The following is a 230686-nucleotide window of genomic DNA, read 5'->3' on the forward strand; positions in this document are numbered from 1 at the left end:
CGGGTGGCGGTCTCGATGACGCGGGCTGCGATCTTGAGAAGCCTGAGCCTGATCGTGTTGAACTCGGCCGTTGCCAGATCACGCGGCTTCGGGATCGCGCAGTGCGTCGAGAAAGGGAACGTGGTCCTGGCAACCGGCGGCGGGCGTTCGAGCGCGAGGAAACGCGGCGCCTCATTCAGGACAAGGCGGTGTCGATCTGGCTCGACACCAACCGAGACGAGATATGGAAGCGCCTTGCAGAGGACACCAGCCGTCCGTTGCCGCGGATCGACAAGGCGGAGGGTAGCGACCTCGCCGAGAGCTCCAACACGTCGGCCATCAAGAAGCTGCGCTTCGAGGAACTCGTCGCGCAGCGCACGCCCCACTATCGCCAAGCCGATCTCACCGTCGGTCCGTGCGAAAAGCGGGACAACAAGAACGCAGATGCATGCGTGCAGGCGCTGCACACCTACCTTTGCGAGCAGGGCGCTCCGGACCAGAAACGCCCTGAAGATCAACGAGAGGCAATCCGCAGGGGATAGCGGCCCGCCGGCTACTAATCACAACGCATTAGCATTCTCCCTCTCTCACACGTATCGGTATCCAGATTCAAGCCCGACTGCATGACGCGGCTCGTTTGCCGAACTGATCAACCTCACATTCGGTCGCCACCTATCGCGGCTGCACCAATATCCCGCTTGCGGCGGGCGGGGCTCAAGACGACGAGACCATTCTCTCTGAAACGGCATTTAGTTAGGGCCCGTTGATCATTTACCGAATCGGATTTTTCCGTTCGGGGGATTCCCAAGGTGACTCGCAGCTCATATAGAATTGCAGGGTGATTGACGATGCGGCGATCAGATTGCGCTATGCAGCGACGCGCGGCGATCCGACGGAGCCACCTCAGTGATCGCATCTACGGTGCGGTCGTCACACGCCGACTGCGTGCCATGGGCATCCGGGATAAACCTACCGCGCCAGCTTCACCCTGGCAGAACGGCTTTGCCGAACGACTGATCGGATCGATCCGGCGTGAGTGTTTGGACCACATCATTGTCTTGGGCGAGGCACATCTACGCCGGATTCTGAAATCTTACGCTCGCTACTATAATGAGACGCGCACGCACTTGGTCTTGGACAAGGATGCGCCTGTCTCTCGCCCAGCTCAGCGAACCGGTATGGTCAGGTCACTTGCCGTCCTGGGCGGGCTTCATCACCACTACCTCAAGGCGTAGGTTTTCGGTACACGCACCCGTCCGGTTCTTTCCTGATCGACTCGAATCGGTTCTCAAGCCGTGCAACCCTTTCACTTCAGCAGCCGCACCATTGTCTGTGGGCGATCAATCTCTGACAGATCATTAGCCGGCCAAACGATCTGCACGCGTCGCCGATTTCTCTCAAATTGCTTACTCGCCTCGAACGAGACAATATTCAAACATTGATACGTGGGACGGATATCGCGCTGTAAAACAAGGGGAAAGTTGGCGCGCCATTTAGAACAAAGATACGAACTCGTATGCTATTGAAATATATATGTAATTTCATTGGCGTTCGCCCGACGAACCCTCACACGGCCAAAGCGCCGATCACCACGCCGCTTTCTCGGTCGGATCGGGATCATTTCGTCTGCCGTCGGGCGCCTCACTGTCAGCGAGCGCTGACAGGATCCAGGTGAGATCGGGTGTTGTCCGCAATGTGCTGGCGCGGCGGAGCAGGCGGACGGCGGCGGCACGGTCGCCGGTGGCGAGGCTTTGAAGGCCGGCCCCCACCAGCGTCGCACTCTGCTGCGCGATGCGGTGGACGGTTTCAAGCTCCGCCCGGCAGCGCCGACAGGTGTCGCCGCCGCCGAGCCGCGCGCCGCAGACCGGGCACTGGTCGAAAACCCCGGAGGTCATGACGCTCTGCCCCGGATCAGGTCTCGAGATAGAACAGAAGATCATCGAGCCGCAGCACCGTGTCGGCGAGCCTTGCGTCGTCGCCGCTCACTCGGCTGTCCTCGATGGTCTCAATCAGATCGACGATCTCCGTGCGGTCCTCCGCGACCGCGCCGTCGAGCCTGGCGCGCGCCTTGGCGAGCAGGGCCTCGAGTTTCGGGTCGACCGGGGCGGTCCCCTCGACGTCGGCGGCCGTCGCTGTCTCGTCAGTGGACCCGCCGAACAGGCGGTCGATGTGCTGACGGGCCTCCTTGATCTCCGCCTTGTCATAACGCGACATCGCGTTGTCGATGGTGATCCGTCGTTCGAGCCCGGTCGCCTTCTCCTTGGCGGATATGTGCAGGATGCCGTCGCGGTCCAGCGCGAGATCCAGGATGATGGTGTTGCCGGCCGGCACGTCGGCGAGGTCCTCGACGCGGAACTCGCCGATCTGGATGTTTTCCAAGGCGTCCTCGTTCTCGCCCTGATAGATGCGGACCTCGACGACCTTCTGATCGTCGATGATGGTCGCAAACGCCTCGCTCTTGCGCACCGGGATCGGCGTGTTCTTGGGAATGATCGGGATGAAGCAGTAGGGATAGAGGGTGCCGCCCAGCTCACCGAGTGCGCCGGTGCCGAACGTATAAGGGGTTACGTCCACCAGCACGGCCGGCACCTTCTCGCCCGCCATGGATGCGCCCTGGATGGCAGCCCCCATCGCGACGCACAGGTCGGGATCGACCTCGCCGCGAGCCTGCCGCCCGAACACTTCGAACAGCCGGTCGCGGATCAGCGGGGTGCGGGTTGCGCCGCCGACCAGGAGGACTTCCTCGATCTGCGACGCGGTCAGGGCGGCCGATTCAAGCGCGATGTGGATCGCGCTCAGCGTCTCCTCGATGAACGGCGCGATCATCTCCTCGTAGTCGGCGCGGGCGAGTTCCAAAGCCAGATGGACCGGCTTGCCACTGACCTCGGCGAGGTATTCCTCCTCGATCCGCGCGAACGGATGGTCGGAGAGATGCTTCTTGGCGTTCTCGGAGGCGCGATGGATGCGCGCCATCGCCTGCGGATCGTCGCTGACGTCCGCTTTGTGCTCGATCCTGAGATGGTCAAGCACGTGTTCGACGATCTTATGGTCGAAGTCGTCGCCGCCGAGATGGTTGTTGCCGTGGCTGGCGATTACCTCGACCACACCCTCTTCGATGCGCACCACCGAGACGTCGAAGGTGCCGCCACCGAGATCGTAAACCAGCACCCGCTTGCCCTGCTGCTGCGCGGCCTCGTAGACCAGCGCCGCAGCGGTCGGCTCGTTGACGATGCGCGCCACCTCGAACCCGGCGATCTCGCCGGCTTCACGGGTGGCCTGCCGTTGCGCGTCGGAGAAGAAAGCCGGCACCGTGATCACCGCCTTGCGCACCGGCGCGCCCAGCCGCTCCTCGGCGATCTCCTTGAGACGACGCAGGATCATCGCCGAGACGTCTTGCGGCGCATAATTTCGGTCGCCGAGCGAGACCTTGCGGTCGCTACCCATCAGCCGCTTGATCGAGCGTACCGTGCGTTCGGGATAGAGGATGTACTGGTTGCGCGCGGCCTCGCCGACCAGGAGGCTGCCGTCCTGATCTAGGCCGACGACCGACGGCAGAATCAGGCGCCCGCTGCCATCTGCCTGCACCTCAGGCCGGCCGTCGCGATATACGGCGATCTCCGAATTGGTGGTCCCGAGATCGATTCCGACAATTGTCTCGCTCATTCGTCATCTCTCCGATCGGAACGATCCTTAATGCCCGGATCTTTGGCGCTCGTACGTTTCGCCACGATCACCTCTGCGACGCGCAGCACTTCGCCCTCCCACTTGAAACCAGTGCGGGATTCGGCAATCACCAGTCCCTCGGCGACGAATGGGTCGTCCCGCGTCCCCACCACCCGGGCAACATCGGGCATGAAAGGGCGGCCGATAGTGGCGATCGGGGTGACGCGGCGATCCGCCAGAACCCGATCGAATCGCCGCAACGTCATCTCCAGACCCTCCCGCCAAGGGTCGCGCAAGGGGTCGGCGGCGGTTGCAGTTCGGCGCCACCACGATCGCAACGGCGGCGCGCGCTGCGGCGGAGCGGCCGCGAGCCCGGCGGCTAGGCGATCCCGCACGTCAAGGAGGTCGAGCAGCAGCGGCCGCAGAACAGCGCGGGTCTGCTCGCGGGCGCGCACATGCGCTTCCTTCAGCTCACGGTCCAGCGCCGCGTTGCCGGATTGCAGCGTCGCGAACACGGCGCGGAACTGGTCGAGCGCGTCCTTGACGATGCGCGACTGGGTGCGTACCTCGTTGCGGGTGGCAGCGATCTCCACGAATACCGAGAACAAGTCCCGCGCCTCGTCGGTCACGGTATCGCTCTCGAGGACGGCCAACATTTCGGTGGCGTCCGCGGCCGGCGAGACGTCGGCTTCCGGCGCGTCCGCCGCATCGAACTGTTCCAGATAGGCGCGCAGCCGCTCGAGCAACGTCTCCTTGATGGCCTGGTCCATGTCGTCGTTCCCGTCCCTCACGCACCGTTGGTCCGCGAGGCGCCGGTTCGTGCGGTCTCGGTTCGTGAAGTCTCTTGCCATCGCGCGATCGCCTGCTCGATACCCTCGACCAGCAGCGCCGTCACCTGCGCCTGAGAAACCCGCCCTTGCTGCCGTGCCTCCGGCGACGGCAGGCTGGCCGTCTTGAGCCGCGTCAGTGCGGTGCCGTGCGTGGCGAGCAGCTTCGCTGCGAGCCGTTGGCGCTCGGTGTGCAGAGCTTCAAAAGCCGCTCGGTAGCTCTGGAACCGCTCCGGTTCACGGTCGGGCGGGAAGTCCCGCACCAGCGCCAAGTAGCGCAGTTTGATCTCCTCGTCACTGGCGTTCTCGTCGACGCCGAGAATGGAAAACGGGTCCGTCATCATTTGTCGTCCTCAGGGCACTCAGAACGGCGGCGGCGCCTCGTCGAGGGCCGCGGCGACCATCGTCGTCGCGACCATTTGCAGGAGCGGGCGCGGCAACGCGGCGCCGAACGGCAGCTTGCCGAGCCGGTCGGCGAGGGCCGCGACGCCGCCGTCCCGTCCATGCGACCTGACGAGCTTCTGAACGTCGCGCTCCGAAATTGCCTCCATGAAACTCGTCACGATGTCTTCGAGCAAATCGAAGCCGCTGGTGGCGTCCGCCTCGCGTCGCCGCGCCCGTCGCCGAGACTCGCGATCGTCACCCGCGTTGTTCAGGTAGCGGTCGATGCGGCTGTAGCCGTGGCGGTTCTGCGCGATCGCGGGCGAACGGCACATCTCGTCGATATCGTTCTCCTCGCCGACGGACATCCAGTCCGGGTTGTTCTTGGTCCGGGCGACGATCTCGTAGAAGCGCCACAGCCACTCGTTCGGCTCGCGCCGCCTGCCGGCGGCAGCGAACGCGTGGAGTATTCCGAAGTCGTTCCCGCGCACGATCGCGTCCGCCACCGAATGGAATTCCGCGATCGACAGCACGATGTGTGTGGCGTTTCGCAGCCACGTGCAGAACTTCCAGGCCAGCTCGGATGTGGCCTTCTGATCGGCCCGGACGTCTTCCGCCGAGAACAGGGCGGCGATCGCGATGATGTCCGCCTTGGTGGGAATTCCGCGCAGGATGCGCGCGAGCTCGTCACTGATCAGCGACAGCGGACGTGACCGCGGCGGTGTCAGCAGCGCATCCTGCAGGGCGGCGCTGAACCAGCCGATCGCGCCGCCACCGGCCAGATCGACTCCCTCGCGAAATCCCGCTTCCGCCTCCAAGTCAAGCCCGCCGCGCAAGCCGACGAGTCCCCGGTTGGTTCGCAGGTCGGCATTCGGCGCATCGGCGCAGTCCCACGCGCCGGCTGCGGTCAGCTCCTTCCAGGCGAGGTCGGGACGCTTCGCCCGCATCTGTTTGCGGGCATACGAAATCTGTAGCTCGATCATGCGCTGGCGCGCCAGCCGGTTGATCGGATCGACCGCCAGAAGCTTCTTCGCGAACCTGGCCGCCTTCTTGTACGACTTGCGGGCGGCCGCCGACTCGATCGCCTGCATCAGTACGACGCTCTCGGTCGGGAACCGTCGCACGGCATCCTCGGCGAGGGCATGCCAGTCCTTCTCGTTGCCATCGTCGCGATGGAGCTTGATGAGCTGCAGCACCGTCGGCAGATGGTCCGGATCGTAGTCGAGGCTCTTCTTCAGGTAGGAGACGACAGGATCGGTGAAGGGATCTTCGCCTTCGATCATCGGCTCCTTGAGCGCCAAGGTCGCCAGATGACGATAGATAATGCCTGCCGACAGCTTGCCGTCGCGCGAGCCGTCACGCACGAAATGCTGTGCTGCGACGCGCCAGCTGGACTCGGCGCGAGTCCAATCCTGCTTCGTCTCGGCCGCGAGCGCGAAGATGCGCGCCTTCTCGGCCTCCAGCAGTTTCCCGAAGGTTTTCTCGAAGGGAATGATGCGGTCGGGGAGCTGCGGCAGCAGATTGAAGCAGGCGCTCCGGATGTCGGCGGCCGGCAGGGTCGCCTGCTTCGACAGGAAGTTGAACAGCGTACCTGGTCCGCCGCGTTCGGCGTCCAGCAGCCGCGCCAGCAGCGATGGGCCGGATGTGGACCCGCCGCCGAGCCTGTCGAGCGCAAAGGCCCGCTGCGCCGCGCTCGCCTTGCCCAGCTGACCGATGACGTCGGCCGGCTCTCCAGGCAGCGCCGCCTCGACCGCAAGGCGCAGCGGCGCGAATGGCGAGGCAGCCGGCACGCCGTCGAGTAGCCGGCGGGCCTTCGCCGGATCGTCGGTGAGCAGGGCCTTGCCGATCAGCCTCACCGGCCCGAACGGCGAGCGCGCCGGGATGTGGGCGAGCAGCGGTTCGATCTCATCAGCGGCCTTCTCCTCAGTCAACGCGGCCAGCACCGCGCGCGCCGCGTTGGCGGCCGCGATCCAATCGGCGCGAGCCGGCGGGTCGCCGTCGCCCGACTTAAGCGGAACCGGCTGAGCCAAAAACAGCGCTGCGGTCAGCTCGGACAACAGGCGTCCCTGGTCCGGCTCCGGGACGTCGGTGCCGATGTATTTGAGGGCGTGGGCGAGCGCCTTCTCGATCTGGCCCTGGCGGACCAGGCAGCTGAGCAGGAGCAGCGGCTCCTTGACGGCGCCGTCGAGCGCCACCGCGTTGCCGAGCACGACCTCGGCCTCCTTGAACAGCCCCTTGGCGGACAACATTTTTGCGCGCCCCACATAGGCGGCAGCGAGGGCATCCCGCCAGTCGGCCCTCGCCTCATGCTTAAAGAGCTGCTTATAGAGCTCGATGGCCTCCTTGAATCTGCCAAGACGAAGCGCCTCCGCGGCCTGGGTGGCGAGCACATCGGCCGGTGCAGCAGACTTCATCTTGCGCGGGTTCTGATTGGCCATGCCGACGACTCTTGGCAATATTCAGTGGCGATGTCGACTACACGGAGCGCCCCGATCCATCGTATCCCCAACCTGTGAACAGGAGGACTTCAAATGGCTCCAGGTCTAACGATCCTGGCCCTGAGTTCGTTGTTTTGTCCTGAATGGTGGCAATATGGCGCGCCCGACACGATTCGAACGTGTGACCTTTGCCTTCGGAGGGCGACGCCCGATCTACGCTGCAGGGCGGAATGGTTCCCTCGACCAATCGCGAGAATCGGGCTTTGCGTGCCCCCGCAACCAGCGAATTCTTGCGAATTCGGCGCAGGCGACCTAGCAGAGTTTCCTTTCGCGTTTTGGGAACCATTCCGCAAGGATCGGGTCTTGCGGCTCCCCGCAACCACCGACGCTTGCGATAGCAAGCCGTTCAGAGCCCCGGCTTCCGAAAGGACGTCGGGGTTCTTTTTGCCTGCCGCAAACCGGAGGATCGCGGCTAGGTCGCCGCGCAGCACGATCGCGAGTTCCTCCGCCTCGGGCATCAGCGTCACCTGATCGACGAGGGTACGGAAAACCTCCGCTGCCTCCCCTTTGTCGTCGTCGCTTTGCAGGCTTTCGTACAGCGCGGCCACGCGCTGCCGATATATCTCCGCCATGTTGGGATGTAGGAGAGGCGGCGGCTCTTCTGCGTTCGCGAGCTTCTCTCGTACCTCCACCTTTCTGGCCTCGAGCCGCTTCATGTCCTCGACAATGGCCTCGATCGGACCTCCAGCCTTGATGGCGGCCACCAGCTTTCCAAGCTCACGTTCAATGCGCGGAAGCTCGTTCCTCATCGCCGCAAGGTCCGCTCCTCGGTCAATCCGCAGCCGGTTCACCTCGCGGGTAAACTCATCGCAGAACTCTTTGAACAGCTCTGGTTCCATCAGGTGCGTGCGAAGGCCGCTCAACACAGAGGTCTCCAGCGCATCGCGCCGGATGTTCAAACGATTATTGCACGTTCCCTTATTGCGAGCCGTTGCGCAGCCGAGCAGGTCCTTCGAAATCATCGTGTACCCGCCGCCGCAGCATCCGCACTTCACGAGGCCGGCGAGGAGGTATTTGGGCCGATGGCGCTCATTAAGCCTGTTCTCGCCAGGCGCTGAAGGCTCGTAGGCTAGCGTCTGCTGACGCGCCTTGACCGCATCCCACATTTCCTGATCGACAATGCGCAGCTCGGGGACTTCTTGGATCACCCATTCGGATTCAGGATTCAGCCGAGAAACGCGCTTTCCGGTATCAGGGTCTTTGAGATAGCGGAGCCGATTCCACACGAGGCGACCCACATAGAGCTCGTTGTTGAGGATGCCAACGCCGCGCTTTGGGTTGCCGTGAATGGTCGATGGTCCCCATTCAGCGCCTTGCGGTCCAGGCACACCTTCGCGGTTCAGCTCGAATGCGATTGTGCGCGAGGACTTGCTGGCAAGGTAGTCAGCAAAGATACGGCGAACGACAGCCGCCTCGGCCCCGTTGACGGTGCGGTCACCTCGGATCGGCTCGCCATTAGTGGCGAATTGCTTGACGACGTCATAACCGAAGCACAGCCCGCCGCCCGACTTACCGTCCGCGACGCGGCCGCGCAGACCTCGTCGCGTCTTGTCAGCGAGGTCCTTCAGGAACAAGGCGTTCATCGTGCCCTTCAGCCCGACGTGCAGATGCGTGACGTCTCCCTCCGAGAGTGTGACGATCCGCACGCCGGCGAAGGCCATGCGCTTAAAGAGCCCGGCAATGTCCTCCTGATCGCGGCTGAGTCGGTCCATTGCCTCGGCAAGCACCACCGCAAACTTCCCGCGCATGGCGTCGCTGATCAGTTCCTGGATGCCGGGGCGAAGTAGCGATGCACCGGAGATCGCCCGGTCCGTGTAGCTGTCGACCACCGTCCAACCTTGCTTCTCGGCGTGGAGGCGGCAGAGCCGCAACTGATCTTCGATCGATGCGTCGCGCTGATTGTCGGACGAGTAGCGGGCGTAAAGTGCGATCTTCATGACGCCTCCTTAGTCCGGGAGGCGGTCACGCTTCCGGCTGTCTGTTTCGGCTTGGACGAAGTCCCGCGCGGCCTGCCGAGCCAGCAGGCGCACCAAATTGACCAGGCGCGGATCGGATTTCGATGCGGTGACGGTCGCAGCCACGGCTCCGGGCGCCGTATCGGCGACCACGCGAAGCTTTTCAGCTGTTGTTCCTCTCGGTCGCGCCCCCGCGGCGTCCTTGTCGTTGCGCGGATCGCTCCGCATCGTGACAAAGATGGCGAGTTGCGGCCGCAACTCAAGAGAAAATATCTAGCGATATCAGCGCTTTGTGGCGTAGTCGCGCGCTGATCCGAGATAGGAAGCGTAGCGGATCGGGAAATCGCAAAGTGGAGCGCACGAAAAACATTCGCGTGATCACCTCTGCTAGAGGGCAATCTGTTTGAGCGCGACGTCGGACAACACTACCGACCTCTATTACTGCTGCCGAGGTCAAATGAGACCCTCGCGGTCTTGCGGCAAGCGGAAGATTCGGCTATATATCCAGATATACCATGGAGGCGATCCGTGAGCAATAGTGCGCAGAAAAGGGCGATCGAAAATTACCGATCCAGGCTGACCAAGCGCGGCATCGTGCGGTTCGAGCTCCAAGCCCTCGAGACCGATCGCGATCTCATCAGAACGCTCGCCCGGAAGTTGACCGAGGAAGGGCCGGACGCCGGGCATCTCCGACGCGCGGTGCAACAGGCCGTTTCTGGCGAGCCGCCGAAGCCCGGTGGTATCCTGAGTGCGTTGCGTCGCTCGCCGCTCGTTGGTGCCGATCTCGACCTGACGCGCCCCCATGAAGAAGGGCGTAAGGCCGATCTGTGACGCGCTATCTTCTCGACACCAACATCATCAGCAACATCGTCAAGCCGAAACCGTCAGAGTCACTGTTGGCCTGGATAGGCCAGCAGCGCGATGAGGATTTGTTCATTGCCTCGCTAACAGTCGCCGAAATCCGGCGCGGTATTCTGGAAAAGCCGCGCGGCAAGAAGCGTGATGCGCTCGACGCCTGGTTCGTTGGTCAAGAGGGACCGCAAGCGCTGTTTGCGGGGCGTATTTTGTCGTTCGACGACAAAGCAGGCCTGGTCTGGGCGCGGCTGATGGCGGAAGGGAAGGCCGTCGGACGGCCTCGCAGCGGACTCGATATGATCGTCGCCGCCGTCGCGGGTGCTAATGACTGCGTGGTGGTGACGGACAACGAAAAAGACTTTGCAGGGCTTCAGATCATCAATCCATTGCGCGGCGACTTGTAGAGGGAAATGCATGACAGGAGGGACGCCTGAACCCATCGAGTATCAGCTCATCGGTCTGACTGAGGACGGCAATGCAGGCGACCTGCTACTTGGGCTTGATCAGAAGCAAGGCGCATTCGCCTCCAGGCGCTGATCTCCGAATGGCTGCGTACGGAGAACCTCGTCGTTCTGACGGGATCTGGTACGTCGGTTTCGGCTGGCGGGAAGACCATGGTGAATCTTGAAACCGCCGTCTTCGAGACGATCGAGGCTCTCCCCGACGTGCCCGCCTCAGTCGGCCCTATCATCAAGGCGCGTCGGGATGCTGTCTCATTGGCCGACTTACTCGATGAGCCCACCATGGGGTTCGAGCAGTGGCTATCATTCGTTGCCAATTCCCTCGTTGTTGGTAACTCAAAGGACGCACCATTTTCTGGCGTCACCTGGCCGGGCACGCCAGCTCCAAGCCTTGATGACCTCCAATGGTTTGTTGATCGGCTGCGCATGTCGATCTTCTCGGAATGCGCCCTGTCTTTGCCTGACACCGCCAAAGCGAAGTCGGCAAGCGAGATCGCGCCGCAGCTTGCATTTTTATCCAAGCTCGTCGCGCGTGACAGCAATCTTGGCCGAACTCATCTCTTCACGCTGAATTACGACACGCTGTTCGAGCAGGCGTTGGAGTTGCTAGGCATCCAATATTTCGACGGCTTCACCGGCCGAGCAGCCGCTCGCTTCGATCCATCGGTTTATGGGCTCGATGTCTATTATCCGGGTGAGGTTGCCGAAGGCCGGGTGCGGCGCTTCGACAAGTTCCTGCACTTCTACAAACTGCACGGATCCATTCATTGGTTTGAACAGGACGGTGAGATGCGCGCGCGGCACCCCGACCTCGTCCCGTTCCGAACCTATGCAGGTTTGAACCGGGATGAGAAGGCAGCAGTGCTCGTCAAATTGACCGGCGGAACGCCATAGGTTGGAATCCTGCCGACTGCCAACAAGTTCGCGCAGACTCTGACGATGCCCTATGCGCATCTCTTCCGGTCCTTTCAGGTGCGCCTCGGTGTCCCCCAGACCTTCCTGCTCGTTCTCGGTTACGGCTTTGGCGATGATCACGTTAGTCGCATCATTGAGAATGCGCTCATGAATCCGTCGTTGGTGATGCTCGTGGTCGAACCTAATCCAGCCAGCCCGGTCATAGAGCGGGTACGCCGCTATAAGGACCTCGGTAAGCGCGCCTTCGTCTTGTGCCCGACGGATGCCGCCTTTGCTGCTAGCAAGTTCAAACACGCGACGTTTGATGATTTCGCCCGCTCGGTAATGCCCGACGTGCAATGGCTGGACGACTTCCTGCGCCTGCGGCGATTCGAAAAGCAAATAGCTTCGTCCGCGACGCCCGCCGAACCCGCTCCGGAGGCGTGAGATGGATAATCCACGTCTCGTCGGCCATATTGTCTCGGTTCAAGGCTTCCGGGTGAAGGTGGAATTGCTGCCCGAAACCAGATCGGCCCTGCGCGCGACCCTTGACGGGGTTCAGGCTGCGATCGCGATCAACGCGTATCTGACCTTTTCGTTGGGGGCGGGCGAAACCGTCATTGGTATCATTACCGATCTTGAGGCACGTGAGAGCTTCGATCCCACCAGCGGCGATGAACTCAACCTGGAACTCATGAAGCCGCGCCGGACCGCCAGCGTGCAGTTGCTGGGTACCATCGAGCATGCCGACGGTGACCCGTCTTTCAGTCCGGGTATATCCATCCTGCCAACACTCGATACACCGGCAGAAATCGGATCACCTGACATCTTGCGCGCCGTGTTCGAAATCCCGCCCCGTCGCAACAGGCCGGAGGGTTATGATGCGAGGGACTTTGACTGCGACTTGAAGATCGGATTTCCGACGGGCCAGGCGCGTAACGTCGTCCGGGCGTCCTACAATGACCTGTTCTCGAGGCCCTTGGCCATCGTCGGCAACACCGGGTCAGGCAAGTCATTCTCGGTGTCGAGCCTCATTCAGAAGGCCATGAAGGCGCTCGACGGCGCAGCAGAGGAGCCGCATGTCTTCATTCTCGACATTAATGGCGAATACGCCAAAGCCTTTCCTGCCGCAAAAGCAGCGGTTCGCATGCCGGATCGCATCTATCTCAATGGCAAAGAGTTCGGCCTCCCGCTCTGGTTCCTGAACGCGGAGGAGATTTGTGCATGGCTGAGCGCGGCGGAACAGACACAGGAACCCGTGTTGAAAGACTGGTGGGCGATTGCGAAGGGCGGCAATGCCACAGCTGCGGCCAGTCTCGGTTCATTGCAGAATGCAATGAGCGCGCTCGATCAACTTCTCAGCGAACTTACAAAGATCAAGAAGAAGGCGGCGGGTTCCTATTGTGACGCCGTTACCGGCCATCTCGCGAACACCGATATCGACACCACGGCGTTCGACAGACTGTTCACCTCACATCGCTCCGCCAACGACTACAACACCGAGGTCATGAACAATCAGGCTGTGATCGCGGCCGAAGCAGAGAAGCTCAAGGACGCCATCCGATCCAAGATTGTCGGCGGGCGTGATACAGCGGAGGCTGGCGCGCGCACTGCGGACTCTCCACTTCCGATCGCGCGCTCGACATTAACCGATCCATCACTGATCAACCGCGCCGTATCGAAGGAGGACACCTTTCGGGTGGACGCCCATCTCACCACGCTGAAGCTGCGTTTGAAAACCCGCCTTGATGACCAAAGGTGGCGTGCGTTCCTCAACTATGAAGACGCTGTCACTGCCATCGCTAGTTTGTCCGCCTGGTTCGCTCGTTTTGGATTGGGGGCTAAGACAGGTCCAAAGGTGTCGGTGCTCGATCTTTCGATGCTGAGCAACGAAGTGCTGCCCTATGCATGTGCCGTCATCGGGCGCGTGTTGCTGGAGGCGCGGGAACGCTTGCCCGCTGCGTCACGCTACAAACATCCGTGGGTTCTCGTCCTCGAAGAAGCGCATAACTATGCCCGACCGGCTCGCGCGGACGAGGATCGAGGTCATCGACTGGCGCGATTGACCTTTGAGCGTATCGCAAAGGAAGGGCGCAAGTTCGGCCTGTCGCTCATCATCGCCAGCCAACGTCCGAGCGAGATTAGCCAGACTATCATCAGTCAGTGCGCTAACTTCATCAGCCATCGTCTCCAGAATCCGGACGACATCGACCATTTCCGTCGCATCATCCCGATGCAAGCCCGGCGCTTGCTCGATCAGGTAACGATATTGTCGTCAGGCGAAGCGATTGTCTTCGGCAGCGCGTTCCACATCCCGACGCGAGTGCAATTCGATAGGCCCGATCCCAGCCCCTATAGCCAGACGGCGGCGCCTTTCCATGAGTGGTCGAAAGAAAAAGCCCCGTTTCCGCTCGCACAAATTATCGATGCTTGGGGGGCCTAGCTCAAAGTTTCTCGATGCCTTTGCCGGAACTTGTCACGGATCGATTATGCAGAACCGGTCTCCTCGGTGAAAGTAGTCGAAGTAGCGTGCTCGAGGACTTTCCACTTGCGTCGAGAAGGGGGCGACACGGATTGGGATGCGTCGGTCAAGTAGGTCGTCGTGATCCCACTTGCCGTCCAAGTCCCGCGTCGTTGAGCCGCATATCTAGCCGGGCCGCTTCGACCTCCTTTTGACTCGCTACACGAGCCTCGACGAGATCCTCGGTGGCGTGAGCGTCGCCAAGGTCGGTCCGGATGTCATAACGCAGTTCTAAGAATTCGCTGCGAAAATGGTCCGCACGGAGTCGGTCCAGCGCCTTGCTGATCCAGACCAATGCTTCGGCTGCGTCTCCTTGCCCGCGCCGCGCGCGCGCCATGAGCCTTTGGAGCCACTCGCTGGTCTCAAGCTCCTTCCGCTCTCGCAGGAGGGCCTCGCCTTCGGCCGGCCGACCCATTTCGATCAGGAGTTCGGCGCGCCGCTGGAGGTGGAAAAGCTGTGGTCGGACCAGCGACTCATGGAGGGCGAGGGCCTTGGCATGGAAGCCGGAAGCGTCGGCACCCGGCAGGCGGGCTGCCTCGAAATAGACCTCAGCCCACGCAAAACGATCGCTGTCGGTCTGCAAGCCTTCTAATGCGGGCTCGGAGAGCTGCTTGAAGATGCGTCCAAACATGACCGGCTCTTCGGTCGAGAGGTAGCGCCCGAGCGCAGCGAACGCACGAATCGCTTGCAGCACGCCGACATTCGCTGCCTCGACGATCGTTCGCTCGATTGCGTCTGCATGGCGTCGGATAAGCCCTGCTCGCCAGTTGCCTGAGCCCCATGGCAAGCGCTCGATCACACCCAGGAGAACCGAGTAAGTCACGTTATCTTCGCCGGGGGCGCGAGCGAGGATTTCATCCACCAGCTCAATCGCCCGAGCCACTGTGGCGGAATTGCCCCGGTAGATATCGATCAACTGCAGGCGGGTTTCGTGCATGGGCGAGGGCCCGCTCAGCACCTGCTCAAAGAGTTCGGCCGCGGCGGCCGAGTCACCAAGTCTCTTGAGCGCCTTACCCTTATGATGCTGCACTTCGGCAGCCTGTCTGTCGGTGAGCCCGGGAAGCCCGGTAAGTGTGTCGAAGGCTGACAGGCGTTCCCGCAGCCGGGCCTTGGCGATCTCATCGCCTTCCAGCTTGTCGTAGAGGAACAGCTGCTCGATCGCTTCGATAATTGCCATCAACTCCAAAGGCGCCGGCGTGCGTCCTGCCAGCGCATTGGCGTCGGCCAATGGGTCGCCCACGAGTTCGGACCGCAGTTCGGTATGATCCGATACCGTGAGCAGCGCGTAACGGAACGCGGCAGAGCGAGCTCCTGCAGCAATCAGCTTCTTGAGCTTAGGGAGGAGGATACGCCCGATCGTCCAAAGACGCAGACCAGACTCACTCGCCGCGACTTGCAGATAGGCCTCCAGCGCGGCATCAAGCTCGACGCGCCGCTCCGGGGGGCACCAGCCGCCGCCGCTCAGCGCCGCGTACACGACATCGTGGAGCCGAATAATCCCGCTTCGGTCAGCAGCCGTAAGCCCGTGGCTGCGGAGCTTGCGAATGCCGAGCGGCTGGACGACATACTCGAGAAAGTCCTGCCCGCAGGTTGTTTGCTCGGCCCAGGCGAAGACAGACAGCTCGCGCTCGAGGGCAGGACGCAGGCGCCCCAGGAGCCGGTCGGCGAGGCGCTGGCCATGATGTTCCAGTTCGCCGACAGCCCGACAGTCAAGAACGATCTCGTCCCATGTGGCGCCCTGCCGCACTGCAGCGCTGATCAGACCCAGGGTCAGCGGATGGCCGCCCACCGTGGACCAGATGATGTCAAACACATCAGCTGGGCACATCGCGCCATCCTGGTCGAGCAGGCTCTGTGCCTCCCCACGAACGAACATTGGCAGTTCGTATGAGCCTGGTTGTGCCGACCGCTGCGTGAGGATGATCCGTGAGCGGGGCCCGCAAAGGTCGCCAAGGCGCGCCGTCGAAAGATCGGGTTCGGCGTCATCGATTACTAACAGACAGGCTCCGGCGCGCAGCAGCGCCGTGACGTTCCGGGTTTCGCCGCCTCGCACCAAAGGGAGCGCCTGGAGATCTTCAGGCCGACGGACTTCCCCCGCATCTAGCCAGATCACGAGGTCGTACTGATCTTCGTGGTCTGTGGCGTAAGCGGCAGCTGCCGCTGACTTGCCGAGCCCGGCGATACCGCTGATGGTCACCACTGGACTTTTCGAGAGGCGCCGCGAGACGTCGGCGTCGACATCGGGGCGAGCAATGCGGCTTCGATCCGGGGCGGGAACCAGGCGGCTCACCGCCTCTTCATCCCGGATCCTCTGTAGCTCAGGCAGGTATGGAGCGAGCCTTCGAACAACGGTGTCGCTGAAGATCAGCTTTTCGATCAGCTGGGTCGCGATCTCCTCCGCGCCCCACAGGTGCAGAGTCTTGCCCTCCATTTCCGGCCACGTTCTGACGGCGCTTTCGAACTCCTGGGCGACTTGGGGCCGCTTTCGCTGGCCCGACAGCAGGAAGATGTCCCGTGCGGACGGTTTGCGATTGAGCGCCTTTCTCAGATCGCCATCTGCCTTGGCCATCGGGCGCTCAAAATAACCACGAGCATCAGAGTACTCGGCGACTATCCGGCCGTCGTCGCTGACTGTGTCGACCACGCCGCCAACGGCATAGCCGACCAGATTGGTCCCTTGATGGTTCAGAGGCACCTCGAGCAGGGCATCCAGAAATAGTCCGGCAAACCTCTCGAAATCGGTGGCGATGTAGCCAACTGCACCAGCCAGACGGTCAATTTGCGCGACCTTGCGCTTTGGGTTCATCTTGAATTCTCGACTGGTGACACAGCTTCCATTCCCGCCGCATATTGTAGCACATCGTCCAACATTTCGATTGCTCCCGAGCGAAAGCAAATCGGTGCATAGAGCCAGCTACAGGTCTCCCAAACGAGCTGAACGCCCTCGGCCGACTGGGGCGCTAAGGCGGGCCGACAACCACTTCTTGTGATTGGACCCGAATGACCGAATCGAGGTTATTGAAACCTTCAAAGCGGTGGCCTCGACGCGAGAAGGAGTGGTGCAATGCAACGGCTCTTTGCGGTTTTGTCGCTTCTGGGTGCTTTGCTGTTTGCGCAGATTCCTGAGCTCCTGCAACAGTATAGGCAGCGGCTCGGTGGCGCAGCCGACGAGCTGACAGTCATTGTGCGCAACTTCGACGAGGACTCCCGCCGCTCGGGTTATGACCGATCGGGCGCACTCGGTGTCATGGCGAAAAACGCAGAACAACTGGTGCGCGACCAGGCGCAGCGAATGACGGAATATATTCGAAGGCTGGAGCGGCTGAACGAGCAGCAATCGGCTTTGGCGAATGGCGTCACGCCTGCGGCCATCCTGGCGGTAGCGGTCGACTATGACAAGCCGATCATGGCGCAAGCCTGGAGCGCCTATGCGCCCGCGCTTCCGACGACCCTCACGGGCATTGTATTTGCGATCATTGGCTGGTGCTTGTCTTATGCTGCACTCTTGGTTCTCGGCGCTGTTGCCGGCTCACGAGGCAGAGTCGCTGCGTGATCCGACGAAACCGAGATTCATCGGCAGGAGGACAGCAAACCGAGCCGTCAAACTCCGCGCGGCGCTTCTATGCCTCAACTCTTATTTGCCGTCTTCACCGCGAGCGGCTGCTGGACGAAGCGCCATAGCGGCAACGCATCACTTTTGTAGTCGGACGATATCAGTGGCGCGAACCAGTTGGGCCGATGTTCAAGTTCAATTTGCACTGAATCCGGTTCTCCGTTGGCCTGTTGCGAATAGTGGCGGGAAAACATCCGGCTCAGCGTGCCGATTATTTCAAATCTCTCGGTGTCCTCGTTGAGCCGTTCCTCGGGCAGCCAAGAAAACTCGATCGCCGACAATCTTCCGTCAGTCACAATGGCCTTGGTCTCCTGCTCGGACCATTCCCCGAGATTCATGAATATCCACGCGATCTCCTGCTCGTCCGTACGCGTGAGGACACGATCCTCACTGAGCATCGTGACCTCTCCAACCGTGAAAGGCGCCATTCCGTCGGGGCCGATGGCGTTGGGCTTGTCGGCGGTTAGCCGAAGTGTGAGCGGCGGCGTTGTGCCGACTGTCATATCGCCGAGCCTGCCCAGCTCATTGAAGCGGACGGCATGTTTCATGTCGAGCTTGAGGTAGCCATTTTCGTTCAGCAGATCGTGCGGGGACACCAGCGTCCAGATGCCCCATCTGGCCCAATAGACGGCCACCTTGAGCGTGGCTCGTGTTGCCCGCGCGTAGCTGTCGAGCGAGGACAAATAAGACGGTGTCATGATCTGACGTTCTTGCCGGACCGGATCCGCCTCGTAGACGTTCTTGACTTCGACCAGCCATTGCTCGTCGTCTTCCAGTACGATCCGGAAATCGGGCGCCCGATATCTGCCGACAGGATAGACGCGCCCGGTATCTTCGACCTTCATCAGCTTGTAATGACCAAGCGCCACCACCATGGCTTCGAACATTGCCGCTGTTCGTTGGCCATGTATTAGGGTGTCATCGGTCAATGCCTTGTCGAGCTGCGCGCCGATCGCCGCGAGGAATTCCTGGGCTGTCTGGGCCGCCGTTACGGAAATCTTTCGCTCACGGCTGAAGCGGGCATAGAGATTGAGAAGATCAAATGGTTTGCTCATGTCGGCATCGTTGACTTGAATGCGCGCGTGGGAAAGGTCGAGCCCACGACTTGGTGAAATCGGCATACTTGGTCGGCTTCCAATCTAGCTGACCCGCCTAGCACTACTCTGGCAGTTTAGTTTTGCTTGGATCGACGAGGAGTTTCTCACAGTGCGGGCATCGCCGGGGTGGAGGCTGCGCGAAGAGGTCGAGGATGGCTTGCCTGACGGCCGGCATGCTCGGCTGTGGCGGCGGTCCGGCGATTCTTTTTTTTTCGTCCCGCTGCTTTGAGGCGGCGGGATTGGAGGAAGGCGTAGGCGATCATGGTCATCAAGGCGTGTCGGTGTAACCCCGTCCAGGATCTCCCTTCGAAGTGGTCGAGGCCAAGCTCCTCCTTGAGCTGCTGATGGGCCTGCTCACAGACCCATCTGGCTTTGATCGTGGCGACGAGCATCTTGAGGCTCGCATCGGCCGGTAGGTTCGACACATAGTATTTTTGCTCGCCAGTCGACCGGCGTTCGCCGACGCGGCGCTTTCCGGCCTTCGCGACAGGGAAGATCAAGGCAACGTCGGTGGGATAAACGTTCTGGCGTCGCGACAGACCCACCGCCCACAACAGACCGCGCTCGCTCAAAGCCTGACGGAAAGTCCCGCTGGAGCCGTACCCTGAATCGGCAAGCACACAGCCAAAACGTGCACCGGAGGCGATGACGCGGTCGATCTCCGCGATCGCGATTTCCGGCTTTGTCAGTGCAGTCTGTCTATCCTTCGGCACACCGGCCCGCGCCATGCGCTCACGATCATCTGTCCAACTCTCGGGTAGGAATAGCCGCAGGCCCACCATCACGGGTACCTCGCGCGACGCCAACGTTACCGAGACCAGCGACTGGCAGACCGTATGTTCGTTGTCCGAGAGGTGGCTCGTCCGCAATATGCGATGAGCGAGGGTTGCGCCGGGTGGGCCGACGCCGAGCCTCTCGCATAGGAGGACGAGCCGTGCGGCAGGATAGCAAAATCTACGTGGGACTGGATACGTCGAAGCTGAAGATCTCGGTAGCCGTAGCCGAGGCGGGGCGCGATGGCGACGTGCGCTTCATCGGCGAGATCGACAGCACGCCTGATGCGGTGGAGCGATTGATAACGAAGCTCGCCAAAAGGCACCGGGGCCTCGCCTTTTGCTACGAAGCCGGCCCGACCGGCTACGGTCTCCATCGTCAGATCACACGGCTTGGCCACGACTGCATCGTGGTTGCACCATCACTGATCCCGAAGCGGCCTGGAGAACGGGTCAAGACCAACCGCCGTGATGCGCTGACCCTGGCCAAGCTGCATCGTGCAGGAGAGCTGACCGCGGTCTGGGTACCGGATCCGGAGCACGAGGCGGTGCGAGAACTGGTACGTGCCCGGGAAGCCGCGATGGAAGATCTGCGGCGGGCCCGTCAACGCTTGCAGTCCTTCCTGCTCCGTCACGGCCGGGTCTTCACCGGCCGTCAAGCGTGGACCAAGGCGCATACACGATGGCTGTGCGAGCAACGCTTCGAGCATCCGGCGCAGTATCTCGTGCTGGCCGAGTATCGCCAAGCGATCGAGGCCGCCGAGATCCGTCTGAAGCGTCTGGACGACCAGGTTGCCGAGGCGGTGAGTTCATGGTCCATGGCTCCAGTGATCGCCGCCTACCAAGCGCTACGCGGCGTCGCCTTCCTGACCGCGGTCACCTTCGTCACCGAAATCGGCGACGTGCGCCGCTTCGACAGCCCGCGCCAACTGATGGCGTATCTTGGCCTGGTGCCCTGCGAAAACTCTACGGGAGAACGCATCCGGCGGGGCAGCATCACCAAAGCTGGTAATGGCCGGGCGCGCCGCGTGCTCATTGAGGGCGCCTGGACCTACCGCTTCCCCGCCCGGATGAGCCGCCTACTGCAGGAGCGGCAGGCCGGCCTGACGAAAGCGGTGTGCGACATCGCCTGGAAAGCCCAAGTCAGACTCTGCGCTCGCTATCGCAAGCTGATGGCACGCGGCAAACGCCAGGCAGTCGTCACCGTGGCCATCGCCCGGGAAATGGCCGCCTTCCTTTGGGCAATCGGCCAAGAGGTGGAGCCGCACAGCGCAACCTGATCGCTTGCTGAATTAGCTACGCTTCCTTCCACCTCAACACAGGAGAACTCTCAGGAGCGACATCATTGTTGCGCATCGCTGGAGGCAGGGCCCCGGTTGGGGAACTCTCGCACCAATTGTGTGGCCGACATTGTCGATGCCCGCTGGCAGATCGAGACAGCCCCGGACGAACAAACGGAAATGCGGTATCCAACCCGCGTATCAGAGTCTACAAACCGTCGTCTCAGCGGCTCTGCCTCCTGCGCTGCGTAACAATCATCCAATTGACAACTCCGGCACAAACGGAGGTCGCACCCTCATGCCGATAACCCTGGACATTCCGAGCGACGAGGCATATTGGGGTGCCACGCCAACCGAGTGAGATCCCTTCTTGGGCAACGCCGTGTCATCGATGACAAGAAACCCCGCCTCATCACCAACCAGGCCATCTGCCTTCTTCAGCAAAACGGCTTCAAGCGAGGCACTGTCCCAAACTCCGGCGGTGACGAAATGATGCAGCTGATCGTAGCCGACTTCGCGAGCGCGCGTCGCCATCGGCTGAATGCTCTTGCGGTCTCCTGGACCAATCAGCCCGGCGATATAGGCTGGACACATCCGCGCTCTAGTCTTGTGCCGTAGCGCCGCGACAAACGGCGCAAGCCAGCGATCGAGATCAGCCTGCCAGTTTACGTCCATTGATCGGCCCTCCATGAGCCGACCTCCCATGAGTCACAGAAAAACTGATTTGGGAATCCCGCGCCGCTAAAAATCTGCCAAGGTAGTGCTAGTCGGCCGAACCAATAAAGTCATCTGAGCCAGCCCTCAGGGAGCCAAAGCGAACCGAATAGTCCGACGCCAGCGTCGCGCAGATTTCCTCTGCCCTTGCGCGGTCGTTGGTCATTGCCGCAACATGCCAGGGAGCGTTGCGCACCACCGCCCAACCGCGCACCCATCCTGGGTTCGATGGGTCGACGTGAGGGAGGTTGCGTTGAAGACCCGGGATCGGCGCAAACCAAAAGGCGTAGGATTGCGCACCGTCGCTTCCCGGCTCGTCGCTTGAGCTGACGAGGCCGATCACCTCTCCGTCCTGGTTGAACACGGGTCCGCCGCTCATGCCGCCGGGCCAATGGCTGTCGACCGCAAATGTCGGCCAAGGCCGATGTTCGCGGCCACTCGGCAGCACTGCGGTTACGCGGCCAATAGACCCATACATGCGCTCGGTCAGAACATCCGCGTCGATCTCGCGGTCCCGTATCGAACGCAGTTCGGGAAACCCAATGGCCATGACCTCACCGCCGACCTCGGGCCATTTCCCGGTCAGCCGCAGGGGAAGAAAATCGCGTACTTCGTTCAGGCGCGTGTTGTCTGCTTTGAACGACAGCATCATGCAGTCGAGTGACATGCGGCTCGAGTCACGGTTGAGCAGCCGATCAAGGGCGATATCTTCTGGCGGGGTGCGAAAGGCGGTCGCTGACGCAATCATCACCATCCCGTCGACCCCGATCGGGGCACGCCCATAGACAAGCCCCGGGTTGAGAAGACCGACAACCGTCGACCGCGGGCGCGAAGGCCCGAGCCATGTTTCAAGCACGTGCTGCGCGGTCAGATATCCTCCGAAGGGGTCGATACGGAACGCCGTGCCGAGACCAGAGACGCGGTGTGTGTGGTTGTCGATTGCCAGCAAGGAGATAATCGGATGGCGAACCCCCGTCGGGTCTTGGATCAGAAACTGGCGGGGATCGTCTCCGGCTGTGGGGGTGACTGGAAAGGGCATCGCCCAGTCTAGCATGGCAAGGCGAGTCGCCCTAAGGCGCATTCAATGTGAAGGCTCATCCGAGTCACAAGGAAACCGGCGCCGCTTTTTTGAGACGGCGCCGGTTTCCTTGTCAAAGATCTAGTGAGCGGCGGCACCTTGCTTGATCGCAGAGGCGAAGCCTTCGACGACCCGAACAAATAGATCGGGATCACGCAGTGCGTTCTTGAGCTCCTCAGCCCAATCCGGATTGGACTCGGTCCACTTGATCAGCGCGGTCGCCTTGACGCCGCGGTGCTTGATCAGGAAGTTGGAGATCTTTGCCGGCACGGCGCCCGCGACAAAAGCAGCGTTAGCCGGTTCGGCGCGCGCCAGAAGAATGAAGGCCCGTGAGAAGCTCGCGAGATCGTCCTCTTCCGCGAGTTTGGTGAGGAGGTCCAGTACGGGCCCGGAGGGGGTTGTGTAGGCTGCCGAGCCCTGGGATGCGATCGCCTCGGCAATACGGTGCAGTGTTTCTGGGGGCATGCTCTTAATTCCTTCGTCAAGGCCGGCGAGCGCTTTGGCTTTTGCCCTGCGATCGGCGGCGAGGTTTCTGATGTCGTTTGCGTCTTGTTCGGTGGGCACCCACACACGGACTTCCTGCCAGCCTTCAGCCAGGCGAACGTCGCGCTGGCGTTTTACTCGCCTGACTACCGTAGGGTCGGCCACGAAATGTCTCCGTACTGTCGTTACGAAACATAAGTCGTAACGACAGTACGTGCAAGCGGTTCCTTGAAGATGGAACTCAAAAAGCTTACGTAGGATCCCGCGTCAGCCCCTTTATTGAAGTATATATAAATAACCTTTATTATGATGCCGAGATTAGCTCCTCTGCGAAAGGTTTCCATTGAACCGCGATAATCTCACTCACGCCGTGCGGGAACAATTGAAGCGGCTACCGGCCCCCCATGCCGCGCATTACGGCGTGGTTCCGCTGCCCCCGCCTGAGGATGGCGTTGCCGTGGGGGCGGTCCTTGCCCGGCTCAGGGCGGCGGATGCAGCCTTGGTGCGCATCGAGACGCTCGCGGCCGAACTAAAGGACCCGTATCTCATAAGCCGCATCTTGCCGCGGCGGGAAGCTGTCAGCAGTTCGGCGATTGAAGGCACCAACAGCACGCTTGACGAATTGCTGTCTGGTGAAGAAAGCGAAGATTCCCAGCAGGGCGAGGCGGTAGTTCAGGTGCGTGATTACGCGCTCGCGCTCGACGACTTCCTGCCTCGGGCCAGACAAGAGAAACTGGAAATCTTCACAAGCGGTTTGGTGCAGGATCTGCATCGCGCCGTCATGCGCGGCGACGCCGAATACAAAGACAAGCCCGGCGATCTTCGCCAGGTTGTCGTCTGGATCGGCGGCAGGGGCGATATCGCTTACTCAACCTACAATCCGACGCCGCCGTCGGACATTGCCGCGTGTCTTGAGGGTACGATGAAGTACATGCGCTGCGAGGGCATGCAGGCGATGCACCAGAGCTTCATCGTCCGAATGGCGGTTGCGCACGCACATTTCGAGGCGGTCCACCCGTTTCGTGACGGCAATGGCCGCGTTGGCCGTCTGCTTTTGCCATTGATGATGGCCGCTGAAGGCATGATGCCGATTTACCTGTCACCGTACATTGAAGCCCACAAGACAGCTTATTATGAATCGCTCAAGGGGGCTCAGCAGCGCCTCGAATGGCATGAAGCGGTCGGCTTCATGGCGGACGCGATTGTCGGCACCACAGATGAGCTCCTGAAGACCCGCGATGCCTTGTCTGCACTTGGCCATCTATGGCGGAAGCGGCGGAGGTTTCGCCAGGGCTCAGCCAGCCTGCGCGCACTCGATGTTCTGCCGCACTATCCCGTGCTGACCGTCAAGCGTCTGGCCTCGCTTCTCAGCATTACGGTGCCTGCAGCCTCGCAAGCGGTAGAGCAACTGGTCGAGAATAAAATCTTGAACGAGCGTACCGGCTACGCGCGCAACCGCGTCTTCGCCGCGCCCGACGCGCTATCGATCATTAACCGCCCCTTCGGCGAAGAACCCATTCTTCCCGGTGCAGACACCTGACGGCCGCCATGCCGGGTTGACAATTGGTGACGCCGCGAGTTGCGGCTTCGCCACGCCGTCGGTCATGCAGTCGGCTCGGACCTCCGTGAGACGCCAAGCGATTTTCCATAGCAAGCGATCCCGCAAATGCTCCATGATCACGCCGGAGGAAGGGCGATTCGGTAGATGGTCGAGGCGATTCTCCGAAGGACACTCAAGAGAGTGGTTGACCTTGCATCGATGCACAGCATCACGAGTGATGCGCTCATAGCGATGAGCAAGGACGATTATCAGGTTCTCCGTCGCGCGGCGACGCGCGCGCGGCTCGACAGGAAAGCGCGTTTCGTCTGCGCGAAATGCGGACATGCCGTCTATGCTCCGCGCGAAGGCCGGAGCGGCCAGCCCTACTGGAAACACCACCCGGGTGCCCCGCAACTTTGTCCCTGGTGGACGGGGACGCCGGCCAGAGAGCTGGCTCGGCAAATTCGGACAGTAGCTTAAGTGGATTTTCTGCCTGACAGCGGCGAGGATTCTTGCCGCGAATCAGGAGCGAAGATGACGAAGAGGAGCCGCCGGACGCATTCTCCGGCCTTCAAGGCTAAGGTGGCTTTGGCCGCCGTGAAGGGGGAGAAGACACTGGCCGAACTTGCGCAAGCGTTCGATGTTCACCCTAACCAGATCACGACCTGGAAGAACCAGCTCCTGGAGGGCGCCGCCGGCGTGTTTGGGCAGGACAAGGGATCGGCCGAGGCACCGGTCGATTTGAAGGCGTTAGATGCCAAGCGACAAACTTCGTTTGCGCAGAGATCGGCGAGCTTGCGTTGGAGAACGATTTTTTGTCCGGCGCGCTCACCAAGGCGGGCCTGCTGAGCGCAAGCGATGATCGACCGCGATCATGATCTGTCTGCTGTTCGCCAGGCAAAGGTCCTGAACCTCGCCCGCAGCACGATCTACTATGAGCCTCGGCCGGTTTCGGCCGAGGACCTTGCCTTGATGCGTCGGCTCGATGAGCTGCACCTCGATTACCCCTTCGCGGGAGCCCGGATGCTGCGATCGCTGTTGCGGCGTGAGGGTGTGCGGGTTGGCCGCCGCCACGTCGCGACGCTGATGAAGCGGATGGGGATCGAGGCGATCTATCGCCGTCCGAACACCAGCAAGCCGGCACCGGGCCACAAGATCTACCCGTACCTGTTGCGCGGATTGAAGATCGAGCGGCCCGACCAGGCGTGGTCGATGGACATCACCTACATTCCAATGCGGCGTGGCTTCGTCTACCTCGCGGCGGTCGTTGATGTGTTCAGCCGACGGGTCCTGGCCCATCGCGTATCGATCACGATGGAGGCGGCCTTCTGCGTCGAAGCGCTCCAGGAGGCATTGGTGAAGCACGGCAGGCCCGAAATTTTCAACACGGATCAGGGCAGCCAGTTCACCAGCCTCGACTTCACCAGCATGCTGCTGGACGCTAAGATCGCCATCAGCATGGACGGCAAGGGCGCCTGGCGCGACAACGTGTTTGTCGAACGGCTCTGGCGGACGGTCAAATACGAGGATGTGGTGTGCTGTGAACGTCACTGTTCGAAATATGAACGGTGGCGATGCTTTATCGGAGATGAGGGTAGGCCCCTCGAAGTCGGCTTGCAGGAGCAGGCTTCAAACCGCCACGAGCTGCATTGGTCAAGAGCCATTGTGGTGAACGTCGATGGAAAAGGCGGAGCAAGACTCCGTCAGGTGAGGTTCAAGGAGACGAACGGAAGTAAACCGCTGATGACGTGTCGAAACGTATCAAACGACGTCGAAACCGGGACCCAGACTTCTGTCCCGCGAATAAAGATTGAGGGGAGCCTGTCTACTGCTCAATCGGCGTCCGGCATGGAGGCGGCGTGACCTTGATCCAGGCTTTGGTAAGGAACTCAGGAACCTGTCGTCCCGATGCCAAGGGAGAAGCTCAAGCGGATGGACTCCGCGAGGGCGAGAGTACCGATGCGGGACACAGGGGCGGAGTCGCTCGTAGTAGGGATGAAGGCTCTGTAACGGAGCTGGACCGAAGGGGTGACGTCGCCCGGCTTTATTATGTTGGCAACCCGCAAGGGGAGGACCAGCGTGGATAAAGCAAGACCGTTTAATATTTCCAAGCGCGAAGTATGGTTGGCTTATAAGCGAGTGAGGGAAAACCGCGGGGCGGTTGGCGTCGACGATCAAACGATCGCGGAGTTCGAGAAGGATTTGAGTAACAACCTTTATCGGCTCTGGAATCGAATGTCGTCGGGCAGCTACATGCCGCCACCGGTTCGTCGAGTTGACATACCGAAAGGGGACGGACGGGGAACGAGATCGTTAGGTATCCCGACCGTTTCTGACAGAATCGCCCAAATGGTAGTCAAGCGATATCTTGAGCCCGTCCTGGAACCAGTGTTCCACGATGACTCCTTTGGATATCGTCCCGGTCGGTCGGCGCATGATGCGTTGGCTGCGGCACGGCAGAGATGCTGGCGCTTTGACTGGGTGCTCGATCTCGACATCAAAGGCTTCTTCGACAACATCGATTGGGAGTTATTGATGCGAGCGGTGCGTCGTCATACCGACTGCGCATGGGTGCTGCTCTACATCGAAAGATGGCTGAAGGCACCCGTGAGCATGCCGGATGGCGCGCTGGTCAGCCGAGAGAAAGGGACCCCGCAAGGGGCAGTCGTCAGCCCAATCTTGGCAAACCTTTTCCTGCACTATGCGTTCGATCGTTGGATGAAGGAAAATAATCCAGACATTCCGTTCGAGCGCTACGCGGATGATGCCATCTGTCACTGTCGCAGTGAGGCGCAAGCGCTTTCATTGCGGCAAGCGCTGGAAGCGCGGCTTGCGGCGTGTAAGTTGGAATTGCATCCGCAAAAGACGAAGATTGTGTACTGCAAAGACTCGAACCGACCGAACGGTTATCCGGAGCAACGCTTCGATTTTCTGGGCTTTACGTTTCGACCCCGACAATCGATGAATCGCGCTGGAAAGCTGTTCGTCAGTTTCTCTCCTGCGGTCAGCGACAAAGCGGCCAAGGCGATGCGCGAAGACGTGCGTCGCTGGAAGCTGCATCATCGCAACGATCTCGACTTGGAGAAAATCGCCCAATGGGCACGGCCAATTCTTGTTGGCTGGGTCAACTATTACGGGCGTTTTCATCGTTCGGCGCTTCGCAGGGCACTGCGCACGGTAGATCCATTTATCGTGCGGTGGGCACAGCGGAAATACAAAAGACTTCGAGGACACGCAAAGCGAGCGTGGGGCTGGTTGCGCGGGGTTAAATCCCGCCAGCCAAACCTGTTCGCCCATTGGTTCAACGGGTCTCCGGTTGGGGCGATAGGAGCCGGATGAGTCGAGAGGCTCACGTCCGGTTCTCGGAGGGCGTGGGGGTGGGATTCCCCCGCGCTACTCAACTATCTTCGTGCCTACGACAGCGTGTCTGAGGCGCGAGGGTCGATTACCAAGTATTTGACGTTCTACAATCAGGGACGCCCTCACTCGAGCCTTGACGGACGCACGCCTGACGAGGCTTGCTTCGGCGCGCAAGCAATGGTGATGGCCGCATGACCGTCGTTTACGATTTTGTCGTCGCTCTGGTCGGGCAACGCCCTCCCGACGCAACGACAAAATCGTAGAGCCCCGCGTTCAGCGTAACCCGGCAGGAATCCACTTAATTTCCGCGGGGCGCTGTCCAAACAACCGGAGCCACCTCACACGGAGTCGCGCTGATCAACCGATTGATAGAATGATCGCGGGATTATCTAGCGAATGTAGCGTCGCCTCCGATGCGGATCAATATCGGAATGGGCGGCATTCCCTACGAGAATCGAGAGTTGTGAATCTCAAATCTGGGGATTGACGCTGTCACTTTTGTACGAAATGCACCGATCTCTCGCCGAGAAGAGTCGCTAGAGTGAGGAACGACGCCGAGGAGTCCCTCGATTCACAAAACGGGCGCTTGGCCCCGATTCGCGCCCGTCGAGAATCCCAGGGCCTGACGATGCGGATAAAGTCTGGCTTGAGGCGCCGGGAATCTTGGCTCGATGGTGATCCTGTTGGTGGAGATGCTGCCACTCAGAAGTGATTGAATGAAAGGGCCTCGATCATACAAGACTGTCTCACGTCGAGCGTGGTCTAAAGCCCGAGACGGCGCAGTCGATAGTCCAGCTTTGGTCTGCTGATCTTCAACAGGCGCGCGGCGGCTGACACGTTGCCGTCCGTTTGGGTCAGCGCGGAGCGATAGGCGGCGGCCTCCATCTCTGCAAACGACCCCTTCGCGAACGACGCGCCGCTGTTGAGCGCGGCGGTGTCTCTTTCGTCCGCCGACGATGGATCGAGACCGAGCAGCGGCGTGCGGCCCAACCGTCCGTCGCTGGTGAGCTGTATCGAGAAGGGCGGCAGCAGCTCCGAGCCGCTGAAGAGATGGCTGATGTCGATGATGCCGCCGTCGTCGGCATAGACGACGCCGCGCTCGATCAGGTTTTGCAGTTCACGGATGTTGCCGGGATAATCGTACTTCAGCAGCGCGTCGGTGGCGCGGCGGCTGAAGCCCGTGAGGTGCCGATCGTGCCGCGCGCAATAGATCCCGAGGAAATGTGCCATCAAGAGCGGGATATCGTCGCGGCGTTCGCGCAGCGGCGGGATGAGAATCGGAAACACGCAGAGCCGGAAATACAGATCCTGCCGGAACCGGCCGGCCGCGACCTCGGCGGTCAGGTCGACATTGGACGCGGCCACCACGCGGACGTTGAGCGAGATGGTCTTGCTGCCGCCGACGCGTTCGATCTTGCGCTCCTGCAGTGCACGCAGCACCTTGCCCTGCGCCGAATAGGTCAGTGACGCGATCTCGTCGAGAAACAACGTGCCGCCGGAGGCGCGTTCGAAATAGCCGGCGCGCGAGGCGATGGCGCCGGTATAGGCGCCTTTCTCCACGCCGAACAATTCGGATTCGACGAGCTGCTCCGGGATAGCCGCGCAGTTGATCGCCACGAACGGACCGCCGTTGCGCCGACTCATGGCGTGAAGCTGGCTGGAGAACAGCTCCTTGCCGACCCCGGATTCGCCGACGAACAGCACGGTGGCATCCGTCGCGGCAACGCGTTCGAGCTGGCGGCGGGTGCGGACGAACGCGGCAGAGACGCCGACCGCGACGGTGCTGTCGTCGCCTGAGGGAGGTGGGCTTTGGTCCGCCGCGGCCGCGGTCTTGCCCACGGCATGCGCCGGGCGGCTCTTCCATTCCAGCCCAAAATAGCTGCGCTCGGGCGCGTCCTCGCCCCATGCATCGGCGTGCTGGCCGACCACCACGCAGCGTGGCGCGCCCATGCCGGCGCATTCGACCTCGCGGAAGATCACCGGCCAGCCGCACAGTTTGCTGGTGTAGCCGGAGGGATAGCCGACCTGTAGCCAGCAGACCGGTTCGCTGGCGAGGCCGTAGCTTGCAAGGTGCTCGGCGGCTTCCGAGGAATCCTCCCACAGGAACTCGCCAAAATACGTGCACTTGTCGCGATCGAATTCGAAATGCCGCGTCGTCACCTTGACGAAGCCCTCCAGCGTATGGACGCGCGGCCCGGCCGCGAGCGCGTGGGTGAGGTCCTCGTTCGGGAAGCGCTTCTGGATCAACTCCGCATCACGCATGCCCTGCATGTAGCCGACACGGGTGAACAGCGCGCGGGCGGTCTCGACCCCGAAGGCGTCGATGATCTCGCAACGGAGGCGCCCGAGCACCTGCGACTGCATCAGCACCATGCGCTGGTCGTTAAGCCAGATGCGGCCGTCGCCGAGCGCGAAGTGCAGCGACTCGGCGAGATCGTTGAAGGTCGGCGCGGCGCCGGTCTCGAGCTCGCTGCTCGCGCCGCGGGTGAGAATCCGGGCGGCCCGGCGGGAGGCCTCCGCCAGCGAAATCCGGGTTTCACGCTCCGCCATGTGGCGCCTCATATTCATGAAATGATGAAATAGTGCCCGATCTAATCTTCACTATTTCACAAATAATCGCGAATGGAAGTCCCCGCCGACGAACGGCTGCCGCATCGTGACTCGCGTTTCTAAGTATCTGTCTAAATTATATAATTTTTCGATTTTGCGATCTGGCCGGATCCCGCCGGATTCACTGGCACCGGCCTTGCTATTCGCTCTCCCATTCGCGGGAGGAAGCGAGGCAAGAGGACCGGGTCACGGTCCCGAAAAAGGAGTGGGGCGCCATCAGGCCGCCGCGCGCAAGGCAGTCGTCTTGCCTCTCTTTCTCCCCGGCAGGCAGGCCGCGGTCGCAACGACCGTGCAGTCAAACAATCCGCATCGGGCGGAACGGGAGGAAATTTCGATGAACATGCAGGCGCGCGATTTCATTGCCGTCGACCGGTGGCGCGGCAAGGCATTTTTGGGCGAATGGAGCGCCACCGATGGCGGCGCGATGGAGATCAGCGATCCGGCGACGCGTGCGGTGCTCGGTTCAGTCGGCATCGCCGATCCGAAGGACATCGCCAGGGCCGCCCGCGAAGCGCGCCAGGCTCAGGCGGCATGGGCGTTGAGGCTGCCGCAGGAGCGCGCGGCGATTCTCAACAAGGCGGCGGATCTGCTCGAGCAGAACGGCGAGGAACTGATCGGCTGGATCATGCGCGAGAGCGGCTCGATCCAGCCCAAGGCGGCGATCGAGATCGAGCATGGCGCTGGTTTCGTGCGCCATGCGGCTGCCGTTGTGACCGAGCCGAACGGCATCATGCTGCCATCGATGGAGGCGGGGAGGTCGAACACCGCCAAGCGCGTGCCCCATGGCGTTGTCGGCGTGATCTCGCCGTTCAACTTCCCGCTTGTGCTCTCCATTCGCGCCATCGCCGCGGCGCTCGCGGTGGGCAACGCCGTGGTCCACAAGCCCGATCCGCGCACCGCGGTATCAGGCGGAATCATCATCGCCCGCATCTTCGAGGAAGCGGGCCTGCCCAGGGGCGTCCTTCAGGTCGTGCCGGGTGGCGCGGCCGCGGGCGAAGCGATGTGCTCCGATCCCAACATCGCGATGATCTCCTTCACCGGCTCGGCGGAAGGCGGCAGCAAGGTCGGCGAGGTCGCTGGCCGCCATCTCAAGAAGGTGCAGCTCGAGCTCGGCGGCAAGAACTCGCTGATCGTGCTCGACGATGCCGATGTTGATGTGGCGGCGTCCAATGCCGCCTGGGGCGCCTTCCTGCATCAGGGGCAGATCTGCATGTCGACCGGTCTCGTGCTCGCGCATGCGAATATTGCGGAAGCGCTGGCGACGAAGGTCGCCGACAAGGCGCGGCATCTGCCCGCGGGCGATCCGTCGTCCGGGCAGGTTGCGCTCGGTCCCATCATCAGCGATGCGCAGGTCGCGAAGATCCAGGCGATCGTCGACGATGCGGTAGCGAAGGGTGCGCGGCTGCTGGCCGGCGGCAACCATGACGGACGCTATTACCAGGCGACCGTGCTCGCCGGCGTGAAGCCCGGCATGCGCGCGTTCGAGGAGGAAATTTTTGGACCCGTTGCCTGCCTCGTCAGCTTCGCCAGCGACGATGAAGCGGTCGAGCTTGCCAATCGCTCCGACTATGGCCTCGCCGCCGGCGTGATTTCCGGCTCGATCGCGCGGGCGCGCGCGGTCGGCGATCGCCTTGCGGTCGGCCAGCTCCACATCAACGACCAGACCGTCAATGGCGGGCCGTTCGCGCCGTTCGGTGGGCGCGGCCGTTCCGGCAACGGCAGCCGCATCGGCGGGCCCGCGATCTGGGAGGAGTTCACGCAATGGGTGTGGACCTCGGAGAAGCCGCAAGCGACGCCGTATCCGTTCTGAACCGTTCCGCAATCCCGCACGGCTTCCGGCGCCTCGCGTGCCGGGAGCCTTCCATTTCAAAACGTTTGACCTCTGGAGACCAGGATGAAGATCCGTGCCGCCGTCGCCCGCGAAAAGGGCGCGCAGCTGAAGCTTGAGACCATCGACCTCGAAGCCCCGCGTCCCGACGAGATCCTCGTCAAGGTGAAGGCCACGGGCGTCTGTCATACCGATCTCGTCGTCCGCGACGGCATGCTGCCGACGCCGCTGCCGGTCGTGCTCGGGCACGAAGGCGCCGGCGTCGTCGAAGCGGTCGGCACGGGGATTACCAAGGTGAAGCCCGGCGATCACGTGGTGATGACGTTCAATTCGTGCGGCGGCTGCCCGAGCTGTCAGGACCAAGCCGCCAGCTACTGCCATGAATTCTTCCCGCGCAATTTCTTCGCCGCACGCGCCGATGGATCGAGCGCGCTATCGGCGGATGGCGCGCGGATCAACGGCAATTTCTTCGGCCAGTCGTCGTTTGCGACCCACGCGATTTGCCACGAGGTCAATGTGGTGAAGGTCGCGACCGACGTTCCGCTCGAGCTACTCGGTCCGCTCGCCTGCGGCGTGCAGACCGGCGCCGGCGCGGTGATGAACGCGCTGAAGGTCTCGGCCGGAAAATCCTTCGCCGTGTTCGGATCCGGATCGGTCGGGCTCTCTGCACTGATGGCGGCGCATGTGGTCGGCGCCACCACCATCATCGCGGTCGACACCAATCCGGCAAGGCTCGAGATCGCGAAATCGCTCGGTGCGACCCATGTGGTCGATCCGCGCCAGGCCAATGCGGTCGAAGAGATCATGCGGATCACCGGCACTGGCCTGAATTTCGCGCTCGACACCACCGGCCTGCCCGCGGTGATCCGCAACGCCGTGGAGAGCCTCGGTCCGCGCGGCGCCTGCGGCATTCTCGGCGCGTCCGGACCGGATGCGGAGATCGTGCTCAACGAGACGCATTTCATGAGCGCCGGCCGTCGCCTGATCGGCATCGTCGAGGGCGACGCCAACCCCGATGTCTTCATTCCGACGCTGATCGATCTCTACCGGCGGGGCCGCTTCCCGTTCGACAAGCTCGTCAGGTTCTACAATTTCGATGAGATCAACGCGGCGATCCACGATTCCGAGACCGGCGCTGCGATCAAGCCGATCGTGCGGATGCACTGAACGCAAACGGAGGAAACATGTCCAGGAAGCAACTCGACGCGATCTTGCAGATGAGCGCGCAATTCCCGCCGCCGGCCAACGGCAGTCCGGCGGACATGCGCGCCTGGTTCGAGGCGATCAACGCGCAGACGCCGATCCCGGACGGCGCCATGATCGAGCGGGTATCGTCGGGCCCCGTCGGCGGCGATCTGATCCGCTACCCCAATTCGGACGGCAAGCGCCTGATCGTCTATTTCCACGGCGGCGGCTTCTTCTTCGGCTCGTCGCGCTCGCATCGTGTCGTCGCCGCCAATCTGGCGCGCGCGTCCGGCTTCAGCGTTCTCGCGGCCGACTACCGGCTTGCGCCGGAACATCCGGCACCCACCGCGCATGACGATGCCCTTGTCGTCTATCAATGGGCGCTGGCGCATGGATTTGCGCCATCCGCGGTCTGCCTGTCGGGCGATTCGGCGGGCGGCAACCTCACGATCGCGACGGCGATGCGGGCCCGCGACGAGGGCTTGCCCATGCCGGGCGCGCTGGTCGTGATGTCGCCGGCGCTCGACTTTACGGGCCAGAGCGAGTCGTTCCGCACCGTTGCCGATGCCCCGCTGCTCACCCCGCAACTGACGGAGCTGTTCAAGCAGGTCTATTTCGGCGCCAGCCTGCCGACGTCGCCCTATCTCGCGCCGCTGAATGGCGACCTGTCGCAACTGCCCGCGACCTTGATCCATGTCGGCTCGTGGGAACTGTTGCGCGACGACAGCGTGCAACTCGCTGGGCGGCTGCGACAGGCAGGCGGTTCCGCCGAGCTGAAGATCTGGGACGTCATGTGCCATTCCTGGCAGCTGTTCGCGCCGATGCTCGACGAAGGCATGGCCTCGATCGAAGAGGCTGCGGTCTTCGCGCGCGGGCGCCTGGCACCTTGATCCGTCAGGGCGCTCACCGCGCCGGGCGTGCGAAGACAATCCTCCTCAAATCGCAACCAGCACCGAAAGTCGGTATCGGCGGTTGCGCCTCCCCGATTTGAACCTGCTCGCTCTTGCTTACGGGAGACGGTGTCGTGTGCGAGCCATATCAACTGCTTCCAGGATCTGCTCGCGCACGCTAGGACTGCTCGGCGTTCCTCTCAGGACCTGAACATTGGCCAGAAACCAGCGCGCTATTTCGATGCCTTCCGCAGCGATGCGTGGATCGTCACTTGCCAGCGGATCGAGTATCCGACGGATGATGACCGGATTGCTGGATGCGGCTCCCTCTGGCATGGGCAGATGTGCGAAATCCGCAGGCGCAAAGGGTAGGTTGAGGTTCAGTGCCGCCCGACGCAACCGCGTATCTTCGCGTGTGCCGATCAGCTCATCGAGTGGCATGCCCATTCGACCGTAGTAGTCGGGCTGGCGAGTGAGAATGTCGCGATGTGTGAAGATAGGCAGATCAGGTTCGTCACCCGCAAACACCCTGCCGTCGAGTTCGCAAACAACCCGACGGATCGCGAACACCATGGCATCGAGCATGTGGAGGTCCTGTGTGCTCGTAACGTATCCATAGATGGCGTAACGATTGTCGGCGTTCCCGTTGTCCAGAAGATGCGCCATGAATTCTTCGGCGGACCTTTCCCGCCAAAGGAAGATGTCGAGTCCGGCTGGTTTAGTAAGTCGATCGGGCAAGAGCGTGCCGGCGAGTGCCTTTACGTCCCGGTAGAGTCGAACGACATCGTGGCCATAGCCCCTCGTGTCTTGCCCGTTCACGAGCAGCGCCGCCTTCAGATACTTCTCGAGTGCATGCACCGCTAGCCAAAGGAAGTCGATGTTCAGTCGGTTCGCGGCGCACCAGCGGGCGGTGACATAGTTCTCGTCCGCGGTCCGCACAAACAGCTCGCGGGCGAGGTTGTTCTTCGAGGCCTCGACGCTCACGGACGCGCCTCGTTCAGAAGCGTGCGCAAGTTGTTGAGAATGCCGCCTTCCATCGCCTCGATGGTCTCGCCTCGCAGTGCGGCAAGTTCAGCTACGGTTTGGGCGACATCGCGGGGGCGCACAGGGCGTCCCCCTATCTCCACAAACGGACCGTCCGTTTCGGTCAGCAGACGGTCTGCAGGTAGGCCGGCGACCAGCTGACGATGTTTCGGTGACCGCAGCATTTCGCCATTTACCGAGAAATAACAGCCCAACGCGACGGCCCTGCGCGCTTCTGCGACCGTTCCGGTGAACCAGTGCAGCACAACACGACTCCGTTCCGGCGGCAACTCGCGCTCGACATGGCCAAGTACCTTTCCGACCGCACGCACGCTATGCACCGTGAGCACCTTGCCTCTCTGGTCGGCGCAAGCTTGCAGGATCCTTACGAAAACTCGTTCCTGGGCAGGAAAGCTCCGGTAAAAGCGGGGTCCCGCATCGAGGCCAATCTCGCCGACGTAACGGGCGTCTCGCAGATAGTGCTCGAGGAGCGGCAGCTCGCTTTCGCGGTCGCCGACGAGCTGAGGATGTAGGCCGAGAGCCACGCGCACGTGGTCGGATCGCGCTGCCAATTCCCGGTTGCGGAGCCATGCCTTGGGCGTGGTGGTAACCGCAAGCGTTGCCACGCGCTCACGGTCGCATTCGGCGATCAGCGCCGCGTGATCTTTGTAGAGGTCAAGATGGCAGTGGAAGTCGACCAAGCGTGCAGGTCGGTTCGGTGAAACTGTCATTGTGGTCGCGCTCGTACGCCCTGCAGCAATCGGCCGACCTCTTGCAGTCCGGCGACATAGACGGCCTCGTAGTTCTTCAGCCGATCCGGATGATCAACCAGGGGGCCGGGGCGATGGATGTCGAACCGAGCCCGATCCGGCTTTTGCGCGAGACGTGATAGCATGAGCTGGAAGGAGCGCACATGCTGTCCCTCCACCTTTTTTGTGTCGAGGACTCGCGCGCGCGGGTCCGCGATGCGATAGGGCGTGTCGTCGGCGCCCCAGGCTTCCAGGATTGCCGCGCGCCTGATCAGGCATGGAACGCAACGGCCACAATGCTTGGGATCGCGCTGGCTCGGGTCCGGATCGTAGCGACGGCTGGCGGGCGAGGAACAGGACATCGTGTTCCGAGCCTCCTTGCGAAGGAACGCAAGATCCGCGCAGGCTTTCGCCATCTCGCCCTTGGTCTGGAAGGCGTAGGGGTTCTCGAGACGCGTCCAGAGGCCGAGACCGCGCAGCAGCTCGTCAAAGCGCGCCATATACTAGTCCTACTGCGTCACAAACGGTGGTCGGTGGAGTGGGCGAACTTGATCGCACAGCAAGGACATCTCAACAACGTTCGGACCAGCCCTTGTTCGAGCCGCCGTCGCATCGTCGTGATCGAATTTGGAATGTGACGTTGGGTCCGCAGTGGCAGATCCGCGGGGTCTGTAATCTGCGGGAACGCGAGCGAGCGGGATCGGCCGGGCGCACCGAGCGCCTGAGGGGGGAATCGTCTCCCGCTCGGAGATCAGGAATCCGAAGGCTGCAATGCACATCGTTGCGTGATGATGAAAGCCGCGCCAGCCGCGTCCCTCGAAGTGGCCAAGCCCGACTTCCTGCTTGAGATCCTGATAGTCGCGTTCGATGCGCCAGCGCAATTTAGCCGTCTCTACGAGAGTCCGGAATGCCACATCCTCCGGCAATGTCGAGAGCCAGTATTTGGTAGGCTGGTCCTCGCCTTTCGGCCATTCAATCAGCAACCATTCCTCCAACCGCTGGGTGGTTTGCCAATAATCACGGTGCGCGGCCCGGACCCGCACGCGGGCAAAGCGCGAGCTCAGCTTTTCGTTCGTTCCTTGCCGCCACGTGATGGTGCGCCAAGCTTTGGCCGGCAGGCCGATCGCGAGCGCTTTAACGGCGGCCGGTTGATGCTGACGGTTGCGGCGCATCAGTTTCGGGGGACGACCGCGGCCCGACCATGGCTTCGGCGGCAAGGGACCGGTGCCGGGCGCCCATACCGTTGTGCTCGACAGAAGACCCGCCACATAGGTCAATCCCAGCGCCGTGATCTCCGTGCGCAGATCGCTGTTGTTGCCATAGCCCGCGTCCATCAGCACGACACCGCGCGGAAGGTCGCTCGCACAGGCCCACCGCAACTGCTCCAGCGTGATCTCAGGCTTGGTCCGGAAGCCGACTTCGGCAGGAATGCCCACCTTGCGCCGCCGATCGCAATCCTCAGTCCATTCCTTCGGAAGATAAAGGCGATAGGCGACAGGCAGGCTGGCGTGGTGGTTGGCAATCGACAGTGACACCGCCACCTGGCAATTATCCTGCTTGCCGAGCTGCCCGCAATATTGCCGTGCAACTCCAACCGAGTGTCGCCCCTGCTTGGGAAATCCGGTGTCATCGATGATCCAAGCTTCGATCGGGCCCTGGCGTTCAATCGCCGGCAGGACCATCTCGCGTACCTTGCCCAGCACCTTCTCATCCGACCAGGCGCCGCTGCCGACGAAATGCAGCAGCGATTGATGCTGGGCGGCCGTCCGTTCCGGAGCCGTCACCGCCGCCATCGGCTCCACGCTCTTGCGACCGCCACAGGCCATCAGGCCGACGCAATAGTCGCGCAGTGGCGCCTTCCGATCCGCATGACCGATGACGCTGGCAAGCCCTTCCAAATACGCCGCAAATCGCATTTCGCTGGTCTTGGTGCCACGCCCGTTCATGTCGGCCTCGTCGGTTGATGGTCGATGCCTCAACCATCGCTGATTCTGGCCGGCCAAAGCCTGCGGTTTTGTGACTCAGTCCGACTAGGGCGGCCGGATATAAAGACAGAGGCCGCCAACCGAGGTGACCTACTGCTCGCGGAGCACCTTAATCGATGGCTCTATCGTCAACCGGTAAGCAACGAAATGAGCCGCTCCGAAAGCCTCGATCAAATTGCCACAAGCAGGGCAGTGGTACTTGCCCTCGGTGCCACGCTCAGAGCTGAGCTCAAGACGGTGGAAACCAGCGCCGCAGTCGGAACATGTTACATCACTCTTTCTCACGCTCCGCCTCCTCACGCTGCACGCCGTCACAATTCTTTAACATGTGTTTAGTTGCGGCACATCTCCTTTGTCCAGATCCTCGGTCGGCATCACCATTGCGGTCCGCTGATGCTGAGCGCGTGAGCGCGCGAAAAAGCTGCGCGGTCCGCCGATCACGCGCATAAATTCAACGTTGAGTCGGGCGTAAATTGAGAAACTGTGACTTCACGGCACGGTATGTTGAACGTGCCTGCACCTGTCGGAGGGTGAGTTGGATCAAGACGATCTATCGAGTCGAGACCGAGAAATTTGTACGATACGTACAAAGGCGTGTAGTCGGCAACTCGCCCTTGCAGCCAACGAGTTGGTCACAGTCGCGGTTATCCGCATCGAAAAACCTAATTGACGAATCGTGCGAACTTATCGACATAGTCGGACCTACTACTGTAGGTTAAGTACTCAATTTTCGACGCTCTGCTCGCGAGTAGAGCCATAATTATTTTGTTGCAGGTCGCGTGTATCCAGGGGCTCGATCCTGTTCGGTGCAAGCTGGCATGAATGTCCGAATCCGAGCCCACTCCACCAGCTCAGTGACTATCTCCGCAAACCTGTGAGGGAAATGACGCGATGACTGTGCGCGAGCAGCTCTTTACCCTGTTGCGCAACCTCCGGTGGATGATTGTTCTGTCGGTGGCCATCTCAGTATTGCTCTACTTGCCAGACCAGATTCAAGAGCTTTACCGGATAGCTGCTGATGATATCGGCTGGGTGACCGTCAGGGAGTTTATCGCCCTGGGCGTGATCGCGATAACGATTTGGGCGGGTGCTTTTCAGCTTACCACGGCGTCGCTACCGCTAATCCCCCATGCTTCCGGCCGTTTGGCCTTCTATATACGATTTGCGCCCGTAGCGCTCGGAGCGCTGCCGATAATCGCCGCGACGGCAGGTCAATTCGCCTCGCGGCCGGCGCGAAAGGTCGGTGAGGTCGAGGAAGTCGGGAGTATTTTCCGCATTCAGGACCAGGCGCTCGCATTCGAGCGTAACATGCTGCTCATCCTCGCAATCGCCATGCTCATCATGCTCGTCTGCTTCGTGATATTTGCTTGGCGGATGGGATCAAGAGATCGCTCTATTGATCTCGCGAGTCGAGCCAACAACGCATATTTCATCCGGTATAGATTTCTCGCGCTTACGATCGGCGGCATCGTCCTATTGACAACAGGATTCATTCTGCTCCCGGATAGGCTTGCACAATTTTTCGGATCGTTCGGCGTGATCGCTCTCTTTGCGGTTTGCGTCGTTGGTCTGACCGTCCACTTTGCCCTGCTGACGATCAAGTTTGCGTTTCCATTTATACCTGTTGTCTTTGGCGGTTTGTTTCTGCTTGCCTCCTTCTTAGGAGGCGACGACCATGAGCTGCGCACCGCGGCTGAGACAAACAGCCTGCCAGAAGATGCACGCACGTCCGCCGCCGGGGCATTTCGTGAGTGGCTTTTACAGAAGCCGCGGGTGGAGGAAGCCAAGAGGCTCGGCGAATATCCCGTCTTCATCGTGGCGGCTCAAGGAGGAGGTATCTATGCCGCCAATAATGCGGCTCGTTTTCTTGCGAGGATGCAGGATCTCTGTCCAGCATTTCGGCAGCATCTGTTTGCGATAAGCGCTGTCTCCGGGGGCAGCGTCGGTTCGGCAATCTTCGCCGCTGCGCTCCACGCCGAGAATGCGTCCCTTGGTTCGAATGCTGCCGACGGAAAGACATGCCCGAAAATCGCAGACTTTCTGGCCGGTGTCGGGCGAGTCGAAGATATTGATGCTCCTGGGCCGGTGGAACAGCGTGTTGCAAGCGTCTTGGCGACCGATTTTCTCTCGCCTTTGGTCGCCGGCTTTCTATTCACCGATTTCACTCAAATGTTTTCTCCGGTCGCGGTCCCCGCCTTCGATCGCGCGCGTTTTCTGGAATACACTTTGGAGAACGCTGGTGACAGAATGCTCGATAGCAACAAGGGTACCGGCGATCAATCCAATCTGCTGAGGGCCGACTTTCAGTCCCATTGGGCACCAGGCAACAACATGCCGGCGCTGTTGTTCAACACGACAGATGCCGGCAGCGGCAAACGGGCTGTCATTTCTCCCTTCGATATCGATCCGTTACATCCGAAAGACAAGGACCTGTGTATTCTTGCGGCGCTTGACCGTGCGGGGACCGGGGGTGACCAAACTGTTAAGAGCCACTCACTTCGTATTCCGCTCAGCACAGCTGCTTTCACGAGCGCTCGATTTCCGTGGGTGACGCCGGCGGCGACCGTCTCATTGAAAAATGACTGCATAACAAACAATCCGCAGGCGCGCCTTGTGGATGGCGGATATGTGGAGAATTCGGGGATCGAGACCGCGCTCGATCTGATTGAGAAGCTTAACAGTATCAAGGGCACCTCCGACGCGCCAAAATTCCGAATTTACCTGTTGTCTCTGGTGAGCGGACAGTTCGGAGATCATGGTTCATTTATGTTCGGTGAGCTCATGGAGCCGGTACGCGCGCTTTTGAGCACGCGAACTTCCCGAACCTATGTCGCGCTAAATCATGCAACCAGCATCGATCGTCGACCGGACACCGAAGTCACCCCAAGCGTACAGCGCTTTCCAGCGTTCGGCCGAACGGACATAAAAGGTTTGTTTTACAGCCTTCCGCTCGGCTGGACGTTGTCCCAGAGAACTGAGGATATCATCTCGCTCAGCAGTGGCCGCTTTTGGGACTGCGTGCCCAAGGACGACTTCGATCAGTCCCGCGAGAGGCAGAGCAACGCTGATTGCCTGCAAGTGAAATTGTTTCATCTTCTGAATGGATCAGTCGCGTCAGCGTTTGAAACGCTCAAAGACGCCAAACTCGCACAGGCTGCCTACGCCGATGAGTTAGACAAGGAATATCGACCAACTCCAAAAGTCAGGCCGCAGCCATTACTTGCTTGTTATGAGAGCAATTGGTTGCAAGAGCGCCGTTATCAAAAATACCGGGATAGGGTTGCTGATTACGAGCACCAGCTGACTGAATCGATCAAGGACCATTCGCCGGCTCCTCCACCCGTTCCGCCGTATCGCAAGAGCTACACGGCGTATTTTCAGGCCGAGCAGGTCAAAGCTTTATTGCAGGAGTGGGATCGCGTCGAGGAAACGGACCCTCGTATCCTGGCCTATATTCTGGGATCAGTCTCCTACGACAGCGCCGATTTTACACGTAGTAGCGAGAATTTCTTTTACAGCGCCGTTTCTCAACTCCCTCGCAAATGGCGCGATCGTATCGAAAAAAATAACGCAAAGCTTGTGACCGCCAACAAGCCGGCGGTCGACGTGAATTCATTGCTCAACCATCCCAAGGAATTGGCCAACTTTGTTCTTGGCTACGATGGCAACCCTTTTGGAAACCAGCCCGGAACAGATGACGGTTGGCTGTTTCGTCCGCGAGGAATGTATCAATTGGTCGGACGTGAACAATATCAGGAAGCGCAGGCTCAAACGCAGCAGCTTGGCGAGCTGGAAGGACTTGATCTGCTAACGCTTCCCGACGCGTTACGGGATGCGAAGGTCTCAGCCAAGGCGACTTTCGCTCACTTTCGGCTTCATCCTTACGAAAACAATCGGACACTATTCGAGTTGCTGAAGGATCGTACGAAGGATTGGACAGCCGTGCGCGCATTGCAGACGGACATGGAGCATGCCCCAGCTGATGGCGCGCGTGTCAATGCAAGGAGTGAGATGTTCCTTGGGTGTATCGAGGAGGTGTTGCATCCGACGAAGCTCAAGACCTTGCAAAGCCAGTTCTACGGCGAGGAATGAGAAGGTTGGTCCGCCGGTCCACTTTGCGGTGGAGAGAACGTTGCGCCGAGGTCTCTGCTTTCTACAGCTGATGTTTGAACTCTTAGTTTCGCAGGAGGGATTGCCAATGATGGCAAGGGGTGAAGTGCAAGGATCGAGGTTTCGTCAACGGCTTGCACGACTATTTGCGGCGGGGGCGGTCTTCGCCGCAGCTTTGGGCGTGGGAGCCGCTCCGGCGCAAACGGCGTCAAAGCCGCTTTCGGCCAACGATGTGTCCATCCTCTTTCCTCCACCGAAATCGGCGGGTGACCTGGCTAATCTGATCGCGGTATCCGATCTGGCCGGCCCCACAGGATCTCCGCAGCGACTGTTTTCCGACGCAGACTTCGCGCGCTTTATCGCCAACGCGGAAAATCCCGAGCGTCCGGGAGTGCCGGACTCAGGTGTGCGCCACATCCAGCTGCCCGATGCCGTGAAAAAGATCGATGCCTGGTTTGTCGCCGGCATTAGGATCGATCCGGGCGCGCCGGGATTGTCGCCGGACGTCATCGCACAGTTTGGCCGGCAACCGCAAATCCGCCTCATCATTCAGCCGGTGACCACTGGACCGGACGGATTCAAGGTTCATGACACGGCCGGCCACCTTATCTTTAGCTTTAACCTCGACCCGGATCCGCCGCTCGATGGCTGTATGCCATTCCCGCGATTCAAGCCGGACGACGAAGCCTTCAAGGCGATCGTTCGTGACGTCGCGACCTTGCGCGATCAACTCGCAACCGGACATTTGGGCGGTGTCAAAGTCTCGACTGCCGGCGATCTGAACGTGCATCCAGGCCTTGTGGGTGCATCGGCAAAGGCGTTTCGTGATGCGCTCAAGGCCCTGCTGGAGAAACATCTCTCACCGCAGCGCCTCAACACCATGGCCGTCATGGGCATTTCACCGCCCGAGCCCTGGATTTTCGTCTCGATGTTAAGGGTCCCGCAAGCCGGCTTGATACCTGTGCCCGGCCCGACGCTTGATGGCCTGCACGCAGCACAGATGTTCAGCATCGTCGGCGGAAAACACGTCGTCCCGCAGCCGGTTACCAACAATCAGAATCCGATCACCTGCCGCCACGCGGCGTTGCAAAATCCGCCTTTGGCAGCCGCCGATCGCAAGGGTGTTTCGACCTCCGAGTTCATTGACGGCAAGGCGCCCAACAGTCGCATACTCGAAATTGTCAATATCATTGCCGATCCGAAAAAGAGCCACTTCTTCAATACCGATTGCGTCAGCTGTCACACCGAGACGGCCCAGCCGCTCGCCAGGAAAATTCCAAACTTCGCAGTGCCGGGCGTGAACCGAGCAGTCTTGCCGAAGGAAAGCTGGAATGTTCGCAATTTCGGTTGGTTCCCATCGTTCTTGAACGGCGGCCCGGCGGCGGCGACGATAACGCGCCGCGCGGCAGCGGAAACAGCTGACGTGGTCGCCCTCATCAATAGCCAATTGCTGAACAAGTAACAGACGCCGTCACCGTTACCGGATGCCTGCCGGCCCGGCTTGGTGCACGAAAAAAATGAATGGAGTGGTTGCTATGGGGAGACGTTCTTTCGGCTCTCGACTTAGTTCCTGGGTAAGGCGCTGGCCGCATGTCGCCGGTCTATTGTTCGCAATCGTCGTCGTCGCGATCGTGTCGGTCGGCTGGGTGTATTTCGCGCCGGAGAAGGTTCGCGATGCGGCTCTTAAAATCAAGAACGACGCAAATCTGGTCGCTCAACTGCTGCCTGCCACGCTGCCGGAGCCATCGAAAATCGAAAGTGCCTATTGGCTGCCGCAGAATTGGACCTCGCGCCAGCGTTACTGGTTTCACCACACATCGCAGGGGACGGCGACCATTCCCGTCCCCTATCAATGGTTTTTGGCCCTGGAACGGCCGGAGCTGTCCATCTCTTACACGAGCTTGACCGACGAGGACTACCTGCGCCGCCTTGGCTTCATCCCGAGTCCTGGCTCAAAGGACTTCGCCGGTAACGCGCCCTCATACGGTTATCACGAGGATACGTCGAATGGGGACGCTGCGAGCTCCGGTTGGACTCCAAACGTACCCGACAATCCAAATGGCTTGCCTGTCGGCTTTGCCATCCTTAAGGGCGGTGTCGACCCGACGACGGGAGCCTCGTATGAAGATCAGATCGGATTAACCTGCGCCGCGTGTCATACCGGGCATCTCGAGTACAAAAATGTCAGCCTTCGGTTCGACGGTGGGCCGGCGATGGTCAATCTCGGCGAGGTTGAAAGGGTCATCGGACTGTCTATCGGCTACACGCTGATTTTGCCGTGGCGATTCGAGCGTTTCGCCAGCAGACTGGAGCGGATCAAGGGCCAAAGCGTCGATCGAAAGCAGCTTCGAAGCGATCTCGAGCTTGCGCTTCAAAAGATCAAGAAGCAAAAGGCGCAGGGCGATAGCCTTTTGACGGGACAGGGAGTTGCGGATCTCGATGAAGGTTTCGGTCGACTTGACGCGCTGAACCGGATCGGGAACCAGGTTTTCTATAGCAACCTTCTCGATCCCGTGACCGGCGAACTCCCGGATCCCCTCCTCAAGGGCAACTTCGCGCGCCACGATGCGCCCGTGAGCTTTCCGCCCATCTGGGACACGCCGTATTTCCTCTGGGCGCAGTATGACGCCTCCGTTCTCAACGAACTTGTTCGCAATTCAGGCGAGGCGCTCGGTGTGAGCGCGAAAATCAATATGACCGCGCCCGCGCCCGGACGGCCACTTTTTGCCTCATCGATACATCTATCCGACATCGCGCGGTTCGAAGGGCTTCTGCGCGGCGCCGATCCCTTTTCGGCGGCCGATGCAAGTGGCAGAAAATTTACCGGGCTCGTAGCGCCCAGGTGGAAGGACGCGCAGGAAAAATTTCGGGGCGACCAAGCCTGGGCTATTGACGAAAAACTCGTCGAAAAAGGCCGCGATCTCTATCGGGCACATTGCTTTGAATGCCACCGAGGCCCGGTCAACGATCCTGCCTTCGACAAAAGATGGCCGGAGGATTCGTTCTGGAAACCGGAGAATCCCGATCGCTCCGCCAAGAACGAGAAAAATTGGATGGAGATAGGGGGGCGGCATTATTTTAATGTGACCCAGATGCCGGTCACCGCGATCGGCACCGATCGTCAACAATCCGATGTCCTCACGACGCGCCGAGTTCACTTACCCGAGTCACTTGGATTAAATCCAGTCGATGACCTCAACAGAGCCTGGGGTTGCGGCCTTCCAGCGAACAAAGGGGCAGATCCTCTTTTCGTACTCGCCCTCATGGACGTGGTCGGAAAGACAATCGACCAATGGATCATTGCGAACCGCACTTCCGAGGAAGCCAAGCAGCAGATGTGGGGACCTAGGAAAAACTGTCAAAACCAACGAGTCTATGTTGGGGCTCGGGCGAACCGTAACGGAAAGGACGAAGATGTTCTTGCCCTTGAACCTCAGTATCGGGCGCGCCCGTTGGATGGTGTTTGGGCGACAGCTCCGTATCTGCACAACGGGTCCGTGCCGACGCTGAGAGACATGTTGTTGCCGCAGAAGGAGCGGCCGACGTCTTTCTGCGTTGGCAGCCGCCAGTTCGATCCAGTCAAAGTCGGGCTTGTTACGAAGACGAAAGCGGACGATGCCTGTGCGGCCGGCCTGACGGACTTCAATGTATCGCTGCTTGGAAATAGCAATCGTGGACATTCGTTTGAGGGCAAGGAGACCGACGTGACCAAGCTCCCGCCTGGCGTCATCGGACCAGAATTGACCGATGTCGAGCGACGAGCACTTGTCGAGTATCTCAAGACGCTGTGAGATATCCGTTGATTGGCGGTGGTTGCCCTGATCGACCTACCGATCTTTATCCGCTTGTGGTGCTGCGTACAGAATTGGCTGCGGAGCCCTGCGGGATAGGTTTTTCGTGGGAATGTGACCTAGCCCTGGCGAATTTGCTCCTCGAAGCGAGCCAGTCGGCGCCGCACTTCCTGCACAGGTAGGCGGCATCTCGGATGCGCGAAGGGAATGTTCCGCGTCCTGAGTTTTCAGGGTCTTCGTGAAGTCGTGTGGGTGGATTTCATGCAAATTCAACCGCGAAAGGCATCAAAGCGCTGGCAGCATGCAGGTAAGGATTTTGAGGCGAAGGTACTCTTCGTCGCGTATCCCATAGGCCCGTCGTTGGATAACTCGGATCTTGTTGTTGAGCCCCTCGACGAAGCCCAGCGAGACATTGTTCTCCTGCTTGCGATATGCGGCGATGCCATCCCAATGACGATCGATCATGTCGGCGAACTTCTCGTAGGGTTTCAACCTCTGCCATTTGAGCGAGGCGCGCCATTGCTCGAAGAAGCGCCGTGCCCAGCCCTCGTGCTCATAGCTCCAGAGCTGACCAAAGGATTCCTTGAGCAGGTAGGCGGTATGGAGTCGTTTGTTGGCCCGCAGTAATGTCTGCAAAGCTTGTCGGCCCTGCAACGTCAGATTCTCCTTGCGCGACAGCAGCGTATATTTCTGTCCCTTGATGAAGCGACGGTTCTTTCCCGACAGCCGCGCATACTCGCTCTTGCGAACCTGATCGAGGGCTTCGCCGAGGTGGCGAATGATATGGAACTTGTCGAACAGGATCGCGGCCTGCGGGGCATGCGCGGTCGCGGCGTTGCGAAACGGCTTCCACATGTCCATCACGGCGAGCCGGATACGACCGCTCTTGTTCGGGCCAAGCCATTGATAAAACTGGGGCATACTGGCTTCCGAGCGATCGTTGCCGCCAAACCAGATCGGCCGTTCGCGAATGAGGTCGCTGACCACGATCCGATAGGTGTGGCCCTTGCGGACCGAGATCTCGTCGATGCCGATCACCATCGGTGCCGGCGTTCCAGCCTTGGCGAGCTGAGCGCGCATGTACTGCTTGTCGAGCTCCTTGACCGTGTGCCAATCCAGCTTGAGCTCCTTTGCAATATCCTGGATCGGAGAGCTGCGGCAGCGCCGGCCGACGTAAAACGCAAACCGCTTGGTGTAGAGCGGATTGTCCGCCAGGAATTCCAGTCGCTCGCGCTTCACCTTGTCGCAATGCCGGCACCTGACGCGCCGCACCTCGAACTCCAGAAATATCCGCAAGCCGGCGGTCGGAAGATCCCGAACGCGGCGAAGCTTGCGATCGTACCATCCGGAATGCTCTCGCCCGCATGTGCCGCAGCTGGTTTTTTTGAGCGCCGAACCAGCGTGACAATCCGCGCATGCGGATCGCCAAACACACCACGGATCTGTTCGATTGGTCGAAAGCCGGCAAACCGATATGCATCACGCAACCGCCGCCGCTTCGTTGCAGTAACCAAAATTCTTCCCCCGACGCTGCCAATACCTCGCCTGCGGAATCATCTCCGATTCGCGAACGAAATCCGAGCACCGGCATGAAATCCACCCACACGACTTCACGAAGACCCAGTTTTCATTGTATTTAGCGCAGCCTCAACGCCAAGTGGTTGAAGCCGCTCCAGCACCTCTCGCGCCACCATCCGATCGAGGCGCATTCCACCGAAGCCAAGACAAGCTGCGACGGCTGCCTTGGTGAAATCTCCGCGGCAGACATATCTCAGCGTGTCGCCGCCTCTACCTGAGTACTGAACGTATAACCGCCGACCACATCGCGCGCAGCGCAAAAGCCCAGGGAGAAGTGCCTCGCCGCGTCGGACGGCGCCCCGACCCAGATAGCTCTTGCCGTTGGCATTGTCTGCAATGAGGCGCTGGTTTCGAATAAACTCATCCCAGGAGATGTAGCCCTCGTGATGCTCGCGGAGCAGCACGTCCCAGGCTTTCCAATCTCGTTGGGGATTTCGCTTTACCTTCTTCCGACCGTTCTCGATCGTCGTCCGAACACATAGGCACCGGCATACACAGGGTTGGTGAGCATGTGATTCAACGTCGTGTAGCTTGGTGTGCGCCATTCGATTTTCGGATCGTGCGAACCTCCAACGGCGAAGGGTAGCGCGATCTTTTCCTGGAGCAACCAGAGCAAGACCTGCCGGATCGATTGGAGCTCCACAAACTTCCTGAAGACGAGATCCAGCGCCTCGCGGACACGTACGTCCGGGTTTTTCTCGATTCGATCATCCTTCGTCTTCACATACCCGACCGCGACCGTCGTGAAGTGCTCGCCGCGCCGGGCCTTTTGTTTGACGGCTTCGACTGATCGCTGTCGAATGACACTGAGCTCCAGCTCGCTCATCGTACCCTTCATCCCCAAGAGCAATCGATCGTTAATCGACCGAGAATCATAGACACCATCTTCGTCGATAATGAGCGTGCCGACCAAGCCGCAAAATTCCAACAACGTGTGCCAGTCTCGACCGTTTCGAGCGAGGCGGGAGGCCTCGATTGAAAACACCGCACCGACGCGCCCTCGCAGATTAACGCCAACAACCGCTCAAATCCACGTCTCGCAACGCCGCAGCCGGACTTGCCGAGATCATCATCAATAACCTCGACACCGCTCCAGCCGAGTGCGCGTGCGCGAGCCTCAAGGCCGTATTGCCTGCGTTGGCTCTCCAGGTTGTGGACAACCTGGTCGACCGAGGACTGTCGAACGTAAACCACGGCGCTGCGCACCAGGTGATCAGCGGTGATCTTCGTCATGATCCACCTCTTGACTTGACTGGGCGGGTGGGGCAGACACCTTTGCCGCGGTTTCGTTGAGCAGGAGCGACAGCAACTTTGCGGCCTCGGCTTGCACCGCCTGAGGTAGATGCTCTGCTTGCGCTGTTTCGAACAGATCCGGTTGCTGCCTCTTTTGTATCGTCTTGGACATGGGCTCCTCCCTCAGCGGGAGGCGATTCCTCCCAACGCGAGGTTACGAGGACGTCAATAAATGTCCGAAGCTCAAGAAGCTGGTCTATTGGTAGAAACGGATCAGCTACAATTTTCGTCGATGCTGCTTCGGGCTCCGTCATCCATGCCGACAGAAGATGGAGACGGCCGTTCTCGCGGCGAACTGTGAAGTGGCGACGGCCATCATGGATTTGTTCGCTGAGAACGATCAGGTCTCGGCCGGCGTCGGGATGGAATGGATATGTTACTCGAACTTCGTTGCTTGAAATCCCTGCATCATGCAGCCCCTTCGGAAGGAGGAGGCGAGACTTGGTCGATACTTTCTTCGCTTCTTAACACGGCAAAATTGAATGGCCTCGACCCCGAGGCCTATCTCGTCGACGTTCTCGAGCGCATGGTGAGCGGCGCCACGAAGGCCAACCAGCTGCACGAACTTCTGGCCTGGAACTGGAAGGCCGCACGCGAAGCCGAAAAGCGGGCCGCAGCATGACAAAGCCGAAGCAACGGCGAGGAAAACGGGCCAAGACGACGATGGCGGACTATGCCATGTCGTTCGAACAGCTCGGGCAATGGATAAGCGAGCGCGCCAGGTCGCCGGCGCTTCGGCATCCGCGGGCGACATCGCTCTCCATGCTCGACGGCGCAGTGGCCGCGGTCGTCGCCGGGCCGGTCTCAATGGCGTCCGAGGAATGGGTATGCCCGCTCCTTGGCGTAGATCCCGACGCCTTCAATCACGATACCGAGGAGTTCTCGGCGATCGCCGCCACGCTGATGCGCCACAACGCGATCAGCGAGACGCTGTCGACGAGACCGGAGAGCTTCGAGCCGCTGTTCGTGCGATCGCCGGACGGCGAAGTCGACCCGCGGCCCTGGTGCATGGGCTTCTACGCCGTCATGAAGCTTCGGCTTCTCGTCTGGTGGCGCCTTCTCTCTCCGAACGGCACTGAACACCTTATGCTGCGGCCGATCCTGATCCATTGCATCGATGACGCCGGTCGGCCCTTGCTACCCCCGGCCCGGCACACGCTGGGAACGCTGCCCGTCGCTCAAAACGCCTGGCGTGACATTCCAGTAGCCGTTGAGGCCCTGCGGCAGTTCTGGATGCCTATGCGCTTCAAGCGTGGCGCGTAGGCCGTCCACGCCAAGTCCGTGGTCTGCTCGTACCGCTAGCCCGAGTTCGCGGATTCGCGGACAGAAATCGTGATTTTGCGATTTTCTGACGAGCTAAGTGGTTGATCTGGAAAGGGCGGCATCGTCAGTTTTGGCCGAAAACGGCTGTAGTGAAGACCTACCCGATTCCCAAGGGCGTGATGGTGCGGGTAGATTCGCCGCGTCATGTTCCTGCGACGCACCGAGCGAAAGAAGAACGGCAAGACGCACAGCTCCTGGAACATCGTTGAGAACAAGCGTCTCGATGATGGCCGCGTGGTGCAGCGGCATGTGCTGTATCTCGGCGAGATCAATTCCTCGCAGGCAGCGAGCTGGCGCAAGGCGATCGAGGTCTTCGACGAGGACGCCGGCCGCGCGCGGACACTGGCGCTGTTCCCGGAGGATCGATGCGAGGCGGTCGCATGCGATGCATCGATCGTCCAGCTTCGGCTGTCGGAGATGGAGCTTCGCCGTCCGCGTCAATGGGGCGCCTGCTGGCTGGCGGGGCAGTTATGGCAGGAGCTTCGGCTTGATCGGTTCTGGGCCGATCGGCTGCCCCCGAGCCGCAAGAAGACCAGGTGGGATCAAATCCTGCAAGTGCTCGCGACCTACCGGCTGATTGCGCCGGGCAGCGAATGGCGTCTGCATCGCCAGTGGTTCGGCAACAGCGCGATGGCTGATCTACTGGGCGCGGACTTCGGCCTGGCGGAAGAACACAAGCTCTATGCCTGCCACGATCTCCTGCTCGCGCACAAGGACGCGCTGTTCTCGCATCTGGTCGGGCGCTGGCGCGATCTATTCAAGGCCGACTTCGACGTGCTGCTGACCAGCACCTACTTCGAGGTCAACGCCTCGGACCTGCCGGAAGGAGCCAAGCGCCGCCACGGCTACAGCCGCGACAAGCGGCCGGACTGTCCGCAAGTCGTGATCGCGCTGGTGGTGACGCCTGACGGCTTGCCGCTGGCTTACGAAGTGCTGCCTGGCAACACCGCCGACAGCAAGACGCTGCGGATGTTCCTCGACAAGATCGAGCTGCAATACGGCAAGGCGCGCCGGGTCTGGGTGATGGATCGCGGAGTGCCGACCGAGGCCGTGCTGGCCGAGATGCGGGGCAGCGATCCGCCGGTGCAGGACTTGGTGGGAACGCCGAAGGGCCGTCTGAACCGTCTGGAGAAGCACCTGGTGGACAGGCCCTGGCAGGATGCGCGCGAGGGCGTGAAGGTCAAGCTTCTGGCCGAAGACGGCGAGCTCTATGTCTTCGCGCAGAGCCATGATCGCGTCACCAAGGAGCGCGCCATGCGCCGGCGGCAATTGACGTGGCTGTGGAAGCGGCTCCGGCAGATCGCCGCCATGGAGCTCTCCCGCGAAGAACTGCTGATGAAACTCGGCGGCGCGCGCTCCAAGGCGCCGGCAGCCTGGCGTCTGGTCGACATCGAGATCGACAAGCAGCGCCCGAGCTTCACCTTCGCGCTCAATCGCAGGAAACTGCGGATCACGCGCCGGCGCGAAGGCCGCTATCTGTTGCGCACCAACCTCACCGACAACGATCCCGCCCAGCTCTGGCAGTACTACGTCCAGCTCGTCGCCGTTGAAGAGGCCTTCCGCAACCTCAAGGGCACCTGGCGATCCGCCCGCTCTTCCATCAGGGCGAGGCGCGGATCGAGGCCCACATCTTCATCGCGTTCCTGGCCTATTGCATGCAGATCACGCTGACCCGCCGTCTCCACGCTTTGGCGCCGGGGCTGACCGCGCGCAGCGCGCTCGAAAAATTTGCCGCCGTCCAGATGATCGACGTTCATCTGCCGACGACAGATGGGCGCGAGATCCGGCTCACCCGCTACACCCATCCCGAGCCCGAACTCCAGCTCTTGATCGATCGGCTGAAGCTCCGCCTGCCACCGCAGCCGCCGCCCAGGATCGCCGCTGCCGCCATCAACCAAGCCAGTCGCCGTAGTGAAGACCTTTTGAGCTAAGTCATTGATCTGCTTGATGTCGGCTCTTCAAAAACCGACGAATCCGCGAAGACGGGCTAACAGTCTTATTGATTGGCCGTCGAGATCGGAGCGGCGGGTGAGGTAGACGGAATGATTTTTTGCAGCGTGCCCCTGTTGTGCCCCAGACTTTTAAGGGCACACCGTGCGGGAAGCAGGCTTCTAAGTCATTGGAGATACGGAAGAAATGGTGGGCGCACAAGGGATCGAACCTTGGACCTCTCCCGTGTGAAGGGAACGCTCTCCCGCTGAGCTATGCGCCCGGGACCATCATGCAGACGGCCGGACCTCGTCGGCCGGCCGGCGCATCGGAGCCCGCGATTTAGAAGTGCGGGTGAGACGTGTCAAGTTTTCAGGCGGCTCGAGGCCGGAAAACCTTGCCTCAGTGTCTTAAATCCGCGGCGAGGCCGGATTTCGGGCGATTTACGCGCCCTGCTGGCGGGCGCGGGAGGCGTGGGCCTGCAGCGCGCGGATGCGCTCGGCGAGCGTTCCGCCACCCTCGGGGAGGGCAGCTGCGACCGCGCCGTTGGCAGCAGAGCCGTTGGCCGGGCGGGTGGCCTGCTTCGGTGGCTGGCCGGCCTCGGCCGCCAGCAGCGCCTCGATCGGCGAGTTCGGGCCCTCGAGCTGCATCGCGAGTTTTGCCACCTCGGCGGCGATGTCGTTGATGCGTTCGCGCAGCAGCGCATTCTCCATGCGCTCGGTCGCCCAGGAGCTCTCCGCCTGCTGCTGGATCGCATTGATGTCGCGCTGGAGCTTTGCGCGCTCGTCGCGGGCGGTGCCGAGCTGTTCTTCCAGCGCGGCCTTCTCCGCACGCATCGCCTCGAACGCGGCCGACGACTTGCCGCCGCTCAAGCCGGCGATCTCGACGCGCAAGTCCTTGATGGTGCGCTCGGAGCCTTCGTTGGTCTGGCGGAGCTGGTTGTTCTCATAGTCGCGCTCGGCCAGCAGCTTGCCTTGCGTGGCGAGACGGCCTTCGAGATCGGCGACGCGGCCGGACAGCATCTCGGCCTCCTTGACCTGCACGATCAGCTGGCGATCGAGCTCGGTGACGCGCTGGCTCAGATTCTCGACGCGGCCGCGCGCATCGGACAGATCGCGCGAGGCGACTTCCGAGTCAGAGCGCTCCTGCGTCAGCCGGGCCTGCGTCGCGGAAAACTCCTTCTCGGCATCGCCGACGCGGTTCTTCAGTTCCTCGATCTGGGCGCGCACCGCGACCAGCTCGACCTGGCGGCTCTCCGCCATCATCGAACGGTCGGACAGTTCGGAATTGATCTTCGCGAGCTCGCCCTGCTTGTCGCTCAGCGCAATCTCGGCCTCGCGCAGGGCGGCGGTCTTGGCGTTGAATTCCTCTTCGGTGGCGCGGAGCTGCTCCTTGACCGCCTTCTCGCGCGCCTCCAGCGCGAAGATCGTGGCGTTCTTCTCGCCGAGCTCGATCTTCATGCGGTTGATGGCGTCGCTCTTCTTGCCGAGCTCGGCGAGCTGGCTCGTGGTCTTGTTCTTGAGCTGGTCGACGCTCATCTCCAGCCGGCGCGCCGACATGGCGAACTCGGCGCGGAGCTGGTCCTTGTCGGCCTGGATCTCCGCCATCGACAGCGGCGTGGCGGCTTCGAGCCGGCGCGTGGTCAGGCGGACCGCGCGGTTATGCACCAGCGGCACGATGGCAAGCCCGCACAGCATCGAGAGCAGGAAACCGATCGCCAGGTACATGATCGGTTCGACCATGGGTCAGAGCTCCAAAGACAAGGAAAAATTTACCAAAGACAATGCATGGCGGGCCGGCAAAAAGCCAGCCCCGCCCTGTTGTTAACGTGAATCCGGAACGGGATAAGCGGAGCAGACCTAGAACGGGTTCCAGGTCGCCCGCGGCGTGTATTTGAGGTAGCCGATATTGGCGCCCAGGCGCAGCCCGAGGCCGGAGCGGATCGGCACCAGCACGATGTTGTTGGCGGTGAGCGCCGTCATGCCGAAGCCGCCGATGATGTAGGCCGAGCCGTCGATGCCGGCGAAGCGCTGGTAGATCGCGTTGGTGGCGGGCAGGTTATAGACCAGCGTCATGGTACGCGCGCCGTCGCCGCCCCAGTCGAAGCCGAGCGAGGGACCCTGCCAGTAGACGCGCAGGTCGCCGGCATTCTTGGTGTAGAGCGTGCCCTCGCCATAGCGCAGGCCGGCGACGAACGCGCCGGAGCCTTCCTCGCCCAGGATATAGCCGTTCGGCAGGCCCCATTGGCTGACCGCCTTCTCGATGATCGAGGCGAGGCCGCGCGAGACGTTGCCGAAGAAGCGATGGCCCGCGGTGACGAGCTCGTCCGGCCCATAGGTATTGGGCGTCGGGGTCCGCTGCGGTGGCGGCAGGTCCGGCGGCGGCGCGGCCGTCTGGGCGGCGGCCGGCACGGTCCAGCCAGCCAGCGCGATGAGCGCCACTGCGGCAAGGCGTGATGCGAAAGTCATAAAAGAACCCCTGGTATCGATTCCGGTCCGCTTCCCTTAACCTGACGCCAACGGCACGGTCCTAGGTTGCACCGGATGTCCCCTCGACTCGGATGTTATCCGCAGCAACTATGACGGCACAACGGCAGGAAGATAGCCCTTTGCGCCCCGGAATTGCCTTGATCGGCCGTCTGGTCTGCCTGCTGGCGGCCATTTGGCTCGCCTGCGCAGGCGGGCCAGTGCAGGCCGCCACCACCGAGCGGATCGTCGTCAATCGCTTCTCGGGCGTCGCCATCGAAGGCTTCGATCCCGTGGCCTATTTCGTCGATGGCAGCCCCGGGCAGGGGACGGCGGAGTTCGAAGCCAATCTCTGGGGCGCGGTCTGGCGCTTCCGGAACGAGGGCAACCGGGCCTCTTTCCTGGCCCATCCCGAAATCTACGGCCCGCAGTACGGCGGCTACGACCCGGCCGATATCGCGCGCGGCGTCGTCGTCGCCGGCAATCCCCGCTTCTTCGTGATCGCGGAGCAGCGTCTCTATCTGTTCAGCCGCGAAGACAATCGCGACGCCTTCGCCGCCAATCCCGAGCGGTTCCTGTATGAAGTCGGCAAGCGCTGGCCGGCGCTCCAGGACAAGCTCAGTCAGTAGGCATGACCGCCCCGGCGTCGCCCCAGGCGACGAACGCCGGGATGATGAAGCCGGTGTCGCCACGTTCGCCGAACCGGATCTCGCCGCCCTTGCCGTCGGTCACCTTGCCGCCGGCTGCCGTGACCACGGCGCAGCCTGCCCCGACGTCCCATTCCGAGGTCGGCCCGAAGCGGGGATAGATGTCGGCGCTGCCTTCGGCGATTCGGCCGAATTTGACCGCCGAGCCACACGTCTTTCTGACGGCCTTCGGCCGTCGGTCGATGAAGGCTTCGCTTGTGGGGTCGCCGTGCGAGCGGCTCACCGCCGCGACCCAGGGCTCGCCGTGCCCGGGCAGCTTGCGGGTCCGGATCGGCTCGGCGGCGCCGATCGTTGTGCCGTCAAACGTCACGCGCTCGGCGCCGCGGCCGACGATGCCGCGCCAGAGCAGCCCGAGCGCGGGGGCGCTGACGATACCGAGCAGCGGCACGCCGTCGGTCACGAGCGCGAGATTGACGGTGAACTCGTCGCGGCCGGCGACGAACTCCTTGGTGCCGTCGAGCGGGTCGATCAGGAAGAAGCTGCCGCGAAACGGCGGCGAGGCGAGCTGGCACCGTTCCTCCGAGAGCGACGGCACGTCGTTCGCAAGCCTGGCGAGCCCCTCGGCAATGATTCGGTCGGCGGCGAGGTCGGCCTCGGTCACCGGCGAGCCGTCCTGCTTGCCGTCGACCCGCATCGCCGTGCGGTTGACCGCGAGGATCGCCTCGCCGGCCTGAACCACCAGTGCGGTCAGGGGCTCCATCAGCCGGGATGCGGCCTCGCCGTCGATGATCCTCACCTGCATGCCTCATTCATTGGCAAATCTCGTATTGGCAAATCTCGCCTCTCGTCGCTTGATTCGCCTGCGTCCCTTATGGCCGCTTCGAACCTATCGCAAGCTAGCTGCCACGGGCTGGCGAATGATAGAACCCGCAGCAACAGTTTAAGCCATGCGTGATTCGCCGCGTCCACGCCGTGCCATTCCAGGAACCCTTTATGTCTGACGCTCCGTCACCCGGTACCGCTTCCGCTCCCGATATGCTCGAACTCGCTGCACTGCTGTGCTCGCGGGTCTGTCATGATCTCATCAGCCCGGTTGGCGCCATCGTCAATGGGCTCGAGGTGCTCGATGACGATCCCAAGCCCGAGGACCGCGAATTCGCGCTCGACCTGATTCGCAAGAGTGCGAAGACGGCCTCCGCCCGCCTGCAATTCTGCCGCCTCGCCTTCGGCGCGGCCGGCTCCTCCGGCGCACAGATCGACCTCGGCGACGCCCAGACCATGGCGCGTGGCCACATCGAGGACGGCAAGTGCACGATCACGTGGAATCTGCCGCGGCTGCTGCTGCCGAAGAATCGCGTCAAGCTGCTGCTCAATATGCTGGTCGTGTCCCAGCACACGATCCCGCGCGGCGGCATGCTCACGGTCGATCCGATCGGCGAGGGCGAAACGATGAGCTTCCGCATCACCGCGACGGGACACAACGCGCGCCTGCCGCAGAACATCTCCGAGCTTCTGAGCGGCGAACGCGGGCCGGCTGCGGATGCGCACGCGATCCAGCCTTATTATACCCGGCTGTTGGCGCAGGCCTGCGGGCTCACCGTGACGCTCAAGCCGGAAGGCGAAGCCATCATCATTAGCGCTTCGTAAACGCGCCTATCGTTCTCGCAGGTTAATCGAATCTTTACGAGGCGCTTCGGCTTGTCCGGAGCGCCTTATCTCTTTGTTGGTTCCGTTCTTTTGCACATACTCAACCATTATTAAACGCTTTGCGGTGAAGCTGGCCCCATTCTGACATGGCGCATCACAATTCGTGCGTGCCCTCCCTGTATGAAGGCCTGTTTTCATGGATGATCTGTTGCGGGAGTTTCTGACGGAGACCAGCGAGAGCCTGGACACCGTCGACAATCAGCTGGTGAAGTTCGAGCAGGAGCCGAACAACGCCAAGATCCTCGATAACATCTTCCGCCTGGTCCATACCATCAAGGGTACGTGCGGCTTCCTCGGACTGCCGCGGCTCGAAGCGCTGGCACATGCCGGCGAGACGCTGATGAGCAAATTCCGCGACGGCATGCCGGTGACCGGACAGGCCGTGACGCTGATCCTGTCCTCGATCGACCGCATCAAGGAGATCCTCGCAGGCCTCGAGGCAACCGAAGCCGAGCCCGAGGGCAACGACCGCGATCTCATCGACAAGCTGGAAGCGATGGTCGAGCAGGGCATGGCCGCGATGGCCGCCGGCGCCGCTGCGCCTGTCGCTGAAGCCCCGCCGCTGGTGCCGGAAGCGCCCGTTGCGGCTGCGCCCGCTCCCGCAAAGGAGATGACCACGGGCACGCTGATCGACCAGACCCTGGAGCGTCCGCTGCGTCCCGGCGAAGTCTCGCTCGACGATCTCGAGCGTGCCTTCCGCGAGACCGCGATCGAAGCGCCGGCGCCTGTTGCAAAGGCCGAACCCGTTGCCGAGGCTCCGGCACCTGTTGCCAAGGAAGCTAACAAGGACGCCAAGGTGCCCCGGGAAAAAGCGGCCAAGAAGTCGGCCGCCGACGAGACGGGCGCCGAAGGCGACCGCGTTGCCAACCAGTCGATCCGCGTCAACGTGGATACGCTGGAGCACCTGATGACCATGGTCTCCGAGCTGGTGCTGACCCGCAACCAGCTCTTGGAGATCTCCCGCCGCAACGAGGACACCGAGTTCAAGGTGCCGTTGCAACGCCTCTCCAACGTCACTGCCGAGCTGCAGGAAGGCGTCATGAAGACGCGCATGCAGCCGATCGGCAATGCCTGGCAGAAGCTGCCCCGCATCGTCCGCGATCTCTCGTCCGAACTCGGCAAGCAGATCGACCTGGAGATGCACGGCGCCGACACCGAGCTCGACCGCCAGGTGCTCGATTTGATCAAGGATCCGCTCACCCACATGGTGCGCAACTCCGCCGATCATGGCCTGGAGACCCCCGCCGAGCGCCTCGCCTCCGGCAAGGGCGAGCAGGGCACCATTCGTCTGTCCGCCTATCACGAGGGCGGCCACATCATCATCTGCATCGCCGACAACGGCCGCGGCCTCAACACCGAGAAGATCAAGGCCAAGGCGCTCTCCTCAGGTCTCGTCACCGAGGCTGAGCTGGAGAAGATGTCGGAAGCCCAGATCCACAAGTTCATCTTCGCGCCCGGCTTCTCCACCGCGGCCGCCATCACCTCGGTCTCCGGCCGTGGCGTCGGCATGGACGTGGTCCGCACCAATATCGACCAGATCGGCGGCACCATCGACATCAAGTCGGTCGCAGGCGAAGGCTCCTCCGTCACCATCAAGATCCCGCTGACTTTGGCCATCGTCTCGGCGCTGATCGTGGAAGCCGCCGGCGATCGCTTTGCGATCCCGCAGCTCTCGGTGGTCGAGCTGGTGCGTGCCCGCGCCAACTCGGAGCACCGCATCGAGCGCATCAAGGACACCGCGGTCCTGCGCCTGCGCAACAAGCTCTTGCCGCTGATCCATCTGAAGAAGCTGCTCAAGATCGACGACGGCGCGGCTTCCGATCCCGAGAACGGCTTTATCGTGGTGACGCAGGTCGGCAGCCAGACGTTTGGCATCGTCGTCGATGGCGTGTTCCACACCGAAGAAATCGTGGTCAAGCCGATGTCGACAAAACTGCGTCACATCGACATGTTCTCCGGCAACACCATCCTGGGCGATGGCGCTGTGATCATGATCATCGACCCCAACGGCATTGCCAAGGCGCTCGGCGCCGCCGGCTCCTCGGCCCATGACATGGCCGACGACAATGGCGCGCACCACATCGGCTCGGGCGAGCAGACCACCTCGCTGCTGGTGTTCCGCGCCGGCTCCAGCCAGCCCAAGGCGGTCCCGCTCGGGCTCGTCACCCGCCTCGAAGAGCTCCCCGCCGACAAGATCGAGTTCAGTAACGGCCGCTACATGGTGCAGTACCGCGAGCAGCTGATGCCGCTGGTGGCCATGGACGGCGTCACCATCGCCAGCCAGGGCGCGCAGCCGATCCTGGTGTTCGCCGATGACGGCCGCTCCATGGGTCTCGTCGTCGACGAGATCATCGACATCGTCGAAGAGCGGCTCAACATCGAGGTCGGCGGCTCGGCTAGCGGCATTCTCGGCTCGGCCGTGATCAAGGGCCAGGCCACCGAGGTGATCGACGTCGGCCACTTCCTGCCGATGGCGTTCTCCGACTGGTTCACCCGCAAGGAGATGAAGCCGTCGATGCACTCGCAGTCGGTGCTGCTGGTCGACGACTCCGCATTCTTCCGCAACATGCTGGCGCCGGTGCTGAAAGCGGCCGGCTACCGCGTCCGCACCGCGCCGACCGCGCAGGAGGGCCTCGCCGCGCTCCGTGCCCAGACCTTCGACGTGGTCCTGACCGACATCGAGATGCCCGACATGAACGGGTTCGAGTTTGCCGAGACCATCCGCTCCGACAGCAATCTGGGCGCGATGCCGATCATCGGCCTCTCCGCCCTGGTGTCGCCGGCCGCGATCGAGCGCGGCCGTCAGGCCGGCTTCCACGACTATGTCGCCAAGTTCGACCGTCCCGGTCTGATCGCGGCGCTGAAGGAACAGACCGCGGGTGCCGCCGGCGCCTCCGAGCTGAACCGGGCAGCGGCGTAACGACAGGGATCAGGAGATATCGATATGACCAAGAAGACCCAGTCCGGCGAAGGCGCCATGGTCGAGTACGTCACCGCGATGATCGGTGGCCAGCTGTTCGGCCTGCCGATCTCCCGCGTCCAGGACGTGTTCATGCCCGAGCGCGTCACCCGCGTTCCCTTGTCCTCGCGCGAGATCGCGGGCGTGCTGAACCTGCGCGGCCGCATCGTCACCGTGGTCGACATGCGCGCCCGCCTCGGCCTGCCCAAGCCCGAGGACGGCAAGACCCCAATGGCTGTCGGCGTCGACCTGCGCGGTGAATCCTATGGCCTCCTGATCGACCAGATCGGCGAGGTGCTGCGCCTGTCCGAGAACGGCATGGAAGAGAACCCGGTCAATCTCGACCCCCGCATGGCCAAGCTCGCCGGCGGCGTCCACCGTCTCGACGGCCAGCTCATGGTCGTCCTCGATGTCGATCGCGTCCTCGAGCTCGCGCCCGAGATGATGGCGGCCTGATACGGCGGCATTGCCGCCGATGGACTCGCAATTGGAAGTGCCCCCGCACAGGGGGATCAGAAGCAGAGGTTCACATGCGAACTTGTCTCGTCGTTGATGATTCCAGCGTCATCCGCAAGGTTGCGCGCCGGATCCTGGAAGGCCTCGACTTCCAGATTCTCGAAGCCGAGGACGGTGAGAAGGCGCTCGAGGCCTGCAAGCGCGGGCTGCCCGACGCCGTGCTGCTCGACTGGAACATGCCGGTCATGGATGGCTACGAGTTCCTCGGCCATCTGCGCCGCATGCCCGGCGGCGACCAGCCCAAGGTGGTGTTCTGCACCACCGAGAACGACGTGGCCCATATTGCGCGCGCGCTGCACGCCGGTGCCAACGAGTACATCATGAAGCCCTTCGACAAGGACATCGTGACGGCGAAGTTCCAGGAAGTCGGCTTGATCTGAGCGAACACCGGAGGCTGAACGGCTCCTTCGGCGTTTGTTTTCAACTAAACCGTTTCAGTCTGAGTTGGTGAGTAATGAGTGTTGCGTTCGCAGGTAATTCGACCACGGGTTCGTCGCGCGAAGCGGGACCACTGCGGGTGATGATCGTCGATGACTCCGTCGTCATACGCGGTCTGATCTCGCGCTGGATCGGCGCCGAGCACGACATGGAGGTCGCAGCCTCGCTGCGCACCGGGCTCGAGGCGGTCAACCAGCTCGAACGCATCAATCCCGACGTTGCCGTGCTCGACATCGAAATGCCCGAGCTCGACGGTATCTCGGCGCTGCCGCGACTGCTGGCGAAGAAGCGCGATCTCGTCATCATCATGGCCTCGACGCTGACCCGCCGCAACGCGGAGATCAGCTTCAAGGCGCTGTCGCTCGGCGCGGCCGACTACATTCCGAAACCGGAATCGACGCGCGAGACGTCCGCCGCGGATATCTTCCATCACGATCTGATCCAGAAGATCCGTCACCTCGGCGCACGGCTGCGCCGGAAGCCGGCGGTCGCGAGCCCGCCGCTGGCGCCTGCGAGCCCTGCTGCTGCTCCGGCTGCACGCGCGCCGGCCGTTGCGCGGCCCACCGCGCCAGCACCGGCCCCGCATGCCCTGTTTTCAGGCTCGGTGACCACGCGTCCGTTCTCGAGCCAGATGCCGAAGGTGCTGCTGATCGGCTCCTCGACCGGCGGCCCGCAGGCGCTGATGGCGCTCGTCACCGAGCTCGGTCCGGTGATCGACCGCGTCCCCGTGCTGATCACCCAGCACATGCCACCGACCTTCACCACCATTCTGGCCGAGCACCTGGCGCGTTCGAGCCGTAAGCCGGCAGCCGAAGCCGTTGACGGTGAGCCGGTCAAGGCGGGTCGCATCTACCTCGCGCCCGGCGGCAAGCACATGCGCGTCGCACGTAATGGCGCGGACGTTGCGATCGCGCTCGACGACGGCCCCGCCGTCAATTTCTGCAAGCCGGCCGTCGATCCGCTGTTCACCTCCGCCATCGACATCTGGCACGGCAACATCCTCTCCGTGATCCTGACGGGCATGGGCTCGGACGGCATGCGCGGCGGCAAGGACATCGTCGCGGCCGGCGGCAGTGTGATCGCGCAGGATGAAGCGTCCAGCGTGGTGTGGGGCATGCCCGGTGCAGCTGCGCACGCCGGCATCTGCGCCGCGATCCTGCCGCTCAACCAGATCGGCGCGAAGGTCAACCGCCTGTTCGCGGGAGATCGCTCGTGACGCCGATGGACTATGAGTATCTGCGCAAGTTCCTGAAAGAGCGCTCCGGTCTCGATCTCTCGGCCGACAAGCAGTATCTGGTCGAGAGTCGCTTGCTGCCGCTTGCTCGTAAGGCGAGCCTGCCTGGCATCCCCGATCTCGTGCTCAAGATCAGGAACGGCGATGGCCGGCTTGCGACCGACGTGGTCGAAGCCATGACCACCAACGAGACGTTCTTCTTCCGCGACAAGATCCCGTTCGATCATCTGCGCGACAGCATCGTGCCCGGCCTGATCCAGGCCCGCGCCGCGCGCAGATCGCTGCGAATCTGGTCGGCGGCTTCGTCGACCGGGCAGGAGCCCTATTCGATCGCGATGTGCCTGAAGGAGATGGGCGCCGTGCTCGCGGGCTGGCGCATCGAGATCGTTGCCACCGATCTGTCGCAGGAAGTGCTGGAGAAGTGCAAGGCCGGCGTCTACAGCCAGTTCGAGGTGCAGCGCGGCCTGCCGATCCAGCTCCTGATGAAACACTTCACGCAATCGGGCGAGGTCTGGCAGCTCAACGCCGACATTCGCGCGATGGTGCAGTTCCGTCAGCTCAACCTGTTGCAGGACTTCTCCCATCTCGGCACGTTCGACGTGATCTTCTGCCGCAACGTGCTGATCTATTTCGATCAGGACACCAAGGCGGTGATCTTCGAGCGCATGGCGAAGGGCCTGGAAGCCGACGGCACACTGTTGCTGGGGGCTGCCGAATCCGTCGTCGGCATCACCGATGCGTTCCGCCCGATGTCAGACCGCCGCGGTCTCTACCAGCTCAATCCGGCGCGCTCCGGCCGTCCGATGGGTGGACTGATGCCGCAGCCATTGAAGGTCGCTGCGGCGAGATGAGCTTTCTTCTCCCCTTGCGGGAGAAGGTGGCGCGAAGCGCCGGATGAGGGGGTATCTCCCCGAATTCAAATCGTGAGAGCATCCCTAGCGGAGAGAAACCCCTCACCCGTCTCGCCGCTTCGCGGCGATCCACCCTCTCCCGCAGGGGGAGAGGGGAAAGAGAAACCTCACAAAATCGCGTGCGGCAGAAACCGCGAGCTGTTGCCCGTGATCGGGCTCTCGTCCTCGCGGATCGACAGCCCGCACGGCTCGTGGTTGACCAGCCAGCTTCCAACCACCGGATAGACGCCTGAAAAGTTCGGCAGCGGTGCGAGTGCCTGGCGCACGAAGCCTTCGGCGCCGTAGGGACCGGCGTGCTCATCGAGTGACATTCCGCCCGACACCAGCGTGACATTGGCGCCTTCGCGCGACAGCAGCGGCTTGCGGACGTAGGAGCTGCCAAGCTCGGCTGCGCGCGGATCGTCCTCGAAGAACGCCGGCAGCAGATTGGGATGGTTCGGAAACATCTCCCAGAGCAGCGGCAGGATGCCCTTGTTGGAGAGTACCGCCTTCCATGGCGGCTCGATCCAGCGCGTCGGAGCGCCGGCGAGCTTTGCACCGAAGGCGTCGTGGAACATCCATTCCCAGGGGTAGAGCTTGAAGACAAGCTCCATGTCGCGGTCGTCGAGATCGACGAAGCCGCCGGCCTCGTCGCGCCAGCCGATCTCCTCGATGTCGAGCAGCGTGGTCGAGAGGCCCGCCTGGCGCGCCGTGTCTTCGAGATAGGCGAGCGTGCCCGCGTCCTCTTCGTTGCCGGTCGTGCCGGTCAGATGCAGATGGCCGCCCGCGCCGATCGCTTTCCAGGCCTCGATGAGCCGCTCGTGGATCGAGTTGAACTGATCGGCTCGCGAAGGGATGATGCGTCGCTCGATCGCCTGCTCGAGCCAGGTCCATTGAAACACCGCGGCCTCGAAGATCGAGGTCGGCGTGTCCGCATTGTATTCGAGCAGTTTTGCCGGACCGTTGCCGTCGAATTTCAGGTCGAGCCGGCCGTAGAGGCTGCGGTCGTCCCGCTCCCAGCTATCCGCGATCAGGTCCCAAAACGCGTCCGGGATCTTGAGCCGTCGCAAATGGCGTTCGTCGCCGATCACGCGACCGGCGAGCTCCAGGCACATCGCATCGATCTCGCCGGTCGGGGTCTCGATCGAGCGCTCGATCTCGTCGAGCGAGAACGCATAATAGGCGCGCTCGTCCCAATAGCGCTCGCCATCGATGGTGTGGAAGGCGAAGCCGCATTGCTCGGCGGTCCGTTGCCAGTCGTCGCGCTCGGGGCAAGTGATCCGCTGCATATGTCAGCCGCCGCCGTGACCGCCATGGCCATGACCGCCATGACCTTGGCCGGCATGACCTTGACCCGAATGGCCACCGTGCATGTGATGCAGCGTGCTGCCGAAGCCGCCATAGCTCGGCCGGCAATACGGCTCGCCGTCGATGCCGGGCACGGCTTCGAGCCCGGACCCGCAGGACCGCTCGCGCTTCACGAATCCCATCGAGACCGCACCGACCGCAGCAGTGCCCATCAAGGTGAGCACGACTCTTCGCGAACGCTTCATATCGCTTCCTTCCGCGGCATCACCTAAGCAGAGCGGTGCGCGGCGTTGAATTCACAAATCCGCGTCTCAGCCGCCGCCTGAGAAGCCATGCGCAAACGAGCCGAAGCCGCCGCGCGTGACGCCACCGGAGCCGGAATCCGACGACGTGCCTGACGAGGAATGGCTCGAGGAGTCGCTGCTGTAGAAACCCGAACGCGAAGACCAGTGCGAGCTGCCGCCTGACGAGCTGCTGCTGCAGTTTGTCGTCTGGGCCGGTGTGGCCGCCCCGGGGACTGTCGCCCCGGGGACTGTGGCCCCGGGGACTGCGGGAGGCGAAGGCTCGCAGTTCCGCCGTGGCATCATCACGAAGGCGGTGGTGCCAAGCGCGATCGTGCCCATCACCAGCAGCGCGACATGGCCCGAGCGCTTCACCGGCTCCCGCTGCGGTAGCGGCAAGTCCGCCGGAAGGCGCGGCCGGCGCTTGCCGAAATCCTTGGTGGGAGGCTTCGTTGTCATGTCAGTAGATCATGCAGGCGGCGTTCAGGAGGCCGGCTGCGAGCGAGGACAGGCCGAGCCAGATTGCCGGCGCCAGCTCGCCGGCGGCAATCCGCCCCGACAGGTTCGGCACCGGGATCTTCACGATGTAGAACACGGCGACCTGCACGATCAGGGCGATGAAAGCCCAGATCAGGCAGTCCAGCACGTTGGCCGAGTGCGCGATCGCGCTGAACAGCGGCGCCACGAAGCCGAGCAGGCTGAGGCCGAGCGCAATCGCAGCCGCCGGATCGTTGTCGCGAATGAGCTGGAACTCGTTGTGCGGCGTGATCCGCGTGTAGACGAGGAGATATGCCACTATCGCGATTAGTCCGGTGCAGAAATAGACCAGGAAGGCAGGCAGGCCGGCGAGCGATTGCAGGATCATGGGGGGAGGGTCCACCGTTGGCGCCGCGAATTCTGGCACGACGGCTTAGTCGCCGCATCGGTCGAACAGGTTCGATCCCCAGAAACAAGTCGCCCCCGCGATACGCCCGGCACTGCACAAAATATCGGGTCGCATGAGACATGCTTCACAAATGCGTCTCGAGGTTGTGTGTGATAGTCTAGCGCATTGATTTCACGGTCGTCCTGGTTGCGATCGGCCACGCACATTCGAGGGCTTCTTCGTTCTGATCAAAATCGTGTTGAGTGAGGCTCAAAATGCCTGTTGCCGAATACGAAGATTTCGAGCTCGAGATCGGCTCCGATCTGCCCGTGGGTGGCGGTCCTCAGCAATATTACGGTCGCGTCGTCAGGTCGCCGGCGGGCGAAGCGCCGAAGAGCCAGGTGAAGTTCTGGTTCTCCGCGCCCGGTGAACTGGCCAAGCTGCGCGGCGAGCTGGAAAACGCCGTCCTCGAGATCGACGAGAAGAATCGCCAGGGACCGACCACGCGCGGCGAGCAGGTGCTGCGGGATTTCGGCCGCGGGGTGTTTCGCAGCGTCTTCACCGACGTGCCGTCGATCCAGCGCATCTACGAGCGCAGCAAGGGCGCAGCGCAGGATCTGAGGATCAAGCTGCGCATCGAAGCGGCCGATCTCGCCGGGCTGCCCTGGGAATATCTCTACGACGAAGACGACATGCCCGGCTTCGTCAGCCTCACGCGCCCCATCGTGCGCTATCTCGAGACGGCGGGCGGTGTCGGCCGGATGGGCGTCAAGGGACCGTTGCGCATCCTCGGCATGATCGCCGATCCCTCGACCAGCGAATGGCCGAAGCTCAACGTCGTCAGGGAGCGTGATCGCATCAACAAGGGCATCGATGCGCTTCAGCACGAGGGCAAGGTCGATTTTCAGTGGGTCCCCGGAGGGACCGGCAAAGACCTGATGAAGAAGCTGCTGGAAGGCGAGTGGCACATCTTCCATTTCATCGGGCATGGCGGCGTCGAGGAAGCCTTGCCCGGCTCCGGCGCGAGCGGCTTCGTCGTCATGGTCGACGAGGATGGCAAGCCGGTGAAGAAGTTCGCCTCCGACCTGGCGATGATGCTGACGGGCGCACGGCGCAGCCTGCGCCTCATCGTGCTCAATTGCTGCGAGAGCGCCAGGGTCAATGTCGGCGACCGCTTCGGCAATCCAGCGATCGGATTGATGAAGACGGGCTGGCTGCCCGCCGTGGTGGCGATGCAGTTTCCGATCACCGACAATGCCGCGATCTCGATGTCGGAAGGATTCTACGCGGCACTTGCCGGCAACCGTCCGATCGACGATGCGGTGACGCTTGCGCGCAAATTCATCCAGGAGAAGTCCCGGGTCGAATGGGGCATTCCGGTTCTCTACATGCGCTCGCCGGACGGAAGGATCTTCGACGTCGAAGCGCAGCAGCCGCCCGTGCCTCCGCCCGAGGCGGCGCGCCCCTCGAAGGAAATGCTGCAACAGCGCCGCGATGAATTCATGGAGGCGTTGCTCATTGCCCCGACGACGGTCGAGGCGCTGGAGGACCTGACCCGGCGCGGACAGGAGCTGCACAGCCTGCTCGCGGATGACAGCGAGCTCTCGGTTCGGCTCGCAAGGGTCTATTTCGATCTCGGCACGCTGCAGCACAAGCAGAAGCAGATCCCGAAGGCCGCTGCGAGCTTCGCCTACATGCTGAAGCTCGATCCGGCGAAGCCCGAATATTTCGTGCGCCGCGCCAATTTCAACGTGACGGTCGGCCTCTACGAGAATGCGCTCAGCGACATCACCGAAGCCATCAAGCTCAAGCCGAAGAACGCGGAGTTCTACTGGATCAAGGGCATCGTCAGCATGACGGCCGCCGGCACCGACGACAAGCGCGGCTATGTCGAGGAGGCGATCAAGGCTTTCGGAACGGCGATCTCAACCAACGAGAACGAGCCGAAATATCTGGTGTCCCGGGCCAATGCCTACGCCCAGATCAAGGACGTGGCGAAGGCCCAGAACGATATGGACAGCGCGATCGCGCTGGCTCCCGACAATATCGATCTCCTGGTCCAGAAGGCCAAGATGATCGCCGAGGCTGCCTGACTCCCACGCCACCGCCGGATGCCGCGGCGTCGGGCGCGCCTTTCAACAGCGAACCCTAGCAATAGGAGTTCATCGTGCCGCTTGCTTCTGTCGTAGAACCCCTGAACGCGATCTTCGAGTCCTTCGGTGGACCGCTTCTGGTCGTGCTGTTCTACTGGTTCAGGTTTCACACCATGAAGGGGACCCGCTCCTTCACGACGCGGCCGCTGTTCCTGTTCGGACTCGCCGTCTTCATCACGCCGTTCCTGGTGATCTACGCTTTACTTCCCGACAAGCTGTCGCCGCTTGCCGCGGTCTGGCTGCTGATGTTCGCGTGGCTCATTCCCGTCGCGCCGAAGGCTTGGCGGAAATTCTGCCAGGAGCTGGCCGGCATTCCCGTCAGCGCGCTCGCGCTGCGCGATGCACTGGCCGCGGCACCGTTCCAGGTCGGTCCGGACGACATGCCGAGCCTGCAGCGCAAGCTGTCCAGGGTCGGCTATCAGGTCGACGATTTCCGCGCCACGCAATCGACCGCGATCCAGTCGCGCTTCCTCAAGATCTCGGCGCTCATGCTCCATCTCGAGCGCTGGGCCGCGGACCATGATGCCTTCATGGAGCGCAATTCCGATCTCTATGCCGAGCTGCTCGCGGTCTACGATGCGCTCTGCTTCCGCACCGTCCGCGTGCTCAAGAGCAGCGCCGAGATCTACGGTGCGATCATGGAGGACAGCCTGGTCGAGCCGAACGACTGGCAGGCGCTCGACCAGCTCTCGACCCGCCATAGCGCGGTCAGCCAGCTTCAGCTGGCCGCCCAGACCGCGGCGGGGTGCATGCTGGAGGATCTGCGCAAGGACATGGATTCCCTGCTCAACAATCTCCTGCTGTTCGCCGCGCGCGCCGCGCTCGCCGGCGAATGGACGCTCGGCCGCAGCAGGAAAAGGTTGGGGGCGATCGGCTTCACGCTGCAGCCGGCCCCGCCCGGCATCGTGAAGTTCGTGGCGGTCGCGGCGGGCTTCGCCTTCATCTGGTGTCTGGCGTGGCTGCTGGGGTCCGGCAGGATCGTCCACCAGCCTGGAGACCAGTATGTCGGCATGATGCGGACGCTGCTGATGACGCCGCTGTACCTGATCGTGAACTTCTGGCTGGTCTATTATTTCAAGCGGCAATACGCGTTTGCGAACGAGACCATCTTCGGCCGGCTGCCGATCGGATTCATTCTCACGATCGGTCTCTGGAGCGCGCTGATCCTGTTCCCGATTCAGGCCGCGTTCGACTTCTACCAGTTTCCGCAGAAGCCCTATCTCGACGTGGTCTTGCGCGAGCTGCCGATTTTGATCTTCCCCTGGGGGATCGCGGCGATGGCGGCCCTGCTGGTGCAGGATTCGACCTGGGGCAGGCGGTCGCGCAAGACACGGCGGTTGCGCGATGGCCTCGTCTTCGGCGGCGGCATGACGGTGCTGCTGTGGGTGCTGCTGGCCATCCACCAGGTCAGCCCGATGCCGGTCATGGAGGTCGTCGACAACGTCTCGGGCTGGACGTTCTTCTGGTCCTTCGTGCTCCCGACCTTCGCGTTCGGATTCATCATCGGCTACGCGCTGATCGCCTGGCTGCGCGAGACGGCTGCGCGCGTCCCGGTCAGGAGCGCGCCTCTCGCAAGCCCCGCGTTCGCGGGCGCCTGACGAGGCCCCAAAAAACAAAACCCCGCCATTTGCGGCGGGGTCCAGGCTGGGAGGAGCGAGCCCGACGGGGGCTCGCGACGTAAACGGATCAGGCCGGGATGCGCTCTTCGTGCTCGTGCGGCTCGCGCAGCACATAGCCGCGGCCCCACACGGTCTCGATGAAGTTGCGTCCCTCGGAAGCGTTGGCGAGCTTCTTGCGGAGCTTGCAGATGAAGACGTCGATGATCTTCAGCTCGGGCTCGTCCATGCCGCCATAGAGGTGGTTGAGGAACATTTCCTTGGTGAGGGTCGTACCCTTGCGGAGCGAGAGCAGCTCCAGCATCTGGTATTCCTTACCGGTCAGGTGCACGCGCTGGCCGCCGACTTCGACCGTCTTGGTGTCGAGGTTGACGACGAGGTCGCCGGTCTGGATGACCGACTGGGCGTGACCCTTGGAGCGGCGCACGATCGCGTGGATGCGGGCAACCAGCTCGTCCTTGTGGAAGGGCTTGGTCATGTAGTCGTCGGCGCCGACGCCGAGACCCTTGACCTTATCCTCGATGCCGGCGAGGCCGGAGAGGATCAGGATCGGTGTCTTGATCTTGGAGACCCGAAGCTGCTTGAGCACGTCGTAGCCGGACATGTCGGGCAGGTTGAGGTCGAGAAGGATAATGTCGTAATCGTATAATTTACCGAGATCGACGCCTTCTTCCCCCAAGTCGGTCGTGTAGACATTGAAGCTCTCAGACTTCAGCATCAGCTCGATCGACTGCGCGACGGCGCTGTCATCTTCAATCAGCAAAACGCGCATGCCAGTTCCCCATAGTCGCCGCTCCTGGGCGTCAGGTCGGCCGCATTCGCGGCACTCAACAAAACGCCTTTGAACAACTGATTCGGATCCTGACAACAGATGGTTAACAAATCCTGATTCTGGAACGCAAGTCCCCCCGGTGCAATTTTTCTCGAATCGCCCTAAGGTCTTGCGTTGAAGCAGCTTTCGTTATCCGGCTCCGTTCAAGTTCCACTTTAAGAGACGGGCCTAACCGACTCCCGCGACTCAGCCTTCTTCTGAAGGGGAGCCACGCTCAGTCACAAAGACAGTGACGCAATGATTAACGATGCGGGTAAACACGAAGTTAAGCGCCGTTCAGAAATATGGCGAAATTTAAGGGTTTCGCCATGAAGGCCCCGATCATGCAGGCGCGTCCCCTTATGAAGGCCCTCATATGAAGGCGTTGGCTGAACAGATCGGCGACATCGACGGCGTCAATATCTATGGCCGCGTGGTCGGCGTACGCGGTCTGATGGTCGAGGTTGCCGGCCCGATCCATGCGATGTCGGTCGGTGCACGGCTGGTCATCGAGACCGGCGCCAACCGTTCGATCCCCTGCGAGGTGATCGGCTTCTCCGGCAACAACGCTGTCGTGATGCCGTTCGCCGGCCTCGACGGTGTGCGTCGCGGCTGCAAGGCGGTCATCGCCAATGCCGCCAATCAGGTCCGTCCGTCGTCGGCCTGGCTCGGCCGCGTCGTCAATGCGCTGGGCGAACCGATCGACGGCAAGGGACCCTTGCCGCAGGGCGCTTCGCCGATGCCGTACCGCAATTCGCCGCCGCCGGCGCATTCGCGCAAGCGCGTCGGCAGCCCGCTCGATCTCGGCGTGCGCGCGATGAACACCTTCCTCACCTGCTGCCGCGGCCAGCGCATGGGCATCTTCGCAGGCTCCGGCGTCGGCAAATCCGTGCTGCTCTCGATGCTCGCGCGCAACGTCGATGCCGCTGTCAGCGTCATCGGGCTGATCGGCGAACGCGGCCGCGAGGTGCAGGAGTTCTTGCAGGACGACCTCGGCGAGGAGGGCCTGGCGCGCTCGGTCGTGGTGGTCGCGACCTCCGACGAGCCGGCCCTGATGCGGCGGCAGGCCGCGTATCTGACGCTCGCGGTCGCCGAATATTTTCGCGACGAGGGCCAGGACGTCCTCTGCCTGATGGATTCGGTGACGCGTTTCGCCATGGCCCAGCGCGAGATCGGCCTGTCCGCCGGCGAGCCGCCGACCGCCAAGGGCTACACGCCGACGGTCTTCACCGAGCTGCCGAAACTCCTGGAGCGCGCCGGACCGGGGCTGGGCGAGGGCGCCATCACCGCGATCTTCACCGTGCTGGTCGACGGCGACGATCACAACGAGCCGATCGCCGACGCCGTCCGCGGCATCCTCGACGGGCACATCGTGATGCAGCGCTCGATCGCGGAGCGCGGCCGCTACCCGGCCATCAACATCCTCAAATCGGTGTCGCGCACCATGCCGAAATCGGCCGATCCGCAATTCTGGCCGACCATCCAGAAGGCGCGGGCGGTGATGGCGACCTACGCCGATATGGAGGAGCTGATCCGGCTCGGCGCCTACCGGGCCGGCTCCAGCCCCGAGGTTGACGAGGCGATCCGCCTGCACGAGCCGCTGGAGGCCTTCCTGCGGCAGCGCAAGGACGAAAATGCCTCGCTGGCCGATGGTTACCGGCAGTTGGCGCAAATCCTCGGCAATTTGGAAACGGAACGCTAACTTTGTCCCGTCATCATCCGATCCCACAGAGTAGCAGAGCCGGTCTTGGCCCCAATCGGGCCAGTGGGGAGACCGGTGCCGTCCCAATGTGTGTGTATGTCTTGCAGCTAAGGGACTTCTGGGGAGTACGAGTCGATGAAGTCACGTGATACCCTCATTCGCCTGAAGAAGTTTCAGGTCGACGAGAAGCGCCGCCGGGTCGCCCAGATCGAGTCCATGATCGCCGACTTCCAGCGGATGTCGACCGATCTGGATCGCGAGATCCAGACCGAGCAGGACCGTGCCGGGATCAACGACCCCGCGCATTTCGCCTATCCGACCTATGCCAAGGCCGCCATCCAGCGCCGTGAGAACCTGACCCGCTCGGCCGACGAGCTGAGGGGCCAGCTTGAGGAGGCCAAGGCCGCGCTCGGGGAGGCTTTCGAGGAGCTGAAGAAGGTCGAGCTCCTGGACGAGCGCGACCAGGCCCGCGAGCGCGCCGAGGAAAATGCCCGCGAGCAGGCCGATCTCGACAGCATCGGCCTGATGCGTTCCCGCATCGGCGCCATCGCCTGACGGCCGCCAGCGGTCAAAATCGCTAGAGAATTTGCGAGCCCGGACCCGCAAGGTCCGGGTTTTTGCGTGCGCTGTCCACAGCGCGGCGCGCCGCCTCTTGGTGACGGGCTTGACCGCGCGCTATGGTAGCGGAGTGCCGGGGTCTGCGCGGATGCGACGGGGCCTGAGCTTTGGGGGGCTGAATGCTGACGCCAGCAGAGCTGGTCGGGCTGATCGAGGCGGTGTCGAAGCGCGACCAGGCCGCGTTCGAGCGCCTCTACGCCGCCACGCGCGCGAAACTCTATGGCGTCGTCCTCCGTATCTTGCGCCGACAGGATCTCGCAGAGGAGGTCATTCAGGAGACCTACGTCAAGATCTGGAACAGCGCCGGCCAGTTCAATCCGACGCTGTCATCGCCGATCACGTGGATGGCGTCGATCGCGCGTAACCGCGCCATCGATATCGTTCGCAAGAAGACGGAGGCCTCCATCGAGGAGGAGCCGCAGGCGATGGACGTCGCCGCCGACAGTCCCGATCCGCTGGCGCGCCGGGAGATGTCCGAGGAGTTGAAGCGGCTGCTGGAATGCATCGGTCGCCTCGAGCCGGACCGTCAGCGGCTCGTGCTTCTCGCCTATTACAACGGCTGGAGCCGCGAGCAATTGGCGGAGAAATTCGCAGCACCCGTCAACACGGTGAAGACGTGGCTGCGGCGCAGCATGCTGGATATCCGGGAGTGTCTCGGATTATGAGCGCGTCGACGACGAGGATGGTTTCGGACTGCAACTGATGGCCTACAGCGAGGACCATATCGCGCTCGCCGCGGAATATGCGCTCGGCACACTCGAGGCCGACGAGCGCGCGCAGGTCGCGACCATGATGGCGGTGGACCAGGAGTTCGCCGCGGTCGTGCAGGCCTGGGAATTCCGGCTCGGCGTCCTCAATCAGATGGTCGGCACGATCGAGCCGCGGCCGATCGTGTGGGAGAACATCCAGCGCGCGATCGCGCAGACGCTATCGTCGCAGGATTCGCCCGAAGCGCCGCCGGTGCCGTCGGAGGCGCCGCCGCCGCCACCACTGCCGGAGTTCTATTCGCCGGCGCCTTTATCGCTCGAGGCTTCAACGACAGAGTCTTCGGCGCCAGAGTCTTCCACGCCAGAGACGCCATCGCCAGAACCTTCGTCGCTGGACGTGCCGCCGCAGGCGTTGCCCGATTCCAACTCCGATGCCGTTCCGATTTTCCCGCCGCAGTTCGTGCCGCAGACCCATGCGCCCGATCCGAGCGTGACGCCCGCGACGCCGGCGCCGGTCGTCGACGGCAGCAACGTGATCTATCTCGAGCGCCGCGTGAAGCGCTGGCGCACGATCGCCTCCGCCGTGGGCGCGCTCGCGGCCGCCTTGCTGGTGACGCTGTCGCTCCAGATCTTCCTGCCCGATGCGCTGCCCGGCCCGCTGCGGCCCGCACCGCGCATCCAGACGGTCGAGCTCAAGGCACCGGCCGCGCCGCTGTCTTCGCCCGCGCAATATGTCGCGCTGCTGCAGGGCCAGAGCGGCGGCCCCGCTTTCATCCTCACCATCGACGGGGCGACCAAGAACTTCACGGTGCGCAAGGTCGGTGCGACGCCGGAGCCGGGCAAGAGCTTTGAGCTCTGGCTGATCTCCGACAGGTTGCCGCGCCCGCGTTCGCTGGGCGTGATCAGTAACGGCGACTTCACGGCGCGCCCGGTGCTCGCCGGTTACGATGCCGATGTCGTCAACGGCGCAACCTATGCAGTCACGGTCGAGCAGTCGGGCGGCTCGCCCAACGGCCAGCCGACCTCGGCGCCGGTGTTTTCCGGCAAGCTGATCGAGACCGTGCCGCCGTCCCAGCCCCAGGTTCCGGCGAAGAAGTAGCCGCCCCAACGGCGCATAATTGTCGCGACGGTCCGTTTCTCCGTCGCAATCCGACAAGTCTTGCTGAATCCACCTGTGATTTGAACCTCCATGCATGTCCCGGCGTCAAATGCCCGGAATTTGCAGTCGGCACAGCCGATCATGGTGCCGGAGAGGGGCTAGAAACCAGATGGATGCAGCCAAGCCGCCGGGCGTCTTTATTCACCAATATGCAGGCCTGCCGCAGGGGCCGGCGTTCGAACATTGGCGCGACAGGGCCTTGGGGGCCTGTGGCCTCGAGATCGGACCGAGCCAGGGCGACAGCATCGACTGCCGGTTGCAGATCAGCGTGGTCGACAATATCGCGCTCGCCATTCCCGAAGGCTCCTCCGCGCAATATTCGCGCACGCAGAGCGGTCTCGCCGACGGCAGTGACGATCTCGTGCTGATCGCCGCGCATGCCGGCCTCGTCAGCGTCCGGCAGAACGGCCATACGGTCGAGCTCGCGCCGGCGCAGATGGTGCTTGCCGACATGGCCATCACCGGCAGCGTCGGTCACACCGACGAGAACCGCTTCACCACCATCCGCATGCCGCGCCGCGCGCTGCTGGACATCAATCCGCGCGCCGAGGAGAAGCTGTCCCAGGTGCTGTCGGACGGGGTGGTCGCCGAGACCATCTTCCGTTATCACGCGCTTGCCGCTCACCACGCGCCGCATCTCGACGCCGTCGGCCAGCGCCTGACCGCGCAGCACATGGTCGATCTCGTCGGCCTCCTGCTCGGCACCGACGCCGAGCACGCGGCGCTCGCGCGCGGTCGCGGCCATGCGGCGGCCCGTCTCGATCTCATGCGCGCCGACGTGATGGCCGCGCTCGGCCGCAACGATCTCTGCCTGTCCGAGGTCGCGACCCGCTCGGGGCTCAGCCCGCGCCAGGCGCAGCGGCTGTTCGAGCAGGCCGGCACCACCTTTACCGAGTTCGTGCTGGAGCAGCGCCTGCTCCTGGCGCGAAAACTGCTCGGCGATCCCCGCGCGCGGGCGCGCAAGATCAGCGACATCGCGCATTCCTCGGGCTTCTCGGATCTGTCCTATTTCAATCGCGCCTTCCGCAAGCGTTTTGGCGCGACGCCCTCGGAGCTGCGCGAGGCCTGAGGCCCGATTTTGGGCAGCGGCCGACTGCTGCCGCAGTTGGTCGATCCGGATGATTGAGCTATATCTGTCCAGCGGCACAGATCGCCGGATGGTCTCGAACAGCGAAGTCAACGGACATGGCGCGTATCGTCGTGCTCGGCGCCGGATTTGCAGGCCTGTGGGCGGCCATCGGAGCCGCGCGCATGCGCGACGAGATGGGTGCGGCCGGCCGCGACATCGAGATCCACGTTATCGACCGCAATCCCTATCACAACATCCGCGTGCGCAATTACGAGGTCGACCTCAGCGAGGTTGCGCTGCCGCTTCCGCAACTGCTTGATCCGATCGGCGTCACGCACGGTCTCGGCGAAGTCGAGGCGGTCGATCCGGCGCGGCGCCAGATCGCGCTGGTGACGAGCAGCGGCGAGCAGACGCTGAGTTACGATCGCCTCGTGCTGGCGCTCGGCAGCGAGGTGATGCGGCCGGATATTCCGGGCCTCGCCGAGCATGCGTTCGACGTCGACACCTATGCCGCGGCGCTTCGCCTCGAGGATCATCTCACCTCGCTCGGACGCAGTGCGCCGTCGCCGGGTCGGTCGACGATCGTGGTGGTCGGCGCTGGCTTCACCGGCATCGAGGTTGCCGCCGAAATGCCAGACCGGCTGGTGCGCGCCGGTATCACCGGGAGTCGCCGCATCATCCTGGTCGATCCCAATCCCGCGGTCGGCGCCACGATCGGCGACCACGCGCGCCCCGTCATCGAGACCGCTTTATCGTCGCTCGAGGTCGAGACGCGGCTCGGCGTGCGCGTCGCGTCGGTCGAAGCTGCCGGCGTTCATTTGAGCTCAGGCGAGTTCATCGCAACGCAGACCGTGATCTGGTGCGCCGGCATGCGCGCGAGCCGGCTCGCCGAAAACTTTGCGGGCGCGCGCGATCGCCTCGGGCGCCTTCTGGTCGATCCCTTCATGCGGGTCACGGATCTGCCGGGCGTCTTCGCCGCCGGCGACGTCGCCTCGAGCGTGGTCGATGGCTTGCATCCGACCGTGATGTCTTGCCAGTTCGCCCGTCCCATGGGCCGCTTCGCCGGCCACAATGTAGTGGCCGATCTCGTCGGCCAACCGCTGCTGCCGCTGAGGATCGACTGGTACGTCACCGTGCTCGATCTCGGCGATTGGGGCGCGCTCTACACAGAGGGGTGGGACCGCGAGGTGCGCACGACCGGCCAGGCTGCCAAGGCGACCAAGCAGACCATCAACTGCAAACGCATCTATCCCCCGCTCTCGGGGCGCAAGGACGAACTGTTCGCTGCCGCCGCGCCAACGGTGCAGGCGCCGCCGCCGACTTATGGAGCGCGGCGGAGTTGAGCTGGACGGCCAGCTTATGAACTCCGCTATGTCCCGACAGCGGACCAAATCCCGCGTCACAGCGAACCGGCGCTATGCGCCAATTTCAGAAGTGACGGTGCGCCGCTGTGACGATCAGCTCGGTCGCTGATCCACCGAAGTCAACCGTGCAATGATTGTTCCCCTTTCAAAGATTGCTCCGGGAGCGACAACGGCGTTTGCGCCGAACTTGCAGTCATCACCGATCAGTGCGCCAAACTTGTCGACGCCGGTGTCGACGATCTCCCATGAATGCAAGATTCGAATCCTTGGATCGGCAAGCTCATTTCGGAAATTGGCGACGATGGAGCCGGCCTCGAGATTCACTCTCGCCCCGACGACGCTGTCTCCGACAAAATTGAAATGTGCCAACTTCGATCCGGCAAACAAGAAAGAGGATTTAAGTTCGCTGCCCGGGCCAATGATGCAATTTTCCTCCAACCAGCACCCGCCACGGATGAGCGAGCCGGCGGCGATGAAGCACCTTGGTCCGATTATCGCCGGCCCTTTGACCAGCGCGCCGGCTTCCACCGTCGTTGTTCGATGGATTGCGACGTCATCCGACATGCAAAACTCTTCGCTGATCCCGTTCAAAAGACGTCGAACTGCCGAGACGGAGTTTGTGGTCAGCGCCCAGGGCGTCTTTTCAGTCAGCGCAGCCAGCGGCGAGTTGGAAAATGCAGCTATATGCTCGGTGAGAAGTTGCATTTGCCCTCATATCCTGCGCTCACGGAAGTCCTGAATTGTGCAGCGGAACCTAAACGAAGCCAAGATTCCATTCGAGCCAATCCAGAGCTACTCACCGAGGCCGATGCGGCGGGCCATGTAGAGGTGGGTTTCGTAGTCCACCTCGAATTCTCCGCCGTGACGGTCGATCGCCTTGGAAATGTCATTGCGCAGCTCTTCGCGTATAGTTGGCGTGAGCATTCGAAACTCCGAGCGCGTACCCAGGAAATTTGCGTAGCTTGATGTCGTGTGCTGCCACTTCCAGGGATAGCAGCGGTGCTCCACCGCTCCGAACAATCCCGACTCGTCGAACCAGCCTTTGAATGGACCGCTGGGCAGGTACCAGGCCTCCGGTGGCGGTCCCCAGCGGCCCGTATGACGCAGGTATATGTCCTTGAACCGTTCGAGCAATGAAGCGGGCAGTCCTGTCGGAACATGTCCAAAGACGGCCAATGATCCGTCAGGTGAAAGCAACTTCGCCGCTTTCACGAATCGCAATTCTGGAGCGACCCAGTGCCACGACTGCGCCGCGACGATGAGCCGGAACGGTGCCTTGTCCTGTGACCACGCCTCGAACGTCGCCTCGACCAGTTCGACATTGTCAAAACCGGCGAGGCTCTCGCGCGCAGTGCGTACCATTTCGGGCCCAGGGTCGATTGCAACGATCTGCAGATCGCGCGTCGCGAAGCTCTTTGTTGCCTGCCCCGTGCCGCATCCGACTTCGAGAACGGGATCTCCAGGCTTCATGGCGGCGTACGAAACCACGTCGTCGACGAGAGCTTCGGGATAATCGGGACGTGAGGCCCTGTATGCTCCCGCAATCTGATCGAAAGTAAAGCGCTGCTCCATCGCGTGCTCCGCTTCATCAGGTTCTGAACCTAGCCGAGCAAAGCCAGTCGCTGTCAAGGCATCGTGGGCTCATCGACAAGCCCTTGCGTTGCCCGACGGGCAAAACATCCAAGCCCTCGGTCAATCCTGGTCGTCGAAAATATTCCACTTTACCGAAATTCGGAAACGGCGTATGTGTCGCGCAACCCGGCCCAAGGAAGAGGGGCGTATCGCGATCGTCACGAACGCGGGCCGGGCGGCGGTGGGCGTGGCTCACATCGGCGCGAAGCGCTTTGCAGGGCGGGCAACCGTGAGCGAAGGCCTCGCGCACACGACCGGTGTGATCGGCGTACGGCAAAATCGTGTGGTCCTGGCGCCCGGAGCCTGTGCGCCAAGTCTTGTGGTGATGCACGCTGTCCAACCGGACACGCGCATCAGTCATCTGCAGGGCGACGGGGGCAATAGTGCATCGCTCCCCGGGGAGATCACGACATAAGCCGTCAAACCACTGCGCAGGGAAGGCCGGATGTTCAGGCTTCACCTGTATGCCACTGTGCAGATTCTTCATCTGCAACCTCGCACAGTGGACCGCGGGTGCCAGCCGGCACCCGGTCTTCCCTGCGCCCTCTTTCAATGGAGGGTGAGGCGACGAAGCAAAGCTCGGGCGAGACAAGCCGCGAGGGCGCGAAGGTGTGTTTGTGAAGGGAGTAGGATGGGTAGAGCGTAGCGAAACCCATCACGCGTCGGCTCGGAGGGGGCCTCGATGGGTTTCGCTGCGCTCTACCCATCCTACCGATCTACCGATCCGTCATTGCGCTACCCCAGACATGAGAAAGCGCCCGTGGGGGGCGGGCGCTTTCTGTAGTCGACTTGGGGTTGGGGTCGTCTACATATCCACGTGGCGACTTTGGGGGGCTGGTAAAGAGCCGCGTGAATTCCTGAAACTCATATCTCCTTAGCGAACGAGCGATGCGTTCGAGCTGGTGATCACGACCGGCTTGCCGGCCTTGATGACGCGGGCGGTCTGCGTCAGGCCGTCGTCCGAACCGGTGCGTGCCGTAATGCCGAAGCCTGCCACCGCGATCCCTGCAACGAGGGCCACGACCACGATCTTCAGGTGGGTCGAGCGATCTGCGCTGTAAATCGAGTGGTTCATGGAAGGCTCCTGCCGCCATCTACCCGAAGTAGTCGCCACCTTTGTTAGGCAGGTTCATGCTTCCGGTGCCCAACAACCTAGTATTGGGGGGATTCGTTCCCAAGGGGCGATCACAAGAGCGTGACACGACGTGAACGATCGCGATCAAGAACGAGGCTCGATCGTTCGATTTCGTAGTTATTTCAAAGCTGTAATGTGCCTGGAGGGCGCCTTATCGGCCTTTGGTCGACAAGGCGCCAGGAACTCAAAAACCATTTGCCTGTGGCTGAAAAACACACGGCTTCTTAAGGCAAATCAGATGCTTCCGACCGTTTTCAGCCTCGCGCGGGGGTGTATTTCGGCCTGCGACAGCACGGTCGTCTGGGCCCGGAACCGTTCGACCAGGGAGCGGACGAAGGGACGAATTGCCGCAGATGTCACCAGCACCGGCGCCTCGCCTTCGCGGGCGGCGCGCTCGAAGGCCTCGCGCACACCGGTCATGAACTCTGACAGTTTCGAGGGTTGCATCGCGAGGCTGCGCTCTTCGCCCTGACCCACGATGGACTCGGCAAAGGCCTGCTCCCACCGCGCAGACAGTGCGATCAGGGGCAGATAGCCGTTGTAGGACGTATTCTGCGCGCAGATCTGACGCGCCAGGCGAGCGCGGACATGCTCGACCATGGTCGCGGGATTGCGCGAGAAGGCGAGCGAGTCGGCGATGCCTTCGAGGATGGTCGAGAGGTCGCGGATCGAGATACGCTCGGCGAGCAGCAGCTGCAGCACGCGCTGGATGCCGGAGACGGTAACCTGTGCGGGCACGATGTCCTTGACCAGTTCGCTCTGCTCCTTCGGCAGCTCCTTGAGCAGCTTCTGCACCTCGCCATAGGAGAGCAGGTCCGACATGTTGGCCTTGAGCAGCTCGGTGAGGTGGGTCGAGAGCACGGTCGCGGCGTCGACGACGGTGTAGCCCTTGAGCGAGGCCTCTTCCTTGAGGCTGGCATCGACCCAGGTCGCGGGCAGGCCGAAGGTCGGCTCGGTGGTGTGGATGCCGGGCACCTGCACCTGGCTGCCGCCGGGGTCCATGACCATGAACTGGTTCGGCCAGATCTTGCCGGTGCCGGCGTCGACCTCCTTGATCTTGATGATGTAGGTGTTGGCCTCGAGCTGCACGTTGTCGAGAATGCGCACCGCCGGCATGACAAAGCCCATCTCGATCGCGAGCGAGCGGCGCAGCGCCTTGATCTGCTCGGTGAGGCGGTCGGTGCCGTCGGGGCCATTGACGAGCGGCAGCAGGGCATAGCCGAGCTCGATCTTGAGGTCGTCGATCTTCAGCGCGGCGGAGATCGGCTCCTCGGCTGCGGCGGCGCCCGCGGCTCCGGGCTGCCCGGCAGCGGGCGCGGCCTTGGCGGCTTCCTCGGCCTTGATGCTCGTGCGCTTGTGGTTGCGGGCGTTCCAGGCGAGCGCGCCGGCACCGGCGCCGAGTGCGAGGAACGGAATGGTCGGAATGCCCGGCAGCGCCGCCAGCACCAGCATGACCGCCGAGGACATCGCGAGCGCCTGCGGATAGCCGGAAAACTGCTTCATCAGCGCCTTGTCGGCGGCGCCGGAGACGCCGGCCTTGGAGACGAGCAGGCCCGCCGCGGTCGAGACGATCAGCGCCGGCACCTGGGTGACGAGGCCGTCACCGACGGTCAGCAGCGTGTAGCTGCGGCCGGCGTCGGCGAAGGACAGACCCTGCTGCGCCACGCCGATGATCATGCCGCCGACCACGTTGATGAAGACGATCAGGAGGCCGGCGATGGCGTCGCCGCGGACGAATTTCGAGGCGCCGTCCATGGCGCCGAAGAAGCCGCTCTCGTCCTCCAGCTCCTTGCGCCGCTGCTTGGCGACCTTCTCGTCGATCAGGCCGGCGGAGAGATCGGCGTCGATCGCCATCTGCTTGCCGGGCATGGCGTCGAGGTGGAAGCGGGCGGCGACTTCGGCGATACGGCCCGAACCCTTGGTGATGACGACGAAATTGACGATGATCAGGATGGCGAAGACGATGATGCCGATGACGAAATTGCCGCCCATCACGAAGCTGCCGAAGGCTTCGATGACGTGACCGGCGGCATCCGTGCCCTCGTGCCCGTGCGACAGGATCAGGCGGGTCGAGGCCATGTTGAGCGACAGCCGCAGCATGGTCGAGATCAGCAGGACGGTCGGAAATGCCGAGAATTCCAGCGGCGTCTGGATGAACAGCGACGTCATCAGGATCAGGATCGAGAGCGTGATCGAGATCGCCAGGAACAGGTCCAGCACGATCGCCGGCAGCGGCAGGATCAGCACCACCAGGATGGTGAGGATGCCGAGCGCCAGCGCGATGTCGCCGCGCTTGAGGATAGTGACGATTTCGTTGAGGGAGGGGAGGCCCGGCTTGGCGCTGCCTACGCCCTGTCCCGCGGTGACGTCGACCATGGTAGCTGCCTCCCCGCGCGACTGCCGTCCGCGCGCCCCAAACGTCTGCGCGGCGGCCGATGGGCCGCCGTTCCGAAAGTGAGGCACCGCACTGGCGTCCACGGGAGCTCCCGTTCTACGCGTCTGACGACACTCGACTTCACCCGGCAATTCTTGCCGGGTGTATGGTTAGCAAAGGGTTAACGGCGGGGTGCGGCAGGAGGTCGGGCCGGGGTATTTCGGGGGCCCCGGTGGTCATTCCGGGGCGCCCGAAGGGCGAGCCCGGAATCCATCGGGCCGCAAGTCCGGTGGATGAATGGATTCCGGGTTCGCGCCAAGGGGCGCGCCCCGGAATGACGACCGAGCCTTACTTCGCTCTCTCCAGCTTCGTCACCGTATACCCCGAGGCTGCCTCCTCGGCTTCAAACGATACCTTGTCGCCGACCTTCACCTGCTTGAGCATGGCGGGATCCCTGACGCGGTAGACCATGGTCATGGGCTCGTCCATGCCGAGGCTTTTGGCGGGGCCATGCTTCAGCGTGATCTTGCCGGCGCTTTCGTCGATTTTCTTGACCTCGCCGCTGATGGAGGCGGCTTGCGCCAGCGAGCTCACGGTCAGGCCCAGCGTCAGCGCGAGTGCCGCGGTCATGCGCATGATCGGCTTCATGATTGTCTCCATTGTTCTCACTTCACGGTGACGTGGCCGACCATGCCGTAGTCGCGATGGTCGGGGATCAGGCAGGAAAATTCGAAGGTGCCGGCTTTGGTGAACTTCCAGACGATCTCGGCGGTCTTGTTCGGCGCAAGCCGTACGCCGTTTGGATCGTCGTGCTCCATGTGCGGGTGCTTCTTCATCACCTCGGCATGCGCGAGATTTTCCTTCGTGGTGGCGAGCAGGAATTCGTGATCCTCCCTGCCGACATTGCGCAGCACGAAGCGGATCTGCTCGCCGCGTTTCACATTGATGTTCGACGGCTCGTAGGACATCTCGCTCAACGCGATCTCGATGGTGCGCGCCGGCTTTTTGGGATCGCCGGGCTCGCCGGCCGAGAAGCCGTGATGGTCGTGCCCCTCGTGCGCGAACGCGGGTGCGGCCGACAGCGCGGCCAGCGTCAGGGCGAGTTTGATCGTCTTCGTCATTGTGGTCTCCAGTTGGTGGTTCATCAAAGCGCTCACATCTTCATCTTGTGCGCGGGCGAGGCCGGCGGCCGCGCCGGCTCCGCCGCGGGGGAAGCGACCTCGTAGGCGACGGTGCCTTGCGGGAATTGATAGGGGCCGGGATCGCGATAATCGTCGCGGGCGAGGTCCTCACGGATCTTCATCACCGTGAACATGCCGCCCATCTCGATCGGCCCGAACTGGCCGGCGCCGCTCATCATTGGCAGCGTGTTGTCGGGCGCCGGCATCTCCATGTTGCCCATCGCCATGCCGGACTGGCCCATCACCATGGCGTCGGGCGCAAGCTTGCCGACCGCCCTGGCGAGATCCTTGCGCGAGACGCCGATCATGTTGCGCATGTCGTGTCCCATCGCATTCATGGTGTGATGCGATTTGTGGCAGTGAAACGCCCAGTCACCGGGGTTGTCGGCGAGGACGTCGAACACGCGCACGGCGCCCACCGGCACGTCGGTCGTCGTCTCCGGATATTGCGCGCTCTCGGGAATCCAGCCGCCGTCGGTGCAGGTCACGGCAAAGCTGTGGCCATGCAGATGGATCGGGTGATTGGTCATGCTGAGATTGCCGATGCGTACGCGCACCTTGTCGCCGAGCCGCACCGGCAGCGGATCGATGCCCGGAAACACCCGCGAGTTCCAGGTCCACATGTTGAAGTCGGTCATCTCGTTGACCCGCGGCAGATAGGTGCCGGGATCGACGCGATAGGTGCTCATCACGAAGACGAAGTCGCGGTCGACGGGGCGGAAGTTCGGATCGCGCGGGTGGACGACGACCATGCCCATCATGCCCATCGCCATCTGCACCATCTCGTCGGAATGCGGGTGGTACATGAAGGTCCCGCTCTTCCTCATCTCGAACTCGTAGACGAAGGTCTTCCCGGGCTGGATGTGCGGCTGCGTCAGTCCGCCGACGCCGTCCATGCCGCTGGGAATGATCATGCCGTGCCAATGCACGGTGGTGTATTCGGGCAGGCGGTTGGTGACGAAGATGCGAACCTTGTCGCCTTCGACCGCCTCGATCGTCGGCCCCGGCGACTGGCCGTTGTAGCCCCAGAGATTGACCTTCATGCCCTCGGCGAATTCGCGCACGACGGGCTCGGCGACGAGATGGAATTCCTTCCAGTCGCCGTTCATGCGGAACGGCAGCGTCCAGCCGTTGAGCGTGACGACGGGACGGTAGTCGGGGCCGCCGATGGGATGCAGAGGCGGCTGCATCACCGCCTTGTCCATGTGTGCCGCTTCCGGAATCGATGCGGCTTGCACGCGGCCGCTGACGGCTGACGCGCTCACCAGCGCGGCGGTGCCCAAAAATCCTCGGCGGGAAAACATGCTGGCCTCCATATCAGTGGCCGCCATCGGCAGGTGCTGCCGCGGCGATATTGGTTGGGTTGTCGCCGCCGGCAGCAGGCGCGCCGCCACCATTGACGGCGGTTTGCAACTCGGACTGGGCGAGGAAGAAGTTTTGCCTGGCGTCGATCGCGCCGCGCAGGGACGCGAGGCGTTGTCTTGCCTCGGTCAGGAGCGCGAAAATGTCGACCTGCATGCTGGAGAAGCGCAACTGCATCTCCTCGGTGATGATTTTTCGCAACGGCAAGATCTCGCGCTGGTAGTGGCTCGCGATATCATGGGTGGAGCGATAGACCCGGTAGGCATCGCGCGCTTCCGAGCGGACGTTCACGGCACGCTCGGTCAGGCGGTTGAAGGCGAAGTTGTAGGTCTCCGCCGACTGCCGTACGCGCACCTCGCCGCCGTCGAAGATCGGGATCTGGAACTGCACGTCAAAACCGCGCTCGCGGAACGGGGCGCCTTCCGGATCCTGGGTGCGGCGTGAGATGCCGGCGAGATCGAGCAGCGTGACGAAGCGAGTCGCCTCGGTGAGGTTCAACGACTTCGCCAGTGCCGTCAGCTCGAGCCGTGCGATCTGCAGGTCGATGCGATGGGCGACCGCATCGGCTTCGATCGAGGGCAAGGCCTGCGGGCGGCGTGGCAGCGACGGCAATGCGTTGGGCAGACGGAAGTCGAGACCTTCGTCCCATAGCCCCATCAGTCGTGCCAGCTTTTCGCGGGCGCTGGTCGCAGATTGCCGCGCGGTGGCGAGATCGGCGGTGGTCTCGGCGTAAAACACCTGCTCGCGGGCCTGATCGAGCTTATTGACCGAGCCGGTCTCACCGAGCTTGAGCGCGAGCTGCGCAGTCGATTCCGCCGTCGCTTTCGCGTCGGTCAGCAGCACCGCCATCTCGTTGCCGGCCACCGCGCGGACGTAAGCGCGCCGCACGTCTGCAGCGAGCCGCAATGTCACCAGCGCCGCGCGCAATTGCGCCTGACGAAACCGCTCGCGCGCGATGTCGGAGCGGAACGGCAGCGTGGCCAGCGCCAGGATGTCGCCGACGACCTGGCGCTCGATCTCGCTGGCGCCATTGCCCGAGATTCGCGAGACCGAGAACACCGGGTTGGGCGGCAGACTCTGCTCGACCAGATCGGTCTCGGCCAGCGCCAGCTCGTTGTAGGCGGCCTGTAGTCCCTTGTTGTTGAGCAGCGCGACCTGCACGGCAGTCTCTGCGGTCAGCGTCCGCGACAGCAACTGGCGAACGCGGGCGTCGACCGCTCCGGCCCCCTCCGCCGTTCGCACGAAGGCGACGTCTTTCTTGATGGTCTGGCTCGTCAGCTCGGAGACGGCCGTCATGCCGCTGTCGGGCGAGAACGCGGCGCAGCCGGAGAGGCTGAGCGCGCCGAGAACGAGCAGGCCTCGCGCCAAATGATGTGCCATGGCGCGCGCCTACCGGTCTTGCTTCGGCTGCGGTGTGACCGCGTCGTTGCGGTCTTGCCACGGCGCGGGCGTCGCGGGCCGCAGGCTCGTATAGGGCGCGACCGTCGAGCGGTAGCCGACGTGCGATGCCTTTGCCGCGGGATCGGCAGGATCCGCGGTGGCGACAGACGTCGTTGCCGGCATGCAGCCCGATAGCGCGAACGCGATCGCGGCCAGCAGCGGCCAATGGAATAGAAAGTATCCTCCACGCGCCGCAGATGCGGCGGCGGACTTCGCCCCGAGAAGCGTAAGCATGAATCATCCTGATCTGTCTGGAGACCACAGGTTCGCGCGCGCGGATTGCGCGCTCGGCCTGACCTCGTGGAATCAGATCAGATGATGGGAGGGCGGTAGAGCAGGGGCGGCGCCGCGCTGTGCAGGCTGGCCACGATCTCGGGCGCACAGCTGGACACCGGCTGAAGCGGCTTTGCGAAGCTCGGCAGATCGGCCGGCAGCGCGCTGACGCACATCATCGCGCAGCACGGGCCAACCTTGCCCTTGCCGTCATGATGATGCCGGGCAGGCGTGTCCTGCGCGGAACTCTGGTGATGCGCATGCATCCCCGCGTGGTCATGCGTCACGTCGCCATGCATGTGGCTGGCCGACATCTGATGATGCACAGGCACGAGGTCGGCGAGCAGGGCGTCGTCGTCGAGGCACGGCGCCGGACCGCTGCCCCAGGCGAGGCTTGCCGCCGGCGCGAGCACGCAGAACAGATAGGCCAGCGCTATGAAGCGCCCCACCCTGATCCGCATCGATCGCGTCAATTGCAACAACATTCCGACAGCCTGCTCCGCGCGGCAATGTTGCACACGCAGATTGCAAACTAATGGCAAAGCGCGAGTTCGCCAAGCGCCTTCTTACCGCAGTGCACCGCGCATGCCCATTATCGCGGCACGATGCTTGACCGCGAGGCGATCCGCGAACATGGTCCGCGCCGTGCACGCACCAAATCACCCCGGACAGAAATCGGCCTCATTCACCCCTGACTCGCGTCAGGCCTGGGTGCGGCTGTTGCTCGCACTGGTGATGGGCTCGATCGGCGGCGTCGGCATGTGGGCGGTCGTCGTGGTCATTCCGGTGGTGCAGGCCGAGTTCGCCGCCACGCGCGGCGCCGTGTCGCTGGCCTTCACGCTGATGATGTTCGGCTTCGGGCTCGGCGGCGTGATCGCGGGCAAGATCACCGACAAGTTCGGCATCGTGCCGGCCATGGCGATCAGCATCGCCTTTCTCGGCGTGGCCAATACGCTCGCAGGACTGTCGACCCAGCTCTGGCAATTCGTCGCCGCCTATTTCCTGATCGGGCTCGGAACGTCCGCGACCTTTGCGCCGCTGATGGCGGAGGCCTCGCACTGGTTCGAGCGCTATCGCGGCCTCGCCGTGACCATTGTCGCGAGTGGCAATTACGTCGCCGGCACGATCTGGCCGCCGCTCGTCAACACCGGCATTGAGAGGATCGGCTGGCGCTACACCCATATCGGCATCGGTCTCGTCTGCGTGGTGTTGATGTCGATCCTGGTTCTGGTTCTGCGCGCGCAGATGGGCGATGACAAGGTCCGCAATCACGCCAATGCGGCGCCGCCCCGTGTCGATCTCAGGCTCTCGACCAACACGCTGACGGTGCTGCTCTCGATCGCCAGCATTTCCTGCTGCGTCGCCATGGCGATGCCGCAGGTGCATATCGTCGCCTATTGCGGCGATCTCGGTTATGGCGTGGCGCGCGGTGCGGAAATGCTGTCGCTGATGATGGCCTGCGGCATCGTCAGCCGGATCGGCTCGGGCTATCTCGCGGACAGGATCGGCGGCATCCCGACGCTGCTGATCGGGGCATTGGCGCAGGGCTTCGCGCTGGTGTTCTACCTGTTCTTCGACAGCCTCGCCTCGCTCTATCTGATCTCCGCGATGTTCGGCCTGTTCCAGGGCGGTATCGTGCCGAGCTACGCCATCATCGTGCGCGAGGCGATGCCGGCCAGCGAAGCCGCAACCCGCGTCGGCATCGTGATCTTCGCCTCGGTGTTCGGCATGTCCTTCGGAGGCTGGGTGTCCGGCATCATTTTCGACGCCACAGGCTCCTACGCGGCCGCGTTCGCCAACGGCGTGGCGTGGAATGCCCTCAATGTCGGCATCGTGCTGATGCTGTTGATCCGGGCGCGGATGAGTTCGGTCAAGTCGGGTCCGGGTTTTGCGACTTAGGACGACGCCACATGTCGGCGTCCGCTGGATCTGGCTGGTCCTTGTTGTCGTGCTGCTGGATCAGGGTACGAAGCAGCTTGCCGTCGGCTTGCTGGAGCCCGATCGTCCGATGATCATCTTCTCGTTCACGGCATTGCCATCCGTCGACCTTGTGCTGTCCTACAACAAAGGCATCTCGTTCAGCTTCCTGCGGTTTGCCGACGATGCGCAGCGCTGGCCGCTGGTTGGCCTCTCGCTTCTGGCCTGCGGACTATTGGCCTGGTGGCTCCGCCGCGTGGCATCTGGCCAGCCGATCCTGGCAACCGGACTTGCCCTGGTCATCGGCGGCGCGCTTGGCAATATGCTGGACCGCGCGCGGATCGGTTCGGTGATCGACTTCGTTCACCTCTCCTACCACGCCTGGTCGTTCGCCATTTTCAACGTCGCCGACACCGCAATCACCCTGGGCGCCGTCGCGACCGTGGTGTCCTTATGGCTGGAGGCGGCTTAGACCGCCTGTCCTGCCTTCAATAGCGAGCAGCCGGTGATCTTGTAGCTTCCGTCCGGCTGCTGCTCGAGCGTGTAGAGCGCTTCCCAGGCTTCACCATTGGCGTCGATGATGTGAACGCGCTGGGCAATTGAGCTGCCCTCGATCTTGCTCTCGCCGAACTCAAAACTCTTGTGACGATAGACCGGCGCGTAACCCTTCTGCACCATGGACATGAAGATGTCGGGCGCGGGGAAGATTTCCCGGATCGCCGGCGCGGCCTGGGAATAGGCCGCAGCCGCATCGTCTCGCGCAAAAGCTTGTTCCTGAGCCCGGATCACGCCTTGCGACGTCGCGACATCGTCGGCGCGCGCAGAGAAGGAGCTGCAAGCAAGACTGAGAACGACCAGCAAGGCGGCAATGCGCATGGCAGGCTCCGCGTTGACATCCCGGCGATGCTGATCCTAGCACGGCCTTGGCAAATACGGACGCGCTATCGCTTCGGTTTCAACGCCGTCTTCGCGCGCTTGGTGGCGCGCGCCTTGGCTTTTGCGACGGGCTGCACGCGAAGACCGTCGACGAACACGTCGAGCGTCCGCAGCACCGAGGATTGCCAGCCGGGCTGGTCGTGCATGTAGCACATGCCGATCAGGGCCCTGAACAGGTCTTCCGGACTGATATCGGCGCGCATCTGGCCAGCCGCGACGGCGCGATCGAGCAGCGAGCCGACCGCCCTGGTCAGACGGTCCATCGAGAACGCCGCGAGTTCAGACGAGCTCTGGAACGTCAGCGCCAGCGCGGCCGACATTCCCTTTTTCGTGGCGACGAATTCGACGGTAGAGCCGAGCCAGCGCCTGAGCGCATCGACCGGGTCCTTGGCGTTCTTCAACTGCTCGGCAAGCTCGCTGAGCTGTTCGACCTCGCGCCGGTACACCGCTTCGAACAGATCCTCGCGCGTCGGGAAATGCCGATACAGCGTGCCGATGCCGACGCCCGCGCGTTTGGCCACGGCCTCCAGGCTTGCCTCGGGGCCGCCGGCGTTGAACACGAGCTTGGCCGCTTCGAGCACGCGCTCGCGATTGCGCACGGCGTCGGCGCGGGGCTTGCGGGTCTGGTCGGTGTGGTCGTCCATGCCGGCAATGTAGATCACGAATTGGTTAGATTGAACCCTTGCAGGGCTGCATCGCGTTGTCTGCCCACGGGCTTTTGACGAATTCCAAATATTTTCCGACGGCCCTTGTTAAGCGGAGGGTGCCTCCGTATCTTCGCTGGGTGCCGGTGCGGACTTCGGGTCCGGGCGGCGCGATATCGACGGCGGCCACGGCGGTGGCGCGCCGAGCGATGAGCCATGTCCATATCTGATCGGAGCCTTATATGAACCACTCCATCAGCCTCACCGTGAACGGCACGCGGCGCGATTTCGTCCTCGACGATCCGCGCGTTACGCTGCTCGATCTCCTGCGTGAGCGCCTCCATTTGACCGGAACCAAGAAGGGATGCGATCGCGGCCAGTGCGGTGCCTGCACCATTCTCGTCGACGGCAAGCGCATCAATTCCTGCCTCGCACTCGCCATCAGCCATGACGGCGCCGACATCCTCACCATCGAGGGCGTCGCGCGTGGCGACCAGCTTCATCCGGTCCAGGCCGCGTTCATCGCCCATGACGGATTCCAGTGCGGCTTCTGCACGCCCGGCCAGATCATGAGCGCAATCGGCCTGATGCAGGAAGCCCAGGCCGGCAACGATCCCGAACGCATCCGCGAATGCATGAGCGGCAATCTCTGCCGCTGCGGTGCTTACGCCGGCATCGTTGATGCCGTGCTCGAGGCGCAGGCCGGTGCCGACGAATCCAGCCAGAGGCGCTCAGCATGAAACAGTTCGATTACATCAGGCCCGCCACGGTCGCAGAGGCCGTCGCCGCCGCAGCCCAGCCGGGCGCGACCTATCTCGCTGCCGGCACCAATCTGCTCGACCTGATGAAGGGCAACGTCAGCCGACCCGATCGTTTGGTCGACGTCACGCATCTCGACGGTCTCGATCAAATCGAGACTCTCGCCGACGGGTCGTTGCGGATCGGCGCGCTCGTCAGCAATGCCGATCTCGCGCATGATGCGGAGTTCGCAAAATCCTATCCGGCCGTCGCGGAAGCGCTTCTCTCTGGCGCCTCCGCGCAACTGCGCAACGCCGCGACCGTGGGCGGCAATCTGCTGCAGCGGACCCGTTGCGCCTATTTCTACGACACCGCCAGCCGCTGCAACAGGCGCGAGGCCGGCAGCGGCTGCGACGCCCGCGACGGCGAGAACCGGACGCACGCCGTGCTCGGCTGGAGCGAGAGCTGCATCGCCACGCATCCGTCCGACTTCTGCGTACCGCTTGTGGCGCTCGGCGCCATCGTCGAGATCGAGGGCAGAAACGGCCGTCGCGAGATCGCACTCGACGAATTGCATCGCCTGCCCGGCGATACGCCTGAGCGCGAGTCCGTGCTCGAGCCCGGCGATCTCATCGTTGCGGTGCGCCTGCCGCCCGCAGCGCGTGGTTTCGCCGCGCATGCGCGTTATCTCAAGGTGCGCGAGCGCACCTCCTACGCATTCGCCATCGTCTCGGCTGCGGCGGCGCTGCGGATCGAGAACGGCAAGATCGCGGAAGCGCGACTTGCGCTCGGCGGCGTCGCCGCAAAGCCCTGGCGTGCCCGCGCCGCGGAAGACGTCCTCAAGGGCGTCGCGCCAACGGCGGATGCCTTCCAGGAAGCCGCCTGGCGCGCGCTCGCCGACGCAAAGCCGTCCGGCGACAACGGCTACAAGATCGAGCTGGCGCGCCGCATCGTCGTGCGCGCGCTGACCCTCGCCGCTGCCGGTACGCCTGCGCGCATCCCCGCGCTGCCGGCATCCCCCTTTGCTTCGTCTGGAGCCATTCATGCCTGAGCTCAATCTCACCAGCGCTCCCGCCCATCTCCGTCACGGCTCGAGCATCGGCCAACCCCTGACCCGCCGCGACGGCGTGCTCAAGGTCAAGGGACAGGCGACTTACGCGGCCGACAATCATCCGCCCGGCATGCTGTTTGCGGTGATGGCCGTGTCCAGCATCGCGCATGGCCGCGTGACCTCGCTCGATGTCGCGGCCGCCAAGCGTCATCCCGGCGTCGTCGACGTCATGACGGCGGACCACAAGCCGCAGCTCGCGATCGATCCGGAGATCAAGACCAATCCGTTCGTGTTCCGGATGGAGGTGCTGCAGAGCAACGAGGTTCGTTACGCCAACCAGCCCATCGCCGTCGTGATCGCCGAGACGCTCGAGGCGGCGACCGAGGGCGCGGTGCTGCTGGCGCCGCGTTATGAAGCGCTGCCCGCGCTCGTCGGGCTTGATGCTGGTGAAAGCTACGTGCCGCCCGTCGTTGGTGTCGGCAACCCAACCGAAAATCACCATGGCGATGTCGCGGCAGGGCTTGCATCAGCGGACAAGCAGATCGACTCGATTTATGAGACGCCCGCGCAATATCACAACGCGATGGAGCCGCACGCGATCGTGGCTCACTGGAACGGCGACAGTCTTCAGATCGACATGCCGACCCAGGGATTGATGTTGTCCCTGGCGCGTGTTGCCGAGCTATTCGGCATTCCCCATGACAAGATCCACATCCGCAGCCCGTTCCTCGGCGGCGGCTTCGGCTCGAAGGGGCTGATGGCGGGGCCTCCGGTCCTCGGCATCATGGCGGCAAAGCTGGTCGGCAAGCCGGTCAAGCTCGTGCTGCGCCGCGAGCAGATGTATGGCCCGGTCGGCCATCGCGCGCCGACGCGTCAGCGCCTGCGCATCGGTGCCGACGCTGAGGGGCGCCTGACCGCGCTCGATCACCACGCCCGCACCGTGTCGAGCACGTTCGACGATTTCTACGAACCGGCGGCTGACGCCTCGCATACGCTCTATGCGGCGCCTGCGATCCGCACCTCGCATGACGCCGTGCGCGTCAACACCGGCACGCCATTGTTCATGCGTGCCCCGGGCGAAGCAACGGGATCGATTGCACTGGAAAGCGCGATCGACGAGATGGCCTGGGCTTGCGGTATGGATCCGCTGGCCTTCCGCCTGAAGAACTATGCCGAGGTCGAGCCGATCACCGGCAAACCGTTTTCCTCGAAAGCGCTGCGTGCCTGTTACGATCAGGGCGCGGCGCGTTTCGGCTGGGCGAAGCGCGCGCTCCAGCCGCGACAGATGCGCGATGATGCCGGACTTCTGGTCGGCTGGGGGATGGGCACCGCGACGTTCCCCGCGCTGATGTTCCAGGCCGAAGCGCGCGCGGCGATCCGCCGTGACGGCACGGGGGCGATGGAGATCGGAGCGCACGATATGGGGCAGGGCGCCTGGACGGCACTTGCCCAGATCGCGGCCGACGCCGTCGGGCTCGATATCGATCGCGTCACGTTCAAGGCTGGCACGTCCGACCTGCCGGACGCCGGCATCGCCGGCGGCTCGGCGCACACGGCGACCGCGGGCGCTGCGATCCACAGCGCGGGCGCGGCCGTCATCGCCAAGCTCGCCGACCTCGCCACCAATGACGAGCGCTCGCCGTTGTTCGGCGCCGGCAATGCCGGCGTCATCGCGCGCGATGGCCGGTTGATCCGGCGCGACGACGAGAGCCGCGGCGAGGGCTACACCGAGATCCTCGCGCGGGCAGGCGTCGCCGAAATCGAGGCCCGCGGCACCGGTGCGCCGAATCCGGCAGCGATGGAAGAGTATGCGATGCATGCCCATGGTGCGGTGTTTGCCGAGGTGAAGGTCGACCCCGAGCTCGGCCAGATCCGCGTCACCCGCATGGTCGGCGCCTTCGCCGCGGGACGCATCGTCAACCCGCATCTGGTGAAGAGCCAGCTGTTCGGCGGCATGATCTGGGGCATGTCCTTTGCGCTGCACGAAGAGGCCATCACCGACCGCCGCAGTGGCCGGATCATGAATGCCAATCTCGGCGAGTACCACATTCCGGTGAATGCCGACGTGCCGCCGCTCGACGTGATTACGGTCGAGGAGCACGATCCGCACGTCAACGCGCTCGGCATCAAGGGCGTCGGCGAGATCGGCATCACCGGCAGCGCCGGCGCGGTCGCCAATGCCGTCTGGCACGCGACCGGCGTGCGGGTGCGCCGCTTTCCGATCAGGATCGAGGAACTGCTGGTGCAGGGCTGAAGCAAGCAAAAGGCGGGACGAGATCATCTCGTTCCGCCGCGTATCGCTAATGCAGCTTCTTGCGGAGTGCCCTAAGCGCTTCGCGCTGCGTCTCGATGTAGTCGGCAATGGCCCTGCGCAGCTCCTCCGAGTGGAGCTTGTCGGCGTCGCGCTGCACTTCGTCGAGCGCGGCCTCTGCATTGGCGAGCGTGATCTTCATCTGCGAGCCTGGTTATGAAGCGGCGCCGGAATGTCTCTCGGCTACGGCTCGCAACATATAGAGGACGGACGCGCGGAAATTGAGATGCATCAAGCTCCGTAAGACACCGGGGCACTCCGTAGGATCCCGGATAACACTGGTGCGCTCTAAAACGTCGGCGGCGTGCAAGCCGAGATCACTTCGCAAGCCTTGCCGCCGACGCAGCGAAAGCGATGCGGACGGCGGCTCTCGAAATAATAGGCATCGCCCGGATTGAGAATGCGGCGCTCGTCCTCGACGGTGACTTCGAGCTTTCCCGAAATCACGATGCCGCCTTCCTCGCCGTCATGAACGAGATGCACGCGCCCGGTGTCGCTGCCGGGCTCGTAGCGCTCTTTCAGGATCTGCAGGCTGCGGCCGAACAGATTGTCGCCGATCTGGCGATAAGAGATCGGCTTCTTGCCGACCTCGGTCAGCTCCTCCGAGCGATAAAAGATCTTGCGCCGCGTCTCTGGCTCCAGGGCGAAGAACTCGGCAAGCCCCATCGGGATCCCGTCGAGGATGCGCTTGAGCGCGCCCACCGACGGGTTCATCTGGTTGGATTCGATCAGCGAAATCGTCGAATTGGTGACGCCGGCGCGCTTGGCGAGTTCGCGCTGCGACAGCTTCTGGCGCGCCCGGATGAATCGCAGCCGTCCACCGATGTCGACGCTCATGCCCAAATCCCTGTTGCAGGTGTTGCGGATCGCGCAAATATGGACCGGCAGGCCTAGTGAAATCAATGGCTTGCAGATCGTCAGAAAAGGACTTGTTGCGCTTTGGAAGCCGTGCCTCTGCTATCCCGTCAGCAAAGGAGCGTGGCCCGTGACCCTTCATCAGATTCCGAACACTATCAAGACCGACTCGTTCTGGATGCCGTTCACGGCCAACCGTCAGTTCAAGAAGGCCCCGCGGCTGTTCTCCTCGGCCGAGGGCATGCACTACACCACCGTCGACGGCCGCAAGGTGATCGATGGCTCCGCCGGCCTCTGGTGCGTCAATGCCGGCCACGGCCGCAAGCAGATCGCCGCCGCCGTCGAGCGGCAGCTGATGACGCTGGATTTCGCACCGACCTTCCAGATGGGTCATCCGCTGGCATTCGATTTCGCCGAGCGCCTTGCCGAGATCGCGCCCAAGGGCCTCGATCGCATCTTCTTCACCAACTCCGGCTCTGAATCGGTCGACACCGCGCTGAAGATCGCGCTCGCCTATCATCGCGCCAACGGCCAGTCGAGCCGCACCCGCCTGATCGGCCGCGAGCGCGGTTATCATGGCGTCGGCTTCGGCGGCACCTCGGTCGGCGGCATGGTCGCCAACCGTCGCGCCTTCGCCACGCTGCTGCCGGGCGTCGATCACATCCGCCATACCCACGATCTCTCCCGCAACGCCTTCGCCAAGGACCAGCCCGAACACGGCGCCGAGCTCGCCGACGATCTCGAGCGTCTGGTGGCCTTGCATGGTGCCGAGACCATCGCCGCCGTCATCGTCGAGCCGGTGCCGGGCTCGACCGCGGTGCTGCCGCCGCCGAAGGGCTATCTGCAGCGCCTGCGCGGGATCTGCGACAAGCACGGCATCCTCCTGATCTTCGACGAGGTCATCACCGGTTTCGGCCGTCTCGGCACGCCGTTCGCCGCCAATTTCTTCGGCGTCACGCCGGACCTGATGACGACGGCCAAGGGCATCACCAACGGCACCATTCCCTGCGGCGCCGTGTTTGCGAGCCGCAAGGTTCATGATGGCATGATGGTCGGGCCGGAGAATGCGATGGAGCTGTTCCACGGCTACACTTATTCCGCGCATCCGACCGCCTGCGCCGCGGGTATCGCGACGCTCGACATCTACAAGGATGAGGGGCTGCTCACGCGCGGTGCGACGATGGCCGAATACTGGCGCGATGCGCTGCACTCGCTCAAGGGTCTGCCCAACGTCGTCGACATCCGCAATTGCGGCCTGATGGGCGCGGTCGAGCTCGCGCCGCGTGACGGCGTCGTCGGCGCGCGCGGCTACGACGTCATGGTCGACTGCTTCAACACCGGCCTCTATCTGCGCATGAGCGGCGACAGCTTTGCGATGTCGCCTCCGCTCATTGTCGAGAAGAGCCACATCGACCAGATGGTCTCGATCCTCGGTGACGCCATCAAGAAGGTGGCCTGATAATTGCTCTCGCCGTTGCAGGGTTCTATCTTGCAGCGGCGCGCGTGATGCCGCGGGAGTTTGACCAAGCGTGAAAGTTCTGATCCTCGGCAGCGGTGTCATCGGTGTCACCTCTGCCTACTACCTCGCCCGTGCCGGCCACGAAGTGACGGTCGTCGATCGTCAGCCCGAACCGGCGCTGGAGACCTCCTTTGCCAATGCCGGCGAAGTGTCGCCCGGCTACTCCTCGCCATGGGCCGGCCCCGGCGTGCCGGTGAAGGCGGTCAAATGGCTGCTGATGAAACACGGCCCGCTGGTGATCCGGCCGAAGCTCGACCCCGTGATGTGGGTCTGGCTGCTCAAGATGCTGCGCAACTGCACCAGCGCGCGCTATGCGGTCAACAAGAGCCGGATGATTCCGATCGCGGAATACAGCCGCGACTGCCTGCGCGATCTGCGCCGCGATATCGGCATTCAATATGACGAGCGCTCGCAGGGCACGCTGCAGCTGTTCCGCTACCAGGCGCAGCTCGACGGCACCGGCGAAGACGTCGCGGTGCTCAAGCAGTACGGCGTGCCTTATGAGACGCTGAGCCGCGAGGGCTGCATCGCGGTCGAGCCGGCGCTTGCGGGCGTGAAGGAAAAATTCGTCGGCGGGCTTCGGTTGCCGCAGGACGAGACCGGCGACTGCCACCTGTTCACGCAGGCGCTTGCCAAGCATGCCCAGGCGCTGGGCGTGCGCTTCATGTTCAATACCGGCATCGATCGTATCGTCACCGATGGCACGCGCATCAGTGGCGTCGCGACCAGCGCGGGTCTGTTGCAGGCGGACGCTTACGTCCTCGCGCTCGGAAGCTATTCGTCCCGGATGGCGGCGCCGCTCGGCATCTCGCTGCCGGTCTACCCGGTGAAGGGATATTCGATCACGGTGCCGATCAAGGAGGCATCCGGCGCGCCGGAATCGACCGTGATGGACGAGAGCTACAAGGTCGCGATCACGCGCCTCGGCAATCGCATCCGCGTCGGCGGCACCGCCGAGATCTCGGGCTTCTCGACCAAGCTCTACGAAGCCCGCCGTGCCACGCTCGATCACTCCCTGACCGATCTGTTCCCGCGCGGCGGCGATCTCTCCAAGGCGACGTTCTGGAGCGGCCTGCGCCCGATGACACCGGACGGCCCACCTGTGATCGGCCCGACGCAATACGCCAACCTCCACCTCAACACCGGCCACGGCACGCTCGGCTGGACCATGTCCTGCGGTTCGGGGCGCGTGCTCGCGGATATGCTGTCGGGCAAGAAGCCGGATGTGGATGTGAGTGCGCTGACGGTGGATCGGTACGCGCACAGGTTTGGCTAGGCGTCCTCCTGCGAATCTATCCATCACCGCCACCGTGAGGTGGCCGCTCCTTCAGCGGCCCTCGAAGGGCGACGGCCCAGCTCTATCGGGGCCGTGCATCCTTCGAGGCTCGCTTTGCTCGCACCTCAGGATGACGGGGTTTGGGGGGCGCTCGCTGCGTGAAAGGAAGCTACCCAGCCCCCGTCACGCAATTCACCCACAGCACCACGGCCTTCGCATCCTGCGCCGGATTGGAAAACCGGTGCGGCCTGCGGCTCGCGAACCGAAAGCTGTCGCCGGTCTTCAGCGACCAGGTCTCGCTGTCCACCGTCAGCATCATCTCGCCTTCGAGCACGAGGCCGGCCTCTTCGCCGTCATGGGTGTAGAGCTCGTCGCCGGTCGAGCCGCCGGGCTCCAGATGCACCAGAAACAGGTTCAGCTTGTTGTCGGCATTCGCGGGGCTCAGCAATTGTTTGGACACGCCGGTGCGCCACAGTTTCAGCTCGGGCCGCTGCGATCCGCGCGTAACGACCTGATCGGACGCGCCGTCGGCGCTCGGGCTGGCGCCGAACAGTGCGGCGATGCCGACGCCGAGCACGTCGGCGAGCGTAGCAAGCACGCGTAGTGATGGCGACGAAAGGCCGCGTTCGATCTGGCTGAGGAAGCCGATCGACAGGTCCGTGCGCGCCGCGACCGTTTCGAGCGAGAATTGCCTGACGCGTCGGAGATCCCTGATGCGACGGCCGACCGCGACGTCCATTGCCGGCTCCGCCGGCTTCGCGGTAGCCTTCTTGACCTTCCTGGCCGGCTTTGCGGCGGCCGGTTTGCGCATTCTTTTGCCACCGCTCACGTCAAACCGCTTCCTTCATGTGCATGAAAACCGCTTGCGTCGTCCGCGAAAGTGTGACCAAATTTTCATATTGGTGAAAATAGGCCGAAACGGCTCGGTCCGCAACGTCTGCGATCACGACGTGCGAGCGCCGCCACCGGCCGGACCCAAAGGGGGATGCGATGAAGCGTTTTGGTCTGGCCGCGGTCGCGGCACTCGCGATTGCAGCGGTGACGCCGGCATCGGCGCAGCAGGTGCTGAAGGTCGGCTCGACGCCGACCGGCATCCCCTTCACCTTCCTCGACACCAAGACCAACAGCATTCAGGGCATCATGGTCGATCTCGTCACCGAAATCGGCAAGGATGCCGGCTTCAACGTGCAGATCGAGCCGATGCAGTTCTCGGCACTGATCCCGTCGCTGACCTCGAGCAAGATCGACATCATCGCAGCTGCGATGTTCATCACGGCGCCGCGCAAGGAGGTCGTCGATTTCTCCGACCCGATTTACACCTACGGCGAAGGCCTGGTGGTGCCGAAGACCGACACCAAGGCCTACGCCACGCAGGACGATCTGAAGGGTGAGACGGTCGGCGCGCAAGTAGGCACCGCCTTCGTCGACGCGCTGAAGAAGACCGGCCTGTTCGCCGACGTCAAGGCCTACGACACCATCCCCGACATCCTGCGCGACGTGAACACCGGCCGCCTCAAGGCCGGCTACGCCGACTATCCGATCCTCGCCTACAACATCAAACAGGGCGGCTTCCCCGAGGTGCGGCTTGTCGACGGCTACAAGCCCGTCACTGTCGGCTCCGTCGGCATCGGCGTGCGCAAGGGCGAGGCCGCGCTGCTCGGCAAGATCAACGCCTCGCTGGCGAAGCTCAAGGCCAACGGCACCATCGACAAGATCCTCGACAAATGGGGCCTGAAGGCACAGGGCTGATAGAGGCTGATCGCAGGCTTTCCGATGAAAGGCTTCTGGCACGACGCCGTCGAGTTCTTCCCGATCCTGATGAGCGGCGTCGCACTGACGATCGTCGTCACCATCGGCTCGCTGCTGCTCTCGACGGTGCTCGGCCTGATCTGGGCGATGATGCGGGTCTCCGGCATCAAGGCACTGTCGATGCTCAGCGCCAGCCTGATCAACGTGATCCGCGGCATCCCGATCATCGTGCTGCTGTTCTATCTCTACTTCGTGATGCCCGATCTCGGCGTCACGCTCAGTGCACTGCAGGCCGCGATCCTCGGGCTCGGCATCGCCTATTCGGCCTATCAGGCCGAAAACTTCCGCGCCGGCATCGAGGCCATCGACAAGGGCCAGATCGAGGCGGCGCAGTCGATCGGCATGGGCTGGTGGCTCACCATGCGCCGCGTGGTGCTGCCGCAAGCGGTTCGCATCGTGCTGCCGCCCTACGGCAACGTCATGATCATGATGCTGAAGGATTCGTCGCAGGCGTCCACCATCACGGTCGCCGAGCTTGCGCTTCAGGGCAAGCTGATCGCGTCCTCGACCTTCAAGAACACCAACGTGTTCACGCTGGTGGCGCTGATGTATCTCACCATGAGCATTCCGTTGATCCTGCTGGTCCGGCACTTCGAGAAGCGGGCGGGCAAGCGATGATCGAGCTGAACGACGTCCACAAGAGCTTTGGCAAGGTCGAAGTGCTCAAGGGCATCACGGCTTCCGTGCAGAAGGGCGAGGTGGTCTGCATCATTGGCCCGTCGGGCTCCGGTAAGTCGACCATCCTGCGCTGCATCAATGGGCTCGAAAGCTACGACCGCGGCGAGATCAGTATTGAGGGTCTGAAAGTCGACCGCGATGCGCCCTCGATCGTGAACATCCGCACGCAGGTTTCGATGGTGTTTCAGCGCTTCAATCTGTTCCCGCATCGCACGGCGCTCGAAAACGTCATCGAAGGGCCGCTGTTCGTGAAGAAGGAACCGCGGGCCCAGTCGTTCGAGCGCGGCCGCGCGCTGCTCGCGCGCGTCGGACTTGCCGAGAAGGCCGATGTGCATCCACCGCAGCTCTCCGGCGGTCAGCAGCAGCGCGTCGCGATTGCCCGTGCGCTCGCGATGCAGCCCAAGGCGATCTTGTTCGACGAGCCGACCTCGGCGCTCGATCCGGAACTCGTCGGCGACGTGCTCGGCGTGATGCGCAAGCTCGCCGATGAGGGCATGACCATGGTTGTCGTCACCCATGAGATGGGCTTTGCCCGCGACGTTGCCGACCGCGTGCTGTTCATCGATGGCGGCGTCATCGTCGAGCAGGGGCCTGCCAAGGCGTTGCTCAACCAACCCCAGCATCCGCGCACGCAGGATTTTTTGCGCCGCGTGCTGCATCCGCTCTGACCGGACTCTTGCAATGACGCGCCTGCCTCTGCCGCCCTCGCTCTATGCCGACACCGCCGTTGCGCCGGTGGCCACGCCGCCGCTCGATGCGGACAAGACCGTCTCCGTCGCGATCGTCGGCGGCGGCTATACGGGGCTTTCCACGGCGCTGCATCTGGCGGAGCAAGGCGTCGAGGCGCTGGTGCTGGAGGCGCAGGAACCGGGCTGGGGCGCGTCGGGCAACAATGGCGGCCACACCAATCCCGGCCTGAAGCACGATCCCGATCAGATCGAGGCCGATTTCGGCGCTGAGCTCGGCCGCCGCATGATCGAGTTCTCCTATGGCACGACGAACTTCACGCATGATTTGATCCGCCGTTACCAGATCCCGTGCGAGGCGCGGCAGAACGGCACGCTGCGCGTGGCCTATAACGAGGCCAGCGCCGCTGCGATCGAAAAGACCGCGCAGCAATGCATCCGCCGCGGCATGCCGGTGTCGTATCTGAACCGCGAGCAGCTGCGCGAAATGACCGGCACGGATCGCTACATCGGCGCCATGCTGGATAGCCGCGGTGGCGACCTGCATCCGCTCAGCTACGCCCGCGGCCTTGCGCGGGCCGCGATCTCGGCGGGGGCCAAAGTCTATGGCGAGACGCCGGCGCTGTCGCTCCGGCGCGACGGCAGAAGCTGGCGCATCGAGACGCCGCGCGCGGTGGTGCATGCCGACAAGGTGCTGCTTGCAACCAACGGCTTTACGGACGATCTCTGGCCGGCGCTCCGTCGCACCATCGTGCCGGTGTTTTCATCGATCGCCGCCACTGCGCCGCTCTCGGACGACGTCGCGCGCGCGATCATGCCGACGCGGCCCGTCCTCTACGAGAGCGGCCATATCACGGTCTACTACCGCATCGATCAGAACAACCGCCTGCTGATGGGCGGCCGCGGGCCGATGCGCTGGATCAACTCGCCGAACGACGTCGCCTATCTCATCCGCTACGCCGAGCGGTTGTGGCCGCAGCTCAAGGGCGTGGCCTGGACCCATGGCTGGAACAGCCGGCTCGCGATCACCAAGGACCACTATCCGCATGTGCATGAGCCCGCGGAGGACATCCTGATCTCGCTCGGTTGCAACGGTCGCGGCGTGGCGCTCTCGACCGCGATGGGTGCGCAGCTCGCGCGCCGTCTGATCGGTGGTGCCAAGGCCGAGATCGACATGCCCGTCACCGGCATCAAGCCGATCGCGATGCATGCGTTCTGGCCGGTCGGCGTGACGACCGCGGTGATCACCGGCCGCGTGCGCGACCGGCTCGGCATATGAAGAAGGCGCCGCTCGACGAGAGAGCGACGCCTTGCATGATCTACAGATTGAATGTCAGCAGCGACCCTGCTTCCACAGGCCGGGCGGGCACCCGTGACCGCGCCAGCCGACCTTGCGGCCATGCGACCATCCGGGCGGCGTGCCGTGATGATGATGGCCCATTCCGTGACCATGACCACCGTGTCCGTGTCCATGTCCGCCCCGGGCCAGTGCGGGACTGATGAGTGTGAGGCCGGCTGCGACGATCAGCGATGCCGCCAGCGCAAGTTTCTTCATAAAGGTCCTCCATCGGGATGATGCGCACTTGTCCGTTCAACAAACTGACCGCGCGCGGCTAAGTTCCCGGAGAATGTGGAGGAGTCGTGACGCTCGCGGAGATGCACGGGTATGCGTTAACTCAACGCATGCTAGCGCCGTCGCGCGTCTGTCGTTGCGTCGCTGTCGCCAGCTCGCATCGCTGGCTGATGGCGGCTCAGTCCTCCGCCACCGCGTCGGCCCAGGGCTGGAAGATGTCGACCGCGCCGGAATTGACATCGCCGGCGCGCATCACCACGCTTGGGCAGGCGAACTTCTGCGGCAGAGCCTGCACCTGCGTTTCCTCGTAGTTGAAGCGCGCGGCCAGCGTCTGGCGTACGTCCGCAGGCAGCCGAGCGTCGCCGATCACGATCGCGCCTTCGCTGGCGTCGATGCGTGGCTGGTGAATGGCGGCATCGAGATCCATGCCAAAGTCCATCGCAAAGGAGACGAGTTGCATCACCGACGGCAGGATGCGGCGGCCGCCGGAGGCGCCGACTGCGAGGCGCTTGCCGTCCCTGGTTTCGGCAATGACGGGCGTGTAGTTACAGAGACAGCGTTTGCCGGGTGCGAGCGAGTTCGTCGTGCCGGGGGTCGGATCGAACCACATGATGCCGTTGTTCATGGCGATGCCGGTGTGCGGCGTCACGTATTTCGAGCCAAAGGACGAGAGTAGCGTCTGCGTCACTGCTGCGATATTGCCGTGGCGGTCGACCACGGAGAAATGCGTGGTGCAGGCGGGCGCGAGGTATTCGGCGCCGAGCGAGCGCTTGCCGGCGGCATCGCCCATGTCCTTGAGCCGTTCGCGGAACGCCGCCTGAAGAGCGAGCGCATATTCGGCATAGGCGGCTGAATCCGGCGCGCTCGCCGGCTTCAGGCCTTGCTGCAACAATCGCAACGCATGGGCCATCGTCGGGCCGGCCGTGAGCTCTGGCGTCGCATACACCTTGCCGTCGCGATAGGGGATTGCCAACGGCTCGCGCAGGTGCGCGCGGAACGCGGCGAGATCCTCCACCGACAGCGAACCGCCGTCCGCCCTGATATCGGATGCGATGCTCTTGGCGAGATCGCCCTGGTAGAAATCGCGGGGTCCGGCGTCGGCGAGATGCGACAGCGTCGCCTTGAGCGTGTCCTGCGGAAGCCGGATCTGGGACTTGATGCCCCATGGTGGGCTCGGGGGCAGGCCGTCCTTCAGGAATGCTGCTGCACTCGCCGGATAGCGCCGGAGATCGGCGGCCGACGCGGTGATCGTCAGCGCGGTCCACCAATCGACCAGCAGGCCTTCGCCGGCAAGCGCGGCAGCCGGCGTGACAAGATCCTTCCACGGCATTCTGGCGTAGCGCCGATGAGCCTCCTCCATGCCGGCGACGACGCCGGGCACGGCGATCGAACCGGGGCCGTGGATGTTGCGGTCGTCCTTCACCCGCGGCCAGGGAAACAGATCGGAGGCAGCGCCTTCCCCGCTGAGTGGATAGTCGGCGGTACGCAGGCTCTGCGGCGCACACATGCCGTAGTCGATCACCTCAGTGCGATTTTCCTTGGCGCGGTAGAGCACCATCGCGCCGCCGCCACCGATGCCGCTGTTCCAGGGCTCCAGAACGTTCAGCGCAAAGGTCGTCGCCACGATCGCGTCGACGCAATCGCCGCCCGCAGCCAGCACCTGCGCGCCCACCTCGGCCGCGCGCCGCGATTGCGAGGCGACGATGCCGCCCTTGGAGGTGACGGCGGGCTTGCGGACGGTTTGGTTGAGGCTGAACTGATGAGGCATGATGTCGGTGAACTCTGTCTTCGGTTGTCTTCTGGATTCAGTGTCTTCTGGATTCAGTGTCTTGGCTTCGTTGCGCCGACGTCGGAGCTCCGCAATTGGCGGAGCGCGCGAAGAATGGCACATTGCCGGCAACGAGAACATCGAAAGGGAGATGCGACATGGCAGGTGTGAAACAGGCGCGGGATGGCGCCGTCGGGATCTTGACGCTTGACGAGCCGGCAAGCCTGAACGCGATGACGCCGGACCTGCTCGGCGCGCTTGCCGCCGCCGTCGCCGAGATGAGTGGGGATGAGGAGGTCCGTGCGCTGGTCCTCACCGGCGCTGGGCGTGGCTTTTGCTCAGGACAGAATTTGAAGGCAGCCGGAGCGCTGGGCGACGACCTCGCAGCCGGCGTGATGCGCTTCTACTGGCCTGCCTTCAAGGCGCTGCGCGAATGCCGCGTGCCCGTCGTCGTTGCCGTCAACGGTGTCGCGGCCGGCGGCGGCTTCAGTCTGGCGATGGCCGGCGACATGATTGTTGCGGCGCGCTCAGCCAGTTTTATTCAAGTCTTCAGCCGTATCGCGCTGGTGCCCGATCTCGGCTCGACCTGGCTGCTGCCAAGGCTGATCGGCCGCCAGCGCGCGCTCGAGCTGATGCTCCTAAACGAGCCCCTCACGGCCGAGCGTGCCCAGGAGATCGGTCTTGTACGGCAGGTCGTCGACGACGCGAAGCTGATGGAGGAGGCGTTGACGCTGGTGCGCCGTCTCGCCGATGGCCCGACCCGCGCGCTGGTCGCGACCCGCGCCCTGGTCGAGGAGAGCGAGCACAGCAGCTACGAGGCGCAGTTCCGCCGCGAGATCGAGCTTCAAGCCGCGATCCGCACAAGCGCTGACGCCGTCGAAGGCCGCAAGGCCTTCGTCGAGAAGCGCAAGGCGAAGTTTACGGGGAGGTGAGGCGACGCGGCCTCTCCAAGCTCGTCATGCCCGGGCTTGACCCGGGCATCCACGTCTTGCCGTCCGTCCTAAAACGTGGATGGCCGGGACAAGCCCGGCCATGACGGCGAAGAGATGAGTGGGAAGCGACGCTCAGAGCCCGCGGTGTAACCGGCTGGCCTGATACTTGGCGTGCCATTTCGGTCCGGGTCCGCGCATGTAGTGCAGCTCGGGGCGATAGGGGTTGCCGGCGATGCGCACCAGCTTCTGCCATTTGGTGGCGACGAAGGCGAAGGGCTGGCGGAACAGGGTCAAGGAAGCGAACAGCATGACATCACCTCAATGCGGCTTGCCGAGCATGGCGGTGAAGGGGAGATCGAAAAGATCCTCGCCGTCGGAGCCGCTGACATGGATCACCCAGTCGCGCCAGTCTTCAGCACCGGGCGTCTGAATCATTGAATGCATGATCTGGGCGGCGCGGTCGCGCGCTTCGGTCAGGCTGGAGACCGCGGCACCATTGCGATCGATCAGCGTGCCGTCGGTGTTCGAGCAGTGAAAATAGACCTGGACCATATGCGCCTCCTGTGGGGAGCGGACGGGACGGCAAATGGATACCACCCGACGTGTTCGCGAAATATTCGGGGCGAGCCCGGTAAGGGAATCTACGGAGATTGGTCGGCACGAAGAGCCCTGCGGGTTTGATCACAGGCGGGTGATGTTCAACTGGACGGCGCCTGGTGGGCATGGAACAACCTTCGACCGAAATCCGGGAGGCGGCTGTGAATCATCTCACATTTCAGGTTGGACGCCGAAGCTTGTGCGTGGGTGTCTTCGCCTTCGCGGCGGTCCTGCTCGGCTTTGCCTCGCTGGCTGCGTCCGATTCCGTGAGGAAAAGCGGCTACGCGGTGGGACCGGAGACCTGCGGCAGCGGCGATCTCGCCTTTCCCAGGGTCCAGATCGACATGAAGGCCGGCTTTTGCGCCGGCCTCGTCGCCAGCGAAGAGGATCATCTGAAATTTCCGCGGTCGATCATCCAGCTGCCAGGTCGTGACCTGTTCGTGGTCGCCGACATGGGCGGCTGGGGCCATGCCGATGGCCGGCTGCTCCTGCTCGATCCCCACGCCGCCAGCGGCCAGCGGTTCAAGGAGCTCCTGACCGGGGTCGAATATCCGTTCGGCCTGGTGATCGGTCCGGACAAGAAGCTCTACGCTTCGACCGCCGAGACCATCTTCCGCTTCGATCCGCTCGCGGATAACCCGCGCAGCACGGTCGAGACCGTCATCCGTCACATGCCGGGCCGCCGCATCACGCTGCCGGATGGGACGAAGCTCGACGAGTCCGCGCATCCGCTCAAGCAGTTCGTGTTCGATCGCAATGGCCGGCTGTTCGTCAATGTCGGCGCCCATAGCGACGATTGCATCACGCCGGCGCCGATCACGAGGCCTTGCGCGGCAGCAGAAGGTGCTTCCGCCATGGCCGCGATCTGGCTGTTCACGCCGCCGTCGGGTGGTGTGTTCCCGGCGTTGAAACCTGGCGATACCGACCCGCCGCACACGATCTACGCGCGGGGCCTGCGCAACTCGATGGCGCTGGCGCTGCACCCGAACTTTCCCGATGCCGGTTACGCGTTCCTGCAAGGCGAGAACGGCCGCGATCTGCCCGATATCTTCAAGCCGAACGAGGAGATCAACGCGATCGAGCAGGGCAGGCATTATGGCTGGCCCTATTGTTTTGATCTCTCGACGCCGAGTCCCGAGTTCAGGCTCGTGCTGCAATCCGGCGTCTATAAATCCCTTTGCACGGCAAACGCGCTTTACAAGCAGCCATTCTCGCTCATGCCCCCACACGGCGCGCCGCTCGCGATGCTGTATTATCACGGCGCCAAATTTCCGGAGCTGGAAGGCAAGCTGCTGGTCGGCCTGCACGGCTATCGCCCGACCGGCAGCCGCGTGCTGATCTACGACGTCGACGACCATGGTTTTCCAAAACCCGCGCCGGCACCGGTGCGCTACCATGTCAGCTGTGCCGCCGATCCGACCCATAACTTTCAGACCGACGCGGGAGATGTCGCTGCGGCGCCGTTCGAGGAGTTGATCGCCGGCTGGCATCGCGTCAATGGTGCGCGCCCGCAAGGCGCGCCGGTCGGCATGACGGTCGCGGAGGATGGTGCGATCTGGCTGGTCGAGGACAAGAATCAGACGATCATCCGCATCGACCGCGCCGCGGGCGATCCACCGCCGCCGCTGCCCTGCGACACGCGCAGCCAGGCTCTGATCGACCAGCTCGCAGCGCTCGTCGCCAAGGATGCACAAAACAAGATCCGGCTCACCACGCTGCGCAAGAACCTCGTCGAAAAGCATTGCGTCGGCTGCCACTCCGATTTCGGTCTGAAGGCGGGGCAGTCGGATGCCGACAAGGATACGACCGTGCTCCGTTTCATGCTGTCGCAGGATGGCTGGATCTATCCGGGCGATCCGCAGTCCGGCAAGCTGCGGACGCGGCTGCGCGGCATCGGCGCGGAGAAGCTGATGCCGCCGGGCGGCGAGAACCTGCCGAAGACCGAGCCGGGTTACACGGGCTTGCTCAACACCGCAGATTTGCTCGTCGCGAAAATGGTTCCGGGAACGCGGATGCTCGTCAAGTTAGGCCTGCCGCAGCGCAAATTTTTCAGCAAGGCGAACAAGGAATGCGGCGAAATACCGGCCGCCAAGGTCGTTGTCGTGACACAAAGGAACGCTGTAGACAAACCGGGCTTCAGCCGATTCTTCCGGCCGGCCGATCCGTACTTGAATGGCGAATGCAGCGACGACGATGGCTATTACATCCGGCAGGAATTTCTGGTGCCTGTGCAGTAGCATCCTGCTCGTCGTCGCCACGCCGCTCGTCGCAGCCGAGACGAAGCTGTTCGAAAGCGTGCAGGTGACGCCGGCCAGCGAATACACGTTCGGCATCGAAGGGCCTGCCGCCGATCTCGATGGCAACCTCTTCGTCGTCAATTTCGGCAAGCCCGGCACCATCGGCCGATTGCCCGCAGGTGGTACGGTTTCGGAGGCCTTCACGACGCTTCCCGAGGGCAGCGTCGGCAACGCCATCCGCTTCGATCGCAACGGCACGATGTTCATCGCCGACTACAAGAAGCACAACATCTTTGCGATCTCCAAGGGTAGCTCCGAGCCCGTCGTCTGGTTTCACTCCGACGAGATGAACCAGCCCAACGACATCACCATCGCCCGCGACGGCACGATCTATGCCAGCGATCCGAACTGGAAGGGCCGGGAAGGCCACGTCTGGCGCATTGCGAAAGCCGCCGATGGCACCGTGCAGGGACAGGTCATGTCGGCTCCGCGCGCGATGGGCACCACCAACGGCATCGATCTCAGCCCCGACGGCAGCACGCTCTATGTCGGCGAATCCAACAATGGCCAGATCTGGTCCTACGCGATCCGCGGCAATGAGCTCACCGACGCAAAGCCCGTCAAGGCATTCCAGCCCGACACCATCGACGGCCTGCGCACCGATGTCGCCGGCCGCCTCTACATCGCGCGCATTCTCAAGGGGACGATCGCGCTGATGAAGCCCAATGGCGCGGTCGAGCGCGAGATCGCGCTGAAGGGCAAAGAGCCCACCAACCTCGCCTTCGGCGGCAGCGACGGCAAGACAATCTTCGTCACCCAACGCCAGGGCGGCTTTATCGAATCCTTCCGCACCGACCACGAGGGTCGCGAGCACTGCCTTCAGCGCGGACGCTGCTGAGCGCTTCACGGGCGGTCTGCTTCCGGCGCAGAGAGGTCGGCATTCTTCTTGCTTGCATCCAACCGCCGCAGGCATCAAGACATCTGTGGCACTATCGAAGACGCGACCACGGAGTGTTGAGTGAAAGCCGTCCATACCGAACTGCACCGCAGCCACGATCCGCAATTCTTCCTGGTCCGCGGCGTCGTCAAGCGCACCACCGAGCAGCCCGAGCGCGCTGACCGCCTGCTCAAGGGCCTGAAGGACGGCAAGCATCAACTGGTCGAGCCGACGACATTCGGCCAGGGTCCGCGCGCCCGCATTCACAGCCCGGAATATCTGTCGTTCCTGAGTGAGGCCTGGGATGCCTGGACGGCGCTCGGCGATTCCGGCCCGGAGATGATCGGCAACATCCACCCCGTGCGCCATGCCGCGACCTATCCGACCCACATCGTCGGCAAGCTGGGCTGGCACACCGCCGATACCGCCGCGCCGATCGGCCCGGGCACCTGGGCCGCGGCCTGCGCCGCGACGGACGTCGCGGTCACCGCCGCGCAAATGGTGATGGACGGCGAGGATGCGACCTACGCGCTGTGCCGTCCGCCCGGCCATCACGCCTATCGCGACATGGCCGGCGGCTTCTGCTTCCTCAACAACAGCGCGATTGCCGCGGCACATCTGCGGCTCAAGCATGAGCGCGTCGTCATCCTCGACGTGGACGTGCATCACGGCAACGGCACGCAAGGCATCTTCTACGCCCGGCCGGACGTCTACACGATCTCGATCCACGCTGATCCGACCGCGTACTATCCCTTCGTGTGGGGCTATGCGCATGAGCGCGGCGAGGGTCCCGGTCTCGGCACCAATCTCAACATTCCGTTGGCGATCGGCACAGGCGACGACGGCTACATCGAGGTGATGGATCTCGCGCGCAAGGCGATCGAATCCTTTGCGCCCGGCGCCCTCGTCATCGCGCTCGGCCTCGATGCCTCCGAGCACGATCCGCTGAAGGGCCTCGCCGTCACCACGCCCGGTTTCCGCCGCATCGGCCAGGCCATCGCGAAGCTGGGCCTGCCGACCGTGTTCGTGCAGGAAGGCGGCTATCTCTCGGATATCCTCGGAGCCAACCTGACCTCGGTGCTGGCGGGATTCGAAGAGGCGCGGTGAAGCGCGTTCTTCACCTCTCCCCGTAAGAACGGGGAGAGGGAGAAGACGCACCTAGTCCTTGAACAGGATCTGCTCCAGCAAATCCATCCGCATGATCCGGATGGTGCTGCCCTCGATGGCGATGATGCGGCGGTTCTGGAAGCGCTTGAGCATCATCGTAACCCATTGCCGGGTCGAGCCGACCATGGCCGCAATCTGGTCGTGGGTGATCTTACGGTTGATGACGACGGTGTCGGCGTCGGCAATGCCGTGCAGCTCCGACAAGGTGAGCAGGAACTGCGCCAGCCGTTCGATCACCGATCGCGTGCCGAGGATTTGCGCCATTGAGGAATAGCATTTGCCCTTGGCGATGAGCCCGTCGATCAGCGCCAGCGCGAATTGCGGCATGCCGGTCAGGAGCTTCTCGAGCGCCGGGCCGGAGAGCGTTGTGATCTCGCAGGCGTCGATGGCGATGCCGGACCACATGTGGACGCCGCCGCCGGAGATCTCCGGACCGCCGATGAAATGCCCCGGCGTCCAATAAGCGAGCGTGATCTCACGACCCGACGGTGCCGTATAGTAGACCCGCACCTGGCCGCGGCGGATGATGAAGATGCCGTCATGGCCGTCACCCTGGCTGAACACCATCTCGCCCTGTGGCACCGTGATCGTGCGGCCGGCTGCGTGCACGCGCGCCTGTTCCGACGCCGACAGGCGATCAAGGAAATGCGCGCCGGCATTCAAGCCGTCGATCGTCTCGCTCATGAATAGCGCCGAGCTCGTGCTCTTCGTGCGCGTGGTGCGGGACCGCCGCGGCTTCTCGCGGCCAGGCCAGTCGAACCGCGCACCTGCATGTGGCCGCTCGGCGAAAGCGGCAGGCGCGGTTGCGGCAGCTTCCTTGAGAATGGTCATCGCAATCCTGAGCTCGACGAAGTCTTGCGACTAGGTAAGAGCGGCAATGGTACGATGTCCATCTCTTTGCGATCGTTCCAGATCACTTAGCAAAGCTTGATATGTGCGCCGAGCGGAGGCGAAACGATTTCCCTGCCGATCGCATCGTCCTGAGAAAATTCTTTGCGTCGTCGCGCGACGGAATCATGACGCGGGCGCGCCCCTCGGTGGCGATGCAAGTAATTGCTTCAAGGGTTGTGTTGCGCCTTCGATAGTGCCGGCCAGCGTTGCTGCCGGTACGCGACCGGCCTGCCGAGGACAGTTCGATGATCGATTTCAGCTCTTTGAGACACAGTGCGGCCGTCATGGTCATGACCGCCGCGATGTTCGGGCCGTCGCAGGCGGAGACGATCCGGGTTGCGGTCGGGACGCAGGATACGACCATCAATTGCGCGACTGGCGGCCTGCTCATCCGCGAGCTCAAGCTGCTGGAAAAATTCCTGCCACATGACGGCAAGTACAAGGATGTGACCTACGACATCCAGTGGAAGAACTTTACCAGCGGCGCGCCGCTCACCAACGAGATGGTCGCCGGCAAGCTCGACTTCGGCGCGATGGCGGATTTTCCGGGTTCGCTGAATGGCGTCGCATTCCAGAAGGCGGGGCGTCGCAGCCTCTTCATCAGCGTGCTGTCCGGCAGCACCAAGGGCAGCGGCAACGGCATCGTGGTGCCGTCGAGCTCGCCGGTGCAGTCGCTCGACGAGCTCAAGGGCAAGACTATCTCCGTTCCCTTTGCCTCGACCTCGCACGGCATGCTGCTCCGCGCCATCGAGGCCAACGGCTGGAATCCCGAGACCGACGTCAACATCATCACGCAGGCGCCGGAAGTTGCCGGCCCGGCCTTGCAGGCCAACAAGATCGAGGCGCATGCCGACTTCGTTCCGTTCGCCGAGCTGTTTCCCTGGCGTGGCTTCGCGCGCAAGATCTTTGACGGCGCGCAGGCCAACGCCCCGACGTTCCACGGTTCACTGGTCGACGCCGATTATGCCGAGAAATATCCGGAGATCGTCGTCGCCTATTTGCGCGCGGCAATCGAGGCGGATCGCCTGATCGCGGAGGAGCCGGAGAAATACAGCGAGTTGATCGCGAAGGTGACCGGAATCGAGGCGGAGGTCGACTATCTCTTTCACGGACCGCTCGGGCTTCAGACCCGCGACATCACCTGGAAGCCGGAATACCGCCAGGCCGTTGCGACCTCGATCAAGACGCTGAAGCTGCTCAAGCGCGCGGACAGCGATCTCGATATCAACCAGTTCGTTACCGACAAGTACATTCGCGTTGCGGCCGCGCAGGCCGGCCGCGATTACGACGCCGGGCTGAAAGATTATGCGCAGCTTCCGCTTCGCGCCAAGGACGCGGCGACGGGCACCGAGATCAGCGACTTCAGCCGCGTCGCACAGATCTGGGTCAAGGACGAGCCGCACGTGCGTCACTACGCCTCGCCCGAGAACGCGCTGAAGGCACTCGCCGAACTCGAGAAGGACGGCAAGGCCATCCGCGTCGTCTATGCGCAGGATCGCGAAAGCGGCATCAAGCTGTTCGCAAACCAGGCGTGGTTCGTACGATCCCAAAGCGGTGAGCTGAGTGCGTTCCTGCTCAAGGACGGGGCCGACCGCTGGTCGAAGCAGCATGGCGGGACGGTGCTCGATTTCGCCGCTGCGCGCGAATCCTTCGGTGCGAGCCGGTAAGACCATGGCGATCGCTTCGCGGACGCGGTCTGCGGGCATCCGATGGGTGGTCCGCGGCCTTTCCATCCTCGCCTGCATCGCGCTGTGGCAGGTCGCATCGGTCACGCATCTCAATCTGGGGATCGTCACCTTCCGCAACGTGCCGCCGCCGGTCGAGGTGGTCGAATCCGCTGTCGCGCTGTTTCGTTCGCCGAAGCTGGCGGCGCACATCACCAGCAGCCTCTGGCGTGTGTTCGCGGGCTACGGGGCGGCGGTGCTGATTGGCGTGATCCTTGGCTTTGCGATCGGCCGGTCGCGCGCCGCGAGTGACCTGCTGCTGCCGCCGCTGGAATTGCTGCGGCCGATTCCGGCGGTGGCGTGGATACCGCTGTCGATCCTGATCTTTCCGTCCTCCGAACTCTCGATGATCTACATCACCTTTATCGGCGCCCTGTTTCCGATCGTGCTCAACACTGTCCACGGTGTTGCGAATGTCGACCGTCGGCTGGTCGCCTCCGCGCGCAGCCTGGGCGCGGGAGAGTTGGCGATCCTGAAGGAGGTGGTGCTGCCGGACGCGGCGCCCAGTATCGTCACCGGGCTTGCGATCGGGATGGGTACCTCGTGGTTCTGTCTTGTCACCGCCGAGATGATCTCGGGCCAGTTCGGCATCGGCTATTACACCTGGGAGGCCTACACGCTCCAGAATTATGCCGACATCATCGTGGGCATGCTGATCATCGGCTTGCTCGGGATGGGCTCCAGCTGGCTGTTGACGACGGCCGGACGGCTCGCGATGCCCTGGCGCAGTCCGAAGGTGGCGCGATGAACATTCGGGTCGCGGATATCGGCACGCAAAGCGTCGGCCGTATCGAGTTCGCCGATGTCTCGATCTCGCTCGGTGAGGGGATCGATGCGTTCGAGGCGGTGAGCGGGCTCGATGTCTCGATCTCGCCGGGTGAACTCGTCTGCATTCTCGGTCCGTCCGGCTGCGGCAAGTCCACGCTGCTGGGTGCGCTGGCCGGACATCTGCCGATCACGGCGGGCCGGCTCACAGTCGACGGACAGAAGGTCGTGGGACCGAGCCCGGACCGCGGCATGGTGTTTCAGCAGCACACATTGTTTCCGTGGAAACGGGTGCGGGACAACGTGGCCTTCGGCCCGAAGATGCGCGGCATCGCCCGCGCCGAGCGCGACCGCGCGGCGGATGCGATCCTGGATCTTGTCGGCCTATCCGGCTTCGAGGCGTTTTATCCGGCGCAGCTGTCGGGGGGCATGCAGCAGCGCGTCGAGATCGCGCGGGTTCTTATCAACCAGCCGCGGGTGCTGCTGATGGACGAGCCCTTCAGCGCGCTCGACGCGCAGACGCGCGGCATGATGCAGGAGGTCCTGCTCGAAATCTGGGGCAAGATCCCGACGACCACGGTGTTCGTCACCCACGACATCGACGAGGCGCTATTCCTTGCCGACCGCATCGTCGTGATGAGCGCAAGACCAGGCCGCGTGATCGAGGACATCGCGCTGCCGTTTGCGCGGCCACGCAGCCAGGATCTCGTCACCGAACCCGAGTTCGTTCGGCTGAAGCGTCATGTCATGCAGCTTCTGCGGCGGCCGGAAGGCCGCGAGCCGCTGGCGCGTCTGAGTCCGCTCGGCGTGCCGAGCTAGAACAATCCACTTGCGCTGAGCGCCTTGCAGACGTGCTGCATCTCGGTCTCGTCCGCGACCATGTCGAGCATGATCGTGGTCAGGCCCTTTGCGGCAAATTCCTTCAGCTTCACGCCGATCTCGGCATAGCTGCCGACGAGATAGGGGCAGTCGGCCTGGAAGGTGAGGTAGGGCAGCAGCCAATAGCCGTTGTCCTGGAGCTCGCCGCTCTGGCCCTCATACAAGCGCCGCTTCCAGACGGAATCGGAGTTCTCCACCGTGAGCGCCAGCAGCTCGCGGTCATCAGGGTTGTCGCGGAAGCGGGCCTTCGCCGCCTGCCGCGCTTCCTCTCTGCTGTCGCGCGCGAAGATGCCGAAATTCATGCCGGGGGCGTTGAGACCGTGATCGAGGTCGGGCGGCAGCATCTGCATCTTGATGCAGCCGGTCTCCGCGGCAACGCGCTGTGCCGCATCCGATTGCCCCGCGATCAAGAATTCCGGCATCAGCTCGGCCGGCAGGCGCGGGCGCAATTGCAAATTGCTGGCACGATAGAATCGGCCATCGACATTGACCGGGCGTGGGCTCACGAGCAACTGGCGCATCAGCGCGACGAACTCGCCGAGCCGGACGTAGCGGTCGGCATGCGACTGCTCGTCGCCCAACCCCTGCAAATCGCTGATCGCGGTGCCCGTGATCATGTTGAGATAGATCTTGCGGCCGTAGAGCTGCGCAAAGGACGACACGAATTTTGCCACCGTGAACGGGTGCATGTAGACCGGATTGACCGCGATCAGCGGCGAAGATCGCGTGGTCGCGGCCAGGATGTGCTGGGCCATCGCCCAGGGCTCGACGAAGACGTCATTGCCCTCGAACAGCAGGATGCCTTCGAAGCCGTTGCGGTCGGCGAACTCGGCCACCCGCATCAGCTCGCCGACATATTTCTGGGGATCGCGGTTGCGCGAAATCGCGGGAAAGACGCGCAGCCGCGCCGGCATTATTCCGCCGCTTCCTGGAGCGGCCATGCGTTGCGGGTGATGCGAAGGCCGCCGGCCGCGCGCGATCCGTCGGCAATCGCCAGGCGATGCGAGGGCGAGGGCGAGCACAGCGAGAAGCGCCAGCCTGCGGGATCGTCGGAGATATCGGGCTTGAAGCTGATCTCGATCGCCTCCCGCGACACCTGCATCGCGAACGCGTCGAGCGGCAAATTGAGCCCAAAACCCCTGGCTTTCAGATAAGCTTCCTTCAGCGTCCAATAGTCGAAGAAGCGCTCGATCGCGGCCGGCTCCGGCAGGGTGCGCAGCGTCTCGACCTCTTCCGGCGCAAAGAAGCGAAGCGCGGTGGAGAGCGGCGCGACGCGCCGCGACACCGTCTCGACGTCGACGCCGACGGTCTCGTGCTTCGACACGACGCAAGCCACGCAGCCGTCGGCATGGGACAGGCTGAAATGCAGGGCCGTCGAAGTCGCAGGCGCCGCGACAAAGGGCCGCCCGTAACGGCCGGTCGAAAACGACCAGTCGGTCGGTTCGACCTCGGGGGCCGCGTGCGAGAGCGCCATGCGCAACATCGCGTGTGCGAAGATGTATTGCCGCTGATGCCGCTCGAACATGAAGCGGTCGGCGCGGATCCGTTCGTCGACCGAGAGCAGCCGCCGGCACGCTGCAACCGCGCCCGGCGTGTCGATGCTCTCGATCAGTCCGACAAACAGTTCGATTTCGTCGTCTGCCATCAATTGGGCCCATAGTGTCAGGCGGAGGCCAAATCCGGCCCTGACCGAAGAATCAACCGAGCAGGAAGCAACTGCGCAGACCGCTTCTAGCGGTCCACCCAGGCAAATTCTTGTCGATTGCTGGCCGGTTTACAGGCGCAAGCTTGTGCGAGACCCCAACTCGACAGGCGAGCGGCCAAAAATTGGAAATGAATTTGAAGATTCGTGCGGCGTCCCGGCCGACGAGTCTTACTTTTTCTTCTTGGACTTCTTCGCCCCGCCCAGCGTCGCAAGGCTGGCATCGACGTCCTTCAGCGCGGACTGGAGCTTCTTCCTCTCAGCGGTCAGAAGCTTTTGCAGGGCCTTGCGGTCCTTGTCGCTCAGTGAGGTACCCTTGGTAAATTTGATGAAACCCATAATGGCACTCCCCCGGTTGAAAATAATCGTCCAAATCAAAACGCGAGAATAATCTTGCGCGGCAAGCGCCAAAGAATCAAGATGCAACTTGATCATTCACAGCTTTGGCGAGTGAACCCGCGTTCGGCATGGGCCAACAGCCGGTCATGCCGCCCGGCGATGGAGCAATCGGTCGAGCGGCGTATTGGGCTGGACCACGGCCGCCGCCAGCAGCGCGACGAGATCCTCCATCCACGCGCCGACCATCGCGCCGTCGAGCAAGTCGTCTTTATAATTGCAGGAACCCGTGATTCCGGTCGGGCGCTCCTTGAGCATCAGCGATAGCCAGGTCTGGTCGACCGGCAGCACCGGCTGGCCCTCGCGCGCGACGTTTCCGATCGATCGCACCGCGACATTGGGAAGGTCGAGCGGCTGGCGCAGCGGATTTTGCAGAGTGAAATAGACCTGGAGCAGCGATGCCGGATCGACGCCCTCCTGCTCCAGGTGGTCGGCCAGAATGTTGAACGGCAGCTCCTGCCGGGCATGCGCCTCGAGCACGCCTTGGCGCACCCGGCCCAAGGCCTGCGTGAACGACAGATCCGGCGTGATTCGGCTGCGGACGATCACCGTGTTTTCGAACGGACCCACGATCCCCTCGGTGTCCGGCTGGGCGCGATTGGCCATGGCGGTGGCGACCGCAATGTCCGTCCGTCCGATTCGCGCCAGCAGCAGGGCCTTGAGGCCGGTCAGCAGGCACATGAACAGCGTGGCGTTGTGCTGTCGCGCATAGGCCGTGAGCCGGGCGACCAGCTCGCGCTCCAGACTGAGCGGATGATGGCCGGTCGACGCGCCCGGCCGCGCTTCGCCGTCAAACAGGGGGGCCGATCCGCGCAAAGTCTCGGTCCAGTCGGCGGCCTGGCGGCGGGCCGCTTCCGTGCCGCACCACCAGCGCTGCCAGCGTGCGACGTCGGAGAACGCCAGCGGCATCTTCGGCAGGGGCGGCGACGGATGGCCTGCGAGCGCGGCGTAGCGGTTGGACAGTTCCTCGAACAGTACGCCGATCGACCAGCCATCGGCGATGGCGTGATGCAGCGTCAGCAGCAGGATGTGATCCTCGGCGTGCAGCCGCAGCAGCCGCGCCCGTAGCAGCGGCGCCCGGGCGGCGTCGACCGGGGCATAGGTTTCCTGTGCGATCAGAAGCTCGATCTTCTTCTGCTCAAGCGCCTTGCGGCGCTTGTTGTTGTGAGGACGCCCGTCGCCGATGGTCTCGACGGTCAGGACCGGACCGAGCGTGGCCGGCGCGACGATGCGGCTGACCGGCTCCTCGCCGGTCCAGCCGAACGCCGTGCGCAGCGATTCGTGGCGGCGCACGATGTCGTCGATGGCCTGCGCCAGCATGCGCGGATCGATCGGGCCCTCGAGGTGGAAAGCGAAGGGCAGGTTGAACAGCGGCAGATCGGGCAGGCTCTGCTCGATCCGCATCATCTGGTCCTGCGCGATCGACAGCGTGGGCGGTCCGCGATCGGCCAGGCGTGGCATGCCGGCCGCGGGCTTTTGCGGTTTCGTGGCGACGGCCTCATCGATCCGCCGGGCGAGCTCTTCGATCGTCGGCGCCTCGAAGATGGTCTTGATCGGCAGCGAGACCCCGAGCGCGCGGGCCACGCGCGCCATCGCCTGGCCGGCGAGCAGGGAATGGCCGCCGAGGTCGAAGAAATTGTCGGCAACACTGATGCTCTCGACCTTCAGCAGATCGATCCAGATGTCGGACAGGACCTTCTCGGTGAAGCGGCGGGCCGGCACGGTGGCTTCCGTCCCGGCGCTCTCCTGTTGCGCCGGCGCCAGCAGGGCGGAGCGATCGAGCTTGCCGTGGGCGTTGAGCGGTACCTGATCCAGGAACAGGAAGGCTGACGGGATCGCATGAACAGGCAGCCGGCTCTTGAGGAAGTCGCGCAGCTCGCTGGCGCTGATCTGGCGGCCGGCCCTGGCGACGATATGGGCGATCAGCCTGATATCGCCATTGGCGTCGCGGCGTGGCTCGACGATGCCGGCGCGCACGCTTGCGTGGTCGCCAAGCGCAGCCTCGATCTCCTTGAGCTCGATGCGATAGCCCCGGACCTTGACCTGAAGGTCGGCGCGACCGAGGCATTCGACCGTCCCGTCGGCGCGGCGGCGGGCGAGGTCGCCGGTGCGGTACAGCCGCGCGCCTTGCTGACGTGCGAACGGATCGGGGATGAAGCGCTGCCGACTTTGCGCGGGATCGTTGACATAGCCGCGGCCGACGCCGGCGCCGCCGATGCAGAGCTCGCCGACCACGCCGATCGGCTGCGGCTCCAGATTGGCGTCGAGCACATGGAGCTGGGTGTTGGGTAGCGGTGCGCCGACCGGGACATTGGTCGTCGTGTCCGGCGCCTTGGTCAGCCGGTGCAGCGAGACGTCGTCGGAACATTCCGAGGCGCCGTAGGCGTTGATCAGCGGTACCTTCGGGCAGCGGGCGAACCAGGCGCGGCAGAGTTCGACCGGCAGCGGCTCGCCGGTCGAGATCAGGAGCCGCAGCTTGGCAAATGCGCGCGCCATCGGCGCCTCGTCGAGGCGTTCGAGGATCACGCGGAGCAGCGAGGGAACGATCTCGAGCACGGTGATGCCCTCGCGTTCGATCTCCCGCGCCAGCAGGATCGGATCCTGTACGACCGAATTGCCGCAGACGTGGACGCGTGCGCCGACCATGGGAGCGGCGAGGAACTGCCAGACCGAGATCACAAAGCTCTGCGGCGCAGTCTGCGCGATCACGTCCTTGCGCGTGAGGCCGAGCTCGGCGATCAGCGACGCCAGATGGTTGGACAGCCCGCGCTGCTCGATCATGACGCCCTTCGGTGCGCCTGATGAGCCGGACGTGTAGATGAGGTAGGCAAGGCTCGCGGCTGCGCGCCGCACCGCGCGTGCCGGCCTGGTCGATTTTAGCGCGCTCGCATCCTCGATCTCGGCGACCTGGATTCGCGCGACCAGCGGCTCGAGCAGCGCGTCGACCATGGCGAACTGCGCGCGCCCCGTCAGCAGCACGCTTGCGCAGCTTGATCCGAGGATCGTTGCGAGCCTCGCCGGTGGCTGCTCGGGATCGAGGTTCAGGAAGGCCGCGCCCACGCGTTGCACCGCGATCATCGCCGCGAGCAGGTCGGGCCCGCGATCGGCCAGCAGCGCGACGACTGTTTCTGCGCCGACGCCCTCGCGGGCCAGCCAGCGTGCGATCGCCTGGCTGCGGCGCGCCAGTTCGCGATAGCTCAGCGACAGGCGTCCATCGGATATCGCCACGGCATTCGGCGTCTTCTTCGCCTGCCGCTCAAAGCGTTCGCAGACATTGCCGCGCGTGGTAAAATTGGCCGGCCGGCCTTTTGTCGGCAGCAGCCGGCGGTCGGCGTCGGTGAGCAGCGGCAGGCGCGAGATGCGCTGCTCGGGATTGGCGATGGCGGCCTTGAGCAGGGTCTTGAACTGATCGGCCATGCCCTCGATCGTCAGCGCGTCGAACAGATCGGTGGCATATTCGAAGAAGCCGGTGAAGCGACCCTCGGCCTCGACCAGCTCGAGCGTGATGTCGAAGCGCGCGACCTTCGGGTCGACCTCCATCCGGCGCGTCGACAGGCCGGCAAAGCTTGCCGCCTCGATCGATGCGTTCTGCAGGATGAACATGATCCGGAACAGCGGATTGCCGTCGCTCCTTCGCGCGATCTGCAACGCGCGCAGGACCTCCTCGATCGGAAGGTCCTGGTTGCGATAGGCATCGAGCGTGACCTGGCGCACCCGCCGCAGCATCTCCCCGAACGTCGGGTCGCCGCCGAAATCGTTGCGCAGGATCAGCGTGTTGGCAAACAACCCGATCAGCCGTTCGCTTTCGATCTGGTTGCGGTTCGCGATCAGAGAGCCCGTCGCGACATCCTCGTGCCCGGTATGGCGGAACAGCAGGCACTGGAACACCGCGAGCAGCGTCATGAACGGCGTCACGCCCTGGTCCTGGCTCAACGCGCGAATGTCAGCCGAAAGGGTCTTTGGGAATTCGAAATAGTGCCGGGCGCCGTGACCGCTCCAGACGTCCGGCCGCGGCCGGTCGGTCCGAAGCGGCAGCATGGTGACGCCGTCGAGCTTCGACCGCCAGTAGTCGAGCTGCTCCTTCGCCGCCGGTGTTTGTGCCCAGCTCTGCTGCCAGCGCGCAAAATCGCGATATTGGAAGCCGGGCGAGGGCAGCAGCGTCGTCGTGTTCTCCTTGCGCGCGGCGGAATATCCGGCGGCGAGCGCCTCCCAGAACAGCCGCTGTGACCAGCCATCGGTGACGAGGTGATGGATATTGACCACCAGCGCATGGCTGGACTTGTCGAACGAGAGGAGAGTGACCTTCAGCGGCGGCTCGAAGGCGAGATCGAACGGATATTGCGCCAGCTTGAGCGCCTCGCGCCTGACGACCGCAAGCCGTCGGTGCGGAGGGCAGGGTCTCAGCTTGATCCGTTCGAACTGCGGCGCCGCCTCGAGCGCGCGCTGCGCGGGCTCGCCCTCGCGTTCGACGAAGACCGACCGCAGCGCCTCGTGGCGCGTGCAGATCGCAGCGAGGCCGGCCTGAAGCGCCGCGATATCGACCTGCCCCTTGAGCAGGGCGACTTCGACCACGTTATAATTGTAGCGCGTCGGATCGAGCCGCGAGAGCACGTACATCCGCTGCTGCTGGAACGACAGCGGCGCGTCGCCTTCGGACGCCTCCGGGCGCCATGCCGGCAGCATCGTGTCGCGATGCGCCGTGGTCTCGAGCCGCGCGGCAAGTGCGCCGACCGTGGCGCAATCAAAAATGTCCTCGAACGAAAAGTCGACGTTGAAACGCTCGCGCAGGCGCGAGCGCATCTGCGTGACCGCGAGCGAGTCCGCGCCGAGCGCAAAGACGTCTTGATCGACGCCTACTTTCGGAAGCTCCAGGAGATTGGCCCAGATCTCCGCGAGCCGGGTCTCCAGATCGTTGCGCGGCAGCTGCGTCTCGTCGTCATCATGAGACGGCGAAATCAGCTCGGCCAGCGCATTGCGCTTGACCTTGCCGCTGGCCCCCTTCGGCAGCGCCGTCACGCTGCGGATCAGGCTTGGCACCTTGTAGGCGGCGAGGCGTTTGCGCGCGAACTGGCGCAGCTGGTCGGAGGTTGCCTCGGAATTGTCCCGCAGCACCACGACCGCGGCGACGTTCTCGCCGAGCTTGGGGTGGGGAACGGCGAAGACGCCGGCTTCCAGCACCGCCGGATGGGCCAGCAGCACCTCTTCCACCTCCAGCGGCGAGACCTTCTGGCCACCGCGGTTGATGACGTCCTTGATGCGGCCGACGATGAAGAGATAGCCGTCGGCATCGAGATAGCCGAGATCGCCGGTCCGGAACCAGCCGTCGCGAAACGCGGCCTGCGTCGCGGCATCGTCATTATAATAGCCGCGGCTCATGTTGGCTCCGCGCAGCATGATCTCGCCACGCTCGCCGCTTGCAAGCGCGCGGCCTGTCTCGTCCATGATCGCGATCTCGGGACCCGCGGCGCGGCCGACCGATCCGGTCTTGCGCAGCTCGAACGGATTGGCGGCAATCTGCGAGGCCGCTTCGGTCATGCCGTAGGTTTCCAGCACGGGCACGCCGAACATCGTCTCCAGCCCGTTGAGGATCGCGGGCGCAAGCGAGGACGAGGCCGAGCGGATCACGCGCAGCGACGACGCGCGGGCGCGCTCCGGATTGGCTTCCGCGGCCGTCAGCAGCGCGCGATGAATCGTCGGCACTGCCGTGTACCAGGTCGGTTGCAGGTCCCGCATCCAGCCGAAGAAGGACGGTGCGTCGAAGCCGCCGGTCGCGATCACGCTGGAGCCGGCCGCGAGCGCGGTCAGGAGGCCGGAGATCAGGCCATGGGCGTGAAACAGCGGCAGGGCATTGAGCAGGCGATCCTGCGACGTGAGCGACAGCACACGGCCGGCATTTTGCGCGGAGAGACACACATTGCGATGCGTCAGCGGCACCATTTTCGGCCGCGCCGCCGTACCCGATGTCAGCAGGATAAAGGCATCATCCTCGGCACGCGCGAGGCCGCTTGCGCTCGCCGGACCGATCGTCGGGCCAATGAAAGCGCAGCCGCCGAGATCCGCCTCAGGTCCCGGAACGAAGTCGATCACCGCGATATCGAGCGCCCGGGCGACGTCACGACTTGGTGAGTTCATATCGGCCCGGGTGACCAGTGCCGTCAGCTTCAGCTCGCTGAAATAGCGCTGCAGTTCATCCGCCGTAAGGTCCGGGTTGACGGGGACGCAGGCACAGCTTGATGCGACCGCGATCAGAGCGAGGGCGCTATCGGCGCCGCGCGGCAGTGCAACAGCAATCCGGTCGCCAGGTGCAATGCCGAGCCCGCGCAGCGCTTGGACCAGATGCGCATTCCCGGCGCCGAGCGCTCCGTAGGTCAGAGGCGGCCGGCCAGGGGCGAGCAGGGCGGGGGCTGCCGGTATCGTTCGCGCGTAGAAGGCGAGTAGGCCGCCGATATGGGCAAACGTATCGGTTTCGGCGCCCGCGCTGGCCAATCCCCCTCCCGCCCCGGATGCAATCGCCGACAATGCCATTCCCTTTTGATCTGATTGGGCTATTCTTCCCAAGAGTTAGGGAACGCGTCCAGTCTGAGGTGAAGTTTTGGCCCCAAAATCTGTGGTTGAGGGACCTTAAGCCCTTCGGCGGGGAGAGTGTCGGGGCGGGATCACCATGCTGGAGAAAGAGCCGGAGACGGAAGTCGGATTGAAGCGTTGGCTCGAAGGGATCGGTCTCGGCCACTACACCGATCTGTTCGCGCAGCACCGCCTCGATCTCGACGTCATGGGCGACCTGACCGAGGCTGATCTTGCCGAGCTCGGATTGCCGCTCGGCGATCGCAAGCGGCTGCAGCGGGCGACCGCGTCGCTGTTCCAGGCAGAGGCGGCGGAGGTGCCGGCCGCGCCGGCGCACCCGCAGACCCGCGCCGAGGTCGGCGCCGAACGCCGTCAGCTCACCACCATGTTCTGCGACATGGTGGATTCCACGGCGCTCTCCGCCCAGTTCGATCCGGAAGACGTGCGCGACATGATCGCGAGCTTTCGCGAGACCTGCGTGCGCGTGGTCAAGCATTACGAAGGCTTTGCCGCCCGCTTCGTCGGCGACGGCATCCTGGTCTATTTCGGCTACCCGACGGCGCATGAGGACGACGCCGAGCGCTCGGTGCGTGCCGGGCTCGAGATCGTGCGGGTGCTCTCGACGGCGCGCGCGATCGAGCCGCGCGGCGCGCTCAGCCACGCGCCCGCCGTCCGCATCGGCATCGCGACCGGCCTCGTCGTGGTCGGCGATCTCGTCGGTCAGGGCACCGAAGAGCGCGATTCCGCGGTCGGCGAGACCGTCAATCTGGCTGCACGTCTGCAGGCGCTGGCGCCGCCCAACGGCGTGGTCATCTCCTCCTCGACGCAGTCGTTGCTGAAGGGGAAGTTCGATTACCGCAATCTCGGCGCCCACGCACTGAAGGGCATCTCGGACAAGACCCAGGCCTGGCACGTCGTGCGCGCCACGCGGGTGGAGACCCGCTTTGCGGCCGCCATGGGCACGCGGCTGACCCCGCTCGTCAACCGCGAGGAGGAAATCGCGCTGCTGATGGGACGCTGGCAGCAGGTCAAGGAGGGCGACGGCCAGGTCGTCGTCAAGTTCGGTGAGCCCGGCATCGGCAAGTCGCGCATCATCCAGGAGATCTTTGAGCGGATCGCAGGCGACCGGCACGGACAGGTCTCGTTCCAGTGCTCGCCCTACTACACGTCCACTGCTTTTTATCCCTTCGTCGAACAGCTCAAGTTTTCTCTCGGCCTCGATCGCGAGGATGTGTCCGCGCTGTCGCTGGCGAGCCTGGAGAATGCGATCGCCGCCGCCCACGGCGATATCGAGCAGGTCACGCCGCTGTTTGCCGCGCTGCTGTCGATCCCGACCGGCGAGCGCTATCCGCCGCTCGACCTGTCGCCGCAACAGCAGAAGGACGCCACCGTCGCAGCGCTGGTCAACCACTTCCTCGGCCTCGCGCGCGAGATGCCAATGGTGATGGCCTTCGAGGATCTACACTGGATCGATCCGACCTCGCGCGAGGTGGTCGACCTCCTGGTCGACCGGGTGCAGAACCAGCCGATCCTGGCCATCATCACCGCGCGCTCCGAATTCCAGCCGAGCTGGAACGCGCATTCGCACATCACCACGCTGGTGCTGAACCGGCTCAGCCGGCCGCTGCGCACCACGCTGGTCGAGCGCGTCGCCGGGCGCGAATTGCCCAAGGAGGTCGTCGAGGAGATCATCGTCAAGACCGACGGCGTGCCGCTGTTCCTGGAGGAGCTGACCAAGACGGTTCTCGAATCCAACCTCCTGACCGAGCGGCATGGCCGCTACGTGCTGTCGGGCCCGTGGCGGCAGCTGGCGATTCCGGCGACCTTGACGGACTCGCTGATGGCGCGGCTCGACCGGATGGGACCGTTCAAGCGGATCGCGCAGATCGGCGCCACGATCGGCCGCGAGTTCTCCTACGAGACGCTGCATGCGGTCGCCAACACGCCGGCGGAGCAGATCGAGGCAGCGCTGACGCATCTCGAGGAGGCCGGCCTGATCACGCGGCGCGGCCATCCGCCGGATGCGCTCTACTCCTTCAAGCACGTGATGATCCAGAACGCGGCGCATGCCAGCCTGTTGCACAGCGAGCGGCGCAAGCTGCATGCGAGCATCGTGCAGGTGCTCGCCGAGATGTATCCGGAGAAGACCGAGCGCGAGCCGGAGCTGCTCGCCCATCATCTGACCGAGTCCGGCCAGAGCGAGGGCGCGGCGAGCTTCTGGCTCAAGGCCGGCAAGCAGGCAGCGAAGAGCGGCGCCAATCTCGAGGCGATCGGCCATCTGCGCCGCGGCTTGAGCGTCGTGCAGGCCAATGCGCGCATGCAGGGCGCCGACGAGATGGAGCTCGAGCTGCGGATCGCGCTCGGCAACGCGCTGATCGCCGCCAAGGGCTATGCCGTGCAGGAGGTCGAGGAGAACTACATCCGCGCCCTCGAACTCGGCCAGCAGCTGGACGATGACGAAAAGACCTTTGCCGCGACCCGCGGGCTCTGGGTCTGCCATTTCATCCGCGCCGATCTCACCCGTGCGCACGATCTCAGCGTCGAGCTGCTGAAATTCGCCAAGCGCGAGCGGGTGAACGAGGACGCGGCGCAGCAGACGGGCTATCTGATCGAGGCGCACCGCTCGATCGCGATGACCATGCTCTATCGCGGGCGCTTCGCCGCCGCGCAGCATCATCTGCACCGCTGCATCGATCTCTACAGCCCCGATCTGCACTCCGACCTGATGGAGCGTCACGGCACCGACCCCGGCGTGGTCTCGCTGTCCTATCTCGGCTATCTCCTCTGGTTCCTCGGCCAGCCCGATGCGGCGCGCCAGCACAGCGAGCAGGCGATCCTGCTTGCGGAGAAGATCCGCCATCCGTTCTCGCTCGCCTTCGCCTTGGTGTTCGGCGCTTATCTCTGCCAGCATCTGCGCGACATCGAGGGCACGCGCGATCACGCCAACCGCGCCATGATCATCGCCACCGAGCACAATTTCCTGCACTGGAAGCAGCAGGCCGCGATCCTGCGCGGCTGGGCGCTGGCGCAACTCGGCGAGGCCGACGAGGGCATCAGCCAGATGCGGTTCGGCCTCGACGAATACGAGGCGATGGATTCCTGGCTTGCGGGCTGCTGGTTCCGCTGCCTGCTCGCGGAGGCCTATGCCAAGGTCGGCATGCGCGACGCCGCCTTGCGCGCGCTGGACGGTGCGCTCGCGACCGCACGGCGGACCGGCGACCACTCCTACCTTGCCGAGGTCTATCGCCTGCAGGGCGAGATCACCTTGTCGGACGGCAATCCGGCCTCGGTGCAGGAGGCGGAGGATCTGTTTGGCCTGTCGCTCGAGACGGCGCGCAAGCAGGGCGCGCTGTCCTGGGAGCTCAGAACCGCCGTGAGCCTCGCGCGGCTGTCGCACGAGGCCGGCAAGCGCGAACATGCAAGCCTTTTGCTGGTGCCGATCGTCGGCAGGTTCAACGAGGGGTTTTTGACACCGGACCTGAAGCTGGCCATGCAGCTCGTGCACGAGCTCGGTGGTGACACGCCGGCTCGTCCGCAGGCCGATCCGGTGAAATGAGCGATCTGCTCGCCGCCCGTGCGCGCTATGTCGAACTGATTGCGAAGCGCGAGCGGATATCCTCGCCGCGCCTGCTCTCGGCGCTGGCGACGATTCCGCGTGAAGAGTTTCTGGCAAAGGGGCCCTGGCGTATCAAGAGCGAGGCGGCGCGCAACTACCGGCTGACGCCTGACGCCGACCCCGTTCATCTCTACGACAATGTGCTGGTCGCGATCGATGCGCGCCGCAAGCTCGACACCGGACTGCCGAGCCTGTGGGCGCACTTCATCGATCTGCTCGACGTTGGACAGAAGGACCGCGTGGTCCAGATCGGTTGCGGGCTCGGCTATTTCTCTGCGATCCTGTCGGAGATCGTGGGCCCGAAGGGCAGGGTGCAGGCCATCGAGTGCGATGAGCGGCTCGCGGCGCGCGCCGCGGCCTATCTTCGCGCCTATGGGAATGTCGAGGTCATCAACGGCGACGGCTGCCGGGACATCAGCGAGCCGGCTGACGTCATCATCGTCCATGCCGGCTTCTCGCATCCGCATCCGCTCTGGCTTCAATCGCTCCGGGCCCGCGGCCGTCTGCTGGTGCCGCTGACGCAGCGGGACCGCGAAGGTGCCGCGCTCAAGATCACGCGCAAGGGCAAGGGATTCGAGGCCGAAGCGGTGCAGCAGATCCGGATCTTTCCCGGCCATGGCCGCGGCGTGACGGCGCTCGACGATCGCGTCGCCGACTGGTGGCAGCGGGCGTCGTCGCTCGCGCCGCTGCGCTTTCGCGGCATCGCGCAGGGGCTGCCGTCGGATGGCTAGATGCGTTCCCGCGCCAGGACTGACACGTCCTCTCGCTCGTCCTTCTCACACGTCCTTCGTGAACTTGCTGATGACGTCCATGAAGGGCTTCGGCTTGAACTCGCCATCGAGTGGCAGCGGGCGGTTCGGCTGCTTGTCGGGGCGCTTGACCAGGCCGTTGATCCAGCTGTAGCGGTCGGAAATGCCCCAGGTCAGGATCGAGCGCGCCGGCCCGCTGGCCGAGATCGCCGTCAGGAGATCGTTAACGCGCTTGGCAACGATGGCATCGCGCTCCGAAGGACTACCCGTCAGCTTCTCGTCGTTGACGTCGAGCTCGGTGATGTAGACCTCGAGGCCCCACGCGCGGAGCTCGGTCACGAACTCGGCGAGCCCGTGGGTGTCGATCTCGAGCTCGGCATGCAGATGCGATTGCAGGCCGACGGCGTGCAGGGGAACGCCCTGGTCGAGCAGACTCATGATGAGGTTGCGATAGGCTGCGCGCTTGGCGATGAACGAATCCTTCGCCGACTCGATGTCGTATTCGTTGATCGCGAGCTTGACATAGGGATCAGCCGCGGCCGCGGTACGGAAAGCGAGCGGAATCCAGCGATCGCCGAGATGCTGCGTCCAGAACGTGTCGCGCCGGTCGGTGATGCCTTTGGGATTGTCGGGGATCGGCTCGTTGACGACGTCCCACGAGGTCAGCTTGTCCTTGTAATAGGACACGACGGTGTTGATGTGATCGACATAGGCGCGCTCGACGCCCTTCGAATCCTTGATCTGCTTGGTCCAGTCGGGAATGTCGTGATACCAGGCGAGCGTATGGCCGCGCATGGTCAGGTCGTTCTTCTGCGCGAAATCATAGATGGCGTCGGCGCGCTCGAAGGCGAAGGTGTGCGCGTCCGGCCGCAGCATCGGCCATTTCAGTTCGAGCACCGGCACCACCTGCGTGCAATAGGTGCTGATGGCCTCGCCGAGCCGCGGATCGGCCTGCAGGTCCCAGAGCGTAGCGGCGGCGCCAAAACCCGGACGGCGTTGCGCAAGTTTCGACACCGGAAGTGCGGACGCCGATGCACCCGCCGCGAGCGTTGCGGCGCTGCCGAGGAGAAATTCGCGTCTGTCGAGCTTCGTCACGTGGCGGCCGTCCTTTCGGAACCAACGCGCCAATGTACCAAGCGGCGCCTTGTGACGCCGTGGTTTCCCGTTGTTGGGTTAACTTTTGCGGACGGCCGTCTCAGCGCGCCCGGCGCTGCATCACGGCTTCGGCGATGGCGTAATAGTGAAGCGCGCCCTTTTCGAGCGTCAGTTTGTCCATCACATAATCGCGAGGCGCGAAGTCGCTCGCGCTGACCTGCGACCAGAAGTCGCTCCAGCCCGAGACGAAGCCGTTCGCGTCGACGAACGTGCGGCCGCAGCATGCGTCGAAATAGGGCACGGAGGACACGCCGCCTTCATATCTCACCCTGTCCGGGAAATAATCCGGATCCTGCCACGGTCCGCCGCGATTCCACGCGAACACGGGCACGCCGCTCGACAGTGCCTGCTGGCAGGCGATGCCCTGGCTCTCGTGCTCGCAAAGAAAGACCATGCTGCGGCAGCGCGCCAGTGCCGCCTTGTAGTCGTCTTCCTTGTAATGGCCGTAGCGGATCACTTCGACCGAGCGGCCGCTCGCCTCGAGATGCCGGCGGATCGGGTCGATCAGCTCGCTCTCATAGCGCCCGTGTTCCCAGCGCACCTTGTCGTAAAGCAGCACGTCGACGCTCTTCTGCGCGGCCGGCGTTGGCGTCCACAAATCGGTGTCGATGCCGACCGGCCATACTTCGATATGCGGCCAGTATGGCCGGCACATCTCCGCATACCAGTCGCAGGGCACCAGGATGGTTTGGGTCAGCAGGTCCTGGTGATGCGCGGGGACGTCCACGGGATGGTTGTACATGACGACCCCGAGCAGGAGCGGGTTCCTCCACGCGAACCAGTCGAGCACGAACGGGCGCCCGAGGATGCAGGCGAGCTCCTCCGGATGCTTCTGGATGTAGCTGTAGTCGTTGACGCGATAGGGAATGCCGACCCGGTCGAGCCCGGCGCAGAGATTGAGGAACACGCGGCGCTGGCCGCTGATCCAGGATTTTCCGAGCAGCATCCGCCGCAGCAACGGCCGGACGTGGCGGTCGCCCGGAAACCAGCGGTCGTCACGCTCCTCGAAGAACAGATTGAGCGTCATCCGCTCGCCGCCGTCCGCGGGGGACGCCGGGACCAGGGACGCATCCGTCCCGCCATGGGGCAGGGAGGCCGGATTTGCTCGCAAACGCTCGACAACGTCCATCTTAGTCACGTCCACGCATTAACCAAAGGTCGGGCGGCGACCTGAAATCATGGTTTCTTTTCGGTGATCGCGGCGGCCCGTTCAAGGACAGGGCAAATTTAACGCTAACGCGCGAAAGCGGTGGGACCGCCCCCGTTCGGCGGCCGATTTGCAGACTTAAATGACTATCTTGGGAGATGCTGCGGCGCGGTCCGACCGCCAAGCCTTTGATCGCCACGCCAAGGTCCAACTGATCAACGGCCACTGCATTTCAAGGCCGCCAGTCCCGTGCATCCATGCTGAACCGCCATTTCTCCATTTACCTCGCCAGCTACATCCTGTCCGCGGCGGTGGGATTCTTCGCGGTCACCGCCTACACGCGGCTGCTGACGCCGGCGGAGTATGGCGTCTACGTCGTCGGCATGAGCATCGCGGGCATTCTGGGCGCGATCTTCTTTGCCTGGATCAAGCTGTCGGTGTCGCGCTATCAGGCGATGTCGGCGGAGGTGGATTTTCGTGCCACGGCGATGGTCGGCTTCGCGCTGACGGTCGCGGCCATGTGCGCGGCGACCCCGCTGGTGTTCCTGTTCCGCAACGACGTCGGTGTCGAGCTGGTGCTCGCCAGCATGTTCGTCGCGATCATGTCGAATGCCTTCGACGTCGGCCAGGAGTTCGAACGCGCCAAATTCCGGCCTTTCCGGTTCGCGGCGATATCGATGGTGCGCAGCCTGTCGAGCATCGGATTCGGCCTGCTCGGGATCTGGCTCGGCTGGGGTGGCATGGGCCTGCTCGCGGCAATTGGCCTCGGCTCGCTCACCGGCGTCATCCTCAATCTCGTCAGCGACCGCGCCAGGATGGCGAGCTTTTCGCGCAGCCAGTTCATGCAGCTCGCGCGCTACGGCCTGCCGTTGACGCTGGCCGGACTGTCAGTCGCAGTTTACTCGGCCAGCGACCGGCTCATCGTCGCCTATCTGCTCGGCAAGGACTCCGCCGGCATTTTCGGCGTCGCTGCCGATCTGCCGCGTCAGTTCATGGTCATGATCGCCACCAGCGTTGCCGCGGCCACCGTGCCGATGGTGTTCCGCTCGCTGTCGGAAAAGAACAATGACACGACGCGGGAGCGGTTGACCGAGAGCCTCGAACTGCTGCTCGTCGTCGTAGCACCCGTCGCAGTCTGGCTTGCGCTCGCCGCCGACCAGGTCGCCGGCACGCTCGTCGGTGTCGATTTTCGCGCCGGCGTGTCCGCGCTGCTGCCGACATTGGTGCTCGCCCGCTTCTTCGGCATCGCCAATCAGTTCTACGTCCAGCTCAGCTTCCAGCTCGCCGAGCGGCCCTTCATGCTGGCGGCACAGTCGTTCCTCACGCTGGCCGTGAGCGTGGTGCTGATGTTCGCGCTGGTCGCGGGCTACGGCATCTACGGCGCCGCGCTGGCGACGCTCGCAACCGAGGCGATCGGCTTCGTCGTCGCCGTCGTGCTGATGCACCGCGCCCATCCCGTGCCGTTCGATGTCAACCGGCTCGCCGGCGTCGCCGCGTCGGCTGCGGCAATGGCAGGCGCCATCCTTGTCGCGCGGTTACAGGTCAACGGCGCCGGTATCGTGGCGCTGATCATCGTGAGCGTTGCGGGTGGCCTTGCCTATGTGGCCGCAGCCTGGCTGCTGAATGTCGCGAACGTGCGGACGCTGTCGCTGCGCTTCCTGCGGACATTCAATCGCAAGGCGCTCGGCGTCTGACCGCCTGACGAGGCGCAGCTTCGTCCGGAGCAACGTTCCCGCCCGCAAGTTCCTGCTTGCGTTCTATTCCTTGTCGCGGAATGCTGAGGGCCGGCCGGACAGCCGCATCACATTTCATAGCGGCGGCCCGAGCCATGTCCTGTTGCGCTTGAAAAGCAAAGTTCGTTCTGCTCATAAGAGGGCTGAAATTGCGCTGCAACATGCGCAAAAGAGCCCATCGACTAAAGTCGATAGCCAGCGAGGAAACACATTATGCGCAAGCTCACTTTGGCCATTGCCGTGATCGCCCCGATGCTCGGTCATGCAGCGTCGGCTGAGGACACGCTCAAGATCGGCTACATCGATCCGCTCTCCGGCGGCGGCGCCAGCGTCGGCGAGGGTGGTCTGAAGACCTTCCAGTATCTGGCCGACGAGCTCAACGCCAAGGGCGGCATCCTCGGCCACAAGATCGAGATCATCCCGCTCGACAACAAGACCAATCCGCAGGAGAGCCTGGTGCAGGCCCAGAAGGCGATCGACGCCGGGGTTCACTACATCACGCAAGGCAACGGGTCGTCGGTCGGCGCGGCGCTGACTGACTTCGTCACCAAGAACAATTCGCGCAATCCCGGCAAGGAAGTTCTGTACTTCAACTACGCCGCCGTCGATCCGAGCCTGACCAACGAGAAGTGCAGCTATTGGCATTTCCGCTGGGATGCGAGCTCCGACATCAAGATGGAAGCGCTGACGAACTACATGAAGGACACCGCCTCCATCAAGAAGGTGTACCTGATCAACCAGGACTATTCGTTCGGCCAGTCGGTGCGTACCGATGCGCGCAAGATGCTCGGAGCCAAGCGGCCTGACGTCCAGATCGTCGGCGACGAGCTGCATCCGCTGCTGAAGGTCACGGACTTCTCGCCCTACATCGCCAAGATCAAGGCGTCCGGCGCCGACAGCGTCGTTACCGGCAATTGGGGCCAGGATTTCGCACTGCTGCTCAAAGCCGCGGCCGATGCCGGTCTGAAGGTCAACTGGTACACCTATTATGCCGGCGGCGCCGGTGGTCCGACCGCGATCAAGCAGACCGGTCTCGATGGGCAGGTCTTCCAGATCACCGAAGGCTTCGCCAACTCCGGTAACAAGGCCGCGATGGACTACGAGAAGGCGTTCCGCGCCAAGGTCAATCTGTCGCTGTGGTATCCGCGTGCGGTCAACGAGATGCGCATGTTCAAGGCCGCGGCCGAGAAGGCCAATTCGATCGACCCCGTGAAGGTGGCGGCGGCGCTCGAGGACCTGAAGTTCGAGGTGCTGGACGGTGGCCAGGGCATCATGCGCAAGGACGACCACCAGTTCTTGCAGCCGATCTACATCTCCTCCTTCGGCAAGCTGACCGAGAGCGAGCCGTTCGACGAGGAGAGCACCGGTTGGGGTTGGCATCTGGTGTCGAAGATCGACACGCCGCAGGCCATGGTCTCCACGACCTGCAAGATGGTGCGGCCGTAATCACGCAGCCTGTCGTCGTCCCGCGACCATCATGGGCCGCGGGGTGACGGCAGCCGGACGATTTTTGATTAGGCGATGTTCACCGGGGCCATCAGGCCCCGGATATCCATGAGTGCGCTGTGCTTGAACTCATTGTCATTTCGACCCTGAACGGTGTGCTGTTCGGCATGCTGCTCTTCCTGCTGTCGAGCGGGCTGACCGTCATCTTCAGCATGATGGGCGTGCTCAACTTCGCCCATGCCAGCTTCTACATGCTCGGCGCCTTCTTCGGCTTCCAGCTTACGAAGTGGATCGGCTTCTGGCCGGCGCTGGTGCTGGCGCCGCTTCTGGTGGGCGCAATCGGCATGGTGGTGGAGCGCTACGGCCTGCGCAACACCCACAAGCACGGCCATGTCGCCGAGCTCTTGCTGACGTTTGGCCTCGCTTTCGCGATCGAAGAGATCGTCTCGATGATCTGGGGCAAGAGCCCGCTCGACTACCGCGTACCGGCCCTGCTGGACTTTCCGGCCTTCACGATCTTCTCGACCAACTATCCCGCCTACAAGATCTTCATGCTGGCGGTGTCGGTCATCATCTTCGTGGCGCTGCTAATCGTGCTCAAACGCACCCGCGTCGGCCTCATCGTGCAGGCAGCGCTGACGCATCCGCACATGGTCGGGCATCTCGGCCACAATGTCGGGCGCGTCTTCATGGCGGTGTTCGGGGTCGGCAGCGCGCTGGCCGCCCTTGCCGGCGTCATTGCAGGTCCCGCCTTGGTGACCCAGTCCGACATGGCGGCTTCGCTCGGGCCCATCCTGTTCGTGGTCATCGTGTTCGGAGGCCTCGGCTCCTTGCCGGGTGCCTTCATCGCGTCGCTCGTCATCGGACTGGTGCAGACGTTCGCGGTGGCGCTCGATGGCTCGCTGGCGAGTGCCTTCGGGCCGCTCGACCCGTCGACGGGACCGTCCGTCCTCACCGACATCTGGAACGTCACGATCGCCCAGGTCGCGCCGATCGTTCCCTATATGCTGTTGGTGCTCATTCTGATCGTTCGCCCCATGGGCCTGATGGGGACGCGCGAATCATGACCACAGCGACCACTTCGGCATCGAAGGTTGCGGCCAAGCCCGTCGGCGGAAGCCTGCGCTTCTACGGCGTCTGGCTGATCGGCATCATCGCGCTGATCGTCCTGCCGATGATCTTCTCATCGGGCGGCTCGCTGACATCCTTCAGCCTGATCGGCATCGCGATCGTGTTCGCGCTGTCCTACAACATCCTGCTCGGCCAGACCGGCCTGCTGTCGTTCGGCCACGCCGTTCACTACGGCCTCGGCGGCTTCGCGGCCTGCCACATGATGAATGCGGTGGTCTCGCATGGCTGGCCGATCCCGCTGCCGTTCATTCCGCTGTTCGGCGGCTTCGGTGGCCTCGTGTTTGCGATCATCATCGGCTGGGTCATGACCAAGCGCGCCGGCACGGTGTTTGCGATGATCTCGCTCGGCATCGGCGAACTGGTGGCGTCCTCGTCGCTGATCCTGCGGTCGGTGTTCGGCGGCGAGTCCGGCATCACCACGGACCGCACCGCGCTGCCGAAAATGCTCGGCTGGTCGTTCGGGCCGCAGCTTCAGGTCTACTATCTCATCGCGTTCTGGCTGGTGCTGTCGGCGATTGCGATGTACGCGCTGACGCGGACGCCGCTCGGGCGGATCTGCAACGCCGTCCGCGACAATCCGGAGCGCGTCCAGTTCATCGGCTACGATCCGCACGTCGTCCGCTACATCGCCTTCTGCTTTGCCGGCTTCTTCGCCGGCATCGCCGGAGGACTGGCCGCGATCAATTTCGAGATCGCGAATTCCGCCTATCTCGGCGCGATCCAGTCCGGCCTCGTGCTGTTCTCGACCTTCATCGGCGGCACCGCGTTTTTCTTCGGCCCGATCCTGGGTGCGATCCTGGTGACTTATCTTCAACTCGGGTTGACCAACCTCACTACGGCCTGGCAGCTCTATTTCGGCATCATCTTCATCGGCATCGTGATGTATGCGCCGGGTGGCATTGCCGGCCTGTTGATGATGCATCGGCCGCTGATCCGCGCCGGGACGCTGTGGACGGTGATCCCGTCCTACCTCGTCGCGATCGTGCCGACGGTCGCACTGGCCTGCGGTGTAATCCTGATCATCGAAACCGTCGCACGCTTCTCCGGCGGCGACGCGATCAATTTGTTCGGCATTGCCTTCAACCCGACGTCGCCGGTGACGTGGATGACGGCCGTGGTTCTCGTTGTCGGCGGCGCGTTCGTCGCGCGGTTGACCTGGCGGCGGATCGCGGAGGCGTGGGACCGGGCTGCCACGGTTGCTCGTGACCGGGGGTATCTCGCATGAGCGGAGCGGTATCTGAAAAGAGCGCAGCCATCGAAGTCCGCGCCGTCGAGAAGCGCTTCGGCAATGTCGGCATCATCCGTGACCTCAATCTGAGCGTCGCCAAGGGTGAGCGTCACGCCATCATCGGGCCGAACGGCGCCGGCAAATCCACCACGTTCAACCTGATCAGCGGTCACATCGCGCCGACCTCGGGCGAGGTGAAGCTGAATGGCGACCTGATCTCCGGCCTGCGGCCATTCGAGATCAACCGTCGTGGCCTGTCGCGCTCGTTCCAGGTCACCAACGTGTTCGCGCGCATGTCGGTTTGGGAGAACGTGCGCTGCGCGGTGCTGTGGGCGACGGGACATCGCTACGCGTTCTGGAAGAACGTCGACAGCCTGCCCGAGGTACGCGAGCGCACGGCGCAGATCCTCGACGACATTCATCTGATGCACCGGCGCGACGTGCCGGCGGGTCTTCTGACCTATGCCGAGCAGCGCGAGCTGGAGATCGGCATCACCATCGCGAGCGGCGCCACCGTCGTCATGCTGGACGAGCCGACCGCGGGCATGAGCAACGCGGAGACCGAACGTGCCGTGGCGCTGATCCGGCGGTTGACCGAGGGCAAGACGCTGGTGATCGTCGAGCACGACATGAGCGTCGTGTTCGGTCTCGCCGACCGCATCTCGGTGCTGGTTTACGGCCACATCATCGCCTCGGGCACGCCGGAAGAGATCCGGCGCGATCCGAAGGTCAAGGAAGCCTATCTCGGCGAGGAAGCGCACTGATGCTCGAGGTCCGGGATCTCCACGCCTATTACGGCAAGAGCCACATTCTTCAGGGTGTCGATCTCGACGTCGGCGCCGGCGAGGTCGTCAGCCTGCTGGGGCGCAACGGCGTCGGCCGCTCCACCACGGTCAAGGCGATCATGGGCGAGGTCGCCCCGCAAGGCACGATCCGCTTCAAGGGCAAGGACATCGCCGGCCTGCCCAGCTACAAGATCGCGCATCTCGGCCTCGGCTATGTGCCCGAGCATCGCGATATCTTTCCGAGCCTGACGGTGCGCCAGAACCTGCTGCTCGGCATCAAGGACACGCGCCGCCCCGGCAAATGGCGGCTTCAGGACATGCTCGACATGTTCCCCAATCTCGCCGCGCGTGCCGATACGGCCGCGGGCGTGTTGTCCGGCGGCGAAAAGCAGATGCTCACGACGTGCCGGACGCTGATGGGCGATCCGGACCTGATCATGATCGACGAGCCCACCGAAGGCCTCGCGCCGCTGATCGTCCAACAGGTCGGCGATCTCATCGCGCGAATCGCGCAAGCTGGCGTCGCCATCCTCCTCGTCGAGCAGAAACTGTCGATCGCGATGCGCATCTCCAAGCGTGTCTACATCATGGGGCACGGCCGCGTGGTGTTCGAAGGCACGCCGGACGAGCTCAAGGCCAATGCCGCCGTACGGCAGGAATGGCTCGAGGTCTGACGGCTGCGGCCTGCGCATACGCATCTGTATTCTGCGCTACATCTCACGCCCGCTAATCGAGGTATCGTCCCCGCCGCCGCCATCGTGAGCGATGCGGCCGATGATAACCAAGAACAGAAGTGGAGGACGTTGACCGCGGCCTTGCGAGGGCGCGCGTCGATGCACTCTGCCAGGGAAGGAGATGCCGCGCATGCCCGGCTACACATTCAAGTTCATCGGCGGAGCCGTCGCTCTGCTCACTGTGCTGGGCGCTGCCTCGGCCGTCAGGGCCGGAACCTACGACACCGGCGCGACCGACACGGGCATCAAGCTCGGCCAGACCATGCCCTATTCGGGACCGGCGTCGGCCTATTCCGCGATCGGCCGCGCCGAGATCGCCTATTTCAAGATGCTCAACGAAAAGGGCGGCATCAACGGCCGCAAGGTCGATCTTCTCAGCATGGACGATGCCTATTCGCCGGCGAAGACCGTCGAGCAGACGCGCCGGCTCGTCGAGAGCGACGAAGTTTTGGCGATGTTCTCGATGCTCGGCACCGGCCCGAACATCGCCGCGCAAAAATACCTCAACGTCAAGAAGGTCCCGCAGCTGTTCCCGTCGAGCGGCGCCAGCCGCTGGAACGATCCGCAGCATTTCCCCTGGACCACCGGTTCGCAGCCGACTTACAGGACCGAGGGACGGATCTACGCCAAGTGGATTCTGGCGAACAAGCCCGACGCCAAGATCGCCGTCATCACCCCGAACGAGGATCCCGGTCGCGACTATCTTGCCGGCTTCAAGGAGGGTCTCGGCGAGCACGTCAACCAGATCGTGTCGGAAGCGGTCTACGAGACGACGGACGCGACCGTCGACTCCCAGATCGTCAAGTTCAAGGCCGCCGGCGCCGACGTTCTCTTCAACGAGTGCACGCCGAAATTCGCAGCGCAGGCGATCAAGAAGGTCGCCGAGCTCGGCTGGAAGCCGCAGATCATCGTTCCGGCCGTCTCCAATTCCGTCGGCTCCGTGCTGGCGCCGGCCGGGCTCGAGAATTCCGTCGGCATCGTCACCGGCGCCTTCCTGAAGGATCCCGGTGATCCCCGTTGGGAGAACGATTCCGGCATGAAAGCCTGGCGCGAATGGATGAAGACCTATAATTCCGGCGCCGATCCCGCCGACATCTTCAACGTCACCGGCTACACCATGGCGCAGATGATGGAGATGGTGCTGCAGCGGGCCGGCAACGATCTCACGCGTGCGAATTTGATGAAGCAGGCGCAGTCCTTCAAGGAGGTCGAGCTGCCGATGCTGCTGCCGGGCATCAAGCTCAACACCTCGGCCGAGCAGGTGACGCCGATCCGTCAGTTGCAGATGGCGCGCTTCAACGGAAAATCCTGGGAGCTGTTCGGCGACGTTCTCGGCGAATAGTCTCGATCGATCGTGACAAGCGGGCAGGGCACGAGCCTTGTCCGCTTGTAACGCCCACCGTGAATGCTTCCTCCAACGACAGTGAAGAGACGATGGCACCAACCGGCCCCCTCAGCGGAATCCGTGTTCTCGATCTGACGAGCGTGCTGTTCGGTCCCTACGCCGCACAGATGCTCGGCGACTGGGGCGCCGACGTCATCAAGATCGAGCCGCCGTCGGGCGACACCTGGCGCTATACCGGCGTGTTTAGGAATCGCGGCATGAGCGGCCAGTTCATGGCGGTCAACCGCAACAAGCGCAGCCTTGCGCTTGATCTCAAGCATCCTGACGGCAAGGCGGCACTGGCGAAGCTGATCCCGACGGTCGATGCGCTCGTCACCAATGTGCGGCCGGCCGCAATGGCGCGGCTCGGCTTCGGTTATGGAGACTGCGCAAAGCTCAACCCGCGGCTGATCTATGCGGCCGCGACCGGTTTCGGCCAGGACGGTCCGTGGGCCGCGCGGCCTGCCTTCGACGAGATCATCCAGGCGGCATCGGGCCTCGCATCATCGATCGGATCCGACGAGGAGCCGGAATTCGTTCCGAGCCTGATCGGCGACAAGATCTGCGCCATGGCGATGGTCGGTGCGGTGTCGGCCGCCTTGTTCAGGCGCGAGCGCACGGGCCAGGGCCAGATGGTCGAGGTGCCGATGCTGGAGACGATTGCGGGCTTCAACAGCATCGAGATGCTGGGCGGACACGCCTTCGATCCGCCGATCGGCCCGACCGGCTACAAGCGCATGAAGAACCGGCGTCCGGTGAAGACCAAAGATGGCTGGCTGACGATGCTGCCTTATTCCGGGGACAATTGGTGCGCCTTCTTCGAGGCCGTCGGCCGGCCGGAATTGAGCGACGAGCTCGGCGTGCGCGATCCCGTGCTGCGCTCGCAGAATATCGACAAGATCTACGACCGCATGAGCGAGATCGGGCCGACCCGCACCACGGCGGAGTGGGAGGAGCTATTGCTGCAGCTGGACGTGCCGCACACCGCCTTTGCCAAATTGACCGAGATCGGCGAGCAGCAGCATCTCGCGGCCGTCGGATTGTTTGCGGATATCGATCACCCGACCGAGGGGAAGATTCGCCAGGCGCGTCCGGCGACGAAATTTTCGGAGAGCCCGGCGGGCATCCACCGCATGGCACCGCGCCTGGGCGAGCATTCGCGCGAGGTGCTGCGCGAGGCCGGCCTGAGCGACGCCGAGATCGAAGCGCTCGTCGCAAACAAAGCCGTTGGCGCGCCATAAAAGCGGCGCGCCAATCGGGGAACGTTACCGCTTGCTGCCGGCCGACGCCGTCATGGTCGCCGGTCCAAAGCTCTGCTGCCAGTACATTTCGACCTGCTGGACCAGGGTTTGCGGCAGCGGAACATAGTTGAGCGTTTCGGCCTCTGTCTTCCCGTTCTCCAGCGACCAGCGCACGAAGTCGATGGCGGCCGCCGATCGCTCCGGCGCCTTCGGCTGCTTCGGCATCACCACGAACGTCGTCGCCGTGATCGGATAGGCATCCGCGCCCGGCGCGTCGGTGAGGACGAGATGGAAATCCCTGTCCGCCGTCCAGTCCGCGCTCGAAGCCGCCGCCTGGAACGACGCGGCGTCGGGAACGACGAAATTGCCGGTGCTGTTCTGCACCACGCCGAACGAGATCTTGTCGAGCCGTTGCAGCGCATAGGCATATTCGAGGTAACCGATTGAGCCGGGCACGAGGCCGACAAGCGAGGCGACACCGTCATTGCCGCGTCCGCCGACGCCGACCGGCCATTCGACCGCAGTGCCTTCGCCGACAGCACTCTTCCATTGCGGGCTGACCTTGGAGAGGTAGTTCGACCAGTTGAAGGTCGTACCGGAGCCGTCGATGCGATGCACGACGGTGATCGGCGCGTTCGGCAGCCTCAGTTCAGGGTTGATGGCGCGAATGGCCGGATCGTTCCAGCTCTTGATCCTGCCGAGATAGATGCCCGCGAGCACCTCGCCCGAAAAATGCATCTGGCCGGGCTTCACGCCGTCGATGTTGACGACCGGAACGACGCCGCCGATCACGATCGGAAACTGGATCATGCCGAGCTTCTCGAGTTCCTTGGGATCGAGCGGCATGTCCGTGGCGCCGAAATCGACGGTGGCCTTCTTGATCAAGCCGATGCCGATGCTCGATCCAACCGCCTGATAGCTGACCGTGTTGCCGGTCTTCGCCTTGTAGGCGTCGATCCATTTCGCCATCACGGGCGAGACGAAGGTTGAGCCGGCGCCCGTGGTGTCGGCGGCGAAGCTCTGCGTCGCGACGACGAGCGCGGTGAGGACGATCGGGAGTCTGAGATGTTTCATCATGGGCGCGAAGCTAGCAGCGCGCTCCACGAGCCTCTGTGGTTTACGTCACAAAAATGTAATGGAAATCAGAACCATCTGGTTCGGTTGCAATGTGATGTGAAGCCGGTGCGACTCACGATCCGAGATTGCGGGCAACCGTGATCAGGACAGCTGCAAGCACGGCCAGCGACATCGAGACCGCCAGGCTTTTAACCAGGCTCGTGGTCGTGCCTCTGGAAAAGACGATGAAGCCGGTCGCGAGCAGCGCCAGCCCGGCCACGGCCGCGGCAATCTGCGAGAGAGTCGAGGACACCCGTTCATCCTCCGATGCGCTGTTTGGCGAATTTACCGCCGATGTTCCCGCGGCCTGACGCAATTCTCTGTGATTCCAGTCACATCCCGTCGGGGCGCCTCCAAGGGCTGACATTCTGCCGCAGCGCGCCGGCCAGCTCCGGGCCAGCCCCGGCCCCGAACCGCCCTTCCGCCCGCACGGACCGTCGTATATGAGAGTTTCGTCGCCGGAACGGACCGAATATCGCCGGAAACGGAACGGATGGTGGCTGCGATTTCTTAATCCAAAGATCGCAATCTGATCGGTGATCGACGCAAGTGCGGACACGCAACCGGGGAATGGCATGAAAGACCTGATGACGACGGCGCAATCCAGGAGAGCGATGCGGCGTTGGGGGGCTCCCGGAATCGTGATGTTCGCGGCGGCGGTCGCGCTGGCTGCCCCGAGCGAGGCCCTTGCTGCCAAGCAGCCGCGCCAGATCGCCGAGGCGGTGGCGCAGCGCGAGGCCGGCGAGCCGATCATGGCGATCGTGTCGATCAAGAGCCAGCAGGTCACGTTCTACGATGCCGAGGGCTGGATCCTCCGCGCGCCGGTCTCGACCGGCACGACCGGACGCGAGACGCCCGCCGGCGTCTTCGCCGTCGTCGAGAAGGACAAGGACCACCACTCCTCGATGTATGACGATGCCTGGATGCCGAACATGCAGCGCATTACCTGGAACGGCATCGCGCTGCATGGCGGGCCGCTGCCCGGCTATGCCGCCTCGCACGGCTGCGTGCGCATGCCCTTCAACTTCGCCGAGGGCCTGTTCGACAAGACCAATATCGGCATGCGGGTGATCATCTCGCCGATGGATGCAGCTCCGGTCGATTTCTCGCATCCCTCGCTGTTCGTGCCGAGCAAGGAAGCCATTGCGGCGGCGCCCGCGCGTGCCGACAAGCTCTCCGCGCAGGCGGAGGAATCAATCCAGGCCGCCGACGAGGCGAAGAAGGCCGCGACGGCCGCGGCGAAGGATGCGCAATCGCTTCCGGCGTCACTGCGCAAGCTCGAGCAGCAGAAGGCCCGCGCCGATGCCGAGAACGCCTATGCCGACAAGCTCGTCGCGAACGCCAAGACCGATCAGGCCAAGGCAAAGGCCGACGAGCTGAAGCAGAAGGCCGCAGCAAAGGCGACGGATGCCGCAACCCAGCTGGACGCGGCCAAGGCCGCGGCGCAGCCGAAGCGCGATGCGGTTGCCGCGACAAAGGACGCCGCCAAGGCGGCCGCGGCCAAGAAGGCCGAAGCCGTGAAGGCCGCGACCGACGCCAAGCTCGCGATGGAGCCGGTCTCGGTCTACATCAGCCGCTCGACACAGAAGCTCTATGTCCGGCGCAACACCCACAAGCCGGCGCCTGATGGCGGCGGCGAGGTATTCGACACCAGCATCGAGGTTCCCGTCACCATCCGAAATCCCGATCAGCCGCTCGGCACGCACATCTTCACCGCCATGGCGAAGAACGACACCGGCCTGCGCTGGAGCGTCGTCACCATCGACGAAGGCGACAGCGCGAAGGACGCGCTCGACCGCATCACGATCCCGCAGGAGGTGTGGGATCGCATCGGGCCGACCGCATTGCCGCGCTCGTCGATCATCATCTCGGACGAGCCGCTGAGCGCCGAGACCAACTACCGCACCGAGTTCGTCGCGGTGTTGAGCAACCATCCGCAAGGCGGCTTCATCACCCGCAAGCCGACCGCACCGCCGGTGGAAATGGCGAGCGACGATGGCTGGGGCAATGGCGGCGCATTTGGCGGCAATGGCTTCTTCTTCTTCGGGCAGCGCGATCCGAATCCGCAGCCCGTCAATCCGCGCCGCCGCGCCGGCCAGTACCAGTACTATCAACCGGCGCAGCCGATGCAGCGGAGCCTTTGGTAGGCGCGAGGCCGGAGCGTAGCGGCTCCTGCCGCTACGGCCTTGCCGTGATCACCAGAGCCTGAATCTTCGCCTCGACCGGCCCGGATCCATGACGCTTCCGGATCGCCTCGGCAACGGCATCGGTCGCGGCCTCGAGCTTGCTCGCATCCCTGGCCTCGATCTCGCCGCGCAGCGGCGTGCCCTGGCAATACGCGATCGCTACATATTCCGCCGAGGGCGCGCGGCTCATCGCCGTCCGCGTTTCGATCGATATGTCCTTGAAGCCCGCGCGTTCGAGATCGGCCTTGATGACGGCCTTGTCGTGATAGCCGTGCGGCGTCCGCGCCATGAACAGCGGCGGATTGTCGGGAAACATCTTGCCGAGCGTGATCGTCGCGTCGTCGGCGAACACATTGTCCTCGATACGATCCCAGACGCTGAACAAATACGTGCCGTTCGGCTTCAAGACCCGCTTCGTTTCCGCATATCCCTTGCTGCGATCCGGAAAGAACATGGCGCCGAACTGGCAGCAGACGACGTCGAACGCAGCGTCGTCGAAGGGCAGCGTCAGCGCATCGGCCTGACGCCAGGTCATGCGCGGGTCATCGCCCTGACGCTGCTTCGCGACCGCGAGCATGGGCTCGTTGAGGTCGGTCGCGACATAGCGGACGCCGGCGGGCAGCAGCGCCGCCACGGCCCGCGTCACGGCGCCGGTGCCGGCGGCGATCTCGAGCAGGTTCGAGGGCGACAGCGCAGCGACGCGCTTGGCAAGGTCGTCGGCATAGATCGAGAAGATCAGCGGGACCAGATATTCGTCGTAGAGTTTTGGAACCGAGCCGGCGAAAACCTTGTCAGTGCTGGACATGCTTGCCTCGCTGAAGGTTGGCTATCGCGGGCAGGATAGCATGGTTCGACCGCCCGGGAACGCGGGCGAGCCTCCGAGGCGAAGAGGTTCTACGACTTCGCGCCGCCAACCTCGCGGATCGGCCGCGTGCCGTCCCAGGTCATCGCGGCTTGCCGAACCTTCTCAAAGAAAGGCCCCTTCGTGCCGCTGATGTCGGAGATCTCGATGATCGTGCCCGGGTGGGCTTGCGTATCGAAATAGGCGAAGCGTCCTCTGTCGCCGCCGATCTGGCCTTCATGGCCGATCCTGTAGCCAAGCCCCAACGCCTTGTCGTGGAGCGCCTGGTAGTCGTGGCTCCAGTAGGACATGTGCTGCAGGCCTTCATGGCCCGCATCCAGGAACTCCTTGTAGAGTGAGGGCGCATCGTTGCGTTGCTGGATCAGCTCGATCTGGAGATCGCCGGAGTTCGCCAGCGCGATGCTCATCTCGACGGATGAATCCCGGCCACGATGGCGGAACCAGTCGGTCTTGACGCGGTCCATGTAGTACCAGGGACCGACGCCCATCACCTCGATCCAGTGCGTCATCGCGGCCTGGATGTCCCGCACCACATATCCGTTCTGGCGCACTGCGCCGAAGATGCGGCTCATGCCCGCGCTCCCTCAATCACCTTGCTCACTTGACCTCGATGCCCGCGTCCTTGGCAACCTGCTTCCAGGCCGCGATATCGCGCGCATTGATGTCGCGCTGCTCGTCGCCGGGGACGAATTGCGGCGTGATGCCGAGGCCCAGCAGCTTCTCCTTCACCTCGGCATCGCCGAGCGCGTCCTTCAGCGCCGCCGACAGCTTTTGCGTGATCGGCGGCGCGAGGCCCGCCGGCGCATACATCGCCCAGGACAGGCTGCGGTCGAACGGCACGCCCTGTTCTCCGTAGGTCGCAACGTCAGGCAGGCTCGGTGAGCGCTCGCCGCAGGCAGCCAGTGCCTTGATCGAGCCGTCCTTCACCAGCGGCGTCGCGGTCGCCATGTCGAGCGTCGCGAGCGAGATGTGGCCGCCCAGCAGATCGCCGGCGAGCTTGGCGATGCCGTTGAACGGCACGTGCTCAATCTTGATGCCGGTCTGCTGCATCAAAATTTCCGCGCAGAACTGCCCGGTCGAGCCGATGCCCCAGCTTCCGTACTGGATCGGCTCGCCCTTCTTGGCGAGCGCAACCAGCTCCTTGATGTTATTGGCGGCAAAATCCTTGGTCGCCACCAGCATGATCGCGGAGACGCCGATACGGCCGATGGTCGTGAAATCCTTGATCGAATCGTAGGGCAGCTTTGGATAGATCGCGGGCGCCAAAACATGCGTGGTCATGCCGCCGACGGTGATGGTGTAGCCGTCATTGGGCGAGGTCGCGACCATCTGCGTGCCGAGCGTACCGGCCGCACCGGTGTGGTTCTCGATATAGATGCTCTGTCCGAGCGTCTTGCCCATCTTGTCGGCGAGCAGCCGGCCGATCACGTCGCCGCCGCCGCCAGCCGCGTAAGGCAGCAGCATGCGGATCTTGTGCGTCGGATAGGCCGCAGGATCCTCGGCCCGTGTCGGCAGCGTGGCCGACAGCAATGCGAGAAACGAGAGCGTGACGGTGCGCAGCATCATGACGGCATTCCCCTATTCCCAAAAACGAAATCTGTAGGCGTCTCCGTGTCGGGTCACGCGTCCCGCAGTCGGCGACGGAAAATGGCCGGTGAGCAGATAGCTCGGCGTATCCGCGAGCTCTTCCAGCAGCGCCATCCGGGTCGCGACGGCGGCAGCCGGATCGACATCGGCGGCATTCGAGAGCCACGGCGCCGCGCACTGGATCGGATGATGGATCACGTCGCCCGACATGACCGCGTGATCGTGGCCGCCGTTGAGATGGATCTGCATGTTGCCGGCGGTGTGGCCCGGCGCCGGCGCGAAGCGCAAGGCCGCGTCGCGATCGCCGAACAGGTGATGATCGGTCTCGACGAATTCGGCAAGGCCGGCCGCAACCACGGGCAGTACGGAGTCCTCGAACGAGCCGTGGTTCACCGGGCTCTTCGGCCCTGCCTTGTGTGCGGTCTCAAAATGCCGGTACTCCTCGCGCCCCATCAGATAGCGCGCATTGGGGAAGGTCGGCACCCAGCTTCCGTCGATGAGGCGCGTATTCCAGCCGACGTGATCGACATGCAGATGCGTGCACATCACGAAGTCGACCTGTTCGGGCGCAACGCCCAGCGCCTGCAGGTTTTCCAGATACGGCTGGTTGAGATCGTTCCAAACCGGCACGCGCGGCCGCTTCTTGTGATTGCCGCAGCAGGTGTCGACGATCGCGGTCCAGCGCGGCGTGCGGACCAGATAGGAGTGATGGCTGAGGATGAAGCGGCCGGTCTCGGGCTCGATATAGCGATGATCGAGCCAGTCGCGGTTCGCCGCAATCACCTCGTCGGTGACATTGGCGAACAGCCACTTCTTGTCGAAGGCAAGCGAAGGGATCTCGCTGACGAGGTCCACCCGCATGCTGCCGATCGTCACCTGCCGCATGCTTTAGTTCTTCAGGAGGTCGCCGAACGGCACCCAGCGCGTGCCGTCGAAGCGGATGAGCTGGAGGCTCGTCATCGGCGTGTAGTGGTCGGGCGCGTTGTTCACGGCGGTGCCGTTGATCAGCATCGGCAGATGCACGTCCTTCAGGCTTGTCGCCTGCTTCATCACATTGGCGCGGGTGAGGTCGTTGCCGGCGGCCTTCAGCACCGTCACCAGCGTCTGCGCGATGGTGTAGCCATAGACGTTGAGCCAGTCGTTCTTGTTGGCGTCAGGCAGATACTTGTCCATGAAGGCGACCCATTCCTTGTAGCCGGCATCGTCCTTGTTGGCCGGATCGGTCGCGTCCTTCAGATACTGACTGGAGATGACGCCGGTGGAATTGTCCTTGCCGGCCGGCTCCAGCACGCCGCTGATCGAGGCCGAGACGTTGGAGACGATGGTCGTGGGCTTCCAGCCGATCTCGCCGATCTTTCGGATTGCCTGCGCCGCGAATTTCGGCGTGGCCGCGACCAGTACGACGTCAGCGCCGGCAGTCTTCAATTGCAGGATCTGGGTATCGACCGTCGGTGCCGAAGTCTCATAGGCCGCGCGCGCGACGATCGCCTCGCCGCCGCCGAGCCCTTCCTCGAGCGCTTTCAGATAATCCTTGCCGAGATCGTCGTTCTGGTAGAGCACGCCGATCTTCGCATTGGCGTGGCTCGCCTTGATGTATCTGGCGTAGGCGATCGCCTCGTCGCGATAAGTCGGCTGCCAGCCGACGGTCCACGGGAAGTTCTTGGGATCGTCCCACTTCGCCGCGCCCGAGCCGAGGAAAAGCTGCGGCACCTTGCGGTCGTTGAGATATTTGTGCACGGCGCTGTTGGTCGGCGTGCCGACGCCACCGAAGATCAGCAGCACTTCGTCGCTCTCGACCAGCTTCCGCGTCTGCTCCACCGTCTTCGGCGGGCTGTAGGCATCATCGGCAATGATCATCTGGATGCGCCGTCCATTGACGCCGCCATCGTCGTTGACCTTGCGGAAATACGCTTCCGCCGACTTCGCGATTTGCGCGAAGGCGGAGACCGGGCCGCTCAGCGGCGCCGTGGTGCCGATCTTGATCGTCTTGTCGTCGGCGCCGGGATCGTATGTCGCGGTTTGGGCAGAGGCGGTGCTGGCTGCGAGCAGCAGAACGCAAGTCGCGGCAAAGCGAAGGCGGGCAAAGCGCGCCATGAGGTCGTCTCCCCAAATTTGCTCTCCGCTTCTCGAGGGAGCGGAGTTGAAACGCGAGAACAGTGGCCGCGCGAGGCTTGCGGGCCGCGACCGTCGCCGCCAGACTGGCAAAACGAACGATCGTTCGTACGGTTGACTAGCGAACGATCGTTCGTTAGTCAAGCTGCATGGCTCTCACCACCTCCAGCGCGGCGGAAGCGGCTACGCCCACGACCCGCGAGCGCATTCTCACCGAGGCGCTCAACCTGTTCGCGCAGAGCGGCTATGGCGGCGCCTCGATGCGCGAGCTGGCACGCCGCGTCGGCATCCGCGAGAGCAGCCTGTACAATCATTTCGCCGGCAAGGCCGCGATCCTGGAAGCGATCGTCAGTGAGCACGGCCCGGCAAGCTCCGCGAGCCGGCTGGAGGAACCGCGCTACAAGCAGCTCGCGCGCCAGCCCGCCGCGTTCTGCCGGCAGTTCGCACTGGACCTCGTCGAGCAATGGTCCGACCCGCGCGAGCACCAGTTCCAGAAGGTCATCACGGCCGAGCGCAATCGCGTGCCCGGCATCCGCGCCAAGTTCGCCGATCATTTCTATGCGCGCGAGCAGAGCATGATGACGGACTATTTCCGCGGCTTTGCGCTCGCCGGCCTGGTCAAGACGCCGGATCCACGCGAGACCGCCCGGCTGTTCGCCGCCGGCCTCATCTATATCCGCCTCGAACATTACGTGATGGGCGCGGCGCCGTCGCCGCGGCCGAAGGTGATCGAGGCGATCGAGCGCTATCTCGCCTTCTTCCTGTCGCTGATCGCGGCGGATGGCGGGACCGACGACAACAAGAAACGAAGAACCAAGGGAGAAACGCGTGGCAAGGCTGCCCCTGATTGATCCGGACACGACGAGCGGCGACATCCGCGCCTCGTTCGACCGCATGCCGGTCAAGCTCAACATCTTCCGCATGATGGCCCATGCCGAGGCCAACATGATCCCGGCGATGCGGCTCGGCAATTCGATCCTGCACAAGCAGAAGCTCTCGGCGGTCAACCGCGAGCTCTTGATCCTCCAGGCCGCGCAGCTCGAAGGCGGCGCCTATGAATGGCGCCAGCACGTGCCGATCGCGCTCGGGGTCGGCTGCACGCAAGGCCAGGTCGATGCGGTGGAGCGTTGCGACTATGACTCGGCCGCACTGAGCGAAGCCGAGCGCGCACTGCTGAAGTTCGGCCGCGAGGTGGTCGAGAACGTCCGTGTTCCCGAGGCGATCTTCGCTGTCGCGCGAAAACATTTCAGCGACCAGGAAATCGTCGAATCCATCGTCGCGCTTGGCTTTTACATGATGATGGCGCGCGTCACCGAAGCCACCGAAACCGATCTCGATCCCGCGGCCGGCATGAAGGTCTATGACGGCGGCAAGAAGTAGGCGGCTGAGATGGCAGAGACCGATAGCAAGCCGGAGCGTTACGTCCGTCCGCCGAGTGCCGAGTCGTTGGGCGAAGCGCCGGGCAGGGGACGCCTGAAGGGCCGTCGCATCCTGATCGTTGGTGGTGGCCAGCGCGTGTTCGATGCGGCGACAGATCCGATCGGTAACGGCCGCGCCATGAGCATCTTGTGCGCGCGCGAGGGAGCCAAGGTTGCTATCGCCGATCTCAACCACACCTCCGCGCAGCAGACGGTCAAGCACATCACTGATGAAGGCGGCGAGGGCTTTGCCATTGCGGCGGACGTCACGTCAGAGGCGGACGTCCGGCGCATGATCGGGGAAGCGCATCGCGCCATGGGCGGCCTCGACGGCATGGTGCTGAACATCGGCACCTTCGGCAAGACCGGCCTCGACAATGTCAGCCCCGAGGAATGGAACAGGATCTACGACGTCAACGTTCGTGGTCCGATGCTGTGCTGCCGCGCCGCGATGCCGAGCTTCGACGACGGCGGCGCCATCGTCTTCATCTCCTCGATCGCGGCGCTGAAAGCGGGATCGCAGATGGCGGTGTATGACTCGTCGAAAGCCGCGCTCGGCGGCCTGATGCGCAACATCGCCCATCTCGGCGCGCGCCGCGGCATCCGCGCCAACCTCGTTTATCCCGGCCTCGTCGACACCCCCAACGGCCGCGAAGCCGGCGCCGGCCGCCCCAACCGCGGCAAGGGCCACGTTCCCTTCGGCCGGCAAGCGACCGCCTGGGAGATCGCCTACGCGGTGTTGTTCTTCCTGTCGGACGAGAGCGTGTATGTCACCGCGCAAACGCTGGCGGTGGATAGCGGGCTGAGCGGGATGTGAGCCTATCGCTCCGGCGAGAGCGTGCGCCCGATCAGATAGTCCAGCGAGATGCGTCCCGGCCCGTAGGCCATGATGCCGAGCGCCATCGCGGCCCAGGTGATGTGGACCGGCCAGCCGTCAGGCACGGTCAGCTCGACGACCAGGGTCATGAACAGCAGTCCGGCGCCCGCGAACCGCGTACCGAGGCCGAGCACCAGCAGGATCGGAAACATGATTTCTCCGCAGCCGGACAGGAAAGCCATCACCGTCGGCGCGGGAAAGTGATAGGGGCCGCCCGGCAAATGCAGCATGAACTCGTCGCTGAACAGCGTCACCGCGGTGTCGTTGAGCCTGAGGAAGCCGCCCCATTTCAGGATGCCCGAGCGCCAGAACGGCACGGCTAGTGCGAAGCGCAGCACGAGCTGAACCAGCGACGGCGTGGCGATTGTCTGCACGAGCTGATTGGCCTTGTCGACGAGCTGCCCGAGTGACGGCAGGCTGCCGCTCGCGGTCATGCGTTGGTCGGTGATCATCATGCCTCTCCGAGAGCGATTGAGGTGAATGCCCCGGCCGCGATCAGGCCGGCGATGTTGGTGGCAAGGTCGAAGTCCGCGTGCGCATCCAGCGCAACGCCGGCGGCCTCGCCGAGCCGCTGGCCGGATGCCAGGCAAGCGGCAAAGACGGCGCCACCGGGCGGAAGGAGTCGGACCGCGACGTCGAAGTCGGGCCGCGTAATCAGCGCGTCCTCCGGCGTGGACGCATCGATGCGTTGAGTCGATGCGTCGTCGCGGTTGGCGGCGAAGATCGTCACCGCCGAAAATGCCGAGCGCACGATCCGCATCGCATGGTGCGGGACGAAGACGGTCTCAGCCAATCGTTCAGGGGCGATCGCAGCGAGCCGTGCGGACGACAGCGGCGCCGCGTCGCGCGCATGGTAGGCGTCGAGCCAGGCCCGTTCGATGCGCGCGACGTCGGCGAGCCAGGGTATCGTCTGCGCGTATTCGTAGCTGGCGATGAAATCCGGAAAATCCCGCCCATAGTCGAACAGCAATGGTGAGGTCGGCGGGCTGCTGCGAACATGCAAGCGAGCCATGGCGCGGAAGAAATCCGGTCCGGTGATGCGCTGCGTCGCCGGGTAGATCGCGGCGAGCGCCTCGATCAGGCTCACCGTGACGTTGTTGCGGTAGACGGCGAAGCGTTTGTCCGCCGCCTTTCCGTTCGGGCCGGTCACAGTCTTGGGCGCGGCCTGTGTTGGGTCGAGCAGGGCCGGTGCGAAGTCTGCGGCAAAGGATACATGCTGCTCAGGCGGCATGACGGTTCTCCATCAGCGCCGTCTCGGCGCAATGGTCGAGAATGGTCTGCGCGGCGGCAGCCTCCGCTCGCAGCATCGGCCAGTCGGGAATCTTGCTGTCCCATTCGATCAGCGTGGGCACCGGCCCGCGACGTTGGATCACGATCTCGTAGAGCTTCCATACGGCATCGGTGACCGGGCCGTCATGGCTGTCGATCAGCAGCAGATCGCCCTCGTCGTCAGCCTGTTCGGCGTGACCGGCGAGATGGATTTCGCCGACATGCGCGAGCGGAAAGTCTGCAAGGTATTCGAGCGCGGAGAAGCCATGATTGGTCGCCGATACGAATACGTTGTTGACGTCGAGCAGCAGGCCGCAGCCCGTGCGCTCGGCAACGCTACGGATGAAGTTGGTCTCGCTCATCGAAGAGTCTTGGAAGGCGACGTAGGTCGACGGATTTTCAAGCAGCAGCGGACGGCGGATCGCCTCCTGCACCTGATCGATATGGTCGCAGACACAGCGCAGCGTCGCATCCGTGTATGGCAGCGGCAGCAGATCGTTGAAGAAGCTGGTCTCATGCGTCGACCAGGCGAGATGCTCGGACACCAGCGCCGGCTGGTAGCGCGCGACGAGGCCGCGGAAGCGCGCCAGGTGCGCCTTGTCGAGCGGCTGAGGTCCGCCGATCGACATGCACACGCCGTGCAGAGATAACGGATGATCGCGGCGGATCGTCTCCAGCGCGCGATGCGGTGGCCCGCCCGCGCCCATGTAGTTTTCGGCATGGACTTCGAAGAAGTCCCGTTGCGGGCCTGCATCCAGGATCGCAGGGAGATGCTCCGGCTTGAAGCTCGTCCCGGCAACACCGCCGACAGGGGTGGAATAGCGGAGTGGCACCGAAGGTGTGTTGGGCACAATGGCCGCCATCATGGTGTCTCTCCGCTGTTCCCTGTTGTCGTGGTTGCGACGCGACGCGTCAAACCGGCTTGAGCGAGCCCTTCTTGCCGCCCGGCAGGTCGATGCTCGTGCAGGTGCCGCCCTGAACGAATTTCCAGGCGTTGCCCTGGAAATCGGTGGTCGAGGTGCCCTGGCAGGTGGTGCCCGGTCCGGCCGCACAATCGTTCTGGCCCTTCAGCGCGACGCCGAAGCACTTCTCTTTCTTGGCGGCGATGGCTGCATCGGCCTCCGCCTTGGTCAGCGGAGCGGCGGCGGCGAGTGTCGCGAGCGCGGTCGACATCGCGCCGGCGAGAACGATCGAAGTGACGACATGCTTGGCAGACATTGGGTTTCTCCGTTTGAGATGGCATCGCTTGGCAAGCGAAAAGCGCATTGTCTCGTTCGCCTCGTTGACGACCCGCGTTACCGCCGCGCCGCTCACGAGTCCGTGAGACTGTTGAGGTGGGTGCGTACAGACCGTGTGGTCCGGCCGCGATTAACAGGCGAGCCGCCGGTCAAATCCAATGCCTTGACGCTATCGAGACGTTAGCAGGAGGGCATTGGCGGGCACGGGTGGGACTTGCGAGACGTAACGAACGGCCGAAGCCTGCGTACAGCGATGTCAGGAGCGGTATTTGGTCCAGAGGCGGAACCAGCGATGAATGTCGATCCCGGACGGCAGTTTCGCGAGATTGCCAGGCTGGCCGTCAGCATCCGTCTTGCCGTCTCGGCCCTGGTGCTGACCGCGATCCTGCTCACCGCGGCGCTATCGAGCCTGTTGTGGTGGCGCACGGCGGAGGCGACCAGCCGGCAGCTCGCCTCGACCATCAACGAGCAGATCGTGGCAGCGGTCCGCAAGGAGGTCTCCGCCATCGTCGACGAGGCGCGGGCCGCGCACACCGCCATTCGCACCCTGTTCCTCCAGAACGTGCTCGACACCCGTGAGGCCGACAAGCGCGAATTCGTGTTCCTGTCGCAGCTTCAGTCCCAGGCGACGATCTCGTGGGTCGCCTTCGGCTGGCCCGACGGATCGTTCTTCGCCGCGCACAAGCTCGGCGATCGCCGCCTGGAGATGATGGAGATATCGCTGACCGATCACCCGGGTGAGCGTCGCGTCGATGAATACGACGTGGTGCCCGGCGATATCGAATTCGCCAATCGCCGCTTCGAGCCGACCGATTTTCGCGTTGCCGATCAGGCCTGGTTCAAGGCCGGGCTCAGCGCGGATAACCCGCAATGGTTCGAGGTCATGGACCATCCGACCGACCGGCGGCCGTCGATCGCCTTTGCAGGACCGATCGACGTCTATCAGGAGAGGCAAGGCGTTCTTGCCGTCATCATCGAATATACGCGGCTTGCGCGTTTCCTGTCGCAGCTCGAGGTCGGGCGCACGGGAACTGCTTTCATCATCGATGACAGCGGGCAGCTTGTCGCGGCTCCCGACAAGGATGCCGATGAGCTGCACGCTGCGAAGAGTGATACCACGCTGCTGCCGCTCGCGCGGATGGCGTTGGCCAAAGCAGGGGAGGACGGACGCAAGAAAGCCTGGCGAAGCCGGTTGATTTCAGGAGGTGCGGCTTATGAGGTCGCGCTCACGCCGTTGCCGTTTCCCGGCTGGTCGCTCGCAACGGTGATCCCCGAAGCAGAGTTTCTCGGGCCGGTTGAGGCAACGTTGCGGCACCTGATCCTCGGCCTTGGCATTGGCGCCGTGCTTGCCGCACTGGCCTCGGCAATGCTGGCCCGCTCCGTCATCGCCGCGCCGTTGTCGCGCGTCGCCGGCGAGCTTCGCCACGTTGAAGCCTTTGCGTTGGAGCAGGTTCGCCGTCATCCGTCACGGCTCAAGGAGATTGCGAGCCTGTCCGGCGCGATCGCGGAAATGGCGGCGGGCCTGTCCGCATTCCGTAAATTCATTCCGGCCGATCTCGTCCGTTCCTTGCTGCGCCAGGGTGTCGAAGCGCGGCCCGGCGGCAGTATTCAGGAACTCAGCGTGATGTTCATCGACATCGCCGGCTTCACCGGGCTGTCCGAGCGTCTCGGCGATCGTGTCGTGCCGCTGCTGTCGCGTTATCTCGACGTTACGTCGGAGATCATCGTTGCCAATGGAGGAACGATCGACAAATTCATCGGCGATGCCGTGATGGCGTTCTGGGGTGCACCGCAGCCGCAGGCCGATCATGCCGTGCGATGCTGCCGCGCGGCGCTCGCCTGCCGCAGGGCCATCGAGGAATCCGGCCTGGTCGACGATCTCGGTCAGCCGCTTCAGATCCGGATCGGCATCAATTCGGGCCGCATGCTGGTCGGCAATATCGGTTCGGAGCTGCGGCTGAACTACACCGTGATCGGCGATGCGGTGAATGTTGCCAGCCGGCTCGAAGGCGCCAACAAGTCCTATGGGACCCAGATCCTGATCGGCGAGACGACCGACCGTCTGGCGGCTGGCGCCATCGTCACGCGTGAGGTCGACAGCATCGCGGTTTACGGACGGGAGGAAGGGCTCTCCGTCTTTGAACTCATCGGCATCGCGAATGAGGACCAGATCGACCGAGCGACGATCAACTGGATCGCGGACTACGAGCGCGGCCTTGCCAGCTATCGCGCCCGCCGGTTTGCCGCGGCGCTCGTCGATTTCGATTCTGTGGTGAAGCAGCGCGGCTACGATCGTCCGGCCGAGCTGATGCGCGACCGATGCCGACAGCTCGCTGCAAACGCTCCCGATCCGGCATGGCGGCCCGTGGCGGCATTGACCTCGAAGTAGGGCCGGCCCCATACGCAGACACATCTGGCCGGAATTAGCAAGATATTGGCGCGAGATCACAAGAAAGAGCGAGCGCCGCGTCAGTAAAGCGGGAGTTGCCTGAGCCGGATCGGCTCGGGCAGCCAGTCGCCGACTTATGCCTGACCGCTAGGCAAGAGCAAGACGTCTATGATCAATGATGAGATGGCCTCCGCGCAGCCAGGCGTGATCCCGTCGAATTACTTCCGCTTCCTGGAGCGACAGTTGAAGATCGGCGTCTGTCGGGTGGACCTGCAATCCGGGCAGATGACCTGGACCGAGGGCATGTACGATCTGTTCGATCAGGAACGTACCGTGTCACCGTCCCGTGCCGCCCTGCTGGAGCGAATGCACCCGACCGATCGCGGCAACCGCGCCCCGGTCAATGCGGCCCTCAAGAATCGAATTTCATTCGAGGATAGTTTTCGGGTCATCCTGAGGGATCGGAGGATCCGATGGGTCCGTGCTTACGGTGAGTTTCTGTTCAGCGAGCGTGGCAGCCCTGACGGCCTCATTGTGCTGATGGCCGACGTGACCGTGCAGCGCGCCCAACAAAATCTTCTGCATATCCGGACACAGCATCTTCACGCCGTGGCGCGGCTCGCGAGGGCCACGGTGACGACCGCGGCGGCGGACGGCAGGGTCACGGACGTCGTGCACCTGCAGCCCTTTGCGGGTGACGCGAAGCCGCTCGGCACCAACTGGATGGATTGGATCCATCCGGACGATCGCGCCACCATCATGCAAGCTCATCAGAAAGCCCTCGGCGGTCGCGAGGAGGTCGAGGTGGAGGCGCGCGTCCGCCTCGCCGATGGTTCGAGCGGCTGGCGAAGGCTCCGCGCCGCTCCGATTCGCAGCGCGAGCGGCCGCTTCCTGGAATGGCTCGGATTGAGCTTCGACATCGACGGTGAGAGAACCGGCCGGACCCTGCTCGATCCGGGGCGGCCGGTCACCGGAGCCCAGCTTCGGGCCGCGCGTGGCCTTCTCAAGATATCGGTCCAGAAGCTCAGCGAGCTCGCGGATATCTCGATCGCGGTCATTCGCAGGCTTGAAGAGCTCGACGGGGTCTCGCGCGACGGCGCCGAGAGTGCGCGGAGGCTCCGTGACGCGCTGGAGCGACGAGGGGCCGTCTTCATTTTTCCGAGCGACATGAAGCCCACGGCAACGCTGCGCTAAGGCCGCGTGCCACGCATGGCCCGGTCGACACGACAAGTGATGACAGCGAATTTCGCGAGAGTCTGCCGTGGCCCGTGTCCTCCATCGCGCAAATTTTGCGGCACCCTCCTGCTTCGGGCCGAAAGCGGCACAATTTCTGTCGTTTTGGGACGATGGGAGACTTCGTGTTTAGCGAAATGGCTTTACGCTTTGAAGATTTGAATCAGTTCTAATTGATTTCCACAACGGCATGCGGGGGCGACAAGCCCTGGCTTATTCGAGGGTGGAAACATGTTCGGACTGCGCAAGTCTAGGCTCGAAAACTCCCTCGCTGAAACGGAGGCGATCGCCCGCTCGCAGGCTGTGATCGAATTCCGGCTCGACGGCACCATCGTCAAGGCCAACCAGAACTTCCTCGATGCCCTCGGCTATGGCGCGCTCTCCGAGATCGAGGGAAAACATCACCGGATCTTCATGCAGCAGTCGGATGCCGAGCGGGCCGACTACAAGGACTTCTGGGCCCGGCTGAATCGCAGCGAGTATCAGACCGGCGAATTCAAGCGGATACGCAAGGATGGTCGGCCGGTCTGGATCCAGGCCTCTTATAATCCTGTTCTGGACGGTCGCGGCCAGGCCACCCGGGTCATCAAGTTCGCGACCGACATTACCGCCAGAAAAATGAAGGCGCTGGAGGACGCGGGCAAGCTGGCGGCCATTGATCGCGTCCAGGCCGTCATCGAGTTCGAGCTGGATGGCACCATCATCACCGCGAACGGCACCTTTCTGGACGCGATGGGCTACACACTGCCCGAGGTCACGGGCAGGCATCACAGCATGTTCGTCGAGCCTGCGGTGCGGGAGAGTGCCGGCTATGCGGACGCCTGGGCCAAGCTCAGGCGCGGCGAATTTGTCTCCGGCGAATACAAGCGGCTCGGAAAGAACGGCCGCGAGGTCTGGATCCTGGCCTCCTACAATCCCATCCTGGACGAGGCCGGACGTCCCTTCAAGGTCGTCAAATTCGCCTCCGACGTGACCGAGAAGAAGCTGCTGGCGGCGGACAGCCGGGGCCAGATCGACGCGATCATGAAGTCGCAAGCCGTGATCGAATTCGAGATGGACGGCACGATCAGATGGGCGAACGACGCATTCCTGAAGGCGATGGGCTATTCGCTCGCGGACGTGGTCGGCAAGCATCACCGGATCTTCGTTGAATCGGCAGAGCACGCAGCGCGGGCCTACACCGAGTTCTGGGACAACCTTCGCCGGGGGACCTACCAGGCGGGCGAGTTCAAGCGACTTGCGAAAGGTGGCCGCGAGATCTGGATCGAAGCTTCCTACAACCCGATCCTCGATCTGAATGGAAAGCCCTTCAAGGTGGTGAAGTACGCCACCGACGTCACCGCGAAAGCCGTGGCGCGCATGAAGGCAGAGGAAGCCAGGGAGCTCATTGAATCGGTGGCGGCCGGAAGCGAGGAGATGAGCGCATCCATCCGGGAGATATCCGAGACGATGGTCAAGTCGCGCGAGGTCGTCCTGGCGGCCGTGGGGCACGTCGGGACAGCCGACGCGCAGGCCGATCGGCTCACGACGGCAGCCGATCAGATGGGAGGCATCATCGAACTGATCAACAGCATTACCGGTCAGATCAACCTGCTTGCGCTGAATGCGACGATCGAGTCGGCGAGGGCCGGCGAGGCCGGGCGCGGCTTTGCCGTCGTCGCCTCCGAGGTGAAGAGCCTCGCCAACCAGGCCAAGCACGCGACCGACCGCATCACGGGCGAGATCGATGCGCTGAAGAGCGTGTCTCGCGACGTGGTCGGGGCGCTCGACGCAATTCGCGGCGCGATCCGTCACGTCAATGAATACGTGACCAGTACGGCAGCAGCGGTGGACGAACAGAGCACCGTGACGAGCGATATGTCGACCAACATGCAGCGCGCTGCGGCCGCACTGGCGTGATGCGCAACCCTCGCAAATCGTCGTGCCACGGATTGACCGTCCTCGTGCATGGCGCCGTGCGGAGCCACTTATGAGTTCGATGCGATGGCGTATCTACTATCGTCTGTTGAGGCTCGTGTCGCCCTTCGTGGCCGTGGTCGTGCTGCAGGCGTTCGTCGCCGGCGTGAGTCTCGACGTGCTGTCCGCCGTGCGGGCTTACGTTGCGGGCGAAGCGACCTGGTCGCGTGCGCAGAAGAACGCCGTCTATTTCCTGCATCTTTACTTGTATACGGGCCAACAATCGCTTCTTGACCAGTACAGGGCCGCCCTCGCAGTGCCGCTCGGAGACCGGACCGCGCGGCTGGCGATGGAGCAGGATCAGCCCGATCTCGAGGTTGCAAATGCGGGTTTCCTGCAGGGAGGAAATCACGTCGACGATATTCCTCAGATGATCTGGTTGTTCCGCCGCTTCAGCGGCGTGAGCTATCTGAAGGCGGCCATCGCCGAATGGGCTGCGACGGATTCCATGCTGCTTGAGCTGGCGATCTTCGGAGATGCGATCAAGTCGGAGGCCGTCGGAACGCATCCGGGCGACACATTGCGGCTGCAATCGCTGTCATCCCGGCTTTATGAATTGAACGATGCCCTGTCGGCGCGGGCAAACGCATTCTCACGGGTTCTCGGCGAGGGAGCCCGGGCCATCAAGACGACGTTGATCTACGTCAATCTTCTCACCGTCACGGTGCTGACCGGGCTCATTGTCTGGCATACGCGCCGGCTTGTCCTGCAACGGGCGACGTTCGAAACAGCGCTGATCGAGGAAAAGAAGCGTCTTGCCTGGCAGGCGTCGCACGACTCGCTGACCGGCCTGGCTAATCGCCGGGAGTTCGAGCGGCGCCTGAGGTCGGCGCTCGATCAATTCAAGGCGGGTGACGTACCTCACGCCGTGATCCTGCTCGACCTCGATCAATTCAAGATCGTCAACGATACGTGTGGGCATCTCGCGGGCGACCAGCTGCTCTGCAGTCTGGCCGGATTGCTGATGCGACATGTGTCCTCGCACGACGTGATTGCAAGGCTCGGCGGCGACGAGTTCGGTCTTCTTCTTCATCACTGCCAGGCCCAACAGGCCCTCGATATGGCCGAGCGGTTGAGGTCGGCGATCGAGCAGGGCGGCTTTCGCTGGGGTGAGGTTTCGTTTGGCGTCACCGGAAGCATCGGTGTTGCATGGATCGATCACGCCGACGCCTCGATCGAGGATGGATTGCGACGCGCCGATGTCGCCTGCTATGGCGCCAAGGACAAGGGGCGCAACCGGGTCCAGGCCTACAGCAGCGAGGACGCTGGCCTGCAACGGCGGATCGACGAGATGAGGTGGGTGCATCGCATCCAGGAGGCGCTCGATACGCAGCGCTTCTGTCTTTACGCGCAGGATATCGTGCCGCTGGGGGCGGCTCGCGCCGCCGCCGGGGCGCACTTCGAGGTCCTGTTGCGGCTGTGCGATACCGAAAACCGGGTCGTGCCTCCCTCGGAATTCATACCTTCCGCGGAGCACTACGGCCTGATGCCACTGGTGGATCGCTGGGTCGTCCGCAATTCGCTCAAGCTGCTCGGCAACCACCTCGCCGGTGGCGGAGCCCGTATCGCAAATTGCAGCATCAATCTCTCCGGCCAGACGCTTGGCGACGAAAGCTTCGTTGATTTCGTGCGCGACCAGATTCGCGCGTGCCGTATTCCGGGCAACATCGTTTGCTTCGAGATCACCGAGACGAACGCCATCGCCAACCTCGATAGTGCGCGACGCTTTATCCTGGCGCTGAAATCCCTCGGTTGTCGTTTTGCGCTGGATGACTTTGGCAGCGGAATGTCCTCGTTCTCATATCTGAAATCTCTCCCGGTCGACTACCTCAAGATCGACGGGGGCTTCGTGAAGGACATGCTCGAGAGCGACACGGATCGTGTCATCGTTGAAATGGTCAACCGTCTCGGCAAGACCATGGGCATCCGGACGATCGCCGAGTTCGTCGGCAGCGAGGCGTTGCTGGAGGCCGTGCGTCAGGTCGGCGTGGACTACGCGCAGGGATTTGCGGTGGGAAAGCCACGGCCGCTGTCCGAAACCCTCCGCTCGCGCGACATGGTGCCTGCTGTGTCCGCCGTCCCGGCATAGGCTTCTAGGCAGGAGCGGGGCGGCCATCCGTCGTGTATCGGGCTCCGCTGTTTCCCAGATTCACATTGCACCCGCTGGCCATTCCCTCTAATTGTCTTGGACAAATGACCAAATAACATGGTCGCGCGCCGAAGGGCGCTGTTCGGGACGGGAATCGCGGCATGTCGCAGGATGGTTTTGGGCTGGCGGGGGTGATGGGCATGCCGGTCGCGCATTCGCGCTCGCCGGTCATTCACAATTACTGGCTGAAGGCACACGGCATCCGCGGCTCCTACGTCCCGCTCGCGGTGAGGCCGGAGCGGCTCGAGGATGCGCTGGACGGGCTGATCGCGCTCGGGTTCCGCGGTTGCAACGTCACCATGCCGCACAAGCAGACGGCGATGGCGATGCTCGACCGCGTCAACGAGACCGCCAAACGCATCGGCGCCGTCAACACCATCGTCGTCGAAGCCGACGGCACGCTGTCCGGCTTCAACAATGACGGCAACGGTTTTATCCAGAGCCTGCGCGACGCCAAGGCGGACTGGCGCAGCGATGCCGGACCGATCCTGCTGCTGGGGGCGGGCGGCGCCTCGCGCGCGGTGGTCGTGGCGCTGCTGGAAAACGGCGCGCGCGAGATTCGCATCACCAATCGCACGGCGGAGAAGGCGCAGGCGATCGCGACCGAATTCGGCTCCGCCGTCAGCACCGTTCCGTGGGACGATCGCGCCACGGCACTTGGTGATGTTGCGCTGCTCGTCAATTGCACCGATCGCGGCATGGTCGGCAAAAGCGCGCTGGAGATCGACCTGTCGCGCCTGAAGCCCACGACGCTCGCTGCTGATCTGATCTACACGCCGCTCGAGACGCCATTCCTGGCTGATGCCCGCGCCCGCGGCTGCGTCACCGTGAATGGGCTCGGCCTGCTGCTCAACCAGGCGCGGCTTGCCTTCAAGGCCTGGTTCGGTGTCATGCCCGATGTGACACCCGAGCTGATCAAGGCCATCGAGGCCACGTTCTGAACCGCGCGGGGAACTTTGCGCCATGACCTTGCCGGCGGGCCCCAAGATCGACTGCCACATTCACGCGCTCGATCCCGCGCGTTTTCCCTACGGCGCCGATACGCCGTACCGGCCGAGCGCGCAGGAAATCGCGCCGGCGGCGCAGCTCATCAGCGTGTTCGACGCCTTTGATGTCCACCAAGCGCTCGTCGTCGCCACCAACACCGGCTATGGCAGCGACAGCCGCATCCTGCTCGACACGCTGAAGCAGGGCGGCGGCCGCTTCAGGGGCGTCGCCGTCGTCGAGAACGACGTCGACATCGGCGAGCTCGAGCGATTGAAGGCGGCCGGCGTGATCGGAATCGCCTTCAACGTACCGTTCCATGGCGCCGACTATTATCGCAACACCGCGCCGCTGCTGGAGAAGGTCGCAAGCCTCGGCCTGTTCCTCCAGATCCAGGTCGAGAACGATCAGCTGCTCGACTTGTTGCCGCTGATCGACAAATCGAGCGTCAAGCTGGTGTTCGATCATTGCGGCCGGCCATCGGTCGCGCAAGGCGTGAGCGGCAAGGCCTTCCAGGCGCTGCTCGCGATCGGCCGCGAGCGCGACGCGCACATCAAACTCTCCGGCTATTACAAGTTTTCGCAGCAGCCGCACCCGTATGAGGACACCTGGCCGTTCATCGCCTCGCTGGTCGAGGCCTTCACACTCGATCGCTGCGTCTGGGGATCCGACTATCCGTTCCTGCGCGCGCCCGAACGGCTCGACTACGGGCCGCTGCTCGCGGTGCTGACAAAGCTGTTTCCGGATCCGGGCGACCGGCATCGCCTGCTGTGGCGAACGCCGGCGAAACTGCTGGGCTTCGACGGATCATAAAAAAGAAAGGGGAGGACATCATGAGGCATCTTGCAGGAGCGCTCGTCATTGCCTTGACGGCGTCGCTGTCGGTCGGAGCGGCCCGCGCGCAAAACACCGTCTACATCCCCGATGTCATCGAGCTCTCCGGCCCAGGCGCCGTCTCCGGCACCAACTGGCGCGACGGCGTCGCGCTCGCGGTCGACGAGATCAACGCCGCCGGCGGCATTCTGGGCAAGAAAATCCAGACCGAGCATCTCGACACCCAGAGCAATCCCGGCATCTCGCGCGCGCAGGTGCAGAAGGTGTTGGACAAGGATCCCTATGTGGTGCTCGGGCCTATCTATTCCGGCTCGGTCAAGGTCAACATGGCGCTGACGCAACAGGCCGAAATCCCGCAGATCGTCGGCGCCGAGGCCGCCGACATCACGACGCAAGGTAATCCCTGGGTGTTCCGCACTGCCTTCGGCCAGCAATTTTCCATGCCGAAGATCGCCAATTATCTGCACGACAAGCTCAAAGTGAAGAGCGTTGCTGTGGTCTGGGTCAACAATGATTTCGGCAAGGGCGGCCATGACAATTTCGTCAAGGAGATGAAGACGCGCAACATCGAGATCGCCGCCGATATCTCCACCGAGCAGGGCCAGGTCGATTTCGGCTCGGACGTCATCAAGCTCAAGAGCGCCAAGGCCGACGCCGTGTTCGTCTACACCAACGAGGAGGAGAGCGCCCGCTTCCTGATCGAGGCCAAGCGACAGGGGCTGTCGACGCCGCTGTTCGGGGAGACCACGCTGCTCAGCCAGAAGGTGGTCGAGCTCGCCGGCCCCGCAGCCAACGGTGTGCGCGGCCATGTCGGTCTTTCAGCCGATGCACCGGTGCCGGCGATCGAGGCATTCACCAAAAAGTTCAGCGACCGCTTCAAGTACCGGCCGGATCATAACGGCATCAAGGGCTACACCGCGGTCTATCTCGTCAAATACGTCACCGAGAAGATCGGCAAGTTCGACAGCAAGGCCTTCGGCGCGGCGATGAAGGGCCTGACGCTGACGCCCGACAAGGCGCCGGGCATGCTGATGGAGGCGAGCTGGGACCAGAACGGTGACATCGACCGCGCCAGTTTCCTGGCCGAGATCGTCGACGGCAAGCAGAAGATCGTCGAGACGCTGCCGAAGCTGAACGGCGGCAAGAGCGAGTGAGGGGCACGATATCTCTCCATCGTCGTCCTGGCGAAAGCCAGGACCCACAACCACCGTTCGATATTGTTAGAAGAAGGTGTGGCCACAGCTCGCTCCGACAATGGGCAGTCGGGGTGATGAGTCCTGGCTTTCGCCGGGACGACACCGAGGGCTGAGCATCGCAAGCCCCGCACCATCGTGCAGTGGGATCAAATTGTCGGGCAGTTGTTGCCACGTCGCGCGACGTTGAGCGGACATCGGCGTGCTCCTCGCGAGAAAGCCGATGGACATCAGCGGTGCCTTCGCAGGCACAATGTTTCTGAATGTTTCCACGCAATGATCGAAGGAGTGACGACATGACCGACGTCAGCTACACCGTCTCGCCGTATTCGACCGCAGGCTCCGGAAAATCATGCGGCGGCAAACACAAGCACGCGCACGAGACGGGCTCGGCGACGACAGGAACCTCTGGCAATCCGTTCGAGCAGTTGCTCGATAGCCAGGCCAATAGCAACGGCACCACTACGGATGCGTTGGCGCCCACGAGCGACAGCAGCCAGACCGGGACGGGCTCCGATCTCGGCAGTGCCTATCAGTCGCTGCTTGCCACGCTCCAGGCCAACGGCGGAATGAACGACACGAGCGCCGCGCAGTTCAACGACGGCGGCCCTGCTTATTTCAACGGCGTCTCCGCCAACCAGAACCAGTTCGCCGATTCGCCGGTCAACGATCTGATCAGCAAGCTCGACCTCGACGCCAAGGCGTGACAAGCGCGGACGGCACTGCTGGCTTCGTCCTGCCGGTCAGGCCTGCAGGCAAACAGGACGAAGCTGCCGGGCAATTTTTGCAGCGTGGCGCAACGCTGAGAGTCCATCGTGCGAGAAAGCCGATGAAAATCAACAGCGCCTCGCTGGCATAAATGTTGCTGAATATTTCCGCGCAATGCAGATGGGAATGAATCCGTGACCAGTGTCAGCTACACCGTCCCGCCGAACTGGACCGCAGGCTCCGACAAGTCGGGCGCCAGCAAGAACAAGAATCCGAATGATCCGAACATGCTGACGACGGGGGCCTATGGCAGCGCGTTCGAGCTGATGCTCGACAGCCACGCCAACACCGACGGCACCACAACGGAAACGCTGACCTACAAGAGCTACAACGGCAAGACCAACGGCTCGTTCTCCGCGACCGCGGAGACTGGGACGGGCGCCGATCTCGGTAGTGCCTATCAGTCGCTGCTCTCTACGCTGCAGGCCAATGGCGAGATGGACGACAAGACCGCCGCGCAGCTCGACGACGCCATGGGCAAGCTCGACACCAAATCGTCCGGCGGCAGCACGGACGCAACGGTCTCCGGCGGCGGCCTGCTGGTGCAGGCGGGTGGCCCCGTCGCCTTCAACGGCATCTCGGCCTATCAGAATCAGTTCGTGGATTCGCTCGTCAACGAGCTCAGCACCAGGCTGAACCTCGACGCCAAGGCGTGAGGCGATTAATGATGTGCGCGTGAGCAACGACCGGACGCCCGCACAGATGAAAACCACCCTGCTGAAATCCGAGGACTACACCCGCTCGCCCTGGAAGAACGGCGGCGGCATCTTTACCGATATCGCGGACGCGCATCGCGCCGATGCGGCGGTGAAGGACTGGGCCAGCCTGCTGTGGCGCTTCGCCTCCACGCCGATCGTCGCGCCCGGGCCGTTCTCCCACATGCCCGGCATCGACCGCTTGCAGATGGTGGTCGGCGGGCGCGGGCTGGTGCTGAAAGCACCCGGGCAGGAGTTCGACGAGCGTGAACCGCTCACGACCGTGCGTTTCACCGGCGAAATGGAGATCGTCACGGAGCTCGAGGCCGGCCCGGTCGAGGTCGTCAATCTGATGGCGCGGCGCGGTGCGGCGGAGATCGCGCTTGTGGCGCTTGATGCGCCCGGCGATCGGTCGTTGCCCCCGGGAACGCATTTGCTCTACGCGGCGCGCGGCGATTGCAGTATCCGCCTCGAGGGCCAGGATTTTGCGATTCCGCACGAAAACACGCTGAAGGTCGAACTGACTGCGGCCGCGACGCTGGCGCTCGTTTCCGGGCTGGTCGTGCTGGGGTCGATCAAAATCGTCGCCTGAACGGGCGTTCCTGCCGGCCGGAACGATGCGCACAATCCGTGCAACTGGCTAGGTTGACGCGGCCGCGCCGGAACACGATATGTGCCTCGATGCAGACCGTCGCCGAAGGGCAGGATATGAACGCGCCAGACATGAATCCCGCCTCTCTCTCCGACGGCGTCGTCGACTGGCTGACCAACGGCACGCGGGACCAGCGCTTCATCGACAACATCTTTGCGGAGATGTGCATCCGCCTGCAGCAAGCGGGCATTCCGCTGAAGCGGTCGACGCTCCACGTCCGGATCCAGCATCCGCAATGGCTGGGGGCGCGTTTCATGTGGTCCGACGGCATGCGCGAGGCCGAGATTGGGCGGGTCGACTTCGATGTCATGGGACGCTCCGAATATATCGGCAGCCCGGCCAACGAAATGTTCGACGGGGCAACCGAAGTGCGTGAGAATCTCGAACGGGATCCCGCGCTCGGTCGCAAGCACGCGCTTTACGACGAGATGCGGGCCAAGGGCCTGACCGACTATGTGGCCTGGCCGCTCTATCATACGCTCGGCAAGCGCCATCTCATCACGTTCTCGACCGACCGGCCCGGCGGCTTCGACGACGCCCATGTTGCCGCACTGAAGAAGGTGTTGCCGGTGCTGGCGCTGGTCAGCGAGATCCGCATCAAGAACCGCCTGGCGCGGACGCTGCTGGAGACCTATGTCGGCGCTCATGCCGGCGAGCTGATCCTGGCCGGCGCCACCCGACGCGGCACCGGTACGACGGTGCGCGCCGCGATCATGATCTGCGATCTCAGAGATTTCACGAAGATCTCCGACAACTGGCCGCGCGACGACGTCATCGATCTCCTCAACGATTATTTCGACGCGATGTCCGAGCCGATCGTGCGGCACGGCGGCGAGATCCTCAAATTCATCGGCGACGGCCTGCTCGCGATCTTCCCGCTGAGCCAGCCCAACGCCTGCGCCAATCTGCTGCGTGCGGTCACCGAGGCGCGCCAGGCGATGGCGGCGCTGAACGAGCGCAACAAGTCGACCAGTCGCGCGCCGTTGAACTACGGCATCGGCGTCCATGTCGGCGACGTCATGTACGGCAATATCGGCTCCACCAGCCGGCTCGACTTCACCGTGATCGGTCCCGCCGTCAACATGGCCTCGCGGCTCGAGACGCTCACCAAGCAGATCGGCAAGCCGGTGCTGCTGTCGCGGGATTTTGCCGAACTGGTGACGCCGGAGTTCGAGCTCGAGCGCGTCGGCCAGCATGCCGTGCGCGGTTTCAGCGAGCCAATCGAGCTGTTTGCGTTTCAAGGCTGAGGCCGAGCCCGACCAGGGGCGCGAAATGCTTCGAATTTGATCGATCTGATTAGGCGCACTTTAAGCCCAGCTCCACGAGACAGGGACGAGTTTACTTCGTGTTGAAGCGCGGAGTGATCTGATCGCTTTGTTTCGTAACGGTCATTCTTGCGATTTGATCATTTCAGAGCTGCGAGCACGTTCATGGCTGTCACTGCGTCTTTTCTGGCGGAGTTGGATGAGGCGGTTGCCAAGGGAAATCCGGAGAGTTGTCTTCGGGCGCTATGGCATGCCGCCGATGTTCTGATCGCTGGCACCTATTCCGAGGACCAGATCTGGACCTTCGGCGAGGTCATCGGCCGGCTTGCGCAGGAAATCGAGGTCGGCGCGCGGGCGAGGCTGGCGGGTAAGCTCGCCTGCAGCCCAAACGCGCCGTACGCTCTGACGCGGCAGATGGCCAGCGACGACTGCATCGATGTGGCGTGGCCGATTCTCAGCCAGTCGGAGCGGCTTGACACGGAGACGCTGATCGCCTGCGCCAAGAGCAAGAGCCAGCAGCATCTCCTTGCAATCTCCAGGCGACAGGCGGTGCCTGCCGCAGTGACCGATGTCCTGGTGGTGCGGGGGTCTCCCGAGGTCGTCACCTCGGTCGCATCGAACGCCGGCGCGAATTTTTCCAATTCCGGATTTCTCCATTTGGTGCGGCGGTCGGAGGGCGATTCCATTCTCGCCGAATCGGTGGGGCTCCGAAAGGACATTCCCCGGCACCTGTTCCATCAGCTGATCGCCAAAGCCTCGGAAGAGGTGCGGCGGAAGCTGCAGAACGAACGTCCCGATATCGAGACGCATATCGATCGCGTCGTCACCGACGTCACGGGAGCGATTCACGCCAGGTTCGGTCCGGCCTCCAAGGATTACTTCACTGCCAAGCGCACGGTCGCGAAGCTGCATGAGAGAGGCGAGCTGACGGAAGACAAGGTCTTCGAGCTCGCTCACTCCCTCAGGTTCAACGAGACCGCCGTGGCGCTATCGTTGCTCTGTCGTCTGCCGATCGACGTTGCGGAGCGGGCACTGATCGAAAAGGATCGCGAACCGGCGTTGATCCTGGCCAAGTCTCTCGATTTCTCCTGGCCCACAACGATGGCCTTGCTGTTCCTGGGAGCGGCCAACTACCGCATAACGGCCGGCGAGCTGGAGCGATTGAATCTCAATTTCTTCCGGCTGAACGTCATGGCGTGCCGCGAGGTCGTCACAATCTATCGAACGCGAAAAGAGGAAGCTTTCGGCAGCTCATCTCGACCGTCTCGTCGCGTGATGTAGAGCGTTTTCCCGCGCAGCCGATTCCGGCTTGCATTGGCATGTCGCAGCCGCCCCGTTGCCAATGCGGCAATGTCCAAGTACGCTCGATTCCGGCCAGCTCGAACGGCCCTTCCATTGGCCGCAAACTCATGCCCAAATTTCTACGCATCGGCCTGCATCAGTCGAACGTGTCAGGATACACCTCGAAAGCATGGTGCGTGCGGCGGGTCGGCTCGGCGGTGTTCCTGAAATGGGGCGCCGTGGAGGTGCAGGGCGCCGGCAAGGGACGCAAGGTCTACTGGACGCGTCTGCCGCAGGAGAAGACGATCCGCTGCGGCACCGCCGCGCGCGCCCAGGACTACACCAAGTCCGCGATCGCGCGGCGGCGCAGCCATGATTATGAGCCGCTCACCGGCGCCATCGCGGCCCGGCGCAAATCCGCCAACGGCAGTGCCGATCTCAAGCAGGCGCTCGCGACCATCCTGATCGTCGACATCGTCGGCTCCACGGCAAAAGCCGCAAAGCTCGGCGATGCGCGCTGGACCAAGGTGATGGGACTGTATTACGCGGCGGTCCGCAAGGAGCTGAAATCTGCGCGCGGCAAGGAGGTCGTTACGACCGGTGACGGCGTGCTCGCGACCTTCAAGGCGCCTGCCGCCGGCATCAATTGCGCGACCGCGATAAAAAAGGCCGTGCGCACGCTCGGTCTCGAGATCAGGGTCGGCCTGCACGCGGGCGAATACACGATCAGCGGCGGCGAGATGGTCGGCCTTGCCTTCCATATCTGCACCCGCATCGCCGCCAAGGCGCGCGCCGGCGAAGTCCTGGTCTCGCGTGCCGTGAAGGATCTGCTCGCGGCGCAGTCCCAGATCGGCCTCAGGGATCACGGCAGCCACCAGCTCAAGGGCGTGCCGGCGCGGTGGCGCCTGTACCGGGTGGAGCATTGAGGCGCACTCGCTCTCGCGGCTGTCAGCGGTGCTGCCAGCGCGGGATTGTGCGGCGGCCGGCAGGGCGGCCGCGCTGACCCGGTCCTGATGCGGTCGTGTGCGGCCTATCTGACGCGACCGGCATCAGGGGAAACCGCACCGACCCGGTGGCAAGGTTTCATCCCGGCAACGGCGCGCCGCGCGAGCGGATCAACGGGCTCGGCAACACAATTATTCGTGGGATCGGGGAATCCTTCGGCATCACGATCGACTATCTCTATGACAATGACGGCATCGAGGCCGACCACGAGGTCGTTGCCCGCGGCGGCACCATTGCCCGGTCGCCCGAGGTCGATGCCTTGCTGCAAACCCATCGAGCCCTCGCGCGACCGCATTCAGGTCCATGACGCCCGAACCAGGAGATAGGCCATGACCATGACCAGACGCACATTTGCCACCATCCTCGCCGCCGGTGCGACGGCTTCGCTGATGTCGACACGCGCGTCCGCGGCCATCGCCGCGCCCCCGAAGGCGCGCAACGTCGTGCTGGTGCACGGCCTGTTTGCCGACGGCTCCTGCTGGTCGGAGGTGATCCCGCGCCTGCAGGCGGCCGGGCTCAACGTCACAGCGGTGCAGAACCCGCTGACGACGCTGCCCGAAGCGGTGGCATCCGCCGAGCGCGTGCTGGCGCGGCAGGACGGCCCGACGGTCCTGGTCGGCCATTCCTTCTCCGGGATGATCGTGACCGAGGCCGGCGTGCATCCGGACGTATCAGCGCTGGTCTATGTTGCGGCACGCGCGCCCGACGCGGGCGAGGATTATACGGCGCTCGCAAAGACCTTTCCGACGCCGCCGGCGAGCGCGGGCATCGTCTTCGACGGCGACGAGGGCCGCCTCTCCGAGGAAGCTTTCCTGCGCGACTTCGCCGGCGACCTGCCGGCTGCGAAAGCCAAGGTGCTCTACGCGGTGCAGGAGCCGTTCCACAAGGAATTGCTGGCGGGCAAGACCACCAATGCGGCCTGGCGGTCGAAGCCGAGCTATTACGCCGTCTCGACCGAAGACCGCACCATCAATCCCGACCTCGAGCGCTTCATGGCCAAGCGAATGGGCGCCAAGACCATCGAGGTGAAGGCGAGCCACCTCGCGCTGATCTCGCATCCCGAAGAGATCGCGGCTCTCATTCTCGAGGCAGCGGGGCAATCAGCTTGACGATCACTCGGCAGGTAGACGCGAAGACGGCTTCTGCCCCGGCTGCCATGCGGAAACCATGGTCACCAGCTCGCTCCGGAGCCGCTCGACGACACTGGCCCAGTCGCCGCGCGTCGGCTGCCTGAACAGCCTCATCGACGAATACCACGGGCTGTCGTCGCGATTGAGCAGCCAGCGCCAGTCCGGATTGAAAGGCAACATCGTCCAGACCGGTGCGCCGAGCCCGCCCGTGAGATGAACCACGCTGGTATCGACCGAGATCACCAGGTCGAGACAGGAGACCAGCGCCGCCGTATCGCTGAAATCCGTAAGCTGCTCTGTGAGGTCGATGATGTCCTTGCGCGCGTCGAGGAAGGCGCGGTCCTCGTCCCGGACGCCTTTTTGCAGGGAGACGAACTGGACGTCGCAATCGAGCAGCGGCGCAAGCGCGTGCAGAGCGATCGACCGGTTGTGATCGTTCTTGTGACCGGGATCTCCCGACCAGACCAGGCCGACACGGAAGCGCGTATGGGAGCCAAGCCGCTCCTCCCACGCCGCCACGCGGGCGGCCGGGGGCGCAGGAAGGAAGCCTTGCGCGGACGGGATGGTGTCGAGCCGCGTCCCGAAGGCCAGCGGCAGGCTGCCGAGAGGGCAGTGCAGGTCGAATGCCAGCGATGTCGCGGCTTCCCGGCTGGTGCATTCCGCGACCCCGGCGATACCAGCCAAAAGCTGCTGGATCGCAGGCCGGACCCCCAGGATGATGCGAGCTCCGAGCGCCGCCACCATCGGCACATAACGTGCAAACTGAATGGAGTCGCCCAGTCCCTCGTCGCAGTAGAGCAGGATGGTCTTGCCGTCGATCGGCTGTTCGCCGCGCCAAAGCGGCTGGGCAAAGCCGAGTTCGGCGAGGTGGAGAGACGACGCCTTCCAGCGCGCTTCGCGCCCCACCCAGCCGCGCTCGAAATCTCCGGTCAGCAGCTGAAGCAGCGCGAAACTGAAAACCGTCGACGCACGGTTCGGGTCGACCGCCAGCGATCTGCGAAACGCCGCGGACGCCTGATCCAGCAATTGCAGATCCAGCAACATCCAGGCCTTGTTGGCAAGCGCTGCGGCAAAATCCGGACGAAGCGCGATCGCGCGATCGATGCTGGCAAAGGCCTGATCGGTCCGGCCAAGCTTCCAATGCAGCAGGCCGAGATTGTTGTGCGTTTCCGCCACGCTCGCATCCAGCGCAATGGACCGCGCGAAATCGGCCTCCGCGTCGGCGAGCCGGTTCGCCTCCTGGAGGCAGATGCCGCGGATCCGATACAGGCTCGCGGAATTCGGATTCAACGCCGCGGCTGCGTCCAAAGTGTCCAGCGCTTCCGCCGGCCTGCCGAGATCGAGCAGCAGCCGGCCGCAATTCTCCGCGGCCTCGAAATATCGCGGATTCAGTTGCAGCGCCTGCTGGAAGTGCAGCAGAGCCTCGTCCGTACGCTTGAGCTGCCGGAGCTGATCGCCGAGGTAATTTGAGACGAGCGCTTCCTCTTGCGTGGAGGATAAAGCCTCGGGCCGGGCTGGCCGTGTGTCCGCATGCCATGCGGAAACCTTGGCTTCCAACGCGTGCCGGACGTGATCCACGACGCCGGCCCAGTCGTCTCGTGCCGGTTGCCTGAACAGCCGCATGGACGAATACCATGGGCTGTCGTCGCGATTGAGCAGCCAGCGCCAATCCGGGTTGAACGGCAGCATGGTCCAGACCGGCGCGCCGAGCGCGCCTGTGAGGTGCACGACGCTGGTATCGACCGAGATCACCAGATCGAGACAGGAGACCAGCGCCGCCGTTTCGGTGAAATCGGTGAGCTGCTCCGTCAGGTCGAGGATATCAGGGCGTTCGCGGAGGAAGGCGCGGTCCTGATCCCTGATGCCCTTTTGCAGGGAGACGAACTGGGCGTCGCAATCCAGCAGCGGCGCCAGCGCGCGCAGCGACATCGACCGGTTATGATCGTTCTTGTGGCCCGCATCTCCCGACCAGACCAGGCCGACGCGGAAGCGCGTGCGGGGACCCAGCCGCTCTTCCCACGCTGTCACGCGCTCCGCCGCGGGGGCAGGCAGAAAACCTTGCGCGAACGGGATGGTGTCGAGCCGCGTCCCGAACGCCAGCGGCAGGCTGCCGAGCGGGCAGTGCAGGTCGAATGCCAGCGACGGCGTCATCGATCGGTCGACACAATGTGCGACGCCGGGGACGCCCGAGAGCAGGGCCCGGACCGCCGGCTTGACCTCCAGGACGACCTGAGCCCCGAGCGCGGCCACGAAAGGCACGTAGCGCGCAAACTGAATTGAATCGCCCAGGGCCTCGTCGGCGTGAAGCAGGATGGTCTTGCCTTCGAGCGGCTGGTCACGAAGCCAGAAGGCTTGGGCGAATCCGCGATCGGGCAGGCCGAGGGACGACGCTTTCCAGCGTGCTTCGCGCCCCGGCAAGCCTCGCTCGAAATCGCCGGTCAGCATCTGCAGCAGCGCGAGATTCCAGATCGTGTCCGCATTGCCGGGCTCGATAGAATGCGATTGGTGAAAGGCCGCGAAAGCCTCGTCCAGCAATTGCAGGCTCCACAGCGCCCGCGCCTTTTCGTTGAGCGCTGCGGAAAAGTTCGGACGAAGCGCGAGCGCGCGATCGAAGCTCGCGAAAGCCTGCTCCATCCGGCCAAATCGCGAATGAAGCGTACCGAGATTCTTGTGCGTCTCGGCCTCGATGGGGTTCAGCGCAATCGACGTCTCGAAGTCGGCCTGCGCCTCCTCGAGCCGGCCCAGCCGCTGCAGGCAAAGCCCGCGCGTCTGATACAGCGGCGCGACATTCGGATTGAGTCTCGCGAATGCGTTGAAGCATTCGAGGGCCTCGGCATAGCGGCCGAGATTGAACAGCGCCTGACCCTGTTTCGCAGCCTCCAGGCTCTTGGCGACCGCGAGATTTTGCGGCGCGGCCTTATGGGACTGCTTGGCCGCGGCGCGGCGTTCTTGGCGGTTCATGAAGGGACCAGAAATGCTGTGTTTGCGGGATCTGCACGACCCTGGCGTCCCGCTGCGGTAGTTTCTGGCGCAAAGCTGGTGCGAAGCTGGCGCGGGCACCGCGACCAGACCAGGCGCAGATCGAGAGGTTCCGTGACAGTGCATCGCGAGGTGACATGGCGGCGTCCAGCGCGCGTTTGACAAAGCCAACATGGCGCCGCTACCTTCTCATCGCTTGCAAAAAAGCACGTCACGCAATTCGTGCGTTGGCAAGCGGTCAACTGGTGTCATCGGCCGGTCACACGCGGCTTGATCGACACGAGGTCAGGGAGGATACGTCATGAGCGGCTTCGCGCTGTCGCGTCGTTCATTGATCGGAGCCGGGATCGGCGGTGCAACGCTGGCGGGCCTCGGTGGCTTGCCCGCTGCGGCGCGGGAGTCGCGGCTGCGCATGTTCTGGTGGGGCGCCAAGGAACGGGCGGAGCGCACCGACAAGGTCAACAAGCTCTATGCGAGTGGCCATCCCGAGGTGACGATCGCCGGCGAATCGCTGGGCTGGACCGACTATTGGGCGCGGCTTGCGACGCAAACCGCAGGTCGCAATGCAGCCGACGTGCTGCAGATGGATTACCGCTACATCTTCGAATACGCCCGCCGGGGCGCCCTGCTGCCGCTCGACACTTACGTGCCGAAAACGCTCAATTTGACGGATTTCAGCCCGGCCGCGGTCGACAGCGGCAAGGTCGACGGCAAGATCTACGGCGTCAGCCTCGGCCTCAACTCGACGGCGATGGTCTACGACAAGGGGCTGATCCAAAGTCTCGGCCTGAAAGAGCCGGTCTGGAACATGACGTGGAGCGAGATCGGCGATCTCGCAGCCGAGGTCACCAAGGCGGCCAAGCGCGATGGCTATACGGGCATGGAGGACGGCGGTGGCAACGAGCCGCTGCTCGAGGTCTGGCTCGCCCAGCGCGGCAAGTCGCTGTACACGAGCGAAGGCAAGGTCGGCTACGACGACAAGGACATGACCGAGTGGCTCGCGTTCTGGAGCGACCAGCGCAAGCGCGGTGCCTGCGCCACACCGGATACCCAGGCGCTGGACCGCGGCGAGATCGATTCGAACCTGCTCTCGCTCGGCAAGATCGCCATGACGTTTGCCCACTCCAACCAGCTGGTCGGCTTCCAGGCCATCAACAAGAGCAAGCTCGGTCTCTCCACGTTCCCCGATGGCGGACAAGGCGCGAAACCCGGCCAGTATCTGAAGCCGGCCATGATGTGGAGCGTCTCGGCGCAATCGAAACAGGCCGAGGCGGCGGTTCAGTTGGTCAGTTACTTCGTCGCCGACACTGAGGCCGCCAAGCTGCTTGGTGTCGAGCGCGGCGTGCCGGCGTCATCGGCGATGCGCAACGTCGTGACGCCGACGCTCGACGACCTCGGCCGCGCCATGGTCGACTACATCAGCCTGATCAGCGACAAGGTTGGGCAGCTGCCGCCTCCGCCACCGCGGGGCGCCGGCGAGATCCAGAGCGTGCTGCGGCGCGTAAACGAGCAGGTTGGCTTCGGTCGTCTGACGCCCGCTGATGGCGCCAAGCAATTTGTCGCCGAGGCCTCCGCCGTGCTGGCCCGCGGATAGACGCGGTGGCCGACACGCTGATCGATGCTGCGACGACGAGGCAGGCCATGCCGGCCGCACCGGCGGCTGAATTGTCCTGGCGCGAGAGTGTGGCAGGCTATCTGTTTCTCGCGCCCTGGCTCATCGGCTTTTTCGGGTTGACGCTGGGGCCGGCGTTGATCTCGCTGTATCTGTCGTTCACGGATTACGACCTGCTCAGCAACCCGCGCTGGGTCGGCGCCGCCAACTATGTGCGCATCGCGACCAGCGATCCCAAGTTCAGCGCGGCGATGCACGTCACCTTTCTCTATGTGGCGCTATCGGTGCCGCTCAAGCTCGCCTTCGCACTCCTGGTCGCCATGATGCTGAACCGTGGCCTCCGCGGCCTGCCGCTGTACCGGGCGATCTTCTATTTGCCGTCGCTGATCGGCGCGAGCGTCGCCGTCGCGGTGCTGTGGCGCCAACTGTTTGCCGGCGACGGCCTGCTCAACCAGGCGCTGAAGCTCGTCGGCATTCATGGACCGAGCTGGATCTCCAATCCCGACACCGCACTCTACACCCTGGTGGCGCTGAGCGTGTGGCAGTTCGGCTCGCCGATGATCATCTTTCTCGCCGGCCTCCGCCAGATTCCGAAGGACGTGTATGAAGCCGCCGAGATCGACGGCGCCAGCCGCAGCCAGCAATTCTGGCGGATCACGCTGCCGCTGCTGACGCCGGTGCTGTTCTTCAACGTCGTGGTGCAGACCATCGACGCCTTCAAGGCGTTCACGCCGGCCTTCATCATCAGCGGCGGCACCGGTGGCCCGATCGATGCGACGCTGTTCTACACGCTCTATCTCTACCAGGAGGCCTTTGCCTATTTCCGCATGGGCTATGCCTCCGCGCTGGCCTGGGTGCTGGTGGTGATCATCGCGGCCTTCACCGCGTTGTCCTTCCTGTCATCGCGCTACTGGGTGCACTACGATGGCTGATCTCGCGACATCGGATCAGGTTTCGCCCCCGCGCAATCCACGCCGCCGCGCGCTGGCCTATCACGTCGTGTTGTGCCTCGCCTCGATCGCCATGCTGTATCCGCTGCTGTGGATGCTGGCGAGCTCGTTCAAGCCGGACAGCGACATCTTCGGCACCACCTCGCTGTGGCCACGCCATTTCAGCCTTGCCGCCTACTGGCGCGGCTGGTCCGGGCTGCAGGTGACATTCGGACAGTTCTTCCTGAATTCGCTCGTGGTGTCGCTGTGCAGCGTGGTCGGCAACGTGATGTCGTGCTCGCTTGCGGCCTACGCGTTCGCCCGGCTGAAATTCCGCGGCCAAAAATTCTGGTTCGCGCTGATGCTCGGCACCTTGATGCTGCCGTATCACGTGACGCTGATCCCGCAATACATCCTGTTCCTCAACCTCGATTGGGTCGACACCTTCCTGCCGCTGATCGTGCCGAAATTCCTCGCGGTGGACGCTTTCTTCATTTTCCTGCTGGTGCAGTTCTTCCGCGCGATCCCGCGCGAGCTCGACGAGGCCGCGATGATCGACGGCTGCGGTCCCTGGCGCGTCTACTGGATCGTGATCCTGCCGCTGTCGGTGCCGGCACTGGCCACGGCCGCGGTCTTCACCTTCATCTGGACCTGGGACGACTTCTTCGGGCCTCTGATCTACCTGAACGACATGGGCTCCTATACGGTCCAACTCGGCCTGCGCAGCTTCGTCGATTCCACCGGGAAGTCCGACTGGGGCGCCTTGTTCGCCATGTCGACACTGACGCTGCTGCCGCTGTTCGCCCTCTTCCTGTTCTTCCAGCGTCTGTTGATCGACGGCATCGCCACCACCGGGCTCAAGGGTTGACGGCATCGGACGCATCCCTGCATGGACTGACAACCAAGGAAAAAAGTCATGAGCAAACTGCGTTTCGCCGCGATCGGCATCAATCACGCCCACATCTATGGCCAGGTCGATTGCCTGCTGCGCGCCGGCGCGGAACTGGTCGGCTTTCATGCCGTCGAGGACGATCTCGCCCAGGCTTTCGCAGCGAAATATCCGCAAGCGCCGCGCATGGCCGAGAAAGCGCGATTGCTCGAGGACAAAACCATCGCGCTGATTCTCTCGTCCGGCATCCCCGCCGACCGCGCTCCGCTCGGCATCGAGGTGATGCGCACCGGCAAGGACTATATGAGCGACAAGCCGGGCATGACCTCGCTGGAGCAACTGGCCGAGGTGCGCCGGGTCCAGGCCGAGACCGGGCGGATCTATTCGGTGTGCTACTCCGAGCATTTCGAGACCCGCTGCACCGTGAAAGCCGGCGAGCTGATTGCAGCAGGTAGCATCGGCAAGGTCATCAACACCGTCGGGCTCGGCCCGCACAAGTTGAAGAACCTGCCGCGGCCCGACTGGTTCTATTCGCGCGAACGCACCGGCGGCGTCCTGACCGACATCGCCTCGCATCAGTGCGAGCAGTTCCTGTTTTTCGCCGATGCGCTCGATGCGAAGGTCGTCAGCGCGTCCGTCGCCAACCGCGCCAATCCCGACAGGCCAGAATTGCAGGATTTCGGCGAAATGCTGCTGCGGACCGGTGATGTCACCGGCTACGTCCGCGTCGACTGGTTCACCCCCGATGGCCTGCCCAATTGGGGCGACGGCCGGATCACCGTTCTCGGCACCGAGGGCTACATGGAGCTGCGCAAATACATCGACGTCGCAGGCCAGGGCGGCATCGACCATCTCATCATGGTCGACCGCAAGGGTGTCCACCGCATCGACTGTTCCAACGTCGAATTGCCCTATGGCCGCCAGCTCATCGCGGACGTGCGCGATCGCACCGAGACCGCGATCCCGCAGGCGCGCTGCTTCAAGGCCATGGAGCTGGCACTCACCGCGCAGGCGATGGCGGAAGGAAGGGTTTGAGAGAATGTCGAAGCGCAGGACAGTTGCCGTTATCGGCCTTGGCATCGGTCGCAGCCACATCGAGGAGGGCTATGCCCGCTTGCGCGACCGGTTCGATCTGCAGGGGATCTGCGACCTCAGCGAGGAACGCCTCACCACCGTCGGAGATGAATTCTCCGTGCCGCGCCGGACCACCTCGTTCGACGAGGTGCTGGCGATGGACGACATCGACATCGTCGATATCTGCACGCCGCCGACGCTGCACTTTCCGCAAGTCATGGCGGCGCTCGCCGCCGGCAAGCATGTGATCTGCGAAAAGCCGCTGGTCGGCTCGCTGCACGAGGTCGACCAGCTCACCGCCGCCGAGGCCAGTTCGCGCGGGCGCATCATGCCGGTGTTCCAGTATCGTTTCGGCAACGGCCTGCAGAAGGCGCGGCGCATCATCGAGCTCGGCCTTGCCGGCAAGCCGTATCTGGCGACCATCGAGACCGCCTGGTTGCGCGGCGCCAAATATTATTCGGTGCCGTGGCGCGGCCGCTTCGAGACCGAACTCGGCGGCGCGTTGCTCACCCACGCCATCCACGCCCACGACATCCTGACCTGGCTGATGGGCGACATCGCTTCGGTGTTTGCGCGCACCGCAACGCGCGTGAACGACATCGAGGTCGAGGACTGCGCGGTCGCGAGCCTCGTGATGGAAAGCGGCGCGCTGGCCTCGCTGGCCGCAACGCTGGGGTCGGCGAAAGAGATCAGCCGCCTCCGGCTGTGCTTCGAGCACGTCACCTTCGAGAGCTCGCTCGCGCCCTATGCCCCCGGCGACGATCCCTGGCAGATCATCTCCACTTCCCCGGAAGCTGAGGCGCGTATCGCAAAGGCGCTGGATGGCTTCACGTTCGTGCCGTCGCGCTTCGAAGGCTTGATGACGGCCTATCATCAGGCGCTCGAGACCAACGGGCCGTTTCCGGTGACGCTCAGGGACGCGCGGCGTTCGCTGGAGCTGATCACGGCGCTCTATCACGCCGCGGAGACCGGCACGGCGGTGGCGCTGCCGATCGGCAAGGAGCACCCGAAATATCGGGGCTGGCGCCCGGCAGCGGCGACCACGCCACAGCGATGAGGCGAACCGCGCCGCCTAGCTCGACAGCAGCGTGCGTGCGGCGCGGACAAGGCGGCGACCGACGGTCTTCTGTCGAAGTGCCTCGGTCCAGTCGAACATGCTTGAATTGACATCATACTCGCCGCGCTGGGCTTCCGGTATCGCCCCGGCCACGATGCGTGCGATCAAGTGTGGCAATTCCCGATAGAATGTCTCGGTGCGATACGGCGGATGGAGCGAGTAGAGCCCGGCGCCCGAACCGAGCAGGTCGATGCGGGAAAGTCCCTTGCGCATCATGGCCGCGGAGAAGATCTCCTCCGCCGGCATCGTCAGCGGCGACTGGCGAAACAGTTTTGCGCGGATTCGGCGTTTGAGATTCGGACGCACCAGCTCCAGCGCTCCGATCGATGCATCGAACTTGGCTTGATCGAGAACGAAGATGCGCGTGCTCACGGTACGAAAGCGGTAAGCCGGGTAGTCGGCGGCCAGGCGCTCGGGCGGTTGGATGCCGGTCAACCCCGGAAAGGCGCCGTGCAAATCGGCGAGCGTGCCATCAGCGCGGGGTGGACCGGGAAGTGGCCCGGCGAACAGGGCATCCGGCGTCGTCTTCAACCAGCCGATCGCCTCCTCCAGCCAGGTCTGGCTGCCGCCGCCGAACAGCATGTCGCTGTCCATGTGCACCACATAGTCCGCGTTCGCCTTCGAGAGGCCGTAGAAATAGGCGTGGAACGGCCCGCCATCGAAGGCCTTCTCCGGGTAGGCACGGCTTGTCGAGAAATAGCGCTGCCGCACGGACTCGAGCGCCGCCGGCGAATAGTCGACCTCGGAGATTTCCGCCTTCGGCGACTTCCGCGCGATGGCCTCCAGCAGCGCAAACAGGCGCCCGCGGCTCTCCTCGTAAGCGTTGCCGGTGTAGCGGCCGCTCTTGCTCTGCCTGGTGTCGACCGTGAAGACGATACGATCGACCTGATCGCCCCACACGTCGATCTGATGCGGAAGTGTGTGGACCGCATGGCGCACGTCCAGCGGATGCAAATTGATCTGAAGTGCGGATCTGACCTGCATCTCATCTCTCCTTGCCGGTGAGCTGGTCGATCACGACCAGGAACGGCTCGCGCCTGAATTCACCGTCCAAGGGAAGCGGCCTGTTGGGTACGTGGTCTGGGCTTGTATCCGCAATTTATCAAAGACGGCCTTCTCCACAGAAGGCAATTCGCTCTGCGTCGTTAATAAACCGCGGCCGTTTCGCAGCATGCCGAGCGCCGGGAAGATCGAAAATTGACGTTTGGTTAACAAGGGTGCGGCAATCATCAATGTCTTTCGGTCTTGATGACGCGACAACGGAGGCGCTTCTGCGCGACCGGACAAATCCGAGGCAACTCCTGGCAATCTCGAAAACGAGAGCCATCCAACCATGACGACCTACGTGGCGCTGCTTTACAGCGTGGTTCTACCGCTTGGCCGGCGACTGGCGATGGCCGAGCTGCGTGCCATGGCGCAAGGCCTCGGCCTCCATGACCCCCGGACCATCGGCGCGACGGGAAATCTGACGTTTGAGAGCGGCGAGGCGTCGATCTCCGGGCTGGAGCACAATCTCGAAGCGGCCTTCAACGCGCGGTTCGGCAAGCACGTCGCGATCATCGTCCGTAACGCCGACGCGTGGCGGCGCCTGCTGCGCGCGAACCCGTTTCGTGACGAAGCGGCCGCCGATCCGCAAAGGGTCGCCGTTCGCGTGATGCGCAGTCCGATTCCGAAAGGCGGCGAAAACGCCCTGGCACGTTACATCAGCGATGAACGAATTGCCGTCGCCGGTGGCGATCTCTGGATCCATTTCACCGGCGATCCAGCGCGATCGCGTTTGCTGTCGGCGTTGGGCGCGGGACGCCTGAAAGGCGTCGGCACGTTGCGCAACGCCAATACGCTGAAGCGCATCGGTGACGCCGTGGCTCCGGCCGGCGCCGGCCTCGTTGGTCGGAAGTAAACTCAGCGCACGCCCGTGCCTTTGCACCGCTGACACTTCACCACCTTGTCGCCCTTCTTGACCAAACCCTTGCCCTCACAGTTTTTGCATTTTTGCTTCTTCTTGATGTTCGGGCCTTTTTCACTCGTCATGAAATTCTCCTGCCGCGAGAGGGCGGTCAACTGGCGCATTGTAGGAGGGCGTTCGGTGGAACAACCGAGCAGCGTGGGATAAGCCCTACACCTAAGCCGGCTTCGGCACCACCAGCACCGGCACGCTTCCGTCGACCAGAAGCTCGGACGTCTCGTGCGAATTGGACATATCCGGTTCTCGGCCAACTAAACTTTTCTTCATGTGGTAACAGGCCGCGTGGCGGGCGCGTTTAGGATAGTGGATCGGATCTCTCGTATCGCGAGGGATCACCCCAATCGAAAGGAGCTGCCACGATGACGACATTCAGAAAATTGATCGGGTCAGTCCTATCCAAGGCCTTGTTGGCCGGACTGGTCGTCACCGCAATCTTTACGCCGCCGCTGCAGGCGCGCGAGAGCCGCGCCGGCGATCGACAAACCGAACAGAGCGTGGGGTCGACCATCCCTCGCATCGCGGGCGACCGGTCGATCGCGGCGCCAGCCCACCACGCGTTCGCGCCAGTGCCCTCGGATCAACCGGATGGCGTTTGCGACCACGGCGATGACCCGATGATATGCTGAAGCGGAGCTCGCAGGTGTCGAGGGGACAGTGCACGTCATTGACGGGCTTTCGAACCTCGCATTGAGTGCGCTGTCATCGCAATTCGCTGCCAGCGCAACGAGAAGGCGAGCCGGAACGTTGCTCCGCAGCTCTCGCGCACCGGTGATTGAGGTCTCGAATTTAGCTGCCCTTGCGGGGGCCACGGCCTGCTATTTCGTCACGATCCGTCGTGTTGGCGTCACGGTACTGGTAGGCGCCATCGGTGAGATCGAGAACGTCAGCCAAGTATTCCAGCCTGCCGGCCGGTTTTCCGCGGCGAATTCGCCGTAGCCTTTCAGATTGAGATAGCCCTGCATGTCGCCAACCGGAAACAGAAATCCGATCTGCGGGCCGACGCCGACGACACGTGAGCGGAATCCGCCGAGGATGGGGTTCTGACCGGAATCGTCGGTGACCTGCTGGTACGCATATCCGACGAGGCCGACAAAGAGCTGCTTCGAGAGAAACTGGGAGGCACCCCAATCGACATGGAAGTCGACGCCGCTCCGGTACTGCGTGTCCGGATTCTTGAAATTGTAGGTGAAGCCCGCGACCGCCGAAAACTCGTGTCCAGCCTGCGGGTTGAGATAGGTGTAGCCGCCGCCGCCATCGATGGCGCCGTGGCCGATGCCGAGATTGGCCAGGCGGTTCGGGTCGTAGGCCCCGACGGGAATATCGCCCGTCGCGTAGGTCATGAAGTTATGGACGCCCTGATTCCATTTCAGCGTCACTTGCGGATAGAGGTCGCCCACCGAGGTGATGGAGTCGCCGATGCTCCCCGTTCGCGTAATTGCGATTGGTCCGAACCCCGTCGTCAGCGTCCCGTTGAGGTCGGCGGCCGATCGCCCGAACAGGCCGGTCATGCCAACAGCCAATTGTCCGCCCAGTACCGGCGTCGCGAAAGTGTAGGTGGGATTGAGCAGCACCAGATCGGCCTGCGCGTTCAGATGCAGATTCAGGTTGACGTTCACGGCCGCCGGAAATCGGCCGATCTGAATTTCCCTCGACGCGGCCGCGGCACCGAACGCCGATACCGAGGTGTGATAGTAAACCTCGGCCATCGACCATCCCGGCACCTGCGGCGTTGCGGCAAGACTGCTGAAACGTCCGGGGAGCCAATACGAAACGCCGCTTTCGTCGCCGTACGCGGCGTCGGATAAGGTTGCGGACATCACCATGATTGTGCCGATGACCGCACAGATCAACCGGCGACCAGACTTGCGTTCGGGTATGCAGCGCGTCATGTGCTCCCCCATTGTCCGTTCACGACACTATGCCAGCGAGATTGTGAATGTCTCGCCTTAAACTGGTGAACCGCGAAATCTCGTCGTCGTGTTGCCCTGGGGGCACGCCAGACTCGCAAACAGCTACGGCTCTCGAGAAAGAGCTTCGATCCGTTCTGCCGCCGATGTGCAAATTGTGCCAGCTGGCCAAACGCACTGCGTCGAGCGCTCGATCAGGGCTCAAGGGGAAGCGCGTCACGACCGCGCAGGCGTCCACTATTTCAACCGCTGCACGTTCGCTGCCATATCTGGAGCGCGGCCGACCCTGTAGGTCGCGTTGCTGCATTTCAGCACCCATACGGCATGATCGGGCCTGGAGCGCTTCGCATCTCTTGTCGCGCGGAGCGGTTGATCACAGGCAAAACCCTGGATGCGGATCTGTGCAGCGAGTTCATCCTTGGGCGTTTCTTCCGCGGCTTGCGCGGCGGATATCATCAGGTCGGTATGAGACCCGCTGCCGGCCAAGAACGATGCGGTAAGGAGAAGACCGCCAGCAACCAGATGAACGGAAGCGACCACATTGCGATGCGCCATAGGCCCCCAACTCCGAAGAATAGAAGAACCCGGAATCGCCCGGGAAGCGATGCACATCAGCTTTTATAAAGGGTGCGGCAAGCCTGCGCCACAACGCCGTCTCTCTGCCTTGCGACCCATCACGGCACGTAAGCATTCCTGCCTCAGATCGATCTGAAACAGCACGTCGTCCTTCTTCACCGGCACGTTCGGCTTAACCGGGGTTGCGACAATTTGTCCCGTCACGTTCGGCGTCACCTCCACGACGCGGCCGATCACCGTCACCCGGCCCGACGGTGCGAGATAATTAAAAAGCGCAAGAAATGTCGCGAGAATGAACCCGCCGATCAACAGCGAGATTGTCCCGACACCCAGCCCCACCGCACGAGTCTGAGTTTCGAGAATACGAGCCAGAGCGCAACGAGGTAGAGGCACAGAATAATGACCATGGCTGGCCCTCATTCTCTGATTGCGCTAAGGTGACGCTCGCGGAGATAGCTGAAGCATCACTCTTTTGAAGTGCTCTTAGACTACAAGCCGATCTCGTTAGATTCCATCGCGCGTTTTTGAGACTGCAGACGCCGTGCGGCGCTAGCTGCAGCCGATATTGCACGTCTCTCGCTCGGAAGCGGGAGCGTTTCGCCAATCAGCGCTCGCTTGATTTAGGTCAACGAATGCGTCCCGCTGCTGGTTCATCCAGCATTGGCTCACGTTTCAGGTCGGACATTGTCGCCGCTACCGGCCGGCGGCACGCCATGCCGAGCCGGTTGATACCTCGACCAGTCACGTTGGATTGCGCTGCATCAAACGGGAGAAGCGCCATGAACGATGAACGGAGTAGCTGGCGACCGAAGCAGAAATTACTGTTGGCCACCGGCCTTGCGACATTGCTCATCGCTTCGCCGGGTCTTCTCGCGCCAGCGGCGGCACAGCAGATCACCGGCACACCGGGGACGCCCAGCGCCACGATGACGCTCGATGGCAAGCAGCTTCCCCCCGAGCCTCCAAAGTTCGGCGGCGTGATCAACGAAGAGGCCAAAGACTCAAAACCTTACTGGCCACCCTCTGTCGTGCCACCCAAAGGCGCCCCGAACGTGTTGCTGATCATGACCGACGACCAGGGTTATGGTGTGTCCGGTACTTTCGGAGGCGTCGTTCCGACCCCGGCGATGGACCGCGTCGCCAAGGCCGGCCTGCGCTATACGCAGTTTCACTCCACGGCGCTCTGCTCACCGACGCGGGCGGCGCTGATCACCGGACGCAACCACCATTCGGTCGGATATGGCGTGATCGGCGAAATGTCGACCGGATATCCCGGTTACAACTCCGTCATTGGCCAGGAGAGTGCCACGATCGGGACCATCCTGCGGGACAACGGATTTGCCACGTCCTGGTTCGGGAAGAATCACAACACGCCAACCTATCTGTACAGCGCCGCCGGGCCATTCGACCAATGGCCGGTCGGCATGGGATTCGAATATTTCTACGGCTTCATGGGCGGCGAAACCGATCAGTGGACCCCCTACCTGTTTCGCAACACGACTCAGGTTTACCCCTGGATCGGGAAGACCGGCTACAACCTCATCACCGACATGGCCGACGAGGCCATCAACTACATGAACGGGCTGAACGCGGCAGCCCCTGACAAGCCGTTCTTCGTCTATTACGTGCCTGGCGGAACCCATTCGCCGCACCAGCCGAAAAAGGAATGGATCGAGAAGTTCAAGGGCAAATTCGACATGGGTTGGGAGAAGCTGCGCGAGCAGATCTTCGCCAACCAGAAGCGCCTCGGGGTTGTCCCCGCAAACACGGAGCTCACCTCTTGGCCGGATACCCTGCCGAAGTGGGACTCGCTCTCAATCATCCAGAAGAAGCTCTATGCGCGCGAAGCCGAGGTGTTTGCCGCCTACGCGGCCTATACCGACAATGAGATCGGCCGCGTCATCCAGGCGGTCGAGGACATGGGCAAGCTCGACAACACGCTGATCATCTACATCAGCGGCGACAACGGCACCAGCGCGGAAGGCACGCTCGAGGGCACCCCTAACCAGATGACCGCCTATAACGGCGTTCTGAAACTGCCCGAAGCCGAGCTGATGCTGCACTACGAGAATTGGGGCTCCGACAAGACCTATCCGCATATGTCGGTGGCATGGTCATGGGCCTTCGATACGCCGTTCAAATGGACCAAGCAGGTGGCATCGCATTTCGGCGGCACCAGGCAAGGCATGGCGATCTCGTGGCCTGGCCACATCAAGGACGTCGGTGGCATTCGATCCCAATTCCACCACATCATCGATATCGTGCCGACGATCCTGGAAGCCACGGGCATTACGGCGCCCGCGACGGTGAATGGAATCGCACAAAAGCCCATTGAGGGCGTGAGCATGGCCTATACGTTCGACCAGGCCAACGCCAACGCGCCGTCAAAGCGCGACACGCAATACTTCGAGATGTTCGCGAACCGCGGCATCTACCACGACGGTTGGTATGCATGCACGACGCCGCCCGCGCCGCCATGGCTATTGGGAACGGCGAAGCTGCCTGATGTCACCAATTACAAATGGGAGCTTTACAACATCGCCGAGGATTTCTCGCAATCCAAAGACCTCGCAGCCAGCAATCCCGACAAGCTGAAGGAGCTTCAGACGCTGTTTCTGAGCGAAGCGGCGAAATACCAGGTCTTGCCGCTGGATAATTCGGTCCTGCCGCGTCTGACGACGGCGCGTCCGAGTGCGACCGCGGGGCGAACCGAATTCACATACACAGGCATCAATCCCGGCATCCCCGACGGCAACGCACCCAACATCATGAACAGGGACTACAGGATCACCGCCGATATCACCGTCCCGCAGGGCGGCGCCGAAGGCATGATCGTGACGCTCGGTGGTCGCTTCAGCGGCTACGGGCTCTATCTGCTGAAGGGCAAGCCGGTCTTCGTCTACAACATGCTGGATTTGAAACGATACCGCTGGGAATCGGGCGTGGGTGCGCGGGACTGGCTCGGCTCATCGCTCAAGCCGGGCAAGCACACCATCGCGTTCGATTTTAGATATGACGGGCCCGGCTATGGCAAGGGCGGCGCCGGCGTATTGTCGGTCGACGGCAAGGAGGTTTCCCGCCAGTCGATCCCGCACTCGATCTCGTTCATCATGGCGATCGACGAGTCCTTTGACGTCGGCGTCGATACCCGCACGGGCGTGGATGACAGCTACAAGCTGCCGTTCCAGTTCACCGGCAAGATCGACAAGCTGACGTTCAAGCTTGGACCGACGCAGGTGTCGAGCGACGAGCGGCGGATCATCCAGTATGCCCGTGGCAAGGCAAGCGACTAGTTCGGCACCACTGATCTGCGGGCATCGAAGGATGCCCGCAGTCGGCGCACGGCAACGAAGCAAGGCGGATCGAGTCTACAACTGAACGTAGCAGCACGCATATGAGCACGAGAGGGTTCGACATGAATCGAGGTATTCTGACGCTGACTCTATCACTCTGCATTGGCGCTCTGACTGCGCCCGCGGCGCTCGCGCAAAGCGCCGCGGCTGCAATCACCGAGCAGGAGGCGCATGCGATCGCGGTCGACGCCTATGTCTATTTCTACTCGCTGCTATCGATGGACGTCTCCCGGAAGCAGTTCACCAACGTCGCGCCCGGCAAGGAGATGGCGAAGGGGCCGATGAACATGTTCAGCAACGTCCCCGAATATCCACCCGCGGATTTCAAGGGGGTCGTTCGATCCAATTTCGACACCTTGTATTCCAGCGCGTGGCTGGACATGACCAAGGAGCCGGTCGTCATCACGGCACCGGATACGGACGGGCGCTATTATCTGCTGCCGATGCTCGACATGTGGACCGACGTCTTTGCGTCGCCCGGCTGGCGGACCACCGGGACCAAGGCCGGGACGTTCCTGATAACGCCCCCGGGCTGGCGGCCCGATCTGCGCGAGCGGTTCGCCGAAGAACTCAAGCTTCCGGCGGATACCCAGCGTATCGACGCGCCGACGCCTTACGTCTGGATCATCGGCCGCACCAAGACCGATGGTCCGCAGGACTATGATGCCGTCCACAAAGTCCAGGCCGGCTACAGGGTCGCGCTTCTCTCCGACTACGGCAAGACGCCAAAGCCGGTCGAATTCAAGCCGGACCCGAGTGTCGACATGAAGACGCCGCCCAAGATCCAGGTCGATACCATGTCGGCCGGCGTGTATTTCGCCTACGCCGCGGAATTGCTCAAGCTTCACCCACCGCACGTCACGGACGAACCGATCATTGCCCAGATGAAGAAGATCGGCATCGAGCCGGGCAAGGCGTTTGACATCGGCAAGCTCGATCCGGTGTTGCAACGCGCGCTGGAAACCGCTCCGCAGGACGGCCAGAAACTGATGGCCTGGAAAGTGCCGACGCTGGCGCGGGTCGCCAATGGCTGGTCGATGAACACCGACACCATGGGCGTCTATGGCAATTACTATCTGAAGCGGGCGATCGTCTCGCAAGTGGGGCTCGGCGCCAATCTGCCCGAGGACGCCATCTATCCCCTCAACCTCGGCGACGAATCCGGCAAGCCGCTCGATGGCGCAAGCAAGTACACCATCACCTTCGACAAGGGCGCAGCCCCGCCGGTCAACGCCTTCTGGTCGATCACCCTTTACGATCCGGAAGGATTCCAGGTCGGCAATGTGCTCAACCGCTTTGCGGTCAGCAGCTGGATGCCGTTCAAATACAATGCGGATGGATCGCTCGATCTCTACTTCCAGAACGAAAGCCCGGGCAAGGACAAGGAAGCCAATTGGCTGCCGGCGCCGAAGGGCGCCTTCAACCTGACGATGCGACTCTACAGCCCGAAATCGGATGCGCTGACCGGAAAATGGAATCCGCCGCCGGTCGTGAAGACGCCGACAACGGTCGGTCTGTCCGCCCAATAGCGCCGCGAGGCGCGCCGGCGCTTCGGCGCCGGCCTCGCGTTACTGGTGCCCGGTCTAGCGCTTCTGCAGCGGCTCGCCGGGCGCGCGGTCCAGCGGCTGATGCGGTTTAGCGAGGCCGATCGTACCGGGTAGCGCGTCGTTGCTCGCCGTACGGGTGTTGACCTTGTCCATCGTGACTGCGGCTGCAACCACGATGGCGGTGGCCACGGCGAATGCAAACAGAACCAATGCTGTCCGATGCTGGTCCATCGATAAGCCCTCTGGCCCGGCGAGGCTACGGCGGCGTCTCCGGCAATGCAATAACCCGGATGAGGTAGGAGGGCGTCCCTAAAGGCTTTGAGCACCGGGACACCGCCGTCCGAACGATTGATTGTCGTCGCCGCGGAAGCCGGCGCATGAACGGCTCGCTATGCGCCGCGACCGACGAGATGCGTCGCGGAACGCCATGCGTGATACGCGAGCGCCTCGAGGCGGCGTACGGTTTCGACCCGGGCGATTGCCTCGTCTGCGCTCAACCCTTTGCTCGCCACCGAGCCGAGCGTCGCACTGCGATGGCTTGTCCGCAGTTCGCCAAGGGCCTTCGCGCACGCTTCCAGGAGGGCGAGGGTTTGCGTGGTCGACGCTTCCGTTGCGGGCAGGTCTTGCTCCGGGCCGAACGGTTCCTTCGCGCCGTCTGGCGGCCCGCCGGCAACCTCCGCGGCGAGTGTCGCCGCGCCACGCATGGCCTGCGCGCACAACTCAGCGGCGCGGATATCCTCGGGCTCCCCGTCAGGCGTGCCGAGCTCGGCTTCACCGCCCACGGTGTCGGCCAGGCGAGAGGCGTGGTCGAGCGCATGCAATGTGCGCGTGAGCCGCTCCTGCTCATCCTCCGATTCGGGCGGGCCGCTCACGGCCGACATGAACTCCTGGGCCTGGCGCAGCGCATCGGCGGCCGCTGCAACGGAGACGTCGTTCCTGGCGCGGGTGGGTGCACCCTGATGCCCCGCAGCGAGAGCCCGCGCGAGTGATCCGCACATCGTTCCAAGGGCGCGCGCCACGGTGCGCCGTACGGCTTCCTCGGTCGCAATCGGTGTCGCCAGCGCCACCGGATCGAGGCACCGCGTCAGCGGTGAGCCGCGTTCGGGAAGGAGGCGCTCCACCAACCGCGTAAACCCATCGATCATTGGCAGCAGCACCATGACGCCGACGAAATTGTAGGCGGTGTGATAGGCGGCAAGCAGCGTCACGCCGTCGATCGTGTCTGAAGCGGGGACCAGAAGGGCAAGCGTGACCGGAAACAGCACCACGGCGATCACGGCCGCGATCAGCTTGAACAGGATGTAGGCGAGCGCCAGTCGCTTGGCGGTGCTGCTCGCGCCGATCGCCGCCATGGCGGAGCTGGTCGCTGTTCCGATGTTCTGCCCGATGATCAGCGCGCAGGCCTGATCCAGTCCGACGGCTCCCGCATGATATGCGGACAGCGTGACCGCGATGGCTGCCGTCGATGATTGCATCACGGCCGTCATCACCAGTCCGGCAACGACCAGCGCCAGCACGCCATACAGGCCCGACCACCAGGTGGTGCCGAGAATGGCCGGCAGATCGGCCGGGTGCAGCCGTTCGGCCAGTCCTCCCATGCCCTGCTGCAGGGTCGTCAGTCCAAAAAGCACAAGCGCGAATCCGGCCAGCGCCGCGCCTGCTGCGGACACACGCCCGCGGCCCAGCAATTTGACCAGGGCGCCGACGAAGATCATCGGCAATGCAGCGGCCGTGAGCGAGACGCGCACCCCGATGAGCGCCACGAGCCAGCCGGTTCCCGTCGTGCCGACATTGGCGCCGAAGACGAGCGCCAGCCCTTGCGGGAACGTCAGCACGCCCGCGCTCACCAGACCGATGGTGGTCATTGTGGTGGCGCTGGAGGATTGCACGATCAACGTGACGACGGCGCCCCAGAAGGCACCGGACAGCGAGGTCGCCGCCGCCTTGCTCAGCACCATCCGCAATCCCGATCCGGCCAGTCCCTTGAGGCCGGCGGTCATGACGCTCATGCCCAGCAGGAACAGGCCAACACCGCCAAGGACCGAAATCGCCGTCGACATGTGCTCCCCTCCAGGGGATACAGGCAATGGCGCTGTCTAGCACAACGCAGCCGCAGTCGATATCGGCGACCGCGAATTGTCGGGCGTTCGGGAGCCAAGCTTCGCAGCGCAAGCTCCGCACGCGCTGCCAGCAGCGCTCGCGTTCGTGCGATGCGGATTACGGTGATAGTGCACTCAATGGATAGCGAGTGCAGTGATTGCAGTGCCGGGTGAGTGGAGCGGTCCGCCGGCGATGACTAACCAACCGACCTTGGCCGGGGTGATGCGCGGCGGCGCGGAATCTGCAGCGACGCATTGGCATCGCTGGCTGGGGCGACTGCGACACGGCAATCACGCCGGTGCTAACCACCCCATCCCGCAAACGGATTATGACCTGGCTCCGGTCGTTCATTGTAGTACGGGTCCGGCTGAGCGCGGGCCGGCCGTGCCGGTGAATAGGCCCAGGCCGCAGCGGAGCCCGCTGTCCCCCCACGCGCGGAGTGAACAGTTGCATGGTGCCGATGCACCTGGGCCGCCGTAGCGGCGTTGGCAGCGCACAGGAAAATCAAAAGGCAGAGAACCAGACCCGACCGCATGGCAATTTCTCCGATGGACCAACAAGCACGAGTCAAAGTGAGATTTGGCTCACGCCCTCGCAATCCGCGACACCTTCCACGACCGGTCACATCCGCGGCATCGCGTGCGGGCGGCGGACGAATTCGTGCGAATCTGCAAACCGGCCGTCATCCCTCGTCAGACTTCAGAACCTCGGCTAGGTCGCCCGAATCACGCCAGGCGTGCTCATGCCTGAGTGCTGCTGCGGAAATGGTGCGCTTGCGGCCGAGGGCGGAGCTTGCAGCTCATGGCCGCGCAGGCCCAGGAACGCGATCAACACGACGGCCGTCAGGGCGACACCGCCGACCGCGACTTCGGGCGCTGCGTCCGAAGACGCTGCCAGGATGCTTGCGCGCAGCGAGACCTGGTGCGGGACTTCGGACGGAATTTGGCGCACGAGATCCTGCCCGCTCTCGTGGCGTGTGTTGCCCGGACCTTCCGCGAACCGGCGCAGGCAAAGGAAGACGAGGAGCAGCAAAGCCGTGCCGCCCGCGAGCGGCGCGATGGGGGTGGTCAAGGATGTGAAGGAGAGCGTGTGAGCGCCGGTATAGAGAAGGAGCGTGGCCGGCAAAGCCATGCTGCCGACAAGCGGTGCGAGCGCGGGACGATACCGGACGGGCCTGTCGTCCCGATCGGCGAATACCGCGAAAAGTATGGCGATCATCATCAAATGACCGATGCCGTCCACCTTGCCGAAATCGAGCGTTGCGGCGGTCAACACCATCACCAAAGCGAGGGCGGCGAAACGCCGGACCAGCGGTGTCCAGAACAGCGCGAAGGCCAGGCCGAATTCCACGATCCCTGCGGCGGTCACGACCGTCGGGACATCAAAGCCCAGCGTCAGCTCCGGATGAGCGATCGCGATCGGCGCGACCCAGGCCGGGTACACGAATTTCTCCATCGCCGGCCATAACAGGGACAGCGCGACGGTCCAGCGCAGGAAATCAGATCGAAAAGCAAGCAGCTTGGCATTGCGCGACGAGGACAGCGCGAACCAGACCCCGAGCCCCGGAAAGACCGGGTAGTCCAGCATGTGGAACAGTCCATAGCTGGCGGCACCATAGACATAGAGCAGCACGATGCCCGCCCCTGCTGCCGGGAGCGTGGCCCGCGCGCCCAGGAAAAGCGGGATCAGCAACTGAATGGCCGAGAGCCAGAAACTGTTTGCTTCGAGTTCCGGGGTGAGGATGAGACCGCCATGAGCCCACAGCAACGCAAAGAATACCGCAGCGGCCGCACGCAAAAGGTCGTCGACGCGACGGCGCAGAGGCTCGGTCAATTGATCCAGAAATTTCGAGACCATGGCGCCGAACCTGGTCTGCTCGGCCGCGCAAGCGAGATAGAACAGCGCAAGGAACAGCGCCAGGAACAGAAAGAACGTCGTCGTCAATACCGCCTGGACGGGCAGCGGATCGTCGGAGACGGCGCATGGCACGAACCACTTCACGTGAGCCGATGCAACGCCGGTCATCGCGATGAAGTTGACCACCAGACACAAGGAGAAAATCAATCCTTTCGTGACTCTTGATCGCGCGCGTCCAGCATTGGAGATGGTCGAAAACTCATCGCGGCTGGCTGCACGATCGATGCTCATGAGCTCATCAGAATAATTTCGTCCAAACATTCATCACCCCCGAGGAGCGTGGTTCAAAGACACAAGAATACGTTCGCCGATTTAGCCGACGCCCGGGCTTTTTGGATGTGAAGTGGCTTACTGGTGCCGGGTCACACGTTCGTTAGGGGATCGTGACGCTCAGTGAGACAGCGCTGCTTCCGCTTCGCGTTCCACAACCGAGTCAGATTTGCCTCGCCGGCGGCAAACCGCTCCGACGCGGCGCTCAACTGCTTCATGCAGTCGCTGCCGTCCTTGCCTTCGTCCTACGGGCTTCGGCATGACAGCCTTCGTTCGCTTCGACCGGAGTTCGTTGCGCTGGCGCGCCTGACCGAAGCTAGCGAATAGTCCGTCTTCGCTTTCGCTTCGCTCCGGCTACGCCGGACGCGCTTCGCCCTTTGGTCTTGCTGTGGCTGCGCCTTGAGGGGATGGCGAAAACGGACAATCGAGCTGACGGCCAGGTCGCCTGCATCTCGCCGGCCGCCAAAATGAATCCACTGCATTGCCGGATTTAAGTCGCATTGCGACCCAGGTCACGGCCAAAACTCCCGTCCGGCAGGGGGCGCAACACCGGGGTTTTTCATGTCCGGTCATTTGCGAGTTTGTTACACGGCTTTTGCGCTTCTTGTGGGTCTGTCGACATCATCCGCGTTTTCGGCCCCCCTTTCCGAACTCTTCAATGCTGGTCCCGCCACAGCCCCTGCGCGCGCTTCCGCGGAAGCGGAGTGCTTGACGCGGCCCGGCAAGTCGGCCGCCGATGGCCTGCACTGGGTCTATCGGGTGGAAGGCCAGCGCAGATGCTGGTTCCAGGTCGCCGAAGGAACAGAGACGGTGAAGAAGCTGGTTCAGCAACGCGCCACCAAACATCGTGTCGCCACGGCCGAAGAGAACAAGACCGCAGCGCGCGAGCGGAAGGCGGTGGGGGATGCGCGCGCGGAGCTGCCGCGCTCCGCACCTGCGGATACGTCTCGGCCGGGCCCGTCCGTGCCCGCGCAGGTGGTTGATGCCGGTCCCGTCCTCGCCACCGGGATCGCAACAAGCGCGTCGCCGGCGCCCCTTTCCAAACGCGACCGGCTCACGGCTGACGCGATCGCGCTACGCCAGGTCGACGTTGAGGCACTCCTGGCGGCGACGCCGGTCGCCGGTGAGGTCGTTGCCGCTGCGGCGATGCCGCTCGCACTTGCCACAGCCGAGGCGGTCGATGACGGGTGGGTCTGGACCTGGCTTGGCATGCTGCTGATGGCCTTGGGGCTTGTCTCCATCCTGAGCGCTGGTCAAATCATTCGGTGGGATGTGCTGCTGCACCAGCTGAGGTCATCTTTCGCTGGCCAGAGGCTGCTGCTGGTCCAAACGCGACCTCGCGGAACGGTGCGGCAAAGCAGCCATTCGGCCTGAGCCGCGCGTTTCAGATCGGCCCGGCATCACTGATCTTCGTGGTGGGCCCGGCAGGACTCGAACCTGCAACCAGACCGTTATGAGCGGCCGGCTCTAACCATTGAGCTACAGGCCCCGCCGCGAGACGGCCTGCGGGAAGTGCGCGGCCGGCAACGGTGCGCGGTTCGTTTACAGGGATGGAGGCGGGCGTGCAATGCTGGGGCTCGCCGATCTGAACACCGGAGCCGCGTTGCGGGAAACTTCCAAATATCCGAATTTTGCGATGGTGGGCTTATGCCACTGTTTTGCCCGACGTGTCAAACGTGTTTTGGGGTGACTCTCGCTTTCGCTTCCGTAACCCGCTGAAATCGCCGGATTTTTCTACTGTGCATGGGGTTGTTTTCGGCTTTTTGGTCAGAGGACCCGAAGGTCCCCCTTGTCTTGCGGGCGCATGACCGGCGCCGACGTGCCGCTCAGTCCACCGAGACCCCGGCGAACTCCACGACCTTCTTCCACTTCGCGGTCTCATCAGTGACGAGCTTGCCGAACTCGGCCGGCGTCATCGGCTTGGGGATGCCGCCGTTCTCGGTCAGCCGCGCGATCACCTTCGGGTCCTTCAGCGCGTCGCCGACGGCCTTGTTGAGGATCTCGACGATCTCGCCCGGCGTGCCCTTCGGCGCGGAGATGCCGTAGAAGCCGACCGACTCGAAGCCCGGCACGGTCTCGGCGATCGCCGGCACGTCGGGCACGGCGGGCCAGCGCTGCGGCGAGGTCACGCCGAGTGCGCGGACATTGCCGCCGCGCGACTGCTCGAGCGCGGACGGCAGATTGTCGAAGATGAGCTGCACCTTGTTGGAGATGATGTCGGGGAAGGCGATCGCGGAGCCGCGATAGGGCACGTGCACCATGTCGCACTTGGTCATCGCCTTGAACAGCTCCGCCGACATGTGCACCGAGGTGCCGTTGCCGGAGGAGGCGAACGAGATCTTGCCGGGGTTGGCCTTGCAATAGTCGATGAACTCCTGAACCGTCTTCACCGGCATCGCATTGGAGACGACCAGCATGTTGGTGAGCTGCATGATGCTCGCCACGGGGGTGGTGTCGCGCAAGAAGTCGAACGGCAGTTTTTTGTAGAGCGAGGTCGAGATCGCGTTGTTGGGCGCAACGAACAAGAGCGTGTAGCCGTCGGGGGGCGAATTGATCGCGGCGCCGGCCGCGATGTTGCCGCCGGAGCCGGCGCGGTTTTCGACGATGAATTGCTGGCCGAGCCGATCCGACAGCGCCTGCGCCATGATGCGCGCGACGATGTCGACCGGGCCGCCGGCGGCAAAGCCGATCATCCAGTGCACGGGGCGGTCGGGGTAGGCGGCGGAGGCGGGAGGGGAGGCTGCGAAAACACCGAGCAGAAAAACCAGCCCGAAAACAGCGCACCGCAAAATTCGCAACATGATGCCTCCCATTGTTCTATTGTCGTTGCGGAGCATGCTTTCACAAAAACCGCCCGCTGCCTACATCGCCTCAAGTCGATGTTGACGCAGGCGCAGCCGGAACGACCATGACATTCGCAATCACGATTCTCGTCAGTGCGGCGCTGCTGTTGAGTCCCGCTGCTGCTCAAACCGGAGGCAACGCCATTTCGACCAGGACAATCAGCTTGGGGACCGCGACGCCCGGCGGCGGCTTCCCGCTCTATGGCAACGCTTTCGCGGAGGTGATGAACGCGGCGGACGCCTCGCTCACGATCGCCCCGCGCAACACCAAGGGCAGCAACGAGAACATTCCGCTGCTGGAGAAGGGCGAGCTCGATCTCGCGCTGGTCGCGGGCGAGCCGGCCTATGAGGCCTTCGCCGGCATCGGACGAACGCCGGTGCGGTTGAAGATCCTGACCGCGATCTACTCCAACCCCGGCATGTTCGTCGTGCGCGCGGACAGCCCCTACAAGACCATTCGCGATCTCGTCGGTCAGACGGTTGCGTTCGGCGCGAAGGGATCCGGCCTGCCGATCCTGGCGCGCTACGTGCTCGATGGCCTCGGCCTGAAGCAGGACGAGGATTTCAAGGCGATTTATCTTGACCGCGCCGGTGACGGGCCCGCGATGGTCGAGGATGGCCGCGTCGCCGCACTCTGGGGTGCCGGCATCGGCTGGCCGGGTTTTGCGGCGGTCGCATCGAGCGCGCTAGGTGCGCGCTTCATCGCGCCGACCGCCGAGGAGATCGCGCGCATCCGCGCCAAGCATGCGTTCCTCAAACCGCTGACCGTGCCGGCCGGCTCCTATCCAAAACAGTCCGAGCCGATCGCCTCGCTCGGCTCCTGGAGCTTTGTGCTGACGCGCGAAGACCTGCCCGACGACGTCGCCTATCGTCTCGCCAGGACGCTGCACGGCCTTGAGGCGGATTTCTGCAAGAAGCTCGCACAGGCCTGCGAGACCACTGCGGCGAACACGGTCGCCGCGGCCCCGAAGCCGGAGCTGATCCACCCGGGCGTGGTGAAATACTTTCGCGAGATTGGCGTGGTGAAGTGACGGTCGCCTGAGCGACCGTCACGCTCTCACTTCTTCAGCATCGGACACGCCGGGTCCGGCGGGCCGAACGCCTTGTCGCCGGAAATCGTCGTGAGGATCTTGTAATAGTCCCACGGATATTTGCTTTCCTCCGGCGTCTTCACCTGCACCAGCCAGAGGTCGTGCACCATCAGATTGTCTTCGCGCAAGTGGCCGTTGCGGGCGAAGAAATCCTCGACCGGCGTCTCGCGCATTTTCGCCGCGACCTTGAGCGGATCGTCGGTGCCGGTCGCCTTGATGGCGTTGAGATAGTGGATCACGCTGGAATAGACGCCGGCTTGCCACATCGTCGGCATCTTGTTCATCTTGGCGAAATAGCGCTTCGACCATTCGCGCGTCTTGTCGTCCATGTCCCAATAGAACGACGTCGTCAGCAACAGGCCCTGGGCCGCTTGCAGGCCGAGGCCGTGGATGTCGGTGATCAGCGCGAGCAGTGCCGCCATTTGCTGGCCGCCCTTGAACACGCCGAACTCCGAGCCGGTCTTGATCTCGTTCATGTTGTTGGGCGGACCTGCCGCGATGCCGATGATCTTGGCCTTGGAGGCCTGCGCCTGCAGCACGAAGGAGGAGAGGTCCGGCGTCGCCAGGGGCGGCTTCACCGATCCCAGCACCTTGCCGCCATTCGCCGTGATGACGCTGGAGGCGTCGCGTTCGAGGGAGTGGCCGAAGGCGTAGTCGTCGGTGATGAAGAACCAGCTGTCGCCGCCGCGCTTGACCACGGCATCCGCGGTGCCGACCGCGAGCGCGCGGGTGTCGAACACCCACTGCATGGCATAAGGCGAGCAGAACTTGCCGTGGAAATCGGCGGTGCCGGTGGAGTGGGTGATGAACAGCCGCTTCTTTTCGTTGGCGATGTTCTGCACCGCGAGGCCAACGGCCGAGACCGGCACGTCGACGATCAGATCGACCTGATCGACATCGTACCAGCGCCGCGCGATTCCGGCGCCGATGTCGGCCTTGAGCTGGTGGTCGCCGATCACGATACTGATCGGCTTGCCGAGCACGGTGCCGCCGAAATCGTCGATCGCCATCTGCGCTGCCGTCACCGAGCCCTGGCCGGTCGGCGCGGAGGCGGGGCCGTTCATGTCGGTGAGCACGCCGATCTTGACGATGTCGTCGGACACCTGTGCCGTTGCGGCACCCGACAGCAGCGCCGCCGTCAAGGCAGCCGCGACCGGCAGTCCAAATCTCGCTGGATTCACGCTTGTCCTCCCCTGATCCGGCTCGTTGGCCGAAAGTTGCCTGTCCCGGGTATGGCCCGGCTGAATTGGTTTCTTTTGCAACTATTTTGGGGCAGGCGTCAATCTCAGGCGGCGAACCGGATCTGCCCGGCGGGCGAGGGATCGTAGCCGGTCAGCTCCTCGGCGCGCTGGCGCAGCCGCCGTTCGCTGAGGAACCGGATCAGGGCCTGCATGGCGGGGCGGAAATAGCTGCGCTGCCGCATCGCCAGGTCAAAATTCTCCCAGACCAGCGGGACGAAATCGAGACCCGCCGAGCGCGCCGCGGCGCGTGTCGCAACGCCGCAATCGGCCTGTCCGGCGCGGACCAACTCGGCGAGATCCGGCCCGGTGAGCGCCGGTGTCTCCACCCGGCGCAGATCGCGCATCGAGGCGCCCGCGCGCGTCAGCAGAACGTCGAGCAGCATCTGCGCGCCCGTGCCTTGCTGCCGCATCGCCATCCGCGAGCCGAGCGCGAGCACGTCGGAGAGGCCGCGCAGCCGCTTCGGATTGCCCGGCGGCAACACGAGACCCTGCTCGCGGCGCACGAAGGCAACCAGCAGCGCGTCATGCAGGTCAGGTGCGTCCCGCAGCGCCGTCACGCTGGCGTCGGAGGCGAGATTGCCTTCGGTATCGAGGCTGTGGAAGTGCACGGCGGCCGCCATGACCTCGTCGCGCTGCAGGCGCTCGAGCCCGCGCGCACTGCCTTCGGTCATCGATCCCAGGCCCGAGCCGGATTCACGCAGGCTCCAATCCAGCAGCTCGTCCTGGCTGCCGCCCACGACCGGCGGCGGATCCGCCGTCAGCATGCCGGCCGGTCGCGCCATGCCCGATAGCACCCAGAGATCGAGCTCGTGACGCGGGAAGAGCCATTTGCCGGTCACCTTGGTGCACGGGATCGCGCCGTTGGTGACGAGTTCGTAGAGCTTGCGTTCGCCGAGACGGAGATAGTCCGCGGCTTCACTGGTCGTCAGGAATTCCATCCTGCATTCCTATGCAAATTCTTGCTTCTTTTTGACGTTTAACGCAGGTGGAATTCTGCACTTCGATTTTTGTCCGCGCGAACCATGCCTGATGATCTCGTTGCTTTGCAACACATCCTGACACGTGTTTTGATTTTGGTTGACGATCTTGCGAGGCTCGAATGGTGCGGACCTTGCGACCCGCGTTTTGCGCGTGATTGCAATCAACGTGCCGGTTGATTGATTGCCGAAACTTCCCGGATGACTCGTCTCATCGTGGCCGCGGAGGCGCCGTGAACTTGCCTTTCGGTAGTGCTAAAAGCCGCACTCTATCTCCTGTTGCTGCCGAAGCGAGGCAAGACCGTCACGAGTGTGGCGCAATCGATCATCAAGATCGCGTCGCATCCAATGGGAACCCGTCATGGCCGTTCGCCGATTGACCATCGCATTTGCGCTTCTCTGCAGCCTTGCCGGGGGCATCGCGGCTGCGTCTGCCGAGGAGCGTGCGATTGTCCTGGCCTCGACGACATCGACGCAGGACTCCGGCCTGCTCGACTATCTGCTGCCGATTGTCCGCGACAAGACCGGCATCGAGGTGACGGTGATCGCACGACGCAGCGACGAGGTACTCGACGGCGCGCGGAGAGGGGAGGCCGACGTGGTGCTGATGCATGCGCGGCCGCAGGAGGAGAAATTCGTCGCCGACGGCTTTGGCGCGAAGCGCTACGACGTGATGTACAACGACTACGTCCTGATCGGGCCGAAGAGTGATCCTGCCGGCGTGAAAGGCAAGGACATCGCGACCGCGCTGAAGGCGATCGAGGCCAAGGGTGCGCCGTTCATCACGCGTGGCGATCGGTCCGGCACCCACGCGGCGGAGCTCGCGCTCTGGATCGTCGCCGGCATCGACATCGCCAGCACCAAGGGCGCCTGGTATCGCGAGAGCGGGCAGGGCATGACCGCCGCCCTCGACGCCGCACGCACGGCAAATGCCTATGTTTTCGCAGACCGTGCCAGCTGGATCGCCTTCAGGGAGCGCGGCGATCTCGACATCGTCGTCGAGGGCGACAAGCGGTTGCTCAACCAATACGGCGTGATGCTGGTGAATCCGGAGAAGCATCCGAACGTCAGGAAGGAACTGGGACAGGCCTTCATCGACTGGTTGATCTCGCCGGAGGGGCAGGCGGCGATCGCCGGCTACAAGGTCGAAGGGCAACAGGTGTTCTTTCCGAATGCGGACAAGCCGGGCGGCTGATTGGTCGAGGCGCGAGCGGTTGCCAAACCGCACGATGCGTGATCCATCATGAAGCATGACCCAGCGCCTGCCGCCCTCGCTGACGCCGCTCGATACCGCGCTCGCTATTTTGCTGCGCGGCGTCGGTCCGGTCGCGCCGGTCGAATTGCCGCTGGCTGAGGCGGTCGGCTGTATCGCCGCGGGGATGCCGCAGCTCGCAGCCTGCCCGCCGCACGACATCGCCGCCGCAGATGGCTGGGCGTTGCGCGCCAACGATCTCGTCGGTGCATCCTCCTATTCGCCGTTACCTTTGAGCGAGCTACCCGTGTGGGTCGATGCCGGCGATGCAATGCCGGCAGGATGCGACTGTGTACTCGATGCCGGCGCGGTCGAGGTGTCGGGCCCGCTCGCCCAGGTGCTGGCGGAAGCCGCGCCGGGGCAAGGCGTCGGGCGTGCCGGTGGCGACATCGCAGAGCGCTCGCCGGTGGCGACGGCGGGACGTCCCATTGATGCAAAAGCGCTGTTGCTCGCGCGTGTCGCCGATGTCGAAAGGCTGAGCGTCAGGCGACCGCGGCTGCGCATCGTCAACGTGCCGGGCGCAACCGCGACGATGCAGACGATCACCGGCCTTGCGCGCGCGGCAGGACTTGATGTGATCGCGCATGAAGCCGGCACACGCGATGCGGCGTCGATCGCGGAGGCACTCGATGTCTCCGCCTGCGATCTGCTGTTGACGATCGGCGGCAGCGGCGTCGGTCGCGCGGATGCTGCGATGACGGCGCTGGCTCAGCGCGGAGCGGAGTTCGCCCATGGTCTTGCGCTCCAGCCCGGACGCACGGCGGCCGCCGGGCGGCTCGGAAAAGTTCCCATCGTTGCCTTGCCCGGGGCGCCCGGTCCGGCACTCGCGGTCTGGTTCGCACTGGTGCTTCCGCTTATCGACAAGATGGCGGCGCGGCAGCCGCGCCGCCAAGTGATCCTGCCGCTCGCGCGGAAAGTCGCTTCCAGCGTCGGTATCGCCGAGATCGTCCTGCTGGCCGAGGAACATAAGACATGGATGCCGCTTGCAGTCGGTGAATGGCCGCTCCACGCTATTGCCGGAGCGGATGCCTGGCTGCTCATTCCCGCCAGCCATGAGGGATTTGCGGCAGGCGAGCCGGTCGATGCTTATTTGATGCGGGAATGATATGGGTTCCGGCATGACGATGATCCCCAAAGCGCCAGATCGCAGCGCGCTCGAACAGGAGCAATTCCTCAAGATCCTCTCGCGCGAGGAGGCGCTCGCGCGCTTCGAGGCTGGCCTGTTTCCGCGCGCAATCCCAAGCGAGCAGCGCAAGCTTGGCGATGCACTCGGCACAGCGCTCGCCGAGGACATCACCGCCCCGATCGACGTGCCGCCCTTCGACCGTTCCAATGTTGACGGTTTCGCCGTGCGCTCGTCGGATCTTTCCGCTGCCGGCGAAGGCGCACCCGTGCGGCTCGCGCTGAACGGTGAGACCATTCACTGTGGCACCGCGCCTAAGCTGCAGGTCGCGGTGGGGACCGCTACGCCCATCGCCACGGGCGGCCCGTTGCCGCGTGGTGCCGACGCGGTCGTCATGGTCGAGCACACCCAGCCGGCCGGCCCCGATGCGATCGATATTCGTCGCGCCGTCTCGCCGGGCCAATTCGTGTCCTATGCCGGATCTGACATCGCGCGCGGCGAGGCGCTGCTGCGCGCCGGCACGATCATAGGCTCGCGTGAGATCGGCATGCTGGCGGCTTGCGGCATCGCCGAGGTGAAAGTTGCGCGGAAGCCGCGCGTCGCGGTGATCTCCACCGGTGACGAACTGGTACAGCCCGGCGAGGTGCTTGCGCCGGCCGCGATCTACGACACCAACGGCGCCATCGTGGCGGCCGCGATCGACGAGAACGGCGGCGACGCCGTCTTCCTCGGCGCCATTCCAGACGACGAGGCCAGGCTCGAAGCCGCCATGCGCCGGGCGCTGGCGGATTGCGACATGCTGGTGCTCTCCGGCGGCACGTCGAAGGGGGCTGGCGATCTGTCTCATCGCATCATCGGCCGGCTCGGCCAACCCGGCATCATCGCGCATGGCGTTGCGCTCAAGCCGGGCAAGCCGCTGTGTCTCGCTGTGTGCGACGGCAAGCCGGTGGTGATCCTGCCGGGCTTTCCGACCTCGGCGATGTTCACCTTCCACGACATGATCGTGCCGGCGCTGCGCAAGATGGCCGGCCTGCCGCCGCGCTCCGACGCCAAGGTGAGTGCGACGGTGCCGGTGCGCATTGCGTCCGAGCTCGGCCGCGCCGAATTCGTCATGGTTTCGCTGGTCGCCGGCAAGGATGGCCTGATCGCCTATCCTTCCGGCAAGGGCTCTGGCGCGATCACGTCCTTCGCGCAAGCTGACGGCTTTCTGCGCATCGATGCGCTCGCCGACCAGATGCCGGCGGGGGCCGAAGCCGAGGTCACTCTATTCACGCCGCATGTACGGGTGCCGGATCTCGTCATCGTCGGCAGCCATTGCACCGGCCTCGATCTCGTGACCGCACCGCTCGCGCATGCGGGCCTCGTTGTGCGCTCGATCGCCGTCGGCAGCCTCGGCGGACTTGCGGCCGCGAAGCGCGGCGAGTGCGATCTCGCGCCGATCCATCTGTTCGATGACAAGAGCGAGACCTACAACACGCCTTACCTCGCCGAGGGGCTCGAGCTCGTGCCGGGCTGGCGGCGGATGCAGGGCATCGTCTTCCGCAAGGACGACAAGCGTTTCGAGGGGCTCGGCGCAAAGGAAGCGGTCGCTGCCGCGCTCGCCGACCCTGCCTGCATCATGGTCAACCGTAACCAGGGCGCGGGCACGCGCATCCTGATCGACCGGCTGCTCGCCGGAGCCCGCCCGGAAGGTTATTGGAACCAGCCCCGCTCGCACAATGCGGTCGCCGCGGCTGTCGCGCAGCACCGCGCCGATTGGGGCATGACCATTGCGCCGGTCGCCCATGCGGTCGGCCTCGGTTTCATTCCGCTCGCGGAAGAGCATTATGACTTTGCCTTGGTGACGGCACGCAAGCAGCGTCCAGCGGTGCAGGCGTTTCTCGATGCGCTCGGCTCGGACGAGGCGCGCACGGCACTTGAGCGCGCGGGTTTCCGGCCCGCATAGACGACAGACGACGCGGTATCCAAGCCGCGCGTAAGACGGGGGGGGGACGCGATGGCAAGGCCGCTTTCGGTTGCGATCGTCGGTGCCGGCATGGGCGGGCTCGCGACCGCTGCGGCGCTCAGGCGCGTCGGCGTCGACGTGACGGTCTACGAGCAGGCCTCCCAGTTCGCCCGGATCGGCGCCGGCATCCAGATCGGCTGCAATGCGATGAAGGTGCTGCGCGCGCTTGGTCTCGAAGCGCGGATGCGCGAGCACGCGTTCTATCCGCGGTCCTGGAATAATCGCGACTGGAAGAGCGGCGACATCAAATTCGACATGATCTTTGGCGAGAGCGCGGAGGAAAAGTTCGGCGCGCCCTATCTGCTGGCGCATCGTGGTGATCTCCACGCCGCGCTGGCGAGCGCGGTGCCGGATGAGTTCGTGAGGCTCAACCACAAGCTCGTCGGCCTCGACGAGACCGGCGAGGGCGTTCGGCTCAGCTTTGCCAACAGCACCAGCGCTGTTGCCGATGCCGTGGTCGGCGCCGACGGCGTGCATTCGGCGGTGCGCGACATTCTGTTCGACACCGCGCCGGTCAAATTCACCGGCCGTATCGCCTACCGCACCACCTATCCGGCCGCGCTGCTCGGCGAGAAGATCGATGACTGCACGAAGTGGTGGGGCGAGGACCGCCACATCGTGATCTACTATGTCAAGCCTGACCGTAGCGAGGTCTATCTCGTCACCAGCCAGCCGGAGCCCGACTTCCGCATCGAGTCCTGGTCGGCGAAGGGCGACGTGCGCGATCTGCGCGCCTCGTTCGAGGGCTTTCATCCGCAAGTCGGCCAGGTGCTGGCGACGTGCCCCGACGTGCACAAATGGGCGATCATGGATCGCGATGCGCTGGAGCGCTGGGCCGACGGTAGGGTGACGCTGCTCGGCGACGCCTGTCATCCGATGACGCCTTATATGGCGCAGGGGGCCGCGATGGCGATCGAGGATGCCGCGGTGCTCTCGCGCTGCCTCGATGGTGTCGACCGCGACGGCGTCGCGGATGCCTTCCGCCGCTTCGAGGCGACGCGCAAGGTTCGGACCACGCGGGTGCAGGAGACCTCGCGCGCCAACATCTGGCTGAAGGAGCGGACCGATACGAGCTGGGTCTACGGCTACGACGCCTGGTCGGTGCCGCTGGCGGCCTGAGCGGCCCGTTCGCGTACGCGTTCCCGCTCCTCGGCTTCAGCGATGGCACGCTGCGCGGCGGGCGGCAGCGGCTTCGGGTCCACAGGGACCTCAACAATCTCATCGCTGCCCGTGGCCTGTCGGCTCAGCCGTTTCGTGCGATCGATCGCGACCGAGAGGTCGAATACGAAATCGACGACTGCGAATATGGCATTCAGGAGAGAGTCGGCCATGGCTGATCCAGGGGCATGTCCCGACCAGTAGTCGCCGCCGGCCTCGGCCCGGTTCGACGCCCTCGTGAACGCGAACGGCCGCCGCTGCGACCAAGGGGCATGAGCCAGGCCATGACCGCGTTAACCTCCCTCAATTTCCGCAAGATCGCGGCCCTTGTGGCGGCCACCGGCACGCTGTTCTGGCTCTACACGTTCTATGCGATTGCCCATGTCCCGCAGGGCGACGGCACCGGCCTTCAATGGCTCGCGGTGTTTCCGCTCGGCATGGTTTTTGGGCTGTTCTTCCTGCCGGCCTGGCTGCTGGTCGCGATCAACCGGTTGCCGCGGTTTACCACCGTGGTCGGCATTGCCGGCCTGATCGCCTTCGCGATCATCTGGGCGCAGCTTCTCAACGAGTTTCCAAAGTCGTAAAGCGGCTCAGGCCGCGTCATCCAGCGCTGCGAGCCGCTCGGCCTCGGCGATGTCCTCGACCGTGTTCGCATTGAAGAACGGATCGAGCGGCTCGGCCGGCCACGTCACCGTTGCGAGCGGGTAGCGCGCGGTCCAGCGGTCGATCTTGCGGAGATCCTCGACGACCAGCGCATGACGCAGCTCGTCGCGCAAGGCGACGCGCCACAGGCCGATCACCGGATGCGACTGGTCGCCGGATGCGGCGACCGCAAGCTGTGCGTTCTCCCGAGCCCGCGCCTCATGCAGCCCTGCGACGAGGTCGCGTGGCAGGAACGGGCAGTCGCCGGCGGCGCTGAGCACCCATTCGATTTCCGGCCGGTTCGCCGCGGTCCAGTCGAGCGCGGCCAAAATGCCGGCGAGCGGGCCGGGAAAGCCGGGCACGTCATCGGCAATGACTTGCAAGCCGAACGCAGCGAAGCGTGCCGGATCGCCATTCGCATTGAGGATCAATCCGTCGCACTGCGGCTTCAGGCGCGCGATCACGCGCTCCAGAATGGTGCGGCCTCCGATGGTCCGCATCGGCTTGTCGCCACCGCCCATGCGGCGTGCGAGGCCGCCGGCGAGCAGCACGCCTTGCGTGGCGGGAATTTCAGTCGTCACCAGCCTCACCCTTGCGCTTGTGCTTCGCCGACTCCTCTTCGACGTAATCGAGGTTCTGGTCGTAGATGATCCGCTCCTCGCCCGCGAGCGCGATGAAGCGCTTTCCGCGGGTACGTCCGACCAGCGTCAGGCCCACTTGCCTCGCGAGATCGACGCCCCAGGCGGTGAAGCCGGAGCGCGACACCAGGATCGGGATGCCCATCCGCACCGTCTTGATCACCATCTCCGAGGTGAGACGTCCTGTCGTATAAAGGATCTTGTCGGCGGCATCGACGCCGTGGCGATACATCCAGCCGGCGATCTTGTCGACTGCGTTGTGGCGGCCGACGTCTTCGGTGTAGCAGAGCGGCTCGCCCGCCTTGCACAGCACGCAGCCGTGGATCGCGCCGGCCTCCAGGTACAGCGAGGGCATGGTGTTGATGGTCTGCGTCATCTGGTAGAGCCAGGAGGTGCGCAGCTCGGCCTTCGGCAGCGCGACGCTTTCGACCGCCTCGAGCAGGTCGCCGAAAGCGGTGCCCTGCGCGCAGCCCGAGGTCTGCGTGCGCTTCTTCAGCTTGGCCTCGAAATTGGTGTGGTGCTCGGTGCGCACCACCACGACCTGGAGGTCGTCGTCGTATTCGACCTCGGTGACCGCGTCATTATATTTCAGCATGTTCTGGTTCAGCAGGTAGCCGAGCGCCAGATATTCCGGATAGTCGCCGATCGTCATCATGGTGACGATCTCCTGCGCATTCAGGTAGAGCGTCAGCGGCCGCTCCATCGGGACCTTGATCTCGACCCTGGCGCCGGTCTGGTCGGTCCCGGTCACGCTCTCGGTCAGGCGCGGATCGTCGGGGTTCGGGACGATCAGGGGGACCGGGGCTTTGTCGATCTTCATCATGGGGGCGACGTTAGCATGACATTCGGGTCAAGCCGATATAAGCATGCGCACGACGACAGAGAAGCGGTTCCGGCGCGTTATGCGACCGGCGGAGATCGAGTTGCGATGAAAGTCATCGGCCTTGCAGGCTGGAGCGGTGCGGGCAAGACCACGCTGTTGACGCGGCTGATCCCGCATTTCAACGCACAGGGCCTGCGCGTCTCCGTGATCAAGCATGCGCATCACCAGTTCGACGTCGATGTGCCCGGCAAGGATTCCTGGCGCCATCGCGAGGCCGGTGCGGCCGAGGTGCTGGTGGCCTCCGCGAACCGTTGGGCCCTGATGCACGAATTGCGCGGCGCGGCCGAGCCGCGGCTGCCGGAACTGTTGAGCAAGCTGTCCGCGGTCGATCTCGTCGTGGTCGAAGGGTTCAAGCGCGAGCCGCATCGCAAGATCGAGGTGCATCGCGCTGGCAACGACAAGCCGCTGTTGTTCCCCGACGATCCCGGCATTGTCGGGATCGCGACCGACGTCGCGGTTGAAACCCGGCTGCCGACTGTCCATCTCGATGACATCGAGGCCGCTGCGGCACTGCTGCTGCGCGCGGCGATGCCGGTCGAGGAAGCGGTGGCAAGAAGCGCCGCGACGCGCTGACGAGGCACCATGGCGCAACTGTCGGACGATTGCTTTGCCTTCGGTGGACCGATGATGTCGGTCGACGAGGCCGTTGGCCTGATTACGGCACGTGTCAGCGCGATTGCCGATCTCGAGACGGTCGCACTCGTCGATGCCGACGGACGTGTCCTGGCGCGCGATATCGCGGCGCCCCTGCCATTGCCGCCTTTTACCAACTCCGCCGTCGATGGCTACGCCGTTGGCCATGCCGACCTGCCGCGGGACGCGGAACGGGCGTTCCCGCTCGATGGCCGCATCCAGGCTGGTGGCTTGGCGCAGACCTCGATCAAGCCCGGCCACACCGCGCGCATCTTCACGGGCGCGCCGATGCCGCCGGGGGCCGAGACCGTCTTCATGCAGGAAGATGTCCGCATCGATGAGGCCGGCAAGATCGTGCTGCCGCCCGGGTTGAAGCGAGGTGCCAATGTTCGTCCGGCAGGCGAGGACATTCCAGTGGGACACGTCGCGTTGCGCGCCGGCCAGCGCTTGCTGCCCCAGCATGTCGCGCTTGCCGCAGCCTTCGGCCTGACCCGGCTCGATGTCGTCCGGCGTATCCGTGTCGCCGTCTTTTCCACCGGCGATGAGCTGGCCTCGCCCGGCGAGCCGCGCGCGGGCTCGCAGCTGTTCGATTCCAACCGCTTCATGCTCATGGCGATGCTGCGCCGTCTCGGCTGCGAGGTCTCGGATCTCGGCATTCTGCGTGACGAGCGCACCTCGCTTGCCGACGGATTGAAGCAGGTTGCCGGTCACCACGATCTGATCCTGACCACCGGCGGCGTCTCGACCGGGGAGGAAGACCACGTCAAGGCGGCGGTCGAGAGCGTCGGCTCACTCGTGCTGTGGCGGATGGCGATCAAGCCCGGCCGGCCCGTTGCGATGGGCGTCATCGGCGGCACGCCGTTGATCGGGCTGCCCGGAAATCCCGTCGCGAGTTTTGTCACATTCGTCCATGTGGTGCGGCCGACCGTGCTGGCACTTGCCGGCAGCGTGTCGGAGCCGCTGTTGCCGATCCCGCTGCGCGCGGCGTTCACCTACAAGAAAAAGCTCGGCCGTCGCGAATATGTGCGCGCATCGTTGCGGCGTGCAGAGGATGGCTCGCTGGAGGCGGTGAAGTTTCCGCGCGAAGGGGCAGGCCTGCTGTCGTCATTGCTCGAGACCGATGGCCTGATCGAACTGGGCGAAGACGTTGTGCGGGTCGAGCCGGGCGAGAGCGTAGGTTTCTTGTCCTATGCTGATCTTCTCTAGGCCGTTGCATTGACGTGCTCGACCCCTCCCGCCATGTTGCGCCCATGACAAGAGCAACGACCAGAACGACGCTTGATCTCACCGGGCTGAAATGCCCGCTGCCAGCCCTAAAGACGCGCAAGGCGCTGAAACCATTGCAGCCGGGCGATCAGCTCGAAGTGCACTGTACCGATCCGTTGTCCGTGATTGACATTCCGAACCTGATCCGCGAGACGGGCGACACGGTGGAGATCACCGAGCGCAACGAGGCGCGCATCGTGTTCTTGATAGAAAAAGCAAATGGTTCGATAGACAGCGCCAATGCTGCGCTGCGTTCTTGAGCGCGTTACCGCGCTGATACCGACCATTTATCTATCGACATCGATGACGGCTTCTGCCCCAATTGACTTTCTCCGTGCAGGCGCGGAGGTTGAGTCTTGTCCGCGATACGCGGATCAGCGGGCCACGTACGAAGCCTGCAAATCGTATCGGGCATAGAGCGCCGATCAAGGGGTTAACTTTTCAGACGCGCGTGACGATCCTGGCGCGTGTCGGGTGATTGTGCGGAGCAGCAGGGACAACAGCTGCACCGCAATGGGCTGAGGACCAGGATGGTAGCGGCAGTTTTGCTCAGAAGGGCAGCTGCAGGGGAGGAATGCATGGCTACAATTGAGAGCGCTGGAACGATTTCGGGCGCCGGCGCGGGGTTTCTTGATCGCGAGCGAACCATCGCGACCGCCGGCTTCAACCGCTGGCTGGTGCCGCCGGCGGCGCTGTGCATCCATCTGTGCATCGGCATGGCCTATGGCTTCTCGGTGTTCTGGCTGCCGCTGTCGCGCGCGATCGGTTTGACCGCGCCGAAGGCCTGCCCGGACATCTCGCTGTGGTCGGAGCTCTTCACCACCACTTGCGACTGGAAGGTCGCAAGCCTCGGCTGGATGTACACGCTGTTCTTCGTCGTGCTCGGCCTCTCGGCCGCGATGTGGGGCGGCTGGCTCGAGCGTGCCGGCCCGCGCAAGGCAGGCTTCGTCGCTGCGCTGTGCTGGTGTGGTGGCCTCGTGCTCGGCGCCATCGGCATCTATCTGCACCAGCTCTGGATCATGTGGCTCGGCTCCGGCGTGATCGGCGGCATTGGCCTCGGCCTCGGCTACATCTCACCCGTGTCGACGCTGGTGAAATGGTTCCCCGACCGGCGCGGCATGGCGACCGGCATGGCCATCATGGGTTTTGGTGGCGGCGCCATGATCGGTGCTCCGCTGGCCAACTGGCTGATGGACGTGTTCAAGAGCCCGACCTCGGTCGGTGTCTGGGAAACGTTCCTCACCATGGGCATCATCTATTTCGTCTTCATGATGATCGGCGCGTTCCGCTATCGCCTGCCTCCGACCGGGTGGAAGCCCGAGGGCTGGACGGCGCCGAGCGAGAAGAAGACGATGATTTCCGAGCATCACGTCCATCTCAACAATGCGCACAAGACGCCGCAATTCTGGCTGATCTGGTGGGTGCTGTGCCTGAACGTGTCCGCCGGCATCGGCGTGATCGGCATGGCCTCGCCGATGCTCCAGGAAATCTTCGCGGGCAAGCTGATCGGCCTTCCGGACGTCGGCTTCAACGCGCTGAACGCGGCACAGAAGGCGCAGATTGCCGGTATCGCCGCGGGCTTTGCCGGCCTGCTCTCGCTGTTCAACATCGGCGGTCGCTTCGTTTGGGCGTCGCTGTCGGACTATATCGGCCGCAAGAACACCTACTACACGTTCTTCATCCTCGGCATCGTGCTCTACGCGCTGGCGCCGACCTTCGCGGCGATGGGCTCGAAGCTGCTCTTCGTGCTCGGCTTCGGCATCATCCTGTCGATGTATGGCGGCGGCTTCGCGACCGTGCCGGCCTATCTGGCCGACATGTTCGGGACCCAGTTCGTCGGCGCCATTCATGGCCGGCTGCTGACGGCGTGGTCCACCGCGGGCATCATCGGCCCTGTCGTGGTCAACTACATCCGCGAGTTCCAGCTCGCGGCCGGTGTGCCGCGCGACCAGCTTTACAACACCACCATGTATATCCTCTGCGCGATGCTGATCGCGGGCCTGATCTGCAACTACCTGGTCAAGCCGGTCGATTCGAAGTGGTACATGAGCGAAGCCGAGGTAGCGAAACTGCAGGCCTCAACGGCCGGAGCGAGTGCGGGTCAGCAGAGTGGCTCGTTCGGGATCGGCACCGGCGGTCTCGACGGCAAGGCCGCGCTGTTCTGGGCCTTCGTCGCCATTCCGCTGGCCTATGGCGTCTACAAGACGCTCGAGAGCGCGGTGAAGATCTTCTGATCGCAAACCCACATCGTCGCGGGATGCTGGCACCTCAGCATCCCGCGACGCTCGCCTGACAAAACTGAGAATGGGATCTAGGGGGATTCTGATGTTACGTACCCGTATCTGTCTTGCCGCCATGCTGCTGGCCGCAAGCGTTCATGTCGTGTCCGCGCAAACTGCAGCGGCGCCCGCCACCACCGCTCCTGCCGCAACGACCGAAGCCAAGCCGGGCAAGATCAAGCTGACCATGCAGAAGCTGAAGGACATGAAGGCCAAATGGTCGGCCAACAAGCCGAAGCTGAAGGCGTGCCGCGCCGACGTAAAGGCCAAGGGCCTCGCCGGCGATGACCGCTGGTTCTACATCGAAGAGTGCATGAACAAGACCTGAGGAGTTCCGCCATCAACTCGCTTTGGGGGCGTGGCAGGGCAGCTGCCCGCCCTCTAAATGATTATAGAGACGTTCTAAATTTGCTTGGCCTCTGGTATACCAGCGGCTAGAGTTGCGTGGAATGAGACTTGGTCTCAGGGCCGCGTGCGACGCGGTTCCCGAGTGTCAGGTCTGGAAATGAGGGTGGATCGCGACGGCAATCCCGCCCTGAGATCATCGCGCTTTTGAGGAGAACGCGACGTTTCCATGAGCAGCAACGACGACGTTCACAAGGTCAGGGAATTCGAGCATCCGGGCGAGGGCCGCCGGCGCGCCAAGGCTACGCCCAAGGGCCGGCAGGTCGATCCGACCGCCTTGCATCAGATCGAGCAATTGCTCGGCGACAGGCCGCGGCGGCGCGATCTCCTGATCGAATATCTCCACCTGATCCAGGACAAATATCACCAGATCTCGGCCGCGCATCTTGCCGCGCTCGCCGACGAGATGAAGCTCGCCTTCGCCGAAGTGTTCGAGACCGCGACCTTCTACGCGCATTTTGATGTGGTGAAGGAAGGCGAGGCTGGCATCGCGCCGCTGACCATCCGCGTCTGTGACTCGCTGACCTGCGCGATGCTTGGTGGTGAAAAGCTGCTCGAGGATTTGCAGAGCGCCTCAGGCCCCGGCATCCGCGTCGTGCGTGCGCCCTGCGTCGGCCGCTGCGATACGGCGCCGGCCGCCGAAGTCGGCCACAACTTCGTCGATCATGCGACCGTCACCAATGTGATGGCGGCCGCGAAGAGCGGCGACACCCACACGCATCTGCCGAACTATATCGACTACGACGCCTATGTCGCCGGCGGCGGCTACAAGCTGCTGGGTCGTGTGCGTTCGGGCGAGATGTCGAAGGACGATCTCTTGAAAGCGCTCGACGATGCCTCGCTGCGCGGCCTCGGCGGCGCCGGCTTCCCGACGGGGCGCAAATGGCGCGCGGTGCTCGGCGAGCCCGGTCCGCGCCTGATGGCGATCAACGGCGACGAGGGCGAGCCCGGTACGTTCAAGGACCGGGTCTATCTCGAGAGCGATCCGCACCGTTTCATCGAGGGCATGCTGATCGGCGCGCATGTGGTGCAGGCCTCCGACGTCTACATCTACCTTCGCGACGAATATCCGGCCTCCCGCGAGATCCTCGAGCGCGAGCTCGCGAAACTTCCCGCGGGTGGTCCGACGCTGCACATGCGCCGCGGCGCCGGTGCTTACATCTGCGGCGAGGAGTCTTCGCTGCTCGAAAGCATCGAGGGCAAGCGCGGCCTGCCCCGGCACAAGCCGCCTTATCCGTTCCAGGTCGGCCTGTTCGGCTTGCCGACTCTGATCAACAACATCGAGACGCTGTGGTGGGTACGCGACATCGTCGAGAAGGGCGCCGACTGGTGGAAGGGCAATGGCCGCCACGAACGCCATGGCCTGCGCAGCTTCTCGGTCTCGGGCCGCGTCAAGAACCCCGGCATGAAGCTCGCACCCGCCGGCATCACCGTGCGCGAGCTGATCGACGAGTATTGCGGCGGCATGGCCGACGGCCATCAGTTCTATGCGTATCTTCCGGGCGGCGCGTCCGGCGGCATTCTGCCGGCGTCGATGGACGACATTCCGCTCGATTTCGGCACGCTGGAGAAATACGGCTGCTTCATTGGATCGGCCGCAATCGTGATCCTGTCGCAGAAGGACAGTGTGCGTGCGGCGGCGCTGAACCTGATGAAGTTCTTCGAGGACGAAAGCTGCGGCCAGTGCACGCCGTGCCGCGTCGGAACCCAGAAGGCGGCGCAACTGATGCAGAAGCCGGTCTGGAACCGCGCATTGCTGGAAGAATTGAGCCAGGCGATGCGCGATGCGTCGATCTGCGGGCTTGGACAGGCAGCATCGAATCCGTTGTCTTCCGTGATCAAATATTTCCCTGACGAGTTCAAGGAAGCCGCCGAATGACCAAGATTACGTTCGAGCTCGACGGCAAGCAGGTCGAGGCCAAGCCCGGCGAGACGATCTGGCAGGTCGCAAAACGTCAGGGTCGCGAGATTCCGCATCTCTGCTATTCGCCCGCGCCCGATTATCGCCCCGACGGCAATTGCCGCGCCTGCATGGTCGAGATCGAGGGCGAGCGCGTGCTGGCCGCGTCCTGCAAGCGCACGCCGTCGGTGGGCATGAAGGTGAAGACCGAATCCGCGCGTGCGGTGTCTGCCCAGAAGATGGTGATGGAGCTGTTGGTCGCCGACCAGCCGGCGCGTGAGACTAGCCATGACCCGGATTCGAAGTTCTGGCACTGGGCAGAAACCACTGGTGTCACCGAGAGCCGCTTCCCCGCTGCCGAGCGTTGGGAAACCGACGCCAGCCATCCGGCGATGCGCGTCAATCTCGACGCCTGCATCCAGTGCGGCCTCTGCGTGCGCGCGTGCCGCGAGGTCCAGGTCAACGACGTCATCGGCATGGCCTACCGCAGTCATGGCTCGAAGATCGTGTTCGACTTCGACGATCCGATGGGCGAGTCCACTTGCGTCGCTTGCGGAGAGTGCGTGCAGGCCTGTCCCACCGGTGCGCTGATGCCGGCGGTGATGCTCGACGACAAGCAGACCCGCGTGACCTACGCGGACAAGAAGGTGGATTCACTCTGCCCGTTCTGCGGCGTCGGCTGCCAGGTGACCTATGAGGTCAAGGACGACAAGGTGATCTATGCCGAGGGCCGCGACGGCCCCGCCAATCACAATCGTCTTTGTGTCAAGGGCCGTTTCGGTTTCGATTACATCCATCATCCGCATCGCCTGACAAAGCCGCTGGTGCGGCTGCCGAATGCGAAGAAGGATTCCAACGACCAGGTCGATCCCGCCAACCCCTTCACGCATTTTCGTGAAGCGAGCTGGGATGAAGCGCTCGACATCGCAGCCAAAGGTCTCGTCAAGATCCGCGACGAGAAGGGTGTGAAGGCGCTGGCCGGCTTCGGGTCGGCCAAGGGATCGAACGAAGAGGCCTATCTGTTCCAGAAGCTGGTCCGCACCGGCTTCGGTTCGAACAATGTCGATCACTGTACGCGCCTGTGCCACGCCTCGTCGGTGGCGGCGCTGTTCGAGGGCCTGAGCTCGGGCGCGGTGTCGGCGCCGTTCTCGGCGGCGATGGATGCCGAGGTGATCTGGGTGATCGGCGCAAACCCGACCGTGAACCATCCGGTCGCGGCGACCTTCATGAAGAACGCGGTCAAGCAGAACGGCGCAAAGCTGTTCGTGATGGATCCGCGCCGGCAGACGCTGTCGCGTCATGCGACCAAGCATCTTCAGTTCAAGCCCGGCTCCGATGTCGCCATGCTGAATGCGATGATCAACACGATCATCACCGAAGGCCTGACCGACGACCAGTACATCGCCGGCTACACCGAGGGGTTCGAGGACCTCAAGGAGAAGATCAAGGAATTCACCCCGGAGAAGATGGAGGCGATCTGCGGCATCCCGGCACAGACGCTCCGCGAGGTGGCGCGAACCTATGCGCGCGCCAAATCATCGATCATCTTCTGGGGCATGGGCATCAGCCAGCACGTCCACGGCACCGACAATGCGCGCTGCCTGATCGCGCTGGCGCTGATCACCGGCCAGGTCGGCCGGCCCGGCACCGGGCTGCATCCGCTGCGCGGCCAGAACAACGTGCAGGGCGCCTCCGACGCCGGCCTGATCCCGATGTTCCTGCCGGACTACCAGCCCGTCGGCCGCGACGATCTACGCGGCAGTTTCGAAAAGCTCTGGCAGCAGGAGCTCGATCCCGTGCGCGGCCTGACCGTGGTCGAGATCATGAATGCGATTCACGCCGGCGAGATCACGGGCATGTATATCGAGGGCGAGAACCCCGCGATGTCCGACCCCGATCTCCAGCATGCGCGCCAGGCGCTCGCGATGCTCGATCATCTCGTAGTGCAGGATCTCTTTGTCACCGAGACCGCGTTCCATGCCGACGTCATCCTGCCGGCGTCTGCTTTTGCGGAGAAGGACGGCTCCTTCACCAACACCGACCGCCGCGTCCAGCTCGCGCGTCAGGTGATCAAGCCGCCGGGCGATGCGCGGCAGGATCTCTGGATCATTCAGGAGATCGGCAAGCGCATGGGCCTGCCGTGGAATTATTCCGGCCCGGGGGATGTCTATACCGAGATGGCGGAACTGATGCCGTCGCTCAAGAACATCAGCTGGGAGCGCCTGGTGCGCGAAGGCGCCGTCACCTATCCGGCCGATGATCCGAACAAGCCGGGCAACGAGATCATCTTCACCACGGGATTTCCGACCGCGAGCGGTCGCGGCAAGATCGTGCCGGCCCATGTCATTCCGCCGGACGAGGTGCCCGACGACGAATATCCGATGGTGCTCTCGACCGGCCGCGTGCTGGAGCACTGGCACACCGGCTCGATGACGCGTCGCGCCCAGGTGCTCGACCAGATCGAGCCCGAGGCGGTCGCATTCATGTCGCCGAAGGACATGCGCAAGAAGAAGCTGGTGCCCGGCGATTTCATTCGGCTCGAGACCCGCCGCGGCGCCGTCGAGGTCAAGGTCCGTTCCGACCGCGACGTGCCGGAGAACATGGTGTTCATGCCGTTCTGCTACGCAGAGGCGGCAGCGAACTTGCTGACCAACCCGGCACTCGACCCGTTCGGCAAGATCCCGGAATTCAAGTTCTGCGCCGCGAGAGCCGAACGCGCGGAGATGCGGGACGCGGCGGAGTAGCGTCTTTCTGGTGTTTGACGCGACGGCTTGGCCAACCAACCGCTGTCGTCCCGGCGAACGCCGGGACCCATACCGCGTGGTCCATCAATTGCTGACGGTCGCAGTCCCGGACTACAAGCCTTAGCCAAACTCCTTCCTGGGGTTATGGGTCCCGGCGTTCGCCGGGACGACAGCTACACGTGCCGCGGCCTATGCCGCTTCGCCGCTGACGGTGCTACACATCGCCCATGTCCAAGGTCACTCCCGCCACCCGCGCACTCACAGCTGCCCGCGTTGCCTTCACCGTTCACGCTTACGACTATGATCCCGATGCCGAAAGCATCGGCCTCCAGGCCGCCGCGGCGCTCGGCGAAGACCCGGCTCGCGTCCTGAAGACGCTGATGGCGCTGGTGGACGGCAAGCCGGTTTGCGTGATCGTTCCGTCCGACCAGGAAGTCTCGATGAAGAAACTCGCCGCTTCCATGAGTGGCAAGTCGGCGCAGATGATGAAACCGCCGGAGGCCGAGCGTGTCACCGGCTACAAGGTCGGCGGTATCAGCCCGTTCGGGCAGCGCAAGCCGGTCCGCACCGTGATCGAGCAGAGCGCGCTCGCGCATGCTCTGGTCTATCTCAATGGCGGCCAGCGTGGCTTGCAGGTGCGGATGAAGCCGACCGATGTGCGCGATGTGGTGAAGGCGGTGGTGGCGGACGTGCTGGCGTGACGGCACTCGAGAAAACAGAGAAAGGTTGGCGTCCTGCGCCCGCGTTCTCTCTCGGGATGCCAAGGTCGGGTATGGGAGCGACATGGACTTGTCTAGCATTTCCGATTTGGATCATTTAATCCTCAAGATCCGCCAGAGCGCCAATCCGGCTCTGTGGAAACGCGCAATTTCGCAGACAAGCAGAATCAAAGAGCTTTCAAAGGCAATGAAACGACCGTAGCAAATCAGATGGGATGCCGATGGCCTCCATGGATGCGAGTGCGGAGCGGAACGCCGGGGAGCGGCTTGAGCCAACCTCCAACCAGGTCAGGAAGATCAACCTTGCGCTTCAGGGAGGTGGCGCGCATGGCGCCTTTACCTGGGGTGTACTCGATCGGCTGCTGGACGAAGAGAAATTGGCCTTTGATGGACTGAGTGCGACCAGCGCCGGCGCGATGAATGCCGCGGCCTTCGCATACGGGTTGACGGTTGGCGGTCGTGATGGCGCGCACAAGGCGCTCACCGACTATTGGAAGCGTGTCAGTGAGGCAGCGAGGCGTGGGCCGTTGCAGCCGAGTCCGTTCGACCGGATGCTGGGCGATCACAAGCTGTCATGGTCGCCGATATTCTCAATGATCGGCTTCGTGACACGCATGCTCTCGCCCTATCAATTCAACCCGATCAACTACAACCCTTTACGTGAGGTGGTCGAGCAGTCGATCGATTTTGGCGTATTGCAACGAGCGAACTGTCCGGTCAAACTCTTCCTGTCAGCGACCAATGTTCGCACTGGCAAGGTGAAGATCTTTGCGGAAAAGGAGATCTCGGTCGATGCAGTGATGGCTTCGGCCTGCCTCCCAACTATGTTTCATGCGGTGGAGATCGACGGTGAAGCCTATTGGGACGGCGGTTATATGGGGAATCCCGCAATTTTCCCGCTGATTTACAACTGCGAGAGCGCCGACACCGTCATTGTCCACATCAACCCGTTGCTGCGCACAGATGTGCCCCGCACGGCCGACGATATCCTCAACCGCATCAACGAGATCAGCTTCAACTCGTCCCTGATGCGGGAGATGCGCGCGATCGGCTTCGTCACCAGCCTGATCAGGCAAAAGCGTGTCACGGATGGCGGGCTGAAGAACGTGCTGATCCACAGCATCTCGGATGACGGCTTCATGGGCGCGCTCACGCCAACCAGCAAGTACAACGCCGACTGGGATTTCCTGATTTTTCTTCGCGATCAGGGCCGCAAATGCGCGGACGACTGGCTCGCGAAGAACTTCGTCAAACTCGGCGTCGAATCCTCGGTGGACCTCGATAAGATCTACCTGTGATATCAGACCCATCCCGGCGCCATGCCCTGCCTCAGCTTTGGGCCCAATTGCAGAAGTCTACGTTGTTGACAGGCTGCCGCTGGGGCAGGAAGGATGGACTGCCACAGTACGACAACGACTGTGTGATATTGACTTGCGCTTACGTTTGCGCCCGAAAGGTCGAGGTGTCAGATGTCATTGCGTGGAGTGATCCGCAAATCGGACCGGACTGTACTGGGTAGTGTGGCCGACGTCCAATTGCAGCTCAGTCGCGCTTTTTCTGGGGTTCGGTTTGTTTACCTGGCCGAGGAATCATCGGTTGCGATCGAGGCTCGAAAACACATGTCTCTTGCGCTGCGGCTCTGGCTTATGTTGTTCGGAGTAGACGGACGCTATCCTTGTTGCAATGGCTACTGGGAGCGTGCGGAGAATCTGGGCGGCGGCGCGATTCAATTCTATTTCGAGACGGATGGGCCCGTTCGATATGTCAGCGCGACTGCTTATGGCAGAACCCAGGGCTTCGACGCCCTATTCGACGAATTGGAAAAGAGCACTGGTTGGAAGATCAACTACGGCTTCTTTTCTTGACGGACAGATTGCCGTTCGCACACGCGTTTAGAGACAAATGTCGGCGAGGGTCATAACCAGTCGATATCGACCAAGCGGGTCGACTTCCGCTAAACCCGCGGAAGCTGACCTTCATGCGCAAACGCCCTACTGCTTCTGCAGCAGCTTGAGCCGGCAGCGCAGCGCCTCGCGAATGTGGGCGCGCGCGAGCTGCTCGGCCTTGTCGCCGTCGCGCGCCGCGATGGCCTCGATGATGCCCTGGTGCTCGCCATGGCTGGTCGAGGGGCGGCCCGTCACCGTGAAGGTCGTGGGGCCGAGCAGGGCGATCCAGTCCTGCAGCTCGCGCGAGGCATTGTCGAGATAGCGGTTGCGCGCGGCGCGGCAGATCGCCTCGTGGAAGGCGCGGTTGAGCCTTGCCATTTCTCCGGCCATCTCGGCGGCATCGGCCTCGGATGCCTCGACAAAGGCCTGCTCGATATCCCTGAGTGCGTCGATCTCTGGTGCGGAGGCGTGCTCCGCGGCGAGGCGCGCGGCGGCGCCTTCCATGATCTCGCGCATGGCGTAGAGCTCAAGCACCTCCGAGATGTCGAGGTTGCGCACGATCAGCCCGCGGCCGCCGGCGGGCTCAACGAAGCCGCGTGCGGCGAGCCGGCCAAGCGCCTCCCGCACCGGTGTGCGGCTGACCTTCAGCCGTTGCGCGACCTCTTCCTCGCGCAGGCGATCGCCGGCGCGGTAGCTGCCGGCCTGAAGGGCCTCGCAGAGCGAGCGGAACACCGCTTCGCCCAGCGCGACGCCACCGCCGCGTGCGATCGATCCGCCTGCCTTTGCCGGGCGTCTGGCCATGATTCCTCGGGCTCGCAATGCGCATCCTGCCCATGCAGAGATGCGGCTTGCATCGCGTCTGTATATCTTTGTATACAAAAGTACGCAATGGCTGCCAGCCTTGACCGGGGCTGCCTGCGGGCAGAATGTCTCTAACTTCATCGCATCGGACTGACGGTATGAGCGGCAAATACGATGTGCTGGTGATCGGCGGCGGCAACGCAGCGCTGTGCGCGGCGATCGCGGCGCGCCGCGGCGGCGCCTCGGTGCTGGTGCTCGAAGGTGCGCCAAAGTTCTATCGCGGCGGCAACACCCGCCACACCCGCAACATGCGCTGTGCCCATGACGCCGCGACCGAAATCCTGACCGGTCCCTACACCGAGGATGAGTTTTGGGAGGATCTGCTGCGCGTCACCGGCGGCCAGACCGACGAGGTGCTCGCCCGCCATATGATCCGGGAGTCCAAGGACATCCTGAACTGGATCGTGGAACAGGGCGTGCGCTGGCAGCCCTCGCTCGGCGGTACTCTGAGCCTCGGCCGCACCAACTCCTTTTTCCTCGGCGGCGGCCGCGCCATGCTGAACGCGCTTTATCTGACCGCCGAGCGGCTCGGCGTCGACGTCGAATATGACGCCGAGGTCACCGATCTCGTGATCGAAGACGGCATGTTTCTCGCCGCGCGCCTGAAGCGGCCGATCAACGGCGAGGCCGAGGTCCGCGCGACGTCGCTGGTTGCCGCCGCCGGCGGGTTTGAGGCGAACATCGAATGGTTGAAGCAATATTGGGGCGAGGCCGCCGACAATTTCCTGATCCGCGGCACGCCCTACAATCGCGGCTCGATCCTGAAGATGCTGCTCGACAAGGGCGTGCAGGAGGTCGGCGATCCCACCCAGTGCCATGCGGTTGCGATCGATGCCCGCGCGCCGAAATTCGACGGCGGCATCATTACGCGGCATGACTCCGTCGTGTTCGGCATCGTCGTCAACAAGCATTCGCAGCGCTTCTACGACGAAGGCGAGGATATCTGGCCGAAGCGTTACGCGATCTGGGGGCGGCTGGTTGCAGCCCAGCCCGACCAGCTCGCCTACATCATCTTTGACTCCACCGTCGTCACTTCGTTCATGCCGACGCTGTTCCCGCCGATCGCCGGGCAGACGATCGCCGAGCTTGCCGGCAAGCTGACGCTCGATCCGGCCGCGCTGGAAAAGACCATCACCGAATTCAACGCCGCGGTGCGGCCCGGCACGTTCGATCACACCATTCTGGATGATTGCCGCACCGAAGGCATCACGCCGCAAAAGACGCACTGGGCGCGCAAAATCGACACGCCGCCTTATCTCGCCTATCCGGTGCGGCCTGGCATCACCTTCACCTATCTCGGCACGCGTGTGAACAAGGAGGCGCGGATGCTGATGGCAGACGGCAAGCCGTCGGCCAACATGTTCGCAGCCGGCGAGATCATGGCGGGCAATGTGCTCGGCAAGGGGTATGCCGCCGGCATGGGCATGACCATCGGCAGCGTGTTCGGGCGGATCGCAGGACGGGAAGCGGCGAAACATGCACGGAACTAGAATTCTGGACGAAGCCGACCGTCTGATGACGGTCTGCAATTCCTGCCGGTATTGCGAGGGTCTTTGCGCGGTATTTCCCGCGATGGAGATGCGCCGCGCCTTCTCCGACGGCGATCTCAACTACCTCGCCAACCTCTGCCATTCCTGCGGCGCCTGCTACGTCGACTGCCAGTTCTCGCCACCGCACGAGTTCAACGTCAACGTCCCGAAGACGCTGGCGGTCGCGCGCGCCGAATCTTATGCCGCTTATGCCTGGCCGCAGGCGCTGTCCGGCGCCTTCGCACGCAACGGCCTCGTCATCAGCATCGTCGCTGCACTGAGCATGGCGGCCTTCATCTTCGGCTTTGCGGCCCTGAACGATCGCAGCGTGCTGCTCGGCGTGCACACCGGTCCTGGCGCCTTCTATAAGCTGATGCCGCACAATGCGATGGCCGTGCTGTTCAGCGCTGCCTTTCTCTATGCGATCCTCGCACTGGTCATGAGCGTCCGCGCGTTCTGGCGCGACATCGGCACGCCGATCGGCGGGCGGGCTGATGGTGGCTCCATTTTCCAGGCCATCCGGGACGCCGGTGAGCTGCGCTATCTCCATGGCGGCGGGGTCGGCTGCTACAACGAGGACGACACGCCGACCGATCGTCGCAAGTTTTTCCATCATTTGACGTTCTATGGCTTCCTGCTGTGCTTTGCCGCGACCTCGGTCGCTACGCTGTACCACTATCTTCTCGGCCGCGAGGCGCCGTATCCGTTGTGGGATCTGCCCGTGGTGCTCGGCACCCTCGGCGGCATCGGGCTCGTCGTTGGTCCGATTGGCCTGTTCCTCGCGAAAACGCGCCGCGATCCGGCCCTGCTCGACGAGAACCGTTACGGCATGGATGTCGGCTTCATCGCCATGCTGTTCCTGACCGGCTTCACCGGCATGCTGCTTCTGCTCCTGCGCGAGACTCCGGCCATGGGGCCGCTGCTGGCGCTGCATCTCGGTGCGGTGTTCGCGCTGTTCATCACCATGCCCTATGGCAAGTTCGTGCACGGCATCTATCGCTTCGCGGCGCTGGTGCGCTACGCTCAGGAGCGGCGCAGCGAAGCCGGCTCTTGAGGGGCGTGCAGGGCTGACGTATCTCTTGCGCGGTTCGCGCGATGCGCGAATCGCCTGGGAGAGCCTGCGCTCATGTACATGTTTCTGCCTTTCCTGCTGGCACTTGCAGGCTGCGCGTCGGTCTGGCGTTCGCGCGCGGGACTGAGCTATGCGCTCTGGAGCGCGACGATCGTCGTCACCATCGCGTGGTTCTTTCACCACGCGACCGATCCGCTGAAGTTCTCGTTCTGACGGGGGCGAGATGAGCACGACGGAAATGAGCGAACAGCGATCGGTCGGTGCGGTCCTGAACATGCTCGGGCTGCTCGGGATCTCGCTGGTTCTGGCGATCGCGTTCTTCTATCAACTTGCGTTCGGCGAGCTGCCATGTCCGCTGTGTCTGCTGCAGCGGGCCGGCTTCATCGCGATCGGCATGGGGTTCCTGTTCAACATTCGCGTCGGTGAGCGTCCGTCGCACTATGCGATGATCCTGATCGCCAGCCTCGTCACGGGAATCATTTCGATGCGGCAGGTCTCGCTGCATCTCGCACCCGGCGACGCCGGATATGGTTCGGCGCTGTTCGGGCTGCATTTCTACACCTGGGCGCTGATCGCGGCCGTCGGCATGATCTGCTATGTCGCGCTGGTCTTCATCTTGAAGGATTTGGCCGGTGAGCGAGATGCCGCTGCGCCGATGAGCGGGCCGGCATCGAACGCGGTGTTCGCCATCTTCGCGTTGCTGGTTGCCGCAAACCTGCTGTCCACGGTGCTGGAGTGTGGCGCCGGCCAATGCGATGACAATCCGGTTCGCTATCTCTTGCTCAGGTGATTGGGCTGAAGCGGCCGTCGTGCAGGAAGGCGATTGTCTGCTCGATCGCAACGCTATGGCGCGGCAGCCCGGTATGGGACGCCTTGACGACGATGTGATCGGCCATATCGTCGAGCTTCGCACTCGCGACGGAAACCCTGCCGTCATTGGGCCGTGGCAGGACGAAGGCCGAGGCGATCGGCGCGATGGTGCGACACCCCGCGATGATGCCGACCGCATAGTCCGGCGACGGCAGAGCGGCGAGCACGGGATCCAGGATGGTCGTCAATTGCTGGCCGGACGGCCCAAACGCTGCGCGGTAGACGGAGAGATCCTTCACGAGATCCGCGACCTCGCTGCCGTGATTGGGCGTGCCCAGCATCACGACGCGGCCGAGCCGCGCCGGCCGGTGCCTGAAAATATAGACGCGCGCGAGCAAGCCACCCATGGAATGAGCGACGAAGTGGATCGTGCCGCCGCATTGCTCGGCGAATGCGGCGATTGACGCGTGGATGTCCTCCGCAAGCTGTTCGAGAGGCCTCTTCCGGCTGGCATAGTCGAGATTGAGCGTCGTGAAACCGCGGCGCTGCAGCGTTCGTTCGAGCCGCTTCAGCGTCCAGGAGCCAACCCCGATGCCGTGAAGCAAGCCCACGCCGTCGCGCCGGAGGTCCGACGCGACGGCGATGGGTCTTATCTCACGCAACCTCGCGCTCCGATGTTGGCGTCGCTTGCTCGCGGGCCATCGTCGTTGCCGTGACGTAGTCGGTCTTGCCGGTGCCGAGCAGCGGCACCTTGTCGACCACCATGATCGTTGCGGGCACGGTCAGCTCGGAGGCCCCGATCGTCTTGGCCTGGGCCTGCATTGCGCTGCGCTCAGCATTCTTCTCCGTCGTCAGCAGCACGATGCGCTCGCCCTTGCGCTGGTCGGGGATCGACACGGCGACCGACGCGGCCTGCGGCCACAGCGTCGTCGCGATGCTCTCGACCGCCGACAGCGAGACCATTTCGCCCGCGATCTTGGCAAAGCGCTTGGCGCGCCCCTTGATGGTGATGAAGCCGGCCGGGTCGATCGCCACGATGTCGCCGGTGTCATGCCAGCCCTCGGCGAGCGGCTCGAGCACGCCGGGGTTTTCGGCCCGCAAATAACCGAGCATCACATTCGGTCCGCGCACCGAGAGGCGTCCGCCTTCCTCGATGCCGGGGACCGGATCGAGGCGGCTTTCCATCAGCGGCGACAGGCGGCCGACGGTGCCGGGGCGGTTGGCCATCGGCGTGTTCATCGCCAGCACCGGCGCCGTCTCGGTGACGCCATAGCCTTCGAGGATGCGGATGCCGTAGCGTTCCATGAACACCTGGCGCGTCCGGTCCTTGACCGCTTCGGCGCCGGCGATCACCAGGCGCAGGGTGCGGAAGTCGTAGGCATGCGCCGAACGTGCGTAACCGGTGAGAAACGTGTCGGTGCCGAACAGGATCGTGGCGCCGGTCTGGTAGATCAGCTCGGGCACGATGCGATAGTGCAGCGGCGAGGGATACATGTAGATCGGAATGCCCGCGAGCAGCGGCATCATCATTCCGCCGGTCAAACCGAACGAGTGGAACACCGGCAGCACGTTGAACACCTTGTCATTGGCATTGGCATCGACCCGCGCCAGCGCCTGCGCTGCGTTGGCGAGGATGTTGCGGTGGGACAGCACCACGCCCTTGGGCGTGCCTTCCGAGCCCGATGTGAACAGCACGACGGCGGGATCGTTGGCCTGACGGGCAACGCGCGGTGCGGTGCCGGCGAGCAGGCCCTTGATCTTGTCGGCGGTGCCGATCGAGGCGCGGACGTCCTCGAGATAGACGACGCGGGCCTCGGCCGAAATCGCGGCCATCAACTTGTCGAGCTTGCCCTTCTCGATGAAGGCTTTCGACGTCAGCACGGTCTTGACCTGCGCAGCCTTCATGGCGGCGAGGACGTTGACCGGGCCGGCGGAGAAGTTGAGCATCGCCGGAACCCGGCCGATGCTCTGCAGCGCCATGAAGACGACGGCGACGCCCGCGGAGTTCGGCAGCAGCACGCCGACATTCTCGCCGGCCATCGTGCCGGTCTCGAGCTTGCGGCTCAGGACCTGCGCGCCGAGGATCAGCTTGCGATAGGTCAGCTTGGTGCCGAGCGCGTCCTCGACAATGACCTTGCCGGTGTCGCGGTCGCGATAGGCGTGGCCGAGCGCTTCGAACAGCGTGTGGTCGAGCATGGCGTTCTTGACCATCGCATCGATCATGACGTCCTGGAGCGCCGCGCCCGCGGCATTGCGGCGCGCCTTGCCTTTCAGCGCCGGGTCGACCGGAAGCTTGACCGGCGGCAGGATCGTCACCGTCACCCGCGGAAACCACGAGCGCTTGATCTGGCTGCCGTTGAGGTAGCTGAGATGCGAGCGTTGCGCGCCTTCGATGCGAACCGGCACGACCACGGCGTCGGCCTTGTCGGCAATCATCGCGGTGCCGTCATAGACCTTCATCAGCGAGCCGGAGACGGTGATGCGTCCTTCCGGGAAGATGACGACCGGTTCGCCGGCGGCGACGAGCTTGATCAGGTCGCGTGCGGCCAGCGGCTTGCTCGGGTCCATGGTGTAGTGCTTGACGACGCGCAGGAACGGCTTGGCCCACCAGGCCTTGGAGATGCCGGTATCGACCGCGAAGCTCGCGTCGATCGGCAGCACGGCGTGTAGCAGCGGGCCGTCGATCAGGCTGACATGATTGGGCGCGATCAGCATGCGCGTGCCCGGAGGCGGCAGGTTCTCGAGCCCGCGCACCTCGGTGCGGAACAGGGCGCGGAACAAGAGCCCGCCGAAATCGCGCACGCCTTCCTTGCCCCATTTCGTCAGCACGAACCACACCGCGCCGAAGCTCGCGACACCCAGGCCGAGGAAGATCCAGCCGACATGCAATCCGGCCGCCTGCAGCAGTGCGACGAACAGCGAGCCGATCACCATGAAGGCGGCCTGCAGCACGTTGCCGGCGGCGATGATGCGGGCACGCTCGTTCGGAGCCGACCAGGCCTGCACCGCCGCAAAGGACGGAACGACGAACAGCCCGCCGCCGAAAGCGAAGGCGACGAAGTCGACCAGCATGCGCAGGCCCGCAAACGAGGTTGCGAAATCGACCGCGGCGATGTCGTTACCCTTGACCGTGACGCCGATGGCCCAGGCGAGGTCGATGCCGGCAAAGCCCATCATGATGGCGCCGATCGGCACCAGCGCGAGGTTCGGGCGAACGTGGCTGAGGCTGGCCGCAAACAGCGAGCCGATGGCGATGCCGATCGCGAAGATCGCCAGGCACAGCGTCACCACGCCTTCGCTGCCACCGACGACGTCCTTGACCAGCGCCGGCAGCAGCGACAGCACGATCGCGCCGACCAGCCAGAACCAGGAGACGATCACCGTGCCGTCCCACAGCCGGTGGTCCGCATGGAGTGTCTTCAACAGGCTGAGCGTCGAGGTCCAGGGATTGGCATCGACGGGCAGATCGGGCGCGGACGGCGTCGTTTGCGGAATGCGGGAGGCGAAGGCCCACGACAACAGCGCCAGCACGACCACGGCCGATGCGACCCAGCCCATATGGGCGGAGCCGGCCACGAACTGGCCACCCGCGACGGTGCCGAGCAGGATGGCCATGAAGGTCGCGCCTTCGACCAGCGCGTTGCCGGTCGCGAGCTCACCGAGCTCGAGCTGGTCCGGCAGCATGGAGTATTTTACGGGGCCGAACAGGGCGGCGATGATGCCGAACAGCGCAAGCGCCGTGAACAGCAGCGGCACCGAGTGCATGAAGAAGCCGGCGGCGGCGAAGGCCGCAGCGAAGATCTCGGCGAATTTCAACCGCCTTGCGACGACCGATTTGACGTATTTGTCGGCGAGCTGGCCGCCGAGTCCGGACAGGATGAAATAGGGGAAGATGAAGACGGCGCCCGCCACCGTCACCAGCGCATCGCCGTGGCCGGTCGCGGCGCTGTAAAGCAGGATGATGACGAGCGCGTTCTTGAGCACGTTATCATTGAGCGCCGAGAAAAATTGCGCCCAGAACAGCGGCGCGAAGCGGCGAGACGACATCAAATCCCTGATCATGACGAGTCCTGTTTTCGGGGAGGCAGCCTGAGGTTGTTGCGTTGTCGGTGAAACGTCACGACCGGAAGGGTGTGGGCGGAGCGATTGCAGGGTGACGACGGTCATCGGCCTGCGCAGTCCCCTCGATCCTTCCGATCCTGTTGGTCTCCAGGTGGTCTCGTTAGGTTCGCAATTATCCGGTTGCGGCCGCGGTTTCGGGCGGAATTGCCGCGCTTACGGGGATATCGCGACGGCCGATGAGGAAAAGCTGAACGGCATCTCCGACATCAGCGGCATCGGCCACGAATCTCCGGACATATTGAGTCTTTTGTTGCGGCCAATCCTCGCATTCGAGTGGATTCGCATGCGCACCGGCTTCCCCTCAGGTGAGGTGGGCGAGATGGCGGAAGGGGTTCAAGCGGCCGAGCAGGCTGAAGCGGCGGCGCTCGTGGCGGGCACGGGCCCGGCTGGACCGCCACATCCGGAAGGTTGCGCGGCGCTCGGCGAGGACGCCGGCAATGTCGCAGGCATTTGCGATCCGATCGATCGGGGCCATGACGATCCGCAGCACGGCGCGGCCGAAGCCGCTCAAGATGGCCGCGGCGTCATCGAGAAAGGTGGCGGCGATATCAACAGCGAGGGTTTGCATTTTGCTGGTCTCCGAGTTAATTTGAACAATGTTCACATGAGTAGCTTGAAAATGAACAATGTTCAAGAAGAATCGCTGCGAGACCAGAAAAAAAATCGACGGCGTCTCCAGATCCTGGAGATCGCCCGCAGCATTATCGCAACTAAGGGATTGAGATCGTTGAAGGTTCGGGACGTGGCCGAGGCCGCAGGCTGCTCGGTCGGCAGCGTCTATAACGAATTCGGCGACTTCGACGGGGTGATCCTGACGGTCAATCGGGAAACGGTTCAGGCGCTGACGGCGCGGCTGGGGAAGGTTCCGGCTGAGGATCCGGTCCGCCAGCTCTATGGTCTGGCGGAGACCTATCTCGAATTCTTCGCCGAAAACGCCAATCTGTTGCGCTCGCTGTTCGAGCATCGGATGGAAGACGACCGTCCCTATCCCGACGACATTCTTCAGATGGTGATGGACGCCTTCGCGTTGATGCATCCGCCTCTGGTGCGCGTGTTGCCGGATGCGGATGACGTGAAGATCGCACTATTGTCGCGCACGCTGTTCTCCGCAGTGCATGGAATCATCTCGCTCGGCCTCGAAGAACGAATGATCGCGGTGCCGCCACAGATGCTTCGCCAGCAGGTCACGCAGTTCCTGGACGCGCATCTCCTGGGTCTCGGGATCCTGCCGGCGCGGTAATTGCGACGATCACGCGCGGGCAGCTTCGCGCGGCCGCGCGGCGACGAGCACGACGTCCGGTTTTCCGTTGTCGACTTGAACCCGGTTGCGTCCCTTTTCCTTGGCGCGATAGCAGGCCACGTCCGCCCGGCGCATCGCCTCTTCGAGCGTGGTGTCGGCGTCGGCAATGCAGGCGACGCCGATGCTGGCGGTCACCGCAAAGCATTGATCGTCCCAGGCGAAGTTGAACAGCTCGAGCGACCGCCGCAGCCGCTCGGCGATGTCGACGGCGTCGTACGGAGCGCATTGCGGCAGGATCAGGCCGAACTCGTCGCCGCCGAGCCGTGCGACCAGATCCTGTGGCCGCCGCTCCTGCTGCAACAGTCGCGCGACCTGACACAGCAGCCGATCTCCGGCGAGATGACCGCAGCCGTCGTTGACGCTTTTGAACTGGTCGAGGTCGAGCAGGATCAGGCTCAGCGTATTTTCGCCGCGACCATCGAGCTCGCTCTGCAGGCGCGCCTCGAAGGCCCGCCGGTTGGCGAGGCCGGTCAGCCAGTCATGCGAAGCCTGAAAGGCGAGGCGCTCCTTCTCGGCATGCAGCGCATCCTCGAACGCCTGCCGTTGCAGCACCAGACGCCGCGTGTGCCAGATCAGGAGCAGGATCAGGGTCGCGGCGGTGACGATGTTGAGGCATGTCAGCGTGAACTTGATGGCGCGGGAGCCTTCGCCCAGCACCGTCGAGAACCGCTCGGCATGACCCGTGAACTGCCTGTTGAGCTCCGACAGCCGCGACGACAGGAATTGCAGCCGGTCGCTATCTCCAATGGGGCCGTTCTTCAGTTCACTCTTGATGACTTCACCGAACACGCTGAGCTCCAGCAGCATCGGATCGGTGGCAGTCCACTCGCGGATCGCTTCGCGCAGGAAGCTGACCTTGTTGAAATAGCGGAACAGCCAGATCAGGCCGGGAACATCATCGGGATGGTTGCCGCCTTGCAGGAAGCCGATGCGCGCGAGCTCGACGTCGACCGGATCGCCCTCGAGGGCCCATCTCGCATATTCGTCGCCGATCGGCACGGCGAGAGAACTCTGATACCGCGCGAACTGGTGGGCTTCGCCCGAACGCAGATAGAGATTGAGGGAATAGACGGCGTTCTTCTGCGAGCGCGACCACATCGCTTCGCCCGCGACATAGGCGCGAACCGATGACATCACCTCCAGGCTGAATCCCGCGATCGCCGCCTGAAGCACGACGACCATGACGAAAGGCGAGACGAGCTTGATGACGTGAAGGAAGCTGCGTTCCCTCGCCGACGCTGCAGTTCTGCGAAACACTCTGCGTTCCCCAAATCACTCAACGATCCCAGCGGAGCGTTCCGCTGATAACGCCAATGAGGCGGGAACGCTGCTTAACTCAACCTGAAAGAGCAGAGAGACTGTCTCGCAGGGTGAAAGCGCTGTGAAACGGATGCGCGCAGATCGTCGCAAATGCCGCTGAACCGGAACCAGCGCGGCATCGGCGCGCCGATGTCGCGAATCCGATCCTCGCGATTTACCCGATTGAGAGAATTTGGATCGGACTAGACCAGCACCGGCTTGCGGACACGGCCGGCATCGCCGAACACGCGCAGGTAACGCTCGATCTCCGAGGGCATGCCGGTCGCCTTCTCCGGATTGTCGGAGAGCTTGACGGCGGGGTGTCCGTCGACCGACGACACCTTGCAGACCAGCGAGATCGGATCGAGGTTGAACGTGCCGTCCGGCGCGCAGCCGACGAAATCATTGGTGAGGTTGGTGCCCCAGCCGAACGAGAGGCGCACGCGACCGGAGAAGTGGTGATAGGTCTCCTCGATCGAGCCGACATCCATCGCGTCGGAGAACACGAGCAGCTTGTCCTTGGGGTTGCGGCCCTTCTTCTCCCACCAGGCGACGATTTCCTCGCCGGCCTGGATCGGCGGCGCGCTGTCGGGACGGAAGCCGGTCCAGTCGGCCACCCATTCCGGCGCGTCGCGCAGGAAGGCTTTGGTGCCGAACGCGTCCGGCAGCGCGATCAGCAGGTTGCCGCCATAGGTCTGGCGCCACTGATCGAGAATGCGATAGGGCGCCCAGCGCAATTCCTCGTCGTCCTTGGCGAGTGCGGCGGCGACCATCGGCAGTTCATGAGCGTTGGTGCCGATGGCCTCGAGATCGTTGTCCATCGCGAGCAGCACGTTGGAGGTGCCGATGAAGGACGAGCCCAGCCCTTCCTTCACCGCCTCCACGCACCAGCGTTGCCACAGGAAGCCATGCCGGCGGCGGGTGCCGAAGTCAGAGAGCCTCAGATTCTCAAGCTTGCGCAGCCGCTCCACCTTGGTCCACAGCTTGGCCTTGGCGCGGGCATAGAGCACGTCGAGCTCGAAACGGCCGCGGCCCTTCATCGCCGAGCGCGAACGCAACTCGTTGAGGATGGCAAGCGCTGGAATCTCCCACATCGTGGTGTGGGTCCAGGGCCCGTGGAAATGCAACTCATACTGCCCCTCGACCTTGCGCAGCTCGTATTCGGGCAGGCGGAATTCGGACAGCCAGCGGATGAAATCCGCCGAGAACATATGGGTCTTGCCGTAGAAGGTGTTACCGGCAAGCCAGATCAGCTCCTTCTTGGTGAAGCGGATGGTGCGGGCATGGTCGAGCTGGGCGCGAAGCTCGCCCTCGTCGATGATCTCGGCAAGGCGGACATGGCGCGAGCGGTTGATGACCGAAAATGTCACCTGCTGATTTGGGTATGATTCCCGAATCATCTGTAACATCAACAGCTTATAAAAGTCGGTATCAAGCAGGCTGCGGATGATGGGATCCAGCCGCCAGCTGTGATTGTAGGTTCGGCTCGCAATATCGGTCACTGTCATGGCCGAATTCTAGCGTGGCCGCCCGCGCGCAACCAGTGGGTTTGGCGAAGGGCAGGCCACCGTCGCGGCTGCCGGCAAGCACTATCGTGACCGGCGCTGAAACAACGTCTTGGTCCAGCGCAGCGGCGCTGTCACCCGCCAGGACGTCGAGCTGTGGACCGCCGCCAATTGCGCCCGCGCCTGATCCCGCTCCGACGCGAGCTCGTACCGTTTGGCGAGGGCGGAATCCCGCTCGCCGGTGACCCAGTCGCGCATGGCCGCGTCCTCGCGCCACAGGCCGAACTGGCGGGCGATCGCCCGACGCACATCGGCATCGAGCCCTTCGCGCATCGACGCCGTCAGGGCATCCGCCTCGACCATCTTGAGCCGCGTCGACGGATTGCTGATCCCGGCATAGTGGTGAACGATCGGGTCCGGCGCGGTGGCGAGCCCGGGGATCGAATTCCAGGCCGTGTCGAGACGCGCGACATGAGACCGGTTGGATTCGTCCGGGCGATCCGGTCCAAGTCCCAGACAGTCATCATAGCCGAGCGCGTGAAGGATGGTCGCCTGGTCGAACCAGGCATGCTGCACCTGGCCGATCTCCCAGACCCGTTCGAAAAACGCGCGCGACCAGTCGGTCACGCGGATCAGCATGACGCCTGAATTGAAGTGCGGCACGAAATCGGCGGCCATGATCTCGGATGTGTCGGGACCGTGCCAGGTCATGTACAGGTCGGCGGCATCTATCGCAGCGGTCCTGACATCGACATCGTTACGGAGCACGACGGCATCGACGTCCATCCAGAGCACGAAGTCGAAATTGTCTTCGAGAGCGGCGCGGATCACCTCGATCTTCAGCCATCCGCGCGGACGTTTCCAATCATTGCGGTGAACGAAACGCTGCTGGTATCCCTGTGCTGCCGCGAAGGCTTGCATACGGGGAATCGTGAAATCGGCAAGCGGCCTCTGAAGGGAATCGCAGGCCGTCAGAAGGCACAGGCTGGACTTCA

198 protein-coding genes, 2 tRNA genes and 9 pseudogenes (1 of these 209 only partly in view) are annotated in these 230686 nt (G+C 63.6%); 116 read left to right on the forward strand and 93 right to left on the reverse strand.

The features are described 5' to 3' along the window. Positions 1-98 (reverse strand): annotated as a pseudogene (locus NLM31_RS09755) (transposase) (its annotated part extends 100 nt beyond the left edge of the window); the annotation flags it as partial. A gap of 90 nt (positions 99-188) precedes the next feature. Here NLM31_RS09755 and NLM31_RS09760 point away from each other — a divergent pair. Further along, positions 189-521 carry a hypothetical protein gene (locus NLM31_RS09760; RefSeq protein ID WP_254196164.1) on the forward strand — a complete coding sequence of 111 codons (333 nt, stop codon included), beginning with the start codon at positions 189-191 and terminating at the stop codon, positions 519-521. Positions 522-929: 408 nt separating this feature from the next. Continuing rightward, positions 930-1214 (forward strand): transposase, encoded by a 285-nt coding sequence (locus tag NLM31_RS09765; protein WP_254196165.1) that lies wholly within the window; start codon positions 930-932, stop codon positions 1212-1214. Between the two features lie 351 nt (positions 1215-1565). Here the strand turns inward: NLM31_RS09765 and NLM31_RS09770 are convergent, their stop codons facing one another. The 6 genes from NLM31_RS09770 to NLM31_RS09795 form a co-directional block, all read right to left on the reverse strand. Beyond that, positions 1566-1874, reverse strand: a complete 309-nt coding sequence (locus NLM31_RS09770; RefSeq protein ID WP_254128960.1) for a hypothetical protein — start codon at positions 1872-1874, stop codon at positions 1566-1568. A gap of 16 nt (positions 1875-1890) precedes the next feature. Then, a complete protein-coding gene (locus NLM31_RS09775; RefSeq protein ID WP_254192126.1) occupies positions 1891-3642 on the reverse strand; it encodes an Hsp70 family protein in 1752 nt (583 codons plus the stop codon). Beyond that, on the reverse strand, positions 3639-4412 hold the full coding sequence (locus NLM31_RS09780; protein WP_254128962.1) for a nucleotide exchange factor GrpE: 774 nt from the start codon (positions 4410-4412) through the stop codon (positions 3639-3641). Before NLM31_RS09780 ends, NLM31_RS09775 begins: the two co-directional genes overlap by 4 nt. A 17-nt stretch (positions 4413-4429) precedes the next feature. Further along, complete coding sequence (locus NLM31_RS09785; RefSeq protein ID WP_254128963.1) at positions 4430-4813, reverse strand: DnaJ domain-containing protein; 384 nt, start codon at positions 4811-4813, stop codon at positions 4430-4432. A gap of 18 nt (positions 4814-4831) precedes the next feature. Beyond that, positions 4832-7045, reverse strand: coding sequence for a hypothetical protein (locus NLM31_RS09790; RefSeq protein ID WP_254192127.1), 2214 nt, complete (start codon positions 7043-7045; stop codon positions 4832-4834). A gap of 332 nt (positions 7046-7377) precedes the next feature. Then, on the reverse strand, positions 7378-9285 hold the full coding sequence (locus tag NLM31_RS09795; RefSeq protein WP_254128965.1) for a recombinase family protein: 1908 nt from the start codon (positions 9283-9285) through the stop codon (positions 7378-7380). A gap of 546 nt (positions 9286-9831) precedes the next feature. On the opposite strand from NLM31_RS09795, the gene NLM31_RS09800 reads away from it, so the two are divergent. The 5 genes from NLM31_RS09800 (at position 9832) to NLM31_RS09820 (ending at position 13956) form a co-directional block, all read left to right on the forward strand. Next, positions 9832-10134, forward strand: coding sequence for a hypothetical protein (locus tag NLM31_RS09800; RefSeq protein ID WP_254128967.1), 303 nt, complete (start codon positions 9832-9834; stop codon positions 10132-10134). Next, the gene (locus NLM31_RS09805) at positions 10131-10562 is read left to right on the forward strand and encodes a PIN domain-containing protein (protein ID WP_254128968.1); all 432 of its coding nucleotides are present in this window, start codon (positions 10131-10133) and stop codon (positions 10560-10562) included. The genes NLM31_RS09800 and NLM31_RS09805 overlap by 4 nt, the downstream gene beginning before the upstream one ends. A gap of 210 nt (positions 10563-10772) precedes the next feature. Further along, positions 10773-11513 (forward strand): SIR2 family protein, encoded by a 741-nt coding sequence (locus NLM31_RS09810; RefSeq protein ID WP_254192128.1) that lies wholly within the window; start codon positions 10773-10775, stop codon positions 11511-11513. 45 nt (positions 11514-11558) lie between these two features. Continuing rightward, complete coding sequence (locus NLM31_RS09815; protein WP_254192129.1) at positions 11559-11960, forward strand: hypothetical protein; 402 nt, start codon at positions 11559-11561, stop codon at positions 11958-11960. A 1-nt stretch (position 11961) separates the two neighbouring features. Beyond that, positions 11962-13956, forward strand: coding sequence for an ATP-binding protein (locus NLM31_RS09820; RefSeq protein WP_254128970.1), 1995 nt, complete (start codon positions 11962-11964; stop codon positions 13954-13956). Between the two features lie 145 nt (positions 13957-14101). Here the strand turns inward: NLM31_RS09820 and NLM31_RS09825 are convergent, their stop codons facing one another. Next, complete coding sequence (locus tag NLM31_RS09825) at positions 14102-16840, reverse strand: hypothetical protein (RefSeq protein WP_254128971.1); 2739 nt, start codon at positions 16838-16840, stop codon at positions 14102-14104. A 258-nt stretch (positions 16841-17098) separates the two neighbouring features. Here NLM31_RS09825 and NLM31_RS09830 point away from each other — a divergent pair, with 258 nt between their 5' ends. Further along, complete coding sequence (locus NLM31_RS09830) at positions 17099-17587, forward strand: DUF2937 family protein (RefSeq protein ID WP_254128972.1); 489 nt, start codon at positions 17099-17101, stop codon at positions 17585-17587. A gap of 74 nt (positions 17588-17661) precedes the next feature. Here NLM31_RS09830 and NLM31_RS09835 read toward each other — a convergent pair whose 3' ends face one another. Next, positions 17662-18702, reverse strand: a complete 1041-nt coding sequence (locus NLM31_RS09835) for a hypothetical protein (RefSeq protein ID WP_254192130.1) — start codon at positions 18700-18702, stop codon at positions 17662-17664. 146 nt (positions 18703-18848) lie between these two features. Beyond that, positions 18849-19574: pseudogene (locus tag NLM31_RS09840) on the reverse strand (IS701 family transposase); the annotation flags it as partial. Positions 19575-19678: 104 nt separating this feature from the next. On the opposite strand from NLM31_RS09840, the gene NLM31_RS09845 reads away from it, so the two are divergent. Next, positions 19679-20797, forward strand: coding sequence for an IS110 family transposase (locus NLM31_RS09845; RefSeq protein ID WP_254191884.1), 1119 nt, complete (start codon positions 19679-19681; stop codon positions 20795-20797). Positions 20798-21115: 318 nt separating this feature from the next. On the opposite strand, the pseudogene NLM31_RS09850 reads toward NLM31_RS09845, so the two are convergent. The 3 genes and pseudogenes from NLM31_RS09850 to NLM31_RS09860 form a co-directional block, all read right to left on the reverse strand. Further along, positions 21116-21502, reverse strand: a pseudogene (locus tag NLM31_RS09850) (transposase); the annotation flags it as partial. 58 nt (positions 21503-21560) lie between these two features. Next, complete coding sequence (locus NLM31_RS09855; protein WP_254128975.1) at positions 21561-22550, reverse strand: serine protease; 990 nt, start codon at positions 22548-22550, stop codon at positions 21561-21563. 120 nt (positions 22551-22670) lie between these two features. Beyond that, positions 22671-23237, reverse strand: a complete 567-nt coding sequence (locus NLM31_RS09860) for a hypothetical protein (protein ID WP_254128976.1) — start codon at positions 23235-23237, stop codon at positions 22671-22673. Between the two features lie 178 nt (positions 23238-23415). On the opposite strand from NLM31_RS09860, the gene NLM31_RS09865 reads away from it, so the two are divergent. The 4 genes and pseudogenes from NLM31_RS09865 to NLM31_RS09880 form a co-directional block, all read left to right on the forward strand. After that, positions 23416-24612 carry a Fic family protein gene (locus tag NLM31_RS09865; RefSeq protein ID WP_254192131.1) on the forward strand — a complete coding sequence of 399 codons (1197 nt, stop codon included), beginning with the start codon at positions 23416-23418 and terminating at the stop codon, positions 24610-24612. 534 nt (positions 24613-25146) lie between these two features. Next, positions 25147-26145: pseudogene (locus NLM31_RS09870) on the forward strand (IS3 family transposase); the annotation flags it as partial. 516 nt (positions 26146-26661) lie between these two features. Continuing rightward, positions 26662-27951, forward strand: a complete 1290-nt coding sequence (gene ltrA / locus NLM31_RS09875) for a group II intron reverse transcriptase/maturase (RefSeq protein WP_375167544.1) — start codon at positions 26662-26664, stop codon at positions 27949-27951. A 63-nt stretch (positions 27952-28014) separates the two neighbouring features. Continuing rightward, a pseudogene (locus NLM31_RS09880) lies at positions 28015-28167 on the forward strand (integrase core domain-containing protein); the annotation flags it as partial. 567 nt (positions 28168-28734) lie between these two features. On the opposite strand, the gene NLM31_RS09885 reads toward NLM31_RS09880, so the two are convergent. Continuing rightward, positions 28735-30522: a sigma-54-dependent Fis family transcriptional regulator gene (locus NLM31_RS09885; protein WP_254128979.1), complete on the reverse strand. Its 1788-nt coding sequence runs from the start codon at positions 30520-30522 to the stop codon at positions 28735-28737. 394 nt (positions 30523-30916) lie between these two features. Here NLM31_RS09885 and NLM31_RS09890 point away from each other — a divergent pair, with 394 nt between their 5' ends. The 3 genes from NLM31_RS09890 (at position 30917) to NLM31_RS09900 (ending at position 34485) form a co-directional block, all read left to right on the forward strand. Next, positions 30917-32392 (forward strand): benzaldehyde dehydrogenase, encoded by a 1476-nt coding sequence (locus NLM31_RS09890; protein ID WP_254128980.1) that lies wholly within the window; start codon positions 30917-30919, stop codon positions 32390-32392. Between the two features lie 84 nt (positions 32393-32476). Then, the gene (locus NLM31_RS09895) at positions 32477-33577 is read left to right on the forward strand and encodes an NAD(P)-dependent alcohol dehydrogenase (RefSeq protein WP_254128981.1); all 1101 of its coding nucleotides are present in this window, start codon (positions 32477-32479) and stop codon (positions 33575-33577) included. Between the two features lie 17 nt (positions 33578-33594). Further along, complete coding sequence (locus NLM31_RS09900; RefSeq protein WP_254128982.1) at positions 33595-34485, forward strand: alpha/beta hydrolase; 891 nt, start codon at positions 33595-33597, stop codon at positions 34483-34485. Positions 34486-34602: 117 nt separating this feature from the next. Here NLM31_RS09900 and NLM31_RS09905 read toward each other — a convergent pair whose 3' ends face one another. Genes NLM31_RS09905 through NLM31_RS09920 form a run of 4 tightly spaced genes read right to left on the reverse strand, consistent with a single transcriptional unit; the run spans position 34603 to position 38203 of the window. Next, positions 34603-35469, reverse strand: a complete 867-nt coding sequence (locus tag NLM31_RS09905) for a HEPN domain-containing protein (protein ID WP_254192132.1) — start codon at positions 35467-35469, stop codon at positions 34603-34605. Further along, positions 35466-36239, reverse strand: coding sequence for a Qat anti-phage system TatD family nuclease QatD (gene qatD, locus NLM31_RS09910; protein ID WP_254192133.1), 774 nt, complete (start codon positions 36237-36239; stop codon positions 35466-35468). Before qatD ends, NLM31_RS09905 begins: the two co-directional genes overlap by 4 nt. Continuing rightward, positions 36236-36757: a 7-cyano-7-deazaguanine synthase gene (locus NLM31_RS09915; RefSeq protein ID WP_254192134.1), complete on the reverse strand. Its 522-nt coding sequence runs from the start codon at positions 36755-36757 to the stop codon at positions 36236-36238. The genes qatD and NLM31_RS09915 overlap by 4 nt, the downstream gene beginning before the upstream one ends. A gap of 9 nt (positions 36758-36766) precedes the next feature. After that, the gene (locus tag NLM31_RS09920) at positions 36767-38203 is read right to left on the reverse strand and encodes an IS701 family transposase (RefSeq protein WP_254192135.1); all 1437 of its coding nucleotides are present in this window, start codon (positions 38201-38203) and stop codon (positions 36767-36769) included. Between the two features lie 930 nt (positions 38204-39133). Between NLM31_RS09920 and NLM31_RS09925 the strand changes: the two genes are divergently transcribed. From NLM31_RS09925 to NLM31_RS09935, 3 genes are all read left to right on the forward strand, one after another. Beyond that, complete coding sequence (locus NLM31_RS09925) at positions 39134-42334, forward strand: hypothetical protein (RefSeq protein WP_254192136.1); 3201 nt, start codon at positions 39134-39136, stop codon at positions 42332-42334. A gap of 40 nt (positions 42335-42374) precedes the next feature. Next, positions 42375-43814, forward strand: coding sequence for a hypothetical protein (locus NLM31_RS09930; RefSeq protein WP_254128988.1), 1440 nt, complete (start codon positions 42375-42377; stop codon positions 43812-43814). A 142-nt stretch (positions 43815-43956) separates the two neighbouring features. Then, positions 43957-46143 carry a di-heme-cytochrome C peroxidase gene (locus NLM31_RS09935; protein ID WP_254192137.1) on the forward strand — a complete coding sequence of 729 codons (2187 nt, stop codon included), beginning with the start codon at positions 43957-43959 and terminating at the stop codon, positions 46141-46143. A 285-nt stretch (positions 46144-46428) separates the two neighbouring features. On the opposite strand, the gene NLM31_RS09940 is transcribed toward NLM31_RS09935, so the two are convergent. The 5 genes from NLM31_RS09940 to NLM31_RS09960 form a co-directional block, all read right to left on the reverse strand. Further along, entirely contained in the window at positions 46429-47619 is a 1191-nt protein-coding gene (locus tag NLM31_RS09940) for an ISL3 family transposase (protein ID WP_254196166.1), read from the reverse strand. 134 nt (positions 47620-47753) lie between these two features. Further along, positions 47754-48266, reverse strand: a complete 513-nt coding sequence (locus NLM31_RS09945; RefSeq protein ID WP_254128990.1) for a recombinase zinc beta ribbon domain-containing protein — start codon at positions 48264-48266, stop codon at positions 47754-47756. Continuing rightward, positions 48161-48652 carry a recombinase family protein gene (locus NLM31_RS09950; RefSeq protein ID WP_375167481.1) on the reverse strand — a complete coding sequence of 164 codons (492 nt, stop codon included), beginning with the start codon at positions 48650-48652 and terminating at the stop codon, positions 48161-48163. Before NLM31_RS09950 ends, NLM31_RS09945 begins: the two co-directional genes overlap by 106 nt. Beyond that, positions 48556-48954, reverse strand: a complete 399-nt coding sequence (locus NLM31_RS43420; protein WP_375143552.1) for a recombinase family protein — start codon at positions 48952-48954, stop codon at positions 48556-48558. Before NLM31_RS43420 ends, NLM31_RS09950 begins: the two co-directional genes overlap by 97 nt. After that, on the reverse strand, positions 48935-49126 hold the full coding sequence (locus NLM31_RS09960; protein WP_254128992.1) for a hypothetical protein: 192 nt from the start codon (positions 49124-49126) through the stop codon (positions 48935-48937). Before NLM31_RS09960 ends, NLM31_RS43420 begins: the two co-directional genes overlap by 20 nt. Before the next feature lie 318 nt (positions 49127-49444). On the opposite strand from NLM31_RS09960, the pseudogene NLM31_RS09965 reads away from it, so the two are divergent. The 3 genes and pseudogenes from NLM31_RS09965 to NLM31_RS09975 all read left to right on the forward strand — a co-directional run. Then, positions 49445-49636, forward strand: a pseudogene (locus tag NLM31_RS09965) (transposase domain-containing protein); the annotation flags it as partial. Beyond that, on the forward strand, positions 49633-50277 hold the full coding sequence (locus tag NLM31_RS09970; protein WP_254192139.1) for a UPF0149 family protein: 645 nt from the start codon (positions 49633-49635) through the stop codon (positions 50275-50277). The pseudogene NLM31_RS09965 and the gene NLM31_RS09970, both read left to right, overlap by 4 nt. Positions 50278-50481: 204 nt before the next feature. Next, positions 50482-52268: pseudogene (locus NLM31_RS09975) on the forward strand (IS1634 family transposase). 206 nt (positions 52269-52474) lie between these two features. Here the strand turns inward: NLM31_RS09975 and NLM31_RS09980 are convergent. The 3 genes from NLM31_RS09980 to NLM31_RS09990 all read right to left on the reverse strand — a co-directional run bounded on the left by NLM31_RS09980 (position 52475) and on the right by NLM31_RS09990 (position 54734). Continuing rightward, a tRNA-Val gene (locus tag NLM31_RS09980) sits at positions 52475-52549 on the reverse strand. Between the two features lie 160 nt (positions 52550-52709). Then, the gene (locus tag NLM31_RS09985) at positions 52710-54008 is read right to left on the reverse strand and encodes a hypothetical protein (protein WP_254128995.1); all 1299 of its coding nucleotides are present in this window, start codon (positions 54006-54008) and stop codon (positions 52710-52712) included. A gap of 117 nt (positions 54009-54125) precedes the next feature. Further along, the gene (locus NLM31_RS09990; protein WP_254128996.1) at positions 54126-54734 is read right to left on the reverse strand and encodes a DUF1134 domain-containing protein; all 609 of its coding nucleotides are present in this window, start codon (positions 54732-54734) and stop codon (positions 54126-54128) included. Between the two features lie 140 nt (positions 54735-54874). Between NLM31_RS09990 and NLM31_RS09995 the strand changes: the two genes are divergently transcribed. Continuing rightward, positions 54875-55360 carry a YHS domain-containing (seleno)protein gene (locus tag NLM31_RS09995; protein WP_254128997.1) on the forward strand — a complete coding sequence of 162 codons (486 nt, stop codon included), beginning with the start codon at positions 54875-54877 and terminating at the stop codon, positions 55358-55360. Here the strand turns inward: NLM31_RS09995 and NLM31_RS10000 are convergent. After that, entirely contained in the window at positions 55350-56180 is an 831-nt protein-coding gene (locus NLM31_RS10000; protein ID WP_254128998.1) for a 3'(2'),5'-bisphosphate nucleotidase CysQ, read from the reverse strand. The genes NLM31_RS09995 and NLM31_RS10000 overlap by 11 nt on opposite strands. Positions 56181-56371: 191 nt before the next feature. On the opposite strand from NLM31_RS10000, the gene chpT reads away from it, so the two are divergent. The 6 genes from chpT (at position 56372) to NLM31_RS10030 (ending at position 63083) form a co-directional block, all read left to right on the forward strand. Then, positions 56372-57025 carry a histidine phosphotransferase ChpT gene (gene chpT / locus NLM31_RS10005; RefSeq protein WP_254128999.1) on the forward strand — a complete coding sequence of 218 codons (654 nt, stop codon included), beginning with the start codon at positions 56372-56374 and terminating at the stop codon, positions 57023-57025. 196 nt (positions 57026-57221) lie between these two features. Next, a complete protein-coding gene (locus tag NLM31_RS10010) occupies positions 57222-60005 on the forward strand; it encodes a hybrid sensor histidine kinase/response regulator (RefSeq protein WP_254127717.1) in 2784 nt (927 codons plus the stop codon). A gap of 24 nt (positions 60006-60029) precedes the next feature. Then, positions 60030-60500 (forward strand): chemotaxis protein CheW, encoded by a 471-nt coding sequence (locus tag NLM31_RS10015; protein WP_254129000.1) that lies wholly within the window; start codon positions 60030-60032, stop codon positions 60498-60500. Positions 60501-60574: 74 nt separating this feature from the next. Continuing rightward, on the forward strand, positions 60575-60940 hold the full coding sequence (locus tag NLM31_RS10020; RefSeq protein ID WP_007600538.1) for a PleD family two-component system response regulator: 366 nt from the start codon (positions 60575-60577) through the stop codon (positions 60938-60940). Positions 60941-61014: 74 nt separating this feature from the next. Further along, a complete protein-coding gene (locus NLM31_RS10025) occupies positions 61015-62214 on the forward strand; it encodes a chemotaxis response regulator protein-glutamate methylesterase (protein ID WP_254129001.1) in 1200 nt (399 codons plus the stop codon). After that, positions 62211-63083, forward strand: coding sequence for a protein-glutamate O-methyltransferase CheR (locus NLM31_RS10030; RefSeq protein ID WP_254129002.1), 873 nt, complete (start codon positions 62211-62213; stop codon positions 63081-63083). The genes NLM31_RS10025 and NLM31_RS10030 overlap by 4 nt, the downstream gene beginning before the upstream one ends. 167 nt (positions 63084-63250) lie before the next feature. Here NLM31_RS10030 and NLM31_RS10035 read toward each other — a convergent pair whose 3' ends face one another. The 4 genes from NLM31_RS10035 to NLM31_RS10050 all read right to left on the reverse strand — a co-directional run bounded on the left by NLM31_RS10035 (position 63251) and on the right by NLM31_RS10050 (position 65576). Continuing rightward, complete coding sequence (locus NLM31_RS10035) at positions 63251-64411, reverse strand: glutathionylspermidine synthase family protein (protein ID WP_254129003.1); 1161 nt, start codon at positions 64409-64411, stop codon at positions 63251-63253. Between the two features lie 3 nt (positions 64412-64414). After that, entirely contained in the window at positions 64415-64675 is a 261-nt protein-coding gene (locus NLM31_RS10040) for a hypothetical protein (protein WP_254129004.1), read from the reverse strand. A 66-nt stretch (positions 64676-64741) separates the two neighbouring features. Continuing rightward, the gene (locus tag NLM31_RS10045; protein ID WP_254129005.1) at positions 64742-65170 is read right to left on the reverse strand and encodes a hypothetical protein; all 429 of its coding nucleotides are present in this window, start codon (positions 65168-65170) and stop codon (positions 64742-64744) included. Between the two features lies 1 nt (position 65171). After that, positions 65172-65576, reverse strand: coding sequence for a DUF350 domain-containing protein (locus NLM31_RS10050; protein WP_254129006.1), 405 nt, complete (start codon positions 65574-65576; stop codon positions 65172-65174). A 275-nt stretch (positions 65577-65851) separates the two neighbouring features. Between NLM31_RS10050 and NLM31_RS10055 the strand changes: the two genes are divergently transcribed. After that, on the forward strand, positions 65852-67669 hold the full coding sequence (locus NLM31_RS10055) for a CHAT domain-containing protein (RefSeq protein ID WP_254129007.1): 1818 nt from the start codon (positions 65852-65854) through the stop codon (positions 67667-67669). 74 nt (positions 67670-67743) lie between these two features. Beyond that, positions 67744-69327 carry a hypothetical protein gene (locus tag NLM31_RS10060; RefSeq protein WP_254129008.1) on the forward strand — a complete coding sequence of 528 codons (1584 nt, stop codon included), beginning with the start codon at positions 67744-67746 and terminating at the stop codon, positions 69325-69327. 88 nt (positions 69328-69415) lie between these two features. On the opposite strand, the gene ctrA is transcribed toward NLM31_RS10060, so the two are convergent. Further along, positions 69416-70117 (reverse strand): response regulator transcription factor CtrA, encoded by a 702-nt coding sequence (gene ctrA, locus NLM31_RS10065; RefSeq protein WP_008138878.1) that lies wholly within the window; start codon positions 70115-70117, stop codon positions 69416-69418. A 415-nt stretch (positions 70118-70532) separates the two neighbouring features. On the opposite strand from ctrA, the gene fliI reads away from it, so the two are divergent. The 6 genes from fliI to NLM31_RS10095 all read left to right on the forward strand — a co-directional run bounded on the left by fliI (position 70533) and on the right by NLM31_RS10095 (position 76754). After that, the gene (gene fliI / locus NLM31_RS10070) at positions 70533-71858 is read left to right on the forward strand and encodes a flagellar protein export ATPase FliI (RefSeq protein ID WP_254129009.1); all 1326 of its coding nucleotides are present in this window, start codon (positions 70533-70535) and stop codon (positions 71856-71858) included. Between the two features lie 135 nt (positions 71859-71993). Continuing rightward, positions 71994-72413: a flagellar export protein FliJ gene (gene fliJ, locus NLM31_RS10075; RefSeq protein ID WP_254129010.1), complete on the forward strand. Its 420-nt coding sequence runs from the start codon at positions 71994-71996 to the stop codon at positions 72411-72413. A 182-nt stretch (positions 72414-72595) separates the two neighbouring features. Next, complete coding sequence (locus NLM31_RS10080) at positions 72596-73141, forward strand: sigma-70 family RNA polymerase sigma factor (protein WP_254129011.1); 546 nt, start codon at positions 72596-72598, stop codon at positions 73139-73141. A 37-nt stretch (positions 73142-73178) separates the two neighbouring features. Beyond that, positions 73179-74282: an anti-sigma factor domain-containing protein gene (locus tag NLM31_RS10085; protein ID WP_254129012.1), complete on the forward strand. Its 1104-nt coding sequence runs from the start codon at positions 73179-73181 to the stop codon at positions 74280-74282. 169 nt (positions 74283-74451) lie between these two features. After that, complete coding sequence (locus tag NLM31_RS10090) at positions 74452-75411, forward strand: AraC family transcriptional regulator (protein ID WP_254129013.1); 960 nt, start codon at positions 74452-74454, stop codon at positions 75409-75411. A gap of 116 nt (positions 75412-75527) precedes the next feature. Then, the gene (locus NLM31_RS10095) at positions 75528-76754 is read left to right on the forward strand and encodes an NAD(P)/FAD-dependent oxidoreductase (RefSeq protein WP_254129014.1); all 1227 of its coding nucleotides are present in this window, start codon (positions 75528-75530) and stop codon (positions 76752-76754) included. Positions 76755-76868: 114 nt separating this feature from the next. Here NLM31_RS10095 and NLM31_RS10100 read toward each other — a convergent pair whose 3' ends face one another. The 10 genes from NLM31_RS10100 to NLM31_RS10145 all read right to left on the reverse strand — a co-directional run bounded on the left by NLM31_RS10100 (position 76869) and on the right by NLM31_RS10145 (position 86657). Further along, positions 76869-77480: an LpxA family transferase gene (locus NLM31_RS10100; RefSeq protein WP_254129015.1), complete on the reverse strand. Its 612-nt coding sequence runs from the start codon at positions 77478-77480 to the stop codon at positions 76869-76871. Between the two features lie 87 nt (positions 77481-77567). Beyond that, positions 77568-78347 (reverse strand): class I SAM-dependent methyltransferase, encoded by a 780-nt coding sequence (locus NLM31_RS10105; protein WP_254129016.1) that lies wholly within the window; start codon positions 78345-78347, stop codon positions 77568-77570. Positions 78348-79281: 934 nt separating this feature from the next. After that, a complete protein-coding gene (locus tag NLM31_RS10110) occupies positions 79282-79482 on the reverse strand; it encodes a hypothetical protein (RefSeq protein ID WP_027532768.1) in 201 nt (66 codons plus the stop codon). 294 nt (positions 79483-79776) lie between these two features. Then, on the reverse strand, positions 79777-81918 hold the full coding sequence (flhA, locus tag NLM31_RS10115) for a flagellar biosynthesis protein FlhA (protein ID WP_254129017.1): 2142 nt from the start codon (positions 81916-81918) through the stop codon (positions 79777-79779). A 346-nt stretch (positions 81919-82264) separates the two neighbouring features. Next, positions 82265-82564 carry a copper-binding protein gene (locus tag NLM31_RS10120; RefSeq protein WP_254129018.1) on the reverse strand — a complete coding sequence of 100 codons (300 nt, stop codon included), beginning with the start codon at positions 82562-82564 and terminating at the stop codon, positions 82265-82267. 17 nt (positions 82565-82581) lie between these two features. Next, on the reverse strand, positions 82582-83037 hold the full coding sequence (locus NLM31_RS10125) for a cupredoxin domain-containing protein (RefSeq protein WP_254129019.1): 456 nt from the start codon (positions 83035-83037) through the stop codon (positions 82582-82584). A 32-nt stretch (positions 83038-83069) separates the two neighbouring features. Further along, entirely contained in the window at positions 83070-84401 is a 1332-nt protein-coding gene (locus NLM31_RS10130; RefSeq protein WP_254192140.1) for a copper oxidase, read from the reverse strand. Between the two features lie 13 nt (positions 84402-84414). Then, on the reverse strand, positions 84415-85839 hold the full coding sequence (locus tag NLM31_RS10135) for a TolC family protein (protein ID WP_254192141.1): 1425 nt from the start codon (positions 85837-85839) through the stop codon (positions 84415-84417). Between the two features lie 9 nt (positions 85840-85848). Next, positions 85849-86133, reverse strand: coding sequence for a hypothetical protein (locus NLM31_RS10140; RefSeq protein ID WP_254192142.1), 285 nt, complete (start codon positions 86131-86133; stop codon positions 85849-85851). Between the two features lie 77 nt (positions 86134-86210). After that, positions 86211-86657 (reverse strand): hypothetical protein, encoded by a 447-nt coding sequence (locus NLM31_RS10145; RefSeq protein ID WP_254192143.1) that lies wholly within the window; start codon positions 86655-86657, stop codon positions 86211-86213. A gap of 148 nt (positions 86658-86805) precedes the next feature. Between NLM31_RS10145 and NLM31_RS10150 the strand changes: the two genes are divergently transcribed. Together NLM31_RS10150 and lspA are read left to right on the forward strand one after the other, a co-directional pair. Further along, positions 86806-88071: an MFS transporter gene (locus NLM31_RS10150; protein ID WP_254192144.1), complete on the forward strand. Its 1266-nt coding sequence runs from the start codon at positions 86806-86808 to the stop codon at positions 88069-88071. Continuing rightward, complete coding sequence (lspA, locus tag NLM31_RS10155; protein WP_254192145.1) at positions 88061-88561, forward strand: signal peptidase II; 501 nt, start codon at positions 88061-88063, stop codon at positions 88559-88561. The genes NLM31_RS10150 and lspA overlap by 11 nt, the downstream gene beginning before the upstream one ends. On the opposite strand, the gene NLM31_RS10160 is transcribed toward lspA, so the two are convergent. Further along, complete coding sequence (locus NLM31_RS10160) at positions 88558-88965, reverse strand: DUF4864 domain-containing protein (RefSeq protein WP_254192146.1); 408 nt, start codon at positions 88963-88965, stop codon at positions 88558-88560. The genes lspA and NLM31_RS10160 overlap by 4 nt on opposite strands. Before the next feature lie 65 nt (positions 88966-89030). Beyond that, the gene (locus NLM31_RS10165; protein WP_254135285.1) at positions 89031-89669 is read right to left on the reverse strand and encodes a TetR/AcrR family transcriptional regulator; all 639 of its coding nucleotides are present in this window, start codon (positions 89667-89669) and stop codon (positions 89031-89033) included. A 242-nt stretch (positions 89670-89911) separates the two neighbouring features. Here NLM31_RS10165 and NLM31_RS10170 point away from each other — a divergent pair, with 242 nt between their 5' ends. The 3 genes from NLM31_RS10170 to NLM31_RS10180 are packed head-to-tail and all read left to right on the forward strand — an operon-like array spanning position 89912 to position 93712. Further along, positions 89912-90409, forward strand: a complete 498-nt coding sequence (locus tag NLM31_RS10170) for a (2Fe-2S)-binding protein (RefSeq protein ID WP_254129027.1) — start codon at positions 89912-89914, stop codon at positions 90407-90409. Next, complete coding sequence (locus NLM31_RS10175) at positions 90406-91458, forward strand: xanthine dehydrogenase family protein subunit M (protein WP_254129028.1); 1053 nt, start codon at positions 90406-90408, stop codon at positions 91456-91458. The genes NLM31_RS10170 and NLM31_RS10175 overlap by 4 nt, the downstream gene beginning before the upstream one ends. After that, positions 91451-93712 (forward strand): xanthine dehydrogenase family protein molybdopterin-binding subunit, encoded by a 2262-nt coding sequence (locus NLM31_RS10180; protein ID WP_254129029.1) that lies wholly within the window; start codon positions 91451-91453, stop codon positions 93710-93712. Before NLM31_RS10175 ends, NLM31_RS10180 begins: the two co-directional genes overlap by 8 nt. A 46-nt stretch (positions 93713-93758) precedes the next feature. Here the strand turns inward: NLM31_RS10180 and NLM31_RS10185 are convergent, their stop codons facing one another. Both NLM31_RS10185 and NLM31_RS10190 read right to left on the reverse strand, forming a co-directional pair. Continuing rightward, positions 93759-93911 (reverse strand): hypothetical protein, encoded by a 153-nt coding sequence (locus NLM31_RS10185; RefSeq protein WP_254129030.1) that lies wholly within the window; start codon positions 93909-93911, stop codon positions 93759-93761. 146 nt (positions 93912-94057) lie between these two features. Beyond that, a complete protein-coding gene (locus NLM31_RS10190; protein WP_254129031.1) occupies positions 94058-94606 on the reverse strand; it encodes a cupin domain-containing protein in 549 nt (182 codons plus the stop codon). A gap of 148 nt (positions 94607-94754) precedes the next feature. On the opposite strand from NLM31_RS10190, the gene NLM31_RS10195 reads away from it, so the two are divergent. Together NLM31_RS10195 and NLM31_RS10200 are read left to right on the forward strand one after the other, a co-directional pair. Then, complete coding sequence (locus tag NLM31_RS10195; protein ID WP_254129032.1) at positions 94755-96083, forward strand: aspartate aminotransferase family protein; 1329 nt, start codon at positions 94755-94757, stop codon at positions 96081-96083. 70 nt (positions 96084-96153) lie between these two features. Next, a complete protein-coding gene (locus NLM31_RS10200) occupies positions 96154-97419 on the forward strand; it encodes a D-amino acid dehydrogenase (protein ID WP_254129033.1) in 1266 nt (421 codons plus the stop codon). 169 nt (positions 97420-97588) lie between these two features. On the opposite strand, the gene NLM31_RS10205 is transcribed toward NLM31_RS10200, so the two are convergent. Continuing rightward, positions 97589-98230 (reverse strand): helix-turn-helix domain-containing protein, encoded by a 642-nt coding sequence (locus tag NLM31_RS10205; RefSeq protein WP_254129034.1) that lies wholly within the window; start codon positions 98228-98230, stop codon positions 97589-97591. Between the two features lie 179 nt (positions 98231-98409). Here NLM31_RS10205 and NLM31_RS10210 point away from each other — a divergent pair, with 179 nt between their 5' ends. From NLM31_RS10210 to NLM31_RS10225, 4 genes are read left to right on the forward strand one after another with little or no spacing between them, the layout of a single operon-like run. Continuing rightward, the gene (locus tag NLM31_RS10210) at positions 98410-99168 is read left to right on the forward strand and encodes an ABC transporter substrate-binding protein (RefSeq protein WP_254129035.1); all 759 of its coding nucleotides are present in this window, start codon (positions 98410-98412) and stop codon (positions 99166-99168) included. A 24-nt stretch (positions 99169-99192) separates the two neighbouring features. Continuing rightward, positions 99193-99846, forward strand: a complete 654-nt coding sequence (locus NLM31_RS10215) for an amino acid ABC transporter permease (protein ID WP_254129036.1) — start codon at positions 99193-99195, stop codon at positions 99844-99846. Next, complete coding sequence (locus NLM31_RS10220; protein WP_254129037.1) at positions 99843-100574, forward strand: amino acid ABC transporter ATP-binding protein; 732 nt, start codon at positions 99843-99845, stop codon at positions 100572-100574. The genes NLM31_RS10215 and NLM31_RS10220 overlap by 4 nt, the downstream gene beginning before the upstream one ends. Positions 100575-100587: 13 nt before the next feature. Then, complete coding sequence (locus NLM31_RS10225; RefSeq protein ID WP_254192147.1) at positions 100588-101871, forward strand: FAD-binding oxidoreductase; 1284 nt, start codon at positions 100588-100590, stop codon at positions 101869-101871. A 54-nt stretch (positions 101872-101925) separates the two neighbouring features. Here NLM31_RS10225 and NLM31_RS10230 read toward each other — a convergent pair whose 3' ends face one another. After that, positions 101926-102147, reverse strand: a complete 222-nt coding sequence (locus NLM31_RS10230; RefSeq protein ID WP_254192148.1) for a hypothetical protein — start codon at positions 102145-102147, stop codon at positions 101926-101928. A 196-nt stretch (positions 102148-102343) separates the two neighbouring features. Beyond that, positions 102344-103933 (reverse strand): gamma-glutamyltransferase family protein, encoded by a 1590-nt coding sequence (locus tag NLM31_RS10235; RefSeq protein ID WP_254192149.1) that lies wholly within the window; start codon positions 103931-103933, stop codon positions 102344-102346. Positions 103934-104091: 158 nt separating this feature from the next. On the opposite strand from NLM31_RS10235, the gene NLM31_RS10240 reads away from it, so the two are divergent. Next, entirely contained in the window at positions 104092-104865 is a 774-nt protein-coding gene (locus NLM31_RS10240) for an enoyl-CoA hydratase-related protein (RefSeq protein WP_254192150.1), read from the forward strand. A gap of 132 nt (positions 104866-104997) precedes the next feature. On the opposite strand, the gene NLM31_RS10245 is transcribed toward NLM31_RS10240, so the two are convergent. Together NLM31_RS10245 and NLM31_RS10250 are read right to left on the reverse strand one after the other, a co-directional pair. Then, the gene (locus NLM31_RS10245; RefSeq protein WP_254129042.1) at positions 104998-105174 is read right to left on the reverse strand and encodes a hypothetical protein; all 177 of its coding nucleotides are present in this window, start codon (positions 105172-105174) and stop codon (positions 104998-105000) included. A gap of 9 nt (positions 105175-105183) precedes the next feature. Continuing rightward, positions 105184-105417: a DUF6894 family protein gene (locus NLM31_RS10250; protein WP_254129043.1), complete on the reverse strand. Its 234-nt coding sequence runs from the start codon at positions 105415-105417 to the stop codon at positions 105184-105186. Positions 105418-105623: 206 nt separating this feature from the next. On the opposite strand from NLM31_RS10250, the gene NLM31_RS10255 reads away from it, so the two are divergent. The 3 genes from NLM31_RS10255 (at position 105624) to NLM31_RS10265 (ending at position 109743) form a co-directional block, all read left to right on the forward strand. Continuing rightward, positions 105624-107699, forward strand: coding sequence for a PQQ-dependent sugar dehydrogenase (locus NLM31_RS10255; RefSeq protein WP_254192151.1), 2076 nt, complete (start codon positions 105624-105626; stop codon positions 107697-107699). Then, positions 107656-108597: an SMP-30/gluconolactonase/LRE family protein gene (locus NLM31_RS10260; RefSeq protein ID WP_254192152.1), complete on the forward strand. Its 942-nt coding sequence runs from the start codon at positions 107656-107658 to the stop codon at positions 108595-108597. Before NLM31_RS10255 ends, NLM31_RS10260 begins: the two co-directional genes overlap by 44 nt. A gap of 120 nt (positions 108598-108717) precedes the next feature. Next, positions 108718-109743 carry a histone deacetylase family protein gene (locus tag NLM31_RS10265; protein ID WP_254192153.1) on the forward strand — a complete coding sequence of 342 codons (1026 nt, stop codon included), beginning with the start codon at positions 108718-108720 and terminating at the stop codon, positions 109741-109743. A 51-nt stretch (positions 109744-109794) separates the two neighbouring features. Here NLM31_RS10265 and NLM31_RS10270 read toward each other — a convergent pair whose 3' ends face one another. Next, the gene (locus NLM31_RS10270; protein WP_375167482.1) at positions 109795-110634 is read right to left on the reverse strand and encodes a Crp/Fnr family transcriptional regulator; all 840 of its coding nucleotides are present in this window, start codon (positions 110632-110634) and stop codon (positions 109795-109797) included. 82 nt (positions 110635-110716) lie between these two features. Continuing rightward, positions 110717-110986 carry a hypothetical protein gene (locus NLM31_RS10275; protein WP_254192154.1) on the reverse strand — a complete coding sequence of 90 codons (270 nt, stop codon included), beginning with the start codon at positions 110984-110986 and terminating at the stop codon, positions 110717-110719. On the opposite strand from NLM31_RS10275, the gene NLM31_RS10280 reads away from it, so the two are divergent. From NLM31_RS10280 to NLM31_RS10290, 3 genes are read left to right on the forward strand one after another with little or no spacing between them, the layout of a single operon-like run. Further along, positions 110979-112361, forward strand: coding sequence for an ABC transporter substrate-binding protein (locus NLM31_RS10280; RefSeq protein WP_254192155.1), 1383 nt, complete (start codon positions 110979-110981; stop codon positions 112359-112361). The genes NLM31_RS10275 and NLM31_RS10280 overlap by 8 nt on opposite strands. Positions 112362-112365: 4 nt before the next feature. Further along, entirely contained in the window at positions 112366-113166 is an 801-nt protein-coding gene (locus tag NLM31_RS10285) for an ABC transporter permease (RefSeq protein WP_254192156.1), read from the forward strand. Then, the gene (locus NLM31_RS10290; RefSeq protein WP_254192157.1) at positions 113163-114002 is read left to right on the forward strand and encodes an ABC transporter ATP-binding protein; all 840 of its coding nucleotides are present in this window, start codon (positions 113163-113165) and stop codon (positions 114000-114002) included. Before NLM31_RS10285 ends, NLM31_RS10290 begins: the two co-directional genes overlap by 4 nt. Here the strand turns inward: NLM31_RS10290 and NLM31_RS10295 are convergent. From NLM31_RS10295 to NLM31_RS10310, 4 genes are all read right to left on the reverse strand, one after another. Further along, complete coding sequence (locus tag NLM31_RS10295; protein ID WP_254196168.1) at positions 113999-114979, reverse strand: LLM class flavin-dependent oxidoreductase; 981 nt, start codon at positions 114977-114979, stop codon at positions 113999-114001. The two genes, NLM31_RS10290 and NLM31_RS10295, sit on opposite strands and share 4 nt — an antisense overlap. Beyond that, entirely contained in the window at positions 114976-115707 is a 732-nt protein-coding gene (locus NLM31_RS10300) for a 4'-phosphopantetheinyl transferase superfamily protein (RefSeq protein WP_254192158.1), read from the reverse strand. The genes NLM31_RS10295 and NLM31_RS10300 overlap by 4 nt, the downstream gene beginning before the upstream one ends. Positions 115708-115935: 228 nt before the next feature. After that, the gene (locus NLM31_RS10305; RefSeq protein WP_254129051.1) at positions 115936-116199 is read right to left on the reverse strand and encodes a hypothetical protein; all 264 of its coding nucleotides are present in this window, start codon (positions 116197-116199) and stop codon (positions 115936-115938) included. Between the two features lie 48 nt (positions 116200-116247). Further along, complete coding sequence (locus NLM31_RS10310) at positions 116248-122685, reverse strand: non-ribosomal peptide synthetase (RefSeq protein WP_254192159.1); 6438 nt, start codon at positions 122683-122685, stop codon at positions 116248-116250. Between the two features lie 136 nt (positions 122686-122821). On the opposite strand from NLM31_RS10310, the gene NLM31_RS10315 reads away from it, so the two are divergent. Together NLM31_RS10315 and NLM31_RS10320 are read left to right on the forward strand one after the other, a co-directional pair. Then, the gene (locus NLM31_RS10315) at positions 122822-126280 is read left to right on the forward strand and encodes an AAA family ATPase (protein WP_254129053.1); all 3459 of its coding nucleotides are present in this window, start codon (positions 122822-122824) and stop codon (positions 126278-126280) included. Next, positions 126277-127071, forward strand: a complete 795-nt coding sequence (locus NLM31_RS10320; RefSeq protein ID WP_254192160.1) for a protein-L-isoaspartate O-methyltransferase — start codon at positions 126277-126279, stop codon at positions 127069-127071. Before NLM31_RS10315 ends, NLM31_RS10320 begins: the two co-directional genes overlap by 4 nt. Positions 127072-127116: 45 nt before the next feature. On the opposite strand, the gene NLM31_RS10325 is transcribed toward NLM31_RS10320, so the two are convergent. Together NLM31_RS10325 and NLM31_RS10330 are read right to left on the reverse strand one after the other, a co-directional pair. Then, positions 127117-128184 carry an endo-1,4-beta-xylanase gene (locus NLM31_RS10325; RefSeq protein ID WP_254192161.1) on the reverse strand — a complete coding sequence of 356 codons (1068 nt, stop codon included), beginning with the start codon at positions 128182-128184 and terminating at the stop codon, positions 127117-127119. A 100-nt stretch (positions 128185-128284) separates the two neighbouring features. Beyond that, entirely contained in the window at positions 128285-129373 is a 1089-nt protein-coding gene (locus NLM31_RS10330) for a glycosyltransferase family 1 protein (RefSeq protein ID WP_254192162.1), read from the reverse strand. Positions 129374-129648: 275 nt separating this feature from the next. On the opposite strand from NLM31_RS10330, the gene NLM31_RS10335 reads away from it, so the two are divergent. The 8 genes from NLM31_RS10335 to NLM31_RS10370 all read left to right on the forward strand — a co-directional run bounded on the left by NLM31_RS10335 (position 129649) and on the right by NLM31_RS10370 (position 139073). Then, entirely contained in the window at positions 129649-131085 is a 1437-nt protein-coding gene (locus tag NLM31_RS10335) for a lipopolysaccharide biosynthesis protein (protein ID WP_254129057.1), read from the forward strand. A gap of 252 nt (positions 131086-131337) precedes the next feature. Beyond that, positions 131338-132570, forward strand: coding sequence for a branched-chain amino acid ABC transporter substrate-binding protein (locus NLM31_RS10340; RefSeq protein WP_254129058.1), 1233 nt, complete (start codon positions 131338-131340; stop codon positions 132568-132570). Between the two features lie 119 nt (positions 132571-132689). Then, the gene (locus NLM31_RS10345) at positions 132690-133637 is read left to right on the forward strand and encodes a branched-chain amino acid ABC transporter permease (protein ID WP_254129059.1); all 948 of its coding nucleotides are present in this window, start codon (positions 132690-132692) and stop codon (positions 133635-133637) included. Next, the gene (locus tag NLM31_RS10350) at positions 133634-134926 is read left to right on the forward strand and encodes a branched-chain amino acid ABC transporter permease (protein WP_254129060.1); all 1293 of its coding nucleotides are present in this window, start codon (positions 133634-133636) and stop codon (positions 134924-134926) included. Before NLM31_RS10345 ends, NLM31_RS10350 begins: the two co-directional genes overlap by 4 nt. After that, positions 134923-135693, forward strand: a complete 771-nt coding sequence (locus NLM31_RS10355; protein WP_254129061.1) for an ABC transporter ATP-binding protein — start codon at positions 134923-134925, stop codon at positions 135691-135693. The genes NLM31_RS10350 and NLM31_RS10355 overlap by 4 nt, the downstream gene beginning before the upstream one ends. Beyond that, positions 135693-136388 carry an ABC transporter ATP-binding protein gene (locus NLM31_RS10360; RefSeq protein WP_234685767.1) on the forward strand — a complete coding sequence of 232 codons (696 nt, stop codon included), beginning with the start codon at positions 135693-135695 and terminating at the stop codon, positions 136386-136388. Before NLM31_RS10355 ends, NLM31_RS10360 begins: the two co-directional genes overlap by 1 nt. A 190-nt stretch (positions 136389-136578) precedes the next feature. Beyond that, a complete protein-coding gene (locus NLM31_RS10365) occupies positions 136579-137790 on the forward strand; it encodes an ABC transporter substrate-binding protein (RefSeq protein ID WP_254129062.1) in 1212 nt (403 codons plus the stop codon). A 92-nt stretch (positions 137791-137882) separates the two neighbouring features. Then, on the forward strand, positions 137883-139073 hold the full coding sequence (locus NLM31_RS10370) for a CaiB/BaiF CoA-transferase family protein (RefSeq protein ID WP_254129063.1): 1191 nt from the start codon (positions 137883-137885) through the stop codon (positions 139071-139073). 24 nt (positions 139074-139097) lie between these two features. Here NLM31_RS10370 and pstS read toward each other — a convergent pair whose 3' ends face one another. Together pstS and NLM31_RS10380 are read right to left on the reverse strand one after the other, a co-directional pair. Then, on the reverse strand, positions 139098-140150 hold the full coding sequence (pstS, locus tag NLM31_RS10375) for a phosphate ABC transporter substrate-binding protein PstS (protein ID WP_254192163.1): 1053 nt from the start codon (positions 140148-140150) through the stop codon (positions 139098-139100). Positions 140151-140262: 112 nt separating this feature from the next. Continuing rightward, positions 140263-140442, reverse strand: a complete 180-nt coding sequence (locus NLM31_RS10380) for a hypothetical protein (protein ID WP_254192164.1) — start codon at positions 140440-140442, stop codon at positions 140263-140265. 322 nt (positions 140443-140764) lie between these two features. On the opposite strand from NLM31_RS10380, the gene NLM31_RS10385 reads away from it, so the two are divergent. After that, positions 140765-142336 carry a L,D-transpeptidase gene (locus NLM31_RS10385; RefSeq protein ID WP_254192165.1) on the forward strand — a complete coding sequence of 524 codons (1572 nt, stop codon included), beginning with the start codon at positions 140765-140767 and terminating at the stop codon, positions 142334-142336. Positions 142337-142367: 31 nt separating this feature from the next. Here the strand turns inward: NLM31_RS10385 and NLM31_RS10390 are convergent, their stop codons facing one another. From NLM31_RS10390 to NLM31_RS10410, 5 genes are all read right to left on the reverse strand, one after another. Further along, positions 142368-143180, reverse strand: a complete 813-nt coding sequence (locus tag NLM31_RS10390) for a class I SAM-dependent methyltransferase (protein ID WP_254192166.1) — start codon at positions 143178-143180, stop codon at positions 142368-142370. Between the two features lie 89 nt (positions 143181-143269). Then, positions 143270-143809, reverse strand: a complete 540-nt coding sequence (locus NLM31_RS10395; protein WP_254192167.1) for a VOC family protein — start codon at positions 143807-143809, stop codon at positions 143270-143272. Between the two features lie 25 nt (positions 143810-143834). Beyond that, a complete protein-coding gene (locus tag NLM31_RS10400; protein ID WP_254192168.1) occupies positions 143835-144803 on the reverse strand; it encodes a tripartite tricarboxylate transporter substrate binding protein in 969 nt (322 codons plus the stop codon). A 12-nt stretch (positions 144804-144815) separates the two neighbouring features. Beyond that, complete coding sequence (locus tag NLM31_RS10405) at positions 144816-145709, reverse strand: MBL fold metallo-hydrolase (RefSeq protein ID WP_254192169.1); 894 nt, start codon at positions 145707-145709, stop codon at positions 144816-144818. 3 nt (positions 145710-145712) lie between these two features. Next, positions 145713-146918, reverse strand: a complete 1206-nt coding sequence (locus NLM31_RS10410; protein ID WP_254192170.1) for an ABC transporter substrate-binding protein — start codon at positions 146916-146918, stop codon at positions 145713-145715. A gap of 167 nt (positions 146919-147085) precedes the next feature. On the opposite strand from NLM31_RS10410, the gene NLM31_RS10415 reads away from it, so the two are divergent. From NLM31_RS10415 to NLM31_RS10425, 3 genes are read left to right on the forward strand one after another with little or no spacing between them, the layout of a single operon-like run. After that, complete coding sequence (locus NLM31_RS10415) at positions 147086-147787, forward strand: TetR/AcrR family transcriptional regulator (protein ID WP_254192171.1); 702 nt, start codon at positions 147086-147088, stop codon at positions 147785-147787. Further along, the gene (locus NLM31_RS10420; RefSeq protein WP_254192172.1) at positions 147765-148316 is read left to right on the forward strand and encodes a carboxymuconolactone decarboxylase family protein; all 552 of its coding nucleotides are present in this window, start codon (positions 147765-147767) and stop codon (positions 148314-148316) included. The genes NLM31_RS10415 and NLM31_RS10420 overlap by 23 nt, the downstream gene beginning before the upstream one ends. A 9-nt stretch (positions 148317-148325) precedes the next feature. Further along, positions 148326-149171 carry an SDR family NAD(P)-dependent oxidoreductase gene (locus NLM31_RS10425; RefSeq protein ID WP_254192173.1) on the forward strand — a complete coding sequence of 282 codons (846 nt, stop codon included), beginning with the start codon at positions 148326-148328 and terminating at the stop codon, positions 149169-149171. A 2-nt stretch (positions 149172-149173) separates the two neighbouring features. Here the strand turns inward: NLM31_RS10425 and NLM31_RS10430 are convergent, their stop codons facing one another. The 4 genes from NLM31_RS10430 to NLM31_RS10445 are packed head-to-tail and all read right to left on the reverse strand — an operon-like array spanning position 149174 to position 151718. Further along, positions 149174-149683, reverse strand: a complete 510-nt coding sequence (locus NLM31_RS10430; protein WP_254135289.1) for a DoxX family protein — start codon at positions 149681-149683, stop codon at positions 149174-149176. Continuing rightward, positions 149683-150462, reverse strand: a complete 780-nt coding sequence (locus NLM31_RS10435) for a DNA-binding domain-containing protein (protein WP_254192174.1) — start codon at positions 150460-150462, stop codon at positions 149683-149685. Before NLM31_RS10435 ends, NLM31_RS10430 begins: the two co-directional genes overlap by 1 nt. Beyond that, entirely contained in the window at positions 150452-151366 is a 915-nt protein-coding gene (locus NLM31_RS10440) for a DUF692 domain-containing protein (RefSeq protein WP_254192175.1), read from the reverse strand. Before NLM31_RS10440 ends, NLM31_RS10435 begins: the two co-directional genes overlap by 11 nt. A 46-nt stretch (positions 151367-151412) precedes the next feature. After that, positions 151413-151718 carry a DUF2282 domain-containing protein gene (locus tag NLM31_RS10445; RefSeq protein ID WP_254129077.1) on the reverse strand — a complete coding sequence of 102 codons (306 nt, stop codon included), beginning with the start codon at positions 151716-151718 and terminating at the stop codon, positions 151413-151415. Between the two features lie 312 nt (positions 151719-152030). On the opposite strand from NLM31_RS10445, the gene NLM31_RS10450 reads away from it, so the two are divergent. The 15 genes from NLM31_RS10450 to NLM31_RS10520 all read left to right on the forward strand — a co-directional run bounded on the left by NLM31_RS10450 (position 152031) and on the right by NLM31_RS10520 (position 169251). Next, positions 152031-154127, forward strand: a complete 2097-nt coding sequence (locus NLM31_RS10450) for an adenylate/guanylate cyclase domain-containing protein (RefSeq protein ID WP_254192176.1) — start codon at positions 152031-152033, stop codon at positions 154125-154127. Between the two features lie 243 nt (positions 154128-154370). Next, positions 154371-155321, forward strand: a complete 951-nt coding sequence (locus NLM31_RS10455) for a PAS domain-containing protein (protein ID WP_254192177.1) — start codon at positions 154371-154373, stop codon at positions 155319-155321. Positions 155322-155591: 270 nt separating this feature from the next. Continuing rightward, entirely contained in the window at positions 155592-157259 is a 1668-nt protein-coding gene (locus tag NLM31_RS10460) for a PAS domain-containing methyl-accepting chemotaxis protein (protein ID WP_254192178.1), read from the forward strand. Between the two features lie 127 nt (positions 157260-157386). After that, positions 157387-159405: an EAL domain-containing protein gene (locus NLM31_RS10465; protein WP_254192179.1), complete on the forward strand. Its 2019-nt coding sequence runs from the start codon at positions 157387-157389 to the stop codon at positions 159403-159405. Positions 159406-159566: 161 nt separating this feature from the next. Further along, a complete protein-coding gene (locus tag NLM31_RS10470) occupies positions 159567-160406 on the forward strand; it encodes a shikimate dehydrogenase (protein ID WP_254129082.1) in 840 nt (279 codons plus the stop codon). 22 nt (positions 160407-160428) lie between these two features. Continuing rightward, entirely contained in the window at positions 160429-161262 is an 834-nt protein-coding gene (locus tag NLM31_RS10475; RefSeq protein WP_254129083.1) for an amidohydrolase, read from the forward strand. A 20-nt stretch (positions 161263-161282) separates the two neighbouring features. Next, positions 161283-162437: an ABC transporter substrate-binding protein gene (locus NLM31_RS10480; protein WP_254129084.1), complete on the forward strand. Its 1155-nt coding sequence runs from the start codon at positions 161283-161285 to the stop codon at positions 162435-162437. Positions 162438-162772: 335 nt separating this feature from the next. Beyond that, positions 162773-163183, forward strand: a complete 411-nt coding sequence (locus tag NLM31_RS10485; RefSeq protein ID WP_254129085.1) for a hypothetical protein — start codon at positions 162773-162775, stop codon at positions 163181-163183. A 195-nt stretch (positions 163184-163378) separates the two neighbouring features. Then, a complete protein-coding gene (locus tag NLM31_RS10490; protein ID WP_254129086.1) occupies positions 163379-163900 on the forward strand; it encodes a hypothetical protein in 522 nt (173 codons plus the stop codon). A gap of 46 nt (positions 163901-163946) precedes the next feature. Beyond that, a complete protein-coding gene (locus NLM31_RS10495; protein WP_254135290.1) occupies positions 163947-164531 on the forward strand; it encodes a HutD family protein in 585 nt (194 codons plus the stop codon). A 116-nt stretch (positions 164532-164647) separates the two neighbouring features. Further along, positions 164648-165838, forward strand: coding sequence for an adenylate/guanylate cyclase domain-containing protein (locus NLM31_RS10500; RefSeq protein WP_254196169.1), 1191 nt, complete (start codon positions 164648-164650; stop codon positions 165836-165838). Between the two features lie 183 nt (positions 165839-166021). Continuing rightward, on the forward strand, positions 166022-167137 hold the full coding sequence (locus NLM31_RS10505; protein ID WP_254129088.1) for a DUF2336 domain-containing protein: 1116 nt from the start codon (positions 166022-166024) through the stop codon (positions 167135-167137). A gap of 128 nt (positions 167138-167265) precedes the next feature. Continuing rightward, positions 167266-168063, forward strand: coding sequence for an adenylate/guanylate cyclase domain-containing protein (locus NLM31_RS10510; RefSeq protein WP_254192180.1), 798 nt, complete (start codon positions 167266-167268; stop codon positions 168061-168063). A gap of 95 nt (positions 168064-168158) precedes the next feature. Next, positions 168159-168449 carry a malonyl-CoA decarboxylase domain-containing protein gene (locus NLM31_RS10515; protein WP_254192181.1) on the forward strand — a complete coding sequence of 97 codons (291 nt, stop codon included), beginning with the start codon at positions 168159-168161 and terminating at the stop codon, positions 168447-168449. A 22-nt stretch (positions 168450-168471) separates the two neighbouring features. Continuing rightward, entirely contained in the window at positions 168472-169251 is a 780-nt protein-coding gene (locus NLM31_RS10520; protein WP_254192182.1) for an alpha/beta fold hydrolase, read from the forward strand. A 3-nt stretch (positions 169252-169254) separates the two neighbouring features. On the opposite strand, the gene NLM31_RS10525 is transcribed toward NLM31_RS10520, so the two are convergent. After that, positions 169255-172233 (reverse strand): tetratricopeptide repeat protein, encoded by a 2979-nt coding sequence (locus tag NLM31_RS10525; protein WP_254192183.1) that lies wholly within the window; start codon positions 172231-172233, stop codon positions 169255-169257. Between the two features lie 319 nt (positions 172234-172552). Between NLM31_RS10525 and NLM31_RS10530 the strand changes: the two genes are divergently transcribed. From NLM31_RS10530 to NLM31_RS10550, 5 genes and pseudogenes are all read left to right on the forward strand, one after another. Next, positions 172553-173845, forward strand: coding sequence for an ABC transporter substrate-binding protein (locus tag NLM31_RS10530; protein WP_254192184.1), 1293 nt, complete (start codon positions 172553-172555; stop codon positions 173843-173845). 92 nt (positions 173846-173937) lie between these two features. After that, positions 173938-174795, forward strand: a pseudogene (locus NLM31_RS10535) (carbohydrate ABC transporter permease); the annotation flags it as partial. Then, the gene (locus NLM31_RS10540; protein ID WP_254129094.1) at positions 174788-175660 is read left to right on the forward strand and encodes a carbohydrate ABC transporter permease; all 873 of its coding nucleotides are present in this window, start codon (positions 174788-174790) and stop codon (positions 175658-175660) included. The pseudogene NLM31_RS10535 and the gene NLM31_RS10540, both read left to right, overlap by 8 nt. A 48-nt stretch (positions 175661-175708) precedes the next feature. Beyond that, positions 175709-176716, forward strand: coding sequence for a Gfo/Idh/MocA family protein (locus NLM31_RS10545; protein ID WP_254192185.1), 1008 nt, complete (start codon positions 175709-175711; stop codon positions 176714-176716). A 4-nt stretch (positions 176717-176720) separates the two neighbouring features. Then, the gene (locus NLM31_RS10550) at positions 176721-177812 is read left to right on the forward strand and encodes a Gfo/Idh/MocA family protein (RefSeq protein ID WP_254192186.1); all 1092 of its coding nucleotides are present in this window, start codon (positions 176721-176723) and stop codon (positions 177810-177812) included. A gap of 15 nt (positions 177813-177827) precedes the next feature. Here NLM31_RS10550 and NLM31_RS10555 read toward each other — a convergent pair whose 3' ends face one another. Both NLM31_RS10555 and NLM31_RS10560 read right to left on the reverse strand, forming a co-directional pair. Beyond that, positions 177828-178856, reverse strand: coding sequence for a glycosyltransferase family 2 protein (locus tag NLM31_RS10555; protein ID WP_254192187.1), 1029 nt, complete (start codon positions 178854-178856; stop codon positions 177828-177830). Positions 178857-178886: 30 nt separating this feature from the next. Then, positions 178887-179102 (reverse strand): hypothetical protein, encoded by a 216-nt coding sequence (locus tag NLM31_RS10560; RefSeq protein ID WP_254192188.1) that lies wholly within the window; start codon positions 179100-179102, stop codon positions 178887-178889. Between the two features lie 103 nt (positions 179103-179205). Between NLM31_RS10560 and NLM31_RS10565 the strand changes: the two genes are divergently transcribed. Beyond that, positions 179206-179772: a DUF1697 domain-containing protein gene (locus NLM31_RS10565; RefSeq protein ID WP_254192189.1), complete on the forward strand. Its 567-nt coding sequence runs from the start codon at positions 179206-179208 to the stop codon at positions 179770-179772. 2 nt (positions 179773-179774) lie between these two features. Here NLM31_RS10565 and NLM31_RS42985 read toward each other — a convergent pair whose 3' ends face one another. Continuing rightward, a complete protein-coding gene (locus NLM31_RS42985; protein WP_256561183.1) occupies positions 179775-179903 on the reverse strand; it encodes a hypothetical protein in 129 nt (42 codons plus the stop codon). A 294-nt stretch (positions 179904-180197) separates the two neighbouring features. Between NLM31_RS42985 and NLM31_RS10570 the strand changes: the two genes are divergently transcribed. Continuing rightward, entirely contained in the window at positions 180198-180464 is a 267-nt protein-coding gene (locus tag NLM31_RS10570) for a hypothetical protein (protein ID WP_254129100.1), read from the forward strand. Positions 180465-180653: 189 nt separating this feature from the next. On the opposite strand, the gene NLM31_RS10575 is transcribed toward NLM31_RS10570, so the two are convergent. The 3 genes from NLM31_RS10575 to NLM31_RS10585 form a co-directional block, all read right to left on the reverse strand. Next, complete coding sequence (locus NLM31_RS10575; protein ID WP_254129101.1) at positions 180654-181655, reverse strand: transporter; 1002 nt, start codon at positions 181653-181655, stop codon at positions 180654-180656. A gap of 327 nt (positions 181656-181982) precedes the next feature. Continuing rightward, a complete protein-coding gene (locus NLM31_RS10580; RefSeq protein ID WP_254129102.1) occupies positions 181983-182300 on the reverse strand; it encodes a hypothetical protein in 318 nt (105 codons plus the stop codon). Positions 182301-182363: 63 nt separating this feature from the next. Continuing rightward, positions 182364-182660 (reverse strand): biotin/lipoyl-binding protein, encoded by a 297-nt coding sequence (locus tag NLM31_RS10585; RefSeq protein WP_254129103.1) that lies wholly within the window; start codon positions 182658-182660, stop codon positions 182364-182366. Positions 182661-183003: 343 nt separating this feature from the next. On the opposite strand from NLM31_RS10585, the pseudogene NLM31_RS10590 reads away from it, so the two are divergent. The 3 genes and pseudogenes from NLM31_RS10590 to NLM31_RS10600 form a co-directional block, all read left to right on the forward strand. Continuing rightward, positions 183004-183111: pseudogene (locus NLM31_RS10590) on the forward strand (formylglycine-generating enzyme family protein); the annotation flags it as partial. After that, positions 183101-185614 carry an arylsulfatase gene (locus NLM31_RS10595; RefSeq protein ID WP_254129104.1) on the forward strand — a complete coding sequence of 838 codons (2514 nt, stop codon included), beginning with the start codon at positions 183101-183103 and terminating at the stop codon, positions 185612-185614. The pseudogene NLM31_RS10590 and the gene NLM31_RS10595, both read left to right, overlap by 11 nt. 122 nt (positions 185615-185736) lie before the next feature. After that, a complete protein-coding gene (locus tag NLM31_RS10600) occupies positions 185737-187203 on the forward strand; it encodes a DUF1254 domain-containing protein (protein ID WP_254192190.1) in 1467 nt (488 codons plus the stop codon). 54 nt (positions 187204-187257) lie between these two features. Here the strand turns inward: NLM31_RS10600 and NLM31_RS10605 are convergent, their stop codons facing one another. From NLM31_RS10605 to NLM31_RS10615, 3 genes are all read right to left on the reverse strand, one after another. After that, a complete protein-coding gene (locus tag NLM31_RS10605; protein ID WP_254129106.1) occupies positions 187258-187452 on the reverse strand; it encodes a hypothetical protein in 195 nt (64 codons plus the stop codon). A gap of 158 nt (positions 187453-187610) precedes the next feature. Beyond that, positions 187611-189281, reverse strand: a complete 1671-nt coding sequence (locus tag NLM31_RS10610) for a Na/Pi cotransporter family protein (protein ID WP_254192191.1) — start codon at positions 189279-189281, stop codon at positions 187611-187613. 751 nt (positions 189282-190032) lie between these two features. After that, on the reverse strand, positions 190033-191469 hold the full coding sequence (locus NLM31_RS10615) for a hypothetical protein (RefSeq protein ID WP_254192192.1): 1437 nt from the start codon (positions 191467-191469) through the stop codon (positions 190033-190035). A 600-nt stretch (positions 191470-192069) separates the two neighbouring features. Here NLM31_RS10615 and NLM31_RS10620 point away from each other — a divergent pair. Then, a complete protein-coding gene (locus tag NLM31_RS10620) occupies positions 192070-192882 on the forward strand; it encodes a hypothetical protein (protein ID WP_254192193.1) in 813 nt (270 codons plus the stop codon). 39 nt (positions 192883-192921) lie between these two features. On the opposite strand, the gene NLM31_RS10625 is transcribed toward NLM31_RS10620, so the two are convergent. Continuing rightward, positions 192922-192997 (reverse strand) — tRNA-Ile (locus NLM31_RS10625). 337 nt (positions 192998-193334) lie between these two features. Next, positions 193335-194309, reverse strand: a complete 975-nt coding sequence (locus NLM31_RS10630; RefSeq protein WP_254192194.1) for a tripartite tricarboxylate transporter substrate binding protein — start codon at positions 194307-194309, stop codon at positions 193335-193337. A gap of 107 nt (positions 194310-194416) precedes the next feature. On the opposite strand from NLM31_RS10630, the gene NLM31_RS10635 reads away from it, so the two are divergent. Then, positions 194417-195382: a TAXI family TRAP transporter solute-binding subunit gene (locus NLM31_RS10635; protein ID WP_254192195.1), complete on the forward strand. Its 966-nt coding sequence runs from the start codon at positions 194417-194419 to the stop codon at positions 195380-195382. A 26-nt stretch (positions 195383-195408) separates the two neighbouring features. Here the strand turns inward: NLM31_RS10635 and NLM31_RS10640 are convergent, their stop codons facing one another. Both NLM31_RS10640 and NLM31_RS10645 read right to left on the reverse strand, forming a co-directional pair. Then, positions 195409-196623, reverse strand: a complete 1215-nt coding sequence (locus NLM31_RS10640) for an ABC transporter substrate-binding protein (protein WP_254129116.1) — start codon at positions 196621-196623, stop codon at positions 195409-195411. A gap of 104 nt (positions 196624-196727) precedes the next feature. Further along, complete coding sequence (locus NLM31_RS10645; RefSeq protein ID WP_254129117.1) at positions 196728-197621, reverse strand: helix-turn-helix transcriptional regulator; 894 nt, start codon at positions 197619-197621, stop codon at positions 196728-196730. Between the two features lie 400 nt (positions 197622-198021). Between NLM31_RS10645 and NLM31_RS10650 the strand changes: the two genes are divergently transcribed. The 4 genes from NLM31_RS10650 to NLM31_RS10665 are packed head-to-tail and all read left to right on the forward strand — an operon-like array spanning position 198022 to position 203159. Then, positions 198022-198855 (forward strand): substrate-binding domain-containing protein, encoded by an 834-nt coding sequence (locus NLM31_RS10650; RefSeq protein ID WP_254129118.1) that lies wholly within the window; start codon positions 198022-198024, stop codon positions 198853-198855. 55 nt (positions 198856-198910) lie between these two features. Then, a complete protein-coding gene (locus tag NLM31_RS10655; RefSeq protein WP_254129119.1) occupies positions 198911-200017 on the forward strand; it encodes a molybdopterin-binding protein in 1107 nt (368 codons plus the stop codon). Positions 200018-200030: 13 nt separating this feature from the next. After that, on the forward strand, positions 200031-201980 hold the full coding sequence (locus NLM31_RS10660; RefSeq protein WP_254129120.1) for a molybdopterin biosynthesis protein: 1950 nt from the start codon (positions 200031-200033) through the stop codon (positions 201978-201980). A gap of 51 nt (positions 201981-202031) precedes the next feature. Beyond that, entirely contained in the window at positions 202032-203159 is a 1128-nt protein-coding gene (locus NLM31_RS10665; protein ID WP_254192196.1) for an FAD-dependent monooxygenase, read from the forward strand. On the opposite strand, the gene NLM31_RS10670 is transcribed toward NLM31_RS10665, so the two are convergent. Next, positions 203126-203371 (reverse strand): hypothetical protein, encoded by a 246-nt coding sequence (locus NLM31_RS10670; RefSeq protein WP_254129122.1) that lies wholly within the window; start codon positions 203369-203371, stop codon positions 203126-203128. The two genes, NLM31_RS10665 and NLM31_RS10670, sit on opposite strands and share 34 nt — an antisense overlap. Positions 203372-203482: 111 nt before the next feature. Between NLM31_RS10670 and NLM31_RS10675 the strand changes: the two genes are divergently transcribed. Further along, positions 203483-203782: a hypothetical protein gene (locus NLM31_RS10675; protein ID WP_254192197.1), complete on the forward strand. Its 300-nt coding sequence runs from the start codon at positions 203483-203485 to the stop codon at positions 203780-203782. Between the two features lie 6 nt (positions 203783-203788). Here the strand turns inward: NLM31_RS10675 and mobA are convergent, their stop codons facing one another. Together mobA and fdhD are read right to left on the reverse strand one after the other, a co-directional pair. After that, complete coding sequence (mobA, locus tag NLM31_RS10680; RefSeq protein WP_256562094.1) at positions 203789-204424, reverse strand: molybdenum cofactor guanylyltransferase MobA; 636 nt, start codon at positions 204422-204424, stop codon at positions 203789-203791. Next, positions 204411-205301, reverse strand: a complete 891-nt coding sequence (gene fdhD / locus NLM31_RS10685; protein WP_254129125.1) for a formate dehydrogenase accessory sulfurtransferase FdhD — start codon at positions 205299-205301, stop codon at positions 204411-204413. The genes mobA and fdhD overlap by 14 nt, the downstream gene beginning before the upstream one ends. A 105-nt stretch (positions 205302-205406) precedes the next feature. Between fdhD and mobB the strand changes: the two genes are divergently transcribed. The 10 genes from mobB to NLM31_RS10735 all read left to right on the forward strand — a co-directional run bounded on the left by mobB (position 205407) and on the right by NLM31_RS10735 (position 217172). Further along, on the forward strand, positions 205407-205934 hold the full coding sequence (gene mobB / locus NLM31_RS10690; RefSeq protein WP_254129126.1) for a molybdopterin-guanine dinucleotide biosynthesis protein B: 528 nt from the start codon (positions 205407-205409) through the stop codon (positions 205932-205934). Positions 205935-205943: 9 nt separating this feature from the next. Continuing rightward, positions 205944-207200: a gephyrin-like molybdotransferase Glp gene (gene glp, locus NLM31_RS10695; protein ID WP_254129127.1), complete on the forward strand. Its 1257-nt coding sequence runs from the start codon at positions 205944-205946 to the stop codon at positions 207198-207200. A 44-nt stretch (positions 207201-207244) separates the two neighbouring features. Then, the gene (locus NLM31_RS10700) at positions 207245-207520 is read left to right on the forward strand and encodes a sulfurtransferase TusA family protein (protein ID WP_254129128.1); all 276 of its coding nucleotides are present in this window, start codon (positions 207245-207247) and stop codon (positions 207518-207520) included. A gap of 318 nt (positions 207521-207838) precedes the next feature. Beyond that, positions 207839-209494: an OFA family MFS transporter gene (locus tag NLM31_RS10705; protein WP_254129129.1), complete on the forward strand. Its 1656-nt coding sequence runs from the start codon at positions 207839-207841 to the stop codon at positions 209492-209494. Between the two features lie 91 nt (positions 209495-209585). Further along, entirely contained in the window at positions 209586-209867 is a 282-nt protein-coding gene (locus NLM31_RS10710) for a hypothetical protein (protein ID WP_254129130.1), read from the forward strand. A 246-nt stretch (positions 209868-210113) separates the two neighbouring features. After that, the gene (locus tag NLM31_RS10715) at positions 210114-211823 is read left to right on the forward strand and encodes an NADH-ubiquinone oxidoreductase-F iron-sulfur binding region domain-containing protein (RefSeq protein ID WP_254129131.1); all 1710 of its coding nucleotides are present in this window, start codon (positions 210114-210116) and stop codon (positions 211821-211823) included. Then, on the forward strand, positions 211820-214588 hold the full coding sequence (gene fdhF, locus NLM31_RS10720) for a formate dehydrogenase subunit alpha (protein ID WP_254192198.1): 2769 nt from the start codon (positions 211820-211822) through the stop codon (positions 214586-214588). Before NLM31_RS10715 ends, fdhF begins: the two co-directional genes overlap by 4 nt. Positions 214589-214815: 227 nt before the next feature. Continuing rightward, complete coding sequence (gene ybaK, locus NLM31_RS10725; protein WP_254192199.1) at positions 214816-215289, forward strand: Cys-tRNA(Pro) deacylase; 474 nt, start codon at positions 214816-214818, stop codon at positions 215287-215289. A gap of 248 nt (positions 215290-215537) precedes the next feature. Then, a complete protein-coding gene (locus NLM31_RS10730; protein ID WP_254196170.1) occupies positions 215538-216605 on the forward strand; it encodes a patatin-like phospholipase family protein in 1068 nt (355 codons plus the stop codon). 171 nt (positions 216606-216776) lie between these two features. After that, positions 216777-217172 carry a hypothetical protein gene (locus NLM31_RS10735; RefSeq protein ID WP_254192200.1) on the forward strand — a complete coding sequence of 132 codons (396 nt, stop codon included), beginning with the start codon at positions 216777-216779 and terminating at the stop codon, positions 217170-217172. 126 nt (positions 217173-217298) lie between these two features. On the opposite strand, the gene NLM31_RS10740 is transcribed toward NLM31_RS10735, so the two are convergent. Beyond that, positions 217299-217994 (reverse strand): GntR family transcriptional regulator, encoded by a 696-nt coding sequence (locus tag NLM31_RS10740; RefSeq protein WP_254192201.1) that lies wholly within the window; start codon positions 217992-217994, stop codon positions 217299-217301. Positions 217995-218152: 158 nt separating this feature from the next. Between NLM31_RS10740 and tcuA the strand changes: the two genes are divergently transcribed. The 4 genes from tcuA (at position 218153) to NLM31_RS10760 (ending at position 221445) form a co-directional block, all read left to right on the forward strand. Then, complete coding sequence (gene tcuA / locus NLM31_RS10745; protein WP_254192202.1) at positions 218153-219544, forward strand: FAD-dependent tricarballylate dehydrogenase TcuA; 1392 nt, start codon at positions 218153-218155, stop codon at positions 219542-219544. Beyond that, a complete protein-coding gene (gene tcuB / locus NLM31_RS10750; RefSeq protein WP_254192203.1) occupies positions 219531-220637 on the forward strand; it encodes a tricarballylate utilization 4Fe-4S protein TcuB in 1107 nt (368 codons plus the stop codon). Before tcuA ends, tcuB begins: the two co-directional genes overlap by 14 nt. 72 nt (positions 220638-220709) lie before the next feature. Continuing rightward, a complete protein-coding gene (locus NLM31_RS10755) occupies positions 220710-220868 on the forward strand; it encodes a DUF5993 family protein (RefSeq protein WP_254192204.1) in 159 nt (52 codons plus the stop codon). Between the two features lie 10 nt (positions 220869-220878). After that, a complete protein-coding gene (locus NLM31_RS10760; RefSeq protein WP_254192205.1) occupies positions 220879-221445 on the forward strand; it encodes a disulfide bond formation protein B in 567 nt (188 codons plus the stop codon). On the opposite strand, the gene NLM31_RS10765 is transcribed toward NLM31_RS10760, so the two are convergent. Together NLM31_RS10765 and NLM31_RS10770 are read right to left on the reverse strand one after the other, a co-directional pair. Further along, on the reverse strand, positions 221438-222127 hold the full coding sequence (locus NLM31_RS10765) for a triacylglycerol lipase (protein WP_254192206.1): 690 nt from the start codon (positions 222125-222127) through the stop codon (positions 221438-221440). The genes NLM31_RS10760 and NLM31_RS10765 overlap by 8 nt on opposite strands. Beyond that, positions 222120-225527: an acyl-[ACP]--phospholipid O-acyltransferase gene (locus NLM31_RS10770; RefSeq protein ID WP_254192207.1), complete on the reverse strand. Its 3408-nt coding sequence runs from the start codon at positions 225525-225527 to the stop codon at positions 222120-222122. Before NLM31_RS10770 ends, NLM31_RS10765 begins: the two co-directional genes overlap by 8 nt. Before the next feature lie 679 nt (positions 225528-226206). Between NLM31_RS10770 and NLM31_RS10775 the strand changes: the two genes are divergently transcribed. Then, entirely contained in the window at positions 226207-226827 is a 621-nt protein-coding gene (locus NLM31_RS10775) for a TetR/AcrR family transcriptional regulator (RefSeq protein WP_254135293.1), read from the forward strand. 9 nt (positions 226828-226836) lie between these two features. Here NLM31_RS10775 and NLM31_RS10780 read toward each other — a convergent pair whose 3' ends face one another. The 3 genes from NLM31_RS10780 to NLM31_RS10790 all read right to left on the reverse strand — a co-directional run bounded on the left by NLM31_RS10780 (position 226837) and on the right by NLM31_RS10790 (position 230612). Next, a complete protein-coding gene (locus NLM31_RS10780; protein ID WP_254192208.1) occupies positions 226837-228144 on the reverse strand; it encodes a GGDEF domain-containing protein in 1308 nt (435 codons plus the stop codon). 245 nt (positions 228145-228389) lie between these two features. Continuing rightward, a complete protein-coding gene (gene pncB / locus NLM31_RS10785) occupies positions 228390-229694 on the reverse strand; it encodes a nicotinate phosphoribosyltransferase (RefSeq protein WP_254192209.1) in 1305 nt (434 codons plus the stop codon). A gap of 81 nt (positions 229695-229775) precedes the next feature. Then, positions 229776-230612, reverse strand: a complete 837-nt coding sequence (locus NLM31_RS10790; protein WP_254192210.1) for a putative nucleotide-diphospho-sugar transferase — start codon at positions 230610-230612, stop codon at positions 229776-229778. Positions 230613-230686 lie beyond the last annotated feature (74 nt).

The sequence above is a fragment of the Bradyrhizobium sp. CCGUVB4N genome, assembly GCF_024199945.1.
Lineage (GTDB): Bacteria > Pseudomonadota > Alphaproteobacteria > Rhizobiales > Xanthobacteraceae > Bradyrhizobium.

Excerpts from the sequence above, each read along its gene's own strand:
- NLM31_RS10055 (WP_254129007.1), top strand. The coding sequence starts at position 65,852 with ATGCCTGTTGCCGAATACGAAGATTTCGAGCTCGAGATCGGCTCCGAT.
- NLM31_RS10605 (WP_254129106.1), bottom strand. The coding sequence starts at position 187,452 with ATGGACCAGCATCGGACAGCATTGGTTCTGTTTGCATTCGCCGTGGCC.
- NLM31_RS09815 (WP_254192129.1), top strand. The coding sequence starts at position 11,559 with ATGCCCTATGCGCATCTCTTCCGGTCCTTTCAGGTGCGCCTCGGTGTC.
- NLM31_RS10080 (WP_254129011.1), top strand. The coding sequence starts at position 72,596 with ATGCTGACGCCAGCAGAGCTGGTCGGGCTGATCGAGGCGGTGTCGAAG.
- NLM31_RS10095 (WP_254129014.1), top strand. The coding sequence starts at position 75,528 with ATGGCGCGTATCGTCGTGCTCGGCGCCGGATTTGCAGGCCTGTGGGCG.
- NLM31_RS09855 (WP_254128975.1), bottom strand. The coding sequence starts at position 22,550 with ATGCCCTTTCCAGTCACCCCCACAGCCGGAGACGATCCCCGCCAGTTT.
- NLM31_RS09795 (WP_254128965.1), bottom strand. The coding sequence starts at position 9,285 with ATGAAGATCGCACTTTACGCCCGCTACTCGTCCGACAATCAGCGCGAC.
- NLM31_RS10415 (WP_254192171.1), top strand. The coding sequence starts at position 147,086 with ATGGCTCTCACCACCTCCAGCGCGGCGGAAGCGGCTACGCCCACGACC.
- NLM31_RS10085 (WP_254129012.1), top strand. The coding sequence starts at position 73,179 with ATGGCCTACAGCGAGGACCATATCGCGCTCGCCGCGGAATATGCGCTC.
- NLM31_RS10740 (WP_254192201.1), bottom strand. The coding sequence starts at position 217,994 with ATGGCCAGACGCCCGGCAAAGGCAGGCGGATCGATCGCACGCGGCGGT.
- NLM31_RS10140 (WP_254192142.1), bottom strand. The coding sequence starts at position 86,133 with ATGCTTACGCTTCTCGGGGCGAAGTCCGCCGCCGCATCTGCGGCGCGT.
- fdhD (WP_254129125.1), bottom strand. The coding sequence starts at position 205,301 with ATGATGAAGATCGACAAAGCCCCGGTCCCCCTGATCGTCCCGAACCCC.
- NLM31_RS10150 (WP_254192144.1), top strand. The coding sequence starts at position 86,806 with ATGGTCCGCGCCGTGCACGCACCAAATCACCCCGGACAGAAATCGGCC.
- NLM31_RS10485 (WP_254129085.1), top strand. The coding sequence starts at position 162,773 with ATGACCGACGTCAGCTACACCGTCTCGCCGTATTCGACCGCAGGCTCC.
- NLM31_RS10635 (WP_254192195.1), top strand. The coding sequence starts at position 194,417 with ATGACATTCGCAATCACGATTCTCGTCAGTGCGGCGCTGCTGTTGAGT.
- NLM31_RS10650 (WP_254129118.1), top strand. The coding sequence starts at position 198,022 with ATGGCCGTTCGCCGATTGACCATCGCATTTGCGCTTCTCTGCAGCCTT.
- NLM31_RS10615 (WP_254192192.1), bottom strand. The coding sequence starts at position 191,469 with ATGAGCATCGATCGTGCAGCCAGCCGCGATGAGTTTTCGACCATCTCC.
- NLM31_RS09960 (WP_254128992.1), bottom strand. The coding sequence starts at position 49,126 with ATGTCCAAGACGATACAAAAGAGGCAGCAACCGGATCTGTTCGAAACA.
- chpT (WP_254128999.1), top strand. The coding sequence starts at position 56,372 with ATGTCTGACGCTCCGTCACCCGGTACCGCTTCCGCTCCCGATATGCTC.
- NLM31_RS10545 (WP_254192185.1), top strand. The coding sequence starts at position 175,709 with ATGAGCAAACTGCGTTTCGCCGCGATCGGCATCAATCACGCCCACATC.
- NLM31_RS10770 (WP_254192207.1), bottom strand. The coding sequence starts at position 225,527 with ATGATCAGGGATTTGATGTCGTCTCGCCGCTTCGCGCCGCTGTTCTGG.
- ybaK (WP_254192199.1), top strand. The coding sequence starts at position 214,816 with ATGTCCAAGGTCACTCCCGCCACCCGCGCACTCACAGCTGCCCGCGTT.
- NLM31_RS09770 (WP_254128960.1), bottom strand. The coding sequence starts at position 1,874 with ATGACCTCCGGGGTTTTCGACCAGTGCCCGGTCTGCGGCGCGCGGCTC.
- NLM31_RS10575 (WP_254129101.1), bottom strand. The coding sequence starts at position 181,655 with ATGTCCGCAACCTTATCCGACGCCGCGTACGGCGACGAAAGCGGCGTT.
- NLM31_RS10630 (WP_254192194.1), bottom strand. The coding sequence starts at position 194,309 with ATGTTGCGAATTTTGCGGTGCGCTGTTTTCGGGCTGGTTTTTCTGCTC.
- NLM31_RS10715 (WP_254129131.1), top strand. The coding sequence starts at position 210,114 with ATGAGCAGCAACGACGACGTTCACAAGGTCAGGGAATTCGAGCATCCG.
- NLM31_RS10550 (WP_254192186.1), top strand. The coding sequence starts at position 176,721 with ATGTCGAAGCGCAGGACAGTTGCCGTTATCGGCCTTGGCATCGGTCGC.
- NLM31_RS10440 (WP_254192175.1), bottom strand. The coding sequence starts at position 151,366 with ATGATGGCGGCCATTGTGCCCAACACACCTTCGGTGCCACTCCGCTAT.
- NLM31_RS10185 (WP_254129030.1), bottom strand. The coding sequence starts at position 93,911 with ATGAAGATCACGCTCGCCAATGCAGAGGCCGCGCTCGACGAAGTGCAG.
- NLM31_RS10755 (WP_254192204.1), top strand. The coding sequence starts at position 220,710 with ATGTACATGTTTCTGCCTTTCCTGCTGGCACTTGCAGGCTGCGCGTCG.
- NLM31_RS10145 (WP_254192143.1), bottom strand. The coding sequence starts at position 86,657 with ATGTTGTTGCAATTGACGCGATCGATGCGGATCAGGGTGGGGCGCTTC.
- NLM31_RS10120 (WP_254129018.1), bottom strand. The coding sequence starts at position 82,564 with ATGAAGCCGATCATGCGCATGACCGCGGCACTCGCGCTGACGCTGGGC.
- NLM31_RS10305 (WP_254129051.1), bottom strand. The coding sequence starts at position 116,199 with ATGATCAAGTTGCATCTTGATTCTTTGGCGCTTGCCGCGCAAGATTAT.
- fliI (WP_254129009.1), top strand. The coding sequence starts at position 70,533 with ATGAAGGCGTTGGCTGAACAGATCGGCGACATCGACGGCGTCAATATC.
- NLM31_RS10285 (WP_254192156.1), top strand. The coding sequence starts at position 112,366 with ATGGCGATCGCTTCGCGGACGCGGTCTGCGGGCATCCGATGGGTGGTC.
- NLM31_RS10235 (WP_254192149.1), bottom strand. The coding sequence starts at position 103,933 with ATGCCTCATCAGTTCAGCCTCAACCAAACCGTCCGCAAGCCCGCCGTC.
- NLM31_RS09945 (WP_254128990.1), bottom strand. The coding sequence starts at position 48,266 with ATGGCGCACACCAAGCTACACGACGTTGAATCACATGCTCACCAACCC.
- NLM31_RS10215 (WP_254129036.1), top strand. The coding sequence starts at position 99,193 with ATGAAAGGCTTCTGGCACGACGCCGTCGAGTTCTTCCCGATCCTGATG.
- NLM31_RS43420 (WP_375143552.1), bottom strand. The coding sequence starts at position 48,954 with ATGACGAAGATCACCGCTGATCACCTGGTGCGCAGCGCCGTGGTTTAC.
- NLM31_RS10315 (WP_254129053.1), top strand. The coding sequence starts at position 122,822 with ATGCTGGAGAAAGAGCCGGAGACGGAAGTCGGATTGAAGCGTTGGCTC.
- NLM31_RS10530 (WP_254192184.1), top strand. The coding sequence starts at position 172,553 with ATGAGCGGCTTCGCGCTGTCGCGTCGTTCATTGATCGGAGCCGGGATC.
- NLM31_RS10320 (WP_254192160.1), top strand. The coding sequence starts at position 126,277 with ATGAGCGATCTGCTCGCCGCCCGTGCGCGCTATGTCGAACTGATTGCG.
- NLM31_RS10040 (WP_254129004.1), bottom strand. The coding sequence starts at position 64,675 with ATGAAGCGTTCGCGAAGAGTCGTGCTCACCTTGATGGGCACTGCTGCG.
- NLM31_RS09990 (WP_254128996.1), bottom strand. The coding sequence starts at position 54,734 with ATGACTTTCGCATCACGCCTTGCCGCAGTGGCGCTCATCGCGCTGGCT.
- NLM31_RS10330 (WP_254192162.1), bottom strand. The coding sequence starts at position 129,373 with ATGGACGTTGTCGAGCGTTTGCGAGCAAATCCGGCCTCCCTGCCCCAT.
- NLM31_RS10100 (WP_254129015.1), bottom strand. The coding sequence starts at position 77,480 with ATGCAACTTCTCACCGAGCATATAGCTGCATTTTCCAACTCGCCGCTG.
- NLM31_RS10645 (WP_254129117.1), bottom strand. The coding sequence starts at position 197,621 with ATGGAATTCCTGACGACCAGTGAAGCCGCGGACTATCTCCGTCTCGGC.
- NLM31_RS10210 (WP_254129035.1), top strand. The coding sequence starts at position 98,410 with ATGAAGCGTTTTGGTCTGGCCGCGGTCGCGGCACTCGCGATTGCAGCG.
- NLM31_RS10435 (WP_254192174.1), bottom strand. The coding sequence starts at position 150,462 with ATGCCGCCTGAGCAGCATGTATCCTTTGCCGCAGACTTCGCACCGGCC.
- NLM31_RS10350 (WP_254129060.1), top strand. The coding sequence starts at position 133,634 with ATGACCACAGCGACCACTTCGGCATCGAAGGTTGCGGCCAAGCCCGTC.
- NLM31_RS10250 (WP_254129043.1), bottom strand. The coding sequence starts at position 105,417 with ATGGTCCAGGTCTATTTTCACTGCTCGAACACCGACGGCACGCTGATC.
- NLM31_RS10595 (WP_254129104.1), top strand. The coding sequence starts at position 183,101 with ATGAACGATGAACGGAGTAGCTGGCGACCGAAGCAGAAATTACTGTTG.
- flhA (WP_254129017.1), bottom strand. The coding sequence starts at position 81,918 with ATGGTCGACGTCACCGCGGGACAGGGCGTAGGCAGCGCCAAGCCGGGC.
- NLM31_RS09775 (WP_254192126.1), bottom strand. The coding sequence starts at position 3,642 with ATGAGCGAGACAATTGTCGGAATCGATCTCGGGACCACCAATTCGGAG.
- NLM31_RS10335 (WP_254129057.1), top strand. The coding sequence starts at position 129,649 with ATGCTGAACCGCCATTTCTCCATTTACCTCGCCAGCTACATCCTGTCC.
- NLM31_RS10425 (WP_254192173.1), top strand. The coding sequence starts at position 148,326 with ATGGCAGAGACCGATAGCAAGCCGGAGCGTTACGTCCGTCCGCCGAGT.
- ctrA (WP_008138878.1), bottom strand. The coding sequence starts at position 70,117 with ATGCGCGTTTTGCTGATTGAAGATGACAGCGCCGTCGCGCAGTCGATC.
- NLM31_RS10160 (WP_254192146.1), bottom strand. The coding sequence starts at position 88,965 with ATGCGCATTGCCGCCTTGCTGGTCGTTCTCAGTCTTGCTTGCAGCTCC.
- NLM31_RS10670 (WP_254129122.1), bottom strand. The coding sequence starts at position 203,371 with ATGGCCGACTCTCTCCTGAATGCCATATTCGCAGTCGTCGATTTCGTA.
- NLM31_RS10475 (WP_254129083.1), top strand. The coding sequence starts at position 160,429 with ATGACCTTGCCGGCGGGCCCCAAGATCGACTGCCACATTCACGCGCTC.
- NLM31_RS10360 (WP_234685767.1), top strand. The coding sequence starts at position 135,693 with ATGCTCGAGGTCCGGGATCTCCACGCCTATTACGGCAAGAGCCACATT.
- NLM31_RS10090 (WP_254129013.1), top strand. The coding sequence starts at position 74,452 with ATGGATGCAGCCAAGCCGCCGGGCGTCTTTATTCACCAATATGCAGGC.
- NLM31_RS10500 (WP_254196169.1), top strand. The coding sequence starts at position 164,648 with ATGAACGCGCCAGACATGAATCCCGCCTCTCTCTCCGACGGCGTCGTC.
- NLM31_RS10370 (WP_254129063.1), top strand. The coding sequence starts at position 137,883 with ATGGCACCAACCGGCCCCCTCAGCGGAATCCGTGTTCTCGATCTGACG.
- NLM31_RS10225 (WP_254192147.1), top strand. The coding sequence starts at position 100,588 with ATGACGCGCCTGCCTCTGCCGCCCTCGCTCTATGCCGACACCGCCGTT.
- NLM31_RS10495 (WP_254135290.1), top strand. The coding sequence starts at position 163,947 with ATGAAAACCACCCTGCTGAAATCCGAGGACTACACCCGCTCGCCCTGG.
- NLM31_RS10450 (WP_254192176.1), top strand. The coding sequence starts at position 152,031 with ATGAATGTCGATCCCGGACGGCAGTTTCGCGAGATTGCCAGGCTGGCC.
- glp (WP_254129127.1), top strand. The coding sequence starts at position 205,944 with ATGGCGCAACTGTCGGACGATTGCTTTGCCTTCGGTGGACCGATGATG.
- NLM31_RS09830 (WP_254128972.1), top strand. The coding sequence starts at position 17,099 with ATGCAACGGCTCTTTGCGGTTTTGTCGCTTCTGGGTGCTTTGCTGTTT.
- NLM31_RS10175 (WP_254129028.1), top strand. The coding sequence starts at position 90,406 with ATGAAACAGTTCGATTACATCAGGCCCGCCACGGTCGCAGAGGCCGTC.
- NLM31_RS10180 (WP_254129029.1), top strand. The coding sequence starts at position 91,451 with ATGCCTGAGCTCAATCTCACCAGCGCTCCCGCCCATCTCCGTCACGGC.
- NLM31_RS10505 (WP_254129088.1), top strand. The coding sequence starts at position 166,022 with ATGGCTGTCACTGCGTCTTTTCTGGCGGAGTTGGATGAGGCGGTTGCC.
- NLM31_RS10705 (WP_254129129.1), top strand. The coding sequence starts at position 207,839 with ATGGCTACAATTGAGAGCGCTGGAACGATTTCGGGCGCCGGCGCGGGG.
- NLM31_RS10700 (WP_254129128.1), top strand. The coding sequence starts at position 207,245 with ATGACAAGAGCAACGACCAGAACGACGCTTGATCTCACCGGGCTGAAA.
- NLM31_RS10405 (WP_254192169.1), bottom strand. The coding sequence starts at position 145,709 with ATGCGGCAGGTGACGATCGGCAGCATGCGGGTGGACCTCGTCAGCGAG.
- NLM31_RS10470 (WP_254129082.1), top strand. The coding sequence starts at position 159,567 with ATGTCGCAGGATGGTTTTGGGCTGGCGGGGGTGATGGGCATGCCGGTC.
- NLM31_RS10775 (WP_254135293.1), top strand. The coding sequence starts at position 226,207 with ATGAACAATGTTCAAGAAGAATCGCTGCGAGACCAGAAAAAAAATCGA.
- NLM31_RS10660 (WP_254129120.1), top strand. The coding sequence starts at position 200,031 with ATGACGATGATCCCCAAAGCGCCAGATCGCAGCGCGCTCGAACAGGAG.
- NLM31_RS10385 (WP_254192165.1), top strand. The coding sequence starts at position 140,765 with ATGAAAGACCTGATGACGACGGCGCAATCCAGGAGAGCGATGCGGCGT.
- NLM31_RS09785 (WP_254128963.1), bottom strand. The coding sequence starts at position 4,813 with ATGATGACGGACCCGTTTTCCATTCTCGGCGTCGACGAGAACGCCAGT.
- NLM31_RS10205 (WP_254129034.1), bottom strand. The coding sequence starts at position 98,230 with ATGCGCAAACCGGCCGCCGCAAAGCCGGCCAGGAAGGTCAAGAAGGCT.
- NLM31_RS10580 (WP_254129102.1), bottom strand. The coding sequence starts at position 182,300 with ATGGCGCATCGCAATGTGGTCGCTTCCGTTCATCTGGTTGCTGGCGGT.
- tcuA (WP_254192202.1), top strand. The coding sequence starts at position 218,153 with ATGAGCGGCAAATACGATGTGCTGGTGATCGGCGGCGGCAACGCAGCG.
- NLM31_RS42985 (WP_256561183.1), bottom strand. The coding sequence starts at position 179,903 with ATGACGAGTGAAAAAGGCCCGAACATCAAGAAGAAGCAAAAATGCAAA.
- NLM31_RS10050 (WP_254129006.1), bottom strand. The coding sequence starts at position 65,576 with ATGATCCTGCAATCGCTCGCCGGCCTGCCTGCCTTCCTGGTCTATTTC.
- qatD (WP_254192133.1), bottom strand. The coding sequence starts at position 36,239 with ATGACAGTTTCACCGAACCGACCTGCACGCTTGGTCGACTTCCACTGC.
- NLM31_RS10560 (WP_254192188.1), bottom strand. The coding sequence starts at position 179,102 with ATGATTGCCGCACCCTTGTTAACCAAACGTCAATTTTCGATCTTCCCG.
- NLM31_RS10510 (WP_254192180.1), top strand. The coding sequence starts at position 167,266 with ATGCCCAAATTTCTACGCATCGGCCTGCATCAGTCGAACGTGTCAGGA.
- NLM31_RS10045 (WP_254129005.1), bottom strand. The coding sequence starts at position 65,170 with ATGACAACGAAGCCTCCCACCAAGGATTTCGGCAAGCGCCGGCCGCGC.
- NLM31_RS10280 (WP_254192155.1), top strand. The coding sequence starts at position 110,979 with ATGGTCATGACCGCCGCGATGTTCGGGCCGTCGCAGGCGGAGACGATC.
- NLM31_RS10355 (WP_254129061.1), top strand. The coding sequence starts at position 134,923 with ATGAGCGGAGCGGTATCTGAAAAGAGCGCAGCCATCGAAGTCCGCGCC.
- NLM31_RS10290 (WP_254192157.1), top strand. The coding sequence starts at position 113,163 with ATGAACATTCGGGTCGCGGATATCGGCACGCAAAGCGTCGGCCGTATC.
- NLM31_RS10760 (WP_254192205.1), top strand. The coding sequence starts at position 220,879 with ATGAGCACGACGGAAATGAGCGAACAGCGATCGGTCGGTGCGGTCCTG.
- NLM31_RS10170 (WP_254129027.1), top strand. The coding sequence starts at position 89,912 with ATGAACCACTCCATCAGCCTCACCGTGAACGGCACGCGGCGCGATTTC.
- NLM31_RS10445 (WP_254129077.1), bottom strand. The coding sequence starts at position 151,718 with ATGTCTGCCAAGCATGTCGTCACTTCGATCGTTCTCGCCGGCGCGATG.
- fdhF (WP_254192198.1), top strand. The coding sequence starts at position 211,820 with ATGACCAAGATTACGTTCGAGCTCGACGGCAAGCAGGTCGAGGCCAAG.
- fliJ (WP_254129010.1), top strand. The coding sequence starts at position 71,994 with ATGAAGTCACGTGATACCCTCATTCGCCTGAAGAAGTTTCAGGTCGAC.
- NLM31_RS10220 (WP_254129037.1), top strand. The coding sequence starts at position 99,843 with ATGATCGAGCTGAACGACGTCCACAAGAGCTTTGGCAAGGTCGAAGTG.
- tcuB (WP_254192203.1), top strand. The coding sequence starts at position 219,531 with ATGCACGGAACTAGAATTCTGGACGAAGCCGACCGTCTGATGACGGTC.
- NLM31_RS10105 (WP_254129016.1), bottom strand. The coding sequence starts at position 78,347 with ATGGAGCAGCGCTTTACTTTCGATCAGATTGCGGGAGCATACAGGGCC.
- pncB (WP_254192209.1), bottom strand. The coding sequence starts at position 229,694 with ATGACAGTGACCGATATTGCGAGCCGAACCTACAATCACAGCTGGCGG.
- NLM31_RS10025 (WP_254129001.1), top strand. The coding sequence starts at position 61,015 with ATGAGTGTTGCGTTCGCAGGTAATTCGACCACGGGTTCGTCGCGCGAA.
- NLM31_RS10600 (WP_254192190.1), top strand. The coding sequence starts at position 185,737 with ATGAATCGAGGTATTCTGACGCTGACTCTATCACTCTGCATTGGCGCT.
- NLM31_RS10015 (WP_254129000.1), top strand. The coding sequence starts at position 60,030 with ATGACCAAGAAGACCCAGTCCGGCGAAGGCGCCATGGTCGAGTACGTC.
- NLM31_RS10675 (WP_254192197.1), top strand. The coding sequence starts at position 203,483 with ATGACCGCGTTAACCTCCCTCAATTTCCGCAAGATCGCGGCCCTTGTG.
- NLM31_RS09900 (WP_254128982.1), top strand. The coding sequence starts at position 33,595 with ATGTCCAGGAAGCAACTCGACGCGATCTTGCAGATGAGCGCGCAATTC.
- ltrA (WP_375167544.1), top strand. The coding sequence starts at position 26,662 with ATGTTGGCAACCCGCAAGGGGAGGACCAGCGTGGATAAAGCAAGACCG.
- NLM31_RS10230 (WP_254192148.1), bottom strand. The coding sequence starts at position 102,147 with ATGAAGAAACTTGCGCTGGCGGCATCGCTGATCGTCGCAGCCGGCCTC.
- NLM31_RS10620 (WP_254192193.1), top strand. The coding sequence starts at position 192,070 with ATGTCCGGTCATTTGCGAGTTTGTTACACGGCTTTTGCGCTTCTTGTG.
- NLM31_RS10540 (WP_254129094.1), top strand. The coding sequence starts at position 174,788 with ATGGCTGATCTCGCGACATCGGATCAGGTTTCGCCCCCGCGCAATCCA.
- NLM31_RS10260 (WP_254192152.1), top strand. The coding sequence starts at position 107,656 with ATGGCTATTACATCCGGCAGGAATTTCTGGTGCCTGTGCAGTAGCATC.
- NLM31_RS10460 (WP_254192178.1), top strand. The coding sequence starts at position 155,592 with ATGTTCGGACTGCGCAAGTCTAGGCTCGAAAACTCCCTCGCTGAAACG.
- NLM31_RS10270 (WP_375167482.1), bottom strand. The coding sequence starts at position 110,634 with ATGACCATTCTCAAGGAAGCTGCCGCAACCGCGCCTGCCGCTTTCGCC.
- NLM31_RS10000 (WP_254128998.1), bottom strand. The coding sequence starts at position 56,180 with ATGCAGGTGAGGATCATCGACGGCGAGGCCGCATCCCGGCTGATGGAG.
- NLM31_RS10135 (WP_254192141.1), bottom strand. The coding sequence starts at position 85,839 with ATGGCACATCATTTGGCGCGAGGCCTGCTCGTTCTCGGCGCGCTCAGC.
- NLM31_RS09825 (WP_254128971.1), bottom strand. The coding sequence starts at position 16,840 with ATGAACCCAAAGCGCAAGGTCGCGCAAATTGACCGTCTGGCTGGTGCA.
- NLM31_RS10710 (WP_254129130.1), top strand. The coding sequence starts at position 209,586 with ATGTTACGTACCCGTATCTGTCTTGCCGCCATGCTGCTGGCCGCAAGC.
- NLM31_RS10730 (WP_254196170.1), top strand. The coding sequence starts at position 215,538 with ATGGATGCGAGTGCGGAGCGGAACGCCGGGGAGCGGCTTGAGCCAACC.
- NLM31_RS10480 (WP_254129084.1), top strand. The coding sequence starts at position 161,283 with ATGAGGCATCTTGCAGGAGCGCTCGTCATTGCCTTGACGGCGTCGCTG.
- NLM31_RS09820 (WP_254128970.1), top strand. The coding sequence starts at position 11,962 with ATGGATAATCCACGTCTCGTCGGCCATATTGTCTCGGTTCAAGGCTTC.
- NLM31_RS10520 (WP_254192182.1), top strand. The coding sequence starts at position 168,472 with ATGACCATGACCAGACGCACATTTGCCACCATCCTCGCCGCCGGTGCG.
- NLM31_RS10035 (WP_254129003.1), bottom strand. The coding sequence starts at position 64,411 with ATGCAGCGGATCACTTGCCCCGAGCGCGACGACTGGCAACGGACCGCC.
- NLM31_RS10110 (WP_027532768.1), bottom strand. The coding sequence starts at position 79,482 with ATGAACCACTCGATTTACAGCGCAGATCGCTCGACCCACCTGAAGATC.
- NLM31_RS10010 (WP_254127717.1), top strand. The coding sequence starts at position 57,222 with ATGGATGATCTGTTGCGGGAGTTTCTGACGGAGACCAGCGAGAGCCTG.
- NLM31_RS10410 (WP_254192170.1), bottom strand. The coding sequence starts at position 146,918 with ATGGCGCGCTTTGCCCGCCTTCGCTTTGCCGCGACTTGCGTTCTGCTG.
- NLM31_RS09985 (WP_254128995.1), bottom strand. The coding sequence starts at position 54,008 with ATGGTCGAACCGATCATGTACCTGGCGATCGGTTTCCTGCTCTCGATG.
- NLM31_RS10555 (WP_254192187.1), bottom strand. The coding sequence starts at position 178,856 with ATGCAGGTCAGATCCGCACTTCAGATCAATTTGCATCCGCTGGACGTG.
- NLM31_RS10130 (WP_254192140.1), bottom strand. The coding sequence starts at position 84,401 with ATGTTTTCCCGCCGAGGATTTTTGGGCACCGCCGCGCTGGTGAGCGCG.
- NLM31_RS10400 (WP_254192168.1), bottom strand. The coding sequence starts at position 144,803 with ATGATGCTGCGCACCGTCACGCTCTCGTTTCTCGCATTGCTGTCGGCC.
- NLM31_RS10395 (WP_254192167.1), bottom strand. The coding sequence starts at position 143,809 with ATGAGCCGCATCTTCGGCGCAGTGCGCCAGAACGGATATGTGGTGCGG.
- NLM31_RS10790 (WP_254192210.1), bottom strand. The coding sequence starts at position 230,612 with ATGCAAGCCTTCGCGGCAGCACAGGGATACCAGCAGCGTTTCGTTCAC.
- NLM31_RS10610 (WP_254192191.1), bottom strand. The coding sequence starts at position 189,281 with ATGTCGACGGCGATTTCGGTCCTTGGCGGTGTTGGCCTGTTCCTGCTG.
- NLM31_RS10275 (WP_254192154.1), bottom strand. The coding sequence starts at position 110,986 with ATGACCATGACGGCCGCACTGTGTCTCAAAGAGCTGAAATCGATCATC.
- NLM31_RS10340 (WP_254129058.1), top strand. The coding sequence starts at position 131,338 with ATGCGCAAGCTCACTTTGGCCATTGCCGTGATCGCCCCGATGCTCGGT.
- NLM31_RS10310 (WP_254192159.1), bottom strand. The coding sequence starts at position 122,685 with ATGGCATTGTCGGCGATTGCATCCGGGGCGGGAGGGGGATTGGCCAGC.
- NLM31_RS09890 (WP_254128980.1), top strand. The coding sequence starts at position 30,917 with ATGAACATGCAGGCGCGCGATTTCATTGCCGTCGACCGGTGGCGCGGC.
- NLM31_RS09915 (WP_254192134.1), bottom strand. The coding sequence starts at position 36,757 with ATGGCGCGCTTTGACGAGCTGCTGCGCGGTCTCGGCCTCTGGACGCGT.
- NLM31_RS09835 (WP_254192130.1), bottom strand. The coding sequence starts at position 18,702 with ATGAGCAAACCATTTGATCTTCTCAATCTCTATGCCCGCTTCAGCCGT.
- NLM31_RS09780 (WP_254128962.1), bottom strand. The coding sequence starts at position 4,412 with ATGGACCAGGCCATCAAGGAGACGTTGCTCGAGCGGCTGCGCGCCTAT.
- NLM31_RS09810 (WP_254192128.1), top strand. The coding sequence starts at position 10,773 with ATGGTGAATCTTGAAACCGCCGTCTTCGAGACGATCGAGGCTCTCCCC.
- NLM31_RS10570 (WP_254129100.1), top strand. The coding sequence starts at position 180,198 with ATGACGACATTCAGAAAATTGATCGGGTCAGTCCTATCCAAGGCCTTG.
- mobB (WP_254129126.1), top strand. The coding sequence starts at position 205,407 with ATGAAAGTCATCGGCCTTGCAGGCTGGAGCGGTGCGGGCAAGACCACG.
- NLM31_RS09970 (WP_254192139.1), top strand. The coding sequence starts at position 49,633 with ATGACAAAGCCGAAGCAACGGCGAGGAAAACGGGCCAAGACGACGATG.
- NLM31_RS10735 (WP_254192200.1), top strand. The coding sequence starts at position 216,777 with ATGTCATTGCGTGGAGTGATCCGCAAATCGGACCGGACTGTACTGGGT.
- NLM31_RS10240 (WP_254192150.1), top strand. The coding sequence starts at position 104,092 with ATGGCAGGTGTGAAACAGGCGCGGGATGGCGCCGTCGGGATCTTGACG.
- NLM31_RS10300 (WP_254192158.1), bottom strand. The coding sequence starts at position 115,707 with ATGGCAGACGACGAAATCGAACTGTTTGTCGGACTGATCGAGAGCATC.
- NLM31_RS09895 (WP_254128981.1), top strand. The coding sequence starts at position 32,477 with ATGAAGATCCGTGCCGCCGTCGCCCGCGAAAAGGGCGCGCAGCTGAAG.
- pstS (WP_254192163.1), bottom strand. The coding sequence starts at position 140,150 with ATGATGAAACATCTCAGACTCCCGATCGTCCTCACCGCGCTCGTCGTC.
- NLM31_RS10020 (WP_007600538.1), top strand. The coding sequence starts at position 60,575 with ATGCGAACTTGTCTCGTCGTTGATGATTCCAGCGTCATCCGCAAGGTT.
- NLM31_RS10190 (WP_254129031.1), bottom strand. The coding sequence starts at position 94,606 with ATGAGCGTCGACATCGGTGGACGGCTGCGATTCATCCGGGCGCGCCAG.
- NLM31_RS09920 (WP_254192135.1), bottom strand. The coding sequence starts at position 38,203 with ATGAACGGGCGTGGCACCAAGACCAGCGAAATGCGATTTGCGGCGTAT.
- NLM31_RS10390 (WP_254192166.1), bottom strand. The coding sequence starts at position 143,180 with ATGTCCAGCACTGACAAGGTTTTCGCCGGCTCGGTTCCAAAACTCTAC.
- NLM31_RS10165 (WP_254135285.1), bottom strand. The coding sequence starts at position 89,669 with ATGGACGACCACACCGACCAGACCCGCAAGCCCCGCGCCGACGCCGTG.
- NLM31_RS10665 (WP_254192196.1), top strand. The coding sequence starts at position 202,032 with ATGGCAAGGCCGCTTTCGGTTGCGATCGTCGGTGCCGGCATGGGCGGG.
- NLM31_RS10245 (WP_254129042.1), bottom strand. The coding sequence starts at position 105,174 with ATGCTGTTCGCTTCCTTGACCCTGTTCCGCCAGCCCTTCGCCTTCGTC.
- NLM31_RS10365 (WP_254129062.1), top strand. The coding sequence starts at position 136,579 with ATGCCCGGCTACACATTCAAGTTCATCGGCGGAGCCGTCGCTCTGCTC.
- NLM31_RS09925 (WP_254192136.1), top strand. The coding sequence starts at position 39,134 with ATGACTGTGCGCGAGCAGCTCTTTACCCTGTTGCGCAACCTCCGGTGG.
- NLM31_RS10525 (WP_254192183.1), bottom strand. The coding sequence starts at position 172,233 with ATGAACCGCCAAGAACGCCGCGCCGCGGCCAAGCAGTCCCATAAGGCC.
- NLM31_RS10430 (WP_254135289.1), bottom strand. The coding sequence starts at position 149,683 with ATGATCACCGACCAACGCATGACCGCGAGCGGCAGCCTGCCGTCACTC.
- NLM31_RS10565 (WP_254192189.1), top strand. The coding sequence starts at position 179,206 with ATGACGACCTACGTGGCGCTGCTTTACAGCGTGGTTCTACCGCTTGGC.
- NLM31_RS10655 (WP_254129119.1), top strand. The coding sequence starts at position 198,911 with ATGACCCAGCGCCTGCCGCCCTCGCTGACGCCGCTCGATACCGCGCTC.
- NLM31_RS10125 (WP_254129019.1), bottom strand. The coding sequence starts at position 83,037 with ATGACGAAGACGATCAAACTCGCCCTGACGCTGGCCGCGCTGTCGGCC.
- NLM31_RS09765 (WP_254196165.1), top strand. The coding sequence starts at position 930 with ATGGGCATCCGGGATAAACCTACCGCGCCAGCTTCACCCTGGCAGAAC.
- NLM31_RS09885 (WP_254128979.1), bottom strand. The coding sequence starts at position 30,522 with ATGGCGGAGCGTGAAACCCGGATTTCGCTGGCGGAGGCCTCCCGCCGG.